Source organism: Mycolicibacterium nivoides, from assembly GCF_003855255.1.
GTDB lineage: Bacteria > Actinomycetota > Actinomycetes > Mycobacteriales > Mycobacteriaceae > Mycobacterium > Mycobacterium nivoides.
Genome location: NZ_CP034072.1, coordinates 1 through 230686 on the forward strand (window position 1 = coordinate 1; position 230686 = coordinate 230686).

The 230686-nt window shown below is 66.3% G+C and carries 222 protein-coding genes, 1 tRNA gene, 1 other RNA gene and 3 pseudogenes (1 of these 227 cut by a window edge); 123 read left to right on the top strand and 104 right to left on the bottom strand.

Annotated elements, in window-relative coordinates:
- Positions 1-108 precede the first annotated feature (108 nt).
- Entirely contained in the window at positions 109-609 is a 501-nt protein-coding gene (locus EH231_RS00005) for a hypothetical protein (protein WP_124711613.1), read from the top strand.
- Between the two features lie 133 nt (positions 610-742).
- On the opposite strand, the gene EH231_RS00015 is transcribed toward EH231_RS00005, so the two are convergent.
- Positions 743-1887 (bottom strand): IS3 family transposase gene (locus EH231_RS00015; RefSeq protein ID WP_124711614.1). Its coding sequence is split into 2 segments (ribosomal slippage): positions 743-1620 and positions 1620-1887, totalling 1146 coding nucleotides; the frame shifts between segments, so codons are not numbered across the junction.
- Between the two features lie 86 nt (positions 1888-1973).
- Between EH231_RS00015 and EH231_RS00020 the strand changes: the two genes are divergently transcribed.
- Positions 1974-2567 carry a hypothetical protein gene (locus EH231_RS00020; RefSeq protein WP_124711615.1) on the top strand — a complete coding sequence of 198 codons (594 nt, stop codon included), beginning with the start codon at positions 1974-1976 and terminating at the stop codon, positions 2565-2567.
- 313 nt (positions 2568-2880) lie between these two features.
- On the opposite strand, the gene EH231_RS00025 is transcribed toward EH231_RS00020, so the two are convergent.
- Together EH231_RS00025 and EH231_RS00030 are read right to left on the bottom strand one after the other, a co-directional pair.
- Positions 2881-3213, bottom strand: a complete 333-nt coding sequence (locus EH231_RS00025; RefSeq protein ID WP_241177852.1) for a hypothetical protein — start codon at positions 3211-3213, stop codon at positions 2881-2883.
- 96 nt (positions 3214-3309) lie between these two features.
- On the bottom strand, positions 3310-4605 hold the full coding sequence (locus EH231_RS00030; protein WP_124711616.1) for an integrase core domain-containing protein: 1296 nt from the start codon (positions 4603-4605) through the stop codon (positions 3310-3312).
- 272 nt (positions 4606-4877) lie between these two features.
- Between EH231_RS00030 and EH231_RS00035 the strand changes: the two genes are divergently transcribed.
- The 21 genes from EH231_RS00035 to EH231_RS00135 all read left to right on the top strand — a co-directional run bounded on the left by EH231_RS00035 (position 4878) and on the right by EH231_RS00135 (position 19410).
- Complete coding sequence (locus EH231_RS00035) at positions 4878-5300, top strand: thermonuclease family protein (protein WP_241177853.1); 423 nt, start codon at positions 4878-4880, stop codon at positions 5298-5300.
- Positions 5301-5658: 358 nt separating this feature from the next.
- Complete coding sequence (locus tag EH231_RS00040) at positions 5659-7338, top strand: ParB/RepB/Spo0J family partition protein (RefSeq protein ID WP_124711618.1); 1680 nt, start codon at positions 5659-5661, stop codon at positions 7336-7338.
- A gap of 346 nt (positions 7339-7684) precedes the next feature.
- Complete coding sequence (locus tag EH231_RS00045) at positions 7685-8725, top strand: DUF932 domain-containing protein (RefSeq protein ID WP_124711619.1); 1041 nt, start codon at positions 7685-7687, stop codon at positions 8723-8725.
- A gap of 536 nt (positions 8726-9261) precedes the next feature.
- Positions 9262-9501: a redoxin NrdH gene (locus tag EH231_RS00050; RefSeq protein ID WP_124711620.1), complete on the top strand. Its 240-nt coding sequence runs from the start codon at positions 9262-9264 to the stop codon at positions 9499-9501.
- A gap of 45 nt (positions 9502-9546) precedes the next feature.
- Positions 9547-9828 carry a hypothetical protein gene (locus tag EH231_RS00055; protein WP_124711621.1) on the top strand — a complete coding sequence of 94 codons (282 nt, stop codon included), beginning with the start codon at positions 9547-9549 and terminating at the stop codon, positions 9826-9828.
- Positions 9825-10466, top strand: a complete 642-nt coding sequence (locus EH231_RS00060) for a hypothetical protein (protein WP_241177854.1) — start codon at positions 9825-9827, stop codon at positions 10464-10466. The genes EH231_RS00055 and EH231_RS00060 overlap by 4 nt, the downstream gene beginning before the upstream one ends.
- Positions 10463-10636: an amidohydrolase gene (locus tag EH231_RS00065; RefSeq protein ID WP_124711622.1), complete on the top strand. Its 174-nt coding sequence runs from the start codon at positions 10463-10465 to the stop codon at positions 10634-10636. The genes EH231_RS00060 and EH231_RS00065 overlap by 4 nt, the downstream gene beginning before the upstream one ends.
- Positions 10633-11304: a trypsin-like peptidase domain-containing protein gene (locus EH231_RS00070; protein WP_124711623.1), complete on the top strand. Its 672-nt coding sequence runs from the start codon at positions 10633-10635 to the stop codon at positions 11302-11304. The genes EH231_RS00065 and EH231_RS00070 overlap by 4 nt, the downstream gene beginning before the upstream one ends.
- A 750-nt stretch (positions 11305-12054) precedes the next feature.
- A complete protein-coding gene (locus EH231_RS00075; RefSeq protein ID WP_124711624.1) occupies positions 12055-12615 on the top strand; it encodes a hypothetical protein in 561 nt (186 codons plus the stop codon).
- Between the two features lie 90 nt (positions 12616-12705).
- Positions 12706-12984, top strand: coding sequence for a hypothetical protein (locus EH231_RS00080; RefSeq protein ID WP_124711625.1), 279 nt, complete (start codon positions 12706-12708; stop codon positions 12982-12984).
- Positions 12985-13395: 411 nt separating this feature from the next.
- Complete coding sequence (locus tag EH231_RS00085; protein WP_124711626.1) at positions 13396-13686, top strand: hypothetical protein; 291 nt, start codon at positions 13396-13398, stop codon at positions 13684-13686.
- An 87-nt stretch (positions 13687-13773) separates the two neighbouring features.
- Entirely contained in the window at positions 13774-14124 is a 351-nt protein-coding gene (locus EH231_RS00090) for a hypothetical protein (RefSeq protein ID WP_124711627.1), read from the top strand.
- 400 nt (positions 14125-14524) lie between these two features.
- Complete coding sequence (locus tag EH231_RS00095) at positions 14525-14797, top strand: hypothetical protein (protein ID WP_124711628.1); 273 nt, start codon at positions 14525-14527, stop codon at positions 14795-14797.
- Between the two features lie 95 nt (positions 14798-14892).
- Positions 14893-15246 (top strand): hypothetical protein, encoded by a 354-nt coding sequence (locus EH231_RS00100; protein ID WP_124711629.1) that lies wholly within the window; start codon positions 14893-14895, stop codon positions 15244-15246.
- 397 nt (positions 15247-15643) lie between these two features.
- Entirely contained in the window at positions 15644-16084 is a 441-nt protein-coding gene (locus EH231_RS00105; protein ID WP_124711630.1) for a hypothetical protein, read from the top strand.
- 74 nt (positions 16085-16158) lie between these two features.
- Positions 16159-16413, top strand: a complete 255-nt coding sequence (locus EH231_RS00110) for a hypothetical protein (protein WP_124711631.1) — start codon at positions 16159-16161, stop codon at positions 16411-16413.
- A gap of 381 nt (positions 16414-16794) precedes the next feature.
- Positions 16795-17052 carry a hypothetical protein gene (locus tag EH231_RS00115; protein ID WP_124711632.1) on the top strand — a complete coding sequence of 86 codons (258 nt, stop codon included), beginning with the start codon at positions 16795-16797 and terminating at the stop codon, positions 17050-17052.
- A gap of 45 nt (positions 17053-17097) precedes the next feature.
- Positions 17098-17406, top strand: a complete 309-nt coding sequence (locus tag EH231_RS00120; protein WP_124711633.1) for a hypothetical protein — start codon at positions 17098-17100, stop codon at positions 17404-17406.
- Between the two features lie 66 nt (positions 17407-17472).
- A complete protein-coding gene (locus EH231_RS00125) occupies positions 17473-17721 on the top strand; it encodes a hypothetical protein (RefSeq protein ID WP_124711634.1) in 249 nt (82 codons plus the stop codon).
- Positions 17722-18101: 380 nt separating this feature from the next.
- On the top strand, positions 18102-18422 hold the full coding sequence (locus EH231_RS00130; RefSeq protein WP_124711635.1) for a hypothetical protein: 321 nt from the start codon (positions 18102-18104) through the stop codon (positions 18420-18422).
- Positions 18423-18852: 430 nt separating this feature from the next.
- Positions 18853-19410 (top strand): hypothetical protein, encoded by a 558-nt coding sequence (locus EH231_RS00135; protein WP_124711636.1) that lies wholly within the window; start codon positions 18853-18855, stop codon positions 19408-19410.
- Positions 19411-19605: 195 nt separating this feature from the next.
- On the opposite strand, the gene EH231_RS00140 is transcribed toward EH231_RS00135, so the two are convergent.
- Together EH231_RS00140 and EH231_RS00145 are read right to left on the bottom strand one after the other, a co-directional pair.
- Positions 19606-20142 carry a hypothetical protein gene (locus EH231_RS00140; RefSeq protein WP_420891949.1) on the bottom strand — a complete coding sequence of 179 codons (537 nt, stop codon included), beginning with the start codon at positions 20140-20142 and terminating at the stop codon, positions 19606-19608.
- A 115-nt stretch (positions 20143-20257) separates the two neighbouring features.
- Positions 20258-20719 carry a hypothetical protein gene (locus EH231_RS00145; RefSeq protein WP_124711637.1) on the bottom strand — a complete coding sequence of 154 codons (462 nt, stop codon included), beginning with the start codon at positions 20717-20719 and terminating at the stop codon, positions 20258-20260.
- A gap of 241 nt (positions 20720-20960) precedes the next feature.
- On the opposite strand from EH231_RS00145, the gene mobF reads away from it, so the two are divergent.
- Positions 20961-25718: a MobF family relaxase gene (gene mobF / locus EH231_RS00150; protein WP_164480710.1), complete on the top strand. Its 4758-nt coding sequence runs from the start codon at positions 20961-20963 to the stop codon at positions 25716-25718.
- Positions 25666-26499, top strand: a complete 834-nt coding sequence (locus EH231_RS00155) for a thioesterase domain-containing protein (protein WP_164480711.1) — start codon at positions 25666-25668, stop codon at positions 26497-26499. The genes mobF and EH231_RS00155 overlap by 53 nt, the downstream gene beginning before the upstream one ends.
- A 52-nt stretch (positions 26500-26551) precedes the next feature.
- On the opposite strand, the gene EH231_RS00160 is transcribed toward EH231_RS00155, so the two are convergent.
- The 3 genes from EH231_RS00160 to htpG form a co-directional block, all read right to left on the bottom strand.
- Complete coding sequence (locus EH231_RS00160) at positions 26552-27217, bottom strand: methyltransferase family protein (RefSeq protein ID WP_241177856.1); 666 nt, start codon at positions 27215-27217, stop codon at positions 26552-26554.
- Between the two features lie 102 nt (positions 27218-27319).
- Positions 27320-28657, bottom strand: coding sequence for a WS/DGAT/MGAT family O-acyltransferase (locus EH231_RS00165; protein ID WP_090435364.1), 1338 nt, complete (start codon positions 28655-28657; stop codon positions 27320-27322).
- Positions 28658-28740: 83 nt separating this feature from the next.
- Entirely contained in the window at positions 28741-30687 is a 1947-nt protein-coding gene (gene htpG, locus EH231_RS00170; protein ID WP_090435367.1) for a molecular chaperone HtpG, read from the bottom strand.
- Positions 30688-31643: 956 nt separating this feature from the next.
- Here htpG and EH231_RS00175 point away from each other — a divergent pair.
- Both EH231_RS00175 and EH231_RS00180 read left to right on the top strand, forming a co-directional pair.
- Entirely contained in the window at positions 31644-31874 is a 231-nt protein-coding gene (locus EH231_RS00175) for an MbtH family protein (protein ID WP_090435370.1), read from the top strand.
- 127 nt (positions 31875-32001) lie between these two features.
- Positions 32002-33156 (top strand): annotated as a pseudogene (locus EH231_RS00180) (AMP-binding protein); the annotation flags it as partial.
- Here EH231_RS00180 and EH231_RS00185 read toward each other — a convergent pair.
- From EH231_RS00185 to EH231_RS00230, 10 genes are all read right to left on the bottom strand, one after another.
- Positions 33046-35085, bottom strand: a complete 2040-nt coding sequence (locus tag EH231_RS00185) for an NADH-quinone oxidoreductase subunit G (protein WP_241177857.1) — start codon at positions 35083-35085, stop codon at positions 33046-33048. The pseudogene EH231_RS00180 and the gene EH231_RS00185 sit on opposite strands and share 111 nt — an antisense overlap.
- Before the next feature lie 31 nt (positions 35086-35116).
- Entirely contained in the window at positions 35117-36433 is a 1317-nt protein-coding gene (nuoF, locus tag EH231_RS00190) for an NADH-quinone oxidoreductase subunit NuoF (protein WP_090433893.1), read from the bottom strand.
- Positions 36430-37158 carry an NADH-quinone oxidoreductase subunit NuoE gene (gene nuoE, locus EH231_RS00195; RefSeq protein WP_090434190.1) on the bottom strand — a complete coding sequence of 243 codons (729 nt, stop codon included), beginning with the start codon at positions 37156-37158 and terminating at the stop codon, positions 36430-36432. The genes nuoF and nuoE overlap by 4 nt, the downstream gene beginning before the upstream one ends.
- A gap of 93 nt (positions 37159-37251) precedes the next feature.
- Entirely contained in the window at positions 37252-38556 is a 1305-nt protein-coding gene (gene nuoD / locus EH231_RS00200; RefSeq protein ID WP_124711639.1) for an NADH dehydrogenase (quinone) subunit D, read from the bottom strand.
- A complete protein-coding gene (locus EH231_RS00205) occupies positions 38556-39263 on the bottom strand; it encodes an NADH-quinone oxidoreductase subunit C (RefSeq protein ID WP_090433898.1) in 708 nt (235 codons plus the stop codon). Before EH231_RS00205 ends, nuoD begins: the two co-directional genes overlap by 1 nt.
- Entirely contained in the window at positions 39260-39814 is a 555-nt protein-coding gene (locus EH231_RS00210; protein ID WP_036388633.1) for a NuoB/complex I 20 kDa subunit family protein, read from the bottom strand. Before EH231_RS00210 ends, EH231_RS00205 begins: the two co-directional genes overlap by 4 nt.
- A complete protein-coding gene (locus tag EH231_RS00215) occupies positions 39805-40173 on the bottom strand; it encodes an NADH-quinone oxidoreductase subunit A (protein WP_090433900.1) in 369 nt (122 codons plus the stop codon). Before EH231_RS00215 ends, EH231_RS00210 begins: the two co-directional genes overlap by 10 nt.
- 173 nt (positions 40174-40346) lie before the next feature.
- The gene (locus EH231_RS00220) at positions 40347-40745 is read right to left on the bottom strand and encodes an Rv3143 family two-component system response regulator (protein ID WP_090433902.1); all 399 of its coding nucleotides are present in this window, start codon (positions 40743-40745) and stop codon (positions 40347-40349) included.
- 64 nt (positions 40746-40809) lie between these two features.
- On the bottom strand, positions 40810-41325 hold the full coding sequence (locus EH231_RS00225) for a YceI family protein (RefSeq protein WP_090433904.1): 516 nt from the start codon (positions 41323-41325) through the stop codon (positions 40810-40812).
- A 38-nt stretch (positions 41326-41363) separates the two neighbouring features.
- Positions 41364-41753 (bottom strand): nuclear transport factor 2 family protein, encoded by a 390-nt coding sequence (locus EH231_RS00230; protein ID WP_164480713.1) that lies wholly within the window; start codon positions 41751-41753, stop codon positions 41364-41366.
- 57 nt (positions 41754-41810) lie between these two features.
- Here EH231_RS00230 and EH231_RS00235 point away from each other — a divergent pair, with 57 nt between their 5' ends.
- On the top strand, positions 41811-42446 hold the full coding sequence (locus tag EH231_RS00235) for a class I SAM-dependent methyltransferase (RefSeq protein ID WP_090433908.1): 636 nt from the start codon (positions 41811-41813) through the stop codon (positions 42444-42446).
- A gap of 5 nt (positions 42447-42451) precedes the next feature.
- Here EH231_RS00235 and EH231_RS00240 read toward each other — a convergent pair whose 3' ends face one another.
- Genes EH231_RS00240 through EH231_RS00275 form a run of 8 tightly spaced genes read right to left on the bottom strand, consistent with a single transcriptional unit; the run spans position 42452 to position 50122 of the window.
- Complete coding sequence (locus tag EH231_RS00240; RefSeq protein ID WP_090433910.1) at positions 42452-42808, bottom strand: DUF6285 domain-containing protein; 357 nt, start codon at positions 42806-42808, stop codon at positions 42452-42454.
- On the bottom strand, positions 42805-43785 hold the full coding sequence (locus EH231_RS00245; RefSeq protein ID WP_090433912.1) for a phosphotransferase family protein: 981 nt from the start codon (positions 43783-43785) through the stop codon (positions 42805-42807). The genes EH231_RS00240 and EH231_RS00245 overlap by 4 nt, the downstream gene beginning before the upstream one ends.
- The gene (locus EH231_RS00250; protein ID WP_124711640.1) at positions 43782-45026 is read right to left on the bottom strand and encodes an acyl-CoA dehydrogenase family protein; all 1245 of its coding nucleotides are present in this window, start codon (positions 45024-45026) and stop codon (positions 43782-43784) included. The genes EH231_RS00245 and EH231_RS00250 overlap by 4 nt, the downstream gene beginning before the upstream one ends.
- Positions 45027-45046: 20 nt before the next feature.
- Entirely contained in the window at positions 45047-45658 is a 612-nt protein-coding gene (locus EH231_RS00255) for a TetR/AcrR family transcriptional regulator (RefSeq protein ID WP_044519336.1), read from the bottom strand.
- Between the two features lie 7 nt (positions 45659-45665).
- A complete protein-coding gene (locus tag EH231_RS00260) occupies positions 45666-46568 on the bottom strand; it encodes a hydroxymethylglutaryl-CoA lyase (protein WP_124711641.1) in 903 nt (300 codons plus the stop codon).
- A gap of 1 nt (position 46569) precedes the next feature.
- Positions 46570-47772: a CaiB/BaiF CoA transferase family protein gene (locus EH231_RS00265; RefSeq protein WP_124711642.1), complete on the bottom strand. Its 1203-nt coding sequence runs from the start codon at positions 47770-47772 to the stop codon at positions 46570-46572.
- Positions 47769-49004, bottom strand: a complete 1236-nt coding sequence (locus tag EH231_RS00270; protein ID WP_090433920.1) for an alpha/beta hydrolase family protein — start codon at positions 49002-49004, stop codon at positions 47769-47771. The genes EH231_RS00265 and EH231_RS00270 overlap by 4 nt, the downstream gene beginning before the upstream one ends.
- A 2-nt stretch (positions 49005-49006) precedes the next feature.
- A complete protein-coding gene (locus EH231_RS00275) occupies positions 49007-50122 on the bottom strand; it encodes a homogentisate 1,2-dioxygenase (RefSeq protein WP_090433922.1) in 1116 nt (371 codons plus the stop codon).
- A 175-nt stretch (positions 50123-50297) separates the two neighbouring features.
- Here EH231_RS00275 and EH231_RS00280 point away from each other — a divergent pair, with 175 nt between their 5' ends.
- Complete coding sequence (locus EH231_RS00280) at positions 50298-50855, top strand: type 1 glutamine amidotransferase domain-containing protein (protein WP_090433923.1); 558 nt, start codon at positions 50298-50300, stop codon at positions 50853-50855.
- Positions 50856-50862: 7 nt separating this feature from the next.
- Here the strand turns inward: EH231_RS00280 and EH231_RS00285 are convergent, their stop codons facing one another.
- Positions 50863-51486 (bottom strand): NAD(P)H-dependent oxidoreductase, encoded by a 624-nt coding sequence (locus EH231_RS00285; RefSeq protein WP_124711643.1) that lies wholly within the window; start codon positions 51484-51486, stop codon positions 50863-50865.
- A gap of 27 nt (positions 51487-51513) precedes the next feature.
- Entirely contained in the window at positions 51514-52680 is a 1167-nt protein-coding gene (locus EH231_RS00290; RefSeq protein WP_090433925.1) for an acyl-CoA dehydrogenase family protein, read from the bottom strand.
- A gap of 462 nt (positions 52681-53142) precedes the next feature.
- Between EH231_RS00290 and EH231_RS00295 the strand changes: the two genes are divergently transcribed.
- Positions 53143-54120, top strand: coding sequence for an esterase family protein (locus EH231_RS00295; protein WP_090433926.1), 978 nt, complete (start codon positions 53143-53145; stop codon positions 54118-54120).
- Between the two features lie 81 nt (positions 54121-54201).
- Here EH231_RS00295 and EH231_RS00300 read toward each other — a convergent pair whose 3' ends face one another.
- From EH231_RS00300 to EH231_RS00315, 4 genes are all read right to left on the bottom strand, one after another.
- The gene (locus tag EH231_RS00300; protein ID WP_124711644.1) at positions 54202-55200 is read right to left on the bottom strand and encodes an oxidoreductase; all 999 of its coding nucleotides are present in this window, start codon (positions 55198-55200) and stop codon (positions 54202-54204) included.
- A gap of 96 nt (positions 55201-55296) precedes the next feature.
- A complete protein-coding gene (locus EH231_RS00305) occupies positions 55297-56517 on the bottom strand; it encodes an acyl-CoA dehydrogenase family protein (protein WP_090433928.1) in 1221 nt (406 codons plus the stop codon).
- 38 nt (positions 56518-56555) lie between these two features.
- The gene (locus EH231_RS00310; RefSeq protein WP_164480714.1) at positions 56556-57953 is read right to left on the bottom strand and encodes an acyl-CoA dehydrogenase family protein; all 1398 of its coding nucleotides are present in this window, start codon (positions 57951-57953) and stop codon (positions 56556-56558) included.
- 94 nt (positions 57954-58047) lie between these two features.
- Entirely contained in the window at positions 58048-58497 is a 450-nt protein-coding gene (locus EH231_RS00315) for a winged helix-turn-helix transcriptional regulator (protein ID WP_090433929.1), read from the bottom strand.
- Between the two features lie 125 nt (positions 58498-58622).
- On the opposite strand from EH231_RS00315, the gene EH231_RS00320 reads away from it, so the two are divergent.
- Positions 58623-59540: an NADP-dependent oxidoreductase gene (locus EH231_RS00320; RefSeq protein ID WP_124711645.1), complete on the top strand. Its 918-nt coding sequence runs from the start codon at positions 58623-58625 to the stop codon at positions 59538-59540.
- A 2-nt stretch (positions 59541-59542) separates the two neighbouring features.
- Here the strand turns inward: EH231_RS00320 and hisN are convergent, their stop codons facing one another.
- Complete coding sequence (gene hisN / locus EH231_RS00325) at positions 59543-60325, bottom strand: histidinol-phosphatase (protein WP_090433931.1); 783 nt, start codon at positions 60323-60325, stop codon at positions 59543-59545.
- A 23-nt stretch (positions 60326-60348) separates the two neighbouring features.
- Here hisN and EH231_RS00330 point away from each other — a divergent pair, with 23 nt between their 5' ends.
- Entirely contained in the window at positions 60349-60696 is a 348-nt protein-coding gene (locus EH231_RS00330; protein ID WP_124711646.1) for a hypothetical protein, read from the top strand.
- Here the strand turns inward: EH231_RS00330 and EH231_RS00335 are convergent, their stop codons facing one another.
- A complete protein-coding gene (locus EH231_RS00335) occupies positions 60697-62067 on the bottom strand; it encodes an FAD-dependent oxidoreductase (RefSeq protein WP_090433935.1) in 1371 nt (456 codons plus the stop codon).
- Between the two features lie 150 nt (positions 62068-62217).
- On the opposite strand from EH231_RS00335, the gene prfB reads away from it, so the two are divergent.
- From prfB to EH231_RS00380, 9 genes are all read left to right on the top strand, one after another.
- Entirely contained in the window at positions 62218-63336 is a 1119-nt protein-coding gene (gene prfB, locus EH231_RS00340; RefSeq protein WP_090433937.1) for a peptide chain release factor 2, read from the top strand.
- Complete coding sequence (locus EH231_RS00345; RefSeq protein WP_124711647.1) at positions 63323-64300, top strand: mechanosensitive ion channel family protein; 978 nt, start codon at positions 63323-63325, stop codon at positions 64298-64300. The genes prfB and EH231_RS00345 overlap by 14 nt, the downstream gene beginning before the upstream one ends.
- Entirely contained in the window at positions 64297-64824 is a 528-nt protein-coding gene (locus EH231_RS00350) for an Rv3103c family proline-rich protein (protein WP_090433941.1), read from the top strand. Before EH231_RS00345 ends, EH231_RS00350 begins: the two co-directional genes overlap by 4 nt.
- A gap of 45 nt (positions 64825-64869) precedes the next feature.
- A complete protein-coding gene (gene ftsE, locus EH231_RS00355) occupies positions 64870-65559 on the top strand; it encodes a cell division ATP-binding protein FtsE (RefSeq protein ID WP_090433943.1) in 690 nt (229 codons plus the stop codon).
- Positions 65560-66456 carry a permease-like cell division protein FtsX gene (gene ftsX, locus EH231_RS00360; protein ID WP_090433945.1) on the top strand — a complete coding sequence of 299 codons (897 nt, stop codon included), beginning with the start codon at positions 65560-65562 and terminating at the stop codon, positions 66454-66456.
- A gap of 10 nt (positions 66457-66466) precedes the next feature.
- The gene (gene smpB / locus EH231_RS00365; RefSeq protein WP_036439802.1) at positions 66467-66958 is read left to right on the top strand and encodes an SsrA-binding protein SmpB; all 492 of its coding nucleotides are present in this window, start codon (positions 66467-66469) and stop codon (positions 66956-66958) included.
- A gap of 103 nt (positions 66959-67061) precedes the next feature.
- A complete protein-coding gene (locus EH231_RS00370) occupies positions 67062-67589 on the top strand; it encodes a cytochrome C5 (RefSeq protein ID WP_090434197.1) in 528 nt (175 codons plus the stop codon).
- Positions 67590-67691: 102 nt separating this feature from the next.
- Positions 67692-68060, top strand: a transfer-messenger RNA (tmRNA) gene (ssrA, locus tag EH231_RS00375).
- 129 nt (positions 68061-68189) lie between these two features.
- Positions 68190-69137, top strand: coding sequence for a cutinase family protein (locus EH231_RS00380; protein WP_090433975.1), 948 nt, complete (start codon positions 68190-68192; stop codon positions 69135-69137).
- A 6-nt stretch (positions 69138-69143) separates the two neighbouring features.
- On the opposite strand, the gene EH231_RS00385 is transcribed toward EH231_RS00380, so the two are convergent.
- Positions 69144-70379: a sensor histidine kinase gene (locus tag EH231_RS00385; RefSeq protein WP_090433977.1), complete on the bottom strand. Its 1236-nt coding sequence runs from the start codon at positions 70377-70379 to the stop codon at positions 69144-69146.
- A gap of 143 nt (positions 70380-70522) precedes the next feature.
- On the opposite strand from EH231_RS00385, the gene EH231_RS00390 reads away from it, so the two are divergent.
- From EH231_RS00390 to EH231_RS00400, 3 genes are all read left to right on the top strand, one after another.
- Positions 70523-71251: a YwaF family protein gene (locus tag EH231_RS00390; RefSeq protein ID WP_090434202.1), complete on the top strand. Its 729-nt coding sequence runs from the start codon at positions 70523-70525 to the stop codon at positions 71249-71251.
- 197 nt (positions 71252-71448) lie between these two features.
- Entirely contained in the window at positions 71449-74319 is a 2871-nt protein-coding gene (locus tag EH231_RS00395; protein ID WP_124711648.1) for an MMPL/RND family transporter, read from the top strand.
- 687 nt (positions 74320-75006) lie between these two features.
- Positions 75007-76416 carry a glycoside hydrolase family 183 protein gene (locus EH231_RS00400; protein WP_090433980.1) on the top strand — a complete coding sequence of 470 codons (1410 nt, stop codon included), beginning with the start codon at positions 75007-75009 and terminating at the stop codon, positions 76414-76416.
- On the opposite strand, the gene EH231_RS00405 is transcribed toward EH231_RS00400, so the two are convergent.
- The gene (locus EH231_RS00405) at positions 76388-77050 is read right to left on the bottom strand and encodes a TetR/AcrR family transcriptional regulator (protein ID WP_090433982.1); all 663 of its coding nucleotides are present in this window, start codon (positions 77048-77050) and stop codon (positions 76388-76390) included. The genes EH231_RS00400 and EH231_RS00405 overlap by 29 nt on opposite strands.
- Positions 77047-78384: an aromatic ring-hydroxylating oxygenase subunit alpha gene (locus EH231_RS00410; RefSeq protein ID WP_090434205.1), complete on the bottom strand. Its 1338-nt coding sequence runs from the start codon at positions 78382-78384 to the stop codon at positions 77047-77049. Before EH231_RS00410 ends, EH231_RS00405 begins: the two co-directional genes overlap by 4 nt.
- Positions 78385-78484: 100 nt before the next feature.
- Between EH231_RS00410 and EH231_RS00415 the strand changes: the two genes are divergently transcribed.
- Together EH231_RS00415 and EH231_RS00420 are read left to right on the top strand one after the other, a co-directional pair.
- Entirely contained in the window at positions 78485-80245 is a 1761-nt protein-coding gene (locus EH231_RS00415; RefSeq protein WP_090433984.1) for an N-acyl-D-amino-acid deacylase family protein, read from the top strand.
- 18 nt (positions 80246-80263) lie between these two features.
- On the top strand, positions 80264-81277 hold the full coding sequence (locus EH231_RS00420) for an alpha/beta fold hydrolase (RefSeq protein WP_090433985.1): 1014 nt from the start codon (positions 80264-80266) through the stop codon (positions 81275-81277).
- Here EH231_RS00420 and EH231_RS00425 read toward each other — a convergent pair.
- Positions 81222-81839, bottom strand: coding sequence for a TetR/AcrR family transcriptional regulator (locus EH231_RS00425; protein ID WP_090434208.1), 618 nt, complete (start codon positions 81837-81839; stop codon positions 81222-81224). The two genes, EH231_RS00420 and EH231_RS00425, sit on opposite strands and share 56 nt — an antisense overlap.
- Before the next feature lie 166 nt (positions 81840-82005).
- On the opposite strand from EH231_RS00425, the gene EH231_RS00430 reads away from it, so the two are divergent.
- From EH231_RS00430 to EH231_RS00455, 6 genes are all read left to right on the top strand, one after another.
- On the top strand, positions 82006-82956 hold the full coding sequence (locus EH231_RS00430) for a metal-dependent hydrolase (RefSeq protein ID WP_090434211.1): 951 nt from the start codon (positions 82006-82008) through the stop codon (positions 82954-82956).
- Positions 82949-84115 carry a DUF7802 domain-containing protein gene (locus tag EH231_RS00435; protein WP_090433987.1) on the top strand — a complete coding sequence of 389 codons (1167 nt, stop codon included), beginning with the start codon at positions 82949-82951 and terminating at the stop codon, positions 84113-84115. Before EH231_RS00430 ends, EH231_RS00435 begins: the two co-directional genes overlap by 8 nt.
- 125 nt (positions 84116-84240) lie before the next feature.
- Complete coding sequence (locus tag EH231_RS00440) at positions 84241-85173, top strand: LmeA family phospholipid-binding protein (protein WP_241177858.1); 933 nt, start codon at positions 84241-84243, stop codon at positions 85171-85173.
- Positions 85173-85730: a chorismate mutase gene (locus EH231_RS00445; protein ID WP_090433991.1), complete on the top strand. Its 558-nt coding sequence runs from the start codon at positions 85173-85175 to the stop codon at positions 85728-85730. The genes EH231_RS00440 and EH231_RS00445 overlap by 1 nt, the downstream gene beginning before the upstream one ends.
- Positions 85731-85803: 73 nt before the next feature.
- A complete protein-coding gene (locus tag EH231_RS00450) occupies positions 85804-86475 on the top strand; it encodes a hypothetical protein (RefSeq protein WP_090433993.1) in 672 nt (223 codons plus the stop codon).
- On the top strand, positions 86472-86810 hold the full coding sequence (locus EH231_RS00455; protein ID WP_090433995.1) for a hypothetical protein: 339 nt from the start codon (positions 86472-86474) through the stop codon (positions 86808-86810). Before EH231_RS00450 ends, EH231_RS00455 begins: the two co-directional genes overlap by 4 nt.
- Positions 86811-86823: 13 nt before the next feature.
- Here EH231_RS00455 and EH231_RS00460 read toward each other — a convergent pair whose 3' ends face one another.
- Positions 86824-88395, bottom strand: a complete 1572-nt coding sequence (locus tag EH231_RS00460; RefSeq protein ID WP_090433997.1) for a PTS transporter subunit EIIC — start codon at positions 88393-88395, stop codon at positions 86824-86826.
- A gap of 147 nt (positions 88396-88542) precedes the next feature.
- On the opposite strand from EH231_RS00460, the gene EH231_RS00465 reads away from it, so the two are divergent.
- The 4 genes from EH231_RS00465 to EH231_RS00480 all read left to right on the top strand — a co-directional run bounded on the left by EH231_RS00465 (position 88543) and on the right by EH231_RS00480 (position 93720).
- Entirely contained in the window at positions 88543-89013 is a 471-nt protein-coding gene (locus EH231_RS00465) for a PTS sugar transporter subunit IIA (RefSeq protein ID WP_090433998.1), read from the top strand.
- Complete coding sequence (gene nagB, locus EH231_RS00470) at positions 89014-89799, top strand: glucosamine-6-phosphate deaminase (protein ID WP_124711650.1); 786 nt, start codon at positions 89014-89016, stop codon at positions 89797-89799. It begins immediately after the preceding gene.
- Entirely contained in the window at positions 89800-90945 is a 1146-nt protein-coding gene (nagA, locus tag EH231_RS00475; protein WP_124711651.1) for an N-acetylglucosamine-6-phosphate deacetylase, read from the top strand.
- Between the two features lie 141 nt (positions 90946-91086).
- Positions 91087-93720, top strand: coding sequence for a helix-turn-helix transcriptional regulator (locus EH231_RS00480; RefSeq protein WP_124711652.1), 2634 nt, complete (start codon positions 91087-91089; stop codon positions 93718-93720).
- On the opposite strand, the gene EH231_RS00485 is transcribed toward EH231_RS00480, so the two are convergent.
- The gene (locus tag EH231_RS00485; protein WP_090434004.1) at positions 93721-93930 is read right to left on the bottom strand and encodes a hypothetical protein; all 210 of its coding nucleotides are present in this window, start codon (positions 93928-93930) and stop codon (positions 93721-93723) included. It lies immediately after the preceding gene.
- A gap of 20 nt (positions 93931-93950) precedes the next feature.
- Between EH231_RS00485 and EH231_RS00490 the strand changes: the two genes are divergently transcribed.
- Complete coding sequence (locus EH231_RS00490) at positions 93951-94310, top strand: DUF488 domain-containing protein (protein WP_090434006.1); 360 nt, start codon at positions 93951-93953, stop codon at positions 94308-94310.
- A gap of 61 nt (positions 94311-94371) precedes the next feature.
- Positions 94372-95013 carry a GNAT family N-acetyltransferase gene (locus tag EH231_RS00495; protein WP_124711653.1) on the top strand — a complete coding sequence of 214 codons (642 nt, stop codon included), beginning with the start codon at positions 94372-94374 and terminating at the stop codon, positions 95011-95013.
- Positions 95014-95026: 13 nt separating this feature from the next.
- Here EH231_RS00495 and mbtN read toward each other — a convergent pair whose 3' ends face one another.
- From mbtN to crcB (EH231_RS00530), 7 genes are all read right to left on the bottom strand, one after another.
- On the bottom strand, positions 95027-96196 hold the full coding sequence (gene mbtN, locus EH231_RS00500) for a mycobactin biosynthesis acyl-ACP dehydrogenase MbtN (RefSeq protein WP_124711654.1): 1170 nt from the start codon (positions 96194-96196) through the stop codon (positions 95027-95029).
- A complete protein-coding gene (mbtM, locus tag EH231_RS00505) occupies positions 96193-97758 on the bottom strand; it encodes a long-chain-fatty acid--ACP ligase MbtM (RefSeq protein ID WP_234941361.1) in 1566 nt (521 codons plus the stop codon). Before mbtM ends, mbtN begins: the two co-directional genes overlap by 4 nt.
- Positions 97759-97763: 5 nt before the next feature.
- The gene (locus EH231_RS00510) at positions 97764-98033 is read right to left on the bottom strand and encodes a mycobactin biosynthesis acyl carrier protein MbtL (protein ID WP_019348478.1); all 270 of its coding nucleotides are present in this window, start codon (positions 98031-98033) and stop codon (positions 97764-97766) included.
- A gap of 92 nt (positions 98034-98125) precedes the next feature.
- Positions 98126-98854, bottom strand: a complete 729-nt coding sequence (locus EH231_RS00515; protein ID WP_124711655.1) for a sulfite exporter TauE/SafE family protein — start codon at positions 98852-98854, stop codon at positions 98126-98128.
- Between the two features lie 202 nt (positions 98855-99056).
- Complete coding sequence (locus EH231_RS00520; protein WP_124711656.1) at positions 99057-100121, bottom strand: putative PII-like signaling protein; 1065 nt, start codon at positions 100119-100121, stop codon at positions 99057-99059.
- On the bottom strand, positions 100118-100483 hold the full coding sequence (crcB, locus tag EH231_RS00525; protein ID WP_124711657.1) for a fluoride efflux transporter CrcB: 366 nt from the start codon (positions 100481-100483) through the stop codon (positions 100118-100120). The genes EH231_RS00520 and crcB (EH231_RS00525) overlap by 4 nt, the downstream gene beginning before the upstream one ends.
- A complete protein-coding gene (gene crcB / locus EH231_RS00530; protein ID WP_124711658.1) occupies positions 100480-100875 on the bottom strand; it encodes a fluoride efflux transporter CrcB in 396 nt (131 codons plus the stop codon). The genes crcB (EH231_RS00525) and crcB (EH231_RS00530) overlap by 4 nt, the downstream gene beginning before the upstream one ends.
- A gap of 71 nt (positions 100876-100946) precedes the next feature.
- On the opposite strand from crcB (EH231_RS00530), the gene pgm reads away from it, so the two are divergent.
- From pgm to EH231_RS00560, 6 genes are all read left to right on the top strand, one after another.
- Complete coding sequence (gene pgm, locus EH231_RS00535; RefSeq protein WP_124711659.1) at positions 100947-102581, top strand: phosphoglucomutase (alpha-D-glucose-1,6-bisphosphate-dependent); 1635 nt, start codon at positions 100947-100949, stop codon at positions 102579-102581.
- On the top strand, positions 102578-103840 hold the full coding sequence (locus EH231_RS00540; protein WP_124711660.1) for an MFS transporter: 1263 nt from the start codon (positions 102578-102580) through the stop codon (positions 103838-103840). The genes pgm and EH231_RS00540 overlap by 4 nt, the downstream gene beginning before the upstream one ends.
- A 55-nt stretch (positions 103841-103895) precedes the next feature.
- Positions 103896-103968 (top strand) — tRNA-Ala (locus tag EH231_RS00545).
- Positions 103969-104245: 277 nt separating this feature from the next.
- Complete coding sequence (locus EH231_RS34170; RefSeq protein ID WP_234941159.1) at positions 104246-104521, top strand: hypothetical protein; 276 nt, start codon at positions 104246-104248, stop codon at positions 104519-104521.
- A gap of 117 nt (positions 104522-104638) precedes the next feature.
- The gene (locus EH231_RS00555) at positions 104639-105328 is read left to right on the top strand and encodes a class I SAM-dependent methyltransferase (protein ID WP_241177859.1); all 690 of its coding nucleotides are present in this window, start codon (positions 104639-104641) and stop codon (positions 105326-105328) included.
- Between the two features lie 465 nt (positions 105329-105793).
- On the top strand, positions 105794-106108 hold the full coding sequence (locus EH231_RS00560; protein WP_124711661.1) for a DUF732 domain-containing protein: 315 nt from the start codon (positions 105794-105796) through the stop codon (positions 106106-106108).
- A gap of 121 nt (positions 106109-106229) precedes the next feature.
- Here EH231_RS00560 and EH231_RS00565 read toward each other — a convergent pair whose 3' ends face one another.
- The 5 genes from EH231_RS00565 to EH231_RS00585 form a co-directional block, all read right to left on the bottom strand.
- Positions 106230-107093 carry a hypothetical protein gene (locus tag EH231_RS00565; RefSeq protein ID WP_124711662.1) on the bottom strand — a complete coding sequence of 288 codons (864 nt, stop codon included), beginning with the start codon at positions 107091-107093 and terminating at the stop codon, positions 106230-106232.
- 17 nt (positions 107094-107110) lie between these two features.
- Positions 107111-107296 carry a DNA-directed RNA polymerase subunit alpha C-terminal domain-containing protein gene (locus tag EH231_RS00570; RefSeq protein WP_090434029.1) on the bottom strand — a complete coding sequence of 62 codons (186 nt, stop codon included), beginning with the start codon at positions 107294-107296 and terminating at the stop codon, positions 107111-107113.
- Positions 107297-107383: 87 nt separating this feature from the next.
- Complete coding sequence (locus EH231_RS00575) at positions 107384-107818, bottom strand: DUF6319 family protein (protein WP_124714137.1); 435 nt, start codon at positions 107816-107818, stop codon at positions 107384-107386.
- Between the two features lie 108 nt (positions 107819-107926).
- Positions 107927-108631, bottom strand: a complete 705-nt coding sequence (locus tag EH231_RS00580) for an HAD family hydrolase (protein ID WP_124711663.1) — start codon at positions 108629-108631, stop codon at positions 107927-107929.
- Positions 108632-108682: 51 nt separating this feature from the next.
- A complete protein-coding gene (locus EH231_RS00585) occupies positions 108683-110179 on the bottom strand; it encodes a potassium/proton antiporter (protein ID WP_124711664.1) in 1497 nt (498 codons plus the stop codon).
- Positions 110180-110258: 79 nt separating this feature from the next.
- Between EH231_RS00585 and EH231_RS00590 the strand changes: the two genes are divergently transcribed.
- A complete protein-coding gene (locus tag EH231_RS00590) occupies positions 110259-110951 on the top strand; it encodes a potassium channel family protein (RefSeq protein ID WP_124714138.1) in 693 nt (230 codons plus the stop codon).
- An 18-nt stretch (positions 110952-110969) separates the two neighbouring features.
- Here EH231_RS00590 and EH231_RS00595 read toward each other — a convergent pair whose 3' ends face one another.
- The gene (locus tag EH231_RS00595) at positions 110970-112229 is read right to left on the bottom strand and encodes an HNH endonuclease signature motif containing protein (RefSeq protein WP_124711665.1); all 1260 of its coding nucleotides are present in this window, start codon (positions 112227-112229) and stop codon (positions 110970-110972) included.
- A 57-nt stretch (positions 112230-112286) separates the two neighbouring features.
- On the opposite strand from EH231_RS00595, the gene EH231_RS00600 reads away from it, so the two are divergent.
- The gene (locus EH231_RS00600; protein WP_124711666.1) at positions 112287-112577 is read left to right on the top strand and encodes a hypothetical protein; all 291 of its coding nucleotides are present in this window, start codon (positions 112287-112289) and stop codon (positions 112575-112577) included.
- Between the two features lie 3 nt (positions 112578-112580).
- On the opposite strand, the gene EH231_RS00605 is transcribed toward EH231_RS00600, so the two are convergent.
- The 6 genes and pseudogenes from EH231_RS00605 to EH231_RS00635 form a co-directional block, all read right to left on the bottom strand.
- Entirely contained in the window at positions 112581-113963 is a 1383-nt protein-coding gene (locus EH231_RS00605) for an NtaA/DmoA family FMN-dependent monooxygenase (RefSeq protein ID WP_124711667.1), read from the bottom strand.
- Between the two features lie 19 nt (positions 113964-113982).
- Positions 113983-115143: an LLM class flavin-dependent oxidoreductase gene (locus EH231_RS00610; protein ID WP_124711668.1), complete on the bottom strand. Its 1161-nt coding sequence runs from the start codon at positions 115141-115143 to the stop codon at positions 113983-113985.
- A 308-nt stretch (positions 115144-115451) separates the two neighbouring features.
- Positions 115452-115751, bottom strand: a pseudogene (locus EH231_RS34175) (methyltransferase family protein); the annotation flags it as partial.
- Positions 115752-115830: 79 nt separating this feature from the next.
- A complete protein-coding gene (locus EH231_RS00625) occupies positions 115831-116484 on the bottom strand; it encodes a nucleotidyltransferase domain-containing protein (RefSeq protein ID WP_090434047.1) in 654 nt (217 codons plus the stop codon).
- Complete coding sequence (locus tag EH231_RS00630; RefSeq protein WP_124711669.1) at positions 116477-117283, bottom strand: Fic/DOC family protein; 807 nt, start codon at positions 117281-117283, stop codon at positions 116477-116479. The genes EH231_RS00625 and EH231_RS00630 overlap by 8 nt, the downstream gene beginning before the upstream one ends.
- Positions 117277-118296, bottom strand: a complete 1020-nt coding sequence (locus EH231_RS00635) for a putative nucleotidyltransferase substrate binding domain-containing protein (RefSeq protein WP_124711670.1) — start codon at positions 118294-118296, stop codon at positions 117277-117279. Before EH231_RS00635 ends, EH231_RS00630 begins: the two co-directional genes overlap by 7 nt.
- 172 nt (positions 118297-118468) lie before the next feature.
- On the opposite strand from EH231_RS00635, the gene EH231_RS00640 reads away from it, so the two are divergent.
- From EH231_RS00640 to atzF, 5 genes are read left to right on the top strand one after another with little or no spacing between them, the layout of a single operon-like run.
- Positions 118469-120010 carry an amino acid permease gene (locus tag EH231_RS00640; protein ID WP_090434083.1) on the top strand — a complete coding sequence of 514 codons (1542 nt, stop codon included), beginning with the start codon at positions 118469-118471 and terminating at the stop codon, positions 120008-120010.
- Positions 120011-120013: 3 nt separating this feature from the next.
- Positions 120014-120841 (top strand): urea amidolyase associated protein UAAP1, encoded by an 828-nt coding sequence (locus EH231_RS00645; protein WP_090434085.1) that lies wholly within the window; start codon positions 120014-120016, stop codon positions 120839-120841.
- Complete coding sequence (locus EH231_RS00650; RefSeq protein ID WP_044517130.1) at positions 120838-121458, top strand: urea amidolyase associated protein UAAP2; 621 nt, start codon at positions 120838-120840, stop codon at positions 121456-121458. The genes EH231_RS00645 and EH231_RS00650 overlap by 4 nt, the downstream gene beginning before the upstream one ends.
- 28 nt (positions 121459-121486) lie before the next feature.
- Positions 121487-123481 (top strand): 5-oxoprolinase/urea amidolyase family protein, encoded by a 1995-nt coding sequence (locus tag EH231_RS00655; protein ID WP_124711671.1) that lies wholly within the window; start codon positions 121487-121489, stop codon positions 123479-123481.
- Complete coding sequence (gene atzF / locus EH231_RS00660; protein WP_124711672.1) at positions 123478-125139, top strand: allophanate hydrolase; 1662 nt, start codon at positions 123478-123480, stop codon at positions 125137-125139. The genes EH231_RS00655 and atzF overlap by 4 nt, the downstream gene beginning before the upstream one ends.
- A gap of 17 nt (positions 125140-125156) precedes the next feature.
- Here the strand turns inward: atzF and EH231_RS00665 are convergent, their stop codons facing one another.
- Positions 125157-125735: a TetR family transcriptional regulator gene (locus EH231_RS00665; protein ID WP_234927086.1), complete on the bottom strand. Its 579-nt coding sequence runs from the start codon at positions 125733-125735 to the stop codon at positions 125157-125159.
- 183 nt (positions 125736-125918) lie between these two features.
- Here EH231_RS00665 and EH231_RS00670 point away from each other — a divergent pair, with 183 nt between their 5' ends.
- Entirely contained in the window at positions 125919-127505 is a 1587-nt protein-coding gene (locus EH231_RS00670; RefSeq protein ID WP_124711673.1) for an FAD-dependent oxidoreductase, read from the top strand.
- On the opposite strand, the gene EH231_RS00675 is transcribed toward EH231_RS00670, so the two are convergent.
- The 4 genes from EH231_RS00675 to EH231_RS00690 are packed head-to-tail and all read right to left on the bottom strand — an operon-like array spanning position 127483 to position 131005.
- Entirely contained in the window at positions 127483-128382 is a 900-nt protein-coding gene (locus EH231_RS00675; RefSeq protein ID WP_124711674.1) for a DMT family transporter, read from the bottom strand. The two genes, EH231_RS00670 and EH231_RS00675, sit on opposite strands and share 23 nt — an antisense overlap.
- Before the next feature lie 45 nt (positions 128383-128427).
- The gene (gene dmpG / locus EH231_RS00680; protein ID WP_124711675.1) at positions 128428-129435 is read right to left on the bottom strand and encodes a 4-hydroxy-2-oxovalerate aldolase; all 1008 of its coding nucleotides are present in this window, start codon (positions 129433-129435) and stop codon (positions 128428-128430) included.
- Positions 129432-130373, bottom strand: a complete 942-nt coding sequence (locus EH231_RS00685) for an acetaldehyde dehydrogenase (acetylating) (protein ID WP_124711676.1) — start codon at positions 130371-130373, stop codon at positions 129432-129434. Before EH231_RS00685 ends, dmpG begins: the two co-directional genes overlap by 4 nt.
- Positions 130370-131005 (bottom strand): TetR/AcrR family transcriptional regulator, encoded by a 636-nt coding sequence (locus EH231_RS00690; protein WP_124711677.1) that lies wholly within the window; start codon positions 131003-131005, stop codon positions 130370-130372. Before EH231_RS00690 ends, EH231_RS00685 begins: the two co-directional genes overlap by 4 nt.
- Before the next feature lie 79 nt (positions 131006-131084).
- Here EH231_RS00690 and EH231_RS00695 point away from each other — a divergent pair, with 79 nt between their 5' ends.
- The 4 genes from EH231_RS00695 to EH231_RS00710 are packed head-to-tail and all read left to right on the top strand — an operon-like array spanning position 131085 to position 135586.
- Complete coding sequence (locus EH231_RS00695) at positions 131085-132677, top strand: bifunctional 3-(3-hydroxy-phenyl)propionate/3-hydroxycinnamic acid hydroxylase (RefSeq protein ID WP_206429626.1); 1593 nt, start codon at positions 131085-131087, stop codon at positions 132675-132677.
- A complete protein-coding gene (locus tag EH231_RS00700; RefSeq protein WP_124711679.1) occupies positions 132674-133549 on the top strand; it encodes an alpha/beta fold hydrolase in 876 nt (291 codons plus the stop codon). The genes EH231_RS00695 and EH231_RS00700 overlap by 4 nt, the downstream gene beginning before the upstream one ends.
- Positions 133542-134558 (top strand): VOC family protein, encoded by a 1017-nt coding sequence (locus EH231_RS00705; protein ID WP_124711680.1) that lies wholly within the window; start codon positions 133542-133544, stop codon positions 134556-134558. The genes EH231_RS00700 and EH231_RS00705 overlap by 8 nt, the downstream gene beginning before the upstream one ends.
- Positions 134555-135586, top strand: coding sequence for an amidohydrolase family protein (locus tag EH231_RS00710; RefSeq protein WP_124711681.1), 1032 nt, complete (start codon positions 134555-134557; stop codon positions 135584-135586). The genes EH231_RS00705 and EH231_RS00710 overlap by 4 nt, the downstream gene beginning before the upstream one ends.
- Before the next feature lie 11 nt (positions 135587-135597).
- Here EH231_RS00710 and EH231_RS00715 read toward each other — a convergent pair whose 3' ends face one another.
- Both EH231_RS00715 and EH231_RS00720 read right to left on the bottom strand, forming a co-directional pair.
- Positions 135598-136740 (bottom strand): acyl-CoA dehydrogenase family protein, encoded by a 1143-nt coding sequence (locus EH231_RS00715; RefSeq protein ID WP_090434104.1) that lies wholly within the window; start codon positions 136738-136740, stop codon positions 135598-135600.
- The gene (locus tag EH231_RS00720; RefSeq protein ID WP_090434106.1) at positions 136741-137973 is read right to left on the bottom strand and encodes an acyl-CoA dehydrogenase family protein; all 1233 of its coding nucleotides are present in this window, start codon (positions 137971-137973) and stop codon (positions 136741-136743) included.
- 202 nt (positions 137974-138175) lie between these two features.
- On the opposite strand from EH231_RS00720, the gene EH231_RS00725 reads away from it, so the two are divergent.
- Entirely contained in the window at positions 138176-138538 is a 363-nt protein-coding gene (locus tag EH231_RS00725) for a PAS domain S-box protein (RefSeq protein ID WP_170856501.1), read from the top strand.
- Positions 138539-138541: 3 nt separating this feature from the next.
- Here EH231_RS00725 and EH231_RS00730 read toward each other — a convergent pair whose 3' ends face one another.
- Together EH231_RS00730 and EH231_RS00735 are read right to left on the bottom strand one after the other, a co-directional pair.
- Complete coding sequence (locus EH231_RS00730; protein WP_124711682.1) at positions 138542-139195, bottom strand: ScbR family autoregulator-binding transcription factor; 654 nt, start codon at positions 139193-139195, stop codon at positions 138542-138544.
- Between the two features lies 1 nt (position 139196).
- Positions 139197-139907, bottom strand: coding sequence for a TetR family transcriptional regulator (locus EH231_RS00735; RefSeq protein ID WP_090434111.1), 711 nt, complete (start codon positions 139905-139907; stop codon positions 139197-139199).
- A gap of 372 nt (positions 139908-140279) precedes the next feature.
- On the opposite strand from EH231_RS00735, the gene EH231_RS00740 reads away from it, so the two are divergent.
- Complete coding sequence (locus EH231_RS00740) at positions 140280-141152, top strand: FAD-binding protein (RefSeq protein WP_124711683.1); 873 nt, start codon at positions 140280-140282, stop codon at positions 141150-141152.
- Here EH231_RS00740 and EH231_RS00745 read toward each other — a convergent pair.
- The 3 genes from EH231_RS00745 to EH231_RS00755 all read right to left on the bottom strand — a co-directional run bounded on the left by EH231_RS00745 (position 141132) and on the right by EH231_RS00755 (position 145974).
- Positions 141132-142931 carry a putative bifunctional diguanylate cyclase/phosphodiesterase gene (locus tag EH231_RS00745; protein ID WP_234940122.1) on the bottom strand — a complete coding sequence of 600 codons (1800 nt, stop codon included), beginning with the start codon at positions 142929-142931 and terminating at the stop codon, positions 141132-141134. The genes EH231_RS00740 and EH231_RS00745 overlap by 21 nt on opposite strands.
- Before the next feature lie 80 nt (positions 142932-143011).
- Complete coding sequence (locus EH231_RS00750) at positions 143012-145207, bottom strand: Rv1355c family protein (RefSeq protein ID WP_241178068.1); 2196 nt, start codon at positions 145205-145207, stop codon at positions 143012-143014.
- An 11-nt stretch (positions 145208-145218) separates the two neighbouring features.
- The gene (locus EH231_RS00755; RefSeq protein ID WP_090434115.1) at positions 145219-145974 is read right to left on the bottom strand and encodes a hypothetical protein; all 756 of its coding nucleotides are present in this window, start codon (positions 145972-145974) and stop codon (positions 145219-145221) included.
- A gap of 460 nt (positions 145975-146434) precedes the next feature.
- On the opposite strand from EH231_RS00755, the gene purU reads away from it, so the two are divergent.
- From purU to EH231_RS00775, 4 genes are all read left to right on the top strand, one after another.
- Positions 146435-147325: a formyltetrahydrofolate deformylase gene (gene purU / locus EH231_RS00760; protein WP_164480716.1), complete on the top strand. Its 891-nt coding sequence runs from the start codon at positions 146435-146437 to the stop codon at positions 147323-147325.
- 22 nt (positions 147326-147347) lie between these two features.
- Positions 147348-147800 (top strand): MaoC family dehydratase, encoded by a 453-nt coding sequence (locus tag EH231_RS00765; protein WP_044519355.1) that lies wholly within the window; start codon positions 147348-147350, stop codon positions 147798-147800.
- Between the two features lie 212 nt (positions 147801-148012).
- A complete protein-coding gene (locus EH231_RS00770) occupies positions 148013-149299 on the top strand; it encodes a flavin-containing monooxygenase (protein ID WP_420891966.1) in 1287 nt (428 codons plus the stop codon).
- The gene (locus EH231_RS00775) at positions 149296-150204 is read left to right on the top strand and encodes an alpha/beta hydrolase (RefSeq protein WP_090434117.1); all 909 of its coding nucleotides are present in this window, start codon (positions 149296-149298) and stop codon (positions 150202-150204) included. Before EH231_RS00770 ends, EH231_RS00775 begins: the two co-directional genes overlap by 4 nt.
- A gap of 78 nt (positions 150205-150282) precedes the next feature.
- Here EH231_RS00775 and EH231_RS00780 read toward each other — a convergent pair whose 3' ends face one another.
- From EH231_RS00780 to EH231_RS00790, 3 genes are read right to left on the bottom strand one after another with little or no spacing between them, the layout of a single operon-like run.
- Positions 150283-151773, bottom strand: a complete 1491-nt coding sequence (locus EH231_RS00780; RefSeq protein ID WP_090434119.1) for a class I adenylate-forming enzyme family protein — start codon at positions 151771-151773, stop codon at positions 150283-150285.
- Positions 151774-151779: 6 nt separating this feature from the next.
- Positions 151780-152601, bottom strand: coding sequence for a mycofactocin-coupled SDR family oxidoreductase (locus EH231_RS00785; protein ID WP_090434121.1), 822 nt, complete (start codon positions 152599-152601; stop codon positions 151780-151782).
- A gap of 39 nt (positions 152602-152640) precedes the next feature.
- Positions 152641-153858 carry an acyl-CoA dehydrogenase family protein gene (locus EH231_RS00790; protein ID WP_124711684.1) on the bottom strand — a complete coding sequence of 406 codons (1218 nt, stop codon included), beginning with the start codon at positions 153856-153858 and terminating at the stop codon, positions 152641-152643.
- 66 nt (positions 153859-153924) lie between these two features.
- Between EH231_RS00790 and fabG the strand changes: the two genes are divergently transcribed.
- The 5 genes from fabG to EH231_RS00815 all read left to right on the top strand — a co-directional run bounded on the left by fabG (position 153925) and on the right by EH231_RS00815 (position 159070).
- Positions 153925-154713 carry a 3-oxoacyl-ACP reductase FabG gene (gene fabG, locus EH231_RS00795; RefSeq protein WP_164480717.1) on the top strand — a complete coding sequence of 263 codons (789 nt, stop codon included), beginning with the start codon at positions 153925-153927 and terminating at the stop codon, positions 154711-154713.
- Positions 154710-155930 (top strand): acetyl-CoA C-acetyltransferase, encoded by a 1221-nt coding sequence (locus EH231_RS00800; protein ID WP_090434125.1) that lies wholly within the window; start codon positions 154710-154712, stop codon positions 155928-155930. The genes fabG and EH231_RS00800 overlap by 4 nt, the downstream gene beginning before the upstream one ends.
- Positions 155927-157120, top strand: coding sequence for an acyl-CoA dehydrogenase family protein (locus tag EH231_RS00805; protein ID WP_090434127.1), 1194 nt, complete (start codon positions 155927-155929; stop codon positions 157118-157120). Before EH231_RS00800 ends, EH231_RS00805 begins: the two co-directional genes overlap by 4 nt.
- A gap of 3 nt (positions 157121-157123) precedes the next feature.
- Entirely contained in the window at positions 157124-157792 is a 669-nt protein-coding gene (locus EH231_RS00810) for a GntR family transcriptional regulator (RefSeq protein ID WP_090434129.1), read from the top strand.
- Between the two features lie 90 nt (positions 157793-157882).
- Positions 157883-159070 carry a CaiB/BaiF CoA transferase family protein gene (locus EH231_RS00815; RefSeq protein WP_090434131.1) on the top strand — a complete coding sequence of 396 codons (1188 nt, stop codon included), beginning with the start codon at positions 157883-157885 and terminating at the stop codon, positions 159068-159070.
- A 1-nt stretch (position 159071) separates the two neighbouring features.
- Here EH231_RS00815 and EH231_RS00820 read toward each other — a convergent pair whose 3' ends face one another.
- Genes EH231_RS00820 through EH231_RS00855 form a run of 8 tightly spaced genes read right to left on the bottom strand, consistent with a single transcriptional unit; the run spans position 159072 to position 167069 of the window.
- Positions 159072-159899, bottom strand: coding sequence for a TIGR03619 family F420-dependent LLM class oxidoreductase (locus EH231_RS00820; protein WP_090434133.1), 828 nt, complete (start codon positions 159897-159899; stop codon positions 159072-159074).
- Positions 159896-160294, bottom strand: a complete 399-nt coding sequence (locus EH231_RS00825; protein WP_090434135.1) for a PaaI family thioesterase — start codon at positions 160292-160294, stop codon at positions 159896-159898. The genes EH231_RS00820 and EH231_RS00825 overlap by 4 nt, the downstream gene beginning before the upstream one ends.
- A 3-nt stretch (positions 160295-160297) precedes the next feature.
- Positions 160298-161800: a class I adenylate-forming enzyme family protein gene (locus EH231_RS00830; protein ID WP_090434137.1), complete on the bottom strand. Its 1503-nt coding sequence runs from the start codon at positions 161798-161800 to the stop codon at positions 160298-160300.
- On the bottom strand, positions 161793-163229 hold the full coding sequence (locus EH231_RS00835) for a class I adenylate-forming enzyme family protein (RefSeq protein WP_090434139.1): 1437 nt from the start codon (positions 163227-163229) through the stop codon (positions 161793-161795). The genes EH231_RS00830 and EH231_RS00835 overlap by 8 nt, the downstream gene beginning before the upstream one ends.
- Complete coding sequence (locus tag EH231_RS34180) at positions 163222-164670, bottom strand: class I adenylate-forming enzyme family protein (RefSeq protein ID WP_090434141.1); 1449 nt, start codon at positions 164668-164670, stop codon at positions 163222-163224. The genes EH231_RS00835 and EH231_RS34180 overlap by 8 nt, the downstream gene beginning before the upstream one ends.
- The gene (locus EH231_RS00845) at positions 164670-165443 is read right to left on the bottom strand and encodes an enoyl-CoA hydratase/isomerase family protein (RefSeq protein ID WP_090434143.1); all 774 of its coding nucleotides are present in this window, start codon (positions 165441-165443) and stop codon (positions 164670-164672) included. Before EH231_RS00845 ends, EH231_RS34180 begins: the two co-directional genes overlap by 1 nt.
- Positions 165443-166258 carry an enoyl-CoA hydratase/isomerase family protein gene (locus EH231_RS00850; RefSeq protein ID WP_124711685.1) on the bottom strand — a complete coding sequence of 272 codons (816 nt, stop codon included), beginning with the start codon at positions 166256-166258 and terminating at the stop codon, positions 165443-165445. Before EH231_RS00850 ends, EH231_RS00845 begins: the two co-directional genes overlap by 1 nt.
- 16 nt (positions 166259-166274) lie before the next feature.
- Complete coding sequence (locus EH231_RS00855; RefSeq protein ID WP_206429627.1) at positions 166275-167069, bottom strand: enoyl-CoA hydratase/isomerase family protein; 795 nt, start codon at positions 167067-167069, stop codon at positions 166275-166277.
- A gap of 91 nt (positions 167070-167160) precedes the next feature.
- On the opposite strand from EH231_RS00855, the gene EH231_RS00860 reads away from it, so the two are divergent.
- From EH231_RS00860 to EH231_RS00870, 3 genes are read left to right on the top strand one after another with little or no spacing between them, the layout of a single operon-like run.
- Entirely contained in the window at positions 167161-167934 is a 774-nt protein-coding gene (locus EH231_RS00860) for a FadR/GntR family transcriptional regulator (RefSeq protein WP_124711687.1), read from the top strand.
- The gene (locus EH231_RS00865; protein WP_164480718.1) at positions 167924-168826 is read left to right on the top strand and encodes an enoyl-CoA hydratase/isomerase family protein; all 903 of its coding nucleotides are present in this window, start codon (positions 167924-167926) and stop codon (positions 168824-168826) included. Before EH231_RS00860 ends, EH231_RS00865 begins: the two co-directional genes overlap by 11 nt.
- 52 nt (positions 168827-168878) lie before the next feature.
- Positions 168879-170060 carry a thiolase family protein gene (locus EH231_RS00870; RefSeq protein WP_090434151.1) on the top strand — a complete coding sequence of 394 codons (1182 nt, stop codon included), beginning with the start codon at positions 168879-168881 and terminating at the stop codon, positions 170058-170060.
- A gap of 60 nt (positions 170061-170120) precedes the next feature.
- Here EH231_RS00870 and EH231_RS00875 read toward each other — a convergent pair whose 3' ends face one another.
- Positions 170121-170888: a TetR/AcrR family transcriptional regulator gene (locus tag EH231_RS00875; RefSeq protein ID WP_170856499.1), complete on the bottom strand. Its 768-nt coding sequence runs from the start codon at positions 170886-170888 to the stop codon at positions 170121-170123.
- Positions 170889-171152: 264 nt separating this feature from the next.
- On the opposite strand from EH231_RS00875, the gene EH231_RS00885 reads away from it, so the two are divergent.
- The 9 genes from EH231_RS00885 to EH231_RS00925 all read left to right on the top strand — a co-directional run bounded on the left by EH231_RS00885 (position 171153) and on the right by EH231_RS00925 (position 180676).
- Positions 171153-171914, top strand: coding sequence for a crotonase/enoyl-CoA hydratase family protein (locus tag EH231_RS00885; protein ID WP_044517197.1), 762 nt, complete (start codon positions 171153-171155; stop codon positions 171912-171914).
- 7 nt (positions 171915-171921) lie between these two features.
- Positions 171922-172716, top strand: coding sequence for an SDR family NAD(P)-dependent oxidoreductase (locus EH231_RS00890; RefSeq protein WP_090434154.1), 795 nt, complete (start codon positions 171922-171924; stop codon positions 172714-172716).
- A 17-nt stretch (positions 172717-172733) separates the two neighbouring features.
- Positions 172734-173741, top strand: coding sequence for a dihydrodipicolinate synthase family protein (locus tag EH231_RS00895; protein ID WP_124711688.1), 1008 nt, complete (start codon positions 172734-172736; stop codon positions 173739-173741).
- A 111-nt stretch (positions 173742-173852) separates the two neighbouring features.
- Positions 173853-174674 (top strand): enoyl-CoA hydratase, encoded by an 822-nt coding sequence (locus EH231_RS00900; RefSeq protein WP_124711689.1) that lies wholly within the window; start codon positions 173853-173855, stop codon positions 174672-174674.
- A 4-nt stretch (positions 174675-174678) separates the two neighbouring features.
- On the top strand, positions 174679-175929 hold the full coding sequence (locus EH231_RS00905) for an amidohydrolase family protein (protein WP_124711690.1): 1251 nt from the start codon (positions 174679-174681) through the stop codon (positions 175927-175929).
- Positions 175930-175937: 8 nt separating this feature from the next.
- Complete coding sequence (locus EH231_RS00910) at positions 175938-177554, top strand: acyl-CoA synthetase (protein ID WP_124711691.1); 1617 nt, start codon at positions 175938-175940, stop codon at positions 177552-177554.
- Positions 177551-178423, top strand: a complete 873-nt coding sequence (locus tag EH231_RS00915; protein ID WP_124711692.1) for an amidohydrolase family protein — start codon at positions 177551-177553, stop codon at positions 178421-178423. The genes EH231_RS00910 and EH231_RS00915 overlap by 4 nt, the downstream gene beginning before the upstream one ends.
- Positions 178423-179478 carry an acyl-CoA dehydrogenase family protein gene (locus tag EH231_RS00920; protein WP_124711693.1) on the top strand — a complete coding sequence of 352 codons (1056 nt, stop codon included), beginning with the start codon at positions 178423-178425 and terminating at the stop codon, positions 179476-179478. The genes EH231_RS00915 and EH231_RS00920 overlap by 1 nt, the downstream gene beginning before the upstream one ends.
- A gap of 10 nt (positions 179479-179488) precedes the next feature.
- Positions 179489-180676, top strand: coding sequence for an acyl-CoA dehydrogenase family protein (locus EH231_RS00925; RefSeq protein WP_090434168.1), 1188 nt, complete (start codon positions 179489-179491; stop codon positions 180674-180676).
- A gap of 58 nt (positions 180677-180734) precedes the next feature.
- On the opposite strand, the gene EH231_RS00930 is transcribed toward EH231_RS00925, so the two are convergent.
- The 4 genes from EH231_RS00930 to EH231_RS00945 form a co-directional block, all read right to left on the bottom strand.
- Entirely contained in the window at positions 180735-181382 is a 648-nt protein-coding gene (locus EH231_RS00930) for a cysteine hydrolase family protein (RefSeq protein ID WP_124711694.1), read from the bottom strand.
- Between the two features lie 35 nt (positions 181383-181417).
- The gene (locus EH231_RS00935; protein ID WP_124711695.1) at positions 181418-182650 is read right to left on the bottom strand and encodes an amidohydrolase family protein; all 1233 of its coding nucleotides are present in this window, start codon (positions 182648-182650) and stop codon (positions 181418-181420) included.
- Positions 182651-182740: 90 nt separating this feature from the next.
- Positions 182741-183886, bottom strand: coding sequence for a thiolase family protein (locus EH231_RS00940; RefSeq protein WP_124711696.1), 1146 nt, complete (start codon positions 183884-183886; stop codon positions 182741-182743).
- Positions 183887-183894: 8 nt separating this feature from the next.
- Positions 183895-184320: a Zn-ribbon domain-containing OB-fold protein gene (locus EH231_RS00945; protein WP_124711697.1), complete on the bottom strand. Its 426-nt coding sequence runs from the start codon at positions 184318-184320 to the stop codon at positions 183895-183897.
- A 141-nt stretch (positions 184321-184461) separates the two neighbouring features.
- Between EH231_RS00945 and EH231_RS00950 the strand changes: the two genes are divergently transcribed.
- Both EH231_RS00950 and EH231_RS00955 read left to right on the top strand, forming a co-directional pair.
- Positions 184462-186582, top strand: a complete 2121-nt coding sequence (locus EH231_RS00950; RefSeq protein ID WP_234927565.1) for a molybdopterin-containing oxidoreductase family protein — start codon at positions 184462-184464, stop codon at positions 186580-186582.
- A gap of 31 nt (positions 186583-186613) precedes the next feature.
- A complete protein-coding gene (locus tag EH231_RS00955; RefSeq protein ID WP_124711699.1) occupies positions 186614-188149 on the top strand; it encodes an aldehyde dehydrogenase family protein in 1536 nt (511 codons plus the stop codon).
- 82 nt (positions 188150-188231) lie between these two features.
- Here the strand turns inward: EH231_RS00955 and EH231_RS00960 are convergent, their stop codons facing one another.
- The 3 genes from EH231_RS00960 to EH231_RS00970 form a co-directional block, all read right to left on the bottom strand.
- Positions 188232-188930, bottom strand: a complete 699-nt coding sequence (locus tag EH231_RS00960; RefSeq protein WP_124711700.1) for a TetR/AcrR family transcriptional regulator — start codon at positions 188928-188930, stop codon at positions 188232-188234.
- A gap of 12 nt (positions 188931-188942) precedes the next feature.
- A complete protein-coding gene (locus EH231_RS00965; RefSeq protein ID WP_164480719.1) occupies positions 188943-190163 on the bottom strand; it encodes a cytochrome P450 in 1221 nt (406 codons plus the stop codon).
- Between the two features lie 90 nt (positions 190164-190253).
- Positions 190254-191039: an SDR family oxidoreductase gene (locus EH231_RS00970; protein ID WP_124711701.1), complete on the bottom strand. Its 786-nt coding sequence runs from the start codon at positions 191037-191039 to the stop codon at positions 190254-190256.
- Between the two features lie 160 nt (positions 191040-191199).
- On the opposite strand from EH231_RS00970, the gene EH231_RS00975 reads away from it, so the two are divergent.
- Entirely contained in the window at positions 191200-192687 is a 1488-nt protein-coding gene (locus EH231_RS00975) for an aldehyde dehydrogenase family protein (protein WP_124711702.1), read from the top strand.
- On the opposite strand, the gene EH231_RS00980 is transcribed toward EH231_RS00975, so the two are convergent.
- From EH231_RS00980 to EH231_RS00990, 3 genes are read right to left on the bottom strand one after another with little or no spacing between them, the layout of a single operon-like run.
- A complete protein-coding gene (locus EH231_RS00980; RefSeq protein WP_124711703.1) occupies positions 192671-194338 on the bottom strand; it encodes a medium-chain acyl-CoA ligase Mig in 1668 nt (555 codons plus the stop codon). The genes EH231_RS00975 and EH231_RS00980 overlap by 17 nt on opposite strands.
- A gap of 32 nt (positions 194339-194370) precedes the next feature.
- Positions 194371-194988: a cysteine hydrolase family protein gene (locus tag EH231_RS00985; protein WP_164480720.1), complete on the bottom strand. Its 618-nt coding sequence runs from the start codon at positions 194986-194988 to the stop codon at positions 194371-194373.
- Positions 194985-196001, bottom strand: coding sequence for a Rieske 2Fe-2S domain-containing protein (locus EH231_RS00990; protein WP_090424920.1), 1017 nt, complete (start codon positions 195999-196001; stop codon positions 194985-194987). The genes EH231_RS00985 and EH231_RS00990 overlap by 4 nt, the downstream gene beginning before the upstream one ends.
- Positions 196002-196155: 154 nt before the next feature.
- Here EH231_RS00990 and EH231_RS00995 point away from each other — a divergent pair, with 154 nt between their 5' ends.
- From EH231_RS00995 to EH231_RS01015, 5 genes are all read left to right on the top strand, one after another.
- A complete protein-coding gene (locus EH231_RS00995; RefSeq protein ID WP_090424921.1) occupies positions 196156-196590 on the top strand; it encodes a nuclear transport factor 2 family protein in 435 nt (144 codons plus the stop codon).
- 187 nt (positions 196591-196777) lie between these two features.
- Positions 196778-196921, top strand: a complete 144-nt coding sequence (locus tag EH231_RS33710) for a hypothetical protein (RefSeq protein ID WP_164480721.1) — start codon at positions 196778-196780, stop codon at positions 196919-196921.
- A 185-nt stretch (positions 196922-197106) separates the two neighbouring features.
- On the top strand, positions 197107-198126 hold the full coding sequence (locus EH231_RS01005) for an NAD-dependent epimerase/dehydratase family protein (RefSeq protein WP_090424922.1): 1020 nt from the start codon (positions 197107-197109) through the stop codon (positions 198124-198126).
- Positions 198123-199739 (top strand): flavin-containing monooxygenase, encoded by a 1617-nt coding sequence (locus EH231_RS01010; protein WP_124711704.1) that lies wholly within the window; start codon positions 198123-198125, stop codon positions 199737-199739. The genes EH231_RS01005 and EH231_RS01010 overlap by 4 nt, the downstream gene beginning before the upstream one ends.
- Positions 199740-199770: 31 nt before the next feature.
- Positions 199771-200817, top strand: coding sequence for an alpha/beta fold hydrolase (locus tag EH231_RS01015; RefSeq protein ID WP_206429652.1), 1047 nt, complete (start codon positions 199771-199773; stop codon positions 200815-200817).
- Here the strand turns inward: EH231_RS01015 and EH231_RS01020 are convergent.
- Complete coding sequence (locus EH231_RS01020; protein ID WP_090424924.1) at positions 200800-201408, bottom strand: TetR/AcrR family transcriptional regulator; 609 nt, start codon at positions 201406-201408, stop codon at positions 200800-200802. The genes EH231_RS01015 and EH231_RS01020 overlap by 18 nt on opposite strands.
- Positions 201409-201476: 68 nt before the next feature.
- Here EH231_RS01020 and EH231_RS01025 point away from each other — a divergent pair, with 68 nt between their 5' ends.
- The 3 genes from EH231_RS01025 to EH231_RS01035 are packed head-to-tail and all read left to right on the top strand — an operon-like array spanning position 201477 to position 203978.
- The gene (locus EH231_RS01025) at positions 201477-202523 is read left to right on the top strand and encodes a phosphotransferase (RefSeq protein WP_124711705.1); all 1047 of its coding nucleotides are present in this window, start codon (positions 201477-201479) and stop codon (positions 202521-202523) included.
- Positions 202520-202891, top strand: a complete 372-nt coding sequence (locus tag EH231_RS01030) for a nuclear transport factor 2 family protein (protein ID WP_124711706.1) — start codon at positions 202520-202522, stop codon at positions 202889-202891. Before EH231_RS01025 ends, EH231_RS01030 begins: the two co-directional genes overlap by 4 nt.
- Before the next feature lie 28 nt (positions 202892-202919).
- The gene (locus EH231_RS01035) at positions 202920-203978 is read left to right on the top strand and encodes a TIGR03857 family LLM class F420-dependent oxidoreductase (protein ID WP_090424927.1); all 1059 of its coding nucleotides are present in this window, start codon (positions 202920-202922) and stop codon (positions 203976-203978) included.
- On the opposite strand, the gene EH231_RS01040 is transcribed toward EH231_RS01035, so the two are convergent.
- Positions 203953-205464 (bottom strand): sensor histidine kinase, encoded by a 1512-nt coding sequence (locus EH231_RS01040; RefSeq protein WP_090424928.1) that lies wholly within the window; start codon positions 205462-205464, stop codon positions 203953-203955. The genes EH231_RS01035 and EH231_RS01040 overlap by 26 nt on opposite strands.
- Positions 205465-205907: 443 nt before the next feature.
- Between EH231_RS01040 and EH231_RS01045 the strand changes: the two genes are divergently transcribed.
- The 4 genes and pseudogenes from EH231_RS01045 to EH231_RS01060 all read left to right on the top strand — a co-directional run.
- Complete coding sequence (locus EH231_RS01045; RefSeq protein WP_124711707.1) at positions 205908-206972, top strand: cupin domain-containing protein; 1065 nt, start codon at positions 205908-205910, stop codon at positions 206970-206972.
- A 34-nt stretch (positions 206973-207006) separates the two neighbouring features.
- Positions 207007-209199, top strand: a complete 2193-nt coding sequence (locus EH231_RS01050) for a xanthine dehydrogenase family protein molybdopterin-binding subunit (RefSeq protein WP_234927089.1) — start codon at positions 207007-207009, stop codon at positions 209197-209199.
- A gap of 17 nt (positions 209200-209216) precedes the next feature.
- Complete coding sequence (locus tag EH231_RS01055; protein ID WP_090425948.1) at positions 209217-209729, top strand: (2Fe-2S)-binding protein; 513 nt, start codon at positions 209217-209219, stop codon at positions 209727-209729.
- Positions 209726-210703, top strand: a pseudogene (locus EH231_RS01060) (FAD binding domain-containing protein); the annotation flags it as partial. The gene EH231_RS01055 and the pseudogene EH231_RS01060, both read left to right, overlap by 4 nt.
- On the opposite strand, the gene EH231_RS01065 reads toward EH231_RS01060, so the two are convergent.
- Complete coding sequence (locus tag EH231_RS01065; RefSeq protein ID WP_124711708.1) at positions 210698-212194, bottom strand: acyl-CoA carboxylase subunit beta; 1497 nt, start codon at positions 212192-212194, stop codon at positions 210698-210700. The pseudogene EH231_RS01060 and the gene EH231_RS01065 overlap by 6 nt on opposite strands.
- Before the next feature lie 140 nt (positions 212195-212334).
- Between EH231_RS01065 and EH231_RS01070 the strand changes: the two genes are divergently transcribed.
- Together EH231_RS01070 and EH231_RS01075 are read left to right on the top strand one after the other, a co-directional pair.
- Positions 212335-213390, top strand: a complete 1056-nt coding sequence (locus tag EH231_RS01070) for an LLM class F420-dependent oxidoreductase (protein WP_090424931.1) — start codon at positions 212335-212337, stop codon at positions 213388-213390.
- A complete protein-coding gene (locus EH231_RS01075; RefSeq protein WP_090424932.1) occupies positions 213387-214622 on the top strand; it encodes a cytochrome P450 in 1236 nt (411 codons plus the stop codon). The genes EH231_RS01070 and EH231_RS01075 overlap by 4 nt, the downstream gene beginning before the upstream one ends.
- A gap of 76 nt (positions 214623-214698) precedes the next feature.
- Here EH231_RS01075 and EH231_RS01080 read toward each other — a convergent pair whose 3' ends face one another.
- From EH231_RS01080 to EH231_RS01100, 5 genes are all read right to left on the bottom strand, one after another.
- Positions 214699-215985, bottom strand: coding sequence for an amidohydrolase family protein (locus EH231_RS01080; protein ID WP_090424933.1), 1287 nt, complete (start codon positions 215983-215985; stop codon positions 214699-214701).
- Positions 215986-216076: 91 nt separating this feature from the next.
- Entirely contained in the window at positions 216077-216214 is a 138-nt protein-coding gene (locus EH231_RS01085) for a YbdD/YjiX family protein (protein ID WP_234927090.1), read from the bottom strand.
- Positions 216214-218520 carry a carbon starvation CstA family protein gene (locus EH231_RS01090; protein ID WP_124711709.1) on the bottom strand — a complete coding sequence of 769 codons (2307 nt, stop codon included), beginning with the start codon at positions 218518-218520 and terminating at the stop codon, positions 216214-216216. The genes EH231_RS01085 and EH231_RS01090 overlap by 1 nt, the downstream gene beginning before the upstream one ends.
- A 114-nt stretch (positions 218521-218634) precedes the next feature.
- A complete protein-coding gene (locus EH231_RS01095; RefSeq protein ID WP_164480722.1) occupies positions 218635-220158 on the bottom strand; it encodes an ATP-dependent DNA ligase in 1524 nt (507 codons plus the stop codon).
- 21 nt (positions 220159-220179) lie between these two features.
- Positions 220180-220560 (bottom strand): GatB/YqeY domain-containing protein, encoded by a 381-nt coding sequence (locus EH231_RS01100; RefSeq protein WP_124711710.1) that lies wholly within the window; start codon positions 220558-220560, stop codon positions 220180-220182.
- Between the two features lie 222 nt (positions 220561-220782).
- Between EH231_RS01100 and EH231_RS01105 the strand changes: the two genes are divergently transcribed.
- Positions 220783-221550 (top strand): SDR family NAD(P)-dependent oxidoreductase, encoded by a 768-nt coding sequence (locus EH231_RS01105; RefSeq protein ID WP_090424937.1) that lies wholly within the window; start codon positions 220783-220785, stop codon positions 221548-221550.
- Positions 221551-221621: 71 nt separating this feature from the next.
- Positions 221622-223358 carry a ubiquinone-dependent pyruvate dehydrogenase gene (gene poxB, locus EH231_RS01110; RefSeq protein ID WP_124711711.1) on the top strand — a complete coding sequence of 579 codons (1737 nt, stop codon included), beginning with the start codon at positions 221622-221624 and terminating at the stop codon, positions 223356-223358.
- Positions 223359-223362: 4 nt separating this feature from the next.
- Here poxB and EH231_RS01115 read toward each other — a convergent pair whose 3' ends face one another.
- On the bottom strand, positions 223363-224037 hold the full coding sequence (locus EH231_RS01115) for a winged helix-turn-helix transcriptional regulator (protein WP_124711712.1): 675 nt from the start codon (positions 224035-224037) through the stop codon (positions 223363-223365).
- A 171-nt stretch (positions 224038-224208) separates the two neighbouring features.
- On the opposite strand from EH231_RS01115, the gene EH231_RS01120 reads away from it, so the two are divergent.
- Complete coding sequence (locus tag EH231_RS01120; protein ID WP_124711713.1) at positions 224209-225024, top strand: class I SAM-dependent methyltransferase; 816 nt, start codon at positions 224209-224211, stop codon at positions 225022-225024.
- Positions 225025-225053: 29 nt separating this feature from the next.
- Positions 225054-226118 carry a phosphotransferase family protein gene (locus EH231_RS01125; protein WP_124711714.1) on the top strand — a complete coding sequence of 355 codons (1065 nt, stop codon included), beginning with the start codon at positions 225054-225056 and terminating at the stop codon, positions 226116-226118.
- A gap of 77 nt (positions 226119-226195) precedes the next feature.
- Here EH231_RS01125 and EH231_RS01130 read toward each other — a convergent pair whose 3' ends face one another.
- Positions 226196-226957 (bottom strand): sulfite exporter TauE/SafE family protein, encoded by a 762-nt coding sequence (locus EH231_RS01130; protein WP_124711715.1) that lies wholly within the window; start codon positions 226955-226957, stop codon positions 226196-226198.
- A gap of 189 nt (positions 226958-227146) precedes the next feature.
- Here EH231_RS01130 and EH231_RS01135 point away from each other — a divergent pair, with 189 nt between their 5' ends.
- Positions 227147-227644, top strand: a complete 498-nt coding sequence (locus EH231_RS01135; RefSeq protein ID WP_090424942.1) for a homocitrate synthase — start codon at positions 227147-227149, stop codon at positions 227642-227644.
- An 86-nt stretch (positions 227645-227730) separates the two neighbouring features.
- Here EH231_RS01135 and EH231_RS01140 read toward each other — a convergent pair whose 3' ends face one another.
- Positions 227731-229212 (bottom strand): cytochrome P450, encoded by a 1482-nt coding sequence (locus EH231_RS01140; RefSeq protein ID WP_090424943.1) that lies wholly within the window; start codon positions 229210-229212, stop codon positions 227731-227733.
- 128 nt (positions 229213-229340) lie between these two features.
- On the opposite strand from EH231_RS01140, the gene EH231_RS01145 reads away from it, so the two are divergent.
- Together EH231_RS01145 and EH231_RS01150 are read left to right on the top strand one after the other, a co-directional pair.
- The gene (locus EH231_RS01145) at positions 229341-229994 is read left to right on the top strand and encodes a TetR/AcrR family transcriptional regulator (protein WP_090424944.1); all 654 of its coding nucleotides are present in this window, start codon (positions 229341-229343) and stop codon (positions 229992-229994) included.
- Between the two features lie 22 nt (positions 229995-230016).
- A protein-coding gene (locus EH231_RS01150; protein WP_090424945.1) for an SDR family oxidoreductase crosses the window boundary here: on the top strand, positions 230017-230686 show its 5' portion. 212 nt of this gene lie beyond the right edge of the window; 670 of the gene's 882 nt are visible here — the first part of the coding sequence; its start codon is at positions 230017-230019; its stop codon lies beyond the right edge, outside the window.

Consider the following 230686-nt stretch of genomic DNA (forward strand, 5'->3'; position numbering starts at 1 on the left):
GCTGACATAAGATAGCTTATCGGATCTTTAAACAGGTCTGAAATCAGGTCAGTAATATAGAACTCAAAACAAGACCTAAATTTAGGTCTCTGGTGGTATCGTCGCCTCATGGTCGTCTTGAACCCAACAAGAATGCGCTCGATCACCGATGCGAAGACGAAGTTCAACGCACTGGTCTCAGAAGCTCAGGCGGGACAAACTGCGCACATCGTCTCCGGTGCGAATGTCGTGGCCCACCTGGTGCCGGCTACCGCCCGGATCGTCGACGACGCCAACGTGCTGGCATCCATGCTCCAAGCGCTAGTGCAGCGCGAGGTTGACTGGATCGTTGCGGACAGCAAGAAAAACGATGGTCAGTTTTACAGTGCCGGCGACGTCATGGGACGCGCTCTCGGCTGGGCGTGGCGAACCGACGCGGCTCTGTTTATGCAGATTGTCACCGACTACATCGGCTTGTTGGCTGCTCGTATTGGTCGCCCGCTATGGCGTGATGAAAGTCGGGCTCTGATCCGGGAGAGTCTCGGCGCGGCCCTAACCGATGGTGAAGTCGCTACGGCAGACGCCCATCTCGCGCGCAACTGGGATGAATGGATGTTGGAAGCTCATTGACCAGACGGTCGGCGCGGGCAATGTCCGAATTTGATGTCACGTGACGAAACCATCGAAATGTCACTAAGTGGGGGTGGCGAGTCCCCGTTACTGAGTCCACCCGGTTCTAGAGTCGGGTTTGTTTGATCCGGATTCAGTTGATCTGGCAGGCCATCGGGGTGTGGGTGTGCCTGCATGCCGCAGCGTACTCGGCCGGGGTTCGGTAGCCCAGGGCTGAGTGCCGGTGGCGGTGGTTGTGGTCGTGCTTGAAGTCGCCGATGACCACCCGGGCTTCGAGCAGGGTGTTCCAGTGGTTGCGGTTCAGGCACTCCTTTCGCAGTCGGTTGTTGAACGATTCGATGTGGCCGTTGTTCCACGGAGTGCCGGGCGGGATATAGACCATGCCCACCTTGTTCTCACAGAACTGTTGCAGCGCTTGGGAAATAAACTCCGGCCCATTGTCCATCCGCAGCACTCTCGGCGGGCCACCGGTCGCGGCGAACACGGCTTGGAGCTCATCGACGAGCCGGTCGGCGGTGATCGAGCGCTCCACCAGGTTCAGCAGCGAAACCCGGGTGTGCTCGTCGATCATCGACGCGATCTTGATCGCCTTGCCGTCGACGGTCGAGTCGTACTGGAAATCAATCGCCCACACCACATTCGGCGCATCGGCGACGATCGCCGGGATCGACGACACCCCGGCCCGCTTGCGCGGGCTGTGCACCCGCACCTGCAAGCCCTCCTCGCGCCACAGCCGGTGGACCTTCTTCTTGTTGACCTCACGGTGCTCGTCGTAGCGCAACGCCGCCCAGGCACGCCGAAACCCATGACACGGGTGTTTCGTGGCATAGGCGCGCAGCCAGGCCCTCATTTCAGCGTCGGGATCCTGTGGCGTCTGGGCCAGCGGCAGCCGGCGGCAGGTGGAACGGGCCAGCCCAACGGCCTTGCACGCCAACCGCTCCGACATACCCAACACGTCCTTGAGCATGTCCACGGCGCGGCGCTTGGCAGCTGGGCTCAGAATTTTCCCTTCGCGACCTCCCGCAGCGCGTCCTTTTCCAGTTCGGCATCGGCCAGCAGCTTCTTGAGCCTGGCGTTTTGCTCGCGCAGCTCCTTGAGCTCCTTGGCGGCGTCGGTGTCCATCCCGCCGTAGGTGCGCCGCCAGTTGTACAGCGTGGCCGGCGACACCTCCAGCTCGGCGGCGATCTGCTCACCGGTCTTGCCCTCGGCAGCCAGCTCATCCGCGCGGCGCAACTTGCGCACGATGTCCTCCGCGGAATGCCGCTTGCGACCAGCCATGTGTTTCATCGTCCCTTCCGGCCCGACCTCGGGCCACAGGACTCTAAAACAAGCTGGACTCACTCAGTGGGAACACGCCAGGGGAAATGGATACTTCAGCGGAAATGTGGGCATTGGTCGGTAAGCTCATCGCACTTGTGGCAATACCGCACGCCGCTGCACAAGGCTTGTCAAAACTGGTAGCGATTTCCAACCGCCCCAGCTTCGTGGTTGTAGCCAAAACTATGGACGTGGCCACGTACGCCGCTCTGGCGATCGTATCTGCTCTGGTCGTGCGCACCTATCTTGTTGCTGCGCATCACAATCTGAGTAGTGCAGACATTGACGAAGTTCGTCGCTCTATCACATTGCAAATGGCGATAGGGCTATACGCCCTAGTTTACTGCGGTGTGCTCGCAGGATTGGGCACGGCTCTAAAGTCGGTGAATATCGCGCTTTACTCAACAAACTCTCAGGCCGTGAAACTGTCCTTTACAGCGCTTTCTATTGTTGCAGTCATCGCCTGGAACATAGCGCTGTTGCCAACAGGCAGAGCGATCCATCAACATCCTGCTGACGGCCCGGTTCTTGCCGCGTTGGTTGTACTCGGCCCACCGCTCCTCGGCGTGGTTGCGATTTGGGGTGCTCGCATGTGGCAGCAGACGCCAGCGCCGGCGCCGGCGGCCGACACCACCGACTAGCGGCACGACGTCGGGCCGGATCAGAGGCGCGGTCGGTGCTGGCGCTCACCTGCCCGCGCCATGTCGCGCAACACGCCTATTCCCGTTCGCAGGTGATCCCGAGCGGCCATCGGGGTGTCTAGGTGTGGTCTTTCGGCGAACCGGTCAACAGCGTGACGTAGCCGCCGAAAATCAGTGGCACTGCAACATGATTCGGCGACAACGAGATCCCTTCGGAGAGTTTCGAGCATCTGGTCACGAAGTCTGGTCATAGATGCCGACTGTATGCGGATCGTGCTACTCCCACCACTCACCCTGCGCGCAGCACCGATGTTCATTCCAGCGGCGCGATGGTGTCGGCTTCGAGCCAGAGCTGCATCGTCGTGTGCTCGTGTCCGTTGCCGCTTCTGATCGGAAGAAGGCACACCGCGATCCAGGCTCCGTCGTTAGCGCGCCGGATCCATGCGATTTGGCGCCCGGGCATCCACGGCCCTGTGATCGAGTACCCGCCGGCCTTCACCCACATCGGAAGTTCGTCGCGACGCGGTGCCGTGCCCAGAGCGGGGAAGGCCTTGGCCGTGTCGATGCGAACCGGCCGGTCCACCAGGTGCAGGGTCCGGTACCCGCAAATCTCGCCCGACCAGTCATCAAACACGCCATCGAACACATTTTCGAGTATCTCAGCTTTCCTGCGGTGCGTCGATGTGATGTCTCAGGACATCGGTGACAGTTCTGCATCAGGACATGGGTGACAGTTGGTGTATCAGGACTTCGGTGACGGTTCTGTGGTCTTGGGGCGGGTTCCTGGGGGTCGGCCGTTGCCGACGTAGGTGATGCCGGGTGCGGGGCGGGTGTGCTCGGCGAGGACTTCGCCGTACAGGTCGGTGATGATGACCGCATCGCCGGTGTTGTTGCCGGTGCTGACGACGAGGACGTGCGCGAACGCGAGGTTCACGTCGACCTTGTAGGACACCGAGTCCAGGCCGATAGTGCCTGATGTGGACACCGTTCTGAGGAGCGTGCCGGCAGGCAGGTCGGCGGGCAGCTGCGGTCGGGGGCGTTGGTGCCGGCTGGGGACGCGCTGGAAGATGGGTCGGTCAGGTTTCGGTCGGGGCGCATCGGCCTTGGGGGTCGCTTCCCACGCGGTTAGCGGGGTCACGCGGCCGGGCAGTGCTTGGTGGGGGCGTTCGGCGTTGTAAATGCGGTCGAATGTGTCGACCTGGGCTTGCAGTTCGTCGAGTGTCTCGGCGAGGGGTTGTTTGTCGAGGTAGCGGAACAGGGTTTGGTGGAAGCGTTCGTTCTTGCCTTGGGTGGTGGGCTTGTAGGGCTTACCCGTGATCGCCTCCACGCCCAGAGCGCCCACGTGGGTGACGAGTTGGCCGATGCACCCGCGCCGCGACGGGTTCAGCGCTGCTCCGTTATCAGACAGGAGCCGTTGGGGCACACCATGATTGGCGACAGCTTTGTCGAAGACGGTGATCGCAGCCTCGGCGGTTTCACCCCAGGCCACGTGCGAGGCCACGGCGTAGCGGGAGTGGTCATCGATGAGTTGGAAGACCACACACTTGCGTCCACGGGTCAAGACGTATTCGGTGGCGTCGAGTTGCCAGCACGCGTTCGGGGCCGGATACACGAACCGCCGCCAGGCTGAGCGGGGCTTTTTCTTCGGCTCCAGGCGTGCCACACCGGCCTCGCGGAAGATGCGTGCCAGTGACGCCGTGGACGGGACCTGCTCCAGGCCCATCACGCGCATCTTCTCGTGCACGCTGATCGGCCCGTGATCCAGACCGGACTGCTCAAGCGCGGTACGAACCTTGATGGCCTGATCCTTGATCTCATCGCTCCATGTCGACGGGCTGGTCTTCGGGCGTCGAGTCCTGGGTTCGAGCACTGCGGCCGGCCCGTCGACCTTGGCGCGTCTACGCAACGCGTAGAACGCCTTTCGAGAAATACCGTGCTCGGCGCAGAACGTCGTTACCGCCCCGCGAGGTGCATCGTCAGGCCACTGCGAGATGGCGAGGCGAACACGAGGATCGATAGGTTCATTAACGGCCACCACCCGAGCCTGGAGCCAGAAGTGTCACCACCAAGACCACTGGAACTGTCACCGATGTCCTGAGACATAACACTGCGGTGCGTCGACACCCCCAGAATGGCGAGGTTTCGATATGGAATAACCCCAGGTCCAGGGCGAACATTGATCATATGGTCCTGATTCGCCGCGCTGCTGTCCTCGTGTTTGCTCTGGGTTGCTGTCTACTGGTCCCCTCCTGCGCGCCCCTTGTTGGCAACGCTGACCCCGCCGGTGGGAGTAACGCCACGGTGGTCCGAGTGGTCGACGGCGACACCGTCGACATCCGCCACGATGACCGTGGGCGACTTCGGATCCGGATCCTCGGAATCAACGCCCCCGAGACCCGCAAGCGAGGATGGACGGTCGGCTGTGGCGGCCCGGAAGCATCCTCATGGGCAAGCACGTTTCTCCCAGTGGGACAGCGTGTTTCGATGGTCACCGACCCGACCCAGGCCCAGACCGACCGATATGGTCGCACGCTTTCCTACCTCGACCTTCCTGATGGGCGCGATTTCTCGGTCGAATCGGTCCGGGCCGGCATGTCCCAGGTGGTCACCTACGGCAAGCGCCCGGTCCAGCGGTTCGCGGCACTCTCCGCGGCTCAGAACGAGGCGAAGAACCTGCACGTAGGCCTCTGGGGACCGCCCTGCTTTGGCGCGACAGAATCGGTTCCCGAGTAGGCGCAAGGTGCCGGCCACCCGTGATCAGGTGGTCGTAATTCGGTGCCGGCTGGTGGTGGTTGCGTCGAGCAGGTGACATGGCTGTTCTTGTGCCTTTTGCACTTTCCGATTGTGGCGGGTGGCTCGCCTACGCGCCAAGACACCGGCCTCCGCTGCTGCGCGACGCTCCGGGCCCTGCGGGCTCGCAATGTCTTTCCCTGCGCTCGCCGCGGTCGCTGACGCTCCCGGTGGCTTCGCTGGGAAAGACATTGCGCCCGGGTCTTGCACTCCGGCTCCCCCACACCCGCCCAAATCTCCAGTGCCAAAAGGCAAAAAGAACGGGCGGCCTCCGGGTCGCTCCCACCTGAAAGGTACTGAGATGACCGACACCACCCAGCAGGACGTTGTTGAGACCGCACAGTTCGGGACGCTCGAACACCTCGATCCCGCAACGCTGGAAATCGGTGAGAACGTCCGCGACGAGGCGACCCTCGACAAGTCGTTCCTGGCCAGCATCGCCGAGAACGGCGTCCTGACGCCGATCACCGCCGTTCGCAGCGCGAAGGATCCCAACGTGATCCGGGTCCGCAACGGCCAGATGCGTACCCTTGCGGCCCGCGAACTCGGCCTGGCCAGCGTGCCGGTGTACGTCCTGCCATCCAGCGCAGCCGACGCCAGCGAAGAAACCATCGAGCGCATCGTGCACCAGATCGTCACCAACGATAGGTTCCATGCCATCACCGAGGCCCAGCGCGCACGTGGCATCCAGCAGATGCTCAACGCCGGAGTTTCGCAGACCAAGGTCGCCAAGAAGCTGTCGGTGAAACGCGACACCGTCAAAGCTGCTGCCGCAGCGGCCAAGTCGAACGCCGCCATGAATGCACTCGACACCGGCCAGCTCAGCCTGGACGAAGCCGCCGCACTCAGCGAGTTCGACGGCGACGACGACGCAATCGAAAAGCTCATCGCCGTTGCCGGGACCACCAGGTTCGCCTTGCGTGTCGAGGAGCTGCGCCAGGCCCGCGAGCGTGACCGCGCATATGCCGCCGCCGTGCAGGACTTCACCGAACGCGGCTACCGCGTGATCGAGCACGACGAAGCACCCGCATGGGACGACATCACCTGCGTGGCAATCGAATACCTGCTCACCGCAGAGGGAGAGCGCCCCACCGACGCCGTTGTCACCGAGCCTGCGCACTGGGCGGTCATGCTTTACGAAGAGGACGGCTACGCCGACGCCGAAACCGGCGAGATCGTGGACGAGGACTCGATCGACTGGGCCACCCGGGACGACGATGAGGCCACCCCGGAAGAGGGCCTGCGGCACGTCAACAGCGTGGTGCAAACGACGTTCTACTCGCCCGACTGGTACTGCCTGGACTGCCAAGCGGCAGGCCTGCAGCTGGGCCACCAGGTCTCGGCACGCGCCGAGCGTGACACCACTGTTCAGGCCGAGGCTGACGTGACCGACGCTGACGCCCAGCAGGCCCGCGACGACGCCGCTGCCGCAGAGGCCGAGCGGGCAGCGACCTTGCGGCGTGAACGGCGCAAGGTCATCGCCCTCAACCGGATGGCCGAGGCCGCCGCGCCCGTTCGCCAGGAGTTCGTGACCAAGCTGCTGTCCCGCAAAACCCCTCCGAAGGGTGCGGCGATCTTCGTCGCAGATTGCCTGGTCCGCGATCCCGGTCTCATCAAGGAGTTCCACGGGGCGACGCAGGCGGCCAAGCTGCTCGGGGTGGATTCGACCGCTGCGGTTCGGAAGCTGGTCAGCGACCTAGCGCCGACCGCTGATGGCCGCGCCCAAGTCGTCACCCTCGGGCTGGTACTGGGTGCGCTGGAAGCCCGCACACCCAAGGACTCCTGGCGCTACGGCGGGTACGACGTGGTCAAGCCCATCGACTACCTGCGCTTCCTGGTCGCCAACTCCTACGAGCTGGCCCCGGTCGAACAGGTCATCGCCGGTGAGCGGACCGCCGACGAAGTGTACGACGACAGCCTGCAGGCCGACGAGTCCGGAACCGAGGACCAGGACGACGAACCCGGCGAGGACGCCGACTAGTTGACCGGGTGGGCTGTGGAGGACACCAACCTCTGCAGCCCGCTCGGCTCGGCGAAATGGAAGCGCCTGCGGCGCTGCAGGATACGTCGTCTACGCCTTGCGGCGTAGGCCCACGAAGTGGTTTGCCTTCCGGCCTCCGATCGTAACCGGCGGGCCGGCCGCACAAGGGCACCGCTTCGGCCTACGGCTCGGCACCGGCTTCAGCGGCTCGCTGCGCTCACCGGTGAAACCGGCCCCGCCGGGCCCTTGCTGCTTACCCGGCCCTGATGCCGGTTCTCGATCTCCTTGCCGGACAGGCAAACAGAACGGGCGGCCCCGAGTCGCCCCCTCACGAAAGGTTCTCACCATGGCTCACCAACTCGATTCCACCCGTGGCCGCGTCAGCTTCGCCGACTCGCAGACCGACGCCTGGCACCAGCTCGGCCAGCAAGTCGGCCACCTCATGACCTCGCAGGAGGTTCTGGAGGCCGCCCACCTCGCCCGATGGAACGTGCGCAAGGTGCCGTTGCAGGTCGCCCAGGATCCCATCGTGACCTCAGACGGCAGTGTCATCACCCCGGACCCGCTGGTCGTCCCCGACCACTACGCCACCGTGCGCGATAACCCCATCATCCCCGGGCAGATCGACGTACTGGGTGTCGTCGGCAGCAAGTATCAGCCCCTGCAGAACGAGGCCTCGTGCGACTTCCTGACCGCCCTCATCGATGAGAGCGGCGCAGTGTTTGAGACCGCCGGCGCCCTCAATGGCGGCCGCCAAACGTTCGTCACCTTGAAGTTGCCCGAAACCATGGTGTTCGACGGCAAAGACGGCTCGAAAGACCGCACCGACCTGTATATCGCCGCGCTGAACTCACACGACGGCAGCGCAGCGTTCCGCGGCATCGTGACCCCAGTCCGCGTGGTGTGCGCCAACACCCAGACCGCAGCGATTCGCGAAGCCAAAGCCAGTTTCGCGATCCGCCACACCGGCAGCGCCCGCATCGCCATTCAGCAAGCCCGCGAGGCCCTGAGGCTGGCGTGGCGCTACCTCGACGTGTTCCAGGCCGAGGCCGCCCACCTCTACACGACGCCGATGGACACCGACGAGGTCCACGCCTTCGCCAACCGCCTGGTCGACGTCGACGGCGCAACCAGCCTGGCAGCCAAGAACGCTCGCCGCGAACAAGCCAGCGGCATCGTCAAACTGTGGGTGTCCTCCCCCACCGTCGCACCGATCGCTGGAACCCGCTGGGGCGCATACAACGCGGTCACCGAGTACGTCGACCACCACGCCAAAGTCCGCGGCCGCGGCAACCCCGAAGCAGTCCGCGCGCTACGGGCGGTGACCCTGGGCAGTAGTGCCCAGACGCTCAAGTCCAATGCGTTCATGATGCTGCAAACCCTCTGACCGGAACAGTCCGGGCCCGCCGCGCAGCCAGCCGGCGGGCCCGCGACTCTCGGCCGACCACCGTGCGGAAACGCCTCCGGCGCTACCGATCTTTCACGCCACAGATCCATCACCGATTCGCCCGAAACAAGTAATTCGCGGCGCACCATCACAAACAAACAGCTCCCCGTTTCTGCAGTCGAAATTATGCGCTTGTTTCGGCGACTCCATGCAAGGCCATCGGCTCCGCATTCGCTGCGACCTCCGGCGCGAAAACTTTTCCGAGACGCTCGCTGCGCTCACTGAAAACTTTCCGCCCGAAACCTTGCACTACACGCCGCAACCAGCGATAACAAGCCTGCCAGAAACGGAAAAAGAATGGCAGCACACTACCCATGATCAGGTGCGGGACGCATCGGAACGTAAGTAAGAATGGAGGCTGATAAACGATAGGAAAACGCAACAAAGTTCTTTTGAATAGGTGTGGCATAACCCTATATCTGCCAGTAGAATCAGTGAATATAAACCCCGCCAAATCAATTTAACGGAGGCCTGAAATGTCGCAAATTACCGTCTACACCAAGCCCGCGTGCGTTCAATGCAACGCGACCTACAAGGCTCTCGACAAGCAGGGCATCGCGTACGAGAAAGTTGACATCACCCTCGACAGCGAAGCCCGTGACTACGTCATGGCACTGGGTTACCTCCAGGCTCCCGTGGTTGTCGCCGGCGGCCAGCACTGGTCGGGATTCCGGCCCGACCGCATCAAGGCCGTGGCCGAGATGGCAGTGGCCTGACGGCCCGCCGCCACATGGCCAATCCAGTGAAAGGACCTTAACGACATGACAATTCACCCACTGCCCACCGTCACCGACTACGATGAGCACGCCGAACTGGTCGACCGCACACGCGCGACGCTTCTCACCGAGCTCGCCGACGGTATCTCCTCGTTTCAGCGTGCCTGCGAACAACTGGCCCAGCTGCGCGGACCAGTCGAAGACTCCGACTTCGTCGAAGGCCGTGACGGCCGCGACGTCGCCCAGTTCCTCGACGACGGCATCCGGATCGGCCGCGCTGCCTACGCCGTTGTGCACACCATCATCGACAAGGAGATCCCGCGATGAACCCGAGTGTCGTACAGACCCTCGAACCGGGGACCGCGGTGTCTGGCGATGACTCTTGGCTGCGACTCAGCGACAGCGACCTCGAGGAGCGCCCCACCGACGACTGGCGCGCCGAGGCATTCGTTGAGCAGACCGAACCCCAACACCAGCTGATCGGCGCCCTGTTGTGGCTGTCCGCAACCCGTGTCCGCGCCATCCTCGAGTTGGTTCCCAACACCGCGATCTGGCGACCCCGCGCCCGCTGGGCATACCAACTCATCCGCACACTCGTCGCCGCCGGCCACGATCCCGACCCCGTCGCCGTGCTCGACCTGGCGCGCACCCAGCCCAGCACAATCGCGCTGTGCCCCGATCGGCCGCCTACCGCACATCAACTCAAAGGCCTGGCCATCTACTTGTTCGACGCCTACCAGGACGCCATCGCGCCACGAGAGAACGCCGGCCAGTACGCCCGCGACGTTCTGGATGCCGCCTACCGCAACGCCTTCCACGACCACGCGATCCGGATGCAGGAACTCGCCGAATGCGACGTCGAACGCGAACTGCTCACCCAGCTGTTCATCGACACCCGCAACGACCTTGCCAACCTGCGGCGCCGCGCCGAGGCCGCAGCCAAGCCCGGATGGGACACGCCATGACCGCCCCAATGCCCGACGCTGCGATCCTGCGCAACACCGCGGCCGCCGTCGCCGTCATCCACCGCCACCGGGCCGCCGCCTCGACCGCCGGCACCTGGCTCGAAACGTTCAGTGTCCGCGCCCAACGGCACGCCGAACGTCATCTTCGCCGCCGCCGGAGGACCGCGTGAAACCCTCCCGCCTCATCGCGGCGATCGCCACCGCGGCCGCGGCCCTGGCCACCGTTCCCGCAGCTCCTGCTGCAGCCGCGCTGCAGCTGGTCGAGCCCGGTGACCGCCTCGAAACCGCCAGCAACGCATGCACCCTCGGCTGGGTCTACATCGGCGACGACAAGAACACCTACGCCATCACCGCCGGACACTGCGCCACCCGCCCCGGCGAAACCATCCGAGACCAATACAGCGGCGCCACAGGCACATTCATCCGCACCCTGGTCGACCCGCCCGGCATCGGCGGAGCCGACTACGGACTCATCGACTTCGGCCTACGCACCCTTCCCGTGCCGTTCGTCGACGACCAACCCGTAACCGCTAACAGCCACCCCAAGCCCCGGCCCGGACAGAAAGTGTGCCGCGCCGGCATCACCACCGGCATCGTATGCGGAGAAGTCACCCGCAGCTTCGGCGACCACCAGTACCTCACCGTCGGTATGACCCCAACCATCGGCGGCGACTCCGGTGGCCCCGTGTGGACCACCGACACCGGCGACGGAACAGTTCACGTCATCGGCATCTGGCTCGGCGGCCGCACCACCATCGCCGGCGGAAACTTCGGCCGATTCGCCAGCCTCAGCGACGCACTCAACGCCATCGGCACCCCACCGATCAGCCCCCAGTGACCACAGGAGCGCAAGTGAGTCGAGTTGTCGAAAGTCAGCCGCTGCCAGACGGCACCCACGAGGCCGGCCGGCACCCACGCAGGATCTTCGCCCGGGTGCTGCGACCAGCTGGAACCGTAGTGACGTCGGCTGGCCAATTCGTGGCGATCGCCGCATGCATGGTCCTCGCCGCCGCCCCGATGTCGTCGACGATCACGAAACCCTTCGCGGTTACGCTGGCCGCCTGCACGATTGTGCTCGTCGGTGCGCTACTCGTGCACTTGGCCGACCGACTCGTGGGCCGGATTACTCACGACGATAGCCACCGGCCGAGTCCCAAGCTCATCGAACGTGGAGGTCGAGGCTGAGCCTCACCGCCCGGCTCTAACAGCTCGCTGGCCCGGCCGGCCCCGCTCGGGGTTGGCCGGGTCTTTTCGTGTTCCGGTGTGGTTGTGGTGGCGGCGCACTAGGTGCGACCGCCAGATAGCCCACCTACGGCGGGCTTTCGGGTTGGCAGCCTACTCACCTTCTTTTGCCTGTCAGCGTGTCTCAGTCTGACCGGCAGGGACCCGTCACGGTCAACCCACACGCGCGCTGGTGTCCGCCGGCCGAGTGACCGTTTCGGCCCTATCAAGCTCGCTGCCGCTCGCGGGCCGAAACCCCGGCTCCCACCATCACGCGCTCTTCGGGGATTGACCGCGCCACCCTGCCGGTCCCCCTGATCCACACGCCAACCGGCGCAACCACTCCCGACCCGAACGGAGAAAAACCATGTCCAAAACCGAGATCACCGCGGCCGAGATGGGCCAGCCCACCGCCATCATCGCGAACTCCTTCATTCGCCTGCGCAGCACCCAGCGCGCCGACCTCACGGTCCACCACGCCCGTACCCGCAACGTCCGAGTCACTCTCGCCTGGGGTGGTGTCCTCATGACCTTCCTGAATGCCCAAGCAGCACAAGGTGTCCGCGAAGCCCTGTCGGCCGCACGCCCGACCATGGTGAACCTGCCCGTCGACCTGGGCGCGCCCCAACCGACGGACGAAGACCCCTACGACCGGCCCACCATCGCGATCGACTGGACTCAACGCCCCACCTACGCCGTCATGCCGCGCGAGAGCCAACCGCAGCCCCACTACCGCATCGCCCGATGGACCGACGTCTACCTCGGGTCGCTCACCTTCCAGATCCTCGACCGCGCCGCGTTCGACTCCACCATGGACATCCTCGAACTCGCGCACCACACCGCGATCGCCGTCTGCCTCGACGGCGAACAACACCGCGCAGACCCCACCACCGCCGGGTACCGAGCACTCGCCGACAACCCGCACTAGTTATCCACAGGACACCCGCGAGGGTCGCAGTTGTCCACAACCGGACCTGCGGCCCTCGACGGGCCCGCGCAGAGGCGCGACGATAGCCCCATGACGACCTGGACCCTGACCACCAGCGACGACACGAGCGAACGAGTAACCATCGGATCCGACGCCGATCCGCTTCGCGGCCGCCGCCAGCTCGTGGCCGCCGCCCAGAGCCAAATCCACCAGGGCGCAGCGGGAACACCCCGCTACGTCCTGCAGCAGGACGACGACCTCGTCGCCATCATCCAAACCGGCTACACCGACACCGGTTCACCCGATCACGCCGGCGCCGCCGAGATGCTGAACCATCTTGATCACCCGCGAAATCCATTCGAGTACTGAGCAATCAAGCACAGCCCAGCTGCCACCAGTTCACTGGCCGCTGGGCTTTTCTTTTGATCCGGCGGTAGGGGTGGTGCCGGCGCACTAAGTGCCGCCGGCAGATGGCCACCTACGGCGGCCCAAGTCCGTAGACACTCACCTTTATGCCTGTCAGCAGGTGCGCCCAGCGTAATCGTTGGGGCCCACCGCGGCTCAACCCACACCCGGGGCCGCACTACGCAGGCCGAGTGACCCTTTCGGCCCAACGGGTGTGAATCCCCAAGGCGCTGCGCGCCGGCGATTCACCCCGGGCCGAAAGCCCTGCTGCGCCCCGGGCCCGGCCTCTTCGGAGTTGACCCACGGCACCCACCGATTCCGCCTGCACCTGTGCCAACCGGCACACACCGGCCACCGGAGCAGAACGGACACACCATGACCATCAACAGCACCACCGCGGCGATCAGCGTGCAGCGCCCCACCATCCGGATGCGTCACATGAGCATGACGTGCGGCGGCGGCTTCGCCGACCGCCCCACCGAGACCACGTTCAGCGACGTCGACGGCGCGAACAACGTCCTCATCGCTCTCTCCAAGGAAAACGACCACGCCATGGGCGGAGTCATTCTCGAGCCTGACCTGTTCAGCCCTGTCACCGGCGCTTTCCACGTCGTCATCTACTGGGGCGCCACCTCCGACCGCTACCACCTCGACACCATCGACTAGCGCCCTGACACCGCCCGTGCCCGGCCAGCCACCAGCAGCTGGCGGGGCACAACCATCTCGACCACTGTCCCGAAGGGAACAAGACCGATGACGCTCTACCTGCATCCGCACCCAGACGACTTCTGGGAACCACGCATCAAACACCCTCAGCCAGTCGACTGCATCAAACCCAAAGCCAAGGTCGACATCCGCGACGGCGTCAAATGGATCACCTACCACGACGACCTGGGCCACGGCCGGCGCAAGAAACCAGTGATCGTCGAGATGCCCCAAGACGCGGCCACCAAGTCATGCCACGAAGGCCGCCACCACCAATGCAACCACCGCCGCGGAGCTCGCCATGAAGGCGGCGTATTCCTGTCGGTGCGGCCGATGTTCAGATGGCGATGCGGCTGCCTGTGTCACAACCACCCCGAGCGAATCGGCCTGCTGTTCTGACCATCTCGAATCCGGGCCCGGCCAGGTTCTCCCCGTGGGAGCTTGGTCGGGCTTTCTTTTTGATCCGGCGGTTGTGGTGGTGGCGGCGCACGCGGTGCGGCCGTCAGATAGCCCACCTACGGCGGGCTTTCGGGTTGGCAGCCCACTCACCTTTTTAGCCGTCAGCAGGGGCGCCAAGCGTAATCGGGCCGGGGCCCGTCGAGGTCAACCCACGCCCGAGCTGGTGTCCGCCGGCCGGGTGACCGTTTCGGCCCTATCAAGCTCGCTGCCGCTCGCGGGCCGAAACCCCGGCTCCCACCACCCCGAGCTCTTCGGGGTTGACATCGCCACCCAGCCGATTGACCGCACCCCCAGCGCTGACCGGCGCAACCAGTCACCACACCAAACGGAAGGACCAACCATGACCGCACAGATCACCGACCCCTGGGCCACCACCGACCACGACCCCATCAGCATCGTTGCCTCCGCCACCGCAGCCACCCTTGAAGAGGCCCGCTCCGACATCCACGCCGCCAACGCTGCGATCGACGATCCCCACCGGCGCAACCAGTACGCCCTCTCCGCACGAGACAACGCCGTCACCGTGCTCCTGGCTGGCGACGCCAATCCCGACGAGCTCCGCCACGCCGAGCACTACCTGGCCGATGCAGAAGCGATCATCGCCAACCCCTGAACCCACGGTGCCCCGGGGTCGTGCCGAGCAATCCGCGGCCCCGGGCGCACCACCAAACCCACACCAGCACAGCCATTACCACGAAGGAGATCATCGTGTGCTACTACACCACCACCATTTGCAAAGACGGAGACCACCACCAGGTCGTCACCCACTGGGACGACCACGACCCCAACCGATTCATCTACGCACCAGTGACCGTCACCGGCGAGATGACCGAACAGAAACTCGCAGACACGGTCGCATCCCAGGGCTTTCGGATCGTCTCCAACGGATCCGACAACATCGGCCGCGGATGGGCCATCGTCAAACGGCCTGATCACCGCTTCTACGACCCGATCAGCGGCGACTGGTACTCCTTCCTGAGCAACGAACAGAAAGACGCCATCACCGCCAAGTACCCCGACGCCGACGTGCCCGGTACCCACAACCGCCACCCAGCGCCGTAACCACGACAATCCCGCGAGCCCGGCCGGACCCTCACCCCGAGGTGCCCGGTCGGGCTTTCTTTTGATCCGGCGGTTGGGGTGGTGCCGGCGCACGAGGTGCGACCGCCAGATAGCCCACCTACGGCGGGCTTTCGAGTTGGCAGCCCACTCACCTACTTGCCGTCAGCAGGGGCGCGCAGCCTAATCGGCCGGGGGCCCGACCTGTCAACCCACGCCCGTGGCCGGCGCCGGCGGCGGAGGACATTTGCGGCCCAACCGTGCTCGCTGCCGCTCGCGGGCCACAAATCCGCCGGCGCCACCCGCGGACTCTTCGGGGTTGACAGCCCACCCTCACCCGATTGACCGCACCCCCAGCGCTGACCGGCGCAGCCAATCACTACACAGAACGGACAACACCATGGACCACGAATTCGACCTCGCATTCGCACTTCTCGAAGAGGCCGCCGACCGAATCGGCCACCAGCAGTACGGAATCACCCGCATCCTCTTCCACGACTACGGGCCAATCCTGCTCACCACCGTCCACAACTACACCCGCGAAACCGGACACCACCTCGTCCTACTCGCCGCCGACGACTACGGACAAATGGTCGCCATCGAGGCCACCGCGCCCGACCTCGACACCGACCCGGTAACCCGGATCGTCCACGTCCGGGCCGGCGAATACACCTTCCACGCCGTAGACACCTGGAGCTTCCGCGCCACCGTTGAAGGCCACACCTACACCCTCACCGCCCAGCCCGGAACCGACACCTGGACCCTCACCGCCGACATCGCCCAGCCCACCGCGCACCACGACATCGACGAGGCCCTCACCGAGCTGCTCCACGCTGCATAACCCACAAGGGGCCGGGCCGCCGTACACACGGTGGCCCGGCCCACCTCAACACACCGCCATCGGGAGGAAAGCCCATGCTCCGCTACATCACTCGCACCGTCACTCGCACCGAGACCCGTCTGAACCCGCAACTCGACGGACTCACCGGCACCGAGTACCGCCGGATGTGCCGCTACCTCAGCTCGATCGGTGAGCTCCTTGTGACCCGCGAAATTGTTGAGGAGCTCCCCCCGAAGTACGCCTTCGACGAGCGCGGGGAACTGGTCTGGGTCAACCTCACCGGAGACGACATCCGAGCCGAGATCAACACGCTCACTCCCCGGTCCTAACAGTTCGCCTGGCCCGGCCGGCCCTGCTCGGGGTTGGCCGGGTCTTTTCGTGTTCCGGTGTGTGGGTGGTGGCGGCGCACTAGGTGCGGCCGCTGTGGCCACCTGCGGTGGCCATCGGGGTTGGGTGCCCGCTCACCTTTATTTGCCTGTCAGCGTTTCTCAGTCTGACCGGCAGGGACCCGTCACGGTCAACCCACACGCGCGCTGGTGTCCGCCGGCCGAGTGACCGTTTCGGCCCTATCAAGCTCGCTGCCGCTCGCGGGCCGAAACCCCGGCTCCCACCATCACGCGCTCTTCGGGGATTGACCGCGCCACCCTGCCGGTCCCCCTGATCCACACGCCAACCGGCGCAACCACTCCCGACCCGAACGGAGAAAAACCATGTCCAAAACCATCGTCGAAACCGACACCCAGACGTGGCACGTCGCCGGTGCCCATACCTGCGATGTCCTGCGCTGCCACCACGACGCCGACATCATCGCCGACACCGTCGAGCACGAACGGTTCTGCGTCGACCACACCGACCTCGCCGCACTCATTCCCCAGCATCACCCGCACTTCGGCGGCTGGTACCGCATCACCGCCAGCAGCGCACCCATCCCCGGGCACGGCGTCATCTTCACCGTCCACCCGCTCTGAACACCCCAACTCGCCGAACACCAAACCTCAAGAAAGGCAACACCAATGGACATCGACTTCGCCCTCGCATGGAACTTCACCGAGACCCGCGACTACGACCGCCCGCGCCAGCTGCGGTTCCGCCACGACGACCAGCCCCCCGCCTCCGGTGCTATCACCGGTCAACTCGTCGCCGTCATCGCCGCCGCCACACGGGCCGACCACGGCGACACCCTGCCCATCAGCCGCCCCGACGTCTCCTACGACGACATCGCCGCAGCCCTCGACGGCTGGCAGCACTGGGCACGGCGCAGCGACAACACCATCGACCTCGACCTCATCCGCCAGCGCATCCACACCGCCGGCCTCGACTAACCACCCACCGGGCCCGCGCCGACCCCAACCCCGGCGCGGGCCCACCACACCGAACGGAGAAAGCCCATGTCCGCAACCGAACGCCAGCTCGCCATCACAACCCACCAGATGGCCCTCGACGAAGCCCTCGACAACGCGCTCACCGCGCTCTACCGAGCCGCTCGCTCCATCACAGTGCTCACCCACAAGACCATCAACGACAGCGCCTACGTCGAAGGACCTCAGGGCGCTGACGTCGCCAGCTTCATCAACGACAGCCTGCGCAACGTCCGCGCCGCCTACGCGATCGCACACCCCATCCGCGAAAACATCTAGCCATCGAGCCCGGCCAGGTTCTCCCCGTGGGAGCTTGGTCGGGCTTTCTTTTTGATCCGGCGGTTGTGGTGGTGGCGGCGCACGAGGTGCGGCCGTCAGATAGCCCACCTACGGCGGGCTTTCGGGTTGGCAGCCCACTCACCTTTTTAGCCGTCAGCAGGGGCGCCAAGCGTAATCGGGCCGGGGCCCGTCGAGGTCAACCCACGCCCGAGCTGGTGTCCGCCGGCCGGGTGACCGTTTCGGCCCTATCAAGCTCGCTGCCGCTCGCGGGCCGAAACCCCGGCTCCCACCACCCGGACTCTTCGGGGTTGACATCGCCACCCAGCCGATTGACCGCACCCCCAGCGCTGACCAGCAGCGCACAACCGAAAGGGGAGACCATGTCCATCAACGCCGCCACCGGCCGTGCCCGCCACCTGGGCGCTGCCCGAAACCTCGTGCACCGCAAGTCAGACGGCACGGTCGTCGACTTTTTCGGCCAGGCCGACCTGTACTTGCTCACCCCCGCGCTACGCGGATACACCACCGTGGTCGTATCCAGCACCGACCGCAGCGGACAACAAACCGACTTCGGTCCCGAAACCCTCATCTTCGGACTGGAAGGCGAAGGTCTGCTCTACGACGCCGACGACGTCGGCGGAGGACCCGGCATCCTCACCGCCACCGCGGCACTTGAGGGCGCCGGTTACACGATCGACTAGCCGCCCGTGAGCACGCCCCGCCAGCTCCCACAGCCGGCGGGGCAGCTCGCCCTGCCGGCACACGCGGCCGACCCAGCACCGGGGTCGACCGGGCCACTTTCGTCTTCCGGCGTGGTGGTGGCGGCGCACTAGGTGCGCCCGCTGTGGCCACCTCCGGTGGCCATCGGGGTTGGGTGCCCGCTCACCTTTATTTGCCTGTCAGCGTGTCTCAGTCTGACCGGCCGGGACCCGTCACGGTCAACCCACACGCGCGCTGGTGTCCGCCGGCCGAGTGACCGTTTCGGCCCTATCAAGCTCGCTGCCGCTCGCGGGCCGAAACCCCGGCTCCCACCATCACGCGCTCTTCGGGGATTGACCGCGCCACCCTGCCGGTCCCCCTGATCCACACGCCAACCGGCGCAACCACTCCCGACCCGAACGGAGAAAAACCATGTCGCACACCTACCGGCTCGCCGCCCAACTCCAAGCACTCGCGATCGACAACGTCGAACTCCGAGTCTTCGGAACCCACCGCATCGCCAGCCCCCAGGCCGGCCTCATCGCCACCGCCCGCCATCGACTGCACGACGGCCAGCACGACGTCCTCATCGTCGCCCGAGACGACGCCACTCACGTGCTCGCATCCGCCGTCGCCTCCACCCCGATCGACGGCGGCGTCATCGACTCCCACATCTCGCAGTTCCGCAGTGCCGGACTGCTCTGGACCCGGGCCATCACGCCACCCGCGCACTGGTGGCAGCGCAGCACCGCAAACCCTGCCCAACCCGAGGCAGCGCCGCGCAACCGCATCGGATTCACCGCCGCGGGGACCGCCGAGTACTTCCTCAACCACGACTGGCTCGCCGGCCGCGATCCTCACAACACGCAATGGTCGCTGAGCTCCTGGACGCCCGCACGCGGGCTGCACGTCCTACTCGCCAACGTCGACATCGACGCCGCCACACGGCACGCCATCACCGTCGAGACCCAGGCGGCAAGTGTTGCTTGACGATTCCGCTCAACGTTCCGGGCCCGGCTCGCAACTCGGGTCGGGCCCGGCCTCATCACGCGCCGCGCCCACGCGACCCTCACACTCGGCAGACGGCCGTGGCCCATCGTTCGACGATCGGCCGGTGGCGGGTGACGCGCCGCGGCTCCGCCAGGCCTTCGGCCGGCGTCTCGCCTGCGCCGCGCGCCCGCGGTCTCACCACAGCGTCGGTTCGGGCGATCCCAGCAGCGCGACCGCGACCGCTTCTGCGTCCCACCCGTGCCGTACCGCTTCGCGCAGCGCTACCGCGCGCGCTCGCCGGTCGGCCATGCCGTGCTCGCCGCGGCGAACTGTCGTTCTGCCGCCGCCTCGCCCCGACCGGCCCATCATCTCCATGTTGTCTCGCTGCGAACCGGTCACCAGATGCAGCAAACCGACCTCACCGGGCGTGCTCACGCGCACGCAGACCGGGTTGTCGCAGCCGTGCAACGCCCGTTCCCATGGTTCCAGTGGCACGCCTGGCCGCGCTGCGGCCAAGGCGTAGCGGTTGCCTCGCAGCATGATCCGGTCGCCGCCGTCACGTCGCACCCAAAATCTCGGGTAGCCATCGCCACCGATCGCGCCTGTCCAGATCGCACAGTCTTCCGGGCCCGGGCCGCGCACGATCTCCGCTTCGAACCGCTCCAATTCGTCGGCGTGAATCTTCGGATTCACCACCAGGCGTAGTGGTTGCGAAACCCCCACGGCGGTCACGGTCTCCTGTCACCCTAACGCGCCGGCCGAACTCCGGTTCGTACCGAACCGCGTCCCGCCTCGCGACATCGACTTCTGCGCCCACCATTGTGAAGGTCACCACCGACATGTGCGGTCAGCCAGCCGCGCGGACCTCAAATCCGCTCGTCTCGTCCGCGTCGGCCTGCGGCCTCGCATCCACGACCGGTTCCTCTTCGGTCCGGCCGTCCTGCTGCGCCGGCGGGGCCGGCTCCGCGGCCGGCTCGACCGCCAGCTTGATCAGCTCACGGACCATCTTTTCGCCGACGCCGGCTATGCGGGCGATCTCGCGGACGCTTTCGCCGCGGTCCTGCATCGCCTTCAGCGCGACACCGCACGCGGTGCGCTCCTCGCCGCGGCGCTGCGTCGCACGCACCTTCAGCTCCTCGACCCTTTCGGCCAGCCAGTCGTCGACGTCGTCGACGCGCTGCTTGGCCGTAAAGAATCTCGCCAGATCCTCGACGTTCGCTTTCTGTCGCCGCGCCTGCTCTTCCTGCGCCGCAGCTGCAGCCTCGCGAGCCGCCTTACGTGCCGCCTTCGAAACTCTACTGTTCGCCATGCCGCCCACCATCCCCCCGACTTACCCCTTATGCCGCACCCAAACTCAACTTCCTTCCTCCGCCCTCCATCGCTCCCATCGCCTCCGCCCGTCCCCAGCCGCACCAGCCCTGCCGCACTTCCCAACAACCTCCACCCCACTACCGCACATCACACCTCTTGCATTCAGGTCACAAATTGGTAACGGCTGTCGTATAACTCCCCGACCGGCCTTTGGCTCAGACCCGGGTGATGACGCAGTGATGGGCTTGCACAAATTAAGCGCGGGCGACGGGTACATGTACCTGATTCGCCAGGTCGCTGCGTCCGACGACACCCACCGCGGCAAATCGAGCCTGGCCGACTACTACAGCGAAAAAGGCGAAACCCCCGGCCGCTGGATGGGCAGCGGCCTGCCCGGTCTCGGTGAGCCCGCAGGCCGCGACGCCACCGATCCGATGGTCGCCGAGCTGTGGTCGGTCCCCGAAGGATCCGAGGTCACCGAGGACCAGATGAAGGCCCTCTTCGGCGAAGGCCTGCACCCCAACGCCGACCGAATCACCGGGCGGCTCACCGGATTCGGACTCGGACACAACGGTGCCATCGCCGCCGCCCGACTAGGCCGGCCGTTCCGCGTCAACAAGACCGACAACGAATGGATGCGCCGCCTTCGGGAGGGCTACGCCGACTTCAACGCCACCCTCGGCCGCGACCGTCAAGCCTCCCTCGAACCCGACCAACGTGCCCGCATCAAAACAGCGGTCGCCCGCGAAATGTTCGCCGACCAGTACGGTCGCCCACCGGCCGACGAGCGAGAACTGACCGGCTTCATCGCCCGCAAATCCCGCGCCCAAACCCAAGCCGTCGCCGGTTACGACCTCACGTTCACCCCGGTCAAGTCAGTATCGGTGCTGTGGGCTGTGGCGCCCCGGGAAATCTCGGAAACCATCCTCGCCGCGCACCACCAAGCCGTCGCCGACGCCCTCGCATTCCTGGAAGAACACGCAGCGTTTTCCCGCATGGGAGCCAACGGAATAGCCCAGGTCGACACCACCGGATTCATCGCCGCCGCGTTCGATCACCGAGACTCTCGCGCCGGAGATCCCAACCTGCACACCCACGTCGCGATCAGCAACAAGGTGCGGGTCATCGGGGCCGACGGAATTCCGCGCTGGCTGGCCCTGGACGGCGACCCCCTGCACAAGGCCGCAGTCGCCGCCTCAGAGCTCTACAACACCCGACTCGAGGCCCACCTCATGGCCGCACTCGGTGTGCAGTTCGCCGAAACCCGCGCCAAGAACGACAAACGGCCGGTGCGCGAAATCGACGGAATCCCGGTCGAACTCATCGAGCGCTGGTCAGCCCGCCGCGCCGCGATCGAGCACCGTGTCGCAGACCTGGCGAAGGCCTTCCAAGTCGAGCACGGCCGTGAGCCCAGCGCCGTGGAAATGCTCGCGCTGTCCCAACAGGCCACCCTCGACACCCGGCAGGCAAAACACGAGCCGCGCAGCCTTGGCGAGCAGCGGCAGACGTGGCGAACCGAGGCCATCGAACTCATCGGCAGCCACCGCAAACTGGCTCGGCTGATCACCGACGTCACCCACCGCGCGCGACCCCGCCGCCAGCCCGCCATCACCTCCGAATGGGTTGCCGAACAAGCCGAAGCAGTCATCGACCGGGTCTCACACGACCGGGCCGAATGGGGCATCAACCATGTCCGGGCCGAGGCTCAGCGGGTACTGCGGGGCACCGACCGCCACGGCCATCCCGAGACCCTCAAGCGGATCGTCAACCATGCTCTTGGCGCCTGCAGCATCACCATCACCACCCACGCCGACACCGAGATGAACGAGCCCACGGTGCTGCGCCGCCGCGATGGCGTCTCGGTCTATACCCGCCACGATTCGACCCGCTACACCAGCGAAGCCATCCGGGCCGCCGAACGCCGCATCCTGGCAGCGGCCGAACAGTGTGGCGGCCGTGTCGCAGACGACACCAGCATCGGTTTGGCGATGCTCGAACAGCACGCCCAAAGCGGCTTGCAGCTCAACGAAGCCCAGCAAGCATTGGTGCGCGGCATGGCCACGTCCGGGGCCCGGCTCCAACTGGCACTTGCCCCCGCCGGCACCGGAAAAACCACCGCCATGTCCGTTCTCGCTGCCGCGTGGATCAACAGCGGCGGCAACGTCATCGGCCTGGCGCCAACCGCGGCGGCTGCCGAAGTCTTGGCCGAAGACGCCCACATCACCACCGACACCATGGCCAAATTCGTTCAACTTGCCGCCCCCACCGATCACCCCGTAGCGGCCAACGACCCGGCACTCAAGTGGTTCAACACCATCGGTCCCGACACCCTGTTAATCGTCGACGAAGCGGGTATGGCCTCCACCTTCGACCTCGACGAAATGATCACCCACGCGCTCGCACGAGGTGCCAGCGTGCGCCTCGTCGGCGACGATCAACAGCTGGCGTCGATCTCAGCCGGCGGCGTCATCACCGACCTGTCCACCCGCCCCGAAACCCTCACGCTCTCCACAGTGGTGCGCTTCCGCGACCCCGCCCAGAGCGCGGCCAGCTTGGCCATCCGCGACGGCGATCCCGCCGGCATCGCCTACTACATCGACCACGGCCGCGTTCACGTCGGAGCCGACCAAACAGCCGCCGACATGGCCTACCAAGCGTGGGCCGACGACATCAAAGCCGGACACCGCAGCGTCCTGTTGGCGCCCACCAACGATCTGGTCGCCGAACTCAACGAACGCGCCCGACTCGACCGGTTGCGCAATGCCAACGCCAAGACCTCACGGACCGTCACGCTGGCCGACGGGCTGACCGCATCGGCCGGGGACTGGATCATTACCCGCAAGAACGCACGCTGGCTGCGACTGCCCAACGGCGCCTGGATCAAGAACGGCCACCGCTACGAAATTCGCTCCGTACACCGCGACGGATCGATCACCGTCGCGCGCCTGGGCGCCGATCAGCGGGCCAAGACGATACGGCTTCCCGCCGACTACGTCACGGCCAACACCACCCTCGGCTACGCATCCACCATCAACGCCGCCCAGGGCCTCACCGCAGGCACCCAGAAGATCAAAGGCACCTGCCATATCGTCGCCACCGATCACCTGACCCGCCAGCAGCTCTACGTCGCCGGCACCCGAGCCCGCGACGAAAACCACTTCTATTTCTCGACATCCGAAGCTGACCCGCACCGCATCCTCGCGCCCAAAGCCACCCACCCCCCGACCGCCGTCGACATCCTCTCGACGATCCTTCGCCGCGACGGCCGCCAGGTCTCGGCCACCACCGCAGCGCAAGCCGAACTCGACCCGTTCGGCCGGCTCCACGGCGCGGCAAGCATGTATGCCGACGCCCTCACCGCGGCCGCCGAAGTTCTCGCCGGGCCGGCCACCATGGCCCGCATCGACCAGGCCGCCACCGCCATCGTCGGTGACATCACCGACGCTGAAGCCTGGCCCGTCCTGCGGCGCAACCTAGCCCTGCTCGCCCTCGACGGACACGACCCCGTCGCCGCACTGCAGCACGCAGCGGCCAAGCCGCTAGGTGATACCGCCGACGTCGCCGCAGTGCTCGACTGGCGCCTGCCCACCCCCGAAGGCTCCGCAGCCGCCAATGTCGGACCGCTGCGCTGGCTGCCGGCCATCCCGACTGCCGTCCAACACAACCCGCAATGGGCCGAATACCTCGGCGGCCGAGCGCGACTCGTGACCGAACTGGCCGACCAAATCCGCGATACCGCACGCGAGTGGACCCCGGCCACCACGCCGTCCTGGGCGCGGCCACTGCTCAACGGACAACCCCAGTTAATGGCCGAAATCGCCGTGTTCCGCGCCGCCCACGATGTCGATCCCGCCGACACGCGCATCACCGGCCGCGAGCAACACGCGAACCGCTCCGCAGCCTTCCAGAAACTTCTGCACAGCCGCGTCGACACCGCGATCCTGCACAGCCAAGACAGCGTCGCACGCTGGCGCACCATGGCCGCGATGCTCAACCCGCACATTCCCAACGACCCCTACTGGCCGCGGCTGGCCGCCCACATCGACGACGCGGCCCGGGCCGGCGCCGACGTCGCGGGAATGCTCGCCTCCGCGATGGCCGCCCACGGTCCGCTACCCGACGAACTGCCCGCAGCGGCCCTGTGGTGGCGACTGTCAGGCACCCTGGCCCCGCCGACACTGGAACGCGCCAACCCCCGCCTGCGTCCTGACTGGACCCCAGAACTGCACCATCTACTCGGCTCCGAGCTCGCCGAAACCGTCATCGCAGACCCAGCGTGGCCCGGGCTCATCGCCGCCGTCACCGCATCCGGCTGGCCGCCGGCAGACCTGCTGGCAGCGGCCAGTGAACATCTGCGCGAGATCGCCGAAACCGAAGGCGGCCTCCGCCCCGACGAATACGCCCGTCTGCTCACCACCCGCATCGAACTGCTCATGCACGCGGCGACGGTCGACACCGACATTCCGCATCCCGCCGAATGGGCAACCTCCGCTGCCAGCAGCCAGCTCGATCTGCTCGCCGAGCCGTCCCCCGAAGAAGCCGCCTACGCCGACCAGGACGCGCCCCCGGATCCCGCCGACTTCTTTGTGCTGGATCGGTCGTTGCGGCCGGTGCCGGTGGGTGTGGTGGGTGAGTTGTATGTGGTCGGTGCTGGGTTGGGGTGTGGTTATTGGCGTCGTGGCGGGTTGACCTCGACGCGGTTTGTGGCGTGTCCGTTCGGTGGGAACGGTGCGCGGATGTATCGGACTGGGGATCTGGCTTCGTGGGGTTCTGATGGGCAGTTGCATTACCTCGGTCGTGCTGATGAGCAGGTCAAGATCCGTGGCTACCGGATCGAGCTGGGCGAGATCCAAACAGCTCTGGCTGAGGTTGACGGAGTGCAGCAAGCCGCGGTGATCGCGCGGGAGGACCGCCCTGGACGGGTTGAGCTGGTCGTATCGGGCTTTGAGCGATCATCTGGACGGGCCGATCATCGGGATCAACCAAGTCCCACGTGATGGCGAGAACGAAGCCGAGTCCATACGCGATATGGCGGCCAACTACGCAGACCGTCTGCAAGCTTTCTATCCCGAGGGTCCCTACAAACTCCTGGGATGGTCCTTCGGCGGCGTCGTCGCCCACGCGATGGCGGTGGAGTTGCAGGCCCGTGGGTGTGAAGTCCAACAACTGGTTCTCTTGGATCCCACGGTCAACATCAAGCGGGTTGTCTCATCGAATTTGTCGTGGGGTCAGAGTCATGTCCTCAAACATGTCTTGAAGGCCAGGGGTGTTGACATTCCTCGGCGGTGGGGACACCTTTCCTATCGGGACGTAGAGGAAATACTCCGTCGACACGGATCGGGCGAGCTTGCGTTGCCGCCCAATCAGCTGGTCGACTTCATGACTCAAAGTCTCAATGCGAACTGGTCTCTGCTTCTGGGACATCAACCCGACATCTTCGACGGCGATATGGTCATCTTCTCTGCTGCGCGAAGGATAAAGATCCCGCGAATAAGAGTGCGACGCCCGGGAGTGCTGGCTCGAATGGCGTTCCGATACCAGCAACGAAGCTGGCGACCTTACGTCTCGGGAGACCTCACCGAATATCCCGTGGACTGCACTCACTACGAAATGCTGGCCGCGTCATCGCTGAGTTCCTACGGAAACCAGTTGAAGGAAATTCAAGATCAGGAAATTCAGAATCCCACGCGGGAGGCGGTGCACGTTGGCGGTTTTCGCGGGCCCCGGAGCGGCATCCCGCACGGTGATCTGACCCAATGCCCGCCTCGACTCAGGTGAGCTGGCGGGGTTCATCTCCGGCGGACGCTACGGACCGCTCAGGCTGGTTTCGTCACCAGACGCCGGGCACCAGGCGATGCGGGACTTCTTGCATGTAGTGCTGGTAACCGGCCAACTCTTCTCGGAGCAGTTTTTCTTCGTCGCGGATACGCAAGGCGAACACCAGTGGGGTGGGGATGGCGGCAACGAGTCCCCAGTAGGACCCGAGCGCAAGAGGCGCGCCCACGGACATCAACGTGATGAAGGTGTACATGGGGTGCCGAACCATTCCGTACACGCCGGACGAGATCAGTGGTTGGTCTTCCTCCACCCGGACGGTGACGGCAGCATGGCTGTTTTGCGCAAAGACGACCGTTATTCCCCAGATTGCGATCACGGTCAGAACAAATCCGGCCACGCAGATGGCCGTCGGGACTGATGACCAACCAAATCGGTGGTCAAGGGCGCTGACCACTACGATTGAAAACCAGCAGAAGCGTGTGGCGGCAGATAAGAATTTCTGTATCTGCCGAGGTTCGGAAGTCGGTATGCGACGTTCGAGTACCGCAGGGGCCCTGCGCAGGAGATAGAGGCTCGAAATCCACGACGAGACTGCGATCACCGCGAAAAACAGCCACGCTTGCCAGTAGTTCAGCGTGCCGGCCGGTACGAACAGCAGTAACCAAAGGGCCAGCATTAGAAGGAAGCCCGACACCAGCATCTTGAGAATGGATTTCATGGACCCTCCCAAGGGCCTCGCAATGATTCGGCCGTGCCTAAGATTACATTGGCGAGTTCGGAGCGGCTGACGATTTCATGGCATCAAGCCTTTTCTTTTGGCTCAAAGAAATGTTCCGTTGAGCGAGTACTCGCTCAACGCGATCGAAAGCTCCTGGTGCAGTTCATCTTTCGAGTTGATGCGGCCCGGGAGGTAGGAAATCAGCGAAACGAAAACCCTTCCCTGCACTGTTCCCGATAGCAAAGTCTGCAATCCGCCGTACTGCCGCATCGCCGGTGTGTCTACGCCGAGGTGGTGGAGTCGGATGGCAAAGGAGTCGGCCTCTGTGCCATCTGGCCGGCTTGCGGCCGCATCGGTCACACCGACGTTGGATGCACCGACGAGGTTGAACGCGCTCACCCTGGTCGCGCCGCGGGCCGCTTTGAGCAGCCGCTTGGACAACAGGGGAACCAGAGCATTCAGCACCTGCGCGGGATCGGGTTTTTCCTGGTGGCGAATCAGCGCTTGCTTTACCGCGGCCCGGATCTCGCGCAGGTCTGTCGTCGCAGATTCGGTGTTGACGGTGGCGAGCACGCCGCTGATCGCGTTGGCGCGTGTGTCATCCGGGGTGCGCTCGTTGACCGGCAGTGTTACGACCACAGAACCGTCCGTAGCCACCCGCCCGGCTCGCTGGGCGAGGCGTGTCGCCAGTCCCACGAGCAGCGTATTGCTGGTCCCACCGAGTGAGCGCGCACGGGCATCCCACTCGTCGGCATTGACGAAGATCGTGGCGGTCGGGAGGTTGTGGGATTCGTCGGTTTCGGATGGCGGCGGAGGTGTATCGGTGGCCGGCGGGGCGGCGGCAGTGGCACCGTTGCGACTGGACCGGCCCAACTTCATCGCGGCGATGACGGCACGGCTCATGGCGGGGATGTCACTCACGGTCTGGCGGGCATCCTCGCGCAGGGCTTGCCACCGCCCGCGCGATGCGGCGTCCGGCCAGTCGATCGGGTCGTCGCGTCCAAGCGCCGCATCCGCCACCGCCTCCCACAGCCCGACGCCGTCGATGAGGCAGTGGTCGATGGTCAAGCTCACGCCGGCGCCGCCGTCGGTGAACGGGAGCAGCGCGAGGTGCCATGCCGGTCCGTGCTCGCAGTCCAGCGGGCTGTTGCTCTGCTCGTCGAGCCAGCCGTCGAAGGCCTCACGCGGTCGGGCCGCCACGGCGATCTCGAGCTCGGGCGAATTATCGGGTGCCACCCAGCGGCTGCGGCCGAACGGCAGTGGGGAATGGGCGATGCAGCGAGATAGCCGCCCACGCTCAAGATGGGCGTGGAACTGTCGCAGGCCGTCGATGTCGACCGGACGGTTGTACACCCAGACGCACTGCAGCCGGGTTGTCGATCCCGACGCTTGCGCATAGTCGAACATGGTCTGATCGAGCAGGTCGAGTACGTTGCTCATTTTCGCTACGGTACGAGTCTGACTGCGGTTTCACCCCGCAAATGCGACGAAACCGCACTCCGAAGCTGGTGGGATGACGCGAGTTACACAGTGCGTGCCAAGCGGTCGGCGAGTAGCCCGGCGAACTTGGCCGGGTCCTCGGGCACCTCGCCCTCGGCGAGAAGAGCCGTGCCGTACAGCAGTTCGGCAGTCTCGGCCAGACGGTGCATGTTCGCTTCTGGCACGTCCGCTTCGGCTGCGTGGGCCTCTCTCAAGCCGGTGACGAGCGAGTGCTTCGGGTTGAGCTCGAGTATCCGCTTGCCCGTCGGAATCACTTGCCCGGACGCTCGGTACATGCGCGCCAGAGCGGGCGTGATGCCGAAGGAGGGCGTTATCAGGCAGGCCGGAGACTCGGTCAGTCGATGGGACAGTCGCACTTCCGAGACGTGATCGCCCAGTGTCTCCGTCAGCCAGGCCAACAGGTCGGCGAACTCCTGCTGCTCAGCCTCGCGCTCGGCCTCGTGGTCTGCCCTGTCGGCATCGGAGTCGAGGTCGACCTCACCCTTGGCGACCGATTGCAGTGGCTTGCCGTCGAACTCCGGCACCGATCCGACCCATATTTCGTCCACCGGGTCCGTGAGCAACAGCACCTCGTATCCCTTGGCCCGGAAAGCCTCCAGATGCGGGGATTTCAGAAGTTGATCACGCGACGGTCCGGTGGCGTAGAAGATCTGTTCCTGACCGTCTTTCATGCGCTCGACATATTCGGCGAGCGTGGTGAGTTCGTCGTCGCTCTGTGTGGACGAGAATGACGAAACCCGTAGCAACGTGTCCTGGTTGTCCGGGTCCGACATCAGGCCTTCTTTGAGAACCGCGCCGAACTGCGTCCAGAACGTGGAGTAGTCCTCTGGCTTCCCTGATTGCAGGTCTGCAATGGTCGACAGGATCTTCTTCGTCAGTCGGCGCCGGATGGCGGTAACCTGCCGATCCTGCTGAAGGATCTCCCGAGAGACATTGAGCGACATGCCTTGTGCATCGACGACGCCCTTGACGAAGCGCAAGTATCTGGGCATCAGTTCGTCGCAATCGCCCATGACGAAGACGCGCCTGATGTAGAGCTGAACCCCGGTGCCGGCGTCCCGGGTGAACAGGTCGAACGGGGCGTGCGAGGGGATGAACAACAACGCCTGGTACTCGAAGGTACCCTCGCCTTTCATCGAGATGACCGTGAGTGGATCGTCCCAGGCATGGGCGATGTGCTTGTAGAACTCGTGGTATTCCTGCTCGGAGACCTCGTCTTTGGGCTTGGCCCACAACGCTTTCATCGAGTTCAGGGTCTGGGTCTCGACCGAGACGTTGTCCGCTCCGCCATCCTCGGTGGCCGGCGTCCGTTGCTCGACCTGCATTCGGATGGGCCAGGCGATGAAGTCGGAGTACTTCTTGACGAGCTCTCTGATCTTCCACTGGGCGGTGTAGTCGTGAAGCTGATCCTCAACGTCTTCGGGCTTGAGATGGAGCGTGACAGTCGTGCCCTGTGGTGCGTCGTCAACGGACTCGATGGTGTAGGTGCCGTCGCCGCTCGATACCCATCGGGTGGCCCCGCTTTCACCAGCTTTGCGGGTGAGCAGTTCAACCCTGTCGGCCACCATGAACGTGGAGTAGAAGCCGACACCGAACTGCCCGATCAATTCCTCGGAGGCGGCCGAGTTCTTGGCTTCCCGCAGTTGCTGACGTAGCTGCGCGGTTCCCGACTTCGCGAGAGTGCCGATCAGGTCCACGACCTCGTCGTGCGTCATCCCGATACCGTTGTCGCGCACGGTAAGTGTCCGGGGCGCGTGCGCCACCTCGATGTCGATGTGGAGATCGGAGGTGTCGGCTGTGAGGTCCTTGTTCCGCATCGTCTCGAGGCGCAGTTTGTCCAATGCATCGGACGCGTTCGAGATGAGCTCCCGCAGAAACGAGTCCTTGTCGGAGTAGACGGAGTGGACCAGCAGCTCCAGGAGTTGGCGTGCCTCAGCCTGAAACTCCAGCTGCTCGACGCGTGCAGACATGTGATTCCATCCCACAGATCGACCTACGTTGGATACCTCCGAGCAGAATACCGACCTGTCGGCGGCTCAGGGGTCAGCCATACACGGAGCGCTTGGACCGGACCTACTTCACCCGCCGTGCTGCCCTCAGGGCCCCCAAACGCCTCCAATCCATGAACGGCCTTTTGCGCGTGGTCCGAATTCGGTCTTGATGTGAGATTGCTGGAAATCTGTGACATCGAAAATTTGCCAGTTCTTGCAGTCGCAAATTTTGACGCAGACGATGTACCCCGCCCGGTCCGTGGGCGCTTTTGGCTAACTCGATATTCGTCAATGCGGCCTGGAGGCACGCCGTGGGCATGGCGCACACGTACCTTGTCAGGTTTGCCAATCGATTGAAAGAGCTATCTACTTCCCGTCCCCACCGGGCATGCCGCAGGGTGTGCGGTTCCACTGCCGTCCAGTCCGATTCGCTGGATTGAACTACACCATTGTCGTGCGCGTCCCACGAACTGCCGCCGCCCGTAGAACCCTGAATTCCTGTATTTCGGTGCAGTTCAGGACTATCGGGGTTGCATCTGGGGTGCAGCCTCGCGGAGCATTTCGGTGCAGGTTGCGAACGATCGTCGTGTCGCCCGCGCCGGCGGGTCGACGGCCGGGGTGTTCGGCATGGCGAATCGCTGAATTGCGCATGGCGCGCGAGTCGGGTTCAGTCGGGATGAGGGCGGTGTGAATTTGCCCGAAAGTTGCGCACGTGACAAATGGGGCGTTGAAGTGCGGAAGGGCAGCAACGGGATATTGCTGGATGGCCGATTTCTGCGCATTGCCAAAGCGAAGTGGATATGCTGACGCTCTGCAACCAGACATTCCATAGCTGTAGTCGGCCAAGACGGATATTTGGACGCCAAGTGGTATGTAGCCGCCCGGCGTCCTGATCGTTGATTTTCGCTGGTCGACTCGGCGGTGGGGAGGACCAGGTGAGCGTCAACCCGTTCGACGTCGACAACGGCAGCTTTCTCGTCTTGATCAACGACGAGGAGCAACACAGTCTGTGGCCGACCTTCGCCGACGTACCTGCCGGCTGGGAGGCGGTGTTCGGCGAAGCGGATCGCGCTGCGTGTCTGGACTACATAGAGCGGAACTGGCCGGATATCAGGCCGAAGAGCCTGCGCGACAGATTGGCGCAGAGCCAGGGCTCCGATAGGTAACGGGCGCGGGGGCGAACCGGAGTGGGGCCGGTAAGTCTGCGGGGATTGGAGGGACGGTGGAGTTTCGCACCGGTGTCTATCGCGGGGCGAGCGTTGTTCGGTTGATCAACGATGCGGAGGCATCGTCGTGACCGCCGATCTGACGCGGCGGTTGTCGTCGATGGATTTTCTGGATGAGGATGAGCACGACCTTCTGTTCGAGTGGGGTAATCGGGCGGCCTTGACCGAGTCGGCGTCTTCGTCGGTGTCGATTCTGGAGGTGTTCGCTGCGCAGGTGGCTCGCGCGCCTGAGGTGTCGGCGGTGACGTTCGAGGGTCGCTCGATGAGTTATCGCGAACTTGACCATGCATCGAATCAATTGGCCCACTGGTTGATTGGAATGGGCGCAGGCCCGGGCAAGCGAGTGGCAGTGCTCTTCCCCCGCTCCGCTGATGCGATCGTTTCGATTGTCGCGGTGTTGAAGTCGGGGGCGGCGTATGTGCCGATCGATCCGATGCATCCTGATTCGCGGATTCAGTTCATGCTTGCTGATGCCGAACCGGTCGTGGCGGTCACGACGACGGAGTTGGTCAGCCGCTTCGCCGGGTGCGATGTGGACGTCATCGATCTCAACGATGTCGGTCGTGGCGCCGAGCAGGGTGCAGGGTTGCCGATGCCGGCGGCTGATGATGTTGCGTATTTGATTTATACGTCGGGGACAACGGGTGTGCCGAAGGGTGTGGCGATCACTCATCGGAATGTGACGGGGTTGTTGGGCACGCTTGATGCTGAGCTTGGTTTGTCGGGTCAGGTTTGGACGCAGTGTCATTCGTTGGCGTTTGACTATTCGGTGTGGGAGATCTGGGGTGCGCTGCTGTTTGGTGGTCGGTTGGTGGTGGTGCCTGAGGTGGTGACGCGGGCGCCAGAAGACCTGCTGGCGTTGCTGATCGCCGAACAGGTGACCATGTTGAGCCAGACGCCGTCGGCGTTCTATGCGCTGCAGGCTGTTGATGCGCTGGAGCCTGGGCCGGGTGGGCAGTTGAAGTTGGAGACGGTGGTTTTCGGTGGGGAAGCCCTTGAGCCTCAACGTCTTCGCGCATGGATGGATCGACATCCGGGTTCGCCCCGGATGATCAATATGTATGGGATTACCGAGACGACGGTGCATGCGTCGTTCCGTGAGATCTGCGAGTCAGATGCCCTCGGTAGTGCGAGCCCTATCGGGCTGCCGTTGGTGCACCTTGGCGTCGGCGGCTTCGGGTCCGGTCAGGCCGAGGTCGACGCCGATCTCGTCGGCCAGGTATTGCAGCACCCGCAGGTCGGGGATCGCGTTGGTCTGCAGTGCCGGATTGAACGGACGAATCCGGCCTTCCCAGTTGAGGTATGCGCCGCCCTTCTCCACCACCGGCGCCACGGGGAAGACCACGTCGGCCAGTTCGGTGACCTCGCTCTCGCGCAGTTCGAGGCTCACCACGAACGGAGTGGCGCGCAGCGCAGCCAGCGCCGTGGCCGGGTCGGGCAGGTCGGTGACCTCGACGCCACCGACGATGAGCGCCGAGAGCCGTCCGTCGGCGGCCGCGGCCAACATGGCACCGGTGTCGCGGCCCGCGGCGTCGGGCAGGTCGGATGAGTTCCACACCGCGGCGGTCTGGTTCCGGGCCTCGGCGTCGTCGACGGGGCGCCCGCCGGGCAGCAGGTTCGGAAGGGCACCGGCCTCCAGGGCGCCGCGTTCGCCGGCCCGGCGGGGAATCCAGGCCAGCCGGGCGCCGGTGGCCGAGGCGAGCCGAAGCGCGGCCGACAGCGCACCTGGTGAGGTGCCCAGTCGCTCACCGACCAGGATCACCGCGCCGGGGCGTCGCAGCCGCTCGTCGGTCTCCAGCGCATCCAGTGCGGCAGCTTCGGTCCCGGGGACGGTCGGAACCAGGGTGCCCGCCATCTTGGTCAGCCCACGGCTGGCGAACGGTGCCACCGCCAGTACCTGCTGGCCGTTCTTGCGGGCGGCCTTGCGCAGTCGTAGGAAGACGATCGGGGATTCCTCTTCGGGCTCCAGCCCGGCGAGCAGCACCGTCGGCGCCTTCTCCAGCTCGGCGTAGCGCAGCGTCATGGGCTGTCCGGCGATGCGTGCCGCGAGGAAATCTGCCTCCTCGGCGGAGTGCGGCCGGGCACGGAAGTCGATGTCGTTGGTGCCCAGCACCATTCGAGCGAACTTCGAGTAGGCGTAGGCATCCTGCACCGTGGTGCGTCCGCCCACCAGTACACCGGTGTTCGCGCCTGCGGCCAGCAGTTCCGCCCCCGCCACCGTCAGCGCCTCCGACCACGAGGACGGCCGCAATACGCCGTCCTCACGGATCAACGGTGTGGTGATCCGGTCGCCGACCGTCGCGTAGCTGAACGCCCATCGGCCCTTGTCGCAGTTCCACTCCTCGTTGACCTCGGGATCGTCGCCGGCCAACCGGCGCAGTACTTTCCCGCGTCGATGGTCGGTGCGCTGGGCGCAACCCGACGCGCAGTGCTCACAGACACTGGGGCTGGAGACGAGGTCGAACGGCCGGGCACGGAACCGGTAGGCCGTCCCGGTGAGGGCGCCGACCGGGCAGATCTGCACGGTGTTGCCGGAGAAGTACGACTGCAACGGTTCGCCCGGGGCGATGCCGACCTGTTGCAGCGCACCGCGTTCCAGCAGCTCGATGAACGGGTCTCCGGCGATCTGCGCCGAGAACCGGGTGCAGCGCGCGCACAGCACGCACCGTTCGCGGTCCAGCAGTACCTGCGCGGAGATGTTGATGGGCTTCGGGTAGGTCCGTTTGACGTCCTCGAACCGGGTTTCCGGGCGCCCGTTGGACATCGCCTGGTTCTGTAGCGGACATTCGCCGCCCTTGTCGCAGACGGGGCAATCCAGTGGATGGTTGATCAGCAGCAGCTCCATCACGCCGCGCTGTGCCTTGTCGGCCGCTTCGGAGCTGTACTGGGTGTGCACCACCATGTCCGGGCTGACCGTGGTGGTGCACGAGGCCATCGGTTTGCGCTGGCCCTCGACCTCGACGAGGCACTGCCGGCAGGCGCCGACCGGATCCAGAAGCGGATGGTCGCAGAACCGGGGGATTTGGACGCCCATCAGTTCGGCGGCGCGGATCACCAACGTGCCCTTGGGGACACTGATCTGTTCACCGTCGATGGTCAGCGACACCATCTCCACCGGCGGGGTGTCCTTGGTCGGCTCAGCCAATGTCATTTGCGGCCCCCTTTCCTGCGGTGAGAGTCATCTACGCACCCGCTCCTTCGGTCGCCATCAATGTCGAGGCGTGCGGATCGAACGGGCAGCCCCCGTCCAGGTGCGCCAGGTACTCGTCACGGAAATGCTGGATCGAGGACATGATCGGGCTGGCCGCACCGTCTCCCAGTGCGCAGAACGACTTTCCGAAGATGCCGTCGGCGATGTCGAGCAGCTTGTCGATGTCAGCCCGGCTACCCGCACCGGTTTCCAGCCGGGCATAGATCTGGGCCAGCCAGTAGGTGCCCTCGCGGCAGGGTGTGCACTTCCCGCAGGACTCGTGGGCGTAGAACTGCGTCCACCGCCGTACGGCCCGCACCACACAGGTGGTCTCGTCGAAGATCTGCAGCGCTTTGGTACCGAGCATGGACCCGACGGAGGCCATGCCCTCGTAATCCAGTGGCACGTCGATGTGTTCGGCGGTCAGCAGCGGTGTCGACGAGCCGCCCGGGGTCCAGAACTTCAGAGAATGGCCAGACCGGACCCCGCCGGCGTAGTCGAGCAGTTCGCGCAGCGTGATCCCGAGCGGCGCTTCGTACTGGCCGGGCCGGTTGACGTGACCCGACAGCGAATACAACGTGAAGCCAGGCGATTTCTCCGATCCCATCGACCGGAACCAATCCACACCGTTGACGAGGATGGGCGGGACGCTGGCGATGGACTCGACATTGTTGACGACGGTCGGGCACGCGTAGAGGCCGGCGACGGCGGGAAACGGTGGGCGTAGCCGCGGCTGTCCGCGCCGGCCCTCCAGGGAATCCAGAAGTGCGGTCTCCTCGCCGCAGATGTAGGCGCCCGCCCCGGCATGCACCGTCAGTTCCAGATCGACGCCCGAGCCCAGGATGTTGTTTCCGAGATATCCGGCCGCATACGCTTCGTCGACGGCTGCCTGCAGGCGCCGTAGCACGGGCACCACCTCACCGCGTACGTAGATGAACGCATGGCGGGCCCGGATCGCGTAGGCCGCGATGATCACGCCCTCGACCAGGAAGTGCGGAGTGGTCAGCAGCAGCGGAATGTCCTTGCACGTACCGGGTTCGGACTCGTCGGCGTTGACCACGAGGTAATGCGGTTTGGCGCCCGCCCCGTCTTCACCCTGCGGGATGAACGACCACTTGGTCCCGGTCGGGAAACCGGCGCCGCCGCGTCCACGCAGCCCGGAGTCCTTGACCAGCGCGATCACGTCGTCCGGCCCCATCGCCAGGGCCCGCTCCAGCCCGCGGTAACCGTCGTGGCGGCGGTAGGTGTCCAACGTCCACGGTTCTGGTTCGTCCCAGAATCGGCTGAGTACCGGGGTCAGCGCGGTCATGCGATCGGACCTGCCTCAGGAGTGGACATTCCGCGTTTCCGGGCCTCGCGCAGGCCGGCCAGGGTGGCCGTCCCGGGGGCGCCGCCCGGCACATGCGGATTGGTCAGGCCGGCCAAGGTGCGAGCCGTTTCCCGGAAGGTGCACAGCGGTGCCCCGCGGGTCGGTGCCGGGGGTGTCCCGCCGCGTAGGCCGTCCACCAGATCCCGTGCCGACGACGGAGTCTGGTTGTCGTAGAACTCCCAGTTCACCATCACCACCGGGGCGTAGTCGCATGCCGCATTGCACTCGATGTGTTCGAGGGTGACCCGGCCGTCCGCAGTCGTTTCCCCGGCGTGGATGTCCAGATGGTCCTGCAGTGCGTCCAGGATCGCGTCGCCGCCCATGATCGCGCACAACGTGTTGGTACACACGCCGACGAGATAGTCGCCGGTAGGGGTGCGCCGGTACATCGAGTAGAACGTGGCCACCGCTGTGACCTCGGCATCGGTCAGTCCCAACAGCCCTGCGCAGAAACCGATTCCGGCGGGGGTGAGGCAACCGTCCTCGGCCTGCACCAGATGCAGCAGCGGCAACAGTGCCGAGCGGGCGTCGGGATAGCGGGCGGTGATCTGCTCGGCGTCGGCAGTGAGCCGGACCGTCACCTCTTCCGGATACGCGGCGGGCCCGTTGATCGGCGGGCCCGCTTCATCGGGGCGTTGCCCCAGTTGAATGAATACGTCGCTCATCCGTGCTGTCTCCTCTTCGCGCAAGCGCTCATCCGTGCCATCTCCTCTTCGCGCAAGCGCTCCTGCCCGGTTTCCTCTTCGCGCAAGCGCTCATCAGCGGTCAACTCCGCCCATGACCGGATCGATCGACGCCACCGCCGCAATGGCATCGGCCACCATGCCGCCTTCGCACATCGCCGCCACAGCTTGCAGATTCGTGAACGAGGGGTCGCGGTAGTGCACGCGGTAGGGCCGGGTGCCACCGTCGGACACCATGTGCACCCCGAGCTCCCCGCGCGGGGACTCCACCGCGACGTACACCTGCCCGGCCGGTACCCGGATGCCCTCGGTGACGAGCTTGAAGTGATGGATCAGCCCCTCCATGGAGCGGCCCATGATCTTGGCGATGTGCTCGGGGGAGTTGCCCAGCCCGTCGGGGCCGAGCTTGAGATCGGCCGGCCAGGCCAGCTTCTTGTCGGTGATCATCACAGGGCCAGGGCCGAGCTTTTCCAGCTTGTCCAGGCACTGCCCGACGATCTTCAACGACTCGCGCATCTCCTTGACCCGGATGATGTACCTGCCGTAGGAGTCGCAGCGGTCATCGGTGATGACGTCGAATTCGTAGTCCTCGTAACCGCAATACGGTTGTGCGCGACGCAGATCGTGGGGGAGCCCGGTGGAGCGCAGTACCGGGCCGGTGATCCCGAGCGCGATGCACCCGGTCAGATCCAGATATCCGACACCGACGGTGCGCGCCTTCCAGATGTAGTTCTCGTTGAGCAGATCCTCCAAGTCCTGCAAGCGTTTCGGCATCGCGTCGATTAGTGCCCGGACCTGGCTGACCGCGTCGTCGGGCAGGTCGGCGGCCAGCCCGCCCGGCCTGATGTAGGCATGGTTCATACGCAGGCCGGTGATCAACTCGAAGACCTGCAGGATCTCTTCGCGTTCCCGGAACCCATAGAACATGGCCGACATCGCACCCAACTCCATACCGCCAGTGGCCAGCGCCACCAGATGTGAGGAGATCCGGTTGAGCTCCATGAGCATCACCCGCACGACGGTGGCCCGCGGCGGAATGTCGTCGGTGATGTCCAGCAGCTTCTCCACACCCAGGCAGTACGCCGTTTCGTTGAAGAACGGCGAGAGATAGTCCATCCGGGTGACGAAGGTGACGCCCTGCGTCCAGTTGCGGTATTCCAGGTTCTTCTCGATGCCGGTGTGCAGATATCCGATGCCGCAACGGGCTTCGGTGATGATCTCGCCCTCGATCTCCAGGATCAACCGCAGCACCCCGTGGGTCGATGGATGCTGGGGACCCATGTTGACCACGATGCGTTCGCCGGCGTGCTCGCGGGCCGCGGCCACCACGTCGTCCCAGTCCTGTCCGCCGACCACCACGACGGGGGATTCGGTGCTCATCAGTTGTAGGACCTCCGCTGATCGGGCGGCGGAATCTGCGCGCCGTGGTACTCGACGGGAATACCGCCCAGCGGATAGTCCTTGCGCTGGGGATGGCCGACCCAGTCGTCGGGCATCTCGATCCGGGTCAACGCCGGATGCCCGTCGAACACGATGCCGAAGAAGTCGTAGGTCTCGCGCTCGTGCCAGTCAGTGGTGGGATAGACCGAATACAGCGACGGAATGTGCGGATCCCCGTCGGGCGCCGCGACTTCCAGCCGGACCCGGCGGTTGTGGGTGATCGACATCAGCGGGTAGACCGCATGGAGTTCGCGGTCGGTGTCGTCGGGGTAGTGGACTCCGCTCACACCGAGGCACAGCTCGAACCGCAATTGGGGATCGTCGCGAAGGACGCTGGCCACGGCGGGTAGCTGGACCCGGCTGATCTCCAGAGTCAGCTCATCTCGATGAACCACCACGCGCTCGATCGAGACCGCATAGCGTTCTTCGCCGAGGAGTTCGGCGACCCGGTCGACCACTTCATCGAAATACCCGCCGTAGGGCCGAGGGGAGCTGCCGGGCAAAGCCACCGAACGCACCAACCGGCCGTATCCCGACGTGTCGCCCGTGCCCGTGGCGCCGAACATGCCGCGGCGCGTCCCGATCACCTCGGGGCCCTGATCGGTACCCGCGTCGGTGCCCTCGCCGCTCCCGTTGACCGTGCTCACCGCAGCAGGCCCTTGAGTTCGATGGTGGGTGTGACGGCCAGTGCGGCCTGTTCGGCTTCCCGGATGGCCTCCTCGCGGTTCACCCCGAGCGGCATCTGCTGAATCTTGTCGTGCAGCTTCAGGATTGCGTGCAGCAGCATCTCCGGCCGCGGTGGGCAGCCGGGTAGGTAGATGTCCACGGGAACCACGTGATCGACGCCCTGGACCACCGCATAGTTGTTGAACATCCCGCCCGAGGAGGCGCAAACCCCCATGGCCAGCACCCATTTCGGCTCGGCCATCTGGTCGTAGATCTGTCGCAGCACCGGCGCCATCTTCTGGCTCACCCGGCCCGCCACGATCATGAGATCGGCCTGTCGCGGCGTCGCGGAGAATCGTTCCATGCCGAACCGGGCGATGTCGAAGCGTGGTCCGGCCGTCGACATCATCTCGATGGCGCAGCAGGCCAGGCCGAACGTGGCGGGCCACAACGACCCCTTACGCACGTAGCCTGCGACTGCCTCCACCGTCGACAGCAGGATTCCACCCGGTAGACGTTCCTCTAGTCCCAATTCAGGCCCCCTCGCCGCCAGACATAGGCGTACGCCACGAACACCGTGAGCATGAACAGCAGCATCTCCACCAGCGCGAACAAACCCAGACTGTCGAACGCCACAGCCCACGGGTAGAGGAAGACGATCTCGATGTCGAACACGATGAACAACATCGCGGTGAGGTAGTACCGGATCGGCATGCGCTGGCCGGTCACGCCGGCGGCTCCGGGCTGCATCGGCTCGATCCCGCATTCGTAGGCCTCGAGTTTGGACCGGTTGTAACGGCGCGGGCCGATCACGAGCGCGATCCCCACGGAACCCACGGCGAACACGGCCGCGATCGCTCCGAGAACCAGGATGGGCGTATATAAATTCATGCCACTTATCGCTCCCTCGCTGGGCTGTCGATGTGAGCTAACCCACAGCCTAGCGAGGTTTGCGGCCTGTGCCACACATTTTGGTTAGTATCGTTTCATATCGGGGCAGCGTGTCGCTGCGGCCACAGCCATGCCGCGAACAATCAACGGCAACAGGGCAATTCGCGGAGAAGTTACTGGACTGGGGTGCGCAACAGTGACACCACCGCATCGCCCAGCCGGATCGGGTCGATCGGGTGTGGCACAGCCGCCTCGGCCTGTGACCAGCTAGCCAGCCAGGCATCGTCGGGCCGCCCGGTGAGCACCAGGATCGGCGGGCACTTCGTGACCTCGTCCTTGAGCTGTTTGGCCACTCCCATGCCCCCGGCGGGGGTGGCTTCACCGTCGAGGATGGCCAGGTCGATACCCCCGGCGTCCATCCGCGAGACCACCATCGGCGCGGTGGCGATCTCCACGTATTCCAGTTCGGGCAGTTCCGGATGCACCCGTTTGCCCAGTGCGAGACGTACCTGTTCGCGGGTGCGCGGGTTGTCGCTGTACACCAGGATGTGCAGCGGCGCGGGGCCGGCCATGACGCCGATGCTACTGCGCAGGGCGTCGTAGGCCGGACAACTCAGCGAATTCTGTTGCGGGGCATCAGACTCGGGTGAACACAAGTTCACCCGACAGGACCGTCGTCGGACCGACCATCCCGAGCAGGTCTCCCGACACGCCGAAGTCGTCTCGCTGAACCTCACACCGGCCTGACAATCGCAGCGCTCCGTCGTCGAGGGCCTCCACGTCGACCGGCAATTCGACGGGTTTCGACACTCCGCGAACCGTCAGGACCGTCGTCAACCGCACGCTGTCGTCGGACGGCTCCAAACCTGTCACCTGCACGGTGATATCGGGGTGCGCCTCGACATCGAAGAAATCGGCCGAGCGCAGATGGTCGTCCCGCTTACCGATCCCGGTGCGGACCGATGCCGCTGCGATCACCACCCGGCCGTTCACCCCGGCGCCGGCGGATCCTTCACCGGTGAACTCGGTGAACTTCCCGGTGACCGTTGCCAGGCCCCACAGCGTCTTGTTCCGGAACGTCACTGTGGACCGGTCCGGAATCAGCGTCCAGTTTCCGGCGCTTGCGGTCAGGATGTCGCTGGTCGTGGCCATGACACCTCCATTTTCGTCGGTTCGGTTCAGGTCAACGTTCAGGTGAACAGGGGCGCGATGTCCTTCGGATCGAAATACTCGTCGATGCGATGGATCAGACCGTCGGTACCCACTCTGATCACGATGCACACCCGCAGTGTGATCAATGTGCCATCACGGGCGCCGGCGTGCAGGACATGTTGCTGGACGAGTCCGCCGTCGAAGAACTGCCGGTCCAGCACCTCATAGCGGCGCTCGCGGGTGGCGTTGATGAACCAGTCGATGACCTTCAGCGCGCGGGTCCGGTCGTTGTCCTTCGGGTCGCCGGTATGCCATACCGCGACGTCGTCAGCCCACAGCTGGGCCACGCCCGCCTTGTCGCCGCGCTCGATCGCAGCGAACAGTCGGTGCGCAACGTCGTCGACGACTGCGACTTCGGCAGGGGACATCATCGGCTCCTCGGTAGGGCTTGACCTCAATGGCTATTCAGGTTTCAGACTCGAATCATGAACTCCACGCCCGCACATTCGCTGTTCGACGAAGCCTACGAGTCCCGTTCCGCGCCGTGGGTCATCGGCGAACCGCAACCGGCCATCGTCGAGTTGGAACGCACGGGCCGCCTGGGCGGCAAGGTGCTCGATGTCGGCTGCGGCGCCGGCGAACACACCATGCTGCTGACCCGGCTCGGCTATGACGTGCTCGGAATCGACTTCTCCGAACATGCCGTCGCCCAGGCCCGTGAGAACGCCGCGCAGCGGGGTGTCGACGCGAATTTCGCCGTCGCCGACGCGACCCGCCTGGGCGAGTCGCCGGGCCCGCGTTACGACACCATCGTCGACAGTGCGCTGTTCCACGTCTTCGACGATGCCGACCGGCCCCGCTATGTGGCCAGCCTGCACCGAGCGGCCCGGCCCGGTGCGTCGGTGCACGTGCTGGCACTGTCCGACGCGGGCCGTGGATTCGGGCCGCAGGTCAGTGCCGAGGTGATCCGCCAGGCCTTCGCCGAGGGCTGGGAACTGGAGGCCCTGGACACCACGACGTACCGTGGCGTGGTCGGCGCGGCTCATGCGGAGGCGCTGGGCGAGCAGGTCGGAGCCCGGGTGGACGAGCCGGCGTGGCTGGCCCGGATCCGCAGGCTCTGACGGGTTCACTGCTCGTCGTAGCCCGGATGCGCGGCGGCAAGCCGTTGACGTACCAGGGTGCGCAGGCAGGCGGTGACGTCGTCGGCTCGGTCGTCGAGTTCACCGGCCCGGATCGCCGCGGCCAGCCCGGCCTCATCGGTGAACCCGAGATCAGCCAGGGCCGTGAACGAGGCGGTGGCGGCCCCAGGGGTGTCGGTGGCCAGCAGTTCGCGTTCGACCATGCGTAGCGCGTTCGCCGCGACCCTGGCCTGAAATTTCACCGGAGCCGCGACCGTCTCGCTGTCGCGCACCTCGGTGTCGAGGAATTCGGCGACGGCGGCGACGAGCTCGGCCGCCGTCGGCCGTCCGTACAGGTTGCTCACCAGCTGCTCCCGTCCAGCAGACCCAACAGGTCCCACTCGGTCTCGCAGACCCGACGGCCGATCGTCGCCAGCTCCACCGACCGGGTCTGCCCGCTCAGGTGACGTTCGGCCTGATAGCGGCAGATGACGCCCCAGCGCAGCGTGGCGAGCACGAGCCACCATCGGATCGCGGACCTGTCGAGGGTGGCGCCGCCGGCTTCCTCATAGGCGTTCAGAAAGCTCTCGATGCTGCCCAGTCCGCCCGCGCCGAGGGCGGCCGGGGCCCCGAACCGCCAGGCCCGGATGCAGAACCAGGTCAGGTCCTCGTACACCTCGCCGAGGTGCACCAACTCCCAGTCCAGCACCGCGGCCAGGCCCGAGTCGTCGACGATGACATTGCCCATCCGGAAGTCGCCGTGCACCAGCCGCGGTGGCGAAGCGGGCGGCCGGTTGGCGGCCAGCCAGCGAAACGCCCACTCGAAAGTGGCCGTGGTATCACCCATCTCATCGAGCTGTTCGCGCCACTGGGACAGCTGGTCCTGCTCGGCGAGACCGGATAGCGCGGGCGGCTCGGCTCGGTGGATGGCGGCCAGCGCCTGTGCGCACTGGGTGAGCAGCCGGGCCCGGCCGGCATCGTCGAGCTTGCGTTGGATGCGCCGCACGATGGTCTCGCCACCGATGAAGTCACAGATCAGGAAGGGATCACCCAGCGCGGCAACGGAATTGTCGGCGACCAGAACGTGGGGGACCGGCGCCCCGGCCAGAGCCGCCGCCTGTTGGGCGCCGGCCTCCAGTTCCATCCCGGCATGTATCTCGTCGGGCGCGCCGGTGCGCAGGATCAGTGGACGCCGAGCCGAGTCCGTGACGGCGTCGAAGGACCAGGTGGTGCGGCTGGCTCCGCCGGTCAGCTCGCGCAGGTTCTCCACCACCAGTTCGTCGCCCAGCACCGGGGTGAGGACATCGACCAGCCGCGGAACGAGGAGGGCGGCCTCGCTCACCGCTTGGCCTTGCCGAACCCGAACAGTCGCTGCGCCACCCGACGCATCTGGATTTCCTCGGCACCTTCGGTGATGCGGTAGCGACGATGGTGGCGGTAGATGTGCTCGAACGGTTCGTGACGGCTGTAGCCGATGCCACCGTGCACCTGCATGGCCCGATCGGCGGCTTCGCACACCAGGCGGTTGGCGCGGTAGTTGGCCATCGACACCTTGTCGGACACCTCCATGTGGTGGTTCTGGTCCAACTGCGTTGCGGCGTAACGGACAAGCAGCCTGACCATCTGCGCCTCGGTCTGCAGTTCCACCAACGGCCACTGCACGGCCTGGTTCACCGCCAGCGGCTTGCCGAAAACCATGCGCCGGTTGGCGTAGTCCACCGCGCGGTCGATACAGAACTGGGCCGCACCCAGGCTGCTCGCCGCCTGACGAATCCGGTTCTCGTGCAAGAACGTCTGCCCGACCTCCAGGCCGCGGTCGATCTCGCCGAGCACCGCATCGGCGGGCACCCGCACGTTGTTCAACTCGACCTCGCCGTGATCGGTGGGCATGTTGAACGTCCACCAGTAGAACGGGACGGTGAAGCCCGGCGAGTCGGTGGGCACCAGGAATGCGCTGATGCCACGGGCCTGCCCGGGTTCGCCGGAGGTCCGGGCGAAGATCAGATCATGGGTGGCGCGATGTACTCCGGTGTTCCACCGCTTGCGACCGTTGATGATCCAGCCATCCCCGTCAGGTATCGCGGTGGTCTCCAGCCAGGTGGCATCCGAACCGTGGTCGGGCTCGGTCAAACCGAACGCCATCGAACGCTTGCCGGTGAGCATCGCCTCGACCCATTCGGACTTCTGCGCCTCGGTGCCGAACCGGTCCATCATGACCACCTGGGGGAAGTTGCCCACGATCGAGGACTCGTCCTGCAGGTCGTTGTGCAGGCCGAGGCCCTTGTGCGCCAGGTGTTCCCGGATGACGGCCATGTCCAGGTTGCTGCCGTCACGCCCGCCGAACCGGGCGGGCAGGCCGTACCGCAGCCAACCGGCGGCATCGGCACGTCGACGCATCTCGTCGAGCAGATCTTCCCAGGCCCGGGCGGGCACTCCGCCGTTCTCCCAGTCGGTGCGGGCATATTCGCGACGCTGGTCGAAGTACTGCATGTGTTCACGCTCAAGCGGCTTGATCTCGGCCTCGATGAACTCGTCCATCTCGGTGAGAACAGTCGAAAGATGTTCGGGCAAAGCGAAATCCACGATGATCTCTCTTTCTCGGGTCAGAAGCCGTACAAGGTTCTCTTCCAGATGGTGGACAAGGTGGCGATGGCGTCGGCATCGCCGATCTCGATGCCGAGACCGGACTGGCCGACGAAGACCGTGGTGAAGTTCTCGAACAACAAGGCGATGGCTGCGCCCACGTGTTCCGGCTGCAGTCCTTGAGCGTGGCCCTGCTCCTGCGCGTGGCGCACCGACGCGATGACGATGTCGATGCCGAACCGCCGGAACTTGTTCTGCACGTCGGCGAATCGCTGCTGGGTGGCCGCCAGCTGGGCGACCGCGATCATGATGCCGATGTTCTGCTTGAAGATGTTCCAGTAGCCGGTGACCACCGTGGTGAAGAAGTCGGTGTCGTCGGGGGAGTCCGGCAGGTGCAGATTCAGTCCGGATGGTTCCACGACGTCGTGCAGGAACGATTCGGCCAGCGCTGCCAGTAGATCCTCCTTGTCGGTGAAATACCGATAGAACACCGCCGGGCTCTTGCCCGCGGCCGAGGTGATGTCGGACAAGGTGGTGCCGTGAAAGCCTCGCTCGGCGAACAGTTTCCGCGCGGCCAACTCAATGGCAGACCGCGTCTGGCGGCCCTTGGTGCCCAGCTCGGCGGCGGTCATCGATGCCTCAGCCCAAGATCCGGTCGCCGGCCCGCAGCAGTGCGCTGGGAAGCTCATGACCCACGGCGTCCTGGGCGATACGGGCCGCGTCGATGGCTGCGGTCAGTTCGACATCGACGGCGATATCGCTGTCGCGCAACATGTAGACCAGGTCTTCGGTGGCGATGTTGCCACTGGCACCCGGCGCGAACGGGCAGCCGCCCAACCCGCCGACCGACGCGTCCAGGCGGGTGACGCCGGACTGGACGGCCGCGTAGGCACTGGCCAGTCCCGCTCCGCGGGTGTTGTGGAAGTGTGCGCCCAGCGGCAGGTCACCGATCAGCGGGCGGACCTTCGCGACCAACGCACTGACCCGGCGCGGGGTGGTGGTGCCGATGGTATCGGCGATCGCAATCCGGTTCACACCGAAACCGACGGCAGCCGAGGCGATGTCGAGCACCCGCTGCGGATCGGTCGGGCCGTCGAACGGGCAGTCCCACGCGGTGGCGATGATCAGCTCCACCGAGGTGTCGCTGTCACCCGCGATGGCCACGATGTCGGCGATCTGTGCCGTGGCCTCGGCCGAGGTGCGTCCCACATTGGCATGGGAGTGAGCATCCGAAGCGGACACCACGTACTCGATGGAACGCAGGCCGGCACCGATGGCGCGTTTGGCGCCGTTGGGGCTGGCCACCAGTGCCGAGAATTCCACCTCGGGAAACCTGTGCAGTTCTTCGGCGAGTTCGGCCGCGTCGGCCAGTGCCGGCACCTTCGAGGGGGAGACGAATGCCGTGGCCTCCACCTCCCGCACCCCCGTGGCGACGATGGCTTCCAGGATCGCAACCTTGGCGGACAACGGAATCGGCGTCTCGATCTGCAGGCCGTCCCGCAGGCACACCTCGCGGAGATCGACCTTCGCCGGCAGGTTCATCTCACAGCACCCCCTCTGTACGCAGGGTTTCCAGGTCTTGTGCACTGCGCCCGAGCAGGTCGCCGTACACCTCATCGTTGTGCTGGCCCGGCCGGGCCGAGCCGGCGTTGCGGATCGTGCCAGGTGACTCGGAGAGCACCGGGACCACGCCCGGGCCTTTCACGGTCCGTCCGATCCGCTCGTCGAAGTGGTCGGCGATCATGCCACGGGCTTGCAGTTGCGGATCCCGCACGACCTCGGCCACGGTGTTGATCGGCCCACTGATCACTCCGGCCTGCGACAGGGTTTCGATGATCTCCTCCGGCTGCCGCTTGCCGGCCCAATCGCCGATGATCTTGTCCAGCTCGTCCTGATTGCGGCCACGGGCAACGTGATTGGAGAACCGGTCGTCGGTTGCCAGCTCCGGGGTCCCCATCGCCGCGCACAACCGGCGGAACACGGTGTCCTGGTTGGCGGCGATCACCACCCAGCTGCCGTTGGCGCTCTGGTAGATGTTCGACGGCGCGATACCTTCCAGCCGCGTGCCCGACGGCCCGCGTACCACCCCGCCGATGTCGTAGTCGGGGATGGTGGATTCCTGGATCGCCAGGCAACTTTCGGTCAGCGCGGTGTCGACGATCTGTCCCTCGCCGGTGACGGTCCGCCGGTACAGTGCGGCCAGGGCGCCCTGGGCGGCGAACATGCCGGCCAGGCTGTCGCCCAGCGACAGGGCCAGCCGCGGTGGGGGGCCGCCGGGGAACCCGTTCATGTGCCGCAGCCCGCTCGACGCCTCGGCCACCGAGGCATAGCCGGCCTTGCCGGCGTCCGGCCCGGTCTGTCCGTATCCGGATACCCGCACCAGGATGATGCCCTTATTGCGTTCGCGCAGAACGTCGTAGCCCAGATTCCACTTCTCCAGGGTCCCGGGCCGGAAGTTCTCCACGATGATGTCCGACTGCTCGACCAGCTCTAGAAATAAATCTCGGCCAACTTCCTTGCGAAGGTCCAGGGTGACGGCCTTCTTGTTGCGGGCGTGCACGGTCCAGAAGAAGTGGTGCCCGTCGAGTTCGGCCTGCCCCCAGGTGCGCAGCGGATCCGGGGTGGCCGGAAGTTCGATCTTGATGACCTCGGCGCCCATGTCGCCGAGCAGCCTGCCGGCGAACGGGCCGGAGATCAGGGTGCCGAGCTCGATCACCCTGATGCCGTCCAAAGCTCCGGTTGTCATGCCGGATCCAGCGACTGTGTTGATCCCCGGTCGCTTCGCTCCTGCCCTCCGAATCCGTGCCGGTGCAGCCAATCCGTGCAGATCGCGACGGCCTGGCGCAGGGTGCCGCGCTGATCCGGGCCCGAGTAGTAGTGGTTGGCGCCGGGGATCTCGTGCATCTCCTTGTCGGAGTGGCCGATCGCTTCATAGAGCCGGCGGGTGTGACTGGGCGTGCAGGCGTCATCGGCCAGGTTGCCGACCACCAGGGCGGGGACCGCGATATCCGGCCCGGCCTTGACGGCGTCACCGTTGGCGTCGTCGTAGCTCCACTGCGACAGCCAGCTGCGCAGCGTGCAGAATCGCGCCAGGCCGACAGGGCTCATGTTGACCACCTGGGGATCACCCAGATAACAGGTTCCGGGCTTGCGATCGTTGGGATCGACAGTGGGGTCCAGCCAGCGCGGGTCCGCCATGGTGCCGTGCACGACGAACGCGAACTCGTCATCCGGCCGCCCGGCGGCCCTGAGCTCGGCCAGCTTCTCTTTGACCCACTTGGTGATTCGCCGGTTGCGGGCGATCTGGGCCTGGTGGTAGCGCTCCAGGAACTCCGCGGTGTAGGGCGGCTGGTTGGGATTGTCCGGGTTGTAGAGATCGAGTTCCGGGTCCCGCTTGGTCGGGTCGTTCTCGTCGAGGATGGACGCGTCCATCCATTCGGTCATGGTGCCGTGCCGGCTGATGTGCGCGGCCAGCAACATGATTCCGTCGGCGGGGATCAGGTCGAGCTTGGTGAGGTCGGGCCCGTCACCGGACGGGCTCGCCGTCACGGTGGGGTTCTGCGCCTGCTGCTGGTAGAACACCGACAGCGACCCACCGCCGCTCCACCCGGCCAGCACCACCTTGTCGTAGCCGAGCCGGTTCTTGGCGTCCTTGATGCACTCGCCGAGATCCTCGACCACCTTCTCCATGAGCAGTGCCGAGTCGGTGCCCCGGAACCGGCTGTTGCAGTAGATGACGTGGTGTCCGGCGCGGGCCAGGGCATTGATCATCGGCAGGTACGCGCCGCCGCCGATCGGGTGCATGAACACCAGCACCGTATCGGAAGGTTTCGATTTCGGCCGCAGCAGGTAGCTCTCCAGCACCACGAGCTCGGCGACACCGCCGTACACGTCGCGCACCGACGAGTTGTTCTGGTAGGCAACCAGATACGGGATGCGGTCGTACTCGTGCTTCACAGGTGCTTCAACAGTTGTCATCTCTAGTGCTGCCCCAGATCGTTGGCGAGGATTTCGGCGGACGGGATGAGACGGCGACGGGTGTCGATGGCGATCACCGACCAGTCGACCCGGTCGTAGTCGTCGAACTTGCGGCGGGCCCGTTCCCGAGCCTTCTCGGGGGCCCCGTGGTGAACACCCTGCGGCGCATGGGAGACCAGGCCGGGCGGCATCGGGATGCCGTAGAGCGAACCGCTGTGGAAGAACGCGATCTCGTCGTAGTCGACGTTGCGGTGATACCACGGTGTGCGCTCGGTGCCCGGCACGCTCTCGGCGGGCTTGGGTAGGAAGTTCATCACGTACACACCGGTGGCCTGCATGAAGAGGTGCACGGTCGGTGGCAGGTGCACGCTCTCGGACGTGATGACGGTGTAGTCCTCGATATTGAAGGTGAACGGGAAGTTGTCGCCCCGCCAGCCTTCCACGTCGAGGGGATTGTGTTGGTAGAACAAAGATGTGGAGCCCGCCCCGTCAATCTCTGAGTGGATCAACCGGACCTCGTACTCGCCGTCGGTATGCGGCCCGACGCCGTCGTCGATGGGCTGCGGTTCGGGAATGGTCACCTGCGCCGGGTCGAAGGGGAAGTGGCGGCCCAGGGTGCCCGCTGGCGGGACCCGGAAATCGTCGGTGGCCTGGATCATGAGCCAGGTGCTCTCGGTTTCGGGCACCTGGCGGAACGTGCAGGCCTTCGGGATGTAGACCCAGTCGCCCTCGCGGTAGCGCAGTGGGCCGAACTCGGTCTCCAGCAGGCCCGATCCCTTGTGTACGAACAACAGCAGGTCGCCGTCGACGTAACGGACGAAGAACGGCATCTCCTCGGTGCGCCGGCTCAGCAGGACCTGGCAGTCGGTGTTGGAGAACATGAGCAGCGGGCCGCCCTGGGCGTCGGTGGCGTCGCTGGGCTTGAGCTCACTGGACAGCACGTCGGTGGGGCGCAGCGGGCCGACCGAGCGGTAGGCGGTGGGGTCGTTGCGCCGGTACATGTTGGCGGTACGGCCGACAAAACCGCCGCGACCGAGTTCGTCGTCCTTGAGGCCGTCGAGGTCGGCATGCACCCGTTTCGGGGTCTTGCCTTTACGCAGGTGGACGAAGGATTCCATGCTCGACTCCTGAAGGGTGCGGGCCTAAAACTGAAAGTGACTTTACTTTTTGTTACGGCCGGTGACAAGGGGGTGAAGGACTGAACTTCCGCGTTTCGGGCTCGGCTTCCCGGGGTAGCCCTCGCGTGGGCGCCCAGGCTCACTGCTGCCCGTCGGTGTCAACGAAAGGACTGTCATGAGAAAGGAATTGGAAGGTCGCAGGGTCGGCATCCTTGCCGCCGACGGTGTGGAGCGCATTGAACTCGAGCAACCGCGCGCGGCCGTCGAGAACGAGGGTGGCCACGTCGAGCTGCTGTCGCTGCGGGCCGGCGAAATCCAGGCCCGTGATCACGATCTCGAACCCGCGGGCACCTTTTCGGTGGACCGCACGGTAGCCGAGGCGAAGGTCGATCAGTTCGACGCGCTGATCCTGCCGGGAGGGACCGTGAACCCGGACAAGTTGAGGATCGACAAGACCGCGGTGGCCTTCGTCCGCGATTTCGTCCGGTCGGGCAAGCCCGTCGCGGCGATCTGTCACGGTCCGTGGACCCTGGTGGAGGCGGACGTGGTGCGCGGCCGCACGCTGACCGGCTATCCGAGTATCCGTACGGATCTCGGCAACGCCGGTGCCACCGTGGTGGATCGGCAGGTCTGCATCGACGGCAACCTGATCACCAGCCGCGCTCCCGGCGATCTGCCCGCGTTCTGTGAGGCGATCACCGAGGCCTTGGCGTGTACTCCGGCCCAGACCTGAGCGCCGGTCAGGCCCCGGTGGTGCGGGCGACTTCCCGGGCCAGCTCGACGGCCTCCGCGCGCATCTGTTCCCGTTCGGCAGCTGTCCACCGCGTGGTGGGCTCCACGACAAGGGTGTCGACGCGGTAGCCCAACATCCCGAACACGTACTCCAGATACGGCTTGTGGAAATCCTGCAGCTCGGGGTGGCGCCCGTCGTAGGCGCTGCTGCGGGTGAGGATGAGCTGCAACGGTTTTCCCTCGCCGAGGGTACCGACGTGTTCGCCACGCTCGTTGAGGGTGAAGCTGGCCACCGGTTGCACGATGACGTCGATCCACGCTTTGAGCGCATGCGGCACATGCCAGTTCCACATGGGGGAGGACACCACCAGGCGGTCGAAGCCGCGCACCCGCTCGATCTCCCCGAGCACCTGCTGCCAGACCGCCTGCTGATCCTCGGTGATCGGTTCGCCGAACAGTTGCGCGAACTTCGCGATCGCCGCGTCCCGGCCGAACCGCAGCACATCGTCGTCCCACACCGAGAACCGTTCCACCTCGCCGGCCCCGTGCGCGGCATCAAGATAGGCCTGTGCCAATTGTGAGGACAGCGCGTCGTCCCCTTTCGGGCTGGCCTCGATCCACAGAGTCCGCATCAGATCCCTTCGGTCAGATCAACTCAGTCAGATCATGGACGTACGGGGGATCTTCATCCCCAGGGCCAGTGCCCCGGCCAACTCGCGACTGGTGTCGTAGTCGAACACCACGTGGCCCGACAGGACGTCGACATCGCGCTTGAACCGCTGCAGTGGGCTGGACAGGAAATGGATGCTCGCACCCCCTGCGCCAAGAAGGTCGGCGATCACCGCCCTGGACTCGCTGACGATGTGCGCGGCCGACAGCCGGGCCTGTGCGCGCACCGGCTTGTCCACCGCGTCGCCCGACGCCACGATGGCCTCGATCTCGCCGACGGTGTCGGCCAGCAGGGCGCGCAACGCGCGCACCCGCACCTGTGCCCCGGCCAGATGGGCCTGCGCGATCGGCTTGTCCTTCTGTGTGACGCCCTCGTAGGGCAGCACGCGTTCGCCGAGGCGCTGCGCGTAGATCTCGGTGACCCGCTCGACGCTGCCCAGGGCGGGCATCGCCGCCAGCAGGGCCAGGGCGGGCACCATCGGCCACCGGTAGGTGGTGCTGTCGTGCAATCCGGCGCCCGGGGCCGTGCCGGAGTAGATGTCGAGCACTTTCACCAGTCGGTGCGCCGGCACGAAGACATCGGTGGCGGTGGCGTCGTTGGAGCCGGTGGCCCGCATGCCATCGGTGTGCCACACGTCGGCCACGGTCACATCGCTGATCGGCAGCAGCGCCAGCGCCGGGTACAGCGCGTCGTCGGGTCCGCACAGTGCGGCGACGATGATCCAGTTCCCGTGCATGAGGCCGGTGGCCCAGGACCACCTACCGGTCAGGCGGATGCCACCGTCGACCGGCAGCCCGCGCCCGGTCGGCGCGAGTGGGGCGGGGGCGAGGAACGGGCGGCTCGCGAATGCCTCCTCCTGGGCCTGCTCGCCGAACAGCGCCAGCATCCAGTTGTGCAGAGCCAGGAAGCCGATGGTCCAGGCGCTCGACGTGCAGCCGTGCGCCATCCGGCGCACGGGATCCAGGATCGCCGGGAAATCGGCCTGCCGGCCGCCGAAACGGGCGGGCACCAGGAGTTCGGTGAAACCGGACTCGACAAGGTCGGTGACCGTGGCATCGGGAAGCCGGCGCAACTCCTCGGCTTCAGCGGCGCGGTCGGCCAGTCGTGCGACGAATTCGGGGCTGATGACGCAGTCGGTGGTGGGGGGCGAGATCATGGCCCGAAAGCTACCATACTTTTTAGTATGGTCCGGTTTCGGGGCCGTGGGAGGGCTCCGGGCGGGCATTTCGAAAACCGGTTGGCGACGATCGGATAACCCTCCGGACACCAGTTGTGAACGGAAAGGCATCGGTGTTGTTCGAGTGCGCCGGGTGCGGACCAGGGGTTCACGGCGTTTTCCCAGGTAGATCAACCGTGCACGAGTGATAGATAAAGCCGAATTCACTTTTTTGAATCCGTAGATATGCAGTTCGGCGGCGCGCGGCGGGTTTTCCCTCGTCGTGAGCCCGTGATTTACTCATGGCGCAACAACTGAATTCTTCGGTCCGCTCTTCAGAGGCACCGGCTCAGGCGAGCGGGCGTGACAGTGCAGTGACTCCGTCGCTGCGGTGTCGCTTGGCGATGCTGATCGCTGATCGCGCAAATCGCGTAATGACCGGAAGACGGATGGATTCGCAGTATGACCTTCATTGACAAGATTCGTGGCCATTGGGCCCGCCGCATGACGGTGGCGGCTGTGGCAGCGCTGATGCTGCCTGGCTTGATCGGCGTTACCGGCGGATCGGCGACCGCGGGGGCATTCTCCCGGCCGGGCCTGCCGGTGGAGTACCTGATGGTCCCGTCGCCGTCGATGGGCCGTGACATCAAGATTCAGTTCCAGAGCGGTGGGCCGGGTTCGCACGCGGTGTACCTGCTCGACGGCCTGCGCGCCCAGGACGACTTCAACGGCTGGGACATCAACACCAACGCGTTCGAGATGTTCCTGAACAGCGGTCTGTCGGTGGTCATGCCGGTCGGTGGTCAGTCCAGCTTCTACACCGACTGGTACTCGCCGGCGTGCGGTAAGGCCGGCTGCGTCACCTACAAGTGGGAGACCTTCCTGACCAACGAGCTGCCGGCATGGCTGGCCGCCAATCGCGACGTCGCAGCCAACGGCAACGCCGCAATCGGTCTGTCGATGGCCGGCTCGGCCTCGCTGATCCTCGCGACCTACCACCCGGACCGGTTCATCTACGCCGGATCGATGTCGGGCTTCCTCAACCCCTCCGAGGGCTGGTGGCCGTTCCTGATCAACATCTCCATGGGTGACGCCGGTGGCTTCAAGGCCAACGACATGTGGGGTCCGACGGAAGACCCGAACAGCGCGTGGAAGCGCAACGATCCGATGTTGCAGATCCCGACGCTCGTCGCCAACAACACCCGCCTCTGGATCTACTGCGGTAACGGACAGCCCAACGAGCTGGGCGGTGGCGACCTGCCTGCCACCTTCCTCGAAGGCCTGACCATCAAGACCAACCGCACCTTCCAGGACAACTACATCGCCGCAGGTGGCACCAACGGTGTGTTCAACTTCCCGGACAACGGCACGCACAACTGGGCCTACTGGGCCCGGGAGCTGCAGGCCATGGTTCCGGACCTGCAGCGGGTGCTCGGCTAAGCCGAACAACACGCGATAACGAAATCGCCCAGAACACTTGGTGTTCTGGGCGATTTCGTTTGTGTGCGGGGCGTCCCGGTTCTAGAACCCGCCGGCCACCTTCACCACTGCGCGGCCGGAGTACCGGCCGGCACGGACCTCGTCGAGCACCTCGACGACATCCTTGACGTCGACCTCACGGGTGAGCTCATCGAGGTGACGCGGTTTGAGCGGTCCGCCCAGCTGTGCCCACAACTCGCGCCTCGGCTCGATGGGTAGCTGCACCGAATCGATGCCCAGCAGCGATACCCCGCGCAGGATGAACGGCATCACCGTGGTGTTCAGGGCCGCGCCGCCCGTCAGCCCGCTGGCCGCCACAGCCCCGCCGTACTCCAGGGTGCTCAGCACATCGGCCAGCGTGGCACCGCCGACACAGTCCACCGCCGCCGCCCACCGGGTCCGGCCGAGGGGACGGGGCTTGGCGTCGGGGTCGGCCGGGAGGCGGCCGATCACCTCGGATGCCCCCAGCGCGCGAAGGTGATCGGCCTGCTCGGGCTTTCCGGTCGACGCCACCACCTGATAACCCGCCGCAGCCAGCAGGTCCACGCTCACCGAACCGACCCCGCCGGTAGCACCGGTCACCACGATCGGTCCGTGCGGCGGCTTGATACCGCGGCCGACGAGAGCGAGAACGCTCATCGCCGCGGTGAATCCTGCCGTGCCGATCGCCGCACCCTCGCGGGGGCTCAGTGCGCCCAGTGCAACGACCTGATCGGCGGGCAGCCGCGCGTATTCGGCGTAGCCGCCGTGATGGCCGGTGCCGATCTGGTAGCCGTGGGCCAGCACGAGATCGCCGGGCACGAAGTACGGGGACTCCGAGCTCACCACCTCACCGGTGAGGTCGATGCCCGGGACGATCGGATAGTCGCGCACCACACCGCCTTTGGGGGTCAGCGCGAGCGCGTCCTTGAAGTTGACGCTGCTGTACAGCACCCGGATGGTGACCTCGCCGGCAGGCAGATCAGATTCCTGCAGTGTTTCGACCGCCGCGACGATGCCGTCGCCGTCCTGCCGCGCTACCAGTGCTTGAAACGATTCCATGCCTGGAACGCTAGTCACCTTAGTTGGCCGAGCAGACGCAAAACTGCCCAAAACCAGGCGGTTTTGGGCAGTTTTACGTCTGCTCGCGCTGAAGAGCTACTTGAGCTCGGCCGAGGACAGTCCCAGCAGGCGACGGGCGACCACCAGCTGCTGGATCTGCTGCGTGCCTTCGAAGATGTCGAGGATCTTGGAGTCGCGGGCCCACTTCTCCAGCAGGGTCTGCTCGGAATAGCCGGTGGTACCGGCCATCTCGACGGCCTTGAGGGTGATGTCGCTGGCCACCCGGGCGGCCTTGGCCTTACCCATCGAGGCTTCCTTGGAGTTGGGGATGCTGTTGTCGGCCTGCCATGCGGAGCGGACTGTCAACAGGTAACCGGCCTCCCAGTCGGCCTCCATCCGCAGGAACTCCGCCGCGGCAGCGCTCTGCGCATGGGCCGGCTTGTCATACGAGATCTCGATGCCGGCATCGGTGAGGATCGCGCGCAGGTCCTCCAGCGCGGCCCGGGCGATGCCCACCGCCATGGCCGCCACGATCGGCCGGGTGTTGTCGAAGGTCTCCATGACCCCCGCAAAACCCTTCTCCACGTGGATCTCCGGATCGCCCAGCAGGTTGTCCTTGGGGATGCGGGCGTTCTCGAAGCGGATCACCGCGGTGTCGGACGCCTTGATGCCCAGCTTGTGCTCCAGGCGCTCGACGGTGACGCCGGGGTGCTCACGCGGCACGATGAACGACTTGATCGCGGCCCGGCCCAACGACTTGTCGAGCGTTGCCCACACCACGATGTGGGTGGCCCGTGAACCCGCGGTGACGAAGATCTTCTCGCCGTTGATCACGTACTCGTCGCCGTCCAGCACGGCGGTGGTGGTCACCGCCGCCGAGTCGGAGCCGAATCCGGGCTCGGTGATGGCCATCGCGGCCCACACGTCCTTGCCCAGGCGCTCGAGCTGATCGGGGGTGGCCACCGAGGAGATGGCGGCGTTGCCCAGGCCCTGACGCGGCACCGACAGCAGCAGGGCGACGTCGCCCCAGCTGATTTCGAGGGCGTTGAGCAGGGCGGACATGTTGGCGCCGTTGACGGTGACCTTCTCGCCCTTGGTGTTGGCGTCGTCGCGGAACGCCTCGGCGCCGGCGAACGAGATCGTCTTGGCTTCCGAGATCCCTTCGAAGAGCGTGGCCAGGGTGTCCAGCTCGACGGGGTAGGCGTGCTCGGCCAGATCGTATTTGCGCGAGATCGGGCGAAGCATCTCGGCGGCGCCCTGGTGGCCCTTCTCGATGACCGCCTGCAACTTGCGGGGCATTTCCAGATTGATTGCCATGATTAGTCTTTCAGCTCAGGAAGAGTAATGACACCGGGCTAGATAACGACGACACCCTCGGCGACGCCGATGGCCCGCAGATCGCGGTACCAGCGCTCGACCGGGTGCTCCTTGGTGTAACCGTGACCGCCGAGCAGCTGCACGCCGTCCAGGCCGATCTGCATGCCCTTGTCGGTGCCGAGCTTGCGCGCGAGTGCGGCCTCACGGGCGAACGGCAGACCCTGCTCGGCGCGGGCGGCGCCGCGCCAGGTGATCAGCCGCAGGCCGTCGAGCTCGATGGCGATGTTGGCCGTCATGAACGCCACCGACTGACGGTGGGCGATCGGCTCGCCGAATGCCTGGCGCTCCTTGATGTACGGGATGACGTAGTCGAGCACCGCGTGCGAGGTGCCGACCGCCAGGGCGGCCCAGCCCAGCCGGGACAACGCGATCGCCTCGCTGTAATCCTGGTCGGTGGCACCGTCTTCGCCGAGGCGGTTGGCCAGGGGCACCGCTACGTTGTCGAGCTCGATCTGGCCGAGGGCGGCGGCACGGATGCCCATGCTCGGATCGGCCTTGACCGTGAGTCCCGGTGACGAGGCCTCGACGATGAACAATGCCGGCTTGCCGCTCAATTGTGCTGCCACGATGAACAATTCGGCGTCGGCGGCGGCGGGCACCAGCGACTTGACGCCGGACAGGCGGTACCCGCTGGGGGTACGAACCGCGGTGGTCTTGAGCGCGGTGGGGTCGAACAGCGCGTGCGGTTCGGCGATGGCCACGCAGGCCTGCGGCACGTTCTCGCCGGCGAATTCCTTGAGGTAGGTGGCCTGCTGGTCGGCGCTGCCCCAGTGGGTGAGTGCCGCGGCGACACCACCCGGCGCCAGGATCGGCAGGGCCAGGCCCATGTCGCCGTAGGCCAGTGCTTCCGCGACGAGCGCATTGGTCACGGTGCTGCGGTGTTCGGCGATGCCGTCGAAGTCCTCGGGGACGTTCACGGCGGTGATGCCCAGTTCAGCGGCCTTGGCGATGAGATCCGCGGGGTAGGCCGCGGCTTCGTCGGCGTCGTGCGCTGCGGGGCGCAGGATCTCCTCGGCGAACTCTTTGACCGTCTCGACGATCATCTGCTGATCTTCGTCGGGGGTCAGGTCGAAGTAGTCGGCCCCGCTGGCCTTGAGTCGGGTCGGTGCCTTGCCCAGGCCCTGGACCCGCTGGAACTGCCGGGTGGCCGCGCCTGCGGCGGAAAACACCTGCTTCACACCGTATTTCAGGCCGCGGTTGAGCGGATCGCGCAGGCCGTAACGGTCCAGAAATTCCTGGCCGACGATGGGCGTGATCAGCGCCAACCCGATGTCGGTCGCTGTCCGCTTGTGCTTGTGCAGTCCGACAGCGCTTTGCTGGCCGGAGCTGGAGGGACGGGAGGGGGTGCCGTTCTTGGACGGCAGGGTGTTGGTCATGTCAGCTGCCTCTGCTGGTCGTGGCGACGCATCTGACCGTATCTTACTCCGGAGTAAGGTACGGCATCTGTTACCAACTTCACACCATCTGGGATCAGGATTCCGCCGGCGAAATCCGGTCGTACCGATCGCGGTTGAGGCGTACTTCGTCCATGTGTGCCTCGGCCCACGACTTGATCCCGACCATCAGCTGGTGCAGGGAAAAGCCCAGTTCGGTGAGCTCGTAGGTGACCGTGACCGGCACGCTCGGGGTCACTGTCCGGGTGAGCAACCCGTCACGTTCGAGGGAGCGAAGCGTCTGGGTGAGCATCTTCTGGCTGACCCCGGCGAGGCGCCGGGCGAGCTCGGAGTAGCGCATGGGACGCGGTTCGCCTGCGTGGCCGCCCCCGGGGCGCGGACCGTCGCCGCCGAGGGCGGCCAGGATCAGCGCGACCCATTTGTCGCTGATCCGGTCGAGCAGTTGGCGGCTGGGGCAGTTCGCCAGGAAGGCGTCGTACTCCAACTTTGCTCGCGCCCGCTTCTGGGCCGCGGTTGTCGTCGGCACGTCTGCTCCTTTCGATCCGAGGTGAGTTACGCACTTCCGAGTGCGTACTTCCCATTGGAGAGTTACCTATCCATCGTGGAGTAGGAGAGCAGTTCGCCACAAGGTTCTAGAAGGAGTGAATTTTCATGTCTGTTGCCACGTTTCGTACCGCGGTTGTCCGGACTCCGGGCGGACCGGACTCGATCGAGATCGTCGATGTCCCGGTGGTCGAGCCAGGTCCCGGCCAGGTGCGGGTAAAGGTCGCCGCGGCGGCGGTCAACCCTGTCGACCTCGGTGTGGTCGCCGGCGTCTTCCACGATCTCGGGCTGGTGGACCAGCCGAATTGGACCGGGCTCGGCTGGGATTTCGCGGGCACCGTCGAGTCTGCCGGTCCTGGCGCGGGTCTGGCCGTGGGCACACGGGTCGCCGGGGTGGTGGCGGGATTCGACCGGGACTACGGCACCTACGCCGAGCGCTTGGTGGTGTCCGCCGCAGACGTTGCTGTCGTGCCCGACGGGCTGGGCTCGATCGCCGCATCGACGGTGCCGCTCAACGGATTGACCGCAACGCAGATCCTCGATCTGCTCGGCGACGCGCCCGCCGACAGTCGCCGCCTCTTGATCACCGGTGCCGCCGGCGCGGTCGGGGGTTACCTCGTCGTGCTCGCCCAGGAGCGCGGCTGGGAAGTGACCGGTCTGGCCCGAGATCATGACGAGGAGTTCGTCCGCAGCCTCGGAGCGGAATTCACCGCCGACGCCGAGCGGGGGTGGGACGCGGTCGCGGACGCCGGTGCGATGCAGCAGGCGGCGCTCGCGCTGGTCCGCGACGGCGGGCGGTTCGTCGGGGTGCAGCCGAGTTCCGAACTGCCGACCGAACGCGGCATCGCCGTCGCGGCCGTGGTGGCACACCCAGATGGCACCCGGCTTGCCGACCTCCTGGCCCGTACGGTGTCCGGGCAGCTGCCTGCTCGGGTGCATTCCGTGCTGCCGTTGGATCAGGCGGCTGATGCCCACCGGACGCTCGCCAAAGGCGGTGTACGTGGCCGGATCGTCATCCAGCCGTGAGCTCAGTTGCCTGCGAGCCGGTCCAGCACGGCGGCGTGGAGCGGCCCGTTGGTGGCCAGCGCACTGCCCCCGTGCGGGCCCGGGGCGCCGTCGATGCTGGTGAAGGTGCCGCCGGCCTCACGGATGAGGATGTCGAGCGGGGCGATGTCCCACAGTTTCACCTCGGGCTCGCAGGCGATGTCGACCGCGCCCTCGGCGACCATGCAGTACGACCAGAAGTCGCCGTAGGCGCGTACCCGCCACACCGCGTCGGTGAGTTCGACGAACCGGTCCCGACGGTGCTCCCAACCCGTCGTCAGGTCCGAGTACGACAGGCTTGCCGACGCGAGGTCCGTGACCCCGGACACCGACAACTTGCGGGTCGCCCCGGCGAACGCGCCGAACGCGCCCTGACCGAGCCCGGCCCACCACCGCCGGGCGAGCGCCGGCGCGCTGACCACTCCGATGGTCGGGACGCCGTCATCGAGCAGTGCGATCAGCGTGCACCACACCGGGACACCGCGGACGAAGTTCTTGGTTCCGTCGATCGGGTCGATCACCCACTGGCGGCCGGTCAATGTCGTTGTGCCACCGAACTCTTCGCCGAACACCGTGTCGTTCGGGCGGGCCGCCGCCAGTGCGGCGCGCAGTGCTTCCTCGGCGCCACGGTCGGCGTCGGTGACCGGGGTCAGATCGGGTTTGGTCTCGATATGCAGATCCAGGGCGCCGAAGCGATCCATGGTCAGTGCGTCGGCCTGGTCGGCCAGTTCGAGGGCCAATGCCATGTCATCTGCGACGGAACTCATGGCTGCAGTCCTACCATGGCCTCGTGTGGGAATTCGGCATACTCCTGTTGCTCGTGGGTGCTCTGGTGCTGTTACTGGCGCCACGGATCATGCGGCGCCGGGGAATTCGCGGTGAACTGGCGCACGGCACCTTGCTCGTGACCGGGGTGAGCCCGCGTCCGGAGGCGACGGGGGAGCAGTACGTCACCATCACCGGCGTCATCACCGGACCGACGGTCAACGAGCACGTCGTGTATCAGCGGATGGCCGTCGACGTGAACAACTGGCCGGCCATGGGAACCCTGTTCCCGGTCGTCTACTCACCGAGCAACCCGGACAAGTGGGCCTTCGCGCCCGCGGAGCCCCCGCCGGGCGGACCGCCGCCGGCCTGATCAGGCGTGTGCGACCCGGAGCAGCTCGGCCACGCTCGCCAGCTTCACCCGGGGGCGGCCCACCGATTCGCCTGCGGCGCGCTCATGCGCGTCGATCAGCTGCCAGTGCTCGCCGGTGACCAGGGCGGGCTGGTGTTCCAGCAGCCATTCGGCCAGTTCGCGGCCGTACTCGGAGCCGCGCTCGCCGACTCCGCCGGCCCGAAGATCTTCCAGCAGGGTGTCGACGGTGTCCTGGGAGTCCTTCTTGTTGCTGCCGATCACGCCGGACGGTCCCCGCTTGATCCAGCCGACCACGTATTCGTTGCTGCTGCCGTCGATGCGTCCGCCGGTGTGCGGAATGGTGCCGGAGCGTTCGTCGAACGGCAGCCCCGGTGTGGGCACGCCGCGGTAACCGACCGCCCGCACCACCAGTTGGACGGGTAGCTCTTCGCGCTCGCCGGTGTCCTTGGCCACCATGCGGCCGTCCGCGTCACGGACAAGTTCGTTGCGGCCCAGCACAATCGACTCGACACGATCCTCGCCGCGCAATTCGATGGGGGAGGTGCAGAAGCGGAACACGATGCGCCGCTTGGCTTCTCGTGGCTGTTCGTCGACGTACTTGCGCAGCACCCTGATGTTCTGCTTGACGGTCTTGCCCGCCGCCTCGAGGTCTTCGTCGGTGATGTCGTCGAAATCGGCCGGGTCGAGGATGACGTCGACGTCGCCCAGCCCCTCAAGGTCACCGAGTTCGCGGAGTTCCAGCGTCGTGAACGTCGCCTGCAACGGTCCGCGGCGCCCGATCACGACGACCTCTTCCACCCCACGGGTGTCCAGCGAGGCCAGCGCGTGGTCGGCGATGTCGGTGTTGGCCAGGGCCTGTGGGTCGCTGACCAGGATGCGGGCCACGTCCAGGGCGACGTTGCCGTTGCCGACCACCACCGCGCGTCCGCCCGCCAGATCGGGTGCCATGCCGTCGAAATGGGGATGAGCGTTGTACCAGCCGACGAAGTCCACCGCGGCGACGCTGCCGGGCAACTCCTCTCCGGGGATGTGTAGCGCCCGGTCGGATTGCGCACCGATGGCATAGACCACCGAGTCATAGCGCTGTGCCAGTTCGGCCGGAGTGATGTGCTCGCCGACCTTGATGTTGCCGAAGAACCGGAACCGGGGATCGGCCGCGGTCTTGTCGAACTGCGCGCTGATCGACTTGATCTTGGGGTGGTCGGGCGCCACGCCCGAACGCACCAACCCCCACGGGGTCGGCAGCATTTCGAGCATGTCGACTCGCACATCGCGATCGGAGTCGGGCAAATCGGCGAACTTGAGCAACGATGCGGCAGCAAAGAAACCCGAGGGGCCGGAGCCGACGATCGCTACATGATATGGGCGCATACCCTGCCTTCTTACGAGCGGAAAAGCCATCACAGCCCGACTCAACTGCGTGCTGTGACGGGTACCACCCGATGCTAAACACAGATCGTCGGCGGTGCCGCCAGTCGGAGAGAACTGCCGCCGAAATGCCGCCGGGTACCCTGAACATTCGTGGATCCAGACCGCCAAGCAGCCGTAGCCGCACTCGACACCACCCTGACGACCGTGGAGCGGGTGCTCGACATCGATGGCCTGCGCCAGCGGATCGACATGCTCGAGCAGCAGGCCTCCGACCCGAACCTCTGGGACGACCAGTCGCGGGCGCAGAAAGTCACCAGTGAGCTCTCGCATGCGCAGAGTGAGATGCGCCGGGTGCAGGACCTGCGTCAGCGCGTCGACGACCTGCCGGTGCTGTTCGAACTGGCTTTTGAAGAAGCCGGAGCAGAAGGTGACGATGCGGTCGCCGAGGCCGACGCCGAACTCGCCAAGCTTCGCGAGGAGATCGAGACCCTCGAGGTCCGCACCCTGCTCTCGGGTGAGTACGACGAGCGCGAGGCCGTCGTGACGATCCGCTCCGGCGCCGGTGGCGTCGACGCCGCGGACTGGGCCGAGATGCTGATGCGGATGTACATCCGATGGGCGGAGAAGCACGACTACCCGGTCGAGGTGTTCGACACCTCCTACGCCGAGGAAGCCGGGATCAAGAGCGCGACCTTCGCCGTGCACGCCCCGTTCGCCTACGGCACCCTCTCGGTCGAGCAGGGCACCCACCGGCTGGTCCGGATCAGCCCGTTCGACAACCAGAGCCGGCGCCAGACGTCGTTCGCCGACGTCGAGGTGCTCCCCGTCGTGGAAACCACCGACCACATCGACATTCCCGAAGGGGATCTGCGCGTCGACGTGTACCGCTCCAGCGGTCCCGGCGGGCAGTCGGTGAACACCACCGACTCCGCTGTCCGGCTCACCCACATCCCCACCGGTATCGTGGTGACCTGTCAGAACGAGAAGTCCCAGCTGCAGAACAAGGTCGCGGCCATGCGCGTGCTGCAGGCACGGCTGCTGGAGCGCAAGCGATTGGAAGAGCGCGCCGAGATGGATGCGCTCAAGGGCGACGGTGGCAGCTCGTGGGGTAACCAGATGCGGTCCTATGTTCTGCACCCCTATCAGATGGTGAAGGATCTGCGCACCGAGTACGAGGTCGGAAACCCGGCCACGGTGCTGGACGGAGACATCGACGGATTCCTGGAAGCAGGGATCAGATGGCGCAACAGAAAAGATGACGACGACTAATACGGTGCTAGCCCTTCCCCTCGCCGAGCGCTGGCACGATTTCTGGCACGGCGAGATCGGCGTGTGGATCCTGACCACCGGGCTGCACATCGCCCTGCTGCTGATCGGCGGCCTGCTCGCCGCGCGCTTCATCAACTGGGCCGCGCAACGCGTCGTGCGCCGGATCGACGCCGAGTATCAGGAAAGCGACGCGCTGGTGCGCTCGGAGAGCGCCAAGCACCGGCAGGCCGTTGCCTCGGTGATCTCGTGGGTGTCGGTCGCAGTCCTTTTCATCATCGTGCTCGTCGAGGTCACCGATGCCCTCCAGGTGCCGGTCGCCTCCCTGGTCGCCCCGGCCGCCGTGCTCGGTGCCGCGCTCGGTTTCGGTGCGCAGCGCATCGTGCAGGACCTGCTCGCGGGTTTCTTCATCATCACCGAGAAGCAGTACGGCTTCGGTGACCTCGTCAGGCTGACGATCGCTGCCGCCAACGAGGCGGAGGGCACGGTCGAGGACGTCACGCTGCGCGTCACCAAGCTGCGGTCATCCGAGGGCGAGATGTACACCGTGCCCAACGGCCAGATCGTCAAGGCGCTGAACCTGTCCAAGGACTGGGCACGCGCGGTCGTCGACATCCCGGTCCCGGTGAGCGTCGACCTCAACCTGGTCAACGACGTGCTCAATGACGTCGCCGAGAAGGCGGCCGACGACGGCGAGCTGTCCAAGCTGCTGCTCGACAAGCCCCAACTGATGGGCGTGGAGAGCATCGGACTCGACACCGTGAACCTGCGGATGGTCGCGCGGACCCTGCCGGGCAAACAGTTCGACGTGGGCCGACGGTTGCGGGTACGGGTGGTGCGAGCGCTGCGTCGAGCCGGCGTGGTGACGTCGTCGGACGCGTCGGTCGCCGCAGCGGGGGACTTCATGAATCAGCCCGCTGTCACCGAGAAGGTCGCGATGCCTCCGGCCGAGGAGCCGAAGAAGTGAAATTCGACTTCACCCGGGTGACCGATGCCATCACCAAGCTCTGGCACAGCCGCGTCGGCCGGATCCGCACGTCCACGGTGGTGCTGATCATCGTGTTCATCGCGCTGTCGTGGGTGCAGCAGGAGTACCGGCCCCAGCAGCCCGCACCGAAGTCGCCCGACACCCAGGTGGTGCCGCCCGGATTCGTGCCCGATCCCGACTACACCTGGGTGCCGCGCACCAAGGTGCAGGCGCCCCGCACCACGACGCCGACCGAGACGCCGGAGACCACCGAGACCACGATCCCGACGACCACGACGCCGACCGAGACGCCGGAGACCACCGAGACCACCATTCCCGGTGCGCCGACGAGCCCGACCACGACGCCGCCGCCGGGTGCTCCGCGGACGACGGTGATCGATCCGGACGGTCCCGGACTGCTTCCGCCCATCACGTTGCCGGTGTTCCCGGGGCCGGCGCCGAGTCCCACGGTCGAGCAGCAGCAACCCGGCCTGGAGCCGGTGGCACCGACATTGCCGCGATAGCCTGACCTGCCCGATGCTTTCGCCCCGCTACACTGGCGTGCCGTGATGATCACCCTCGACCACGTGACGAAGCACTACAAGTCTTCGGCGCGCCCAGCGCTCGACGACGTCTCGTTGAAAATCGACAAGGGTGAGTTCGTCTTCCTGATCGGCCCGTCGGGTTCGGGCAAGTCGACGTTCATGCGGCTGCTGCTGGCAGCCGAGACGCCCACCACCGGTGACATCCGGGTGTCCAAGTTCCACGTCAACAAGCTCGCCGGCCGGCACGTGCCGAACCTGCGCCAGGTCATCGGCTGCGTGTTCCAGGACTTCCGGCTGCTACAGCAGAAGACCGTGTTCGAGAACGTGGCGTTCGCCCTTGAGGTGATCGGCAAGCGCGGCGAGGTGATCAACCGGGTGGTCCCGGACGTGCTGGAGATGGTCGGTCTGTCCGGCAAGGCCAACCGGCTGCCGAGCGAACTGTCCGGTGGCGAGCAGCAGCGTGTCGCCATCGCGCGGGCCTTCGTCAACCGCCCGCTGGTCCTGATCGCCGACGAGCCCACCGGAAACTTGGATCCCGAGACCAGCAAGGACATCATGGATCTGCTGGAGCGGATCAACCGCACCGGAACCACGGTGCTGATGGCCACCCACGACCATCACATCGTCGACTCCATGCGTCAGCGGGTCGTCGAACTCGAACTCGGCCGGCTGATCCGTGATGAGCAGCGCGGCGTCTACGGAATGGATCGCTAAGTGCGCTTCGGCTTTCTTGTCAATGAAGTTCTGACCGGGCTTCGTCGCAACGTCACGATGACGGTGGCGATGATCCTGACCACCGCGATCTCGATCGGGTTGTTCGGTGGCGGTCTGCTGGTGGTGCGGCTGGCCGACCAGTCCCGCGACATCTACCTGGACCGCGTCGAGAGCCAGGTGTTCCTGACCGACGACATCTCGGCCAACGATCCCAACTGCGACGAAGAAGCGTGCAAGTCGCTGTACCGCATGATCGACGACCGCGACGACGTGCGCTCGCTGAGCTTCCTCAACCGCGAGCAGGCCTACGACGACGCGATCAAGAAGTTCCCGCAGTACAAGGATGTCGCGGGCAAGGACGCGTTCCCGGCGTCGTTCATCGTCAAGCTCAACGACCCCGAGCAGCACGAGGCGTTCGACAAGGCGATGCAGGGGCAGCCCGGTGTGCTCAACGTGCTCAACCAGAAGGACCTGATCGACCGCTTGTTCGCGGTGCTCGACGGTCTCAGCAGCGTCGCATTCGCGGTGGCGCTGGTGCAGGCGGTGGGTGCGGTGCTGCTGATCGCCAACATGGTTCAGGTGGCCGCGTACACGCGGCGCACCGAGATCGGCATCATGCGACTGGTCGGCGCGACCCGCTGGTACACCCAGTTGCCGTTCCTCGTGGAGGCGATGATCGCGGCCCTGATCGGTGTGGTGATCGCGATCGTCGGGCTGATCGTGGTGCGAGCGGTGTTCCTGGAGAAGGCGCTCGACCAGTTTTATCAGTCGAATTTGATTGCCCGGGTCGACTACGCTGACGTGCTCTACTTCAGCGCACCGTGGATGCTGTTCCTCGGCCTGGCGATGTCCGGCATCACCGCGTATGTGACGCTGCGGCTCTACATACGAAGGTAGTCGTGAACTAGTGGCGACCAAGAAGTCCAGCCCCGCCGGCAATAAGCAGATTGTGGCCAGCAATCGCAAGGCGCGGCACAACTACATGATTCTCGATACCTATGAGGCGGGTATCGCGTTGATGGGCACCGAGGTCAAGAGCCTGCGCGAAGGTCAGGCCTCACTGGCCGACGCGTTCGCCACCGTCGACGACGGCGAGATCTGGCTGCGCAACGTGCACATCGCCGAGTACCACCACGGCACCTGGACCAACCACGCGCCGCGGCGCAACCGCAAGCTGCTGTTGCACCGCAGGGAGATCGACAACCTGATCGGCAAGATCCGCGACGGCAACCTCACGCTGGTGCCGTTGTCGATGTACTTCTCCGACGGCAAGGTCAAGGTCGAGTTGGCGCTGGCCCGCGGCAAACAGGCCCACGACAAACGTCAGGACCTGGCCAAGCGCGACGCCGACCGGGAGATCACCCGCGAGTTGGGCCGCCGGGCCAAGGGCATGTCCTGAGCACCGCGAGCGACCGTGTCTGTACGCCGACACGCCGTCAATGGCGTACTCGGACGGTCGCTCGTCGCGGCCTTGGGGTGTCGTCGTCGGAAGTATGGAACTGATGGGTCCGATCGATCTGTTGCGGGACGAGATTGTCCGGAGCGGTCTGCTCGCGGTGCCAGTGGCCGACGACGGATTCGTTCATGGCACTGCTCGGATGCCCGCGATCGGGATCGATGTCAACGTGAACGTCGACCCCGAACTCGACGACCGCCCCGATCCGGATGCCGCTGTGCTCCTCGGTCGTATTGAGCGACTGCTCGCGATCACCCCCGAGCAATGGGCTCGGACCATCGACTCGATCGCGGAGGAGATCGAGGAGGCGGTCGGCGATCAGCCCGTCCACGAGACCACCGACCTGCGCGACGACCTGGTGCTCGCGTCAACCGTTGTCTTTCACGACGCGTTCCTGCTGTCGTTCGGCGCGCCGAAGCAGTTCCCTGACAGCTGGGTCCGCGTGCAGCTCGATCCGGATTTCGACGTCGACGGCGTCAGCGTGGACGACAAGGACGACGATATCGAGGTCATCGAATTCGATTCCGGCGACGACCTCCTCGACCACCTCAGCGCCGCAGCCGACGACCGCTAGCGGGCGTGAGCGACACGAAAACACCTCGGAATAATGGCTTGGCGTTCGCCGTTGAGTCTGGCGTACCATTGACTGTCCTGCCGAGATTCGGCAGGGATGCGAGGGGCTGATCGGTTTCGACTTCGCGCATCGAATCAAGGGAAGCGTGCCGGTGCAGGCAAGAGACCACCGTAAGCGTCGTTGCAACCAATTAAGCGCCGATTCCAATCAGCGCGACTACGCACTCGCTGCCTAAGCGACTGCGTGTCTGTCAGACCGGGAGCGCCCTCGGCCCGGACCCTGGCATCAGCTAGAGGGACCCACCCACGGGTTCGGTCGCGGGACCTGTGGGGACATCAAACAGCGACTGGGATCGTCATCTCGGCTTGTTCGCGTGACTGAGAGATCCGAGTAGAGGCAAAGCGAACTGCGCACGGAGAAGCCTCGAGGAAGTGCCGTAGGACCCGGGTTCAATTCCCGGCAGCTCCACCGGAAAGATGCAGGTCAGGGATCTAATCCCTGACCTGTTTTCTTTTCCGTCACCATGTCGTGGCGGTGGAATCTCCCGCGGTCCGTCAGGCAAGGATGTTCATTCTTCCTGGATACGGGTTAGGTTGAGGAATGTTCTCTCGCCGCATTCACAGCCCTCAGGCGGGCAGTGCGCGGTCAGGTGGTCGCTGGGTCGGGCTTGGCGCTGCTGCACTTCTCACCTCTGGTATCCCACTCGTAGGACTCTCCGCACCGCCGACAGCGGCTGCCGCCGACTGCGCCGATGCGGAGGTGGTCTTCGCACGGGGCACGGATGAGCCGGCCGGTATGGGCCGGGTCGGCGATGCCTTCGTCGATTCGCTGCGCAAGCAGGCCGTCGGCATGAACATCACCTCTTATGGGGTGAACTACAAGGCCAGCAAGCTGCAGCTGCACGGTGGTGACGGCGCCAAAGACGCGATTTCCCACATCAAGTCCACGCTGTCCTCCTGCCCCGACACCAAGATCGTGCTCGGTGGCTACTCGCAGGGTGCGAGCGTGATCAACATCGTGGCCGGCAACCCGCTCGGTGGCATCACCTGGGGCGATTCGCTCCCGGCTCAGTACGCGGACAACGTCGCGGCCATCACTACTTTCGGCGACGTGGGTACCCGCACCAAGCAATCGATATCAACCCAGAGCGCACTGTATGGGTCCAAGGCGATCGACCTGTGCAACCCCATGGATCCGATCTGTCATGAGGGCCAGGGCAACGAATGGAGTGGACACACCGAGGGCTACGTCCCCGTGTACACCACCCAGGCGGCGGCTTTCGCCGCATCCAAGCTGCTGGCCGGCTCGAGTCAGACGGTGCCGGGGTACGGCCCGGCGCTGCCGGATTACGGGTACGGCCCGGAAACGCCGGGCTACAGCCAGTACCCGGGCTACGGGTCTGCGCCGGGGTACGACCCCAACAGCTCGCTGCACGGTCCGCAACCGGGGTCCAGCCCCGAGACACCCGGATACGGGCAGCAGCCGCCGGTCTCCGGTCCGTCGACACCCGCGCCTGCCGCGCCGCCCACCGGAATCGGATGGGTCTGAGCGGTTTCAGACCGCTGTCTGCGACGGTAGGGAGATCGCGATCTCGGTGCCGCGGGCATCGTGGACGTCCAGCACGCCACCAAGCGCCAACACCTTGGCGCGAATCGACGCGAAGCCGATGTGACCGGTTTCGACGCTCAGCGCGAGGCGCTCCGGTTGGATGCCAACGCCGTCGTCCGCGACGCACAACGTGGCTCGCCCTTCGGACCGCTGCAGGGTGAACGTCAGGTTGTCGGCCTTGGCGTGCTTGATCGCATTCGTCGAGAACTCTCGCGCCGCGCTGTAGAGCAGGTGATCGGCGTCGGTTCGCAGATCATCGGGCCAATCGTCGAATTCCACGTGGACGGCCAGGTTGGTCCGGGCCGCGATGCCGTCAGCCAGTGAGGTGATGGCGGCCCTGAGCCCGGCTCGGGCCAGCACCTCGGGGTGCAGTTCACGGACCACGTCGCGAAGCAGTCGGGAGCACTCGCCGAGCGCCAGATCGACGCGGTCCATCGATTCGGCGGATCCTTCGCGAACCTCTTCCATCTCCCGGCGTGACGCCAGGACATACTGCAGTGCCCCATCGTGCAGTCTTTCGGACAGGGTTTGCCTCTCGCGCTTTTCGAGGGTGACGATCTCCTCGAGCAGTCGACTTCGTTCCTGGGCCAGCCGGGCGATCGTCCGCTCTTTCGATTGCTGGATCCACGACAGCGTGACCGACCCCGCGGCCAACCCGAACAACACTCCCGTCGTGGTGAGAATCGAACCCCACGGCTCGTCGCCGTTGGCGGCCTGGTCTACCCACAGCACGACGACGTATGCGGCGACGGTGGGGACGGCGATCACCGCACTCACGAAGGGATCAAGCTGAGCCGCGGCGATCAGTGGGATCAGAAACAGTCCGTAGTGGAGCACATCGGAGGTCCAGGTGTTCGGTGAGCTGAGACCCGATTCCACCGAAAGTATCGACACCACAGCGACATCCGCGAACAACATGAGCAGCGCAACTGAACGCCGGGCCTCGATCCCGGCATGATTGGCCGGCCGCATCGCCCAGAGGCCCCAACAGGCGATCGCCGCTATGTAGCCGATCCAGATCAGTCCGTAGGGCCAGCGGTAGGTTTCGGGCGGTTGCAGGAACAACGCGAAGAAGATGAACGCCACCAACAGAATCCGCAGGGCGAATTGCAGCAGCAGCCCGCGAAAAGCTGCGCCCTGGGCGTATTGCCCCAAAGCCGTTGCCGCCGCGCGCCTGACCATTCTCGACTCCCGCCAACCGCAAGGTTCGGCAGGAGTATAGGGCGATTCGATCGTGTCCTGAGGCAGGTTAATGAAGTTTCCCCACTTGCCTGCGATCATGGATAACGGTTCCTGCGTGTGACGAGACGGGGGAGTTGATCGAATTGTTCTCTGCGCAGCGCGAGTTTTCGGCGTACGGCCCGTCGCACTGGGTCGTGCTGGCGGTGTTCGCAACGGGCGCCGTGCTTCTGGTGATGATCGGCCGCAGGCAGACCGAATCGCAGGCCCGAATCCTGAGCCGTGTCCTGGCGGTCCTGCTCGTCGTGGCATTCGTCGTCGCCTTGGCCTACAAGCTGGTCGATCCCACCATCGACACCTCGGTGCCGCTGCAGCTGTGTGATCTCGCGGAACTCGCGGCGGCCTATGCCTTGTGGTCACAACGGCATTGGGCCTTCGTCCTCACCTATTACTGGGGCCTCGTCCTGAGCTCGCAGGCATTGATCACACCTGACATCGGCACGCCGAAGGAGGGCGCTCCGGACTTCCCCCACCACCTCTTCGTCACCTTCTTCACGCTTCATGTGCTGGTCGTGTTGGCTGCCGTCTATCTGACGTGGGGGAGAGGTATGCGACCGCGGTGGCGCGACTACCGCTTCGCCGTCATCGCGACCCTGGGATGGGCGGCATTCACTCTCGCCTTCAACACGATCACGGGAGCCAACTACGGCTATCTCAACCGGAAACCTCCCACCGCGTCGCTGCTGGACGTTCTGGGTCCGTGGCCGGTGTATCTGCTGACTGAGGTCACGATCGTCCTGATCGTGTGGGCGCTGATGACCTGGCCTTGGGAGCGGGTGAGGCAGCGCGCGACGACAGCCGCGCCCCAGCTGTGAAATTGCTGTCAGTAGACGTGCAAAGTGATTATTGACACCGACACTTTGACAGGCTAGGTATATTACGCGCGTTTGCGAATGTGTATCGCTTGCGACCTGTCCCACCCGGGCGACAGTGGCCTGATCGAAGGGGCGGGTTGTGTGCAGACCACGGCATCACGCGAACGCGCGGAAGATCGCACCCCGGAGCACACGCGATGAGTAGCCACAGCAGCGGCACGCAGGACAGGTCGGGCATCGCCCGGGCCATCCGTGTGCTGGCGGTACCCATCGTGCTCGGCTGGATCGCTCTGACCGTCCTGACGAATGCGCTCGTCCCGTCGCTGGAGAAGGTCGGTGAGGAGCACACCGTCGGGCTGAGCGCCAACGACGCCCCGGCGATGATCGCGATGCGCAAGATCGGCGCCGATTTCCAGGAGTTCGATTCCGACAGCAACGCCATGGTGGTGCTGGAGGGCGAGCAGCCGCTCGGCGACGACGCGCACCACTACTACGACGGCGTCGTCGACAAGCTCGAGGCCGACACCGCCCACGTGCAACACGTCGCCGACTTCTGGGGCGACCCGCTGACGGCCTCGGGTGCGCAGAGCAACGATGGCAAGTCGGCCTACGTCCAGGTCTATCTGCGCGGCAACCAGGGCGAGACCCTGGCCAACGAGTCGGTGGCCGCGGTGCGGGAGATCGTCAACCAGTCGTCGCCTCCGCCCGGGGTCAAGGTGTACGTGACCGGCGGCGCGCCGCTGATCAACGACCAGCACCACGCCGGTGACAAGAGCATCGCCAAGGTCACCACCATCACGCTCGTGGTGATCGCCGTGATGCTCGTGCTCGTCTTCAGGTCTGTCGCCACCATGATCCTGGTGCTCGTCATGGTGTTCATGGAGCTCGGCGCTGCCCGCGGCATCGTGGCGTTCCTGGCCCACACCGACATCATCGGGCTGTCGACCTTCGCGGTGAACCTCCTGACCTTGATGGTCATCGCGGCCGGCACCGACTACGCGATCTTCGCGATCGGTCGCTATCAAGAGGCGCGCGGCGCCGGCGAAGACCGAGAAACCGCGTACTACACGATGTTCCGCGGCACCTCTCATGTGGTCCTGGGTTCCGGCATGACCATTGCCGGTGCCATGTTGTGTCTCAGCTTCACGCGCCTGCCGTATTTCCAGACCATGGGTGTGCCGTGTGCTGTGGGTACGTTCGTCGCGGTCGTCGCCGCGCTGACGATGGGCCCGGCGGTCATCGTGATCGGCAGCCGGTTCGGGCGTTTCGAGCCCAAGCGCAGCATCCGGTCGCGCGGCTGGCGTCGCGTCGGCATCGCCGTGGTGCGGTGGCCCGGCCCGATCCTGGCCGCGACGTTGGGCCTGGCGCTGGTCGGCCTGCTCACGCTGCCGGGTTACAAGACCAATTACGACGCCCGCAAATACCTGCCCTCCGACCTGCCTGCGAATGTCGGATATGCCGCGGCCGAAAGGCATTTCAGCGCCGCCCGGATGAACCCCGAACTGTTGATGGTCGAGGCCGACCACGACCTGCGAAACCCGGCTGACTTCCTGGTCATCGATAAGATCGCCAAGGGGATCGTCCGGGTGCCCGGCATCTCCCGGGTACAGGCGATCACCCGGCCCAACGGCCGCCCGATCGAGCACACCTCGATCCCGTTCCTGCTCAGCCGGCAGGGCACGACCAACACGATGAACCGGAAGTACCAGCAGGACCGCATGGACGACATGCTGGTTCAGGCCGATGAGATGCAGAAGTCCATCGACACGATGGAGCAGATGTCGCGGCTGACCCAGCAGATGGCCGACATCACGCATTCGATGGTGGCCAAGACCAAGGTGATGACCCTCGATATCGCCGAATTGCGCGACAACATCGGCGATTTCGACGATTGGCTGCGTCCGCTGCGCAATTACCTCTATTGGGAGCCGCACTGCTCCGACATCCCGCTGTGCTGGTCGATCCGGTCGATCTTCGACACCCTCGACGGCATCGACGCCCTGACCGATGACGTTCAGGAGTTGGTGCCCGAGCTGGAGCGGCTGGACACGTTGATGCCGCAGTTGGTCGCGCTGATGCCCGAGCAGATCGAATCCATGAAGTCCATGAAGACGATGATGCTGACGCAGCGGGCCACGCAGGCCGGTCAGCAGGATCAGATGGCCGCGATGCAGGAGAATTCGACGGCCATGGGCAAGGCCTTCGATGAGGCCCGCAATGACGACACGTTCTATCTTCCGCCGGAAGCCTTCGACAACAAGGACTTCAAGCGTGGCATGAAGAACTTCATCTCTCCCGACGGAAAGTCGGTGCGGTTCATCATCAGCCACGAGGGCGATCCCGCGACGCCGGAGGGCGTCAACCATGTGGACCCGATCAAGTTGGCGGCCAAGGAGGCGCTCAAGGGCACGCCGCTGGAAGGTTCCAAGATCTATCTGGCCGGCACCGCGGCCACGTACAAAGACATGAAGGACGGATCTTTCTACGACCTGCTGATCGCCGGAATCGCCGCGGTATCACTGATTTTCATCATCATGCTGCTCATCACGCGCAGTGTGGTGGCGGCGGCGGTGATCGTCGGTACGGTGCTGCTGTCCCTCGGCGCGTCGTTCGGATTGTCCGTGCTCGTGTGGCAGCACCTTCTCGGGCTGGAACTGCACTGGATGGTGCTGGCGATGTCGGTCATCCTGCTGCTGGCGGTCGGTTCCGACTACAACCTGCTGTTGGTGTCGCGGTTCAAGGAAGAACTGTCCGGTGGCCTGAAGACCGGCATCATCCGGGCGATGGCGGGAACCGGCTCGGTGGTGACCTCGGCGGGCCTGGTGTTCGCCTTCACCATGGCGTCGTTCGCATTCAGCGATCTCAAGGTCATGGCACAGGTCGGCACCACCATCGCACTCGGTCTGCTGTTCGACACTCTCATCGTGCGGTCGTTCATGACCCCGGCGATCGCGGCGCTGCTCGGCCGGTGGTTCTGGTGGCCGCAGGTCATCCAGTCGGCGGCGTCGAAGCGGCGGCTGGCTGAGCTCCAGCGCCGGCAGACATACAAAGCTTCCGCACAGCCCTGACTTAATAAGCAGATCTAACTTAATTGGTGGAAGCCGGAAACACCCGCTTCCGCTGACTCTGGACCGACGGCGGCTATGGTCCGCCGTCGGTCTGTGCCACCGGGCCGTTCCGGCTGGTGCGGGTCTGTAGCTGACAGGTAAACGAAACTGCCCATGTGCGAGTCGAAAACTCTCGCACATGGGCAGTTTCGTCTAACTACTTCTTGTTGCCCCCGGGTCGCGGAGGTGGCGGCGGCTTGGCCTTGGTCGTCGGCTCGAACTTGCCGCCCTTTTTCGGATCGAATGTTCCGGCCATGGTGATCCCTCTCGCTCGTTTCGATAGTCCCACCACTTCCCACCGTAACCACGATGGCAAGGCCCGGCGGGGCGAACGGCGATGAACAGCTGAGAGTTCCGTGTGAACCGTGCAGGTGCCAACGCCTTTCGCGGCGGATCGGCGTGACGAGGCCGGCGGGAATCACGGTGAGCGGAACGTAGCCGGCCGTACCAGGTCACCGTGGTGAGGCGGGGAAAGGCGACACGCCGGGTCTGGTTGCGACACGGTCACGGGACGATACCTATCGGTACATCACCGGTCACATCGGCAACATTGATCACTAACGTCACATCAGCCAACTGTGACGTCATGTCGACGTCCCTGCATTGGGAAGGTGTGACATGTCGCGACGTCCTCGAGGTGCTTCGACGATGGCAGCGGCGGCCGCAATCGGACTCGTCGTCGCCGTCGGCGTAGCGCCCTCGGCATCGGCTGAACCCTGTGAAGGCGCTGCTGCGGCCGCGCAACCCCTCCCGAACCAGGCCTTCCAGATCCCCAAGCCGTCCAGGCTCGCCCCGCTCAACCGGCCGATCGGGCACATGCCCGCCGGGGCCAACGACCGGGCCCCGCTGCCCAAGCTCGGGCAGTTGCCGCTGGCCCTGCTCAAGGCGCTGATGCCGAACTCCGGGCAGGTCAGGCAGAAGGCGGCGGTCGTCCCGGCACCCAATCCCGGCGGCGCCCAGCCTGTCCCGAACGCGGCACAACCGGCGCCGGCCCCGGCGGCGGCTCAGCCCGCGCCGGCTCCCGCGGCGCAACCGGCGCCAGGGGCGCCTCCCGGCACATCGATCGTCGGGTGGGTGACCGGACCCGACAGTCCCAACCAGACGATCAAGCGCTTCGCCATCACCGGCACCGACCTCGGAATCATGTGGGACAACGGGGATCCGGTGAACCGTCAGGTGTTGATGGCCTTCGGTGACACCAACGGATACTGCGGCATTCCCGGTAAGCAGTGGCGATACAACGCGCTGTTCCGCAGCCAGGACGGCTCGCTGTCGCAGACCGTTGCTGTGCCCGACGGTGTGGTCGCCAACAAATACTCGGGTTCTCCGGTGTGGCGCCAGGGCATTTCCAAGCAGATCATCAACAGCATCGGCCGGGCACCGGAGGAGACGGGGATCATCCCGACCGCGGGTATCGCCGTCGGGCGCAACCAGTATCTGAACTTCATGTCGATCCGGAACTGGGACAGCCCCGGAGCTTGGTCGACCAACTTCTCGGCGATCGCGATGTCGCCGGACAACGGCGAGAACTGGGGTGTCTACCCAGGGACCATCCGTCCGCCCGGTGGCGGCAACGAGAACTTCCAGATGGGCGCATTCCTCAAGCCCGGCCCCGGTGATCCGTACATCTACACGTTCGGCACACCGAACGGGCGCGGCGGGTCGGCCTATATCGCGCGGGTGTCCCCGGCCTTCATCCCGGACCTCACGAAATACGAGTATTTCAACGCCGACAACAATGCCTGGGTGCCGGGCAATCCGGCGGCGGCGACACCGGTGATCCCTGGCCCCGTCAGTGAGATGTCCGCCCAGTACAACACCTATCTCAAGCAGTACCTCGTGCTGTACGGCAACGGTGCCAACGATGTGGTGATGCGGACAGCGCCTGCACCCCAGGGGCCGTGGAGCCCGGAACAGTTGATCGCGCCGTCGTCACAGATCCCCGGCGGCATCTACGCGCCGTATCTGCACCCGTGGTCGACGGGCAAGGAGCTGTACTACAACCTGTCGCTGTGGTCGGCCTACAACGTCATGCTGATGAAGACCGTGTTGCCCTGACCCGTCCGTTGGTCTGTCGCCCAGGTGACAGCGGCGCCAACATCGCCTCGAGGCCGTATTCGAATACCGCGTCGTAATCGGTGGGGGACTGCAGGGCCGCGACGAGCGCCTGATCCGGCCAATCCGCGGTCCACAGCGACGGGTCCTCCTCCTGGTGCCGCGGGCCCCGCACGGCCGAGAACAGCATCACCGCAGAGGCGGTCACGTGCACCTGCACGGCCCGCAGCACCAGTGCGGCGCGGGTCCCGGTGAGGCCGGCCTCGGCCAGCTCGGCGGCGAGTTTCTGCTGGACTGGCAGGAACAACGTCGGTGTCCGATCCCGCTCGTGGGCGATCGCCAGCAGGTGTTGGCGGCGGATCAGCAGGCTGCGCTGGTTGCGGGCAAGCGCGGCAATCCGATTCACCGGAGTGTCGCCCTCCATGGGCAGCCCGGCCATCTCGGCGACCAGGCGGTCGACCAGGCTGTCGAAGAGCGCGTCACGGCCGCCGACGTGCCAGTAGATCGAGGTGACGGCCACGCCGATCCGCTCGGCGAGCCCGCGCATCGAGAATGCCTCCACCCCATCGGATTCAATGAGGCCGGCTGCCGCGTCGAGGATGACGTCGGCGTCGATCGCCTTTGCCTTCGGGCTCATCCGCCGGCTTCCGCCTCGGAGATGCGTTCGGGCCCGGGCAGGTCGAGGTAGCGCTCGAGATTGCGGTGCATGTTGATGATTCTCCGCTCCTCGGCCGACAGCACCAGGTGGGTGAAGCCCGGCTGGTGCAAACCGCGCTGCAGGCCGGTCAGTACGGCGATGTCCTGGCTCATCACCACTCCGGGATGAGCTTCGTCGGCGCCCATCCGGACGTCCGTCGGCCTGACCCGCGGTGCCTGCGCCGGCATGCGGGTCATCAGCGTCATCACGAGCTGCCCTCGGTCGGGGTCGGGCCCGGGCAGCGACGTCATCACCGTCAGATGGTCGGCGCTGGCCAGCAGGGTCAGGTTGGGGAAGATGTTGTACTGGTGCAGGCACATCACCTGGTCGGTACTGGCCCAGCCGATGTCGACGCCGCGCTCGGCCGCGAATTCCTTGATCTGCGTGGCGATCACGTCGGCCACCGTCTGGCCGGGCGACCGCCGGTCTCGGGGGAAGGGCGTGCCTTCGGCGAGACCCATCAGGGCACCCTGTGTGTACACGTAGGCGTCCCACACTTCTTCGTCGCTCAGCGATCCGGCGAGTCGCGGGCTGGGAACTCCGTAGAGGGATTCGGATTTGCCGGTGTGGCCCCAGATCTTCTGTGGGGCGTACACGTCGTCCATGCACCGGTGCAGTTCGGGATGCAGGGTCTGGACGTGATAGGTCTCGCTGTAGCCGTCGGCGATTGTCTTCCAGTTGGCGTCGACGTCGATGGTCATCGTTGCGTAGCAACGGAAGTCGCCGAGGCCGCACCAGGCGATGTCGCCGGGGACCGCCTCCAGGTAGTCGGCCAGGGGCATCGCGGCGGGGTCGAGGTTGACGAAGACCAGCCGTTCCCAGGTGTCGACCCGCACCGGAGCCAGCGGAAACTCCGACATGTGCACCGACCCGAACCCCTTGCGGTTCGGGATTCGTTTGAGCGCCCCGGCCAGGTCCCAGGTCCAGCCGTGGTAGCCGCATTTCAGTTCCCGCAGCGAGGAACCGACGCCGGTGCACAGGGCGTTGCCGCGATGGCGGCAGGCGTTCTGGAAGGCGCGCAATTCACCGTCGTCCCCGCGGACGATCAGCACCGAGTAGGGGCCGCAACGGTATTCGAAGTAGTCGCCCGCCTCGGCCACGTGATCGACCGTGCACGCTGCCTGCCAGACCCGCGGCCACATGCGCTCCACCTCGAGTTGGGCGAACGCCGGTGAGACGTAGCGTTCGGCAGGCACCAGGGTGGGGCGCGCCGGTGGATCGCCGATCGCGTCCACCCGTCGTGGGTTGTCGGTGTGCGTGGAAGTCAGGGCCATGGAGGTGCCTCCCATTGAGAAGGACAAACTCGGGACGGTGGCAATGTAACGGTGTTACATTGCCACCGTAGCGGCCTGAACGCCTCAAGGGAGCAAAAACGTGTTCGATCTCAAAATCACCGGCGGCACCGTCGTCGACGGGACCGGTGCGGACCGGTTCACCGCCGATGTCGCGATCAAGGACGGCAAGATCGTCGAGGTGCACCGGCGCGGCGCCAACGACCCTGCCCTGGGCGGCGACGCAGCCGAAACCATCGACGCCACAGGCAAGATCGTGGCCCCCGGCTTCGTCGACATTCACACCCACTACGACGGCCAGGTCTCCTGGGACGCCGTGCTCGAGCCGTCCAGCAACCACGGCGTCACCACCGTGGTGGCGGGCAACTGCGGTGTCGGTTTCGCACCGGTCCGGCCCGGTCAGGAGGAGTGGCTGATCTCCCTGATGGAGGGTGTCGAGGACATCCCCGGCACGGCCCTGACCGAGGGCATCACCTGGGGCTGGGAAACCTTCGGCGAATACCTGGACGTCATCGGACAGCGCGAACTGGCGGTCGACATGGGTACCCAGATCGCCCACGGCGCCATCCGGGCCTACGCCATGGGGGAGCGTGGCGCCCGCAACGAGCCGGCGAACCCCGATGACATCAAGGCGATGGCGAAGCTGGTGCAAGAGGCCATCGAGGCAGGGGCGCTTGGCTTTTCGTCGTCGCGCACCATCGCGCACACCGCCATGGACGGCGAGCCGGTGCCCGGCACCTTCGCCGCCGAGGACGAGTTGTTCGCCCTGGGCCGGGCCACCGCGGCCGGTGGGGCGGCGGTGTTCGAGCTGGCCCCGCAGGGCGCCGCCGGCGAAGACATCGTCGCACCCAAGAAGGAACTCGAATGGATGCGCCGCCTCGGCGAGGAGATCGACTGCGCGCTCAGCTTCGCCCTGATCCAGGTCGACGCCGACCCCAACCTGTGGCGCGAGCAGCTCGATCTGTCGGCGGCGGCGCACAAGGCCGGTAGCCGGTTGTTCCCGCAGGTGGCGGCGCGGCCGTTCGGCATGCTGCTGGGCTTTCCCGGTCACCACGCCTTCACCCACCGCCCGACCTACCGGCGCCTGCAGGCCGAATGCACGCGTGAGGAGCTGGCCGAGCGCCTCGCGGATCCGAAGGTGCGCGCGGCGATCCTGGCCGAGGAAGACCTGCCGATCGACCCCGGCAAGCTGTTCGACGGCATGTTCATGTTGGCGCAGAACGCGGCAAATCGCCTGTACCACATCGGAGAACCGCCGGACTACGAACCGACCGAGGAACGCACCGTTGCGGCGATCGCCAAGCAGCGTGGCCTGGACCCGCTGGCCGCGATGTACGACCTGATGCTCGAGGCCAACGCGGGCGCCATGCTGATGTACCCGATGTTCAACTACTCCGACGGCAACCACGATGCGATCCGGGAGATGCTCACCCACCCGGCCGGCGTGCTGGGCCTGTCCGACGGCGGCGCGCACTGCAGCATGATCTGCGACGCCTCGTACCCGACGTTCCTGCTGACGCACTGGGCGCGCGACCGTCATCGCGGCGAGAAGCTGCCGCTGGAGTACGTGATCCGCAAGCAGTCGCACGACACCGCGCAGCTCTACGGGATGTCGGACCGCGGCGTCATCAGTGTGGGCAAGAAAGCCGACGTCAACGTCATCGACCTGGACGCGCTGACCTTGCACGCGCCGAGGATGGCGTATGACCTGCCCGCCGGCGGAAAGCGGTTGGTGCAGGGCGCGAGTGGTTACGAGGCGACGATCGTGAGCGGCACGGTGACCCGTCGGCATGGCGTCGACACCGGTGCCCGCCCGGGCCGGCTGGTGCGCGGGATCCGCTGATCCGTAGGGTCTTTCGCCATGGCGGATTTTCGTTACGATCCGCGTCAGCGCCCGGCGCAACCTCCGGCGCCGGCCGCTGACGCTTTCACCATCCACACTGCCGTTGTCGCCGAAGAGGTTTCGCTGGCATTTGTCCGCGAGGGCATCGGCGGTGTGCCCCTTCTGCTGGTGCACGGCTATCCCGAGACCAAGCGGATCTGGTGGCGCAACATCGAGGCCCTGGCCGCGGCCGGCTTCGAGGTCATCGTCCCGGATCTGCGCGGTATGGGTGACAGCTCGATCCCGCCCGACGACCGGCACGACATCGTCACGTACTCCCGCGATCTGTATGCGCTGGTGCACGACGAGCTGGGGCACGAGTCGTGCCTGATCGCCGCGAGCGATGTCGGGGCTGTGGTCAGCACCGACCTGATTCACCGGTTTCCCGGATTCGTCACGCGTTTCTGTGTTTTCAACACCGTGCCGCCCATGGCCGTCGACTACTCGGGGATCGGCACGCGGCATCCGGGATCGATCGGCGGCGCGGCCGACCCGACCGGCGATTACCGGTGGATGCAGGGCGCCTTCCCCGACGAGCTCGCCGCGATGCTGACCACACCCGAGGCGCGCAGGCAGTGGGTGGCGGCGATGTACACCAATCGGTTATGGGGCTCGGCCTACGCGTTCACCCAGCCCGACGTGGATTTCATGACCGAGCCGTTCGCCGACGAGGCACGGCTACAGGCGGGCTGGGCGTCCTACCAACTGGCCTACGGCCGCGCGATGTCCGACATCCCGTTGATGGATGCGGTCGAGGTGCCCACGTTGGTGCTGTACGGACCCGACGATCATGTGGTCGGCGAGGATTTCGTCCCCCGCACCGAGCGCGCGTTTCTCAATCGCATTGGGCCGTTGGTGATTCCGGGTGCGGGTCACTTCCTGCAGTGGGAGCGCGCCGACATCTTCAACCGGTTGATCCCCGCGGTGTTCGGCGACGTCATCGTGAACCATCGGCGGGCTGCGCCAGAATCGACCCGCCCAGCCAGCGTCTGACGAAGCGCCGCAGCTCCTCGGGGCTGCGGGTGGGATCGTTCGGTGCGACGAAGAACGACAGCATCGTGCGCAGGGTGAACTCCACCAGGTCACGCAGCGATGATTCGTCGTACCCGTACTTCTCCCAGTCGACGTCGAAGCGCGTGATCATCCGCATACCGAACGCCTGGCCTTCGTCGGAGGCCACGTTGACCGAGCTGGCTGCGGCCTGGGGCCCCGACAGCATGATGCGCAGGTGCGGTATCCGGGCGACCTCCGCCAAGGTGAACATGACGCCTTCGGTCATCGCCTCGGCGGGATCGGTGATGCCGCGCACGCTCTCGGCGAGCCGGTCGAGAAACCCGTCGACCGTGGCGATGGCCGCCGCGTGCATCAGGGCCTCGGCCGTGGGGAAGTAGCGGTACACGGTCTGGCGGATGACACCGAGCGATGCCGCGACATCGGCGATGCTGATGCTGGTGCCGGTCTCGGCGATCAACCGCACCGCCGCGGCCACGATGCGTTCCGAGGCTTCCTCGTCGCTTCCGGGTGGCCGCCCGTCCCACCCCCGCCTACGCGCCACGGTCTGGATTCCTGGCAGGCAACATCCCTGCAGGATATCGCCACCCATCGTTGACGGGCCGTATCCGCGTGTAGTAATCATACAAACCACGCGTTGTTTGTATGATTACTTTCGATCAGCAGGCAGTCGCGGTTCGAGAGTCTCAAGACAAGGCGAGGTGGCACCGATGACGGATCTGATCGTGCGGAAGATGAGGTTCGCGTTCGCGGACCACCGCGTCCCGTTCCTGTGGAACGAGACCAACCCGGCGTTCTCGTCGATGGCCAACGCGGTGTCGTTCCTGGCCATCGCGTTCGAGAAGATGATCGGCCACATGATCACCGAGGCCATGCCGTTCATCACCGATCCGGAGGTGGCCGAGGAGGCCCAGGCCTTCGTGCGGCAGGAGGGTCAGCACTCGATGGCCCACCGCCAGCACGCCAAGGGGCTGATCAAGACCTACCCGGCCCTCAAGGAAACCCTCGACGAGGTGATCAAGGCTTTCGACGACCTCACCGCCGAGACGCCGCTGAAGTACCGGCTGGCCTACACCGCCGATCTGGAGGCGACGTTCACGCCGGTCTTCAAATTGATGCTCGATCATGACGACACGCTGTTCGCTCCGGGGGACGATCGTGTGGCGTCACTGTTCCTGTGGCACTTCGTCGAAGAGGTCGAGCACCGCAGTTCGGCATTGATCATCTACGACGCGGTGGTGGACGACCCGTGGTACCGCATGCGGGTGGCCCCGTCGATCTTCAAGCATGTGTGGGCCGTGCTCAAGATCGCCACCGAGGGCTTCAACAAACATGTTCCGCTGGAAGAACGACAGATCGACGCGATGTCGATGTTCGGTATGCAGGCACGGAAAAAGGCTCTGCTGCAAAAGCTTCCGTTCACCAAGACCCCGTATGACGGGCCGGTCGCGAATGCGTTCGCCCATCTGCCGGTGCGCGAGATGCTGACTGCCCTTGCGGGCGTCGTCCGCAGCCAGGTTCCGGGTCACGATCCGGCCCACGAGAAGCTGCCAGTGCTGGCCGACGAGTGGTTCCAGCGCTACCAGGACGGCTACGACGTGACGCTGTGGTACACCGCAGGTGACGCCGCAGAGCAGAAAGCGACCACCGCCGATGTCTGATCTGTGTGCCCCGACCTTCTCGGGTTTGGCTGAGCGCCTGGGCTTTTCATGTGACACCGCCGGAGGGCTGGTCGAGTTCCGCAGCCCGTTCGGGCTGGAGAACTGGACGCTGCCGGTGCTGGAGATCACCGTGATCGTCGGCGCGGTCCTGGCCTTGGTGTACGCCATCGTGCGGCTGCGCCGTCACAACGATCCGACCAACCTGGTGCTGTGGTTCGGCGCCATCGCCTATCTGCTGATCATCGAACCGCCGCTGTATTTTCCGGGCGCGTTCGGGATCGCCGACCACGTCGACACGATGTTCGCGCACAACGTGTTCACCGTCGACTTCCTGTGGGGCCGGCTGCCGCTCTACATCGTGGCGATCTACCCGATGATGGCGACGGTGGCCTACGAGATCGTCCGGATCCTCGGGGTCTTCCGCCGGCGCGGTGTGCTGGTCGGCGCGATCTGTGTCGGGTTCGTCCACCACGCGTTCTACGAGATCTTCGACCACATCGGGCCGCAGCTGCGGTGGTGGGAGTGGACCCTGGACCATCCGATGAACCAGCCGTTCTTCGATTCGGTGCCGCTGCCAAGCGTGGTCGTGTTCGCGGCCCTCTGGCCGATGTCGTTGGCCTTCTGCGTGCAGCTGTTCGTCGGCCGCCACGTCCAGGACGGCAAGACGTTCACCGGCTTGCAGATCCTGGGGCGCACCGTCGTGGTCGGCGTGCTGGCATCGATCGGGACGGCGGTGCTGCCCCTGCCCGCCACGCTCGCCGCGACGATCTCGGGGAGCACCGCGGTAGGCGGGGTGGTCTATGCCGCCGAACTCGTGGTGCTCACCGTGGTGGCGATTCCGGTGCTGTTCAGCCAGTGGTCGAGCCTGCGCAAGGACCGCGACCCGGCAACCGTGCGCTATTCGAACCCGCTCATCCTGGGCTACGCCGCGGTGTATCTGGCCGTCATGACGGTCCTGTGGCTGACGGCCCTGCCGGCCTACTTCGGCGCCGTCGACGGTGTCACCTCCAACGGTGATCCGATCGGTAGCCTCGCCTACGCGGTGATCTGCGTGCTCATCGCTGGATTGTCGATCGCCGCGGCCGCTACCGCGAACCCTGCTGACCAGCAGCAACGGCCCGATGCGGTAGCGCCGGAACTGGCGGGCGAGCGGGAATGAGAAGCGAACCCACAGGCGCGCCACCCGGCTGACCGCGTGGGTGATGGGGCAGAATTGCGGGGGTGCCGACACCGCCGCAACGCCCCGGTGAGCCCGGCCGGCGAGATATACAAGGTCGCGGCCCTGTGCCGCCGCCCGACCCGGCCACCCGGCGGCTGCCCCGACCAGGACGGCCCGAGGCGCCGACGGAACAGATCCGGGCCCGCTATCAGCCGCGGGAGGCCGCGACCGAGAAGTTCAGGCCCCCGGAGGCCGCGACCGAGAGAATCGTGCAGAACCGTCCCCCGGTCGAGCCCAATCGGCCCGGGCCTGAGCCGGCCAAGCCGTCGTCACGATGGCGCAGCCCGCTGGCGATCGTCCTCGCCGCCGTCATCGTCGTCGCACTCATGGTGATCGGACTGACCGGCGCCGAACTTTACGCCCGGCACAAAGCGGGCTCGGTGCTCGTCGCGGTCACCGAATGTGTGGTGGAGGACAGTGCCACCGTCTCGTTCGGGGTGAAACCGCCGTTCCTGTGGCAGCACATCACCGGCCACTACACCAACATCTCGGTGGAAACCGGCGGCAAGCAGGTGCAGGCCGCCAAGGGCATGACCGCAGACGTGGCGCTGTCCGACATCCGCTTGCAGGGCACCGAGGATTCCAAGGGCACCATCGGATCGTTGAGCGCCACGCTGAGCTGGACGTCGGCCGGTATCAAGGACACGGTGGCCGAGAACCTGCCCGGCGTCGGCTCCCTGGTCACCGATGTCAGCACCGACCCGTCGGCGGGAACCATCACCATCGAGGCGGTGGGGGACACCAAGGTGACGGCAAAGCCGTTGGTGAACGACGGACACCTGAACCTGCAGATCACCGACGTCAGCGGTCCGTTCGAGAGAGACACCGTGCAGGCAGCGCTCGACGGTCTCATGACGAAGCTGAACGACGCCTACCCGCTCGGGATCCACGCCGACAGCGTCTCGGTTACCGACACCGGCGTGGTGGGCAAGTTCTCCAGCCAGAACGCATCCATCCCCAACGACGAATCCGCCGACGCCTGCTTCTCCCAGCTGTGATGCCGGCCCGATTCGCAACGGCCGGCGTGCTGACCCTGGCGGTGCTATGCGGCACTCCGCTCGCCCGCGCACAGGACCCCAGCCCGCTAGTGCCGCTGGTCGACGCCGCGGCGCAGCGCCTGCAGACCGCAGACCCTGTGGCCGCCAACAAGTTTCGCAACGGTGGACCGATCGAGGATCCGCGACGCGAACAACAGGTCATCGACGCCACCACGGCCGAGGCCCACAGCCGGCATATCGACCCGGCCTACGTCGGCCAGGTGTTCCGGGATCAGATCGACGCGACCGTCGCCGTGGAGTACGGCCTGTTCGCGCGATGGAAGCTGGATCCGGTGACCGCTCCCGCAGCTGCCCCGGATCTGGCGGCGTCGAGAACTGCCATCGACGCGCTCAACCACGCGATGGTGAACGAGATCGCCGACCAGTGGCCGACCCTTCACTCGCCGTCGTGCCCGGCCGACCTGGCGGGCGCCGTCGATGGCGTGGCCACGGCGCGAAATCTTGATCCGCTGTATCGGCAGGCGCTGGACTACGCCACCAGGTCGTATTGCCGCTGACCGTCGGGCGCATTCGGGAATTGACGTTTCTGTCGACGGTGCGTGGGTACTCCTGGCCGCAGGAGGTCTTGAAATGCCTACATGGAGTTGGATCGTCATCGTCGTGGTCGCCGTGGTGATCGTGCTGCTCGCAGTGGTCGTGGCCGCATCGATGATGCGTCAGAAGCGCAGCGAGCGGCTCAAGGATCAGTTCGGGCCGGAGTATGAGCGCACCGTCGAAACAGCCGGTGATCAGCGTGCTGCGGAGCGTGAACTACTTGCGCGCGAACGCAAGCACAACAAGTTGGACATCAAAGAGCTGGCGCCGGAGTCGCGGGTTCGCTACGTCGAGGCATGGGGCGTCACCCAGGCCGGGTTCGTCGACAACCCCTCGAAATCGGTCGGTGACGCCGATCGTCTGGTGACCGAGGTGATGCGCGAACGGGGTTATCCGGTAGACGATTTCGAGCAGCGTGCTGCAGATCTGTCGGTGGATCACCCCAAGGTGGTCGAGCACTACCGGGCGGCGCACATCCTGCACCTCGCGCAGGAGCAGGGCGAGATCGGCACCGAGGCGCAGCGTGAGGCGCTGGTTCACTACCGCGCGCTCTTCGAGCGATTGGTCGGGGCTGAGCCTGAAACGCAGGCCGGGCCTGACAGCCGCGCCGCCGAACATGTGGCCCAGCCCGAACGCGCCACCCCGGCCCAGCGTGAGGCCGGCACGAACGAAGCCGGTACGGATTCGCCCAAGGAGGCGCGAGCATGACGACCCACGAAGAACAAACGACTGTCTCGCCGGAAGCCACCGAGGCCGAGCCGTCGAGCGAGGACAACACGATGTTGTTCGCCGGCGAGCATCGGTCGGGATTGCACTCGCGCTGGAACGACGTTCAGGCGGCGTTCGTCGACGACCCGAAAGAATGCGTGCAGAAAGCGGACAACCTTGTGGCAGAAGTCGTCGAGGAGCTCACCGCGAGTTTCGCCGACACCCGGTCCAGGCTTGAGGCGCAATGGTCTCGAGGCGAGGAGGCATCCACCGAGGATCTCCGTGTGGCACTGACGCGCTATCGCGATTTCTTCCAGCGGCTGCTGTCGGTGTGAGGCTCGTCAAGGGTTACAAACTGTCCACGATGGCGTTTTTCAGGGCCTCGGAACTGGTGCCGAACACCGCCTGAACGCTGTTGCCGACCTCGATGACGCCTGCGGCGCCGAGGGCCTTCAGCCGGTCCTGGTCGACCTTGCTCTTGTCGGCCACCTCCATGCGGAGCCGGGTGATGCAGGCATCGACATTGACGAGGTTCTCCCGGCCGCCGAACGCCGCGATGATCTGTTCGGCCTGAGTGTCCGCGCGCGCGGGTGCGGTCAACGTGCCGGTGCCGCCAGCCGTCACCGTGTTGGTGGAATCGGCGCCCTCACCGAGGTTGGCCCGTTCCTCGGCCTCGAACTCCGTCTCGGGCTCACGGCCGGGTGTGAGCATGTTCCACCTCTTGATCGCGACGTAGAACAACACGAAGTAGACGACCGAGAACACCGCTCCCATCACGATCAGCAGCCAGATGTTCTTCGCCGCGGGCGCCCCGCCATACAACAACAGGTCCAGGAGTCCGGCCGAGAACGAGAAGCCCAGGTGGATGTCGAGCAGGTAGGCGATCGCCAGGGACAGCCCGGTCAGGACCGCATGGATGACGTAGAGAGGGAACGCCACGAACATGAACGCGAACTCGAGCGGTTCGGTCACGCCGGTCAGGAACGCGGTGAGGGCGGCCGCCGAGAGGATGCCGACCGCAACTTTGCGTTGCTTCTTGTTCGCGGCGAGGATCATCGCCAGCGCCGCGGCGGGCAGGCCGAACATCAACACCGGGTAGAACCCCGAGGTGAGGATGCCCGCGGTCGGGTCGCCCGCCGCGAACCGGGTGAGCTCACCGGTGACCACCGTGCCGTCCGCGTTCTGATAATCGCCGTAGATGAACCACACGTAAGAGTTCGGGATGTGGTGCAGGCCCAGGGGAATCAGCATGCGGTTGGCGAATCCGTAGACGAATGCCCCCAGCGCGCCGCTGCCGCCGATGAACCGGCCGAGCCCGGTCAGTCCCGCGTCGAAGATCGGATAGAAGTAGCTCATCAGGAAGGCGATGAACAAGCTCGCCAGGGATACCACGATCGGCACGAACCGCCGTCCCCCGAAAAAGCCGAGATAGGACGGTAATTGGATGGTGTGGTAACGGTCGAACAACCATGCCGTGACCAGACCCACTACGATTCCGGCGAACACGCTGTAGTTGATCTGGGCTTGATCGCCGGCCTTGTCCACCTCGCCGGCCAGCACGATGGGGGACATGGTCTTGAAGACCGCCGCCATCACCAGGTAGCCGACCACCGCTGCCAGCGCCGTCGAGCCGTCGGCCTTGCGGGCGAAGCCGATCGCGACACCGACCGCGAACAGCAGGGGCAGGTTGGTGAACAGCGCGTCGCCTGCGGCGCTCATCGCCTTGAAGAAGGGGCCGATGACGGGGGAGTCGATCCGGCCCAGCAGGTCGGGTTGGCCCAGCCGCAGCAGGATGCCGGCGGCGGGCAGCACGGCGATCGGCAGCATGAGGCTCTTGCCGAGTCGCTGCAGTTGTGCGAACGCGGGTATACGCAGACCGGATTTCACCTGTGCAACTTCAGATTTCGTCGTATCGCTCATCGCCTTATCGCCCTCCTGGCCACCCAGCGCGACCCGCCGCGAAGCTGAGCGGAAGCTTAGACGAGAACCCGTAAACTCGAGGCCGTCTTCCGGCCGCGCTCGTATTGTTTGTGGCACGAGCCCCCGCGCCGCAAAGGAGCCCCACACGTGAGCAGCACGCGAGTACTCGCCCCGGTCGCGGGGCGCGCAGTAGCACTCCAGGACGTTCCTGACCCCGTGTTCTCGGCCGGCATGGTGGGGTACGGCGCCGCGGTGGACCCACCGCGCGGCGTGATCGACGCGATTGCCCCGGTCAGCGGCAAGTTGTTGAAACTGATGCCGCACGCCTACGTGATCATGACCGCCGACAATGTCGGCGTCCTGGTCCACCTCGGGCTGGACACCGTCGCACTGAACGGAGCAGGCTTCACCACACATGTGAGTCAGGGTGATGAGGTCACCGCAGGCCAGGTGGTGATCACCTACGACGTGCCGGCCGTCGAGGCGAAAGGCCTGAATCCGATTGTCCCCGTTGTGGTCATGGACGAGCGTGAGCCCGGCAATGTGACGGTGGCCCGGCCGGTGGCCGCAGGAGCCGACATCGATTCGGGTGCAGAACTTTTCACGGCGAACAAGTAGATGGAAGTCATCATCCTCGCCGATGCCGCGAAGATCGGCGGCGTGGCCGCCGATACGGTCGGCGCGCTGCTGGACCGTAAACCGGACGCGGTTCTGGGCCTTGCCACCGGCTCGTCGCCGCTGGCGATCTACGACGAACTCGCCGCGCGGTGTACCGCCGGGCAGATCTCGTTCCGGCAAGCCCGCGGCTTCACCCTCGACGAGTACGTCGGCCTGCCCGCCGACCATCCCGAGCGCTACCGCAACGTGATCGACACCGTTTTCGTCTCGCGCGTCGACTTCGCCCCGGGTGCGGTGCTGGGCCCGGACGGCCTGGCGACCGACATCCCGGCGGCGTGTGCGGCATACGAGGATGCCATCCGCGGCGCGGGCGGAGTCGATCTTCAGATCCTCGGCATCGGCACCGATGGACACATCGGCTTCAACGAGCCCGGGTCCTCGCTGGCGTCGCGCACCCGCATCAAGACACTGACGCAGCAGACCCGCCTCGACAACGCCAGGTTCTTCGGAAGCGATCTGGACGCGGTGCCGACGCACTGCCTGACCCAGGGGCTGGCCACCATCATGGCGGCCCGGCACGTGATCCTGGTGGCGCTCGGCCGCAGTAAGGCCGAAGCGGTGCACCATCTGGTCGAGGGCGCCGTGAGCGCCATGTGGCCGGCGACCATCCTGCAGCATCACCCGCATGTCACAGTCCTGCTCGATGAAGCTGCGGCACAGCGGCTTCAACTCATCGGCTACTACCGTGAGACCTACCGCTCGAAACCGGATTGGCAGGGCATCTGAATGCTGCTGACCGCCGGCACGTTGATCACGGGCGCAGAGCTGTTGCGGCCGGGATGGATTGACGTGTCGGGCGGTCGCGTGACGGCCGTCGGCGCCGGTGCGCCGCACCGGCCAGCCGATGGTGATCTGGGCCCGGTGACCGTGGTGCCGGGTTTCGTCGACACCCATACGCACGGCGGTGGCGGCGGCAGTTTCTCGGTCCCATCGGAGGCCGACACGTCGGCCGCGGTGGCGCTGCACCGTCGGCACGGCACCACCGCAATGATCGCCTCGCTGGTCACCGCGAGCCCGGACGATCTCCTGCATCAGGTGAGGGTGCGGGCCGAGGACGTCCGGGCCGGGCGCATGGACGGAATCCACCTCGAAGGCCCGTGGCTGTCGACGGTGCGGTGCGGGGCCCATCAACCCGCGCTCATGCGCGACCCGGATCCGGCAGAGATCGACCGGGTGCTCACCGCCGCCGAGGGGACGATCCGGATGGTGACGATCGCGCCCGAACGTAGCGGCGCGCTCGCGGCGATCCGGCAGTTCGTCGACGCCGGTGTGGTGGTGGCCGTGGGTCATACCGAGGCGACCTACGAACAGACCCGCGCGGCTATCGCGGCCGGTGCCACGGTCGGCACGCATCTGTTCAACGCCATGCGCCCGATCGACCGGCGCGAACCGGGTCCGGTGATCGCGCTGCTCGAAGATCCCTCCGTCACCGTCGAACTCATCACCGACGGGGTCCACATCGATCCGGCCATCTACCGGCATGTCACGCGCTCCGTCGGCCCGGATCGCGTCTCGCTGATCACCGACGCGATGGCAGCCACCGGCATGTCCGACGGGCGGTATCACCTGGGCCCGGTGCAGGTCGACGTGGTGGACGGGGTCGCTTTCGTCGGGGGCACCGACACCATCGCGGGGAGCACCGCGACCATGGACCGGGTGGTCCGGTTCGCGGTCACCCATTGCGGACTGCCCCGCGACGAGGCGCTGCTGCTCGTCGTTCGTCAGGCCTCCCTGAACCCGGCGCGGGCGATGGGTCTTCCCGGTGAGGGCCTGATCGCCGGGGCCGCAGCCGATCTCGTGGCGCTGGGTGCGGATCTGACCGTCGCGGCGGTGATGCGCCGGGGCGTGTGGGAGCTGGAACCGGCGGTGTAGCCCGCTCGTCGCGCGCTGTTCGCCCGAGAAGTGTTTTCTGAGGCAAACATTCGCGTTGCGGGGGCGTTGATTAGCCGTTACAAATTCTTGCACCGGCGTACCGTCACCGGGGTAACGCCGCAGAGCATCTGGGGGTCGTTCTTGTCGGACTGGCCATTTGTCGCACGGGATGTCGAGCTGCGCGAGGCCGCGCAGGCGCTGCGGGGCGGCGCTCGCGGGGTGGTCATCGCCGGTAAGGCCGGAGTCGGGAAATCGGCGCTGGCGCGGGTACTGGCCGAGGGTCTGGAGGCAGACGGTTGCCCCGTCCGGTTCGTGCTGGGTACCGAGACCGGGCAGGCGGTGCCGCTCGGGGCATTTCGCCACGCGCTCACCCTCGCCGACGCGCATGACCCTACGGTGATGCTCGCCGTCGCACACGAGATGTTGGCCTCCGATCCCGACCTGGTCATCGTGGTCGATGACGCGCAGCACCTCGACCCGTTGTCGGCGCTGTTGGTCCAGCAACTGGCGGTGCACGGCTCGCCGAGGCTGATCGTCACCATCGGGAACGGCGCTGCCACATCCGATGCGGTGACGGCCCTGTGGAAGGAACAGCTGCTGCTGCGGCTGGACCTCGAACCCTTCACCCGGGCGCAGACCGCTGAGTTGGCCGCGGCGGTGTTGGGCGGCGAGGTCGACGAGCGCACCGTCGCAGAACTGCACCGGTTTTCCTCGGGAAGCCCGCTCTACCTGCGGGGTGCGCTCAACGCGGCCCTGGGCGATGCGGTGCTGGTCTGCGAACAGGGCCGCTGGCGGCTGCGCGGGCAGCTGCGGGCCAGTGCCGATCTGCACGCACTGATCAATTCCCGGTTCGACACCCTGACGCCGGACGAACGCGATGTGGTGGAGGTGGTCTCCACCGCCGAGGTGCTCGACTGGGACGTGTTGGCGGGAGCCTGCGACCTCGACGCGATCGCCCGGGTCGAACGCAGGGGAGCGATCCAGGTGCTCAACGACGCGGCCTGCACCCTCGTGCAGCCGGGGCACCCCATCATCGGTGAAGTGGCCCGCAGCCGGTGCTCGAAAACTCGTTCCCGGCAGATCAATACGCTGTTGGCCTCGCTGCTGGAGGCGCACCTGCAGTCGCCGCACAGCGGCCGGCTCCCTGACGTCCGGGGACGCATACAGCTGGCGCGATTCATGGCGGGAGGCAACGGTCCGACGGATCCGGGAGCCATCGCCGACGCCGCGGCAAGTGCGGTCACCATGTCCAACCTGGCGCTGGGAGAAGAGCTGGCGCGATACGCACTGGATCACGGTGCCGGGGTACGAGCGGCGATCGTGCTGGCCGACGCGATGAGCTGGCAGGGACGCGGCGAGCAGGCCGAGGAGTTGTTGGCCCGGTCGGTACCACCGACTGAGGACGAACCGATGCTGGCGCGGTGGGGCTGCCTGCGGGCATCCAACCTGTTCTTCGGGTGTGCCCGCCCTGACGCGGCGCGGTCGGTGCTCGCCGTGGTGCGGCAACAGGTGCACTGCCCGCAGACGTTGAACCTGGTCGTGGCGATGGAAGCGGTTTTCGCGTTCTTCGCCGGTGAGCTCGCCGGTGCGATCGCGCTGGGCACCGAAACTCTGGGCGCCGCGGCGTTGTCGACGGCCAACGGGTCGACGGCGAACGTATGGGCGGCACTGGCCACCTCGAGTGCGCTGGCCTTGTCGGGCCGTTCGGACGAGGTTGCCGAGGTGGCGCAGGCAGGTGAGTTGGCCGCCGAGGATTGCGAGTCGGGGCCGCAGCGCTACTGGCTGGCTTTCGCGCAGGTATCGGCCGCCGTGGCCGAAGGGGAGCTCGAGCGGGCACAGCGGGTCTGTGACCGCTACGCCGTGCCGGCGGCCGGTTCTCCGCAGGCCGAGGCCATTGTTACCGCGCTGAGCGGGAGGGTGGCGTTGGCCCGCGGTTGCCTGCCGTCGGCGGCCGAAGCCCTGCAGGCCGCGTTGTGGGCCACCCCGCAGGTCCTCCCGCCGGGGTGGCTGATGGTGGTCGCCGCATGGCTGGCCCAAGTCGAGGGGATGCGTGGCAACGGCTCCGCCGCGGGCGCCGCTCTGCTCCGGGCCGAGGCTGCGGCAGCCGGGCCGCTCGAGGTGTTCCGGCCAGAGCTGGACTTGGCCAGGGCCTGGACGGCGGCAGCGATCGGTGACACGAGATCGGCCGTCGATCACGTTGCCCGGGCGGCGCAGTGCGCCAAGGCGGGCGGTATGGACACGGTGGAGCTCACGGCCCTGCACACAGCGTTGCGATTCGGGGAAACCTCGGGTCACCGCAGGATCCAGCAACTGGCGCGCCGCCAGGGTGGCCGGCTGGCCGAGGCCATCGCCGCGCACAGCCGCGGCCTGGCCCGCCAGGACCCCGGTCAACTCGTCGCGGCCACGGACCGGTTCGAGGTGATCGGTGCGCTGGGGTTGGCCGCCGATACAGCTGCCCACGCGGCCAGAGAGTATGCCCGGGCCGGTTGCCGCGGCGGTGAATTGGAATCGGCCGCGCGGGCACTGTGGCTGTCGGGCCAGAGTGGCGCGCTGACCCCGGCCATGTGCAGCGCCGGAGACCCGCTGCCGCTCACCGAGCGGGAGTGGGAGATCGCCAATCTTGTCGGTATCGGGATGAGCAACCGCCAGATCGCCGGCGAGTTGTGCCTGTCGGTGCGCACCGTCGACGGGCACCTGTACCGCATGTTCGCCAAACTCGGTGTGGAGGACCGCGACCACCTGGCCCGGCTGGCGCGTTTCGGGCCGGCCAGTTGATCAGACGGGGCGTTCGGGGTCCTCACTGGAGGTGCGGGCACCCACGAAATCGAGGAGTCGCGGATCGGTGGAGGTGAACCGGTCCACTTCCTCGCCGCCATCGCATCGCAGCAACGCGATCGTGAGGCTGTGGACGGTGCGGGTGAGGACGCACCAGTGTGCGCCGGAGTCTTCCCAGCGCCGCAGATCTGCCACCCGATCGAGGCTCATGCCTCCTACCATGGCATGTCATGGCCGAGAAGAACCGTGTGCGGTTGGCGCGGGTGTATACGGAACCCGAACCCGATGAGGGGCAGCGGGTCCTGGTCGACCGACTGTGGCCCAGGGGCCTGAAGAAGACCGACCCGCGGGTGGGGCACTGGCTGCGGGCGGTTGCCCCGTCGACGGAGTTGCGTCACTGGTACGACCACAAGCCGGAGCGCTATGGCGAGTTCGCCGCGCGCTACATCCAGGAGCTGCAGTCCGGTGAGGAGGCCGCGGGCCTCGATGAGTTGCGGGCGCTGGTCAGCGACGGCCCGGTCACCTTGGTGACCGCCACCCGCGAACTCGACCTGAGCCACCTGACCGTCCTGGCCAAGCTGCTGACCTGAATTCGGAGGTGGGGAGGAAGGTAAACCTACCCTCAGTCGCTACGGTAGGCTCGGCGCTCAAATGAGCGATATCGATACCGACTTGCCGGGCGCCCCCGTGCTCAAGCGCGAGCTGACCGACATCACTGATGAGGTGCGCGTAGTCGACGCCCCGCCGACCCCGATCCTGGCCGAGCCGTACGACATCCGGGTAGCCGACGCCGGTGCCGACGCCGAACTGGTGTCGGAATGGATGAACCGCCCGCACCTGGTGGAGGCCTGGGAGTACGACTGGGCGCCGGACCGCTGGAGCCGATACCTGCAGGCACAGCTCGACGGTGAATACTCACGGCCGTTCATCGCGAGCTTCCGTGGCAAGCCCGTCGGGTACATCGAGTTGTACCGGGCGGCCAAGGATTCCATCGCACCCCGGTATGCCGCCGATCCGTACGACATCGGCATGCACGCGGCGATCGCCGATCTGAGATTCGTCAACCGCGGGATGGGCCCGATCCTGTTGCCGCGCATCGTGGCCAACGTGTTCGAGCTCGAACCGAACTGCCGGAGGGTCATGTTCGATCCGGACCATCGCAACAACGGCGCCCGCCGGGTATGCGAATGGGCGGGATGCGAATTCCTGGGCGAGCACCAGATGTCCAACCGGAAGATGGCCCTCTACGCGCTGCCGCGCACACCCGACGACGCTCTCGGCGCCGCCGGGTAACTGACGAACCGGTTCAGGCTCCGGCGAACTCGGCGTAGCCGTCGTAGTCGGGCTTCATGGCCGCGGCCACCAGCTCCCACAGCACCTCATCAGTGCCGCCACCGACGCGGGCCAGCTTCATGTCGCGCCACCACTTGCCCAGCGGCGTCTCGTCCACGAGATAGCCGGAGCCGCCGAAGATGTGCATGCACTCGGATGCGACCTCTTCGCCCAGCCGTGCTGCGGTCACCTTGAAGGCGGCGGCGGCCCGGAGGTCGAGCTTGCCCTGTGCAGCCGCCCCGGCCAGGGCGTAACGCAGCAGATCGACGCGGGCCTGCAGATCAGCGATCCGCATGCGCAACGCCTGGTGCTCGTAGAGGGTGTGGCCGAACTGCCGGCGTTTCATCATGCGCGCCAACGTGATCCCGAGGATCCGTTGTGATCCTGCGGCGACCTGTCCGGCGATCGACATGCGTTCGTGGGCCAAGCCCCACGAGATCGCCGCCAGCCCGGTGCCGGCCCGGGCCACCAGATGATCTGCGGGCACCCACGTGTCGATGTGCACCGCAGCCGTGGCCAGGGGTCCGTTGCCGACCTTGCGATACGGCGTCTGGATCTCGACCTGTGAGGTGGGCACCGCGATGACGACGACGTTGCCGTGCCTGCTGGTCGGATCGTGGTCGACGTTGCGGGCCACCACCATGATGTGGTCGGCGATCGTCGACAGGGAGACGAACTTCTTGATGCCCTTGATCTCGAATCCGTCACGGGCCGTGCGGACTTCGGTCTCCACGATCTGCAGGTCCGAACCGCCGGATTCCTCGGAGGCCGCGATGCACAGCACGGCTTCGCCGTGGATGGCCTGTTCGCAGATGGTGCGCAGGTGGTCGGATTTGCCGAAGCGGCGCAGCAGGGCGATGGCCGAGTCGTGCAGGCTGACACCCACACCGATGCCCGAGGAGCCGGTCCGGCCCAGAGCGGAGGCCAGTTCGATCAGCTTGGCCACGTCGGGTTGTTGTCCGTCGCCCCACTTCTCGCTGAACACCCCGTTGCGGCCGAGGTGTTCGATGAGTTGGCGCGGAAAGCTCTCGGTCTCTTCGGCTTCGGCCGTCCACGTCTTGACCTGGTCATCGAACACCCGATCCAGCAGATCGCGGTACTCGTCGAGAGTGGTGGTGGCCGGCGTCGGCGTGAGCGCGGTCATGACTTCGCTGTCTCCAATTGTCGTTTGACCTCCAGGCGGCGCAGCTTGCCCGAGGAGGTGCGGGGGAGTGACCCCGGCGTCAGGAACACCACGTCGGCGGGCACGATGCCGCACTCGGATGCCACCTGCTGGATGACCTGGCTGCGGGCCCCGGCCTCGTCGGGGCCCCGGAACTCGGCGGCGATCACCAGGCCGGAGCGGACGGAGTTCTCGCCGGCACCCACGGCCACAACGGCGCCTTCGCGAACACCCTTGACCTGAGCGGCAACCCGCTCGATCTCGGTGGGGAAGATGTTGCGCCCGGCCACCGTGATGAGTTCCTTGGTGCGCCCGCAGACCACCAGTCCGCCGTCGACGAAATAGCCGAGATCGCCGGTGGCGAACCAGTCGTCGGGGTTCAACGGGGTCTGGCCGAGGTAGCCCGACATCATCGAGGTGCCGCGGATCTCGACCTCACCCACCTCGCGGTCGACGATGCCCGCGTTGTCCTCGCTGGGCCGCAGGCGCACTTCCATCCCACCGATGGCGTCACCGAGGACCGCGAGTTGCTGCCGGTTGCTCCCGGCGTCCGTCGCGACGGTGATCTCGTCGAGAACCACACCCAGACCCGGAACGGGAACCGTGACCGCACAGGATGATTCGGCCATCCCGTACGACGGTGAGAGGGCTCCGGGGTTGAAGCCGAATCGGGAGAGCTCGGTGCCGAACCGGCTCGTCGCCTCGCAGTCGACCGGCTCGCCGCCGTTGAGCGCGAACCGCACGGCCGACAGGTCCAGATCGGTCAGGCGCTTAGAGTACTTGCCGATCAGGCCGTAGGCCATGTTCGGCGCGGCGGTCAGGGTGGCGCGGCTCTCGGTGAGCCACCGCACCCAGCTGAACGGCGAGGCCGCGAATGCCATGGTCGGGGCCTGCCACACCTCGATGCCGTTGACCGCTCCGGCCAGTAGGAAGGTCAGGCCCATGTCGTGGTACAGCGGCAGCCACGAGCACCCGATATCGCTGTGCGACAGGCTGATCCGCTCGCTGAGTCCACGAAGATTGGCGAGCACCGCCGATGGTGTCAGCTGTGCGGTACGAGGGGTGCCGGTCGAGCCGGCAGTGCCCTGCAGGACCGCGAACTGGCCGGTTCCCAGCGCCAGCGTTGTGGAGCGTCGAGCGTGGGCGACGACGGCGTCGTCGTGGATCCTCAGCGAGGTCTCGGCTGTGCGCAGCTGATCCAGGTAGGGGCCGTGGCTGAACACCGTGCCGACGCCGATGTCGGAGAATCGCTTCAACGTGGACTGCGCCCACGTGTCCGCGTCCGCACCCCGGATCGGGCCGGGCAGAACGGACAGTGCCGCGCCGGCCAGGAGGGCGCCGACGGCCGTCGCGATGCCCTCCACGGTGGGCTCACCGACCACACCGACACCGGTCGAACCATCCTGGCCGATCTGTTCGGCGACGTTCTCGGCGCGCGCGTACACCTCGCCCCAGGGATGGCGGGTCCAGGTGCGTGACTCGTGGTCGTACACCACGAGGTCGGCGTCAGTAGTGGTCAGCGACGCGGCGAGCGCCGATGCCAGCACGCTCACTGGCTGCTCTGCGCGGCAGGCACTTTCGCCAGGATGGCCGCTTCGAGGTCACCGACGGTGTCGCAGCTGAGCAGGTCTTCTTCGGAGAGGGCAACCCCGAGCTTGTCCTCGATCGCCACCATGCCGACGGCGAATGCCACCGAGTCCAGGCCGACGTCGTCGATCAGTCGGGATTCCCTGGTCACCCGGCGGACATCGACGTTCATGTCGTCGCGAAGGATCTCGGTGAGGGCGGCGCTGACCGCTTCGGGTGTTGTCGACTGCATGGGGTGGCACGGTACACGGCGGAGGAAAGGTAGGCTAGCCTTACCAGCCTGGCTGTGAGGTCACTAACTAAGTCGACGGCCGAGGAACCCGCTCAGACCGAACCGACGGCGATGAACATGCCAGTGGCAGCGGCAACCAGGACCAGATCGATCAGGCGTGCGTAGGTTTGCGGCTGCAGTCGCTGCACGATACGGCGGACCAGGAATGGGCCGATCATCAGCGCCGTACCAATCGCCACACCGCCGGCGATGACACCAGTCGTCAACACCCCGCCGTGACCAAAGGTGGCCAGCTTCGCGGTGTACAGCAGCAAAGCGCTGGCCGCTTCGGTTCCGAGGAAGGCGCCCGCGCCGAGCCCGTAGCCGGTGAACATCGGCACGCTCAGCGGGCCTGTCGACAAGACCAGGCCGGTGAGGAAACCCACGACTGCACCCGCAACACCGAGCTGCCACAACCGCACTCGCCATGCGCGTTTCGCCATCGCTCGACGGACCGGAATCATCACGAGGAAGAACCCGCCCAAGAGTCCATCGACGATCTTCGGGGAGATCGTCAGCAGGGTGTGCGCGCCGAGGACTGCGGCCGGGGCGCCCGGCGTCGCGTAGGCGAATACAGGTCCCCAACGGATCTGTCGCCACCAGGCGGCCACTCGGCCGATATTGGCCATTACCGCGGCGATCGCCATCATCGGGACCGCTGCGCGCGGTCCGTAGAGAAGCACCAGCACCGGCAGCAGCACCAGAGACGATCCGGTCCCGACCAGGCCGCCGAGTGCTCCGGCGCCCAAGGCGAGAACGAAAACCAGGACGAGAGTCAGCATCGCAGGACCTTCTCGCCGGCGCGGGGCACGCCGACGGAGATCCTCCAGGCTTTTGTCCGTTCAGATGACCGCACTCCGTCGGGGACTACGGTGGCGCCGCTCGGACCAGACGCACACCGTGTACTGGCGCACCGGAACCCTAGGCGCTATCTCCCTCACCCTAACAATGGCGGCCGGCGCTTGCCGCGGCCGCGGCCGACCCTCAGAACTGGGCCAGACCGGTCCCGCCGAAGAGCTGACCCGCATCGGTCACCGTCACCGAAGGCACCCGTTCGGCGCTCACCACACCCTGCTCACGGGTGATTTCGTCGATGATCTCGAACGACGCGGCGATCCGCTGCGGTGTGTCGACCACGATCGTCGTCACCGGCACGTGCCGTCCGAACTGAAACAGCTTGTCCCCGTGCGGCTTGCCCTCGCCGGTGAAGCCCCAGACCGCGCGCAGCACGGTGGCGCCGCCGGCGGTGCCGGACTGGAGCAGTCTGCGGACGATGGCCCGGTGGACGGGCACCCCGTCGTGTTGTGCGGTCTCGGACGTGTGGACCATCAGTTTCTGCCACAGCGGACGGCCCTGGCGGTCGGTGTCGGGCAGTTCGGCCGGGCGTGCCAGCAGTTGACCGCCCTGCTTGCACAGCTGCGCGCGCTCGACGGTGAGCAACGGATTCTCCAGGAGTTCGGTGAGTTCACCGAGCACGGCGTTCACCTGGGCACCGGTGCCGAGCCCGATGATCATGAGCGGTACCTCGGTGTTGCGGCTGAAGAACCCGGCGCGTCGACGCTGGCCGTGTGCGGTGCCGTCCACTCCGAGGAACACGGTGGCCCCCGCGAAGCCGCGCTGGTACAGCAGATCGCACACCGCACGGTAGGCCGGAACTCCACCGATCCGGTGATGGCGGCCGACGTAGACGGTCAGCTTGCAGACGTCGGTGACTGTCGGCGCCGGCGACTGGCGGCGGATCAGCTGGGCCCGTTCCAGGGTGATCAGGCCGCGGGGAACCAACTGCACCGTCTGCTCGGCCAGCGCGGAGATCTTCTCGGCCGCATCGACAGCTGCGATGGCGATCGGGGGATCCTCCGAGGCGCTCAGTGTCTCGTCGGTGCGCAGGTGGTGGTGCGGACCGAAGCTGGAGATCCCGCGCAGCATCACGCTGATCGCGATGTCGCTGCCGCCATACAGATCCAGGAGTGAGTCGGCGACGAAGCGGTGCTCGTGACGCAGTCGCTCGGCGAAGTAGGCGGTCAACTTGAGGTAATCGGTAGTGGTCACAGCCGGCCTCCCAGCAACATGCCCAGCCACGCCGCGGCCAGGCCGAGCACCACGCTGACGACGATGTTTCCCACCGCCGGCCAGATCCGGCGTTCCTCACCCAGGCGTTGCGTCTCCAGCATCCAGGTCGAGAACGTCGTGTAGGACCCGACGAATGCGGTGCCGGCCAACAGCGCGGCGTGCCGGTCGAGGGCCAGGCCGCCCAGGAAGCCGAGCAGGAACGCGCCGCTGAGGTTGACGGCAAGGGTGCCGAACGGGAAGCCCCGGGTGTGGCGGGCGGACACCGCGCGGTCGAGGAGGAACCGGCAGACCGCTCCGACGCCGCCCAGCAGCAGGACTCCGGCCCAGACGACGGCGGTCATCGCACCGCGGCCCGGCGCACCAGGGCGGTGGCGAGCACCACCGCGAGTAGCCCGGCGGCGATGCTGGCCGCGGTGTAGCCCGCGGCCAATGCCCAGTTCCCGTGCTCGAGCATCGTGACCGTCTCGACCTGCATCGTGGAGAACGTGGTCAGCCCGCCGCACACCCCGGTACCCAGCAGCGGCCGGCGGTAACTCGACACCGGCAGCCGTTCCAGCAGTCGCGTGGTGAAGTACCCCAGCATGAATGCGCCGACGATGTTCACGATGAACGTGGGCCACGGCCAATGGCCGGGTTGAGGTGCCGCGAGCACCGCCAGGCCGGCGCGCGCCAGCGTGCCCAAGGCGCCGCCGACGAAGACCGCGGCCAATTCTCGGGGGTCATGGCCAAACATGAAGTAAAAGTATGGCGTCTGGTGTGTTGAGTGCCGGGCACCGACATCCGATCGGGAGCACAATCGGGTCCATGGCTGCCAATCCCCGCGCCGGACAACCGGCTCAACCCGAGGATCTGATCGACATCGCCGCGGTGGTGACCGCCTACTACACCCGGCGGCCCGACCCCGATGACATTGCGCAGCAGGTGGTGTTCGGAACCTCCGGGCACCGCGGCTCCAGTCTGGATACCGCGTTCAACGAGGGCCACATTCTGGCCACCACCCAGGCCATCGTCGAGTACCGGGCGGCACAGGGCACCACGGGCCCGCTGTTCCTGGGCCGCGACACCCATGCCCTGTCGGAACCGGCCTGGGCCTCGGCACTGGAGGTGCTGGCCGCCAACGATGTTGTGGCGATGATCGATTCGGCCGATCGCTACACCCCGACGCCCGCGGTCAGCCACGCCATCCTGACCTTCAACAGCGGCCGCGACACCGACCTGGCCGACGGCATCGTCGTCACCCCGTCGCACAACCCGCCGCGCGACGGCGGCTTCAAGTACAACCCGCCCAACGGCGGCCCCGCCGACACCGATGCGACGGGGTGGATCGCCAAGCGCGCCAACGAGATCCTGCGTGACGGGTTCAAGGACGTGAAACGCATGCCGCTGTCACGGGCGTTGCAGACGGCGCAGCGTCACGACTACCTCGACGCCTACGTCTCGGATCTGCCCAATGTGGTGGACCTGCACGCGATCCGGGCCGAGGGCATCCGCATCGGTGCCGACCCGCTCGGCGGGGCCAGCGTGGACTACTGGGGCGCGATCGCCGAGCGGTACAACCTGGACCTGACCGTGGTGAACCCGCTGGTGGACGCGACGTGGCGGTTCATGACCCTGGACACCGACGGCAAGATCCGGATGGACTGCAGCTCACCGAATGCCATGGCGTCTCTCATCGCCAACCGCGACTCCTATCAGATCGCCACCGGCAACGACGCCGACTCGGACCGGCACGGCATCGTCACCCCGGACAGCGGGCTGATGAACCCCAACCACTATCTGGCCGTGGCGATCGACTACCTCTACACCCACCGGCCGAACTGGCCTGCGGCCACCGCGGTGGGCAAGACCGCGGTGAGCAGTTCGATCATCGACCGCGTGGTGGCCGGGCTGGATCGCAAGCTGGTCGAGGTACCGGTCGGCTTCAAGTGGTTCGTCGACGGACTGATCGGCGGCGGCATCGGCTTCGGCGGCGAGGAGAGCGCAGGGGCCTCGTTTCTGCGCACCGACGGGTCGACGTGGACCACCGACAAGGACGGCATCATCCTGGCGCTGCTGGCCTCGGAGATCCTGGCGATCACCGGGTCGACACCGTCGCAGCGGTATGCGGAACTGGCCGAACGCTACGGGTCGCCCACGTATGCGCGCATCGACGCGCCGGCCGACCGCGACCAGAAGGCGCGGCTGGCCAAACTGTCGCCCGAGCAGGTCAGCGCCACCGAACTGGCCGGTGAGCCCATCACCGCGAAGCTCACGTCCGCACCGGGCAACGGCGCGGCGCTGGGCGGGCTGAAGGTCACGACGGAGAACGCCTGGTTCGCCGCACGGCCGTCGGGAACCGAGGACGTCTACAAGATCTACGCCGAGTCCTTCCTCGGCCCCGACCATCTTGCGGAGGTGCAGGAGGCCGCCAAGGACGTGGTTAATACAGTCATTGGGTGAGCCTTACGGAGGACGACTGTCAGAGCGTCACCAAGTCGAAGCTGCCTGGTGAAGTCTGGGTCCTGATCGTCGCCAACGCCGTCATCGCGCTCGGCTACGGCGTGGTGGCGCCGGTACTGCCGGCCTACGCCCGCCACTTCGGGGTCAGCATCAGCGCCGCGACCTTCGTCATAACCGCGTTCGCGCTGATGAGGCTTTGTTTCGCACCGGCCACCGGGGTGCTGATCCAGCGGCTGGGGGAGCGCCGGATCTACGTGTGGGGCCTGCTGATCGTCGCCGTAACCACCGGGGCCTGCGCGTTCGCGCAGACGTACTGGCAGCTGCTGCTGTTCCGGTCGCTGGGCGGTGTCGGCTCGACGATGTTCTTCGTCTCGGCGCTGGGGCTGATGATCCGCGTCAGCCCGGAGGACGCCCGCGGCCGCGTGGCCGGCATGTTCTCCTCGGCATTCCTGATCGGCTCGGTCGGCGGACCGGTACTCGGCAGCCTCACCGCGGGGCTCGGCCTGAGCGCCCCGTTCGTGATCTACGGCGCCGCGCTGTTGGTGGCGGCCGCCGTGGTGTTCATCAGCCTGCGGCACTCGTCGCTGGCCGCGCCCGCGCCGGACGAAGGTGCCACGGTGACCGTCCGCACGGCGCTGCGCAACCGCGCTTACCGGGCGGCGCTGTTGTCGAACTTCGCCACCGGGTGGTCGGCCTTCGGGCTCCGAATTGCCTTGGTGCCGTTGTTCATCGTGGACGTGCTCCATCGCGGCCCCGGGATGGCAGGGCTGGCGCTGGCCACCTTCGCGGTCGGCAACGTGTCCGCGGTGATCCCCAGCGGTTACCTCTCCGACCGGGTGGGGCGGCGCCTGCTGCTGATCGTCGGGCTCACCGCGGCCGGGATCTCGACCGTGATGGTCGGGTTCACCGACGGGCTGACGCTGTTTCTCGTGAGCGCCTACATCGCGGGCTTCTCGACCGGGATCTTCACCGCGCCCCAGCAGGCCGCGGTGGCCGACATCATCGGCAACAAGGCCCGTGGCGGCACCGCGGTCGCGACGTTCCAGATGATGGCCGACGTTGGTTCGGTCGGCGGCTCGCTTCTGGTCGGGCTGATCGCGCAGTACCTGTCGTTCTCGTGGGCCTTCGTGATCAGTGGGGTGATCCTGCTGATCGCCGCCGTCGGCTGGATCTTCGCTCCGGAGACCCGCGGACGGCCCTCCGCAGAGCACACTCCGGCCCGCGCGCTCGGTCCGGAGGCCGGTGGAGAGGTCCCCTGACCAGCGATTTTGAACCTGGGGTAGCGGTGGTGTAACTTCGTGGGGCACGACAAACGGGGCTATGGCGCAGTTGGTAGCGCACCACACTGGCAGTGTGGGGGTCAGGGGTTCGAATCCCCTTAGCTCCACGTTTGAAAAACCCGCTCTGACTTCGGTCGGAGCGGGTTTTTTGATTTGCTGTTTGGTTGGGTGGTTGGGGCAACCGTCCTGATTCTCTTGAGTCAGCCGTTGACCGGTTGCAGCGCTCGCTGAGTCGCATCCCGGATGAAATCGGGGAAGTACGGGCCGTGGGGACATTGGCAGCGCCGACAAGCCTGAGCGGGATTCATCGATCGGCCACAGTCGCACAACCACATCGCGTTCGACGTTGACGACGATACCGATGAGTCCGCCCTCATGGGCTACATGAGCGCGTTGGTCGACGTGTGGCGGCCCGATCACCTGGGTGCGCTAACGATGCGGGCATGGCGGGCTCAAGGCCGCAAGGCGCCGGGGCCGGTCGTCGGCCGACTGACCTACGTCCGAGACGGAACGCCGTTGAACGCCAATGCTCTTGGCGGTGAAGTGGATGTCGCCGGAGCTGCGGGTGGCCGGTACATCAGAGTCCCTGGCACTCCGACCGATCCGAGCCTCGAGCACATCCGTCAGGTCCGCAAAGCACTCGGATACGCCGACGTGTGAGTCATCTAGCGCGTCCTGGACGTGGAGACAAGTGGCGTGCGGTTCACTTGAGAGCAGAGATTGCCTCATTGGCAAGGTTTCTTGGCAGTACCCCAGCGCTCGCTGGAGGATGAAGGAATGATGTCGCAGTCCTCCGCCGAACCTCCCGTCGCCGTCGCCGAACTCGTTGCGCGGTACGCGGACGAGCCACCACGACGAGTTCCTGGATATGACGCTCTGCATCAGATGGCGGCGGTGCTCCTGGCGGAAAACGCACCACGCGTCGCGCGAGTTTTGGTCGTCGGCGCAGGCGGTGGCAAAGAACTGGCAATGCTCGCCGACACCCACCCTGGATGGACGATAGACGGTGTCGACCCGTCAGAGGAGATGCTCGACCTAGCCAAATGCACGGTTGGCTCAAATCTTGGTCGAGTACACCTCATTAACGGTGTCATTGACGACGTCCCCGCCGATGCGCTCTACGACGGGGCGGTCAGTGTGCTGACAATGCATTTCCTCGACAAAGAAGAACGCCTGCGCACCATATCCGAGATCCACCGGCGGCTGCGTCCCGGTTCGCCTTTAGTCGTCGCGCATTACAGCGTCCCAGAAGTCAGCCGCGACCGGTGGATGCGGCGGCACGTTGAGTTTTGCGTCACCGCTGGCCTGGCTCGCGCCGATGCCGAAAACGCCCGACACGCCGTCGAGGAACGGGTGCCGATCCTCACCCCCGACCAGGACGAGGCCATCCTGCATGAGGCCGGCTTCAACGACGTAGCGCTGTTCTACGCCGCCCTCACCTTCCGCGGCTGGGTCGGTTACGCCTGACGCGCACAGCGGCAGCGCCCCCAGTCGACAGTTCTGCCTACCTCGGCCTAGCCGGCCCTGTCTCGTTTCCAAGAAATGAGACACGCCTTCGGCAGAGCGCCGAGGGAAGCGGCGACCAACCGCAATCCGAATGTGAATGGGTAGTAGCAAGCCCAATCGCAGTGCCACACTCAACGCAGGCCGGGCTCGTTCGGCTTCTATCGACAACCCCGCCCGCCGACCTCGCCGCATCCCGCGTCCATGGACCGACCAGGCCTTTGGGCACCAACGTTCCAGCGAGTTCCGGCAATTGCCAACTTTTGCCAATGTACAAATGGAACTGCCAGCGGAGAACTGGAAACGACACGGGCTCGCTGCCCTCGGGCGCAACGGCTGCCGTCGATCCGTCAAAAAAATTGACGATTCAGTCAGATGATTAGTTGAAAAGCCACAGATAAATCCAATTGGACCGGTACCGTTCCGCTCGTGAAAAGCCAAGCGGTCAGTCGCCGGATGACGCTATCGATCGTCATAGCAGCAAGTTTCGCGTCGTTCGCGATTGGAGCATCAGGAAATGCTCAAGCTGATGAGCAGAGTTATCTCGGGGCGCTCGGGCCCCAACTCTTGCCGTCGACGTCGTTGCTGGCGCTCGGTCGCACCATCTGCGACAAGCTGCACTACGACGGTGCGACCCCGGAAAATGTCCTGATGTCCTTTGAATTGATCGGTTGGGCAAATCCTCAAATGGTGGACGCCGCCCAACATGAGCTGTGTCCGGACACGCTCGCACCCGCGCCATGACGAAAGGTGCTGGCCTGCTCCGTAGTTCTGTAGGCGAAAAGCCCGCTGCGGCGGAGGCCGGCATCTGATTCGACAGAAACGCCTCGCTCCAAGTCGGACAAGAGCTTTCGCACGGCCCCGATCACGAAACGGGTATCAAGCGCCGGATGAGGCGCGCCGGGACATGCGGCGACAGGTTCCAGACGGCAGCGTTGTCGATCCCTGAATAGGCGGGCACGCCGTCGACGAGTAGCGCCGGAACGCGTGACTCTCCGAGCTCATCGGCGGACCACGCGAACAGTGCCTCGATGCGTGGGCGGATCAGCCCGATGTCGAGGACGTGGCCGAAGCTGTGTTCGTCGTCAACGTAGTCCGAGAGCTTCCCTCCGAGCGGGTACGTGTCGGGCAGAACTCGCGAGAGGGACAGGAAGATGCCGGTCATGCCCAGACGAGGGTCGCCGAGCAAGGGGGCCAGCGGGGCGCACCAGCCGAGCGCGAGACGAGGCGCTGCGACGAGTGCGTGAGCGAACAACACCCGCACCAGCACCAGGTTGATGAAGAACCGCTCGATCGGGTTCTCGCGCGCCGCCAGCTGTTCGTGGTCGAGATAGGCGGCGACCACAGCGGCGTTGTGGGCCCGATACCAGTTGTGAACCGTTGGGCGCCGGGCGAATTCGATGCACAGCTGTGCGCTGGGCGAGGAAGCCTCGTTCCTGTGCCCCTCAAGAACTGCTCTTGATTCGGCGGTGTCGTGAAGCAGTCGCTCGTTGACCGCGCGCCACCACGGGCTTCCGGGCGGGATCTCGTCGGCTGACCGGGTGGGATTGAGCAGACCGCGGCGGATCTGCCAGCCCATGAACGCCAAGGCCGCGCGACGGTAGGGCAGGTGGTCGCCCCGTCGGTTTGGAGAGCCCTCGTAGAGTGCGGCCATCAGGGCAACCCGTCCGGCTGGGTCGTCGCGGACGGTTGCCACCTGATCGTCAGCGCGGTCGGCGGCGCTCTTCATCCCGAGGCCGCCGACATCTACACAGCCCGCACTTCGGCGAGGCTGAGATACCCGAAGTTGCGTAACGCCAGGAGTTCGGCGTCACTGGCCGACTGAACCTCGCCGAGTCGGCGGTAGCCCCCGCGGACCAGTGCGCGTGCGGTGCGGGGGGTGAACTGCTCGAAGTCGGCCGGGATCGGGGGCAACTCTTGGCCTTCACCCATACCGCTGACCGTAGCTGAAACGGCGACGCGCGATGCCTTATCGCGCTCGTCGCGGTGAGCGTACCGGACCGACTTCGCTTGACCGCCTCACTTCAAGTCGGACAAGACCTTGCGGGCCGCTTCGAGTTCGGCTTCCAGTGCGGCGACTCTGGCGGCCTGCTGGGAGCGTGCTTCCTCGATGATCTCGTCGATCGGGGTGGCGAGGTCATCGTGAAGTTCCTTGGCGGCGCGGGAGACCGCGGCGGCCGCGACCGCGAGGTTGCGGGCGAGATAGGTGGTGCCCTGCTTGAGTTCGGCGTGCCACTCGCCGTCGGCCGTACCGGTCACGGTGAGGGTCAGCTCGATTGTCTTGGACCGCTTGCCCGCTGCCTTTTTGGCCGGGGCTTTCCTGGGCTTGTCGTCGGCGGGCGCTTCGGAGGCGGGCGCGTCGGTCTCGGGCGTGCTCCCGGTCGGGGAGGTCAATGTGTCGGGGGTGTCGGAGTCGGTGGTCAACGTTTCTGGCGCCTGAGTGTCTACAGTCATTGTCACGGTGAACTCCTTCTAAGCATCGCTTGCGCTGGGCGGGCTGGCGGTCGCAGACATTAGAACACACGTTCGATGTCCGTGGTCAAGTCGACACGCCCGCTGCGTTCACTTTGCCGGGTGGACAACCTCGCTGATTCGAGCGCCGACGACAGAGCTGTCCAGGTGCTGGAGCAGGTCACGCGGATCGTCGAAAATTCCCTGCGCACCGGCCTTTTCGAGTTCACAGTCGGCGACGCCGCCGCAACGTACGCCGATGAACGGCACGCCGGCGCGAGTCGCGGCTTTACCGTCCCACACCGCGTCGCCGACGAAGACCGCCTGACCGGCGGATACGCCGGCGCGTTCGAGGGCCATCTTGACGATGCCAGGGTCGGGCTTGGCGGTGTCCACGTCCTTCGACGACGTTGCCGCCGCGATGGCGTCGTCGCTGTCGAGAACCTCTCGGGTGATGGCGAGTTCGTCTTCCGGCGCGGAACTGGCGAGGACCACCCGGACCCCGTTCTCAGCGAGATGGTGCAGCAGTTCTCGTGCGCCCGGGAGGCGCACGATCAGATCTGCGCTGTCCGTGTAGAGACTGCTGTGACGGTCCTTGAGCCGTTGCTGCACAGCATCACTGGCGTCCTCGGACAGGGTCCTCACCAGGGTGCTGCCGTCCATGCCGATACTGCGATGTATCCGCCAGGACTCCACGTCGATGTTCTCCTCGCGGAACGCCTGGGCCCAGGCGTGCACGTGGAGGTAGTTCGAGTCGACGAGGGTTCCGTCGACGTCGAACAGCACCGCAAAGGGATTGCTCGACGTACTTGCCATGCCGCGCGGTATACCCGTCTGACAGTGGGGCAAACGGGGCGCTGGCAACGCTCAGTCCTCGAGCCCGTATTCGTCGAACCAGTAGGCGAGCTTGCCTCGCCGGCTCACAGCGCGCATCCGTGCCTCGGCCGCGTGCCGCATCTTGCTCGTGGTGACGATGAGCAGTTCGTCGCCGACGGCGATGCGCGTGTCCGGTAGCGGGACGAACGTGCGGCCGTTGCGGATGATCAGCGTGATCACCGCCGGATCAGGCAGGCGCAGTTCGAGGATCGTCACGTTGTGCAGCCTCGAATGGGGTTGCACGGTCATGGTCAGCAGCTCGGCGTCGAGCACATCCAGCGGCGCGGCCTCGACCTGGATCTCACGGGTGATGTCGCGGGTGATCAGGCCCAGCGCGTTCGCCACGAATCGGATGCTGGGCGCCTGTATCAGGGTGAAGATCACGACGAGGACGAACACGATGTTGAGCAGCCGGTAGCTGTCGGGCACACCGGCGACGATCGGGAAGGTGGCGAGCACGATCGGCACCGCACCGCGCAGCCCGGCCCAGGACAGAAAGAGTTGTTCGCGCAGCGGGATCCGGAATCCGGCCAGCGACAGCACCACTGACACCGGCCGGGCGATCAGCAGCAGCACCAGCCCGATGACGATCGCCGGGATGATGTCGCCGGGCAGATCGTGCGGGTTAACCAGCAACCCGAGGAGTACGAACAGACCGATCTGTGCCAGCCAGCCCACCCCCTCGGCGAAGGAACGGGTGGCTGACTTGTGCGGCAGGCCCGAGTTTGCCAGGACCACTGCCGACAGATACGCGGCGATGAATCCGCTCGCGTGGGCACTGCCTGCGGCGGCGAACGCAATGAAACCGAGCCCGAACGTGGCGATCGGATAGAGACCCGAGGCGGGCAGCGCGATCCGGCGCAAGGCGAACGCCCCGGCGAACCCCACGCCCAAGCCCAGCAGCGAACCGGTGACCAGTTCGTAGAGCAGATCGGTGATGGCGCCTTCGGGGTGGAACACGAACGGCACCACGCTGAACATCAGCACGAGGATGACCGCGGGCGCGTCGTTGAAACCGGATTCGGCCTCCAGCAGGCCGGCCAGCCGGCGGGGCAGCGGCAGGATTCGCAGCACCGAGAACACGGCGGCCGCGTCGGTGGAGGCGACGATCGCCCCGAGCAGCAGCGCGAGTTGCCAGTCCATGCCCAGCAGCAGGTGCGCACCGACGGCGGTGATGAGAGTGCTGACCACCACGCCGACGGTGGCCAGCGCCGACGCGGGTGCCAGGACGCCGCGGATATCGGAGAAGCGTGTGGTCAAACCACCTTCGACGAGCACGATCGCCAGCGCCGTGGTGCACACGTTGCGGGCAAGTTCGACGTTGTTGAACTCCAGCCCGATCCCGTCGACGCCCAGCACCATGCCGACCAGCAGGAAGAACAGCAGGCTGGGGAACCCGATCCGGGTCGCGACGCGCGTGCCGATGATGCTCGCCAGCAGCACGATGCCGCCGGTGAGCAAGGTCAGGTACAGCTGGTTCAGGCTCATCGGGAATCAGTTAATCAGGACGAAGGGCCGTGAGTGTGCCGTGCGAATAGGCGAAAATGGTTGAGTGGCGGAACGGAATATGCGAGTAGTGGTTGCCGGGGCGGGCAATGTGGGTCGTTCCGTTGCGCGTGAGTTGCTCGAGAACGGCCACAAGGTCTTGCTCATCGAGCAGCTGCACCGCCGGTATGAGCCCCACACGGTACCGGGCGCCGACTGGTTGCTGGCCGACGCCTGCGAACTCTCGGCGATGGAGGAGGCCGGGATAGAAACCTGCGACGTGCTGATCGCGGCCACCGGTGACGACAAGTCCAATCTCGTGGTCGGGTTGCTGGCCAAGTCGGAGTTCGGGGTGCCGCGGGTGGTGGCCCGCATCAACGACATCCGCAACCAATGGTTGTTCGGCCAGGACTGGGGCATCGATGTCGCGGTGTCGACGCCGGGCTCCCTAGTGGCCGGTGTCGAAGGTGCAATCGACGTCGGGCACCTGGTGCGACTGATGATGCTGCGCGGGGGACGGGTGGAACTGACGAAACTCACTCTTCCGCAAGACAACCCGGTGGTCGGGCAGCGGGTGGACCGGTTGGACCTGCCGGCGGACACCGCGTTGGTGACAGTCGTTCGCGGCAACAAGGTCAGGCTGCCCAAGCCCGATGATGTGCTCGAGGCGGGCGACGAGCTGCTCTTCACCGCTACGCGCAGTTCGGAGAGTTCTCTGCTGGCCGCCATCCACGGCGGGGAGTTCCTCAGGGAAGTGGTCTCCGACGAACCGTGACGCGTGGCGGTCGCGCGGCTAATTGGTTGCCGGTGGTGGCTGGGGTTGGAAGGGTTGGTACCACCACCAGTGGGCGCGTTCCCCGGTCGGTCCGGGACAGGGTGGGACATCGGGTGGGGGTGTGGTCGGAGGGCGGGCCAGTGATCCGCCGTGTGACTGTCGGCCGGCGCTGTCGGTGACCACCAGCCGGTTCGCGGGCCCGGTGATCGTGATGCCGTTGCGGTGATGCAACCGGTGGTGATACGGGCAGACCAGCACCAGGTTGTCCAGGTCGGTCGGCCCGCCATCTTCCCAGTGCACGATGTGGTGGGCGTGCAGACCGCGGGTGGCCCCGCAGCCGGGCACCGCACAGCAGCGGTCGCGGTGCTCCAGGACCCGGCGCAGCCGGCGGCTGATCTGCCGGGTGGTGCGCCCGGCGCCGATCACCTGCCCGTGGCGTTCAAACCAGGCTTCGTACGTGGCGTCGCACAGCAGCTCACGTCGTTCGTCGTCGGTCAGCAGCGGACCCAGATGCAGTGCGGCGACCGGCTTGTGGCCGTCATTGCCGAGGTCGACGTGCACGACCACCGTGGTGTGCTGCCCATGCGGACGGCGCGCCGCCTCGGCATCCCAACTTGCCTCCACCACACCCATGAACGCATCCACACAGTTGGGGAACGGCGGCGCCTGACCATCATCCGCGTCGTGATCGCGTTTCCAGTCCGCGATCTGCGCATCGTGATGCGACTGCATGGCGGCATCGAACTTCGCCGCCTCGATCCGCGGCAACCGGATCCGGTAGGTCGTGTACCCGTCTTCGACGGTTTTGGTGATCGAGTGTTCGGGTTCGGGCTCGGGCTGTGCGTCGGGTTGGGGACGTGGCTCGAGTTTGACCGCCGTGCGCAGCTGAGTAACCGTCGCCACCGCGGCAAGTTCCGCATAGTGCTCATCGGATCCGTCGGCAGCCTTCTCGGCGATGACACCGACCTGATCCAGTGACAGCCGACCCGCGCGCATGCCTTCGGCGCAGCGGGGGAACTCGTCGAGTCGACGTGCGACTGCGACGACGGTGTCGGCGTTGTGGGGCGTCACACCGGTCTTCCAGGCCACCAGCGCGGCGATCGAGCGGGCGCCGGTGGCGCCGCACAGTTCGTCGCGGTCCAGTTCGGCGACGATCTCGACGATGCGTCCGTCGATCGCGTTGCGTTGACCGGTCAGCTCTGGCAACTCCTCGAACAGCACCTCCAGACGCTGCGCCGGGCTCACCTCAGCGTCGAAAGTGGCTGCGGTGGAAGACATGACACCATCATCGCAGAGGGGTACGACAAGTTCTGGATCAAGCTTTAGTCTGATGCCATGGACGCCGAAGACGCCGGACCGGAACGTCGGCTGGTCATCAGGGTCAACTCGAACGCCAAGATGTCGCGCGGCAAGGCCGCGGCGCACGCCGTACATGCGGCGCTCAAGCTCTATGGCATCGAGTACGAGCATCCGGTCATCGTGATCGGTGGCAAGCCCGACGAGATCCTGGCGCAGACGGTGCACGTGCGCGACGCCGGGCGCACCGAGTTGGAGCCCGGCACGCTGACCGCGGGCGCGAGCTGGGAGTATAAGGACCGCACCGAACCCGACGAGGCGGACGAGTAGCCGCTATCCCGTTGCGGCCGTGTGCTCCCCGTGTCCCGGGAGCTCTGGCAGAGCCAGCCCCAGATGCTCGCGCAGAGTCGTCCCCTCGTAGTCGGTGCGGAACACACCGCGCTCCTGCAGCAGTGGGACGACGCGGTCGACGAACGGGTCGAGCCCGCCCGGGGTGACGTGGGGGACCAGGATGAAGCCGTCGCTGGCGTCGGATTGCACCAGATGGTCGATGGATGCGGCGATCGTGGCGGCCGAGCCGACGAAGTTCTGCCGCCCGGTCACCTCGACGATGAGCTCGCGGGTGGTCAGGTTGTGTGCCTCGGCCTTGGCGCGCCATTCGTTGGCGACCGCGATCGGGTCGCGGTGCATCCGCACACTGGCCCTGCCCTTGGCGATGGTGTTCTCACCGACCACCGGGTCGACCGTGGGCAACGGACCATCCGGATCGTGATCGGAAAGGTCGCGGTTCCACAGCTGTTCGAGGAATTTGATCGCGGTGGCGGGGGACACCTGGGCCAGCCGCACTTCGTGGGCCAGGTCGGCAGCCTCGTCGTCGGTGTCCCCGAGGACGAAGGTGGCTGCGGGAAGAATCAGCAACTGGTCGTGACGGCGACCGTATTTGGCCAGACGACCCTTGACGTCGGCATAGAACTTCTGACCCTCCTCCAGCGTCCCGTATCGCGAGAAGATGGCATCGGCGGCCGCCGCGGCGAACTCGCGCCCGTGATCGGAGTCGCCGGCCTGGAAGATCACCGGACGCCCCTGCGGGCTGCGGGGGACGTTGAATCGTCCGCTGATATCGAAATGATCGTCGCGGTAGGCGAACTCACCGGCAGCCGGGTCAGACAGAAACACGCCCCAGTCCTTGTCGGCGACGACTTCGTCACCGTGCCAGGAGTCGAACAGCGTGTGGGTGGCGGCCAGGAAGCTCTCGGCCCGTTCGTAGCGCTGGTTTTCGGGAAGGAAGCCGCCGCGGCGGAAGTTCTCGCCTGTGAAGGCATCCCAGGAGGTGACGACGTTCCAGGCGGCCCTGCCGTCGGACAGGTGGTCCAGCGAGGCGAATTGCCGTGCCACTTCATAGGGTTCGTTGAACGTCGAGTTGATCGTGCCGGTCAGACCGAGCCGATCGGTCACCGCGGCCAGCGCGGCCAGCACCGTGAACGTGTCCGGGCGCCCGACGACGTCGAGGTCGTAGATCTGGCCGCCTTGTTCGCGCAGCCGCAATCCTTCGGCCAGGAACAGGAAGTCGAACTTGCCGCGTTCAGCGGTCTGCGCGAACCGGACGAAGGAATCGAATTCGATGTGGCTGCCGGATTCGGGGTCGCTCCACACCGTGGTGTTGTTGACCCCCGGGAAATGTGCGGCCAGATGAATCTGCTTGACGGGCTTGCTCATGGGCGTTTCCTGGTCCGTGTCAGACGGTCGTGTTGCGGTTGGCGGGGCGGGTGAGGCCGAGCAGGCCACGCAGCGTGGAGGCTTCGTAAGCCTCGCGGAACAAGCCGCGGCGTTGCAGGTCGGGGACCAGTGCATCGGTGATCTGCTGCAGGTCGTGCGGCAGGGACGCCGGGCGCAGCCGGAAGCCGGTGGCGCCGGCGGTGTGCCAGGCCTGCAACAGGTCGGCCAACTCGCTCGGGGTTCCGACAAAAATCTCGGCGTCGCTGCGGTATTCGGTGCCGGCCAGCCCGTCGAGGCGGTCGCGTCGGGCCCGCGCCGCATCGGTCGTGTCGTCGAGGAAGACCACCAGGTCGGCGAATACCCGAACCGGCGGAGCCTGCGTGGGGCGGAGCGCGGCGATGGTGTCGACCAGGGCAGTGACCTCGCCGGCGCTGTGCGGGGTGACGAACCCGACGTCGGTGCTGCCCGCGATGAGCTGGTAGGCGGGGTCGACGTGGCCGAGTGCGGCCACGATCGGTTGCCCCTGCGGCGGCCGCGGGGTGATCGACGGCCCCTTCACCGAGAACGACGCGCCCTCGAAATCGATGTAGTGCAGTTTGTTTCGGTCGACGAACCTGCCACTGGCCACATCGCGGATCTCAGCGTCGTCCTCCCAGCTGTCCCACAAGCGACGCAGCACTTCCACGTAATCTGCGGCCTCGCCGAACAATTCGGTGGTCAGCGCGGAACGATCCTCGGGCAGTGCGCGGCGGCCGAAGTGTGCTGCGGCATCCCGGCGAGAGGACACCTGGACCCGGACCCCGGCGCGACCGGTGCTCACGTAGTCGAGTGTCGCGATGGCCTTGGACGCATGGAACGGCTCGGTGTGGGTGGTGACGACGGTGGGCACCAACCCGATGTGTCGGGTGCGAGGCGCGACGCGCGCGGCGATGAGCACCGCGTCGAGACGGCCGCGCACCTGGTCGGTGCGGTCATCGGGGCGGAACGGGTGATCGGACTGCAGGGTGAGTCCGTCCTCGATCGTGACGAAGTCCAGCAGGCCGCCTTCGGCCTGCCTGACCAGGTCGGTCCAGTACCGCGGCGAGAGCGTTTCGCCCGCGCGGGCCAGCGGCTCGCGCCAGGATGCCGGGTGCCAGCCGGTGCCATCGAGTGCGACGGCGAGGTGCAGTGGGGTGCCCATCGACGGTTCTCACTTTCAGTCGCGGTCTCTGGCGACAACGCGAGCTCACACCCCGGTAATCCCGGGCGAATGCCGCTGCGAGTGTCCAACCCAGTCTGACCTGCCTGAAGAGATCGACGCAGGGTGATGCGAAACCCGTGGCTCCGCGTGGGCGTCAGGCCGGGATCCACGGCGTCACCCGCGGAATCCAGCGGGGCACGTGACGGCGGTATGCCCCGTATTGCGCACCGAACCGCCTGACGAGGTGGGGGTTCCTCGATCGTCGGGATCGCGATGACGACGACGGTGCAGAACAGGGCGAACCAGGCGAACAGCCAGGGTGAGGCCGTGGCGACGGCCGTGCCGAGCTGGATGCAGAACACCGCGGTCATCATCGGATTCCGGACGTGTCGATACGGCCCGCGGAGCACGAGGTTGATCGGAGAACCGATGGCCAGTGTGCCGTCGCCGACGCGGTCGAACAGCACGACCGTCCAGATCAGGAACCACAGCCCGAGCGCGATCAGGCCGGCGCCTGCGAGGGCGAGGAGCAGGCCCGTCGAGGTGCTGAGGTCGGGTGCTTTCACGCCGGTCATCCAGATGATCAGGCCGGGAATGAAGACCGTCATGGTGGCCGGGGCAATCAGCACCGCTGGCGTCGGCCGGTCTCGAGGGCCTGGTCGCCTGGATGGGGCCGACCGTGCAGCGCTACCTGACGGATCCGAATCCCTGAGTCCGTAATTGCGCCAACCAGGGGTGGCCGGGGTAAAGCCGGGTCAGCCAGCTCAGGAGCCGTGTTTGCCCCGTACTCGTCAGTCGTGGTGCTGCGCGGCGGAAGTCCTGCTCGTCTTTGGCTGCGGTGCGGTGCGCCTTGAACAGCAGCGCGACTTCCGGGACCAGGTAGGGGATTCCGTGGCGGAAGCCGATCAGTTCCTGGTAGGGCAACGTGATCGACGGATCGCGCCGGCACTGCCATTGATCCCCGCTGTGCGGCTCGCGGAAGACATCGAGGTGATACCGCCCGGTGGTCGGGTCGCGGCACCAGGTTTGGTGCAGGGCGGGGTGATCGCACACGTCGGAGTAGGGCCACAACCGGCCACCGCCTGCCACGTCCCAATCGAATCCGACGAGTGCACTGGCGATCTGCGGAAAGTCCCGGCGGGGGACGGCAATCTCGATGTCGGCATGTGGGCGCGGCGGATCGCCCAGGTACAGATCGATCGCCCAACCTGCGGCCACACACCACGGAGCATCGACACCGGCCAGCCGGCGGGCTACCTCGGCCGGCGTCCATGGGTCCCAAAGCTGGTCGGCCTCATCGGCGCTGATCGCCAGGCCGTGCGGGGGAAGGTCATCAGACATCGGCGTCCAATATCCTCTGTGGCCGCAGCCGCCCGCGCAGCACGGCCAGGAACGGTCGCGGGTCGGCGCGCCCGTCGCGCCGGAACGGCATCGAATCACGGGACGCACTGACCCACTCGGAACGGGACATTCCGTCGAGGCGTAACCGGCGCCCGGCCCGGTCGGCGAGCAGGTGCAGCAGCAGAGTCCCGGTGCGCCCGTTGCCTTCGCGGAACGGATGGGTCTGGTTGTAGTCGGCATAGATTCGGGCCAGCCGGTAGGAAAGCGTGCCGTCGTCGATCTCGCGGCCCTCGTCGGCGAGCCTGCCGATCTCGACGTGCAGTGCCTCCAGGGCATGTGGAATGCGAGCGCACAGGCCGAAGGAGCTGTCACCCTTGCGGAGTTCGACGATGCGCGGTTCGCCTGCCCAGGCGTAGACATCCCCGAACACGTGCTGATGCAGCGACCGGATGTTCAGATCCGTGTCCTGGGCCCGGAGGTGTACTTGCAGGATTCTGCCGGCGGTCGCCACGAATTCCAGCTGCGCGAGCACCGTGGCGTCCTGCACGCCGAAGTTGTTGCGCAGCACTGATGTTCCCGGGATGAAATACGGGCGGCGACGGGCGAACACTCGTCGGCGCAGCGGTGGGGCAGCGGTGGGGAGATGCCGTCCGAGGTACTCGCCGAAGGTCTCGGCGCCGCAGAGCAGAGCAGTCAGGGAGTCGATCTGGTCCGGCGTGGGCCGCCAGCCCTCCAGTCGTTCGGCGGCAACGGTCTGGGCCAGGGCATGACGCTCAGCCTCGTCGGGCTCGGTCACCACGTCGAAAACGTCGAGGTCGACGCCAGGTAGTCGAGTTTGCGCCGGACCCCCGTGAGTTCGCGGCCGATGCTGCGCAGGGCGGTGCGGTCCTGCGGTGAGAGTTCTGACAATTCGACCCGCTCTGGGAAACCGGCCGAGTCGCCGCCGGCAGCCGGCCAACGCGCGGCCCGCACTCGCCAGCGGATGCTGGACCCGATGGCGTGACATTTCGCGAGCGCCCGGGCGTCGTCGGCGTCGAGGTAGCGGGTGCCGGCCGCCGCGGCGATCCGGTCGGCGGTGGTCAGCGCGTCGGATCCGCAACTGAGCGCGGCCCAGCGCGCGATGCGGACTACCGGGTCGACGGCTGCGAGCTTGATGTCGATGCGGCTGTCACTGGACGTCAGTATGCGCAGCCGGGACGGGACGTAGGCGCGGGCGAAGGTGGAGTCCTGCAGCATCGCCGCCAGCGCGGCCGGCTGCGCCCGGGCTGCGATACCGGCCTGGTCGCGGATATCGGGTCCGTCACCGACGGGAACGGCGTCGGCCAGCAGACCGATCATCACCACACCCCGATCGGCCGTGGGGTCGCCGGCCCATCGGCCGATGCCGACCGCCCAGTCCTGGGCCGTGCGGTTGAACCGCACCCGGGAGGCGACCGCACCGTTGTCGTCGGCGCGGAATCCGCAACAGGCGAGCAGATCGTGGACGTGCGCGGCCTGGTGCAGGGCCGACTCCGTGGTGACATCGGGGCCGCGGACCACCAGCGTTTCCAGGTCCGATCCGGGCAGGGCATCCCCGCGGCCGACGCTGCCCGAGGCGTACCAGTCGATGTCGGGGGCCACCAGCCGCGCGGCGGTCGACAGCGCGGCGCGGGCCACGGCCGACCACGCCTCGGCGACGGAGGCGGCACCGACGCGGGTGTCGATCACGGTCTTCACCGCATCGTGGGCTGCCGCAGCGGCCGCCACCAGGTCGCTCTCGCCGGCCGCCGACGCGATGCGCCGGTGAGCGTCGTCCAGCGGAGCCACAGCCATGTCGGCGATTGTGACAGGCGAAGGGTCCGGTGAGGATTCGGCAACCCAATGCTTACCGCTGGCTACATGAACGAAACACGCGGGTGACAGCTCGGACACGCCAAGACGCTTATCTATCAAGTGACAGTTAAGGAGCTGGCGGCATCGCCCCCGAGCCTGAGAGAAAACGCCTATGACCAGCAGCGCTACCGCGGCGGGACGTGATGTGTCCGACAGTTCTGGCGACCATGACGACCTGGCCGAGTTTGGCTATGACCAGCAGTTGCACCGTCGGCTCGGCAAGTTCGAATCCTTCGCCGCCGGCTTCTCGTTCGTGTCCATTCTGACCACGATCTTCCAGCTGTTCGGCCTCGGGTTCGGTTTCGGCGGGCCCGCCTTCTTCTGGACCTGGCCCGCGGTGTTCCTCGGCCAGTTCCTCGTCGCGCTGTGCTTCGCCGAGTTGGCCGCGCGCTATCCGATCTCGGGGGCCATCTACCAATGGTCCCGGCGGATGGGCGGCGAGGTGATCGGCTGGTTCGGCGGCTGGTTCATGATTCTGGCCCAGATCGTCACCGCCTCGGCCGCGGCGATCGCGCTGCAGGTGGTGCTGCCGTCGATCTGGTCCGGGTTCCAGGTGATCGGGGAGGACCCGGCCCTGACCTCCCCGAGTGGGGCGGCCAACGCGGTGCTGCTGGGCACGGTCCTGCTGGTGCTCACCACCACGATCAATTGCCTTGGCGTCAAATGGATGTCACGTGTCAACAGCGCCGGGGTGATCTGCGAGATCGTCGGTGTCATCGCGGTCATCGGAGTGTTCTTCACCCATGCCCAACGTGGCCCACAGGTGGTGTTCGACACCGGTCACGCCGGCGGCCAACCCGGCTACGTCTGGGCCTGGATCATGTCGGGATTGATGGCGGCCTACGTCATGGTCGGTTTCGGCTCGGCGGGTGAACTCGCAGAGGAGACCCGCAACCCGCGTCGTGTCGCGCCCCGCACCATCCGGCTGGCGCTGTCGGTCTCGGCACTCGGCGGCGGACTGATGATCCTGGGCGCTCTGATGGCCGCCCCCAGCCTGACCGACGGACGCCTGGCCACCGAAGGTCTGCCGTACGTACTCGACACCGTGCTGTCCTCACCGTGGGGCACGGTGCTGCTGATCGACGTCTGCATCGCGATCACGATCTGCACCTTGGCAATCCAGACGGCGGCCTCCCGGCTGATGTTCTCGATGGCCCGCGACGGGCGGCTGCCGGCCTCATCGATCCTGTCCCGGGTCAACAGCCGCACCGGCACGCCGATCTGGCCTTCGGTGCTCATCGGCCTGCTGTGCATCGGGGTGCTGCTGGTCAACGTCGGCAACTCGGCCATCTTCGCGACCCTGGCCAGCGTCTGCATCATCTTGATCTACCTCGCTTACCTGCTGGTGACCGCGCCGCTGCTGTATCGCCGGCTCAAAGGCTGGCCCGCCCAACGCAACCAGGTCGATGCCGAAGGCCTGCCGCTGTTCTCCTTAGGCAAGTTCGGTGTCGTCGTGAACGTCCTGGCCGTGCTCTACGGCACGGTGATGATCGTCAACCTGGGATGGCCGCGTGCCGAGATCTTCAACCCCACCGGCGAATTGCCGATCCTGCAATGGGCCGGACCCCTGAGCATCGCGGCCGCTGTCGTCCTCGGCGCACTGTGCTTCCCGCGCGGCAAGACCCACCCCAAACCCGTCACGATCGGAGCCTGACCGATGACCACCGCCACAACCACCGGCGCCCGCGACCACGCCCGGGCCCAGGCAGGCACCCTCACCGACTCCATGCCGGTCGTGCCGGCATCGAGCTGGCCCACCCCGCCACAAGGCGTTGCGGCCGAGCGACTGACATGGGCGGAAACAGTTCCCGGCGGCCGCTACACCAACAAGGTGCTGGCCCGCGGCACCCGGCTGCGGTTGCGCGATCTGGATGGCACCGCGTGCGCCCACCTGCTGCTGTGGCGGGCAGACGCCCCCTGGGAGCGGCTCAACGTCGCCGACACCGTGAAAGTGCCCTGGCAGGCCTATCTTTCGGCAGGGCACCCGCTGCTGAGCGACCAGGGACGGGTGCTGGCCACCCTGGTGTCCGACACCTCGGGCCACCACGACGCCCTGTGCGGCACCACGACCCTGACCGGCAACGCGGCCAAATACGGTGCGGGCGAGGTGGAGTCGTCCAGCCCCGCCGGGCGGGAACTGCTCGCGCTAGCCGCCCTCAAGAACGGGCTGACCCGTCGCGACGTGGCGCCGAGCCTGTCGTTCTTCCACGGCGTTCGGGTGGACGCCGACGGCACGCTGGTGTCCACCGGGTCGGCCGGAGCCGGCACCGCCGTCGAACTGATCACCCATCTGCCGCTGATCGTGGCGGTCGCCAATACCGCCCACCCACTGGATCCGGCGCCGAAGTTCACCGTCGGCTCGCTCGAGGTGCTGGCCTGGTCAGCGCCCGGTGACCTGGCAGAGATCGGCGCCACGGTCAGTGAGCGCGATCCCGAATACCAACGCGCCTACCTGAATTCCGACGATGTCTGGAGTGCCCGATGACTGTCACCGCTGCCCACACCGTTGTCGATGAAATCGTCGCGCCCCGCGCCCCGTGGTCGAAGATCGTGCGGGCGGGGGACGTGCTCACCATCGTCGACCTGCACGGCAACCAGGCCGTGGACACGTTGTTCTACGGGGCGGCCGATCACGGCGTGCGGTACAGCGCGCCGGCCACGATCGCGGCTCAGGGCAACATCTTCCTGACCACGGGATCGGTGCTGCGCGACAGCGACGGGGCACCGATGCTGACCATCGTCGACGACGAGGTCGGTAACCACGACACCCTCGGCGGGGCCTGCTCGCAGGAATCGAACACCCTGCGCTACGGGCACCACACCAAGCATCAGCACGCCTGTGTGGAGAACTTCATCGGCGAGGGTGCGCGGTGGGGGCTGACCAAGGCCGACATCGTCAGCAACATCAACTTCTTCATGAACGTCCCGGTGGACCCCGACGGCGCGCTGGGCATCGTCGACGGCCTGTCCGCTCCGGGCAAGACCGTGTCGCTGCGAGCCGAGATCGACACCCTGGTGCTGGTGTCGAACTGCCCGCAGATCAACAACCCGTGCAACGGATTCGACCCCACAGCCGTGCGGATGGTCGTGACGCGCCCATGACTGACGAGCACTTGCGCGAGGAGCCGACATGACCGCGATAGAGGTGATCCGGCCCGGCATGGCCACGACGATCCAGGACTGGCCGGGGCGGACCGGGTACTGGCAGATCGGGGTGCCGCCCTCGGGACCGATGGACGACGTGTCCTTCCGGCTGGCCAATATCGCGGTCGGCAATCCGGAGGGCGCGCCCGGTCTCGAGGCCACGATGGGCGGACCGGCGCTGCGGTTCGACACCGACACCTGGGTATGCGTCACCGGTGCGCCCGCACCGGTGACCGTCGACGGAACGCGGGTCGCGCAGTGGGTTCCCGTCCTGGTCAAGGCCGGTCAGGTCCTGGACGTGGGAATGGTCGACGGCCCGGGCCTGCGGATCTACATCGCGCTGGCGGGCGGGTTGCAATCCGACGAATACCTGGGCAGTGCATCGACATTCACTCTCGGCCGGTTCGGCGGCCACGAGGGCCGGGCATTGGCCGTGGGGGACAAGCTGGAAACCCTCGACGCGGCCGGTGGAACACGGCGCCGCATCCTGTTCGAGGAACAGCCGGCCATCAGCACCCACTGGTACATCGCGGTGACCGTCGGCCCGCACTCCGCACCGGAGTTCTTCACGCGCAACGACATCGACACGCTGCTCAACCACGACTACCAGGTGCACTTCAACTCCGACCGCACCGGTGTCCGGTTGATCGGGCCGAAGCCGGAGTGGGCCCGCCCCGACGGCGGAGAGGCCGGGCTGCACCCGTCGAACATCCATGACAACGCCTATTCCCCTGGATCGCTCGACTTCACCGGGGACACCCCGATCCTGCTCGGCCCGGACGGCCCGAGCCTGGGTGGTTTCGTCTGCCCCGTCACCGTCACCGCCGCCGACCGCTGGAAACTGGGTCAACTCGCTCCGGGCGCCACCATCCGGTTCGTCCCGGTCCAGGCGTCGGCGGCACCCGCGCCGGCCACTGTCGGCCCCGAGCGACGCGCCTCGATCCCCGCGGTGTTCTCGGCCGGCGGTGACGAGGACGACGGAATCATCGCCGGCACAACCTCATCCGATGGCACCACGACAGTCACCTACCGCCGGATCGGGGACGACAACGTCCTGGTCGAGTACGGCGATATGCGACTGGACCTGGCGCTGCGGGCCCGCGCCCATGCGCTGCACCACGCGCTGGAACAACACCGGCCGGACGGGCTGATCGACCTCACACCCGGGATCCGTTCGCTGCAGGTCAAGGTGGACCCGGCCCGGCTCCCGCAGGCCAAGCTGGTGCCGTTGCTCACCGAGCTCGAAGCGTCATTGCCCGCCGCGCAGGACCTCGTGGTGCCCAGTCGCACCGTGCGGTTGCCGCTGAGCTGGGATGACCCGTCGACCCGGGAAGCGATCGAACGCTACATGCACGGCGTGCGCGCCGACGCGCCGTGGTGCCCGTGGAACATCGAGTTCATCCGCCGGATGAACGGCCTGGCCTCGGTCGACGACGTGCACCGAATCGTCTATGACGCTGAGTATCTGGTGCTCGGTCTGGGAGATGTCTACCTGGGAGCCCCGGTCGCCACCCCGCTGGATCCGCGTCACCGTCTGGTGACGACCAAGTACAACCCGGCGCGGACCTGGACCCCGGAGAACGCGGTCGGTATCGGTGGGGCCTACCTGTGCATCTACGGGATGGAGGGGCCGGGCGGATACCAGTTCGTTGGCCGCACCACCCAGATCTGGAACCACCGGCACCCACTGGTGGCCCAGGGCTTCGAACCCGAACACCCATGGCTGTTGCGGTTTTTCGACCGCATCCAGTGGTATCCGGTGTCCGCCGAGGAGCTGTTGGACCTGCGTGCCGACATGGCCGCCGGACGCGGCCAGGTCGAGATCACCGACGGAACGTTCTCACTGGCCGAGCATGAGCAGTTCCTGGCCGCCAATGCCGAGGACATCGCGGCTACCCGCGCGGCGATGGAAGCCGCCCGGGGTGAGGAGCGCGAGCGTTGGGCGGCGGCAGGAGAATTCGCACGAAAGGAGTCTGCGTGACCCGCATTGCCGAGATCTACCGCACCATCGCCGAGAGCGGACGCGACGAGGTGTTCATCCACCTGCGCCCGCAGGCCGAGGTGGAGGACGAACACCGCGCCGCGCTTGCCGGTGACGGCCCGCTGGCCGGGTTACTGCTCGCCGTCAAGGACAACGTCGACGTGGCCGGGATACCGACCACTGCGGCGTGCCCGGATTTCCGTTATATTCCCGATGCCGACGCACCGGCGGTGACCGCTCTCAAGGCCGCCGGTGCTGTCGTCATCGGGAAGACCAACCTCGACCAGTTCGCCACCGGATTGGTGGGGACACGCAGTCCCTATGGCGCCGTGCGGGATTCCCGCCGACCGGACTACATCTCCGGAGGGTCGAGTTCGGGTTCGGCGGTGGCCGTCGCGCTCGGCTTCGCCGACATCGCCATCGGCACCGACACCGCGGGGTCGGGTCGCGTTCCGGCCGGACTTCAGGGCATCGTCGGAATCAAAGCCACGGTCGGCCTCGTCTCCACCGAGGGTGTGGTCCCGGCGTGTGCGAGCTATGACTGTGTGACGATCTTCGCCGCTGACCTGGTCACTGCCCAGTCGGCGATTGCCGTGATGAGTGCAGGTGCGCCGCACCGTCAGTGGCCGGCCGACGTCCCTTTCGCCGCGCCGGTGACTCCCCGAATCGCGATACCGGACACACTGGCCGGGCTCGATGATGAATGGCAGGCCGCGTTCGGCGCTGCCGTGCGGCAGGCGAATGACGCCGGATTCGACACGGTCCCGATTCCCATGGATGACTTCTTCGCCGCGGCCGGCCTTCTCTACAGCGGCGCGCTGGTCGCTGAAAGGTGGGATGCGGTAGGGGAGTTCGTCAGCGCAGCCGGTCCCGATGCGAGGCTGGACCCGACCGTGGCGGCCATCATCACCGCGGCGGGAACGTATTCGGCGGCGGACCTGCTGCGGGACCGGTGGCGGGTCGAGGAACTCCGCGGTAAGGCGCTGGCCCAGCTCGCCGGTTGTCACGCACTCATGGTCCCGACGGCTCCCGAGCATCCGCGCATCGACGACGTCGCGGCCGACCCGGTCGCGGTGAACTCCCGGATGGGCCGGTACACCAACTTCTGCAACCTGTTCGACATGTGCGCCATCGCGATTCCCGCGGGGGTGGTGTCCGACGGTGCGCAGTTCGGAATCACCCTGCTGGCACCGGGATTCCACGATGGCGTCATCGCCGATCTGGCAGCCCGGTTCCTCGACGTTCCGTCGGTCGAGACCTGGCCGGAGTCGGGCGGCGCGCCGCTGACCGAACTCGCGGTGTTCGGTGCGCATCTGCGCGGGCAGCCGTTGGAGCATCAGCTCACCGGGCGGGGCGCGCGCTGGGCGGGCCCGATCACCACCGCGCCGCACTACCGCCTGTATGCGCTCGACACCGTTCCGCCCAAGCCGGGCCTGACCCGCGTCGGCGAAGGCGGGGCGCCCATCGTGGGTGAGCGGTGGCTGTTGTCCCCGGCCGCGCTGGGGGAGTTCCTGGCCGAGTTACCCGCGCCGATGATGCTCGGGAAGGTGGAGCTCGACGACGGCCGCTGGATCACCGGATTCGGTTGTGACCACATCGCTCCCGCTCACGGCCGTGACATCACCGAGTACCGGGGCTGGTTGGCCGCGATGGCCTGAGCCGGAATGGGTGGCCGTCAGTCTCCGGGGACGATCAGCGAGACCATCGTCTCGAGCTGACGGGCCATCTGCCGGTAACTCATCGCGCCCGTTTGGGCCTGCAGCAGTGCGCCCCAGAACACCGATTCCAAAGTGGCGAGCACCTCCGGCCATGCCCCTGCACCCAGGGCCGTCGAGATCCGGCGGGTGACCTCGGCGGCGATCCGTGAGCGGACGTCGTCGACCATGTCGTCGTCGGTACTCACCAGCGCCTGGGTGCAGGCGCGGGCCAAGCGGGGCTCATCGGCCATCAACAGCGTGAGTGCCGTGAGCTGCTCGACGACTCGGCTGGTCGCACTGGCCGCGGGATCGATGTCGAGCGGCAGCTGAACCACGCGGTCCAGGTAGAGCTCGGCGAAGACCACCTCGATGGACGGGAAGTGTGCGTAGAGCGCCGCGGGTGCCATCTTCGCGCGTGCTGCCAGCGCCGGGACCGAGACGTCGTCATCTGTATCGAGAAGCTGTGTCGCCGCACCGAACACACGACGCTGCGTGCGGATGCGCCGACACTGTGCGTCGTGTAGGCGAGTGACCGTAGCCACCACTGGCCTGGACATGTGTCCAAGGTATAGATCCGCGGCGCGATTGGCAATCGCTCAATGAAACTGCCTGGATATACACATTTTTAGTTCTGTTCTTCGTGCAGTTCGACCGGCGGCAAGCGGGTGGACGAGACTTTCGAATCGATAAACCGGACAGGTGTCCAGTAGGATCTGGCCAGATCCGAAAGGGGAGGTCCGATGGCTTACGTGATCACGCAGAACTGTTGCAAGGACGCCAGCTGTGTCCCGGTGTGCCCGGTGGACTGCATCCGCCCGGCTGAGGGCGGGCTGGATTCCGCGTCGGCCGAGATGCTGTACATCGATCCGGAGTCGTGCATCGACTGCGGAGCGTGCTTCGAGGAGTGCCCGGTCGGCGCGATCCACTACGAAGAGGACCTGCCCGGCGAACTGCAGCGGTTCAAGGACCTCAATGCCGCCTATTTCGAGCGTCATCCGCTCCAGCCGGTGACCGCACCTGCGCCGGCGTCCCGGGCGCGGGTCGAGGCGGGTGCACTACGGGTGGCCATCGTCGGATCCGGGCCTGCCGCCTGCTATGCCGCCGCCGAGCTGATCGATGTCGACGGCGTGGAGATCAACCTGTTCGAGCGGCTGCCCACGCCGTTCGGTCTGATCCGGGCGGGCGTGGCCCCTGATCACCAGCACACCAAGTCGGTGGTCGACATCTTCGAGCGGGCGTTCATGAACCCGCGGTTCGCCAGCCATTTCAACGTCGAGGTCGGTCGCACCGTCAACCACGATGAGCTGCTGGCCCATCACCACGCGGTGATCTACGCGGTGGGCGCGGCCACCAGCAGGCAACTGGGAATCGACGGCGAGGATCTCCTGGGCCACCATGCGGCGGCCGAGTTCGTCGGTTGGTACAACGGGCATCCCGACCACGCCGCGCACCAGTTCGACCTGTCGGGCGAGCGGGCCGTCATCGTCGGCAACGGCAACGTCGCCCTCGACGTCGCCCGGGTGCTGTTGATGGACAGGGCCGCGCTGGCGGCCACCGATATCGCCCAGCACACCCTGGATGCGTTGGCCGACAGCGCAATCCGGGAAGTGGTGATCCTGGCGCGTCGTGACATCGGGCACGCCGCGTTCTCGGCGGGGGAGTTACTGGCGTTGGGGCATCTCGACGGTGTCGACGTCATCGTGGATCCGCAGGACCTACCTGCCGATGACGAACACGAGGACGTCGAGACCTCGTTCAAGCTCGCCATCGCGCGCGAATACGCGCAACGCAGCCCCACTCCCGGACACAAGCGCGTGGTGTTCCGCTTCGGCACAACCCCGATCGCCATCCACGGCACCGACCGTGCCGCAGGGTTGGAGGTCAGCAGCGAGGCCGGTGGCACCGAGGTGATCGAGACGTCGCTGATCCTGCGGTCGATCGGCTATCGCGGCCTGCCCGTCTCTGGGCTGCCCTACGACGAGGTCTCCGGCACTGTGCCCAACGACTCGGGCCGTGTCGTGCCCGGCACCTACGTGACCGGTTGGATCAAGCGCGGACCGCGTGGGGTGATCGGTACGAACCGGCTGTGCGCCGAGCAGACCGTGGCCCAGTTGTGGGCGGATTTCGATGCCGGCCTGTTGACCCGTGACGTCAAGGACGTCGAGTCGCTCGATGCGCTGTTGGCCGCCCGGGGAGCCGAGCCGGTCGGCTGGCCGGGGTGGCGCGCGATCGACGCCGCCGAACGTGACCGCGGCGTGCAGGCGGCGCGGCCGAGGGTGAAGTTCGTGTCCATCGAGGAAATGCTCAGCGCGGGCCTGCGCGGCTGACTTCGGCCTCTACCTGCGGATCGGGGTCGCGGGGTGTGCGGGTCGCCAGGACCGATCCGGCGAGGATCAGTGCCAGCCCGGCGACGTTGTACACGGTCAGCGGCTCGCCGAGCACGACGACGCCGGCGGCCAGCGCAACGGCCGGGTTGATGTAGGTGAACACCAGCGCCCGCGCGCCCCCGACTTCGCGGATCAGCGCGAAGAACACCACGAATGCCAGCGCGGTGCAGATCACGGCGAGCGCGGCCAGCGCGATGAGCACGCGCCGCGATGGCATCTGATCGGGCCAGGTCAGCAGTGCCGGTGTGGTGTAGATCAGTGCCGCGACCGTCAGACACGCCGCGGTCAGCGGAAGGGTGGGGACGTCACCCAGATAACGAGCGGCGATCAGCGGAGCGATGGCGTAACAGGTTGCCACCAACAGCACTTCGGCGATCGGCCAGCCGTGCCCGCCGGCCAGTCCGGGACCGGCGAGCACCGCCACACCGGCCAGACCGACCCCAAGTCCCGTGATTCGCCTGGCGCTCAGCCGTTCTCCGCCGGTGAGCCGGTCGAGAACCGCGGCGATGATCGGGGCGGTGGCGATCAGCAGTCCCGTCAACGAGCTGCTCAGGTGACGTTCGGCGTCCGATAGCAGGTACCACGCCGCGATGATCTCGAAGAACGCGAACGCCAGCACGGGCCGCCAATGCCGCAGCACCGGCGCCCATGCGGCGCGCGACATCACCAGCGGCAACAGCACAGCTGCGCCGACCGCGGTGCGGGCCAGGACCAGGACGGGTACCGAGACGCCCTCGACTGCGATTTTGATCAGCAGGTACGGGATACCCCAGATGATGCTCATGGCGCCCAGCAGCAGCCAGCCCCGCACACTCACCCGATCCAGACTACGGATCGCGCGACACCGGTGCCCCGAACCGCCTTATGACGCGGTCAGATCGAGCGCGATGTCGACGAGCATGTCCTCCTGGCCACCGACCATGCCGCGGCGACCGGCCTCTTCGAGCAGCGAGCGTGCGTCGACGCCGTAGCGCTCGGCAGCGGCCTCGGCGTGGCGCAGAAAGCTCGAGTACACCCCGGCGTATCCGAGCGTGAGCGTTTCGCGGTCCACCCGGACCGGCCGGTCCTGTAGGGGGCGCACGATGTCGTCGGCAGCGTCTTCGAGAGCATGCAGGTCGCAGGCGTGCCGCCAGCCCAGTTTGTCGGCGGCCGCGACGAACACCTCAAGCGGTGCGTTGCCGGCTCCGGCGCCCATGCCGGTCAGCGACGCGTCGATCCGGTTGGCGCCGTGCTCGACCGCAACGATCGAATTGGCCACGCCCAGCGACAGATTGTGATGAGCGTGAATGCCGATCTCGGTGGTGGGGGACAGGGCTTCGCGGAGCGCATCGACCCGGTCGGCGACGTCGCGCATGGTCATGGCGCCACCGGAGTCGACGACGTAAACACATGTGGCTCCGTAGCTCTCCATGAGTACGGCCTGATCGGCGAGCCTCGCAGGCGTGGCCATGTGGCTCATCATCAGGAAGCCGACGGTGTCCATACCGAGGTCCCGTGCGGCAGCGATGTGCTGGGCCGAGATGTCGGCTTCGGTGCAGTGGGTGGCGACGCGCACGACGGAGGCGCCGGCGCGGTGGGCGTCCTTGAGGTTGTGCACGCTGCCGATCCCGGGCAACAACAGCGTCGCGACCCGGGCGTTGCGTACGACCGTGGCGACCGCTTCGATCCACTCCAGGTCGGTGTGCGCCCCGAAGCCATAGATGCAGCTCGATCCTCCGAGACCGTCGCCGTGGGCGACCTCGATGGAATCCACTCCGGCGGCGTCAAGTGCGGCCGCGATGGTGGTCACCTGGTCGAGGTTGTACTGGTGGCGCACTGCGTGCATGCCATCACGCAGCGTGACGTCGCTGATGTACAAGTCTTGAATCATGATTGTGTGATGGCACTTTCGGAGGCGGCGATGCGTTCGGCGGTGGCTTTGGCGGCCGAGGTCATGATGTCGAGATTGCCTGCATAGGCGGGCAGGTAGTGCGCGGCGCCGGTGACTTCGAGCATCACGGTCACCCGGGTCCCGCTGAACTTTCCGGTTTCCGGGATGTACAGAGGCCGTGCGGCACTGAATGTCTCGAACTGGACCCGCTGTTTGAGCCGGTATCCGGGCACGTAACTGCTGACCCTGTCGGCCATGGTCGCGACGTCGTTCTCGATGGTGTGCCGATCGGCGTCACCGTCGACGAGGCAGTACACGGTGTTGCGCATCAGGACGGGCGGATCGGCCGGGTTGAGAATCATCACCGCCTTGCTCCGCTGCGCGCCGCCGACGATGCGCAGTGCGGCAGAGGTGGTTTCGGTGAACTCGTCGATGTTGGCGCGAGTTCCTGGACCCGCCGACCGCGACGAGATGGACGAGATGATCTCGGCGTAGGACACGATGCCTGATTGCGCGACGGCGGCCACGATCGGCACCGTGGCCTGCCCGCCGCAGGTCACCATGTTGAGATTGGGCGCGTCGAGATGCTCCTCGATGTTCACCACCGGCACGCAGTAGGGGCCGATGGCGGCCGGGGTGAGATCGATCATCCGGACTCCGTGATCGGCCAGCCGGGCCCAGTTGGCGCGATGAGCGCCCGCTGAGGTGGCGTCGAAAACCAGTTTGACGTCGCCGAATTCGGGCATCGCGAGCAGTCCGTCGACGCCGTCGGCTGTGGTGGGCACCCCGAGGCGGGTGGCGCGCGCCAGACCGTCGGACTGCGGGTCGATGCCGGCCATCGCGACGAGGGCCAGCGGCCCGTCGCTGCGCAGGATCTTGATCATCAGGTCCGTGCCGATGTTGCCCGAGCCGACGATGGCGACCGGATAGCGGATCATCGGTCGCTCCGGTCGTTGGCCAGCCGACGGGCCGCCTCGATCACGTTGCGTGCGTGCAACTCGAACAGAGCAATCAGATCCACCGAATCGCCGCCGATCTCCTTGGCGATGAACAGACCGTCGGCGCCGGCGATCGTGTAGGTGGCCAGGTGGTGGACCTGGGCGTCGCTCAGGTCCGGCGCCCAGTCGAGGATTGTGTCGACGAGTTGGGCGTACGCCTGGGCGCGCGCTTGCAGGAACATGGCCCGGGCACGTGGCTCGACGGGGCGGCGCTCCAGGGCGAGCATGAGCCCGAGTCGGATGAAGTCGGGGGATTCGACCAACGCTTTGGCGACGTTTGCGCCGAATGAGGTGGCTCGCTCCTCGGCGGTCCCGTCGGTCGGCACCTGCCATGCCGCCAGCCAGGTCCCGAAGCTGCGCTCGATCACCGCCGCGATCAGGTCGTCCTTGTCCTTGAAATGCCAGTAGATCGAGCTGGCCGGTAACCCGCACTTCTTGCTGACCAACGCGATGCTGGTGCCTTCATACCCACGCTCGGCGGCGATCTCGGTGGCGGCGTCGAGGATCCGTTCCCGCGACTGCTCGCCATCGAGGCGGCGACGGCGCGGCTTGGGCTGCTCATCAGCGGGCATCTGGGACTCCCGTCATCTTCCTTCTTGACTCTGTAGTGATCGCTACATTACCGTAGCGATCACTACAGGACAACCCTCGATGACGAGAGAGGCCACCGTGACTGCAGACCTCTACGACGTGGCGGTGATCGGCTATGGACCCACCGGCGCCACCGCGGCCAACCTGTTGGGCCGACAGGGATTGAAAGTGCTTGTCATCGAGCGTGATCCAGACGTGTACGGCAGGGCCCGGGCGATCAGTACCGATGAAGAGGTGCTGCGCATCTGGCAGTCGGTCGGCCTGGCGGACCGACTGCAGCAGGACATGCTGCCCGACCGGCCCGCGGCGTTCGTCGACGCCGATGGCGTGCCTTTCATCGAGACGACGATCGTCGCGCGAGGTTCGGGCCACCCGCCGCAGCAGTTCATCTACCAGCCCGCGGTCGACCATGTCCTACGCGAGGGGGTTGAGCGCTTCGACACCGTCGAGGTGCTGCTCGAACACGAGTGCCTGCGCGTGCTGGCCAAATCGGATCACGTCGAACTGATGCTCGCGGACCTTCGCACCGACACGTTCAAGAGGGTGCGGGCTTCCTATGTCATCGCCGCCGACGGCGGATCATCCCCGACGCGTGGGCAATTGGGCATCGGGTACTCGGGCAACACCTACGCCGAACGATGGGTCGTCATCGACACCAAGGTGCTATCCGAGTGGGATGCCCACGACCGGCTCCGATTCCACTGCAATCCGGACCGTCCCACCGTCGACTGCCCGACACCGCTGGGGCACCACCGCTGGGAGTACCCGGCCCGGGCCGGTGAGGACGAGCAGAAACTGGTCAGCGAGGCCGAGATCTGGAAGGTGCTGGAGGATCAGGGCATAACTCGCGAGAATGTCGAGATTCTTCGGGCCGTGGTCTACAGCCACCATGTCCGGGTTGCCGACCGCTGGCGGGTGGGCCGGATCTTCCTGGCCGGCGACGCTGCGCACGCCATGCCGCCGTGGATCGGCCAGGGCATGTCGGCCGGCGTGCGCGATGCGGCCAACCTGTGCTGGAAGCTCGCCGCGGTGCTGGCCGGCCGGGCGCCCGATGCCCTCCTGGATTCCTATGAGGCAGAACGCAAACCACACGTCGTCGAAGTCACCCGCCGCGCCTGTCTCGTCGGCCGCGTGATCACCGAGCGAAACCGGGTGATCGCCGCCGTCCGCAATCACACCCTCCGGGCGCTGACCAAGCTGCCCGGGGTGCTGCGTGGCGGTCAGAAGCTCTATTGGATCCCGGATGCGCGCTACGACGAGGGGTTCTTCACCCGTCCCGGAAATGACGCGGCCGGCTGGCAGATCCCACAGCCGTGGGTCATCGACGACGCGGGCGCGACGGTCCGCTTGGACGACATCGTGGCCGGGCGATGGACGGTGCTGCACACCGGAGTCGCCCCGGCGGGCGTGCAGGCCTGGACTGACCTGGGCGTGCCCGCGATCGCGCTGGGTGGCCCTCGAGACAAGTCCGGGACCGGAGCGATCCGCGACATCGACGGCACGCTCATCGCCTGGCTGCGAGGAAAGAAGGCCGCAGCCGTGGTGCTGCGCCCTGACGGATTCATCTACGCCGCAGCTGAAACCGGGCAGCGGTTACCCGCACCGCCGGCCGGCTACGAGCTGGCGCCGACCAGAACTGGAGCTCACACATGACCACCACATCACTTACCGAACACACCGTGACAGTCGCGGGCCGGGCCATCTTCTACGCCGAAGCCGGCACCGGACCAGCGGTGGTGATGCTGCACGGGGGCGGTCCCGGTGCCTCTGGGGTGTCCAACTACGGCCGCAACATCGACGCTCTCGCCGCGCATTTCCGGGTCATCGTGCCGGATATGCCCGGATATGGGCGCTCGGCCAAGGGGATCGACAAGGCCGATCCGTTCGGGTTCCTCGCCGACATGATCCGTGGTCTGCTCGACGAACTGGGCATCGCGACAGCACATCTGATCGGCAACTCATACGGCGGCGCGGCAGCATTGCGGTTGGCGCTGGACACCCCGCACCGCGTCGGCAAGCTGGTGCTCATGGGCCCCGGCGGCATCGGCACCACGCGCGCATTGCCTACCGCGGGCCTGGGCAGCCTGCTGGCCTACTACACCGGCGACGGCCCGAGCCGCGAGAAGCTGGCCACCTTCATCCGCAATTACCTGGTGTACGACGGCAGTTCGGTGCCCGAGGAACTGATCGACCTGCGGTACCGAGCGTCCATCGATCCCGCGGTGGTCGCCGATCCACCGTTGACCCGGCCGTCGGGACCGAAGGCCTTGCGCACGCTGTGGCGCATGGACCTCACCCGCGACAGCCGGCTCAAGAACCTGCGGACGCCCACGCTGATCTTGTGGGGCCGTGACGACAAGGTGAACCGGCCGGCCGGCGGCCCGATGCTGCTCAACGCCATGCCGAACGCCGAATTGGTGATGACCTCGCACACGGGCCACTGGATGCAGTGGGAGCGCTCCGAGTTCTTCAACGGGCTCGTCACCGAGTTCCTCGGCCAGAACTCGAAGCTCGCTCATGCCTAGCGTATTCGGCAATGTCCGTCTCGGCTACGTCGTCATCGAAACCGAGAAGTTCGGTGATTGGCGGCGTTTCGGCCGCGACGGCGTCGGCCTGCACGTTGACGACGCATTGCCCGATGTCCTTCGGTTCCGGCTCGACGACCACCAATGTCGCTTCCTGCTGCAGCGCGGACCGGCCGAGGACGTCACGGCGCTCGGATGGCAGCTCGACGATCACGACACGTTCGACGACATCGTCGGACGTGTCGTGCGGCACGGTGTGCCGGTCAGTGAGGGAAGCGCAGAGGAGGCTGCCCTGCGAGGGGTCGAGCGGCTCGTACGGTTCCCCGGCCCCAACGGCCTGACGCAGGAGATCTTCACCCGCGCCCGTCCCGCCGTCACCCCACTGCGGATGACCGCACGCGGCGGGTTCGTGACCGGCGACTGCGGAATCGGGCACGTCGCGATCACCACGAAGAAGCCGCAGCAGATGCGGGGCTACTACAACACCGTGTTCGATGCCCGACTGTCCGATTTCATCGACGAGACCATCAGCGGCGTCAAGATCAAGATCCGGTTCCTGCGGGTCAATCAGCGCCACCACTCGGTGGCCATCGCCTCGGTGAACCGCCTGCCCGTCAACCCGATCCGCACCCGCGTCCAGCACCTCAACATCCAGGTCGCCGACCTCGACGACATGACCACGTCCTACCAGCGGATCAAGGAACTCGGTTTCGGGATGGCGTTGGGAGTCGGGCAGCACACCAACGACCGGGAACTGTCCTATTACGCGATGACCCCATCCGGGTTTGAATGGGAGGTGGGGTGGAACCCGCTGGTCGTCGACGAGACGACCTGGGAGCCCACCACCCACCAGGGCATCAGCATCTGGGGCCACACCCCGGAAGGACAGACGATCATCGACAAGCTCGCCCAGTTCAGGACCGGCGCCCGCTCCGTGCTGTGGCGCGAGGACAGCGTCGTAGCGCTGGCCGGTGCCGGTATCGCCGACAGCCAGGGAGGAAGCTCATGAACCGAATCGATACTCATCACCATATGATTCCGCCCGCCTACCGAAAGGCGTTGCAGAAGGCGGGGATCGACGAGGCGGGCGGACGGGCGATGCCTGACTGGAGCCCGGAGGCCTCGTTGCGGACCATGGCGGAACTCGACGTTGCCACCGCGATTCTGTCGGTGTCGACGCCGGGTAGCACCTTTCTGCCGAACGCGTCCGACGCTACGGCGCTGGCCATCGATCTCAACGACTACGCAGCCGAGGTGTTCGCCTCGCAGTCGGATCGGTTCGGTTTCTTCGCCACGCTTCCCATGCCGCACGTCGAAGCCGCCACAACAGAGGCCATCCGCGCGCTCGACACACTCGGTGCCGATGGAGTCGTACTGCTGGCCAACAACGGCGGGACATATCTCGGGCAAGGGGGACAGGACGAGTTGTGGGCTGCGCTCGACGCCCGGTCTACCGTGGTGTTCATCCATCCTGCCGAGTTGCCGGGGCCCACGGTGCCCGGCGTGGTGCCGTTCGCCGCCGACTTCCTGCTCGACACCACTCGGGCGGCCTATCTGCTGGTACGCAACGGGATACGGCGCAAGTACCCGAACATCAAGTTCATCCTGAGCCACGCCGGCGGGTTTGTTCCGTACGCCTCGCACCGCATGGCGGTCGCCATCATGGGCGACACCGGCCGCAGCCCGGCCGACACCCTCGACGACTTCGCCAGTTTCTACTTCGACACCGCGTTGTCGTCGAGTGCTGCGGCGCTACCCACCCTGCTCGCGTTCGCCAAGCCGGGCCACATCACGTTCGGTTCCGATTGGCCGTTCGCCCCGCTGCCCGCGAGTCAGCTGTTCGCCGCGGGCCTGGACACGTACGACGGGCTCGATACCGCTGCCCGCCAGGCGATCAACCGCGACAACGCGCTGGCGCTGTTCCCGCGGCTCGGCACCGCGCCGTCGGCTCCGGCGCCCTCACCGCTGGATCAGGTGCGGCATCAGGCCACCCGGGCGGTGATGCGCGGAGTCGCCCGCCTCATCAACACCAAATGAGCCGCGGCCCCTCAGACCCGGGTCAGCTCCGCGTAGCGGGCGACGTGGTAATCGGTTGATCCGAACTCGTACTGCACCGCGGTGAGCCGCTTGAAGTAGTGACCGATCGCCAGTTCCTCCGTCATGCCCATGCCGCCGTGCAACTGCACGGAGTTCTGCCCGACGAAGCGCGCGGCCCGACCGACGGTGGCCTTGGCCGCCGACACCGCCTTTGCCCGTTGCGTGGGCTCGGCATCGAGGTTCAGTACGGCGAGATAGACCGCGGCCGAAGCCTGTTCGACCTCCATGTGCATATCCACCATCCGGTGTTGCAAGGCCTGGAAGCTACCGATGGGCAGGCCGAACTGCTGGCGCTGTTTGCAGTACTCGACCGTATCGGCCAGCACCTTGCGCATTCCGCCCACGGCCTCGGCGCATACCGCCGCGGCCCCCTCGTCACGGGCCAGCTCCAGCGACGGCCAGGCCTGACCCTCGGTCCCCAACAACGCCCCGGCCGGCAACCGGACGTCGGAGAACGTCAGGTCCGACGCCCTGCGGTCGTCCACTGTGCGGTACGGGTGCGCGGTGAATCCCGTTGTCAGCGAGGCGATGTCGACCAGGAACAGGGATATCCCGTCGGTGCCGGCGCGTTCCCCCGAGGTACGTGCGGTCACCAGCAGGTGGGTGGCCAGCGGTGCGTCGACGGCCAACACCTTGGAGCCGTTGAGTACCCACTCGTCGCCGTCTCGGCGCGCGGAGGTGGATACGTCGCGCCAGTTGTCCCCGGAGGTCGGCTCGGTGGCCGCCAAGGCGACGATCGCCGAACCCGCCACGATGTCCTCCAGCAGGGCAGCGGCGGCCGCGTCGCCGGACCGGTGCAGCAGGCCGCCGGCAACCACCACGGTGTCCACGAACGGCTCGATCACCAGGGCGTGGCCCAAAGCCTCGGCGATGACCATGGTTTCGACCGGCCCGCCACCGATGCCACCGGCCTCCTCGGGCAGGGTGGCGCCAAGGATTCCCAGTTCGTCGGCGAAGCCGCGCCAGATCTCGGGCTGCCAGCCGGGGCCGGTCTTGGCCGCGGCGCGGCTCGATGCCAGGTCGTAGCGGCTGGCCAGGAACTTGGTCAGCCCGTCGCGCAGCAGTTCCTGTTCGGTGGTCAGGTTGAAGTCCATCTAGAGCCCCAGTTCTGCCTTGGCGAGGATGTTTCGCTGAATTTCGTTGCTACCGGCGTAGATCGAGCCGGCCCGGTCGTTGAAATAGCGCAGTGGGGCGACCGCCTGCCACGGCGCTCCGCTGTGATAGCCGTCGGCGGGCGGTTCGTATTCGGCCACCGGGCCGCCCGGGAAGGTGGCGTGCGGCTGGTAGGCGCGGGCGAGCGGGCCCGCGGCCTCCATGGACAGTTCGGTCAGGGTCTGGCTCAGTTCGGTGCTCAGGATCTTGAGCATCGACGACGCCGTGCCCGGATGGCCGCCCTCGGCCACCGCGGCCAGCACCTGGTACTCCAGGATTTCCAGCACATCGGTGCGGATTCGGGCATCGGCGAGCCTGCGGCTGAAGGCCGGGTCGTCGATCAGCCGGCCACCGGCCGGTCCGGGCTGTTCTGTTGCCGCCGTGGCAATCTCTTCGCCGAGTACCTGCAGGGCCGGTGCGTTGGCGCCGCCACCACGCTCGAATTCCAGCAGATATTTGGCCACGGTCCAGCCGTCGTCGATCGTGCCGATCACGTTTGACTTCGGTACCCGGACCTCGTCGAAGAAGACCTGATTCTGGACCTCTTCGCCGGACGTCATTACCAGCGGGCGGATTTCGATGCCGGGGGAGGTCATGTCGATCAGCACGAAGGTGATGCCCTGCTGCTTCTTGGCGCCACGGGTGGTGCGCACCAGCGCGAACATCCAGTTGGCTTCCTGGGCGTGGGTGGTCCAGATCTTGCTGCCGGTGCACACCAGGTCGTCCCCGTCGGACACCGCTGCCATCGACAGCGCGGCCAGGTCCGACCCGGCCTCAGGCTCGGAGTAGCCCTGGCAGAAGAACACCTCGCCGGTCAGGATGCCGGGAAGGAAGTAGTCCTTCTGTGCCTGCGTACCGAACTTGATGATCGCGTGGGCCACCATGCGGATGCCCATGGGCGACAGTGACGGGGCGCCGGCCAGGGTCGACTCGCGACTGAAGATGTAGTGCTGCGTGAGGCTCCAGTCGCAGCCGCCGTGTTCCACCGGCCAGGCCGGGGCCGCCCAGCCGCGCTCGTGGAGGATCTTCTGCCAGGCCATGCTGGCGTCGTGATCGGCATACACGCTGGTCATCAGCTGGCCCGCACGCCGGATCTCGGGAGTCAGATTCTTGGCGAGAAAGTCGCGAACCTCGTCGCGGAATTCCTGGTCGCTCGTCGACCACTTCAGGTCCATGCCTGCCCCTGTCTACTGGTGTCGCTCCACAGAGTAAACCTAGTTAGTCAAGTGGCGCAGGCCACCCCGGCCGTGTGTGCGTCGGCTCCACCGGGGCGAGTCCTCACCGCACGTTGCTGTGCGGTGGTGGCACCTGACCGGGGCCGCGCGCGATAATCGACTCGTGGAGCGTCGCCAGAGCGGTCAGGAGCCGCAATCGCCGATGACACTGCTGCAGAACATTCCTGCGCTGGTGGTGCTGGAGCGGTTCCCGGTGCCGGTGTTGGCAATCGCCGAGGACGGAACGATCCTCTTCGCCAACAGTGCGTTCGGTGAGATGGTCGGCCGCGACACCGATGCGGTCAAAAGCATGCAGTTTGCTGAGATGTTCCATTCGCTGCCGGCCGACGAGTCGGCGGTCTCGGTGATGCGAGCCCATGCCGGTCTGCTGGTCGACCTCGTCCACCGCGACGGTTCCATCGTGCGGGCGCGGATGAGCAAATCGGCGCTGCTGCGCGGCGACGACCCGGTGGCGCTGGCGACGTTCCAGGACCTCACCGAGCGGTTGTGGTCCGAAGAGTTGTAGGGGCTAGCCCGCGGCCTGCGTTCGGCGCAGCGATTCGCGGGCCAGGAATTCACGGAAGTAATCCAGCGACTCCCTGCTGACGATCGCGGGGAGCAGCAGATCCCACGTGTGGGCGACCCGTTCGCGTAAGTCGGTGCCCGTGGCGTTGGCGCGCGAGAGGGCCTCGGCGCCCAGCATGGATCCGAGGATCACCTCGGCGGCACCGGCGATGTCGAGGCTGTCCCGTAGGTCGCCCTCCTCGGCCGCCTGGATCAACTGCGTTCTGAGCTCATCGAGCCAGCTCGTGTACACCTGGGTGGCGGCGGCGTTGATGCCGCTGAACGTCCGCAGTAGTTGCATACCGATCTGCGCGACCTTGTCCGAACGGGCGAAATCGGCCACCACGAACAGTCCGTGGATGGTGTTTTCCAAAGCCGGCGATGAGGATTCGGCGATGGCGCGGAACGTGGTCAGCATCGCCGTGCCACCGTCGCTGATGATCGCCTCGGCCAGTGATTCCTTCGAGTCGAAGTGGTAGTAGAGCGCGCCCTTGGTCATCTCGGCCCGTGCGATGATGTCGCCGAGCCCGGTCGCCGGATAGCCGCGCTCGCTGAACAGGTCGACGGCCGCGGTGATGATCTTCTGCCGGGTCAGCTCGGATCGAGCCTGGCGTGCCATGTCAGGCTCGCCTGACAGCTGCGTTGGGTGCGCTGTCCGGTGAGTGGGGGCGCAGGGGGATTACCTTCCTGACGCCAACCGCGGTGCGGCGCCGGATGAACTGCTTGAGGTAGGCGAGCCGCTCCGGTTCGACGAACCCGGGGAGCGCCAGCCGCCAGCTGTGCTCGAGCTCGGTGAGGAACCGCGGTGGATCGTCGAGGTCACTCGTCTGGCGCACGCCCAGGTAGATGGACACCAACAACCGGGCGATCGCTTCCGGGTCGCTGTCGGCGGTGAAGTCACCTTCACCGATGGCACGTTTGGCGATTCCGGCGAAACCCTGCACCCATTCTTCGAGCACCCGCGGCCCCAGGCCGTCGGTCCGGCCGATGGATTCGACCAGGTTCAGGGCTGCCCGGGCCATCGGGTCGCCGATGTCTTCGGCTGCCACCAGGCAGGAGAGGTCGATCAACGTCTCCGCTCCCGACAGGTTGCGGGCCAGGACGTCCTCGACGGCCTTGTTGGCCCGCGTGGTGCGGTGCTCGACGATCGAGACCGCCAGTGCGTGCTTGGACCGGAAGTGGAAGTACAGCGCACCCTTCGTGACGGTGGCGTCGGCCAGGATGTCGTCGAGGCTGACCAGGCTGTACGGCGTGTGGGCGAACTGCCGCGCGGCCGCCTGCAAGATCTGGAGGCGGGTCAGCTCCGCTCGCCGGTCGAGCTGCTCAGTCACCTCGGGGCCTTCCTGACTCTGATCGGCCGGCGGTCTTGTCTGATCTCGCCGTCGCCACCAGCAGACTCAAAGTCTTCACCGTACGTGCATAACATTCTAAAGGTATGTATCGTGCTTAGCGTGATAACTCTTGGTTCGTCGCGGGTTGCCCGCCCGGCGGTGGTGCACGCCACGGCCGCGGGCGCAGTGGCGAACGCCACCATTTGGCGGTCGGCAGTAGCCAAGGGCTATCCTGGAAGCGTTGTCATGGCCTGCACCGGCAATCCCCCTCGAATCCCGGTGCGGGCCATGGCGACCTCAATTCCTGGTGCCTACCAAAGTGATTCGATCTTGATGATGCGCCCTGTGGTTCAGTCGGAGTGTCGCTAGCCGATGTGGGATGACGAAGTCGACGTCGTTTGCTGTGGCTCGGGCTTCGGGGCGTTGGCCGCGGCTGTCGCGGCAGCGGATGCCGGGCTCGATGTGCATATCGTCCGCCCAGCGGCTGCGGGCAACCTTCAATCGGTGACGCCGGGTGTGGAGACACCGTGGCTGGGTGCGGGCATCCAGGATCCCGAGACCCGCGACTACCTCGACGAGCTGTCGGCGGACTTGAAGCCGGTCGACGACGCCGAATACGACACCGCTCTGACGGTTCGGGCGGTCACCGACTGGACCCCGGTCACCGGACGCGGCCGGATCGCTCCGTTCTACGGCGCCCGGCTGCAGGACTGGGCGCGATGCTGCCTGACGTCTCCGTACGGCGTGCTCTACACCCGGTTGACGGATCGAGGCACGACCTCGATGAAGACCCGCACCGGCGAGGAGATCCAGGTCAAGGTGCTCGGGACGCTGGAAGCTGAGAGTGAGTCCGGCGCCGCATCGGTGGTCGGTGACTGGCTGTCGGCGCAGGCACTCGACCGCCAGATCCACACCCTGGACAACAGCACGTTGCGACGGATCGTGTTCGAGGAGGGCGAGGTCCTCGGGGCGGTGTTCGACACCGCCGACGGTCCGCTGGCACTGCGGGCCCGCCACGGCGTGGCCCTGTCGACCGAACCCCGCGGTGCCGGCTCGGTGACCGGTCAGCTCATCGAGCCCGGTAAAACCTTGCAGGTGGGCCTGGTCGGTTACAGCGCCAGCAGATTCGGTCGCGTGGAACTGCTGGCCCACGAGCCCGACACCGGACGATCGGACTACTGCCGATCGGGAGGTGTGCACGACTCACCGCGTGAGTCGTACCGATCACGTGCGCGGCGCGGCTGAGAAGTGCACCGGTACCCGCCCTTTGGCCAGCAACGCGGCCATCTCGTGGCCGAGGATCGGCTTGGACAGCAAGAAGCCCTGGGCGCGGTAGCAGCCGTGTCGCAGCAGCGTCAGCGCTGCCCGTTCGGTCTCCACCCCTTCGGCCACCAGCTGTAGGCCGAAGGCGCCGGCCAGGGCGATCACCGCGCGCACGATCGGCAGGTCGCCCGGGTCCGATCCGAGTCCCGCGACAAAGCTGCGGTCGATCTTGAGGGTGTCCACCGGGAGCGATTTCAACAGTGACAGCGCGCTGTAGCCGGTACCGAAGTCGTCGATGGCCACCTGCACGCCCACCTTGTGCAATCCCGTCAACGTCGAGCGAGTGGTTTCGATGTCCTGCACCACGATGCTCTCGGTGATCTCCAGGCACACCGACCCGCGTGGGAGGCGGAACTCCTTCATGACCCCAGCCACCGACGCGACGAATCCGTCGGTCACCAACTGCACCGGGGACACGTTGATCCGCAGCACGATGTTGCGGCCGACGCCGTTGGCCCGCCAGCGGGCGAACTCGGCACATGCGTTGCGCAGCACCCAGCGGCCCAGTTCTCCTGCCAGGTTTATGGATTCGGCCACGCCGATGAAGGAGTCGGGGGACAGCAGGCCGCGGGTCGGGTGCTGCCAGCGGACCAGGGCCTCGGCGGCCAGCACCTCGCCGGTCCGCATGTCGATCTCGGGTAGATAGTGCAGCACCAGTGCGCCGCTCTCGATCACGCTCTGCAGGTGTAGCTCGATGTCGTTGCGGAAGTCGATCTCCATCGCCATCTCATCGGAGAACACCGCGACCCGGTTGCCCCCGGAGTTCTTCGCGGTCAGTACCGCGTGGTCGGCCCGGTTGAGCAGGTCGGAGGTGGAGTCGCGGCCCGGAATGCCTTGGGCCAGGCCGATGCTGACGGTACGGGTGAGCATCTCGCCTTCGATGGTCACCCGTTCCCGCAGAACCGACTGGAGTCGGTAGGCCAATGCCGTGGCCGCCTCGGCCGTCATCGAGGCCGCGGGGACCACGACGAATTCGTCGCCGCCGAGTCGCGCGATGAGTTTGGGTGAGTCGTCGCCCCGTTGCAACCGTTCGGCCAGGATGCTGATGAAGGCATCACCGGCGGTATGCCCCAGATAGTCGTTGATCGCCTTCAACCGGTCCAGGTCGAAGAACATCACCACGACCGGGCCGGGCTGGCCCGGAGCCAGCCGGGCCTCCAGGTGGGCCATGAGCGCCCTGCGGTTGTGCAGCCCGGTGAGGTGGTCGTGATCGGCGAGGTATCGCAACCGGTCCTCGGCCTCGATGCGGGCCTGCACCTGGGCGAACAGCGAGGCGATCGCCTTGAGTGCGTTGAGTTCGGCGGGTAGCCACTCACGATCGCCGAACTTGACGAACCCCAGGACGCCGGTGGTGACGTCCCCGGACAACAACGGCACACATGCCATCGAGGTGCTGGCGATGTGGCGTCCCGCCTCGATCGTGCGCTGGTAGTCGTCGGTGGCCGGCTCCGGGCGGAACACCGCCGGTTCCTTGAGGTGCTCGGCCATCGCGAACACCGGGTCGGCATCGGCGAAGTGGATGACCGCGATCGGGTCGGTCAGGGTGTCCGATGGGCGCGGCGGCCACTCGGCCACCAGCCGGGTCGCGTGCGTCTCGTGATCGTTGTGACGCAGGAAGCTCACGTCGACGTCGAAGAACGAGACCAGCTCGGCCAGCACCTGCTGACTCACCGTGACCGACGTCGCGGCGTCGACCGCCATCAGTTGCGTGGCAACCGATGTGACGAGCAGTTCGAGGCTGCCTGGCACCAGATACCTCCGCGTGTAGCTCGGCACGTGACTCAGCCGTACTGCGGCGTCGAGCCCGTGTGGGCTCTGCGCCGGCTGCGTACGGTCGGACGCGGCGCGTAGGACAACCTGAGCACCAACGCCTGTGATTCGTCGCGCTCGGTCCTGGTCAACCTGCGAAAAGCGTACTGCAGGTCGTGCAGCGCCTCGGCGTGACCAGGCGAGAGTGCACTGCGGTCCTGGTCATCGTGGGCATAGAGAAACGCCGGTGACACGGGCTGAACAGCCAGCCCGCGGCGCTGTGCACCGACCCAGACGGCCTCGACCGCCGATCCCGCCAGGGCGTAGTCGGTCAGCCGGCGGCCCCGAACCGAGACGACTGCCAGAGCGGAGCTCGAGGTGACCCGTTCGTAGGTGTCGTCGCCGAGCGCCGAGCCGGCGTCCCAGTCCGACAACTTCGCCATCACCTCCGGCCGGCGCAGGATGTCGAGTACCACCATGTCGCCCGGGTCCAACCCGAGCGTCGTCACGTCGATGCCGGTATCGGGATCTGGATCGCCGGGCCAGCGGAGCTCCGACATCATCTCCCGGTGCAGAGTCGGGGTGAGATAGCGGATCCGGTCCGCCTCGGCGAGCAGGCGTGCGGCGGTCTCGATCTCGGCCGGGTCGTCGAGGACCGTCAGTTCGGCACCCTCGTTGCGAGCGGCGGCCCGCAGGCCGTCGAGCACGTCGGTGGCGATCGGCGCCGACGTGCCCCGGAGCCGGTTGGTCTCCCGGGCCAGCATCGGTTCATAGAGCTCAGCCAACTCAGGTGCGTTGCCGGGGGAGAACTCCGCGATCCCGTACAAGGGTGTGCCCTCGTCACCACGGGACCACTGCACGTGCCCGGTCAGGCCGTGTGCGGCCGCGGCCACCCGAGCGTTGAACGCGGCAGCCCCCAGCGCCACCGCGCTGCCCCGGTACCCGACATCCATCGCCGAGGTGTACTTCGTGGCCAACCGGAGGTTGATCCGGTCGTCGCTCGCCTCGATGTGCCACGGTTGGACATTGCCGCCCGAGGGTGCGCGCGTCGCCGCGTCGGTGAGGATGTCTGCCAAGCCGCCCGCTTCGGCCCGGGCGTCCGCCGGTACGGGCGCGGGTGTGGGTCGGGGTGCAGACCCGATGACCAGCGGGTCGCCGATGCGGTCGAGCGCGTCGGCGATGTCGACGCGAACCCGGCCCGACGGCATCGGCTCACCCAGACCGATGCGCCGCACGGCATTGGCGACGACGGTGGCCCCGAGTACGACCTCGGCGGCGAGTTGGGGCCAGGTGCTCAGCGTCTTGCCGACCTCGACCAGCGAGGCCGCCATCCGGGGCGAAAGCTGGGGCGCGTCGAGAATGCGCAGCACGTGGGGCACCTTGTCCTTGCTGCTGAGCCCGGCCAGATCCCGCGCGGCGATGTCGCCGAGCAGACCGTGCAGGATCGGCCGCGCGGGTTCCAGGTCGAACCGCTCGACATCGAGCAGCCCGCGGTCGCCCGTGGTCATCAGCACCGGCAGCCGTCGGGCCCGGGCAGCCTCGCGGACAAGCACTTTCGCGTCCAGTGAATCGCATTCCTCGACGACGACGTCGAGCCCGTTCAGGAACTGGTCGATGGACTCGGGCACCGCACCGTCGCGGTCGATCCGCACCTTGATGTACGGATCGATCTCGGCGATCCGGCGTGCGGCCACCACGGCCTTGTTCAAGCCCAGGTCGAATACGGTGCCGGGGACCCGGTTGAGGTTCGCCAACTCGAGTTCGTCGAAATCGGTGAGGCGGATCTCGCCGCACAGTCCCTCGGTGGCCAGGTTGTAGGCGATGGCGTGTCCGACGCTGAGGCCGATGACACCGATCCTCAGGCTGGACAGTCGTCGCTGTTCATCGGCGGTGATGAGGTTGCGGTTGCGATCCAGGCGCAGCCGATTGAACGCGGCTGGGCCCAGGATGTGGACCAGGCACCGACGCCACGGGTAGTACGCCCACCGCGTCGGTTCGTCGAGCATTTCCCGGTCGACCGCAGGGACAAGCGTGCGTAGTGCGGCCTGCTGTTCGCGACATTCATCGATGACGGTGATGCGCGGGTCGCGGCGCATCTGGTCGACGGTGTTCACTGAATATCCGCCGTCTTCGATGAAGATGACTCGATATTGGTCGGGCTCGTTGAGTTCGTTCAATTCGGAATTCTCAATGCTTGTGTAGGGGGGTTCCTGGGCGTTTTCGGACATCATCTCGGGGATCATCCTCCCGCCGCGGTCCGGGTATGGGTGTCGAAGCCGTCGGCGCGGGGGTGAGGGCCGATTCGCTGGGCCTCTGCGAAGTATCGCGAGAGCTGTCCCGCGTCAGCGTGGTTGGCGAATGTTCTGCTATCCCACCACATCATCTTCGTCTGGTATCGCTCGTCCGGATAGGGCGTCGCCGGGATTTTCGACGCCAGCACCCCACCCGACGACAGCCAGCGTTTGAGTACATAGGCTGCCGCGGTGGCCATGGCAAACTGAATGTCCAACAGTGTCATGGCGTGCAGCGGCATACGTGCCAGCGTATCGGTGAGTGCGCGGCTCTGCTCTGGGTCGTCGCACACCCATGCGGTCTTCATTTCGACCACTCCGAACGGCAGACGGTCGGCGATCATCTTGCGTACCGAGTCGAGCGCGGGCTGTCCGCCCCATTCCACGATTGCGTGGCTGTCCTCGACGCTCTGGTGCGGGCCCTTGGCCCGCAGACCGCCGACGACGTCGCCGGCGCTGTTGATGCCGACGCAGAACAGCGCCGTATCCTCGCCGGTCCGTAGGGTTTTCGGATCCAACGCTCGCTCCACCCCGTGTTTGCGGTAGTTGGACTGTGCCCCACGGACGTACTCGGTCCACAGTTCACGCTCTGCGTCCGGTCGAGCCACCACGATCGTGCACTCGCTGTCGGGGTCCCACCAGCTTGGGCTTTCGTCCAATGTCACGGAGCGGTTGCCGGCGGGATCGAGTTGGGGAGCGGTCATCTGGAATCCATTTCGTCGGTCAGCCGTGCCCTCCGATTGGGACGGCTGATTTTGGCGTGTAACGCGGTTGTGCGAATACGTGTCATGAGTATCGCGCCGCTCCGTATGGGAATTCCAGCGAGCGGAGAAATCTTGTCCAGGCGGGTGGTGAATTCCGTGCCGACGTCCCCGATTTACTCACGGGTACATGCAATTTTGGCAAATTATGCAATCGCTATTCATGCCGTATAAGTGGGTTGAACACGGATATGGCAAAAATCATGAATTGACGTCGATGTCGAATGGGCGGTGGCCGGGGGTGTGGGAAACCTTTTGCTGTGGCGGTGCTCAGCCAGCCCATCGCCGATAGCACGCGACGGTGAATGGCGCCCGGCTTCGCGTCGGCCCGGCGCTTTCGGATCGGTGATGCGTCGGAGGGTTGTGTGTCGGCCGGGCGGACCGGATGAGATTCTGTTCGGTGATGACAGAGGAGTACCCGAAAGCAACCGCCCTGCCGGCTCAGGATGTCGGCAGGCTGCTGCTGCGTTGCGCGGACCGGCCCGGCCTGGTTGCTGCGATCAGCGGCTTTCTCACCGGCGCCGGCGCGAACATCGTGTCGCTGGATCAGCACTCCACCGAGCAGTCCGGCGGCACCTTCATCCAGCGCACGATCTTCCACCTACCGGGGCTGGCCGCGGTGCGCGACGAACTCGAGCGCGATTTCCGGCGGCAGGTGGCCGAACCGTTCGAGATGGACTTCCGCCTGACGGAGGCCTCCAAACCCAAGCGGGTGGCGCTGATGGCATCCCGTGAAGACCATTGCCTGCTGGATCTGTTGTGGCGCAACCGGCGCGGCGAACTCGACATGTCCGTGGTCATGGTCATCTCGAACCATCCCGACCTTGCCGAGCAGGTGCGCGCGTTCGGTGTTCCGTTCCTCTACGTTCCCGCGACCCGGGAGAACCGGGCCGAGGCTGAGCAACGGCTCCTGGAGTTGTTGCGGGGCAACGTCGATCTGGTGGTGCTGGCCCGGTACATGCAGATCCTGACTCCTGAATTCCTCGACGCCGTGGGCTGCCCGTTGATCAACATCCATCATTCGTTCCTGCCGGCGTTCATCGGCGCGGCGCCGTACCGCAGGGCCAAGGAACGCGGGGTCAAGTTGGTCGGCGCGACAGCGCATTACGTGACCGGCGACCTCGACGAAGGCCCGATCATCGAGCAGGACGTGGTCCGCGTGGACCACCGCCACTCGGTCGGTGACCTGGTGCGCCTGGGTGCGGATGTCGAACGGCTGGTGCTGTCGCGTGCAGTGCTGTGGCACTGTGAGGACCGCGTGATCCGGTTCGGGAATCAGACCGTAGTCTTCTGACCACGGTTCGAGAGGAGTGAGCGTGAAAATCTTCAATGGTCTTGACGAGTTCGTGGCCGCGAAGGGCAGCGAGCTGGGCCCCACCGAGTGGCTGGAGATCACCCAGGAACGGGTGAATCTGTTCGCCGACGCCACCGACGACCATCAGTGGATCCACGTTGACCCCGAGAAGGCGGCCGGTGGCCCCTTCGGCGGGACCATCGCGCACGGTCTGCTGACGCTGTCACTGTTGCCGCATTTCACCCATCAGCTGTACCGAGTCGACAACATCGCGATGGCGATCAACTACGGCTACAACAAGGTTCGGTTCATCACGCCGGTGCGGGTCGGTTCCAAGGTGCGGGCAAGCGCGGCGATCGCCGATGTCGCCCAGCTCGACGGAGCGGTGCAGGCGACCATGACCGTCACCGTCGAGATCGAGGGCTCGGACAAGCCCGCCGCGGTCGCCGAGTCGATCGTCCGCTTCATCGGCTGATCTCAGGCCGGTTTCCGGCGCATTTTCCGACGAGCAGTCTCCCGTCCGGGGGACTGCTCGCGGCGTTCTGACACTTGTCAGATTTCATTGACGTCCGTCAAACTCCGCTGTTAGTGTTCTGCATCACAACGTGAAGGAGCACTGTGTTGCAGCGTTCACTGCCGCGGACCGCGATCATCGGCGCGGGCATCAGCGGGCTCACCGCCGGGAAGATGCTCAAGGACTACCGGGTGCCGTACACGACGTTCGAGACGTCGGACCGTATCGGTGGGAACTGGGCCTTCGGCAATCCGAACGGGCACAGCAGCGCATACCGCTCCCTGCACATCGACACCAGCAAGCATCGGTTGTCGTTCAAGGACTTCCCGATCCCGGAACACTTCCCGTCGTTCCCGCACCACTCCGACATCAAGTCCTACCTGGATGCCTATGCGAACGCCTTCGGGCTGTTGGAGAACATCGAGTTCAACAACGGCGTCGCGCACGCGGCCCGGATCGACGGTGGCGGTTGGGAGATCGAGGATCAGGCCGGCGCCCGGCGCGAGTTCGATCTGCTCGTCGTTGCCAACGGTCATCACTGGGACCCCCGGCTGCCGGAGTTTCCCGGGACGTTCACCGGTGAGGAGATCCATTCGCACCACTACATCGACCCGAAGGAACCGCTCGAGCTGACCGGCAAGCGGATCCTGGTGGTGGGTATCGGAAACAGCGCCGCAGACATCACCGTGGAGCTGTCATCCAAGTCGCTGCAGAACACGGTGACGCTGTCCACCCGCTCGAGCGCCTGGATCGTGCCGAAATACATTGCGGGACAACCGGGTGACAAATACTTCCGCACCAATCCGTACGTGCCGTTGTCCTGGCAGCGCAAGTTGGTCCAGCTGATCGGCCCGATGCTCGGCACCGATCCCACGATGTACGGTTTGCCCGCGCCGAATCACAAGCTCTTCGAGGCTCACCCGACGCAGTCGGTGGAGTTGCCGTTGCGGCTGGGATCGGGTGATGTGATCCCGAAGCCCAACGTGTCCCGCCTGGACGGTGCCACCGTACATTTCGAGGACGGGACCAGTGACGACTTCGATGTGATCGTCTACGCGACGGGCTACAACATCACCTTCCCGTTCTTCGACCGCGATGTCGTCAATGCCCCCGACAACCACATCCGGCTCTACAAGCGGATGTTCAAGCCCGGCATGGACGATCTGGTGTTCATGGGTTTCGCACAGGCGATTCCGACACTGTTCCCGTTCGTGGAATGCCAGTCCAGACTGTTGGCGGCCTACGCGGTCGGGCGCTACGCCCTGCCGCCGGTGGCCGAAATGGAGCGGGTGATCGATGCCGACCAGCAGCTGCACGGTGGACATTGCACCGACCGGCCGCGGCACACCCAGCAGGTTGACTACTTCTACTACGAGCACGACATCCGCACTCGCGAATTGCCCGCCGGGGCAAAACGGGCGGCCGGCCACGTCGGCGCGACGGCCGGAGTGACCGCATGACCTACACCGAGCTCGCGTTCCATTCTGCCGGTGAGCGGTGCAGCGCCTGGCATTTCGCCGCGGCAGGTGATGGGCTCACCGGGGCGCCGGGACGTCCGGTGGTGGTGATGGCACACGGGTTCGGCGGAACCAAGGACTCCGGTCTGCAGCCGTTCGCGGAGCGGTTCAGCGCGGCCGGGCTGGACGTGGTGGCCTTCGACTACCGCGGCTTCGGCGCCTCCGATGGGCAACCGCGGCAGAGCGTTTCGGTTGAGCGTCAGATGGCGGACTACGGTGCGGCCATCGCTGCCGCCCAACAACTCCCTGGGGTGGATCGCAGCCGGGTGGTGCTGTGGGGATCGTCCTTCTCGGGTAGTCACGTCCTTCGGGTGGCCGCGCAGTGCGCTGATGTGGCCGCGGTGATCGGGATGACCCCGCTGACGAGTGGGCTGGCCGCCAGTCGCGCGGCCGTGGCACACCGCGACGTCGCATCGGCACTGCGCTGGACACTGGCGGGGGTGAAGAGCCGGGTGGCCGTGGCGGCGGGCCGGGCGCCGACGTTGATGCCGTTGGCGGCCAAGCCGGGGGAGGCCGGTGCGCTGGCCCTCGACGGTGCATACGACAGCTATCACGCCATCGCCGGGCCGACGTGGCGCAACGAGGTCGATTCGGCGATCGGGATGGAGCTGGTGCAGATCCGTACCGGCGCCGCGGCCAAGGCGCTGAAATGCCCTGTGCTGATCCAGATCGCCGACTTCGACCGGTTCGTGCCGGCCAACTCGGTGATGAAGACGGCCGTACAGGCCAGGGCTCAGGTCCACCACTACCCGTGCGATCACTTCGACGTGTGGCCGGGCCATGACTGGTTCGACACCGCCGCCGAGGACCAGGTGAAGTTCCTGGCCCGGACGTTGGGCACGGCCTGACTCAATCCGGCGAGCAGACACATATGTACCCGACACGCCGACTATTCGGGTACATATGCGTCTGCTCGCGCGGAGTAGCTACGGGCGGTACAGCGCCGCAACGTCTCCCGGCCGCACCTTGAGGGCGGCGTTGCGGGGGAGTGCGTCGACCACCGCCACCGCCACCGGCACATGATGGCTCGGTAGCGCCTCGCGCACCAGGTCTTTCAACTCGGCTTCGGTGGGCGTGACGGCATCGCGCCGCAGCTCGACCGCGGCGAACGGAACCGCGCCGAGGCGAGCGTCGGGAACGCCCACGACGCAGGCGTCGAGCACGCTGGGATGTGAGATCAGAACCCGCCGAACCGTTTCCGGGAGGATCTTGAAGCCGCCGCGGTTGATCGCGCCGTCGCCGCGGCCGTGCAGGGTGACGAACCCGTCCTCGTCGATGGAGGCCAGATCGGTGGTGCGCACCCAATCCGGTCCGATGACCTCGACCCGGGCCTCGAGCAATCCGATACGGCCCGCCGGAACCTCGGCGGCGGTGTCGGGGTCGACGATGCGGACGCGTACGCCGGGCAGCGTACGCCCGACGCTGTCGGGCTTGTCCGCGCCGTACCGGCGGTACAACTCGGGTGTCCAGCTGCACACCGATCCGGCGAATTCGGTTGCCCCGTAGGCCCATAGCAGTGGTATGCCGTAGCGACTCTCGAACTCCGCCCGCAGTTCCGGCTCCAACGGTCCGGAGCCGCCCGACAGTCCCTCCAGCGACGCCAGATCCTCGGGAGGAACGTCGGCCTGCAGCAGCATCCGGAGGATCGCGGGCTGCACGCCCGCCCGGGTGATCCGGTAGGTCTTGATCGCCTGGACCCACTCGGGGACGCTGAACTTCTCCAGCAGCACCATGCGCTTGCCCGAGCACGGTGCGGCCAGCAGCTGGCAGACGCCGATGCTCCCGAACGGCCAGTAGACCAGCGCGGGTGGAGCGTCGGGACCGACCACTTCGGTGCCCGCACCGATCGTCATGCTCAGCACGGTGTGGGCGAGCACCTTGGTGGCGACCGGGATTCGCTTGGGTGGGCCGGTGGTGCCGCTGGTCAGGATATGCAGGCCGGACTGTTCCAGGGCGCGGTCGTGTCGGCTGCCGGGTTGTCGCGCCGCGATCACGCCGACCCCGAGCCGCTCACCGGACAACGAGATACCGGCCGATCCGGCCGCGCGCACCGCGCCGTTGAGTTCCGGTGTCCAGTCGTCGATATCGGCGAGGATCGCCGGCAGCCCCAGGCTTTCGGTGTCGCGCGCGATCGCGGTGGCGGACTGGTACGAGTAGATCATCACCACCGGGCGGCGCGACGCGACGAACCCGAGGATGACCGCGGCGTGGGCCACCCGGTTGCGCACGACGATGCCGACCGGCTCGTCGGGCTCAACGCCAGCTTCGCGCAGCGCGACCGAGACCTGCTCGATGAACTGTGTGATCTCGTTGCCCGAATACCATTTTCGGGCGAACTCGATGAACGGCCGGTCACCGTAGGCCCCCAGCCCGGTGGCCAGGCCGTCGGCGAAGTCCGTGGATACTGGGCTGGACATGCCGGCCTAGAACTGGGTGGAGCCCAGATCGACGGCCACCCGGCTGGCGGTGACATACCGTGATTCGTCGCTCGCCAGCCAGATCGCGGCATCAGCGATGTCTTCGGGTTCGGCGATGTAATCGGGCAGGAACGGCGTCACCATCTGCATGAGACCGGGGTTGGTGTCGTTGGCCCGGTTGAGCGCGGCCAGCATGTCGCCGGTGCCCATCGGGGTGTTGACCGCACCCGGATGCAGGCTGTTCACCCGGATCTTGTGCTTGCCCAACTCGGCGGCGAAGGCCCGGGCCATGCCGGCGACGGCGTGCTTGCTGGCGGTGTAGTGCACCATGAACGGCTGCATCTTGATGCCGGCGGCCGAGCTGATCAGGATGATCGACCCGCCGCGGCCGCCGTCGATGATGTGCTGGGCACCGGCCATGACGGTGTTCCAGGTTCCTGTGACGTTGATGTCCATGACGTCGCGGAACGACTCGGGGGTGGTCTCGTTCCAGGGTTCGGGAACGGTGATGCCCGCATTGGCCACGATGATGTCGAGCCTGCCGAACTCGGCGACGCCCTTGCCGACGATTTCCCGCAGCGCGTCGTGGTCGCGGGTGTCGGCGGCGGTGGCGATGATGCGCTTGCCGGTGGCCTCGACGAGGCGCACGGTTTCGGTCAGATCCTCGGGGGTGGCCGAGTCGTAGGGCACGCTCGGGGGCAGCGGACCGGCGATGTCGACGGCGATGATGTCGGCGCCCTCTTTGGCCATCCGGACCGCGTGCGCGCGGCCCTGCCCACGGGCAGCTCCGGTGATGAAGGCGACCTTTCCGGCGAGCCGCTCGGTCATGGATTCTCCTTGGTCGGTCTGTTGATTCGGTGGGTGGATTCAGTGCTGGCGCTGGGCGGCCTTGACCAGCCCGCCGCCGATGATGAGTCGCTGGATCTCGCTGGTCCCCTCGTAGAGGCGCAGCAGCCGGACCTCGCGGTAGATGCGTTCGACCGGGACCTCGCGCATGTAGCCGGTGCCGCCATGGATCTGAACCGCGAGATCGGCTACGTTGCCTGCCATTTCGGTGCAGAACAGTTTGGCCGCCGAGGGGGCGATGCGGCGATCCTCGCCGGACACCCACTTGGCCGCGGCGTCGCGGACCAAAGCCCGGCCGGCCATCACCCCGGTCTGCTGGTCGGCGATCATCGCCTGCACCAACTGGAAGCTGCCGATCGGTTGGCCGCCCTGGGTCGCCGCGGCGGCGTAGGCGACTGATTCATCGAGCGCGCGTTGAGCGGATCCCACGGCGAGTGCCGCGATGTGGACCCGGCCGCGCGCCAGGGAGGTCATGGCGGCGCGGTAGCCGACGTCCTCACTGCCGCCGACGAGTGCACTGTTCGGCACCCGCACATCGGTGAAGTTGACGTCAGCGGTCCAGGCGCCCTCCTGACCCATCTTGGCGTCCTTGGCGCCCACTTCGACACCGGCGGCGTCGGCGGGCACGAGGAACACGGCGATGCCGGGGCCGTCGGCATCGGCGGGACGGGTGCGGGCGAACACGACGAACAGGTTCGCGGTCGGTGCGTTCGTGATGAACCGCTTCTGGCCGTTGATCACCCAGTCGTCCCCGGTGTCGATTCCCCGGTCGGTGCGCTCCTGCCCGCCGATGCGAACGGCCTTGGTGCGCAGGCCCGCCGGGTTGGATCCGGCGCCGGGCTCGGTCAGGGCGAACGAGGCGACGACGTCGCCGGAGGCGATGCCCTCCAGCCACCGGGTTTTCTGCTCGTCGGTACCGAACCCCACCAGCACCTGCCCGGCGATGCCGTTGTTGGTGCCGAACATCGACCGCAGGGCCAGCGAGGTGTAGCCGAATTCCATTGCCAGTTCGACATCTTGGGCCAGGTTGAGCCCGAGGCCACCCCACTGCTGGGGGATCGCGTAACCGAACAACCCCATGTTCTTGGCCTGCTCGCGCAGATCGTCGGGCACCTGATCGGTGGCCAGGATCTCGTTCTCGCGGGGCACCACGGCGGAGCGGATGAAGCTGCGGGTCTGCGCCAGGATCTCCTGGAAGTCCTCGTCGCTGACTTCGGCAGTGGCCGCGGTGGTGGTCACAGGGGAGCTCCATTTCGTCGCGCGAGATCCGCGGGGGTGATGAATCTCCAATATCGTATATGAAATATGATCTGGCTCAGACAGAGCCCCCGGGATCGAAAGTTAGGTGATCAGGTGTCGTTGCTGACCGGTCAGACTGCAGTGGTGACAGGCGGTGCCCAGGGTCTGGGCCTGGCCATCGCGAGACGTTTCATCGATGAGGGCGCCCGGGTGGTGCTCGGCGACGTCAACCTGGAAGCCACCGAGGCGGCCGCCCAGGAACTCGGCGGGCCCGAGGTGGCGACCGCGGTGCGTTGTGATGTGACCTCGTCCGCCGAGGTCGAGGCCCTCGTGCAGGCCGCGGTCGAGCGGTTCGGCGGCCTGGACATCATGGTCAACAACGCGGGCATCACGCGTGACGCCACGCTGCGCAAGATGACCGAGGAGCAGTTCGACCAGGTCATCGCGGTGCACCTGAAGGGCACCTGGAACGGCACCAAGTCGGCCGCGGCGATCATGCGGGAGAACCAGCGCGGCGCGATCGTGAACATGTCCTCGATCTCGGGCAAGGTCGGCCTGGTCGGCCAGACCAACTATTCGGCGGCCAAGGCCGGCATCGTCGGCATGACCAAGGCGTCGGCCAAGGAGCTCGCGCACCTCGGTGTGCGCGTCAACGCCATCCAGCCGGGGCTGATCCGCTCGGCGATGACCGAGGCCATGCCGCAACGGATTTGGGATCAGAAGCTCGCCGAGATCCCGATGGGCCGCGCCGGCGAACCCGACGAGGTGGCCAAGGTCGCGCTTTTCCTGGCCAGCGACCTGTCGTCGTACATGACCGGCACCGTGCTCGAGGTGACCGGCGGTCGGCACGTATGACTACCCGCGAGGCGGTCATCTGCGAACCGGTCCGCACCCCGATCGGCCGCTATGGCGGCATGTTTGCGTCGCTGACGGCCGTCGAACTCGGTGTCGTCGCTCTCAAGGGCCTGTTGGAGCGCACGGGTGTGGCACCGGAGCAGGTGCAGGACATGATTCTGGGGCACTGCTATCCCAACAGTGAGGCCCCGGCCATCGGCCGCGTGGTGGCGCTCGACGCCGGACTGCCGGTGACCGTTCCCGGCATGCAGGTCGACCGCCGATGCGGTTCCGGGCTGCAGGCCGTGATCCAGGCTTGCCTGCAGGTGCGCAGTGGCGACAACGATCTGGTTGTGGCCGGCGGTGCCGAGAGCATGAGCAACGTCGCGTTCTACTCGACCGACATGCGTTGGGGTGGAGCCCGAAGCGGTGTACAGATTCACGACGGACTCGCGCGGGGACGCACGACTGCCGGCGGGCAGTTCTATCCCGTGCCGGGCGGAATGCTGGAGACCGCCGAGAACCTGCGCCGCGAGTACGGCATCACCCGCGCCGAGCAGGACGAACTTGCGGTGCGCTCGCATCGAAACGCCGTGGCGGCCCAGGAGTCCGGGGTTCTGGCCGAGGAGATCATTCCCGTGACGGTCCGCTCCCGCAAAGGTGAGACCACGGTCGACACCGACGAGCACCCGCGTGCCGACACCACGGTCGAAGCCCTGGCCCAGTTGAAACCTGTTCTGGTCAAGCAGGACCCGGAATCCACCGTGACCGCGGGCAACTCCAGCGGTCAGAACGATGCCGCGTCCATGTGCATCGTCACCACCGGCGAGAAGGCCGCCGAGCTGGGCCTGCGGCCGCTGGTGCGGATGGTGTCGTGGGGTTCGGCGGGTGTCGCCCCCAACGTCATGGGCATCGGCCCGGTTCCGGCTACCGAGGTGGCCCTGGCCAAGGCCGACCTGCAGCTCAGCGACATCGACCTGATCGAGCTCAACGAGGCGTTCGCCGCGCAGGCGCTGGCGGTGACGAAGGAGTGGAAGTTCGGCGAGGCCGACTTCGAGCGCACCAATGTCCGGGGATCCGGTATCTCGCTGGGGCATCCGGTCGGGGCGACCGGCGGGCGGATGCTGGCCACGCTGGCGCGGGAACTCGATCGGCGTCAGGCCCGCTACGGACTGGAGACCATGTGCATCGGCGGCGGCCAGGGGCTGGCGGCTGTGTTCGAAAGGGTGACCCCATGACCAGACTCGCGCAAACCTTGGGGCTCACGGAGTTCCAGACCGAGATCGTCTCGACGGTAAGGCAATTCGTAGACAAGGAGGTCATTCCGACCGCCCAGGAGCTGGAACACTCCGACACCTACCCGCAGGCCATCGTCGACCAGATGAAGGACATGGGCCTGTTCGGGCTCATGATCCCCGAGGAGTACGGCGGGCTCGGCGAGTCGCTGCTCACCTACGCCCTGTGCGTCGAGGAGCTGGCCCGCGGCTGGATGAGCGTGTCCGGGGTGATCAACACCCACTTCATCGTCGCGTACATGATCCGCCAGCACGGTACCGACGCCCAGAAGCAGAAGTTCCTGCCGCGCATGGCGACTGGTGAGACGCGAGGAGCGTTCTCGATGTCCGAGCCCGAGCTGGGCTCCGATGTGGCCGCGATCCGCACCCGCGCCAAGAAGAACGACGACGGCACGTACACGATCGACGGCCAGAAGATGTGGCTGACCAACGGCGGCAGTTCGACCCTGGTTGCCGCGCTGGTGCGCACCGATGAGGGCGCCGACAAGCCCCACCGCAACCTGACAGCGTTCCTGGTCGAAAAGCCCACCGGCTTCGGCGAAGTCGTTCCCGGTCTGACCATTCCGGGCAAGCTCGACAAGCTGGGCTACAAGGGCATCGACACCACCGAGTTGATCTTCGACGGCTACCGCGCGGGCGCCGACGACGTCCTCGGCGGTGTCACAGGGCAGGGCTTCTTCCAGATGATGGACGGGGTCGAGGTCGGTCGCGTGAACGTCTCGGCCCGGGCTTGCGGTGTGGGAGTCCGCGCCTTCGAGCTGGCGGTTCGTTATGCCCAGCAGCGGGAGACGTTCGGCAAGCCGATCGCCGAGCATCAGGCCGTGGCCTTCCAATTGGCCGAGATGGCAACGAAGGTCGAGGCCGCCCACCTGATGATGGTCAATGCCGCCCGGCTCAAGGACTCCGGCGAGCGCAACGACGTGGCCGCCGGCATGGCCAAGTATCTGGCCAGCGAGTTCTGTTCGGAGGTCACCCAGCAGAGCTTCCGGATTCACGGCGGCTACGGCTATTCCAAGGAGTACGAGATCGAGCGGCTGATGCGCGATGCACCGTTCCTGCTGATCGGTGAGGGCACCAGCGAGATCCAGAAGAACATCATCAGCAAGCGACTGCTGTCCGACTATCGGGTCTGAACCGTGTCCATACCCGATTTCGCTTCTCGGCCACAGCTGGCCGAAGATGTGGCGCGACTGATCCGGCGCCGGATCTTCGACGGCACCTATCCGGCAGGCAATTACATCCGGCTCGAGCAACTGGCGGCCGAGCTGGGGATCAGCGTGACGCCGGTGCGCGAGGCGTTGTTCGGCCTGCGCACCGAGGGGCTGCTGACCCAGCAGCCCCGGCGCGGGTTCCTGGTGCTGCCGGTCACGCGGCGCGACATCGACGACGTGGCGGGCGTGCAGGCGCACATCGGCGGGCAGCTGGCGTCCCGGGCGGCCGGCCAGATCACGGACGGTCAACTCGGTGAGCTCGCCCGGATCCAGCGGGAGCTGGAGGACGCCTATGCGCAGGACGATCATGAGGCGGCGGTACGGCTCAACCATGCGTTCCACCGCGGCGTCAACCGGGCGGCCGAATCGCCGAAGCTGGCCCAGCTGATGTCCCAGATCACCCGGTACGCACTGGAATCGGTGTACCCGACGGTGGAGGGCTGGCCCGAGCAATCCACCCACGACCACCGCCGGATCCTGGCCGCGCTCAAGGCGCGCGACGGGGATGCGGCCCGCGACGCCATGGCCGAGCATCTGTGTGCCGCGTCCAAACCGCTGACCGAGCACCTCGACCGGCTGGGTGTGTTGGAGTAGCCAGTTGACCCGCGAGCAGACACAAAGCTGCCCATTTGGGCATGTAAATGGGCAGTTTTGTGTCTGCTCGCCGAGAGAAGTGGGTGGGTAATGCCAGGTGTCCTCGACGGGATACGGGTGCTCGATTACGGCCGGTTCATCGCGGCCCCCTGGTGCAGCGCGATCCTGGCAGACATGGGCGCGGACGTGCTGCGGGTGGAGAAACGCGAAGGCGGGGAAGACCGTTGGGTGCAGGCCGTCACCGAGGGCGGTGAGGGCGGCACCTTCCTGCAGTGCAACCGCAACAAGCGCTCGCTGACGCTGGACTCCACCACCGCCGAGGGCGCGGAGATCACCCGCAGGCTGGTGGCGCAGGCCGACATCGTGATCGCCAACATGCCCGCGGCCGGGATGCGGGCCAGCGGGCTGGATTACGAGACACTCAAGGCGGTCAAGCCCGACATCATCCTGGCCAGTGCAACGGCCTACGGCGAGGGCGGTCCGTACAGCGAGAAGATCGGCTTCGACGGCGCCGGACAGGTGATGTCCGGGGCGGTCTACCGGCAGGGGCTGCCGGACCAACCGATCCGAACGGTGGTGCCGTACGCGGATTTCGGGACCGCGCTCACGCTCGCGATCGGCGTCATGATGGCGCTGTATCACCGCGACAAGACCGGGGAGGGACAGCACGTCGAGGGTGCCCTGCTGCCCACCGCGCTGATGTTGTCGAACGCCTTCCTGATCGAGCGTGAACTGCTGCAGGTCGACAAGCCGCGGATGGGCAACAAAGGTGCGTCGGTCGCGCCGTGCGATCTCTATCGCACCGCCGACGACCAGTGGGTCCTGCTGCAGGTTGCCGGACAGCCGATGTTCAAACGCTGGTGCCGGCTGGTGGGTCGCGAAGAACTGTTCGACGATCCACGTTTCGCCAACGACGACGTCCGCTGGGCCAATGGCGACATCCTCAACGACATCATGGCCGAATGGTGTGCAGACAAGACCAAGGCTGAACTGCTGGAGCTGTTGGATAAGGCGAAAATGCCTGCCGCTCCGCTGCATTCCACGCAGGATGTGCTCGACGACCCGCATGTGCAGGCCATGGGCTACCTGCGGCGCGTCCCGTTCCCAGGTGCGTCGCGCGATGTGCCGATCATCGAGACGCCGTTCCGGATGTCGGCGACGCCGGGAACGATCCGCCGACGGGCTCCGCTGTTGGGTGAGCACACCGACGAGGTGCTCGCCGAGATCGGTTATGACGCCGGGCAGATCGCCCAAATGCGGACGAACCAGATCGTGTGAATCAGATCGTCTCGCCGATCGCATGAAGCGCCGCGAGTTGATCGCAGAAGTGTTCGGCGCTTCGCGCCTGCACCGTGCAGTTGGCGATCGTGGCCCCGGCGTCGCGCAACCGGCCCAGACGGCCTCGTGCGGAATCCGGGTCGCCCAGCGGGTCCAGTGCCACCCCGGGGGAGAGGACGACATCGAAATCCGCGGGCAGCTGATGTGGTGCGAGAAACTCGGCGATAATGTCGGGCGAAAGGCCGAAAGGTACCCAGCCGGTGCCCAATTCGACGGCACGCCGCAGTGAGCGTTTGGTGCGCCCACCCACCCAGACCTCGAGATCCGTACTGGTGGCGTGCGGTTCGATGACGAAACCGTCGACCTCGCGCTGCCCCCACGCGGCCCGCAGGCGGGCGATGTCGCGGTCGGCCGCGCTCCCGCGATCCTCCCACTGGGCGCCGAGCAGTTCGAATTCCTCGGTCAGTGATCCGACGCCGACGCCGAGGATCACTCGTCCGCCGCTGAGCCGGTCGAGGGTTCCATAGCTCTTCGCCAGTGCCACCGGGTGGTGATAGGGCAGCACCACCACAGCGGTGGCCAACCGGATGCGTCTGGTCCGGGCCGCCAGGAACGACAAGGTGGCCAGCGGGTCCCAGTACACCGTCCCGCGCACCGCGGCGGCGGAGGCGGGTATTCCGGTGTGCTCGGCACATGTGAGGTGGTGAAACCCCAAGCCGTCAGCCGCCTCGGCGATCAAAGCCAGCTCGTCGGGGCCGGCGTCGGCCTCCCACGGCGAGAACTCACCGGGGTGCTGCATGACGATGGGTGTGGACAGTCCGAGCTTCACGACGTTGCCTCCTTGGCCTGGATCTTCGCAAAGCTGACGGTGGCCACGACGGCCAGGTCATCGTCCGGGACCGTGAAGATGTCGACCTGGATCACCATGGATCGCTTACCGGCGTGCACGATGCGGGCCACGGCCCGTGCGGCGCCGTCGGTCACCGGCCTTAGGTAGCGCAGGTTGAGGTCCGAGGTCACCACGCTGTGGCCCGGTGGCAACTGGCGCATGGCGAGCTTGCCTGCCGCGGTGTCGACCAGGGTGGCAAGAAGACCACCCTGCAGACCGCCGTTGGTGTTGACCACATGTGGAGCCACGGGAAGCTCGACCACGGCCTCGTCGTCGGAGCCGGGGGCGTCCCGATAGCCGATCAGCTCGAACAGTTCGAAGATGTTGGTGGTCAACGGTCAGCACCCTTCCAGCATGGCCCGCAATGCGGCGTTGTCGACTTTCCCGGTGCCCCCACGGGGGACGGCATCCTCCTCCTCGAGGAGCAGCCACAGCGTGGGCACCTTGAACGAGCTGATGATTTCGTGGGTGGCCGAGCGCAGTGCTTCGACCGTCAGCCCATCGCCCACCACAGCCGCACCGACCCGGTTGGCCCGGCCGTCGGGAACGTTCACCACATGTGCTGCGCGGACCCCAGGAACGGACCGCAGCGCTCGCGCCACCTCACTCGGATACACCGTGGCGCCACGGACCTTGAACATGTCGTCGGATCTGCCGCGGTAGAACAGGAACCCATCGGCGTCCAGGTACCCGAGATCGCCGGTCGGGTAGTAGCCGTCGGCGGTGAACACCTGCTCTCGGCTGCGCCGGCAGATTCCACGCATCACGTGCGGGCCCCGGATCTGGATTACCCCGGCTTCCCCGCGGGGCAGCGCAACGCCGGTATCGACGTCGACGATGCGCACGTCCATTCCGTCGAACGGTCGGCCGCAGCTGCCCCAGGCCGATTCCGGCATGTCGGCGTCGGCGCTGAATCCGCAGTACGGGCCGAATGATTCGGTCATTCCCAACAATGACGCCCGCGCCCCGGGCCGTGACCGCATCCCGTCCGGCAACAATGCTTCCAGGCTTCCGGGCCGCAATGAGCTCAGGTCCGCGGCGCCGGCGTGGCGGGCCAGCGCCTCGGCCTGCTCGGGCCAGCCCCGGAACAGCATGACCTGTTCGCGCTGAAGCAGTTCGAGCGTGGATTCGGGGTGGGGGACCGGTTCGGTCACCAGGGTGGCCCCGGCGACCAGGGCAGAGAGGATGCCTGCGCCGAAACCGCCCACCCAGAAGAACGGCATCGGCAGGTACAGCCGGGTGTCGCCTGTGATGCACCGCGCCTGGAGCCCAGAGCGCACCGCGCCCAGGGCGTTCCTGTGCGAATGAACGGTCCCCTTCGGTGGTCCGCTGCTGCCCGAGGTGAACATGATGACCATCGGGTCGCTTTCGCGCACGCAGGTTGCCAGCTCGTCAGCCGTGCCACGAGTTCCGCTGAATCCCAGTGCTTCCCCTGCGGTCCACGTTGCGCGCAGCGTGGGCACCTCAATCCGGTCCACCGGATAGCGATGGCCACGGAATTCCTCGACCGTGACGAGGAATTGCACCGACGCCATGCGCAACTGCGCGGTCAGTTCGCCCGGGCGCAGCAGGGTGCTCAGCGGTACGAGGACGGCGCCGATCCGCATCAGTGCGATCGCGATCCGCACCCAGTCCACCCCGTTGGGCATGATGAGCCCGACCCGAGACCCTTTGGCGATGCCCATCGCGATGAATCCGGAGGCCAGTTCGGCTGTACTCGTGTCCAGTTCGGCGTAGGTGAGACGAGCGTCAGGGTCGGTCACCGCGAACTGTGAGGCCTTCGCCGACAGGGTGTGCGTGCGCACCAGCGCGTCGATGGTGTCAGCTTCTCGATCAGGCACTGAACAGCCTCGCCAGTGCGGGTAGGTCGAGCTTTCCGCTGGAGAGTGTCGGCACGTCGCCGGTACCGCATACCGCGAACACCCGAGGGACCTTGTAGGCCGACAGTGTGGCGCGCAGCTCGCTGCGCACCGCGCCGATGTCGACGGGGTCGTCGGTGACGATCACCGCCGCGACGATCTGTCCGCGAGCCGTATCGGGCAGGCCGAGGACGTGCGCGGTGAGTCCCATTGCCGCCAGTGCCTTCTCGACTTCGCCGGGGGTGACGTTTGCGCCGGCGGTTTTGATCATCGCGCCCTCGCGGCCGAGGAAGTAGAAGTAGCCGTCGTCGTCGACGCGTACCAGATCGCCGGTGTGAAACCAGCCGTCGGCGTCGAAGCAGTCTTCGCGGTTGCGTCCGTAGTAGCCCTGCATGAGGTATGGCCCGCGAACGCACAATTCGCCGGAGTCGAGCACCTTCGTCTCGAATCCAGGTGCGGGCCGGCCGTAGCTGCCGCGACGATGCTCGGGTTGGTCGCCGTCGTCGCCATCGACCAGCACCACACTGCCGGTCTCGGTCATCCCCAGCATGTTGTGCCGTAGCTCCGGATCGGCGGGGCGGCAATCGGCCGCCATGACGGGGTAGAGGTTGCCTCGCGTTGCCGAGAAACGACGGTTCGGGTAGCTGGGATGGCTGCTCAGATGGCTGATGCCGGCGACGAATCCATTGGTGATGGTGGGGTTCTCGGCCTCCAGCAGGTCAAGGGTGGCTCCCGCGTCGGTCGCGTTCGAACAGATCAGGGTGCCCCCTGCGGTGATCGTGGCCAGCAGCCCGAAGGCGAACCCGCCGATCCAGAAGAACGGCGAGTTGCAGAACAGCCGGTCGACCGCCGTGAGGCCGCGGATCTCGTTGAGGCTCCTCTGATGTCCGATCAGTGAGGCGTGGGTGTGGACCACGCCTTTGGGAGAGCCGGTGGATCCTGAGGTGTAGATGATCGCCAATGGATCGGACCCGTCCACGTCGTCTTCGAATTCGGCCAGGGTCGGGACGTTCGTGTGCGGCAGATCGAACAACACCTGCCGCAGGCACGGTGCGTCGATACCCGCGAGGCGTTGCGTGTAGTCGTGATTGCGGAAACTGCGTGCCGACAGCAGGATCGCGGTATCGCTGGCGCGCAGCTGGGTATGCAACTCAATCGTGGTGAGGAATGTGGAGTACGGCACCACCACCGCACCGATGCGGGCGGCCGCGAGCATCCCGACCACGAAATCGACACTGTTGGGATAGAGCAGCCCGACGTGCGTGCCCTTCCCCGCGCCGAGCGCGAGCAGGCCGCCGGCCACCTGGGCGGAGCGGCGCTGTGCCTCGGCGTAGCTGATCCGCTCGTCATCGCAGACCAGCAGCGGGCGATCGGCACACCCGCGCAGCAGTTCCGCAACGGTGTCAGACACGCGAGGCGAAATGGTCCCGTACGGCGCCGAGATCTGCCTTCCCCGACGGAGTTCGGGGAATCGTCTCGACGATGGCGATGTCGGTGGGGATCTCGTAGCGGGCCAGTCGGCCGCCCAGGTACTCGAGCAGGCTGTCGACGGTGGCGCTGCCGTGCAGTTCGACCATCGCCACCGGTGTCTCGCCGAGCCGGTCATCGGATATGCCGATCACGGCCGCACCGCGTACCGCGGGGTGGCTCTCCAGGGCGGTGCGGACATCGTCGGGCATCACCTTGAACCCGCCGCGGATGATGGCCTGATCGGCGCGGCCGAGGATCCAGACGAATCCGTCGGCATCGATACGGGCCAGGTCGGTGGTGCGCAGCCAGTCCGCATCGGCATCGAACTGTGCCGGTTTGACCTCCAGCAAGCCCTTCTCGTCGGGCTCCACCGGGTTGCCTTCGTCGTCGACCACCCGCAGCCGGGCTCCGGGGTTGGCCCGGCCAACGCTGCCGCGCTTGGCTTTCCAGTACTTCTGGTGATCTGCCAGCGTCCAGCCTGCCACCCCGCCGCCGAACTCGGTCGCGGCATACGAGGTCAACACCGGGATACCGAACTTCTCGGTGAACGCGTCGGCGTCATCGGCGGACAAGGGCGCGGTGCCAGAGGTGACCGCACGGACGCTGGCGAGGTCGTCGCGGGTCAGGTCGGAGTGCAGCACCATACGGAGCGCGGCCGGGACCAGTGACACCGCCCGCGGTTGGTGCTCCCGTACGGCGTCGGCCCAACGGGTGAGGTCGAATTTGGCCAGCAGCACGAATGATCGGGCTTCGGCGATGCACAGCAGCACCCGGTACACGCCACCGACGTGCACCAGTGGCGAGTTGACGATCGCCACGCCGCGCCGCAGTCCGGTTGGGGCCGGGGTATTTCCGGGGTCCCGGCCGATGACGCTGCGGGCCAGCATGTCGTAGGTGAGGTCCACCCGCTTGGGCGGGCCGGTGGTTCCGCTGGTCAGCATCCAGACCGCCACACCCGGACACCCCACATCTTGGGAGGGGCGCTGGGCGGGGCTGACCTCGGGTTCGGTGTCGAGATCGCGGATTGTCACCGTTGTGGTCGCAGGGCAGGGGGTGGTCAGTGCGGCGATGTCCTCGGCCAGGCCGATGAGTACCGGCAGTCCGAGGGCTTCGATGTCGGCGCGGGTGCGCTCGTCACCGCGGGACGGGTTGATCACGACGACGGTTCCGCCTGCGGCCAGCACCCCGAGCAGCGCCGCCACATGTGCGGGTTGATTGCGCAGCATGATGCCGACCCGCGTGCCGGAAGACACCTCACCGATGCGCCGCGCCAGCGTCGCAACCTGGCCCCAGGTGTGCCACTTGCCGTCGTACTGGATGGCGTTCGCGGCCGGATCCAGGTCGAGGACGTCGTCGATGCGTTGCGAAAGGGGATGGGCCATCAGCGGATCCGGGGTTCTGTCTTGGGCAGGGGACGCTCGGCCAGCTCGGCCTTGGCGATCGGGTTGCCCAGCCGGGTGTAGATGAGGCCCTGGTCCATGGCGGCACGGTAGGGCTTGTCCAGGGACTCCCAGATCGCCTTGACGGTTCCCTGCGTGGCGGTCGGCGGTTTCGCGGCGATGGTGGTGGCGATCTGGTTCGCGCGGTCCCACAACTGGTCCCTGGCCACCACCTCGGTGACCAGTCCGATGCGCAGCGCGGTCTCGGCGCCGACGCGTTCGTCGTTGCCCATCAGCGCCATTCGCAAGGTATCGCCGAGCCCGACCCGCCGCATCAGGCCGATGGGCTCCAGCGCCGACACCAGACCGGCACTGACGTGGGAATCGAAGAACGTGGCCTCCTGCGAGCAGATCACGACGTCGGCTTCGTTGACGAAATACAGCGCGCCGGCCGTGCACATGCCTTGCACCGCGCAGACCACCGGTTTCCACATCTTCTGCCACTTCGGGCTCAGCAGTTCGCCGGGATCCTCGTGGTTCCAGACGATCTCGGGCTGCCCGTAGCTGGACTTCACGTCCAGCCCGGCACTGAACGCGCGGTCGCCCGCCGCCCGCAACACCACGGCATTGATGCCTTCGTCATCTTTGATGGCATGCCAGGCGTCGCGCATCTCATTGCACATGGCTCGGTTGAACGAGTTCAGCGCTTCGGGTCGGTTCAGCGTGACCGTGGCGACCCGTGATCCGTGGTCGAAGTCGAGGAGAATCGTGTCCACTACCGTGCCTGCCAGTTGGGCTTGCGCTTCTCCACGAACGCCCGGGGTCCCTCCAGCGCATCCTCGGTCCGGACGACGCGCTCGCGGAACGTCTCGGCCAGGATCTCGCCCTCGTGCAACGGCAGATCCAGGGTCTTGTGAATGGCCAGCCGGGTTCCCCGGACCGCCAGCGGGGCGTTGAGGCAGACCGTGTCGGCGATCTCGTGGGCACGTTCCAGCAGCTTGTCGTGCTCGACGATCTCGGTGACCAGTCCGAGTTCGTAGGCGCGCTCGACCGTCATGCGTTCGTGCTTGCCCATCAACGCCATTCGCAACGCCACCGACCGCGGCAGGGCCCTGGCCAGGCGCACCATCTCGCGGGCGGCGACCAGGCCGATGCTCACATGGGGGTCGAAGAACGTCGCCTTGTCCGAGGCGATGACGATGTCGCCGGTGGTGACCCAATCCAGTCCGGCGCCGCAGCAGATTCCGTTGATCGCCACCACGACGGGTTTGGCCATGCTGCGGAACGGCGGGGTGCCCTCCTGCGGTGCCTCCCACTGTTCGTAGGTGGACAGGTAGGGCCGCTCGTTGACAACCTTTCCGTCGCCGGGGATCTCCTTGACATCGGCACCTGTGCAGAATGCGCGGCCGGTGGCGGTGACGATCATCAGCCAGACGTTGTCGTCGTTCTCGGCTTCGTCGTAGGCGGCCCGTAACTCGGTGATCATGTGCGGCGACAGCGCATTGAGCGCGTCGGGCCGATTCAAGGTGATGGTGGCCTTGTGGCCGTCCACCTCGTACTTGATGGTGTCGTACGTAGCAAACGCAGTCATCTGTCCTCTTATTGTCTTATCGGCCTTGGAAATCCGGGTCGCGGCGGTCCCGGAACGCGGCCAGGCCCTCTTTGAAATCGCTGGTGCGGCAGGAGAGTTCCAGGTTGGACAGCTCCTGGTTGAGTGATTGCGAGAGCGTTGCGTGCTGGCCGTAGGCGATGGCCTGCTTGGCCAGCCCGATTGCGACGGTCGGTCCGGCGGTCAGCCGCGCCAATAAGGAGTCCACTGCCGTATCCAACTGGTTGGCGGCAACCGCATCGTGGATCAACCCCCAGTCGGTAGCCTGGGACCCGGTGACCTGCTCGCCGAGCAGCAGCATGCGCTTGGCCCGGGCCACCCCGGCCAGCCGGGGCAACAGCCAGGTCGCGCCGGAATCGGGGGTGAACCCGCGGCTCATGAACGGTTCCCAGAAGGTGGCACCGGTGTCGGCGATGGTGAAGTCGGCGGCCAGTGCCAGGTTGCAGCCCAGCCCGACGGCCCAGCCCCGCACCGCACACACCACCGGCAGCTGGATGGTGGCGACCAGTTCGATGACGCGGTGCGCGGTGTGCGGGATCCGCCGGACCAGGTCGCCGGTGCGGGGCCGCTGACCTGAATCGTTGGTGGCGACCCAGTCGGCCCCGGTGCAGAAGTCGTCACCGGCCCCGGTGATGGCGATGGCTCGCAGGGAATCGTCGTAGGCGGCCGCCGACAAGATGCCGACCAGCTCGTCGATCATCTGATGGTTCAACGAGTTACGCCGCGACGGGCGGTCGAGGGTGATGCGCAGGGTGGAGTCCGCGCGGGACGTGGTCACCGAACCGTCACTCACCTGGATTCCAGCCTTTCCCAATCCATACAGTTGCCCATACAGTAGGCAATGCGGTTACTATCTTGTACAAGTTAGCAAGGAAAGGTCGCTGATGGAAGGACGCGCGAGGCGCATCCGGCAGCCTCGGGTTGCCGAGATCGTCGCGTCCAAACTGCGCGACGACATCCTGTCGGGCCGCCTGAGGGAGGGCGACATCCTGCCCACCCAGGAGAGCCTGTTCCAGGAGTTCGGGGTCAGTCCACCGGCGTTGCGCGAGGCCATTCACCTCCTGGAGACCGACGGGTTGATCTCGGTCCGCCGCGGAAATGTCGGGGGAGCGGTGGTGCAGATGCCGTCGGCAGACCGCACCGCCCACATGATCGGCATGGTGCTGCAGGCGCGGGCCGCCACGCCGGCCGACGTGAGCGAGGCACTGCTGCACCTTGAGCCGATCTGCGCGGGAATGTGCGCCGCACGGGAGGACCGCGCCACCGAGGTGGTGCCGTACCTGCAGGCCGAGATCGACCGTCAGGCAGGGCAGTTCGACGACACCTCGCAGTACGTGCCCAACGCCCGCCGGTTCCACGAAGCCCTGGTCTCGCGATGCGGCAACGAGCCGATGATCTTGCTGATCGGCTCGCTGGAGCTGATCTGGTCCACGCACGAATCCGGGGTGTGGACAGGCGAAGGCGAGGCGGGCATGTCGGTCCCGACCATGCGGGCCGCGCTGCGGGACCACCAGCGGCTGGTGGACGCGATCGCCGACGGCAATACGGCCCGGGCGACCAAGCTCGCGGCCGACCATCTCACCGCGGCGCGGCGCACCACGCTGGCCGCCGACAATGACAAAACCATTGAAGCGAGGCTGATTTCGCATGACAGATGACCGGGTGCTCTTCGAGGTCGATGCGGACCACCGCATCGCCACCATCACGCTGAACAATCCCAAGCAGCGCAACTCCTATGACGCCGCGATGCGCGACGAGATCGCGCGTTACCTCGACATCGTGGCCGACGACGACGATCTGACCGTGGTTCTGTTGCGCGGTGCCGAGGGCGTGTTCAGCACCGGCGCCGACATGAACAATGCTTACGGCTGGTACGGCGATCGCGATGAGCGCTCGCGCGAAGAGCAGGGTAGTGGGGCCGAGAAGGCCTCACGCAAGTCGCGGCCGAGCCAGCGACGCCGACTCACTGTGGACCGCAAGTCTTTTGGCTTCTACCACAACTTCATGGGCTTCCCCAAGGTCACCGTGGGCGAGATCGGCGGTTACGCACTGGGCGGTGGATTCGAGATGGCGTTGATGACCGACATCTCGGTGATCGCCCGCGATACCAAGATCGGGATGCCGGCCACCCGGTTCCTCGGTCCGGCTCTGGGCAGCCTGCACATGTTCTTCCACCGCCTCGGCCCGGTGCTGGCCCGGCGGATGCTGCTCACCGGGGACATCGTCGAGGCCGGTTCCATCGAGCACCTCGGCGTCTTCACCGACACGTGCGATGCCGATCAGCTGACGGCTCGGGCGCAGTACTGGGCGGCCAAGGCGGCCAAGATGCCGGCCGACGGGGTCGTGATCGCCAAGGAGGCGTTCCGGCTCGTCGAGCAGAGTCAGGCCTACCAGGGCGAGGAGGTGGCCAGCTACATCTTCCACGCCTACGGCACCAACCTGCAGTTCTCGCCGGGTGAGTTCAACTTCGTCAAGACCCGCGCGCAGCATGGCACGAAGGAAGCGTTCCGGCTGCGCGACGAACATTTCCACGTCCCCGAACCGCAGTAGAAACCCGTCCTGATACCGTTACAGAAACACGACATAGCGTAAAGGTGGAACCATGCCAACACCCGTCATCGTGGGCGCTGCCCGCACAGCGATCGGCCGTTCCTTCAAGGGGACCCTGGTCAACACCCCGCCGGAAACCCTGATCACCACCGTCCTGCCCGAGGTCGTGCGTCGCGCCGGAATCGCCCCGGAGGCCATCGATGATCTGATCTTCGCCGAATCCAACTACGGTGGCGGCGACATCGCGCGCTACGCAGCCGACGCACTGGGCTGGCAGTCCGTGCCCGGCCAGGCCGTCAACCGGCACTGCGCCGGATCGCTCACCGCGATCGGGAACGCGTCGGCCCAGATCGGCTCCGGCATGGAGCGGGTCCTGGTCGCCGGCGGTGTGCAGTCGCTGTCCTCGTCGCCGTTGATGAAGTGGCGGGTTCCGGGATTCGGGCCCGAGATCGAGTTCATCGAGCCGTGGATGACCCCGACGCACGTGGAGACCCCTGATGCGCCGATGCGCGACATGTCGATCACGGTCGGCTGGAACACCGCACAGGCCGCCGGGATCACCCGCGAGGACATGGACGCCTGGGCAGCGCGGTCGCATCAGCGGGCCATCGCCGCGATCGACGCGGGTAAGTTCCTCGACGAGATCGTGCCGTTGAAGGTGAACCAGCCCGACGGCTCGGTCATCGAGTTCAGCGTCGACGAGCACCCGCGCCGCGGCACCACCGCCGAGAAGCTCGCCGAACTCAAGGTCCTGCACCCGGAGATCGAAGGATTCTCCATCACCGCGGGCAACAGCAGCGGCACCAACGACGCTGCCGCTGCTGTGGCGCTGGTCGGCGACGACTATGCGGCCGCGGAAAACCTCAACGTGATGGCCAAGGTCAGGGCGTGGGGCGCGGTCGGTGTCGCCGCTCGTGACACCGGCCTCGGCGGCGTCGAGGTGATCGGCAAGGTCCTGGACCGGGCCGGGCTCAAGGCCTCGGATGTGGCGCTGTGGGAGATCAACGAGGCGTTCGCCTCGGTGCCGATCGCCGCGGTGCGCAAGTACGGCATCGACGAGGAGCTGGTGAACTTCTCCGGCAGCGGCTGCAGCCTCGGTCACCCGATCTCGGCCTCCGGTGCCCGCATGGTCACCACCCTGATCTACGAACTGCAGCGCCGTGGTGGCGGTATCGGCGTGGCCGCGATGTGCGCCGGCGGCGGTCAGGGTGGCGGGCTGGTCATCGAGGTCTAAAGCAGGTGGCCCTGCGTCCCCGGCGCGAACATCCGAGAAGGATGCGCCAGGGACGCGGAGTCAGCTGGCCGCGGCCTTGCGGCGGGCAGGTGCCTTCTTGGCCGGTTTACCGGCGTTCGCCTCGATCCGCTGCGCGGCGTGGTCGAGGATGCACTCCAGGCCGTACTCGAAGTTCTTCTCGTCGGCCGCCCCGATGCGGTGCCCCTCGCTGGTGACCTGTGCCAGCAGCGGGGTCACCTCGGGGTCGATGACCATGGTCTCTTCGTAGTCGCCGGGCGCGTTGTCGTTGGCCCGGTTCTTCTCGTAGAGGCGGTGCAGCACAACTGACCCGCGGACGTGTACCGACACGGCCGAATACGTGTCGAAGGCGTCCTCGACGGACAGTCCGGCCTCGACGAGTCCGGAGATCGCGGTCTCCATCTCCTGCACGCCCAGGCGGGCGGCGCGCGGGCTCAGCGCCGAGCGAATGAGAATGAGATCACACAGAATGGGGTTACCCATGAAGGCTTTTCGCATGGTCCTGGCGTGGTTGGCCAGTGACTCGCGCCAGTCCTTGGCCTCCACGTAGGGGGTGGCGACGACGAACTCACGCAGCGCGCGGTCGGTCATCGCATTGAGCAGGTCGTCCTTCTTGCGGAAGTACCAGTAGATGCTCGTGACACCGACGCCCAGATGTTTGCCCAGCAGCGGCATGCTGAGGTTGTCGATCGACACCTGCTCGGCGAGTTCGAATGCGCCGTTGATGATGTCGTCGGGATTGATGGACCCGCGTTCGCGACGTTGACGTTTCTCAGCGGTCGGTTGCTTTGCCACTGCGGGCACCTCCATCGAAATCGAATCTGCTCAAGTCGTCCCTGTGCCGCGGGTCAATCGCAGGTGAATTTACCGCCGGCCACCACCTGAACTGCGCCTATGCGCGCGTGTCGCGGGGTCTTGTCGCTGTCAACCTTACCGGTAGCCCTTCCGTGGGTGTCTTCCACCGTTGGCGCCGACGCGTCGCTCGGGCATGGCCGACGGGGTGTCGCCTTTGTACTGTAATCCCTATAGTAGGCTTTTCCGGGTTATTGGGCTTCGTGAGCGAAGGGGCAATTGGTGTCGGAAGTAGTTCTGCGGGAGCGTCGGGGTCGGACGCTCGTCATCACGATCAATCGTCCGGAAGCGCGCAATGCGTTCAATCTTGCGGTGGTCCAAGGGCTCGCCGATGCCATGGACGAACTCGACGACACCCCCGAGTTGTCGGTGGCCGTCCTCACCGGCGCGGGCGGGAACTTCTGCGCCGGCATGGACCTCAAGGCGTTCGCTTCGGGGGAGCTGCCCTACGTTCCCGGTCGCGGCGCGGGTTTCACCGAGCGTCCGCCGCGCAAGCCGCTGATCGCAGCTGTCGAAGGGTTCGCGCTCGCCGGTGGGACCGAGCTGGTCCTGGCGACCGACCTCGTGGTCGCCTCCAAGGTCGCGAAGTTCGGCATCCCCGAGGTCAAGCGTGGTCTGGTCGCCGGGGGTGGTGGCCTGCTGCGGCTGCACCAGCGCATCCCGTACCAGAAGGCGATGGAACTCGCGCTCACCGGCGACAGCTTCACCGCCGAGGAAGCCGCCGCATGGGGTTTCGTCAACAAGCTGACCGAGCCAGGTGAGGCGCTCGACGGTGCGCTCGAACTTGCCGATCGGATCACCGCCAACGGCCCGCTGGCCGTGGCCGTGACCAAGGAGATCATCGCGTCGTCGGCGGAGTGGTCGGCCGACGAGATGTGGAAGAAGCAGGGCGAACTGCTCGGACCGGTCTTCTCCTCCAACGACGCCAAGGAGGGTGCGATCGCCTTCGCCGAGAAGCGCGCACCCAATTGGACCGGTTCCTGACGGGTCCATGGATCTCGGATTCGCAGGTGCGGCCACCGTCGTCGTGGGCGGTGGCCGAGGGATGGGCTTCGCGACGGCCCGATGTCTGGCCGAGGACGGTGCGCGGATCGCGATCGTCGGGCGGTCCCGCGACGTACTCGACGCTGCCGCAACGGAGCTGGCCCGCCTGGGATCGCCGGAGGCGGTGGCGATCGTCGCCGATACCTCGGACAGCTCCCAGGTCGAGCGGGCCTTCGCCGACGTGGGCGAGCGTTGGGGTGAGATCAACGCGCTGATCAACACGGTCGGCCCGGGGGCCGCGGGCAACTTCGAGGAGTTGACCGACGACCAGTGGCAGGAAGCGTTCGACGCCGGCCTGATGGGTATGGTGCGCTGCGTGCGTACGGCGTTGCCGTTGCTGCGCAACGCCGAATGGGCGCGCATCGTCAACTTCTCGGCCCACTCCACCCAGCGGCAGAGCACCCGGCTGCCGGCCTATACCGCGGCCAAGGCTGCCGTCAACAGCGTGTCCAAGAACCTGTCGTTGTTGCTGGCCAAGGACGAGATCATGGTCAATGTGGTTTCCCCGGGCAGCATCTCGTCGGAGTCGCTGCGGGGCTGGGCCGGCACGGTGGGTGTCGACGGCGACGACCCGTATGCGTTGATGGCCGCCATCGACGAGCATTTCGGGCATCCCGCCCACCTGCCCCGTGCCGGACTTCCCAGCGAAATCGGGCCTGTCGCAGCATTTCTCGCATCCAAGCGCAACTCGTACATGACTGGTGCGAATATCAACGTCGACGGCGGTAGCGACTACATCTGAGCCTGGAGGAGCACGATATGGCGACGGCAGCCGAAGCGCGGGACTGGGCGCGCGGTGCACTGCGCGGAATCGGTGACTCACTCTATACCCCGTTCTGCGGAACCGACGGCGACGACATCGACTGGGATGCCTACCGGCACCTGGTGCGCTACTGCGCCGGCGATCTCGGTCACCAGATGCTTTGGTGTACCAGCGGTTTGGCCGAGTTCTGGGCGCTGACCCTGGCCGAGCGCAAGCAGCTGCTCGAGGTGGCGATCCAGGAGGGACGCCGGGCCAACCCGGATGTCGTGGTTCAGGCCTGCACCGCGGCGACGTCGGCCAAGGACTGTCTTGAGCTCACGCTGCATGCCCAGCAGGCGGGCGCCGACATCGTCTACATCCAGACACCGATGATGGAGGCGCACGCCGGAGAGGGCGTTCTGCGCTTCTTTCGATACATCGCCGATCGCACGGATATCGCGCTGGGGATGTTCAACTCACCGTCCTCGGGGTACGTGCTGACACCCGACGAAAGCGCCCGGATCGCCGAGGTCATCCCGGCCGTGTGCGCCACCAAGGAGGGTGCGTTCCGGCCGGCGGCGAGTCGCCGACTGCATGAGCTGGCGCCGTATCTGGCGGTCTGGGAATGCGACACCACGGTGTACCGGGCCGGCTGGCTCCGGGAGGGCATCGTCTGCCCGGCCCAGTTGGGCACGGCCGGGTACCTCTATGAGACCCCGCAACGCCGCATCTTCACCGAGTACTGGGATCTGGTGTACGCCGACCGGCTCATCGAGGCGATGGACTTCGGCCGTGAGTCCGGGTTGGACCAGTTCAGCCTCGACATGGGGTCCTGGTTCACCTGTTACCCGGGCCGGGCCGACTATTTCACCCACTGGGCCGACGCGTTCAAGTACGCGGCCTCGGTGCTGGGCCTGCCCATCGGCGACTACCCGCATTCCCGTCCACCCCAGGCAATGCTGCCGGATGCTGCGAAGACCCAGATCGAGACCGCCTATCGAAAGCTCGGTTTGATCGACGCCTGAACCGCCTTTATGCAGGTCGAAGCGGCAGCGCCAGGCTTGCGGAATGCACTACCGATAGGTATACAGTATGTATGTCTGAACGGCTGGTGTGGCATCGGGAGGTAGCGGCGCATGACGGTCGCTGACAGTGTGGGAACCGAGGCGGTCCTCTACGAGGTCACCGACGGAGGGGTTGCGGTGATCACCCTCAACCGTCCCGATCGGCTGAACTCCTGGGGTGCGGACATCTCCGCCGGCGTCTACGCGGGTTTCGATCGCGCCGAAGCCGATCCGGCGGTCCGGGCGATCGTGCTGACCGGAAGCGGACGCGGGTTCTGCGCCGGCGCCTACATGGGTGCCATGCAAGATCTGGGTGCCAGCATCAACGAAGACACCGATGTCAGCAAGATCGTCGGCGAACGCCACCCGCACTTTCTCACCGAGCTGCGCACGCCGGTCGTCGCCGCCATCAATGGGGCGTGCGTCGGCATCGGCCTCACCCACGCGCTGATGTGCGATGTCCGATTCGCGGCGGCCGGCGCGAAATTCGCCACCGCCTTCCCGCGCCGCGGCCTGATCGGCGAGTACGGCATTACCTGGATCCTGCCTCGACTGGCCGGCTGGGGAGCCTCTGCGGACCTGCTGTTGTCCGGCCGGACATTCTTAGCCGAGGAGGCTCTCGCGCTCGGGTTGGTGAAAGAGGTTGTCGCGCCTGAGGATCTGCTGACCCGCGCCATGGAGTACGCCGAGGATCTGGCCCGCAACTGCTCGCCGGCTTCAATGGCGGTGATCAAGGGCCAGCTCTACGGCGATGCCAATGACAACGTCGCCGACGTCAGCGACCGCGCCGAAAAACTCATGCACGAGTCCATGGTCCGCCCCGATCTCGTCGAGGGCATCACCGCATTCTTCGAAAAACGGCCCCCCAACTTCCCGCCCCTGAAAGAAGGTTGATGACATGACCGACGCTCCCGAACGGCTTCCGTACCTCGCCGTCGACGTCGACAACCATTACTACGAGCCGATCGATGCGTTCACCAGGCACCTGCCCAAGGAGTTCCGGAGCCGTGGTGTGCAGATGGTGCAAGACGGCAAACGTACGCTGGCGATGTTCGGTGGGACGGTCAACCACTTCATCCCCAATCCCACCTTCGATCCGATCATCGAACCGGGCTGCCTGGACCTGCTGTTCCGTGGCGAGATCCCCGAAGGGGTGGACCCCGCGTCGCTGATGAAGGTCGACCGTCTCGCTGACCATCCCGAGTACCAGAATCGCGATGCCCGGGTGAAAGTGCTGGACCGCCAGAGTCTGGAAACCGTGTTCATGCTGCCGACCTTCGCCTGCGGTGTGGAGGAAGGGCTCAAGCACGACATCGAGGCCACCATGGCCTCGGTGCACGCCTTCAACCTCTGGCTCGACGAGGACTGGGGATTCGACCGGCCCGACGGCCGCTTCGTGTCGGCGCCCATCATCTCGCTGGCCGATCCCGAAAAGGCTGTCGAGGAAGTCGAATTCGTGCTGAGCCGTGGCGCCAAGCTCGTCTGTGTGCGGCCGGCGCCGGTACCGGGTGCGGTCAGGCCCCGCTCGCTCGGTGACCCGCTGCACGACCCGGTGTGGGCGCGCCTGGCCGAGGCCGGCGTCCCGGTCGTCTTCCATCTGTCTGACTCCGGGTACATGGCGGTCCCGGCGTTATGGGGCGGTAGCGGGGTGTTCAAGGGGTTCGGCAAGCGTGATCCGCTCGACATGGTGATCATGGACGACCGCGCCATCCACGACACCATGGCATCGATGATCGTGCACCAGGTGTTCACCCGGCATCCCAAGCTCAGGGTCGTGAGCATCGAGAACGGCTCCTACTTCGTCTACCGGCTGATCAAGCGGCTCAAGAAGGCCGCCAACAACGCGCCGTATCACTTCAAGGAGGACCCGGTCGAGCAGCTGCGCAACAACGTCTGGATCGCGCCGTACTACGAGGACGACGTGAAGCTGCTCGCCGACACCATCGGCGTCGACAAGATCCTGTTCGGCTCCGACTGGCCCCACGGCGAGGGGCTCGCGGATCCGACCACGTTCACCGCCGACATCCCGCAGTTCCCCGAGTTCAGCCTCGAGGACACCCGGATGGTCATGCGCGACAACGCACTAACCCTGCTCGGCGACGTGAACCGGACCGCCCCTGGTGCCCGGCACCTCACGGTACCGGCGTAGTCGCCGGCATGGCCGAGTGGACGATCGGCGCCGTCGTCGATGCGATCGCCGAGGCGGTACCCGACCGGGAGATGACGGTGTGCGGCACCCGCCGCACCACCTTCGCGCAGGGGGCCGAACTGACCCGCCGGCTGGCCAACTTCCTGGCCTCGCGCGGGCTGGGTGCGCACCGGGAGCGTCAGGACCTGAACCGGTGGGAATGCGGTCAGGACGTGGTCGCGCTCGTGATGCACAACGACCGGTACCCCGAGATGGTGATCGGTTGCCTCAAGGCCCGGACGGTCCCGGTGAACGTGAACTACTACTACTCGCCCGGCGAGGTGGCCGACCTGCTGGCCTATTTGAAGCCCCGCGCGGTGATCTACCACCGATCACTGGGGGCCAGGTTCAACGATGTCCTCGGAGAAGGCACAGTCGAGGTGTTGATCTCCGTCGACGACGGTGACGGTACCGAGTTGCCGGGCGCGGTGTCGCTGGAAGACGCACTCGCCCAGGGTGATACGGAGCGCTCAGGCTCGGCGTCACCCGACGACCTGCTGATGGTCTGTACGGGCGGAACGACCGGCCGTCCCAAAGGCGTGATGTGGCGTCAGGGCGACATCTACGTGTCATCGATGAACGGCGCCGACCACGACCAGGTGAGCGAGATCCACGACAAGGTGGCCAATGCCGGCCCGCCGTGGTTCGCGGTGTCGCCGCTGATGCATGCCGCCGGGATGTGGACCGCGTTCTCCGGTCTCCTGTCCGGCCAGACCGTGGTGCTGCACGACACCAAGCCCCGCTTCGATCCGCGCACGGTGCTCGAAACCGCCCAGCGGGAGAGGATCGGGCTGATGACCATGGTCGGCGACGCCTACGCCGCACCGATCGTCGAGGAGCTCGGCCGGCATTCGTACGACCTGTCGTCGATGTTCGCGATCGGCACCGGTGGCGCGGCCACCAACCCGAAACATCAACGCGCGCTGCTGGAACACCTCCCGCAGATCACCATCATCAACGGATTCGGCTCTTCGGAGACCGGCAACATGGGATTCGGCCACACCCAGCGCGAGACCCCGACCGCCGAAACCTTCCAGCTGCGGGCCGGTGGGCTGGTGCTCGCCGACGATTACTCCCGCTTCCTCGATCCCGGCGACGCCGAGGTGGGCTGGGTGGCGCGCAACGGCCGAATCCCGCTCGGGTACTTCAACGACGAAGCGGCGACGGCGAAAACCTTCCCCGAGGTGGCCGGCGAACGGGTGGTGGTCTCGGGTGACCGCGCCTCGCTCGACGCCGACGGCACCCTGCGCCTGTTGGGGCGGGACTCGTTGGTGGTCAACACCGGTGGCGAGAAGGTGTTCGTCGAGGAGATCGAAGAAGTCCTGCGTGCACATCCTCAGGTGGTGGATGCGCTCGCCGTCGGTCGACCCAGTGAGCGGTGGGGTGAAGAAGTTGTCGCGCTCGTGTCGACCCGCGGTCCGGTCGACGCGGCCGCCCTCCGGGAGCACTGCGCGACCCGGCTGGCCCGGTTCAAACTTCCCAAGGATGTGTTGTTCGTCGAGGAGATTCGCAGACTCGGCAACGGCAAGGCCGACTATCGCTGGGCGAAGAGCCTGGCCTCGGAACAGGCGGAGATCAAGGCATGACACGCACAGAGAACCGAGTGATCGACTGTCTGGCCAACGTGCACTTCGGCGAGACCGAGAATCAGCCCACCTTCATGAAGAAGGTGCGCGACGACTACTTCAAGGGTCCGAAGTCGATGTATGACCCCATCGACCTGTCGGAGATGCTCGACGAGATGGACACCCACGGTGTGCGGAAGGCGATCCTGATGGATTCCCTGGCCAAACCGTCGGTGACGGCGCGCAAGTTCGTCGAGGCGCACCCCGACCGCTTCGCGCTCGCGATGGGTGGGGTCAACCTGTTGCGCCCCATCCCGTCGCTGCGTGAACTCGCAGCCGTCGTGGCCGACCTCCCGGTCGCCTATACCGTTGTCGGGCCCAGCTTCTGGGGAGACGGCCAGTACCCCCCGAGCGACGCGGTGTACTACCCGCTGTACACCAAATGTGCCGAGATGGAACTGCCGCTCTGCGTCAACACGGGCATTCCCGGCCCGCCGATTCCGGGTGAGGTGCAGAACCCCATCCACCTCGACCGCGTCTGCGTGCGGTTCCCGGAGTTGAAGCTGTGCATGATCCACGGCGCAGATCCGTGGTGGGACATCGCGATCCGGATGCTGATCAAATACCAGAACCTGCGGTTGATGACGTCGGCGTGGTCGCCGAAGCGGCTGCCGGAGAGCCTGTTGCACTTCATGCGGACCCGTGGGAAGGGAAAGGTCATCTTCGCCTCGGATTTCCCGGTGCTGCGGATGCAGCGCGTCGTGCCCGAGGCGCTGGCCCTCGACCTGCCGCCTGATGTGCTGGACAACTACCTCTACAACAATGCCGCGGAGTTCTTCTTCGGCGAGGACACCGCGCACGCGAGGAGCAATAAGGAGATGGAGAGCTGATGGACCGCTACGAACTGCGCAGGCTGGATTACAGCCTGACCGAGGACCACATCGACCTGCAGACCGCGTACCGGCAGTTCTTCAAGACGCACTCCGACATCGAGACGGTGCGTGCGGCCGAGCCGTCGGGTTTCGACAAGAGTCTGTGGGAACGGTTGTGCGCCATGGGTGCCACCACGATGGCACTCCCGGAATCCGTGGGCGGTGACGGGGCAACACTGGTTGATCTGACCTTGGTGGCCGAGGAGCTCGGCCGCTCGGTGGCGCCCGTGCCATGGATAGACCATGTCGTGGCGGCGCGGCTGCTGGCCAGGTTGGGCGCGTGCGAGTCCGAAGAGATCGTGCAGGGCACGCAGATCGTCGGGTTTGATCCGCAGCAGGTCGCACCGACCGGCGCCCGGCTGATCCCCCTCGGGTCGATCGCCGATCACGTCATCGTCCGCGATGGACAGGACGTCGTGAAGCTGGAATTCTCCACGCGGCCGGCCCGCGTCGACAACATCGGCAAGCTGCCGATGGCCTGGGTGGACCCCGCGGCCGCAGACACTCGGGTGGTGCTGGCCGGCGGTTCCGACGCCCTGGCGGAATATCAACGGGCATTGGACGAATGGCGTCTGCTGACCGCGGCAGCGCTGGTGGGTCTGGTCGAGGAGACCATGACGATCGCCGCCGAGTTCGCCAAGTCCCGCTACACCCTCGGTGTACCGATCGGGACGCTGCAAGGCATCTCCCACCCACTGGCCAACATCGCCATCACCGTCCAGAGCGGGCGGGGCCTGGCGCGTCGGGCGGCATGGTTCCTCGACAACGAGCCCGACGAGCGGCCGGAACTGGCTCCCGCTGCGTTCGTCTTCATGGCCGAGGAGGCCGCCAAGGCCGCCACCATGGCGGTACACGTTCAAGGTGGACTCGGGGTGTCCGCCGAGGCGGCGGCCACTGCGTACCTGGTGCGGGCCCGCGGCTGGGCACTCGCCGGTGGTGACCCGGGTGCCACCGCGGTCCGCATTGCTCAGATTGTCGCGGCTCGCGAGAGCCGGGAAGTCACAAAGGTTTAGGGGAACAAGCGTGGATTTCTCAACAGTCGAACTGTCCGCGGAGGACGAGGCGTTCCGCACCGAAGTGCGCGAGTTCCTGTCGAGTGTCGTGACCGAGGACGTCATCCGCCACGACCGCGAAACCGGCGACAACTTTCACGAGGGCGCGCACCTGGCCCTGGGCGCCGCCGGTTATCTGGAGAAGGAATGGAAGACCGAGGCCGACGGCGGCTTCTCCCGAGTGCGCAGGCGGATCTGGGAGCTGGAGAAGCGCCGGGCCGAGGTGCCCTGGGTGACGTGGGGGACCACCTCGATGGTGGCGCGGTCGGTCGCGAAGTTCGCCTCCCCGGAAATCCGAGACGACGTGCTGCGCGGGGTGTTCGACGGCACCGTGCGGTTGTGCCTGGGCTACACCGAACCCGAAGGTGGCTCTGATGTGGCGACCTGCAAGACCCGCGCGGTCCGTGACGGTGACCAATGGGTTATCAACGGTTCCAAGATGTTCACCACCGGGGCACACAACTGCCAGTACGTCTTCCTGATCACCAACACCGATCCGGACGCGCCGAAACACAAGAGCCTCACCATGTTCCTGGTGCCGCTGGATTCGGAGGGCATCGAGATCCAGGGCATCCGCACCGTCGACGGCGACCGCACCAACATCGTCTACTACTCCGATGTCCGGGTCGACGACAAGTATCGACTCGGTGACGTCAACGGCGGCTGGACGGTGGTCCGTGAACCGCTCGACGCGGAGCACGGTGCGGTCGCGGCCGCCGACGACGGCCTGGCCGACGTCGCGATCATGATGCATCAGGCCGGATTCATGGCCGAGGCCGCGGACAATGTGGCCGCGCTGGTCGGTACTCCGGATGCCGGCGGGCGCGCTGCTGTGGACGATGGATCGGTGGCATATCGGTTGGGGCGCAGCGTCGCCCGCTTGGAGGCGTCGCTGTCGTCGCCCAGCATCTTCGGCCGGGTGGCGCTGGCACAGACCATGCGTGACATCGCCCCGGATCTGATGGATATCGCCGGCTCAGTAGCGGCACTGCCGATCGGGGCCGACGGGGGAGCCGATGACCGGAGCGAGTACGTCTACCGCTTCGCACCCTTGGTCGGCATCTACGGCGGCACGCTCGAGGTGTTCCGGAACATGATCGCACAGCATGTGCTGGGCCTGGGCAAGCCGAACTATTCGGCGCCAAAGAAGGCGTCGTGATACGGGATCGGGTGATCCAGCCGTCGGTATGAGGGACGCGCCGTCGGCGAACGCCTCCTCAAACTCGAGTCTGTGCAACCTCGCGGCAGGCTTGGTCGGTGTCGAGCAGATTGACGCCGATCGACGCGAGGTCGTCGAGGCGTTGGGGGTTGGTCTGGGAGGTCGCGTCGGTGATCAGCACCGCCCGGTAATCGCGTTCGGAGGCGTCGAACAGGGTGGCGCGCGGGCAGTTGGGTAGGTTGCAGCCGGCCACGACCACGGTGCTGACGCCGAGGTCTTGCAGATGCGCATCCAACGAGGTGCGGTAGAAAGCAGACCAGCGCGGCTTGTAGAGGATCACCTCGTTGGTGCCGACGGGTTGCATCTGCCCGGATAACAGTGCGGGGCAGTCGAGTTCGACCGGTCGTGTCAGCAGCGTCGACTGGATCTGTGCGCCGTGGGTGTCGGGCGCGGCGATGCGTGCCCCGGCTTCGACTGCGGCACGCCGGACGTTGTCCACATCGGAGCCACCTGGTTGGTAGAGGCGTACCACATGGACGATGGGTCGTTTCGCGGCGCGGAATTCCGCGGCGATGCGGGTCATCGCGGCGAGGCGTTCAGCGGTTCCGTCGATGACAGCGGCACCGTCGACGAAGTCGTGCTGCACATCGATCAGTATCAGCGCCGAATGTGCCCATTCGGGGGACACGTAATCTACAGGGTCCACCCGTCGAGTGTGCCAGAGATGGCGCAGCAGCGGCGTCAGGTGCTGGTCAGCGCTGGGGGCTTGACGGCTGCCGGATCAGGATTGGCGATCGGCAGGCCCATGAACCGCCGTGCGTTGTCACCCATGAAGTCATAGGTGCGACGGGTGTCCATTCCCTCGGCGTACTTCCAGAAGCCCTTGGGCTCGGCCAGCCCTTCGGGATGCGGATAGTCCGAACCGAACAGCACCTTGTCCCACCCGACCGTCTCCACGACATCGGACACGCAGCCCTCCCAGAACGGGCTGACCCAGATGTTGCGGCGGAACACGTCGTGCGGATGTTCGGGGAAGTTCTGCGGCATCTTCTTGTACAGGTCGGCGAAATCGTGGAACAGCGGGAAGATCCAGCTGCTGCCGTTCTCCACGCTGGCGACGCGCAGCTTCGGGAACCGGGTCAGGGTGCCGTGGCAGATCAGTGCGGTCAGCATGTCGGCGATCTCGCGGTGGCCCAGTACCATCCAGCGGAATGCGCTCTGCGCCATGAAGTTCTGGGTGTAGGGCGGTTCCCACTTGTTGACGTAGTCGTCGAGCGGGGGATAACTGGCGTGCAGGACGATCGGCAGGCCGGCGGCCTCGACATCGCGCCAGAACGGGTCGAATTCGGGCAGGGCGGGGGAGCGCCAGCCGTGCAGGCCGTTGACGGGGCCAGGTTTGATCAATGCCACCTTGCCGTCGTGCTCGAGGATCCACTCCAGTTCCCGTTGCGCCGCATCGACTTCGGACAGATTGATGATCGGTGTGGAGAACACGCGGTCGGCGTAGGCGAAGCTCCAGTGTTCGAGGATCCACTGGTTGAGGGCGTGAACGATCGCCAGCGTCAGCTGCGGGTCATCGGCACTGGAGTGCTCGACCAGGCTGCCCAGGGTGGGGTAGTTCAGCGCCTCGACCACACCCTGGCGATCCAGTTCCTTGACCCGGTCCTCCGGGTTGCGGGTGGCTTCGGGCGCGTCGATGGCCTTACCCTGCATCTCGCGCAGGGTCAGGCCTTCGCTGTTCTCCCCGGCGAAGAACTTCTCGTGCGCCCCAGGTGCCGCGACGCGCTCGAAGGTCGGGTTGGGGATGAAGTCGGTGACCCGGTTGTTGATCACCACACGCGTCTGACGGCCGATCTGGGCGTACTGCACAGCGCGCGAGTACTTTTCAGGCAGGAACTTGGTCAGCGCGTCGCCGGTCTCGTACATGTGTTGGTCGGCATCGAAAATCGGTGCGTCCCTGAACTGTTCAGTCATGTAAGTGGTTCCTTTTCTCCCGCGAGCAGACGCGTAGGTACCCCGGAATGCGCATTTGCGGGTACCTACGCGTCTGCTCGGCCATGAAAATCAGAGCGTCAGGACGGTGGCCCCGGCGGTGCCGGGTGCGCCGTAGAGCTGGGCGAAGCCGACACGCGGGTTGCCGGGCACCTGCCGTTCGCCGGCTTGTCCGCGTAGTTGGCGTACCAGTTCGTGGATCTGGCGAAGACCCGAGGCGCCGATGGGCTCGCCGTTGGCGATCAGGCCGCCGTCGGTGTTGACCGGCAGTGAGCCTCCGATCTCGGTGGCGCCGTCGGCCAGCAGTTTCTCCTGGTCGCCGTCGGCACAGAATCCGCATTCGGCCATATGGATGATCTCGGCGCCGGCGTCGGTGTCCTGCAACTGCACGACGTCGACGTCTTCGGGTGCCACCCCAGCCTTTTCGAACGCGGCACGCGCGGCGTACGCCGTCGGCGCCACGTCCTCTTCGACCGGTGCGCAGGTGGTGTTGACCTCGTAGGCACCGTAGCGCCGGGTGCGAACCTCGACGGCCTTGAGATACACCGGCTTGTCCGTGTAGCGGTGGGCGATGTCGGCGCGGCACATCACCACCGCGGCCGCACCCTCGTCGGGCGCGCAGAACATGTACTGGGTCAGCGGATAGTTGAGCATCGTCGAGTTGAGGATGTCGTCCTCGCTGATCGGCTTGCGCCGGAACGCGTTCGGGTTCAGGGCACCGTTGCGGAAGTTCTTGTTGGCCACCTTGGCCAGCGTGCGCTGCGAGATGTTGTGCTCGTGCAGGTACCGGTTGGCCTTCATGCCGAAGAACTGGGTGGTCAGGTACTGGCCGTTCTCCGCGTACCAGCTGGGCATCCCGACCAGGGCGGGATCCTCGGTGAACGCACCGCGCGGGTGCTTGTCCAGGCCGACCGCGATGCCGATGTCGTAGTCACCGAGCCGGATCCCGTCGGCGCAGGCCTTGGTCGCACTGGCCGCGGTGGCGCACGCGTTGAACACGTTGGTGAACGGGATGCCGGTCAGCCCGACCATCCCGACGATCGCGTCCGGATTGGCCACCGTCCAGCTGCCCCCGGTGGCGGCACCGATGTCTCTCCAGTCGACTCCGGCGTCCGCGACAGCGGCGAAGATCGCGTCAACGCCCATCTGCATCGCGGACTTGCCCTCGAATCGGCCGAACGGGTGCAGGCCGACGCCGATGATCGCTACGTCATTCATGGCACTCCTCAGATGGGCTGGAAGGCGAAGGTGACAATCTCGTTGCCCTCTTCGTCGGTGGTGAACGGGATCATGGTGAGTTCGACGTCCATGCCGAATTGCAGTTTGGCCGGGTCGTTTTCGGTGAGGCGGCCTTCGACGCGCAGGACGGGTCCGGTGTCGTCGGCGAGTTCGACCAGGCCGACGCCGAAGGGGACGAAGGCCTTTCCGGTGGGTCCTTTGTAGGGGGCGCCGGGTGGGAAGCCCTGGGTGGTCCAGGCGATGACGGTGCCGCGTCGGGGCAGCAGGGCTTGTTCGGTGTTGCCGCCGGAGCATTTGGGGCAGCGGGCCTGGGCGGGGAACGTGGTGGCCGTGCAGTCGGTGCAGCGGCTGCCGATCAGCTGGGGTTCGGCGTCGGGCCACGTCGAGATCTCCGGCGCGAGGGCCTTCTGCATACGTCTGATCCTCCGTGTTCGGACAAAATGTCTAGCAACTGTAACTCTTACAGTAATGTAGTCCAAGTGACCGAGCGCAAGGCTGAGTCCACGGCTGACACCAAGCCCACGTTCTGTCGGATCTGCGAGCCGCTGTGCGGCATGATCGCCACGATCGAGGACGGCCGGCTGACTGCCCTGCGGCCCGACAAGGACCACCCGCTGTCGGCGGGATTTGCCTGTCAGAAGGGCATCGCGTTCACCGAGGTGGTCAACGACCCTGACCGGGTCACCAGACCTCTGAAGCGGACCGGGGACGGCTTCGAGCCCGTGAGCTGGGATGCCGCGCTCGATGACATCGCGGCCAGGCTCACCGAGATCCACCGCACCCACGGTTCGGGTGCCTTCGCGTGGTACATGGGAAACCCCGCGGCCTTCAGCTACTCGCACCTGTTCGCCGCGATGGCTTTCGCCAAGGGGATCGGCGGCGACAGCCATTTCTTCAGCTCCTCGACCCAGGACACCAGCAGCCGGCTGCTGGCCAACCAGTTCCTCTACGGGGCGCCGTTCCCCGTGCCCATCCCGGACCTGATGCGTACCGACCTGCTGATCATGCTCGGCGCCAATCCGGTGGTGTCGCACGGCAGTTTCCTCACCGCGCCGCGAATCAAGGACCGCATGCACGACATCGTGAAGCGCGGTGGACGGGTCGTGGTCGTCGATCCGCGGCGCAGCGAGACCGCCGCGCAGTTCGATTGGCTCGGGATCATCCCGGATTCCGATGCGTATCTGCTGTTGTCGATCCTGCAGGTGCTGTTCACCGAGCGGCTCGTCAGCGCGCGGGCCAGGGCGCAGGCCGAGGGCCTGGACTGGTTGCGGGAGCAGTGCGCTCCGTTCACCCCGGAGCGGACGCAACCACAGACCGGCATCGACCCGGAGACGGTGCGCGCGTTGGCCCGCGATCTCGCCGGGACCGAACGGGCCGCGGTCTACGGCCGGCTGGGCACCTGCGTCGGCCGCAACGGCACGCTGACCACCTACCTGCTCGACGCCGTCAACCTCGTCGCCGGGAATCTGGACACCCCGGGTGGCAGCGTGTTCAGCACGCTGGGCATCCCCGGTCAGAAGTGGGGATCGATGGCCATGGGCGCCTCGCTGCGCCGTAGCTACCAGAACAAGCGGACGCGGGTCGGCGGGTTCCGATCGGTCATCGGTGCCGAACCCGCGGCGTTCATGGCCAAGGAGATCACGACACCCGGCCGTGGTCAGGTGAAGGCGATGTTCATCGGTGCAGGCAACCCCGTGCTGTCGGTGCCCAACGGCTTGGAGTTGGAGCAAGCGCTGGAGACAACTGACCTTTCGGTCGGCCTGGACCTCTACGTCAACGAGACCACCGCACACTGCGATTACGTGTTGCCCGTGACGACGATGTACGAGCGGGACGACTTCGCCGTCACGTTCCAGATGTTCCAGGCCACGCCGTTCCGTCAGGCCACCGACGCGGTGGTGGCACCGCGCGGCCAGGCCCGCACAGAGTGGGACATCGTCGTCGACCTGATCGGCCGGATGAAGGTCCGTACACCGGTTTTCGTCGCGCTTCGGCAGGCGGCCAAGCGGGCCGCACGACGCGGGAAGCGGCTCAGCCCGCGTCCGATGATCGACATGATGATCCGGATGGCCGACGGCGGTGACCGTTTCGGTCTGCGCCGCGGCGGACTGACGTTCCGCCGTTTGGCCGAACAGCATCCGCACGGCGTGGTGGTGGCACCGAACATCCGCACCGGCGTGCTGGACGAGGTCGTGGTGTACCCGAAGGGGCGGATACGGCTCGCACACGAGGACATCGCTTCGGAGATCACTGCCATGTCGCGACGAGCCAAGCCCGATGGCTACCCGCTGCGCATGATCGGCATGCGCGAACCGCGCTCGGAGAACTCCTGGTTGCACAATTCACCGCTGCTCATGCGCGGCAAGAGGATTCACCGTGCGCTCATGCACACCGAGGATGCCGCGGCGCGTCGCCTGGCGGACGGTGACGCGGTGCGGGTGCGGTCGCCCTACGGCCAGATCGACATCGCGCTGTCGCTCACCGACGACATCGTGCGCGGCACCATCGCGATACCGCACGGCTGGGGCCACCGGGGGAGCGGTGGCTGGCGGATCGCCAACCAGGCCGGCGGGGCCAACGTCAACCAGTTGATGTCGAGTGATCCGGCCGATGTCGAGGCGCTGGCCGGCATGTCCTGGCTGACAGGTGTGCCGGTGCAGGTGGAAGCCTGCTGATTTCTATACTGTAAGTGTTACAGTTGAGCGCGTGAGCGAAGTCGTGGACGAGGCCGTCACCAGTGTGGACATCGGGCGGCGGGCCGCCGGGCGGGCCGAGAAGCGCATGCTGATCGACGGTGCGCTGGTATCCGCGGTATCCGGTGCGGAATTCGGCAATCTCAGCCCGGCCACAGGCCTGGTTCTGGGGACCACCGCGGCCGCCGGTGCCGAGGACATGGATCGAGCGATCGGAGCGGCCCGGCGCGCGTTCGACGAAACCGACTGGAGCACCGATCGCGGATTGCGTCAGCGGGTACTGGCCCAACTGCAAGAGGCCATCGAATCCGAAAAAGCCTACCTGCGTGAGGAATTGATCGCCGAGGTCGGTTGCCCGGCGATGACGACGGAGAATGCCCAGCTGGACTGGCCGCTGGCCGATGCGCTGCGATACCCGGCCCGGCTGATCGACGAGTTCGAATGGGAGCGCACGCTCGACGGCGGCGGGTTGTTCGGTGAGCGCAACGCCCGCACGGTGGTCAAGGAGGCGGTCGGTGTGGTCGCCGCGATCACCCCGTCGAACTTCCCGATCGAGGTGATCCTCAACAAGCTCGGGCCGGCGCTGGCAGCAGGCAACACCGTGGTGCTCAAGCCCGATCCGAACACGCCGTGGAACGCCACCCGGCTGGGCCGGTTGATCGCCGAGCGTACCGATATGCCGCCCGGCGTGGTCAACGTCGTCCCGACGCCGTCGAATGAGGTTGCGGGATTTCTGGGCACCGATCCGCGTGTCGACATGGTGTCGTTCACCGGATCCACTGGCGTCGGCAGGCATTTGATGCGAGTCGGTGCGGACACCATGAAGCGCACCTTCCTCGAACTCGGCGGCAAGTCGGCGATGATCGTGCTCGACGATGCCAAGCCCGGCCACATCATCCCCGGCGCGATCGGGGCGTGCGTGCACGCGGGGCAGGCGTGTGCGGCCAATACCCGGATGCTGGTGCATCGCAGCCTGTTCGACGAAGCAGTCGCAAATGTGACCATGGCATTCGGTGCGGTGCCGGTGGGTGATCCCGCGTTGCCGACCACGCTGGTGGGCCCGCTGATCAGTGCGGCGCAGAAGCAACGCGTTCTCGATGCCATCGACGGCGCCCGTCGCGACGGCGCCGAGATCGTGGTCGGTGGCGGCGTACCGGACGGTTTGCCCGAGTATCTGACCGACGGGCACTTCGTCGCACCCACCGTCATCGTAGGGGCTGACCCGCGCTCGTCGATCGCGCAGGACGAGGTCTTCGGTCCGGTGCTGGTGATGATCCCGTTCGACGATGACGACGAGGCCGTGCGGATCGCCAACGACAGTGCGTTCGGCTTGGCCGGTGCGGTCGTGTCGGCGTCGTCCGAGCGCGCGATGGGGATCGCACGGCGGATAAGGACCGGGGCCATCGGCGTCAATGGCGGCATGTACTACGGTGCCGACGCGCCATTCGGTGGATACAAGAATAGCGGCGTCGGAAGGCAGTGCGGGATAGAGGGTTTCGCGCAGTACACCGAGACCAAGACCATCGGCTGGCGCCTGCCCCGGCAGTAGCGTTGCCGTGCGCGAGCAGACACAAAACTGCCCCGATTCGTGCGAAAAGGGACAGTTCTGTGTCTGCTCGGCGGGAGAAGCTCTACCCCTGAACGGTGGCGAACGATGCGGCGCGATCGAGGATGCTGTCGAGAATGTGGTCGAAGTTGATGTCGTCGGCCATGCCGATCCGGTAGCCCCGCCCGGGGATCGAGGCAATCAGCGGCATCGCCTCGGCGTCGAGCACCTGCTCCCAATACTCCCGCGGGAACTGGTCATCGGCTGTTCGGCTCTGCAGGCGCTGCAGTACCGCCGAGCTACGGACCAGCACGGAAATGGCCGTGTAGGTGTCGAGTGCCTGCTTGGCGGTGAGGCCGGCGGCCACCAGTGCGGCCACTGGCTGTTCGATCTTCTCGAGCGCGGGCCGGGCCGCAGGCATACCGCGGGTGCCGCGGATCAGGATGAGATCGCACACGATCGGGTTGTTCGTGAACATCTTCCGCATGCGATGGGCATGGGCGCGTAGCGATTCACGCCAGTTGCCGGCCTCGATGGACAGCACGCTGAAGTCGTAGTCGAGCAGGACGCGCTCGGTCATCGCGTCGAGCAGCTCATCCTTGCGGCGGAAGTACCAGTAGATGCTGGTCACCCCGACATCGAGATGGCGGGCGAGCTGCGGCATGCTGAGGTTGTCAATCGATACCTCATCGGCCACTTCGAAAGCGCCGCGCACGATTTCGTCGACGCTGATCGACCCGCGTTCGCGGCGCCGGCGTCCGTTGGTGCTTGCGGGCGTGGCCATTGCAACGTCCTTCTAGCGGATCGGCTCGAATGTGACGGGTATGGCGGTGGGGGAGCGGAACGGCTGACCGAAGATGTGCGGATCGTCGTCGGTGACCAGCTTGAGGTTGCGCACCCGGCTCAGAAGGCTCTCCATCGCCACCCGGGTCTCCATCCGGGCCAGGTGCAACCCCATGCAGGTGTGCTCGCCGGCGGCAAACGTGATGTGCGGAACCCGCTTTCGGAAGATGTCGAACTCCTCGGGCCGTTCCCAGCGGCTCTCGTCGCGGTTGGCCGATCCCATGCACACATCGATCACCGCGCCGGCGGGCAGTGCCACGCCGTCGAGTTCGACGTCCTGGGTGGTCGAGCGTTGCACTGTGGTGAGCGGGGTTTCGTAGCGCAGCCCCTCCTCGATGGCCTGGCCGATCAGCTCGTGGTCGGCTTGCGTCGCGGCGAACTGCTCGGGGTGGGTGAGCAGCAGATAGATCAGGTTGCCCGAGGACCGGTAGGTGGTCTCCAGCCCGGCAGGCAGAAGCAGCCGCAGGAACGAGTAGATGGCCTCGTCGGTGAGCTTCTCTCCGTCGATCTCCGCGGTGACGAGATCGCCGATGATGTCGTCGGTGGGATGGGAGCGGCGCAGGTCGATCTGGCCGAGGAAGTAGTCCTTCAAGGCCGCGGATGCTTCAAAAGCGCGCTTGTACTTCACCGTGTAGCTGATCAGTTCGACGGCGCGCTGCCGGAACCAGGGCAGGTCTTCCTCGGGTAGGCCGAGAAGCTTGGAGATCACCCGGGTGGGAAACTCGAAGGTGAAGTCGCGCACCAGATCGGCGCTGCCGGATTCGATGAACTCGTCGACGAGCGCCTCGCAGATCGGGCGGACGACCTCGGGCTCCCAACGCTGCAACGAACGTGACTTGAAGGCGGCCGAGACCAGGTTGCGGTGGTCGCGGTGGGTCTTGCCCTCCATTGCCAGGATCGACGGACCGATGAAGAGCCCGATGGTGTTGTCATAGATCTTCGAGTTGAACGATTTACCGTCCCGGAAGACGGTGTTGACCGCATCGAAGGACACGGCGGCGAATTGATGTTCCGGCAGAAGCGATTCCGGTGTCTTCGACCAGTCCATGACCGAACCGCGGAACACGCCGTGCCTGGCACGGTGCCGCGCGAAGGTCGGGTAGGGGTCGCGCAGCAGGGTGGGGGTGTCGTCGACCGGCTCATCGACGGTCAGGTCCTGCACTTCACTACCCACAGCTCACCTCACCGCTCGCAACGGACTCATCTCCCAGATCATATTACTGTAAATCTTACAGTAATATGAATTTCGGCTGGTTCGGGCAGATCAGAGCGCGATCGGGGCGCCGTTGCTCATCGCGGCGATGAAGCCGCCGTCGACCTGGATGTCCTGGCCGTTGATCCAGCGCGCATCGGGGGAGGCCAGGAAGGCGATCAGGGGAACGATGTCCTCGACGGTGGCGTGCCGGCCCACGGTCGCGCGCACCATGTCGAGCACCTCCTTGCCCATGGTCTGCTCGAAATCGGACAGGATGGGCGTCTGGACCGGGCCCGGGCTCACCGTGTTGAGCCGCACCCCGTACTTGCTCCAGGCCGGCCCCGAGATCCGCTTGACGAACAGGATCGCGGCCTGCTTGGAGGTGGTGTAGACCGGGAAATCCGGATCCTGCCCGGTCTGCCACTGCGCCACCGCATCCCCGTCGGTGAGTTCGAGTAACCCGTCGAGGATGTCGATGCGCTGTTGCCAGCCCAGCGCCGCTGTCGACGCCACCGTGACGATCGAGCCGCCGTGGCGCAGCAGCGGCAGCATGCCTTCGGTCATCAGTCGCATGCCGAGATAGTTGACCTTGAGGACGTCGGCGGCCGGCGCGGTGCCCGGCACCCCCGCGACATGCGCGAGCATGTCCCAGCCGTCGCCGATCTCGCTCAGCAGGCGCGCGATGTCGGCCGCGTCCCGCAGGTCGCACGTGGCGTGCTCCGACGCCGGGGTGTCATTGGGGCGCACGTCGACGGCGAGCACATGGTCGCCCCGTTCGAAGAAGTGCGCCGCGGTGGCCGCTCCGATTCCGGATCCGGCTCCGACGACGACGATTCTGCGTGCGGTATCCGACATGCGACGACCCTCCACTGAATTAACGACAGTAAGGATCACTGTAAACAATTCGGGCCACTCGGACAATCGGCTTCGGCCTGCTCGGTGGGTGCTACCGTTAGCCTTACCGGAGGCGGCTCCGGAATGTGGGCGACGCGTGCCTGGCGAGGAGACGGATTCGATGAGCGCGATCGAGGAGCGTGCGGCAGTGCAGCCGCAGCGCGACGGTCTGGATGAGCTGCTGGCGGCCCAGCGCCGGTCGTTCATCGCCGATGGCCCGCCCGATGTCGCGCTGCGCCGCAACCGCATTGACCGGCTGCTCGCGATGGTGTTGGACAACTCCGAGGATTTCGTCGCCGCCACCGCGGCCGACTACGGGTCGCGCTCGCGCTCGGCGGCGTTCTTCGCCGAGATCCTGGGCATGCTCTCGGTCATCGAGCACACCAGGGCCCATGTGCCGCAGTGGATGCGCGCGACGAAGTTGATGCGGGCCGCCCGGTTCGCCGGGCTGCGTGCCGAGGTGGTGCCGAGCCCGCTCGGTGTCATCGGGATCATCGGGCCGTGGAACTTCCCGATCCAGTTGACGGTGCTGCCTGCGGCTGCGGCCTTCGCCGCGGGCAACCGGGTGATGATCAAGATGTCGGAGGTCACCCCGCGCACCGCCGAACTGATGGCGGCGACCGCGCCGAAGTATTTCGATCCGACCGAGTTGCGGGTCGTGACCGGCGGGCCCGATGTCGCCGCGGAGTTCGCCGGCCTACCGTTCGACCACCTGTTCTTCACCGGTTCACCCTCGATCGGGGCGCTGGTGGCGCGCGCGGCCTCGGACAATCTGGTTCCGGTGACGCTGGAACTGGGCGGTAAGAACCCGGTGGTGGTGTCTCCCGGGGCTGACATCGAACGGGCTGCGAGTCGAATCGCCCAGGCGCGCATGGTCAATGGCGGTCAGGTGTGCGTGTGCCCGGACTATGTCTTCGTCCCGGAGGCGCAGGTGGACCGGTTCGTCGAGGTCGCGCGGAGAACGCTGAGCAGTCTGTTTCCCAGCATCATCGACAACGCCGACTATTGCTCCTCGGTGAACCAGGCCAACTTCGACCGGGTGGTCGGCCTGATCGCCGACGCCCGTGCTCACGGGGCGCGGATCGACTCCGTCGTTCCGGCGGGGGAGGTGCTGCCCGATCCGGGGTCGCGCAAGATCGCCCCGACCATCGTGCGTGACGTCGATGACCGGATGCGGATCGCGGGCGAGGAGGTATTCGGACCGGTGCTGGCGGTGCGCGGTTACTCCCGGCTCACCGAGGCTGTCGACCACATCAATGCCAACCCGTCGCCGTTGGTGGCCTACTGGTTCGGGCCCGACGATGCCGATTTCCGCCACTTTGTCAGCCATACCCGCAGTGGCGGGGTGGCCCGCAATGACTTTGCGGCGCACATGATCCCGTCCGAAGCTCCGTTCGGTGGCGTCGGACGCAGTGGGACCGGCGCCTACCACGGCAAGGCCGGTTTCGATGCGTTCAGCCACTACCGCACGGTGGTCGGCACGGACCTGCCGTTCAGCGTCACGGGCCAAGCTGCCCGGCCGTTCAGCGCGGCCATGCGGGTCAGTGCCGCACTCAGCCTGCGACGTGCCCGTAGCCGAACCGCGGCGCGGCTCAAGAAGTTTCGCTGACCGCCTGCTCGCGAGCCCACCGGTAGTCGGCCTTGCCGGCCGGGCTGCGTTCGATGACCGGGCGGAACACCACGGCCTTGGGCAGCTTGTAGCGGGCGATCGATGATTCGGCGTGCCGGATGAGCTCGTCGGCCCCAATAGTGTTGTCGGCGAGCGCGTCCTCGCTCAACGCAACGATAGCCACTACTTCCTGCCCCCAGCGTTCACTGGGCCGGCCGGCCACCACAACGTCGCGCACTGCCGGATGCGAGGCGATCGCGGATTCGACCTCCTCGGCGAAGATCTTCTCGCCGCCGGAGTTGATGGTGACCGAGTCGCGACCGAGCAGCTCGATCGCCCCGCTGTCCAGGTGGCGCGCCCGGTCACCCGGTGTCGCATATCGGACGCCGTCGATGACCGGGAACGTGGCCGCGGTCTTGGCTGCGTCGCCCTTGTAGCCCAGCGGCACGAACCCGCGCTGCGCCAGCCATCCCAGTCCCTCATGACCGGCGGGGAGGACCGCGGTGAAATCCTCGGTCACCACACAGGTGTCGGGCCCGGCGTTGAACGTTCCGGTCGACACGGCACCGGGGGCCGACATGTGGCTCATCTGGGCACCGGTCTCGGATGACCCCACCCCGTCGACGACGATGAGGTTGGGCTTGGCGTCGATGAGTTGTTGCTTGACGTACGGGGTCAGCTGTGCTCCGCCGTTGGCCACGACGGACAGGGAGGACACATCCGCCGTGCCGTCTCGAAGGCCGGTCTTGATGGCATCGAGGAGCGGGCGCGCCATGGCGTCACCCACCACCGTGGCCACCAGCACCTGTTCGCGTTCGATGGTGCGCACCACGTCTTCGGCATCGAAACGGTCGACCACGCTGGGGAATACGATGGTCTGGCCTGTGGTCACGGCCGTCATCGCCCCCCATTGGGCGGCGCCGTGGATCAGCGGCGGCAGGATCAGCAGCCTGGTGCCCGGATTGTCGACCGCACGCCCGACGATCTCCTCGACCGACTGCGCTTTCTCGCCGGTCACCATGTTGCGTCCGCCGAAGGCGGTCATGAAGATGTCGTGCTGCCGCCACAGCACGCCCTTGGGCATGCCGGTGGTGCCTCCGGTATAGAGCACGTAGAGGTCGTCGGGGCTCGGTTCGACAGGAATGGCGGCGTCCGTCGAGGCGCTGACGATCGACTCGTAATCCACTGCGCCGTGGAGTAGTTCGTTGCCGGAACCGTCGGCGATCTGGATCAGCACCCGCAGTGCGGGCAAATCGGGGAGTATCTCGGCCACGCGCGGTGCGAACGCGGCGTGGTACACGAGCGCGGATGCGCCGGAATCGGCCAGCAGATACTGCAATTCGTTCTTGACGTAGCGGTAGTTGACGTTGAACGGCGCGACGCGGGCCCGGAAGGCGCCGAGCAGGGATTCGACGAACTCGGGACCGTTGTAGGCGTAGATGCCCAGCAGGTCCTGGCCTACCTCGTGGCCGGCCAGTTCACCGCGTTCGGTCTGTGCGCCCAGCCCGCGCGAATGCAGGTACGCCGCCAGTCGATTCGAGCGGTCGACGATCTGGCGGTAGGTATAGCGCCGGTCGCCCTGGACGATCAGCGGGCGGTCTCCCACGGCGGCTGCGACGGCTTCGGCGACGGCCGGAACGGTGAACTGCACGGGTTCTCCTAAGGACGGGGGAGGGTCTTGGGTCAGTGCTGCCAGGCGTGCAGCAGGTCCTCGGTTGTGGTCACGGTGGCCAGTAGGGACAGCGTGTTGTCGATGACCGCGTCGGCATAGGCCGTCGGAATTCCGGCGACCGCGTCGCGGGGCAGCACCACCCGGTACCCGGCGTTGACCGCGTCCATCACCAGATTGACGATCGCGATGTTCACCGAGACTCCCACGGCCACGATGGTGCGCACCCCGAGGTTGCGCAGGATCGCGTCCAGGTCGGTGCCGCCCATCGGACCCAGGCCGTGCCAACGGGCCAGCACGAGGTCGTCCGGTTCCGGTCCGAATTCGGGAAGCAACGTGGCGCCCGGGGTGCCTGGCAGAATGCCCACGTCGTTACGGCCGATGGCGAAGATCTTGGCGTTGTGGTTGGAACCCAGCCCATCCGGGCGTCGCTGCACCAGGCAGTGCACCACCCGGGCCGAGGCGGCCCGCGCTGCCGGCAGCAGTCGGGTGATGTTGGGTAGCGCCTCCCGGCGGGCCTCGTCGGCCAGTGCGGCCAGCCCGGCGTCGGGACCGACCACTGCGCCTTGGCATTCCTGGGTGATGATCGCGGTGTGCTCGGGGGCGACCAGTTCGGTCAGGTCGATCTTCATGAGACGGCGACTGCGCTGTCCACAGGTGGCACCTCATAAAACTGGGTGGCCCACTTGCGCATGGCCATATACGGTTTCGCGTCGATCTTGGCCAGCGGCGGATGCTCGACGTACTTCTGGTAGCGCCAGATGTCGCAGTCCTCCCACACGGTCTTGAGGAACTGCTTCTCGACCTGCTTGCGGACCTGCTCGGGCGGGATGTCGGAGGTCTCACCCGGGAGCTTGGGCCACCAGATCGAATAGAACATGTCCGACACCTCGTCGTCGACCGGGGTGCAGGCGAAGATCAGCCGGTGGTTGGACGAGCCTTCGAAGGCGCTCATGGCGAAGCCGAGGCCGGAGAAGTGGCTGTGAATCCGCAGCGCCATCTTGTCCGGATCGTCACTGCGGGCATCGGGCCAGCCCGTCAGGAATCGCCATTCCTCGTCGACGTGCTCCCAGTGCAGGCACACCGGGGTCACGGTCGCGCCGTGGACGTAGCGGAAATGTGAACTGTCCGGACCGTTCTCGGCCACGATCTGCGGGTGGACCGGGATCGCGTCGGCCCGGCTGGAGAACTCCGGGTAGGGCCGGTAGTAGGCATCCGGATCGGTTTCGAACTGCGGGAACTTACCGAAGATGTCGGGCAGTTCCCACTGTGGTTCCTTGCCATCGGGCTGATACCACATGAAGACGCAGCCGTATTGCTCCTTGACCGGGTAAGAGCGCAGCCGCAGACCACGGTTGGGCTTGTCGGGCTGATAGGGGATGTAGGTGTTGTTGCCTTCAGGGCCCCACCGCCAGCCGTGGAACGGGCACTCGACGCAGTCGCCGACAACCTTGCCGCCGTGGCCGATGTGGGCGCCCAGGTGCTTGCAGTGCGCTTCCAACACATGAAGCTCGCCGGACTCGTCACGGTAGGCGGCGAGGTCCTCGCCAAAGTACTTCAGCGCCTTCACATCGCCGACCTCGTACTCGGCCGACCAGCCGATCATGAACCAGCCGGTGACCTTCCAGGTGAACGGCACTTTCATGGCCAGCTTCCTCCCGTTTCACTGCTCTCGCAATACGTACGGAAGACATTACAGTAGCTATTACTGCAGAGAAAGGGCGCACGGTTGGAATCGGCCGACGACCAACTGAGGCTCTTACCGTATAGTTCGCCGCAGCCGACCAGGAGGTGATCCGTTGTCCGACGACATCGAGGCGATCAAGCAGCTCAAGGCGCGTTACTGCCGGTTCCTGGATACCAAGGACATCGACGCGTGGCGAGCACTGTTCGTCGATGACGTGGTGGTGAAGCTCGACATGGCCGTCTCCACCGGAGGTGCCGACCCGCAGACGGCCCCACCGCTGAACAGTTTCGACGAGTTCTTCCCGGTGGTGTGGGGCGGTGTCGAGAACGCGGCCACGGTGCACCACTGCCACACCCCGGAGATCATGTTGACCTCCGACACCACCGCGACCGGCATTTGGGCCATGGAGGACATGTTGTTCTTCCCCGATGGCAGCGAACTGCACGGGGCGGGCCATTACCACGAGACCTACGAAAAGCGCGACGGCACATGGCAGATCACGAGCCTGCACCTGACCCGGACGCTGTTGAAGTTCAAGACGGCCTAGCCGGCTGAGCTGCCGCGCGCGAAACGCTGTTGCGAGAATCGCGTGGATCACCGCCACCGCGTTACGAACGTGATTCCGAGACAGCTTGCTCTGCGCCGAGATCCATCGCTTCACCAAAAGCCTTGATGTAGTCGAGCGCACCCTGTGGGCTGCTGCCATCGACATGTACGACCGCCCAAGTGGCGCCGTGTCCGGTGAGTTCGGCGAGGGCGTCGCGGGCACGTCGCAGCGAGGCGGCGTCATCCAGGTCGGTATGTGGGCACACCACCTGGATGTCGACCGTCGACGGGTCCCGGCCGGCGTCCGCGAGCCGATTGCGCAGTCGCGCTAGGGCGGCCCCGAACTGCTCGGTGTTCTCGATGGCCGCAGTGCTCGCTCAGTGCGATCGCCGAGAAGCCCGCCGCCTCGGCCCAAGGTGTACTTCATCGGTCTTCTCCGTTTCTGACCCGTTTCAGAGTGCTACTGAAAGCATTACCGTAACATCCATCGTTGGTCGTCAACTGGGATGGAGTAGCGATGGATCGCCGGCGAAAAGTACTCGTGATGGGCGCAAGCGGAAACGTGGGAGCCTGTGTCACCCGTCAACTAGTCGAGCGGGGCGATGACGTGCGGGTGCTGCTGCGGAGGAGTAGTTCGACCAAGGGCATCGAGGGTCTCGACGTCGAACGGTGTTACGGGGATATCTTCGACACCGATGCGGTGGCGGCGGCGATGACCGACCGGGACGTGGTGTTCTACTGCGTCGTCGACACCCGCGCCCACCTGGCCGACCCGGCGCCACTGTTCTCCACCAACGTCGAGGGCCTGCGTAATGTCCTCGACGTCGCGATGGATGCCGACCTGCAGCGCTTCGTCTTTCTCAGCACCATCGGAACGATCGCGGTCGGTGACGACGGCGCGACCGTCGATGAGGACACCCCGTTCAACTGGGCCGGCAAAGGCGGCCCGTACATCGAGTCGCGGCGCCAGGCCGAAGACCTGGTGCTGTCCTACGCCAGGCAGCACGGATTGCCCGCTGTGGCGATGTGTGTGTCCAACCCGTACGGACCGCCCGACTGGCAGCCGAGACAGGGTGCGCTCGTCGCGATGGCCGCGTTCGGCAAGTTGCCCGTGTACGTGCGCGGTGTCGGTTCCGAGGTGGTTGGGATAGACGACGCGGCCGATGCACTCATCCGGGCGGCCGAGCATGGCCGGATCGGCGAACGCTACATCGTGTCCGAAGGCTATATGTCACAGCGCCAGATGTTCACCACGGCTGCGGAGGCAGTGGGTGCGCGACCGCCGCGATTCGGCATCCCCATGGCCCCGCTGTATGTCTTCGGCTGGTTCGCCGGCTTGTCGAATCGGTTGTTCGGCACTGACTTTCCGATGAACCTCACCGCCGCGCGACTGATGTGGCTGACCTCGCCCGCGGACCACGGCAAGGCGACCCGTGAGCTGGGGTGGAAACCGGCACCCACCGCCGAATCGATCAGCCGGGCCGCGCAGTTCTACGTCGACCGCAGGAACCGCGACGAGAAAGTCATCGACTTGTGAGCAACGCCGATCTCGATGCGATCGTCGTCGGTGCCGGATTCTCCGGCTTGTACGCACTGCACCGGCTACGGGAGCAGGGCCTGCGGGTGCGGATTCTGGAGAAGGCCGACGCCGTCGGCGGTACCTGGCTGGTCAACCGGTATCCGGGTGCGCGCTGTGACATCGAGAGCGTCGAATACTCGTACAGCTTCAGCGATGAGATCCAGCAGGAGTGGGTCTGGACCGAGACGATGCCGGCCCAACCTGAGGTCGAGGCGTACCTCAACTTCGTCGCCGACCGACTCGACCTGCGCCGCGACATCGCATTCGGCACCGAGGTCGTCACGATGACCTTCGAAGAGGCCACATCTCTGTGGTCGGTCACCACCGCCGACGGGCAGACGCTGCGCACGCCGTTCGTGGTGGCCGCCACCGGAATCCTGTCGGTGCCACTGGAACCCGATATCCCGGGAATGAGCCGATTCGCCGGCGCGTCGCTGTTCACCAGCCGCTGGCCGCGCGAGGGCGTCGACCTCGCGGGCAAGCGGGTCGGGGTGATCGGCACCGGGTCCACCGGTGTTCAGCTGATTCCGGTGGTGGCCGGGCAGTGCGAACATCTCACGGTGTTCCAGCGGTCCCCGGCGTTCACCCTGCCGTGGCAGGTCCGGCCCTTCGAACCCGGCGAACTCGACGCGCTCAAGGCCGACTACGCGGCCATCCGCGCTGCGCAGCGGGAGCATCCGGTCGGGGCGGCTCGGCTCAGTGCGTTCTCGGTGTTCCTCGAGATGCTGGTGCGGCCGCCGGTGAAATCCGCGTCGCCCGAAGAGAAGCGGCACGCCGTCGAAGAACACGGCGTCATGGGCGCCCTGAACTGGGGTGACGTCTTCTTCGACATCGACGCCAACCGGATGGCCACCGAGCTGTACGGCCAGGCCGTGGCCCGCATCGTCACCGACCCACACACGGCGGCCTCGTTGACACCCAGTCACCCGTTCGCCTGCAAGCGGCCGATCATCGACCAGGGTTACTACGACACCTACAACCGGGACAACGTCACCCTGGTCGATCTGCGCAAGGGCGGCATCCGTGAGGTGACCACCACTGGGATTTCCACCGAGCAAGGAGATTTCGACCTGGACGTGATCGTGTACGCCACCGGATTCGACGCCATGACCGGCGCGTTGAGCCGGATCGACGTACGTGGCCGGGACGGGCTGGTGCTGGGGGAGTACTGGTCCAAGGAGGGCGGACTGTCCTATCTGGGTTTGGCCGTGGCCGGATTCCCGAATCTGTTCACGATCCAGGGGCCGGGAAGCCCATCGGCGGCGACGAATTTCGTGGCGGCCCTGGAACAACACGTCGAGTGGATCGCGGAGTGCATCGCGTACCTGAGAGCCGGCGGCCATCGGAGTATCGAGGCGACGCCCCAGGCGCAGGCCGAATGGGTTGAACACACCACGGCACTGGTGGCTCCCACCGTGTTGGTGCACCCGAGCTGCAACTCGTGGTACAACGGCGGCAACGTACCGGGTAAGAAGAGGATGTACCTGGGATACACCGCAGGCATCCCCGAGTACCGTCGCCGCTGTGACGAGATCGCAGCTGACGGCTACCCGGGATTCACCATTGCTTAGGGCTACCCGCATAGCGTGGGAGCTCGGTGGCGTGGTGCCGCGCTCGGTGGGCGCACTGGCAGGCGCGGGGGATTGGAATCCGCTGTCGGTCACTGGCCTGCGGCAGCTCGGCGAGGTCACCCTCGACGAACTCGTGGTGACCGGTATGACGCTGACCGGTCCACCGCCGCAGCTGTCGCGTCCGCTGGGTGAATACCAGTGGGCCGCCGACGAACTGGGCGCGCTCGAAATCGATGTGGCGCACCCCTGCCCGGATGCGCTACAGGTCGAACACATCCGGCCTCGCCGATTCGGGGCGCTGACATTCGAAGAGCTGGTCTTCGATCACGATCCCGCGTTGCCGGCCTCGGTGCTGGCCGATGGTCACGGTGGAGTCGCCACGGCCAGGGCGCGGTTGTACCGCTGCGGCGACGATGCGCGGCCCTGGCTGATCTGGGTGCACGGGGCCGGTCAGGGCGATCCGATGGATCTACTGGTCGCCCGGGTTCGACGTCTGCGGGATATGGGGTTCAACGTTGCCCTGCCCGTGCAACCGGGGCACGGTGCACGGCGGCAGTCGTGGCCGGAGTATCCCGCCCGTGATCCGCTGGCCAATGTCGCCGGCACGATGCGGGCGGTGTCGGAGGTACGGGCGCTGATCGGCTGGCTGGAACCGCAGGCATCGTCGATTGCGGTGGCCGGTTTGTCGCTGGGTAGCGCAGTGGCGGCGCTGGTGTCACATCTGGATGCCCGGGTCGACGCGGTGGCGCTGTACACGCCGATCCTGGGCCTCAACACCATGATCGGGATGCACTTGGGCCGCTGGGGATCAGCGGGACAGCAGTCGGCGCAGCAGTTGCGATCGGCCACGGTGGCGGCGATGACCTCAGTGATCGACCCGCTGCGCACCCGGCCGCGTGCCGAGCGGCGTCTCATCGTCGGTGCCTGGCATGACCAGATGGCCATGCGCAGTTCGGCATTGGCCATGCACGAGCAATGGGGAGGAGAACTCCACTGGCACGACGGCAGTCATGTCGGGCACCTGTTTTCCGGTGCGGTGCAGGACGCGACCGAGCGGTTCCTAACGACCGTAGCTTGACGTGATCCGGGCCCGAACACAGTCGATCTCACGGTCGAGATCGTGGTCCTCGGGCAGAACCACCCACTGGAAAGCGATACCGAAGATCGATCCGGTGATGTCTCGCAGCGCCATGTCGACATCGATGTCGGGCCGTAGTGAACCGTCGGCGATACCGGTACGCAGGCCGGCCTCGATCTTGACGGCGGCCCCGGCCAACTGGGCGCGCACGCCGTCGCGCAGCGGCGACGTGGTCTTCACCGCCTCGAATGCCGATACGAACATGGCCCTGGTCACCGCGGCATCTTCGGCGTGAATCTCCTGCACGCGGTCGAAATGTGCCAGTACCTGCTGCAGCCCGGTGGCGCCAGGCTCGGGGTCGGGATTCAGGCGCGCCACGTACACGTCCTGGAAGGCGTCGAGGATGGCGTCCTTGCTGCCGTAGCGGGCGTGCACCATGGCCCGGCTGTACCCGGCCCGCCGGCCGATCTCGGCGGCAGTCGTTGCTTCCCAGCCTTTTTCGACGATCAACTCGGCGGCAGCCTGCAGCAGCCGCCGCGACGACTGCTCGACGCGCTCCGGCTGCGTGAGGCCGTGGGCTGGGGAGGGCACCCTTGCATATTAGATGGTCGACAACTAACTTAGTTGTTCAGCGTCAAATTTCTGTGCGGAGGTCGACGATGACGTCAGTCGCAGTGCCCTATTCCGGACCGGTGCCCACGGGCATCGATGAGGTCACCGCGCCCTGGTTGACCGAGGCACTGGGTGCACAGGTGACGGAGGTGCGGGCCGAGCGGATTGCTCTGGACACCGGATTTTCCGCGGCGCTGTACCGGGTCCATCTACGCGGATCCGCTGATGTGCCAGAGACTCTGATCGTCAAACTGCCCGCCGACTCACTGGCCCGTGGCGGGATGGAGATGCTCGGCGGTTACCAACGTGAGCTGTACTTCTACCGGCACGTCGCGCCGGGATCTCCGATTGCCACACCACACTGCTATGTCGCGCGGATGTCCGGTCCCGACTTCGTGCTCGTGCTCGAAGACCTGCGGGATTGGGAGAACGCCGACCACCTGGCCGGGCTGTCGCTACCGCGTGCGCAGCTCTGTATCGAGCAGCTGGCCGGTCTGCACACATGGTCGTCCGGCATCGATGATGCGGTACTGCAGGAGTTCCCGAGCATGGACAGCTCGTTGACGCGGGACCTGTTCCTGCCTGCGTTCGCGCCCGGGTGGCAGCTCTACCGAGAGCGCACGCGTCAGCCGGTGCCTCCGGCGGTCGCCGCGTTCGCCGAGCGGTTCGCCGAACTCGCACCCACCGCGCTCTCCGCACTTTCGGACCGGAACATGTTGTTGCACGGAGATATCCGGGCCGACAACATGTTCTTCCGCGAGGATGCGCTGAAGGTGGTGGACTTCCAGTTGACGGTCCGCGGAGCGGGTGCGGCCGATGTCGCGTATCTGGTCAGCCAGGGCCTGCCCACCGAGGTGCGGCGCGGCCACGACATGCAGCTGATGCGTGAATACGTCGGCCAGGTGGACGGGTACGCGTTCGACGAGGCCTGGCGGCATTACCGTTTCGCGACCGCACTGCTGCTGTACATGCCGGTGGTCGCCCTGCTCACGTGGGACGTCGCCCCCGAACGGTCCCGGCAACTGTGTCTGACACTCATCGACCGGGCCGTCGCGGCCATCGACGATATCGATGCCCTGGAGGAGTTTTCATGAGGACCGCGCGTGAAGTGGTGGAGCGGTACAACTGGGTGGTCTGGAACGAGAAGGACTTCGCCCTTGCCGATGAACTGTTGGGGGACACCGTCACCCGCCACGACGTGGGCGAGGCGAAGGTGCTCACCCACGAAGAGGCGGTCAACCGGGTGATCGACCACTGGGCGATGTTCGAGACGATCCGGTTCGACCTGAATCTGATCGTCGCGGGTGACGACGGCGAGCATGTCGCGATCGTGTACGAATCCCCGATGACCTTCCCGGACGGCAACGCCATGACGGTCAGCAGTATGGAGATCTTCCGGGTGATCGGCGGCCGCATCACCGAGGTGTGGAACTGTGGTTACAAGCAAGGAGTTTGGGTATGACCGACGAGCGCTTGCGCGAGGAGCCGAAATGACCGACCGAGTCCTCGATGAGCTTGGCTACTACCTGTTGGCCGGCGCGGGCGGTGAGGGCCCGGCCACGCTGATGGACGAGGCGCGCCGCGGTGAGGAACTCGGCTTCGGCACCGCGTTCATCTCCGAACGGTGGAACGTCAAGGAAGCATCCTCACTCGTCGGCGCTGCCTGCGCGGTGACCGACCGCATGCAGATCGCAACGGCGGCAACCAATCACAACACCCGCCATCCGCTGATCACCGGATCGTGGGCCACCACGATGCACCGGTTGTCACGGGGCCGATTCACCCTCGGCATCGGCCGCGGTGTTGCGGCCATGTACAACGCGTTCGGGGTGCCCGCGGTGACCACCGCGCAGATGGAGGACTTCGCGCAGGTCATGCGCAGGTTGTGGCACGGCGAGGTGGTCTTCAACCACGACGGTCCGATCGGCAAGTACCAGGTGCTGTTCCTCGACCCCGACTTCAACGAGGACATCCGCCTGGCGATCGTGGCATTCGGGCCGCAGACACTGGCGTTGGGTGGGCGCGAGTTCGACGACGTCATCCTGCACACCTACTTCACCCCGGAGACACTGCAGCGCGCGGTGAAGACGGTCAAGGAAGCCGCCGAGAAGGCCGGCCGCGATCCGGCGAGTGTGCGGGTCTGGTCGTGCTTTGCCACCGTGGGCGACCACCTGCCCGAGGAACTGCGGCTCAAGAAGACGGTGGCCCGGCTCGCCACTTACCTGCAGGGCTACGGCGACCTGCTGGTCAGCACCAACAACTGGGATCCCGCCGTGCTGCAACGCTTCCGGGAAGACTCCATCGTCACGTCGATTCCGGGCGGCATCGACCACAAGGCCAGCGCCGAGCAGATCGAACACATCGCGACCCTGATCCCCGACGAGTGGCTGGAGCCGTCGGCCACCGGATCGTCACGTCAGTGTGTGGACCGGATCCGCAAGGAGTTCGACTACGGCGCCGATGCGGTGATCATGCACGGGGCCACCCCCGACGAGCTCGAGCCGATCGTCACCGAATACCGGGCTACGCAGGTGCCGTCGGGAACCTGACGGACAACGTGGTGCCCGCGCCGGGCGGGCTGGAGATGTCCAGCCGCCCGGACAATGCCTCCACCCGGTCCTTGAGACCGATCAATCCCGAGCCGGTACCGAGGGCCGCACCGCCCACCCCGTTATCGATGACCGTCACCGTGAGCTGCGTGTCGTCGGCCGCCGCCCGGACCGACACTTCAGTGGCGGAGGAGTGCTTCACTGCGTTTGTCAGCGCCTCGGCAACGACGTAATACGTCGCGACCTCAAGCGATTCAGGGAGCCGACGGTCCACCTCCAGCGCGAGTTCAACCGGCAGGGGCGAACGGCGGGCCAGGGCTCTCAGCGCCGGCCCCAATCCGCCTCTGGACAGGATCGCCGGGTGGATACCCCGAGACAGCTCTTGAAGATCAGTGTGCAGATCAGCGAGTCCGTCGATCGCTTGCGACAACTCGTCGCGCAGACCAGACAGCTGGGGCGGCACCGAGGCCTGGATTGCACGAAGTTCCAGCCCAAGTGAGACGATGCGTTGCTGGGCGCCGTCGTGCAGATCCCGCTCGAAGCCGCGGCGAGCCTGATCCGCTGCGGCGACAACCCGCGCCCGCGAAGCGGTGATCTCCGCTCGGGACTCCGCATTGAAGATCGCGGTGGCTACCAGATCGGCGAAGTCGCCTATGCGCGCCTCGGTTTCCGGCGGCATCGGCTGTGAGCCGCCGGCTATCATGGCACCCCAGATCCGGCCGTCGACCGTGATCGGGGCCCCGACTCCGGCATGCAGTCCGAGCGCACGCAGCCGGGCGGCGATCTGACCCGCGACTCCGTCGTAGCAGTCGATCCGCGCGGGGGAGCCAGTAAGCAGAATGTGAGCTGCCAGGCTGTCGCCGTCGAGTGAAAGGCGCTCTCCGGCAACCATTCGCAGGCGCGGTTCGGTGTCCGCCGTGGCGATCACCGCGCAGCTGGAGTCGGAATCGTAGGTGATCAGTGAGGCATGCGCGACCGCGAGGCCGACCACGAGCTCGTTGACTGCAAGTGGGCATACCTCGGCGGGCGCGGCTCCCCGAGCCACCACGGTGGCGACGCGGCGCAGCGCGGTCTGCTGCGCGGCCAATGCGCGAACCTCGTTGTGACTAGATTCGGCTTCGCGGCGGCGCTGCTCGGACTCCTGGGCACGCAACCGGGCCTGGCCGGCCAGCACATTGGCCAACAAGGCGAGCGGCAAGAAGACGAACAGTGCCGGTGCCAGGCTGTCGGCACCTTCAAGGTGGAAGTAGAGGTAAACGAGTGCGCTCACCAGCGAGGTGGCCACGGCCAGGCTGAAGCTCCAGCCGGCCGAGATCACCAGCACCCCGAGCAGAAAGATGGCGCCGAACGCATTCTCCGGCGCTACCCGCTTCAGCTGGAAGACCAGCAGCGTCTCTCCGATGATGAGACACGCCGCGACCAGCAGGCCCCAGCGCAGTGGGCGAACGCTGGGTCGGATCACCAAGCTCAACAACCGTGTGGACACGGAACCTGAGCGGTCACCGGCGGAGGGACCGTCGGCAGATGATGACACGGGGCGATGGTAACCGGGCGGCGCGGAGAAGCTCCGGCCAACTGGAGTGTCTTCGATCTGCCGGTCTGCCAAGCTCGACGTACGCGCGCGCGGGGAGGAGTTCCATGCGCTGTCTGAGCGTCGACGACGGCGCCCAGTTCCGTATAGCGGCAGCCGAACGGCGCCGAAGCCCTCCACCGCCACCGCACGCTTCCATCCGACGTCCCTTTGGTGGGCATCGACCTCGGTGCGGAAGGCGGTGCTCGCGCCGATGTCAATGGGGGCTAGCGGGGGTGCGGGTACCCTGCCAGCCTGCGGTGCAAATGGTGGCCAGCATCGACGACAGCGTGGCGTGTCCTCGGCGAAGGTTCTAGCCAGACAACAACGGCTGGGCCTGGACCTGAGGAGACCACGTCATGACCATCACGCTGAATTCCGCGACATCGCTGCAACGCACAACCCATGCCGCCTCGCTGTTAGACGGCGAGATCGTGGAGGAGAACGACTTCGGGTCGATGCGGCGGGTGAGCGCCGACAGCTTCCCCATCCTGCGGGGCATGTCGATCAAACAGCTGGTGATCAACCCAGGGGCGATGCGTACTCCGCATTGGCACGCCAACGCTAATGAGCTGACCTACTGTGTGGCCGGAACCGCTCTGGTATCGGTCCTCGACACCGGTAACCGCTTTGCGACATTCACAGTGTCGGCCGGCGAGATGTTCCATGTCGATTCAGGCTCTCTTCACCACATCGAGAACATCGGAGTCGAACCGGCCGAGTTCATTGTCACTTTTGGGCACGAACGGCCTGAGGATTTCGGACTGGGTGCCGCGTTCGGCGCCATGACCGACGCGGTGCTGGGCAATACCTACGACCTGGACGCGGGCGAGTTCGCCTCTCTGCGCCGTGACACCGCCGACCGCAAACTCGCACCGCGTCAGGGCGGGGCGGTAATACCCGACATTGCCGGGTACACGGATCCGCACAAGTTCGCTGTCGAAGCAATGACGCCCCCGGTCAGTTCGGCGGTCGGTTCTGCCCGCACCGCTCGGGTCCAGTACTGGCCCGCTCTCAAGGATCTGTCGATGTACTCGCTCCGGATTCGAGAAGACGGTATGCGCGAGCCTCACTGGCATCCGATCACCGCCGAAATGGGCTATGTGCGCGAAGGCTCAGCCCGGATGACGGTGATGGATCCCGATGGCACGCTGGACACTTGGGAGCTCCGCCGCGGCGACGTCTACTTCATTCCGCGGGCGTACCCGCATCACATCGAGGTGGTCGATGCACCTGATCTGCACTTCCTGATCTTCTTCGACCAACCTACCCCCGGCGACATCGGCTACCGCAATTCGGTGAGTGTTTACTCGCGGGAGGTGCTGGCCGCCACCTTCAACACCCACATTGAGGACCTACCCGAATTCCCCTTCACTCCGATCGATCCGCTCATTGTCGGGCGTCGCAACCCGCTGGAACGCTGACGTCGACGTGACACACCGCAATATCGGGCAGCCGGTGAACAGGGTCGAAGGACAGGAGAAGGTCACGGGACAGGCGACATACACCGCCGACGCTGTCGTCGCTGATCTCGCCTATGCGGCCCTGGTGCAGTCTCAAGTCAGCCATGGCCAGGTAACGGAAGAGTCGCTACGCCGAAGCGCGCAAGCGGCCGCCGCCGAGCCAGGAGTCCTGCACGTGGTGACGCCGCTGAATTGCCCGTCACTGCAGGTGCTTCCGCGCGATCTGACTTTTGATTTCCCGATCGAGCGGCGACCGCCGCTAACCGATCTGGAGGTGCATCACGTCGGTCAGCACATGGCGGTGGTGGTCGCGGACACGCCGGAGAACGCTGCCGCCGCAGCCGAGCGGATGCAGTTGGACTATGTGCGCAGGCCTGCGCGCCTGAGGATGAGCGAGGTACCCGAAGCCGATCGGTACCGTCCCGACCATTTCGTGAAGCTCACCGCAGAGAAACTGCAGGATCGGCGAGGAGCCGAAGCCGAACCTGAAGGGGCGGTCAGGATCTCGACACACCACCGCACGTCGCTGAACGCGCACTACCCCATTGAGCTTTCCGCGACGATCGCCGCGTGGACCGGTGATCGGCTCACGGTGCACGACACCACCCGTTGGATCAGTGGTGAACGCCGGGTGCTGGCTGGCTATCTCGGGATTCCGCAGGACAACATCCGCATTCTGTCCCCGTTGGTGGGTGGTGCATTTGGGTCCAAGAGCTTCTTGTGGATGCATGTGGTCTTGTGCGCCGTCGCCGCCCGTGCGGTGGGCCGTCCGGTCAAGCTGGTGCTGACCCGTGCCCAGATGTTCTCCTCTACCGGGCACAGGCCCCGGACCGAGCAGCAACTCACGCTAGTGGCCGACGACCGCGGTCGGTTGCTCAGCACTGAGCAGCACACCCTTACCGAGACTTCTCCGGTAGCGCATTTCTGCGAGCCGGTCGGATTGTCGGCCCGCATTCTGTACTCCTCGCCGCGCCTGGTCACCTCGCATTCGGTGGCACCCATTAATGCGCCTACGCCGTGTTTCATGCGCGGGCCGGGGGAGGCTCCCGGGCTGTTCGCACTTGAGTCGGCGATGGACGAACTGGCTTACGCGCTGCGGGTCGATCCAATAGTGCTGCGGCTGACCAACGATGCCGCTCTGGATCAGGCCACCGGCAAGCCGTGGTCGGCCAAACACCTGCGGGAGTGCTTCGAGCAGAGCGCCGATCGCTTCGGGTGGGCGGCACGTGAACTGGTCCCGCGGTCGCTGCGGCGCGACGGGGTTCAGGTCGGCTGGGGGATGGCGACCGCGACCTATCCGGGACGGCGGATGCCCTCCGGTTGCGGCGTCGCCACGACTGCCGACGGCGCCGTCCGCTTTAGCGCGGCTACCCATGAGATCGGCACCGGGGTGCGCACCGTGATGCGGCAGGTGGCCGCCGACGCGGCCGGAATCTCGTTGGCGTCGGCCCATTTCGATTCTGGCGATTCCCAGTTCGCGCAGGCGCCGTACAGCGGGGCCTCACAGACCAGCGCGACGGTCGGCTCGGCCGTGCACCAAGCGGGCACCGAATGGAAGCGCCGTTTGGTGGGCTGGCTGGCCGACCTGGACGGGTGGGCCGGCGCCGATTCGGTCGACATCGGCAACGGCGTCGTGACCCGTGCAGGCCGTCCCGTGATGTCGGTCGCCGAGGTGCTGCGAGACGGGGGTGACCCGCTGGCCCAGCGGCTGAGCTTCACGGTCACAAGCGACGGGGGTGCCGAAGGATCAGCCGTCTCCCAGTCATTCGGCGCCCACTTCTGCGAGGTCGAGGTGGACGAGGACCTCGGCAAGGCCACAGTGACGCGCTGGGTGGCGACAATGGACTGCGGGCGGGTGCTCAATCCGAAACTCGCCCGCAATCAAGTGATGGGTGGCATCACCTTCGGTATCGGCATGGCGCTGTACGAACAAGTGTCCTACGACCCCCACACCGCACAACTGATCGGTGAGTATTACCTGCCCACCCACGCCGACGTCCCCGAGTACGACATCGCGTTCATCGACCGCCCCGATTACGGGCTCGACCCACTTGGGATACGCGGCATCGGTGAGATCGGCGCCTGCGGAGTGCCCGCCGCCATCGCCAACGCCGTCTTCCATGCCACCGGGAAGCGGTTGCGGGACCTGCCGATCACCCTGGAAATGTTGATGGGAGAACCGAGTTGAACCCGGCGGAGAACACCATGGATATCGAACTGTGGGTCAACAGCCGCAGCTACGCGGTACGGACCGATGTGCGACGCACGCTGCTGGACCTGCTGCGCGAGCGGCTGCATCTGACCGGCACAAAGAAGGGGTGCGACCACGGGCTGTGCGGCGCGTGCACGGTCCACCTCGACGGCGAGCGTGTGCTGAGCTGCCTGACGCTGGCCGCGTCGGTCAGTGGCCGGTCGGTGCAGACCATCGAGGGCATTGCTGCCGGGGACGACCTCGCCCCGATTCAACAGGCGTTCATCGACCGTGACGCCTTCCAATGCGGCTACTGCACTTCGGGGCAGATCTGCTCGGCCCAGGCCATGCTGGCCGAACACGCCCGCGGGGACCTGTCCGCGGAATCTTTCGAACAGACGGACGTGTCCGTGGCGCCGGACCTGACCTCTCGCGAGATCCGTGAACGAATGGCGGGCAACATCTGCCGCTGCGGCGCCTACGCCAACATCGTCACGGCGATCCGTGACGCGAGCGGGGAACGATGAAGCCCTTCGCGTTCGCTCACGCCGCCACCGTCGCCGATGCGGTAGCCGCGGCGGCCGCCGGCGCACGGTACTACGCCGGTGGGACCAACCTGCTCGACCTGATGAAAACCGGTGTCGAGTTGCCGGATTCACTCATCGACATTGGCCGGCTCGACCTGCGCTCGATCACCCAAACCGCATCCGGCGGTGTCCTGATCGAATCCGGGGTGAGCAACAGCGCGCTGGCCAATCACCCGCTGATCCGTCGCCGGTATCCGGTGCTGTCTCAGGCGATCTTGTCCGGGGCCACCACCCAGTTGCGCAACATGGCCACGGTCGGCGGAAACCTGCTGCAGCGCACCCGTTGCCCGTACTTCATGGACACCGCGTTCGAGTACTGCAACAAGCGGCTACCCGGTTCCGGCTGCGCGGCGCGCGACGGATTCCACCGTGAGCATGCCGTCTTCGGCGCCGACCGCAGCTGCATCGCGGTGCATCCGTCCGATATGGCCGTGGCGTTGGCCATCCTCGATGCGGTGGTGCACGTAGTGGGCCCGCACGGTCAGCGCACCATCGCTATCGCCGAGTTCTTCGCCTTGCCGGGGGCGCACCCGGAGCGCGACAACACGCTGGGCGCCGCCGAGCTGATCACCGGCGTCGAGCTGCCTGCGCCGGCGTTCGGTGCAGGCAGCTGGTATCTCAAGGTGCGCGACCGGCACAGTTACGCGTTCGCATTGGTGTCGGTGGCGGCAGGGTTGGACATCGACGATGGGGTCATCCGCTCGGCCGCAGTGGCACTTGGCGGAGTGGCGGCCAAACCCTGGCGGGTCGCAGCGGCCGAATGCAGCCTGATCGGGCAGCCCGCGGTTATCGAAACCTACCGTCGGGCCGCCGGTCTCATGATGGCGGGTGCGGAGCCGCTGAGCGAGAACGGATTCAAGGTCGAGCTCGGCCGCAAGAGTGTGATCCGCGCTCTGACAATCGCCGCCTCACGGCATGATCAGAGTGCGCGACACCGGCTCGGCGACGGCCTGGCGGCTGAAGATGCCGTGCTGCAGGGCGACCAGCAGGGCGTTGCGGGTCTCCTCGGGGGAGATGAGCTCATCGAACCCGAGGTGACCCGCCGACCGGAATGACGCCTCGAGCTCCATGCGTTTGAGCACCTCGGCGTAATCCTCGCCGGCATGGGTCGCGGCGCTGAGTGCCGCCGCGCCCATCGCGCCCATGGTGGCACCGGGATAGGCGAACGTCGCCACTTGATCGTCAAAACCCAACAGAGACATCACCATCGAGCCGAATCCGAAGGCCTTGCGCAGCGTCACGTGCAGCTTGAGCGTCGTCGCGGCGGTCTGGGCGGCGAACATCCGCGCGCCGCTGCGTAGCACGCCGGTGCGCTCGGAATGGCTACCCGGCAGCATCCCCGGATTGTCGGCGAGAAACACGATAGGCAGATGGAACGAATCGGCCACGGTGATGAAATGTGCTGCCTTGTCGGCAGCGTCGGCGTCGATCGAACCGGCGAGCACCTGCGGCTGATTGGCCACCACGGCGACGGGATAGCCGCCGAGATGGGCCAGCGCGCAGATGATCGCCCGGCCGAACTTGGGCTGCACCTCGAACCAGTCGGGGCGATCGAAGATCTCGTCGAGGACCGCGCGCATGTCGTAGATCTGGCGGTTGTCGCGGGACACGATGTCGAGGATTTCCGGGGTGAGCCGTGGTTCGGCCGTGTCATCGGCGAGTCGGGTCGGGGGATACGACCATGCGCTCGACGGGAAGTAGGACAGGTAGCGCCGGATGTCGTCGATGACCGTCTCGTCGTCCTCGGCGTAGTTGTGAATCACCCCGCTCGGTAGCGCCACACCCGGCCCGCCGAGGTCTTCCTTCGAAATGTCCTCGCCGGTCGACTCTTTCACCACCGGCGGCCCGGCGGTGAAGATGGCCCCCTGGCGGCTCATGATCGTGAAGTCACACACCGGGGCCACCAGGGCGCCGTGGCCGGCCGACGGGCCGAGGATCGCCGAAACGGTGGGCACCTTTCCGGAACACTTCGCCTGCGCGATCAGATCAGTGGGGGTTCTGCCGTAGTGCTCCCCGCTCGGGCGAAAACCCGCGCCCTCCAACAGCATCACGAGCGGAATCTTGTTGCGCAGCGCCAGCTCGGCGAGCCGGTACCGCTTGGCGTTGCCGCCCGGGCCGATGCTGCCGGCCAGGGTGGTGAAATCCTCGGCACCCACCATCACCGGCGTGCCGTCGATGCGGCCGGCACCTGCGACCAGGCCGTCGGAGGCGATGTCACCGCCGACCAGGGTGCCGAATTCCTGGAAGGTGTCGGGATCGAGCAGGCGGGCGATCCGGGCGCGGGCGTCGAGCTTGCCCTTGCCGTGGTGCTTGGCCAGCCGTTCGGCTCCGCCCATGCCGTGCGCACGTTCACGTCGGTTGGCGAGATCCTCAAGTGTCTCTTTCCACTCCGGGTCGTTCGTCATGCCGCCGTCCTTCTTGTCGAGCGTTCGCGCCTGGGTGCACAAGCCTACCGCCGTTGACCATACTGAATTGCTTACTGTAGCGTCGTTCGGGTGCTCGTTTTGCGCATGGTGAAACACGCTGGCAAAGGAATGCGTCGCCGATGAGTGACCCCGTTCCCCGCGCTGTCAAAGTCGACCGCGGCATCCCCAGCCGGCTGGCCGAAGTTCCGGACATCGCCCGCGAGCTGGAAGCTCACGGCTACCACGGATGCTGGACCGGCGAGATCAACCACGACCCGTTCCTGCCCCTGGCGATCGCGGCCGAGCACACCGAGCGGATCCAGATCGGCACCAGCATCGCGGTCGCCTTCGCGCGCAACCCGATGACCACGGCCCAGCTGGGCTGGGATCTGCAGACCTACTCGGGCGGACGTTTCATCCTCGGACTGGGTACCCAGATCCAGCCGCACGTCGAGAAGCGATTCAGCATGCCGTGGAGTCACCCGGCGCGCCGCATGCGCGAGTACATCGAAGCGCTGCATGCGATTTGGGGCTGCTGGCGCGACGGAACCAAGCTGAGGTTCGAGGGTGAGTTCTACACCCACAAGATCATGACGCCGATGTTCACCCCGGAACCGTCGGCGCTGCCGTTCCCCAAGGTGTTCCTGGCCGCGGTGGGTGAACTGATGACCGAAGTGTGCGGTGAGGTGGCCGACGGACTGCTGGCCCACGCGTTCACCACCCGCCGCTATCTGGACGAGGTGACCACGGTCGCGCTGCAGCGTGGAATGGACCGCAGCGGGCGTGATCGCGCCGACTTCGAGTTGTCCTGCCCCGTCTTCGTGGTCACCGGCGCCGACGAACAGGAGATGGCCGCGGCGTCGGTCGCGACCCGCAAACAACTCGCGTTCTACGGCTCGACACCGGCCTACCGCAAAGTCCTGGAGCTGCACGGCTGGGGTGATCTGCACACCGAACTGCACCGGCTGTCGCTGGACGGCCAGTGGGACGCGATGGGCGATCTGATCGACGACGAAGTGCTCGGCACCTTCGCCGTCGTCGCGCCGATCCCCGAATTGGCCGCGACATTGCGGCGCCGCTGCGACGGTGTCATCGACCGCGTGCTTCCAGGTTTTCCCGCCGCTGTGTCCCCGGAAACCGTGAACGCGGTGCTGCAGGAGTTTCGCGAATGCCCGCCAGTGAGGAGCAACGTATGACCGTCCGCACAATCGACGATGTCGCCAAGATGTTCGCCAGCCCGGCGGCGTACGCCGACGAGGTGACACTTCACGCGGACCTGACCCACCTCCGGGCCAACGCACCGGTGTCCTGGGTCGAGGTGCCCGACTATGCCCCCTTCTGGGCGATCACCAAGCATGCGGACATCATGGAGATCGAACGTGCCAACGACATCTTCACCAACTCGCCGCGCCCGGTCCTGGTCACCCGCGAGGGCGACGAGCAGCAGGCCGCGATCGGCATCCGGACGTTGATCCACACCGACGATCCGGTGCACCGCGATCTGCGGGCCATCGGAGCCAACTGGTTTCGGCCAAAGGCCATGCGCGCGTTGAAGGATCGCGCCGATGAACTGGCCAAGCGGTTCGTGGACAGAATGGTCGACGAGGGGCCGGAATGCGATTTCGTACAGCAGGTCGCCGTGAACTATCCGCTGTACATGATCATGACGCTGCTCGGTGTGCCCGAGTCCGACTTTGCGTTCATGCTCAAGCTCACCCAGGAGCTGTTCGGCAGCGACGACGACGAGTTCAAGCGCGGCACCAGCATGGAAGAGCAGGGCATGGCGCTGCTCGAGATGTTCCAGTACTTCACCGAACTGACCGCCTCGCGTCGGGCGAATCCGACCGACGACTTGGCGTCGACGATCGCCAACGCCACACTGGACGGGGAGCCGCTGTCCGATATCGACACAGTTTCCTACTACGCGATCATCGCCGCTGCCGGCCACGACACCAGTAGCGCCAGCATTTCGGGCGGCATGCACGCGCTGCTGCAGAATCCCGACCAACTGGCCCGGCTGCAGAACGACATGAGCCTGATGCCGCTGGCGGTCGAGGAGATGGTCCGGTGGACGACACCGGTCAAGGAGTTCATGCGTACCGCGCAACAGGACTACGAGATTCGCGGTGTACGCATCGCCAAGGGCGAATCGGTACTGCTGTCCTATGTCTCGGGCAACCGCGACGAGGACGTCTTCGTCGATCCGTTCCGCTTCGACGTCGGACGGGATCCCAACAAACACATCGCGTTCGGCTACGGTGTGCATTTCTGCCTCGGTGCCGCACTGGCCCGGCTGGAGATCAACAGCTTCTTCACCGAGCTGTTGCCGCGGCTGCGCTCCGCGGAGCTCGCCGGCGAACCGCAACACATGGCCACCACGTTCGTCGGAGGTCTCAAGCACCTGCCGGTGCGGTACTCGCTGCGCTAGCCCCGGCGAAACAGTAGTCAGGGCTGCTATCCCTTCTGGGGTAGCAGCCCTGACTACTGTTTCGAGACGGAGTTCCCTACTCGGAACCCGAATTGCCTCGCGCCGCGGCATGAAGCGCATCGCCGCGGCTGCCCTGCTCGTGATGGCTCAGCGCCTGGATCGAAACATCATGACCCTCAGCGGCTTTACGGAGCGCGCCGACGGTCGCCTGCTCCCGCGAGATGTGCGTGAACGGGTCGAACGAGTACCAGCGCATGGCGTTCTCGTGCGTCATCTTGTTGATCTCGTCGTCGGGCACGTTGTTCTCGGTCAGCACATCCCACAGCTCCTCGGGGGCGCCCGGCCACATCGAGTCGCTGTGCGGGTAATCGGCCTCCCAGCTGATGTTGTCGATGCCGATCTTGTCGCGCAGCGCGACGCCGACCGGATCGGAGATAAAGCAGGTCAGGAAGTGCTCACGGAACACCTCGCTGGGCAGCTTCCCGCCGAAGTTCTGGTGCGTCCAGGTCGAGTGCATCTCGTAGGTGCGGTCGACGCGTTCCAGGAAATACGGGATCCAGCCCGTACCGCCCTCGGACAACCCGATCTTGAGATCCGGGTAATCCTTGATGGGCTTGGACCACAACAGATCCGCGGCGGCCTGCACGATGTTCATCGGCTGCAGCGTGATCATCACGTCCAGCGGCGCGTCGGGTGCGGTGATGGCGAGCTTGCCCGAGGATCCGATGTGCACGTTGAGCACGGTGTTGGTGTCGCACAACGCCTTCCACAGTGGAGTCCAGTAGTCGTCGTGGAAGCTGGGGTAACCCATCGCGGCCGGGTTCTCGGTGAACGTCAGGGCGTGCACGCCCTTCTTCGAAACCCGGCGGACCTCGGCGGCGCACGCCTCGGCATCCCAGATGACCGGGAGCGCCATCGGAATGAAGCGGGCCGGGTAAGCGCCGCACCATTCGTCGATGTGCCAGTCGTTGTAGGCCTGGACCAGGGCCAGGGAGAACTCCGGGTCCTCGGTGGCGAACAGCCGGCCGGCGAAACCGGGGAAGGACGGGAAACAGATCGAGCCGAGGATGCCGCCGGCGTTCATGTCCTTGACGCGCTCGTCGACGTCGTAGCAGCCCTTGCGGATCTCGTCGAGGCCCTGGGGTTCCAGGCCGTACTCCTCCTTCGGGCGGCCGGCCACCGCATTCAGCGCGACGTTGGGGATGACGATGTCACGGAACTGCCAGGTGTCGCTGCCGTCGGGATTGTGCACCAGGCGCGGTGCCTCATCGGCGTACTTCTTCGGAAGGTGATTCTTGAACATGTCAGGTGGTTCGACGATGTGATCGTCCACGCTGATCAGGATCATGTCGTCTTTGTTCACGAACGCGCTCCATTCACGACGGCCTTACCGTATGGACGACAGTTTAGCCGGACGTGACGGCTTCAGGCCAGGCCATCAGCAGATTCGCGGCTCAGCAGCAGCGCGCGCCCGGATTGGCCTCGGTGTTGCGGTGCCGCATCTTCCAGTAATCCCGCTCGGACAGCACCGGCTCGCCCGGGTGGGTCAGCTCCCGATGTGCGACGTAGCGCCGATAGTGGTTGTCGCCCATCAATGTTGACCAGTACCACCCGACGTGGCGTGCGGCCTGGCGTGTGCTCCGGGTAAGGCGTCCCACTGCTTCTGCACCTCCTTCTCGGCCGGTGTGGCGATCAGTCCGGACGGTGCGAAGATGCGCGAGGGCACCTCCTCGTCGACCGCCAGCGGCCGACCGGTTCCGCGTAGCGCCTGCAGTGCCATCACCACGCCGGCAACGAACACGATCAGCACCAGCACCGCGAAGACCACCGACAGGGTGCCCTGGATGAAGGTGTTGCGGATGACCGCGTCGATCTGGTCGGGGTTCTTCGCTGCGCCGAACGTCGTCTTCCCGGCTTCCTGGGCCGCGACGTATTGCGAATGCTGCTTCCAGTAACCGACTTTGGGATCGGCGGAGAAGATCTTCTGCCACGACGCCGTCATCGTCACCGTCAGATCCCACAGCAGTGGAAGTCCGGGGATCCAGGCCCACTTCACCAATCCGCGCTTGATCACCACGACGGTGACCACCGTCAGTGCGATGGCGGCCAGCAACTGATTGGCGATGCCGAACAGCGGGAACAACGTGTTGATGCCGCCCAGCGGGTCGGTCACACCCATCAGCAGGATCGAACCCCACGCGGCGACGACGATGATCGAGCACGCCCAGGCGCCCACCCGCCAACTGGGGTTGCGCAGTTTCTTCAACGGCCCACCGAGATTGCCCAGGCCGTCGGACAGCATGAACCGGGCCACCCGGGTGCCGGCGTCGACGGTGGTGAGGATGAACAACGCCTCGAACATGATCGCGAAGTGGTACCAGAACGCCTTGAGGCTCTCCCCGCCGAACACCTGGTGCAGCACCTCGGACATGCCGAAGGCCAGGGTGGGGGCGCCGCCGGTGCGCGACACGATCGAATGCTCACCGACGCCCTCGGCGGCCGCGGTGATCTCCTGGGCGGTGATCGGTTGGCCGGACAGGCCAAGGCCGTTGACGTACTCGGCGGCGGTCTGCGCGGTGGTCCCGGTGGCCGCCGTGGGCGCGTTGATCGCGAAATAGAGGTGCTGGTTGAGGATCGCCGCGGTGATCAGGGCCATGATGGCGACGAACGATTCGGTGAGCATGCCGCCGTAGCCGATCAGCCGCATCTGGCTTTCCTTCTCCAGCAGCTTGGGCGTGGTGCCCGAGGAGATCAGCGAGTGAAAGCCCGACAGAGCGCCGCAGGCAATGGTGATGAACAGGAACGGGAACAGCGAACCGGCGAACACCGGGCCGGTGCCGCTGGTGGCGAACTGCGAGATGGCGGGAGCCTGCATCACCGGCCGGGCGATCAGGATGCCGACGGCGAGCAGGGCGATGGTGCCGACTTTCATGAACGTCGACAGGTAGTCACGCGGGGCCAGCAGGAACCACACCGGCAACACCGAGGCCGCCAGGCCGTAGATGATGATGCACCACGACAGGGTGACCTTCGAGAGCGTGAACCAGTCAACACCCCAGGAGGTTTCGGCGACCCAGCCGCCGGAGATCACCGCGAGCAGCAGCAGGGCCACGCCGATGAGCGACACCTCCGACACCCGGCCGGGCCGGAAGAAGCGCAGATACAACCCCATGAAGATGGCGATCGGGATGGTCATCGCGATCGAGAAGACGCCCCAGGGGCTTTCGGCCAGTGCGTTGACCACCACCAGGGCCAGCACCGCCAGCAGGATCACCATGATCACCAGCACGCCGACGATCGCCGCCACGCCACCGACCACGCCGAGCTCGTCGCGCGCCATCTGACCCAGTGAGCGGCCGCGCCGGCGCACCGAGATGGACAGTACGAGGTAGTCCTGGACGCAGCCGGCCACAACGGCGCCGACGATGATCCAGATGGTGCCGGGCAGATAGCCCATCTGCATCGCCAGTACCGGGCCGACCAGCGGCCCGGCGCCGGCGATCGCGGCGAAGTGATGACCGAACAGCACGCGCCGGTCCGTCGGCATATAATCCGTGCCGTTCTCGAAAAGCTCTGCCGGAGTAGCGTTGTCGTCGCGGGGCCGGACGATCTTCATCTCGATCAACCGGGCGTAGAACCGGAAGCCGATGATGTAGGTGCAGATCGCGGCGATCACGAACCAGACCGCGTTGACAGTCTCACCGCGGAAGAAGGCGATCACCGCCCAGGCGACGGCGCCCAGCACCGCGATGGCCGCGAAGATCGCCTTGTGCTTGGCGGTGATCGGGGATCGGTCGATGATCGCCACCGGCGGGAGGTCTTTGTCGGTGCGGACAAAGGTGACGTCGCCGTCGTGCTCCTCGATGCGATCCGCCGGTGGGGCATCCGGTGTTGCCACGGTCTCTCCTCGCTCGCCCAGTGTCGTATGCGTCGTGTGTGATCTTTTCATCGAGCCAATCCGCGCGGCATCGAATCCCGGTTTCCGAACCGTAGCCGGGAAACCGTGGGCAGGTCAGGTGAGGAATGCGCGCACGGTGTCGATCGTGTCCGTCTGGTTCGGGGTCTTGTCGTCCCGGTAGCGCAACACCCTGGCGAACCGCAGCGCGACGCCGCCCGGGTACCGGCTCGACCGCTGGACGCCGTCGAAGGCGATCTCGACAACCTGCTCGGGCCGAACCGTGACCACCCAGCCGTCGTCGTCGACCTGCAATTCGTGAAACCGTTCGGTCTGCCATGCCAGCATCGCGTCGGTCATACCCTTGAACGTCTTGCCCAGCATCACGAATCCGCCGGTCTCCGGATCGCGCGCGCCCAGATGGATGTTGGAGAGCTTGCCGGTGCGCCGCCCAGACCCCCGCTCGACGGCCAGCACCACCAGATCGAGCGTGTGCACGGGCTTGACCTTGAGCCAACCGGCGCCACGGCGGCCGGCCTCGTACGGTGCCGTCGGCGCCTTCGCCATCACCCCCTCGTGCCCGGCGGCCAGAGTCCGGTCGAGAAACTGTTGTGCGACGGCGGGGTCGGCGGTGACGACGCGATCGACGCGCCGGTCTTGCGGTACCAGTACGTCGAGGGAGGCCAGCCGCTGTTCGGTGGGCAGATCGAGCAGGTCCTGACCGTCGACGTGCAGCAGGTCAAAGAAGAACACCGACAACGGTTCGAGATCTTTGGGGCTCTTGCGGCCGAACCGGGCGGCGGTGACCTGAAAGGGGTGCGGGCGATTGTCCGGCCGCAGAGCGATGGCCTCGGCGTCGGCGATCAGATCGGTGGCCGCCAGTGCCAGCGTCGCCTCGACCACCTCGGGCAGTCGGTGGGTGACGTCGTCGAGGCTGCGCGTGAACACCGACACCTCCGATCCCTTGCGGTGGATCTGCACACGGGCGCCGTCCAGCTTGGCCTCCAGAATCGCTGTACCGCCGAGCCGTTCGAGCGCGTCGGCGACACCGGTCGCGGTCTGCGCGAGCATCGGCCCGACCGGGCGCCCGACCTGTAACTGGAACTCGGCCAAGGCGGTACGGCCACCGGTCAGCGCCACGGCGGCCACGGCGGGCAGATCGCCGGCGAGCATCGCCGCGCGCCGGACTTCGGCTGCCGGTATGCCGGAGGCCCGGGCCACGGCGTCGGCCATCACCCCGGTCAGGGCGCCCTGGCGCAGTTCGCCGCCCAGGAGCCGGCGCAGGAAGGTCTGTTCTGCGTCGGTGGCTGTGGCGAAGAGGTCACGCACCAACTCGGCACGCAGCGCCTGAGAGCCCTTACCGGAGACCGTGCCGATGCGGGTGAACCGCGCGTCGACCCCGTCAACCGTCAGCTCCGGGTCCTCCGCCGGTGCGGGCAGTGAACGCAGCGCCGCCCACCCGACACCGATCTGGCGTTGGGGGAGCTCCCCGGACAGCCAGGACACCGTGACCGACACCGTCCGGGCATCGCCCTCGGCGGCGGCCACCGACAGCAGGGCGGCGATGCGGTCGATCTTGGCCAGCCGCGCCGACGCCCCCGCGATGTCGGCAGAGGCGGCGGCGACGTCGGCGAGCAACACGCCCTCAGCGTGCCACGGGGCTCAGACAACCTCCGGCGTTTGGCCGAGCACCTGCGTCAGGATGGCGGCCTGGGCTTGCAGGTCAGCTGCCCGTTCGCGGTGCCCGTTCGCGATGTATTGGTCTGCCGCCGTGAGTCGTTCATCGACCTCGGCCTGAATGAGGCCGCGAATCTCGCCATCGCTGAGCGTCCGGCGGGCAACCTCGGTCGAGCCCACGCCGGACACCGCACCCGCGATCGCACCACCGATGCGGGTATCGGTCTGGTCGGCCTGCGGCGTCTCCGCGTTGTCGATGGCGCTCAGCGCCGACCGGATGGCGGTGACGCCGGCGGTATCGCGGGACTTGCGCGCCGACAGCAGGGACTCGCGCAGGTGGTCGCGCCAGTGCTGGGCAGGTGTCATGGCAGGCGAACTTAACGGGGTTGTGGGGTGGCGTCGAGGGATTTACGCACGCTCTCTGCACCGCGAGCGACCGCGTAGGTACGCAAAATGCGGCGTGTCGGCGTACAGACACGGCCGCTCGCGGTGCAGGGCGGACCAGCAGGGGGAACCCGAAAGGCTTACGGGAAGGGTTGATGGGATAGGTTGCTTTACGATTTCGGTCATTTTTGGAAAGGAAGCTAGATGGAGATCGAAGGCAAGAAGGCGATCGTCGTCGGCGGCGCGTCGGGCTTCGGCCGGGCCACCGCTGAGGCACTGGCCAAGCGTGGCGCCAGCGTGGCCGTACTCGACCGGCCGCAGTCCAAAGGACAGGAAGTGGCCGACGCGATCGGCGGCTCGTTCTTCCCCGTCGACGTCACCGACTTCGACGGCACCGAAAAGGTGCTCGAGGAGGCCGTGGCCGCCCTGGGTGGCCTGCACATCATCGTGACAACGGCCGGTGGCGGCATCGGCGAGCGCACCATCAAGAAGGACGGTCCGCACAGCCTGGACTCGTTCCGCTCCACCATCGACCTCAACCTGATCGGCACGTTCAACATCAGCCGGCTGGCGGCCTGGCACATGAGCAAGAACGAGCCGGTCGATGCCGAGGCCGAGGAGCGCGGCGTCATCATCAACACCGCCTCGATCGCGGCGTTCGAAGGGCAGATCGGTCAGGTCGCCTACACCGCGTCCAAGGCCGCCATCGCCGGGATGTGCCTGACCATGGCACGCGACCTGGGCAGCCTGGGGATCCGCGTGCTGGCCATCGCGCCGAGCCTGTTCGCCACCGGCCTGACCGAAGGCATCCCCGACGAGTTCGCCGCGGTGCTGACCAAGGACGCCGCGTTCCCCAAGCGTCTGGGTAAGCCCGAGGAGTACGCCAAGCTCGCCGTGGCGATCGCAGAGAACCCGATGCTCAACGGCCAGTGCCTGCGTTTGGACGCCGGACAGCGCTTCGCCCCCAAGTAGAGTGAATTCCGGCGTGATCGAGGGCGTCCAGCGTCACCGATCACGCCGGAATCGCATACCGGGGAGGCGTCATGGCGACGATTGCAGACCAAGTCATCTCCGCGCTGACGCGCAGCGGCGTACGGCGGGTCTACGGCCTTCCCGGTGACAGCCTCAACGGATTCACCGACGCCATCCGGCGCAGCGGCGAGATCACCTGGCAGCACGTCCGCCACGAGGAGACCGCCGCGTTCGCCGCGGCCGCTGACGCCGCGCTGACCGGGCAACTGGCCGTGTGTGCGGGTAGCTGCGGGCCGGGCAATCTGCACCTGATCAACGGATTGTTCGACGCGCAGCGCAGCCGCGTCCCGGTACTGGCTGTCGCCGCCCACATTCCGCGCACCGAGATCGGGTCGGAGTACTTCCAGGAAACCCATCCCCAGGACCTCTTCCGCGAGTGCAGTGTGTACTGCGAACTGGTCAGTACGCCCGAGATGGCGCCACGCATCCTGGAGATGGCGATGCGAGCGGCCGTCGAGGAGAACGGGGTCGCCGTCGTCGTCATCCCCGGTGAGATCTTCCTGCAACGCGCGGGGGAGACCGGCTGGACCACACGTCCGGTGCGTCCCACCCGGTCCATCGTGCGTCCGGACGACGAGTCGGTGCGCCGGGCCGCCGACATCCTCAACGCCGCCGAGCGCGTCACCATCCTGGGCGGCGCCGGTGTGGCCGGCGCGCACGACGCCCTGATCGAACTGGCGTCCACCCTGCAGGCCCCGATCGTTCATGCGTTGCGGGGCAAGGAATTCATCGAGTACGACAACCCGTTCGACGTCGGGATGACCGGTCTGCTCGGTTTCGCCTCCGGCTACAAGGCCATCAAAGAAGCCGACACCCTGCTGATGCTGGGCACCGACTTCCCGTATCAGCAGTTCTATCCCGAGGGTGCCACCGTCATCCAGGTCGACATCCGCGGCCGCAACCTCGGCCGGCGCACCCCGATCGACCTCGGCCTGCGCGGCAGCGTCGCCGACACCCTGGCTGTTCTACGGCCGCTGCTACGCCCCAAAGGCAACCGGGACCACCTGGACCGGTCGCTGCGCCACTACCGCAAGACCCGCGCCGCGCTCGACTCGCTGGCCGTCAACGATCGCGACAAGACCCCGATCCGGCCGGAATACGTTGCCGCGCTTGCCAACCGGATCGCCTCCGACGACGCTGTGTTCACCTGCGACGTCGGGTCCCCGGTGGTGTGGGCGGCCCGCTACCTGACCATGAACGGGCGGCGCAGACTGATCGGGTCGTTCAACCACGGCACGATGGCCAACGCGCTGCCGCACGCGATCGGCGCACAGACCGCATTTCCCGGCCGGCAGGTGGTTGCCCTGGCCGGTGACGGCGGGTTGACCATGCTGTTCGGTGAGCTGGTGACGCTGATCCAGAACCGGCTGCCGGTCAAGCTCATCGTCTTCAACAACTCGTCGCTGAACTTCGTCGAGCTCGAGATGAAGGCCGCGGGCATCGTCACCTTCGGCACCGACCTGGTCAACCCGGATTTCGCCGCGGTGGCCCAGGCCATGGGCATGTTCGGCCGGCGGGTCACCGAACCGGCGGACCTCGAACGCGCCGTCGCCGATGCCTTCGCCCACGACGGCCCCGCCGTGATCGACGTGCACACCGCGCGCCAGGAACTGTCGATACCGCCGGCGATCACCGTCGAGCAGGCGAAGGGCTTCTCGCTCTATGCGATCCGGACCATCCTGGCCGGTCGCGCCGACGAACTCCTGGACCTCGTCACCACGAACGTCGCCCGCCGAATCCTGGACTGATCCCTCAGGCCGGCCGGGGGATCGCGGCCGCCGTGCTCTGGCCCAGCCATTTCGGGATGGCCCGGCGGACGTCGGCGGATCCGGACAGCGCGACACGACCGTCGAGCACAGCCCGGGCCCAGCCGGCATCGCCGCGCCAGATCTCGATCAGCGTGCGCAGGTTGGTCTGCACCGTCCCGGCGACGTCGTAGCCGGGATCGAAATCGCAGACATCGGCCTGGCCGTCGCTCACCGTCAGCCACCACCTCGACGCCTTGGGCGCAACGCCGTCGAGGACGAACGCGATCGTGGTGCGCGTTCGGGGCCAGTCGGCGATGGGGATGGTGCGGCGCATGTCCCACATCAGCAGGTGCGGATCGAGGTCCTCGTCGCCGAGATCGCCGATCCACCGCACACCCCACGATCCGAGCGCATCGACCACGCCGGCCAGTTCCTGCCCGCACTCGGTGAGGGAATAGCTTGTCCGGCCGTCGATTTCGGAGCGTTCGACGACCCCCGCGCGGGTCAGCGACTTCAGTCGCTTGGACAGCAGCGCCGGCGACATCTTCGGGACCCCGCGGCGCAGGTCGTTGAAGTGGGCGCTGCCGCGCAGCAGTTCCCGGACCACGAGCAGGGTCCAGCGTTCGTCGAGCAGCTCCATGGCCTTGGCCACGGGACAGAACTGGCCATATGTCGACATCGGCGGTCTACCTCCCCGGAGAGTGCGCAGTGTCCTAAGTACACCGCTGTCAGGGCCCGGAAGCCAGTACAGATCCAGAACCTGCCCCGCTACAGATCTGGTACTGGAATACGCGCACCCCGCGGGTTGACGATGGAACCGACCGGAGAAACGGACGATGGGAGCCCGGCCATGAACGTCACGACCAGCGACAGCGAGCTTGAGGCCAAACACCGGGCGCTGTGGGCGCTCGGAGACTACGCGGCGATCGCCGCGAACATCGTGCGCCCGCTGGGGCCCGTACTGGTCGAAGCCTGCGGCATCGGACCCGGTGACCGCGTGCTGGACGTGGCGGCCGGGACCGGCAACGCCGCCATCCCCGCCGCGACGGCCGGCGCGACGGTGACGGCCAGCGACCTGTGCCCGGAACTGGTTGAACAGGGACGACGGCTGGGGGCGGACGCCGGGGTGATCATCGACTGGGCCGAGGCCAACGCCGAGGCATTGCCCTACCGCGACGATTCCTTCGACACAGTGCTGTCCTGCATCGGGGTGATGTTCGCACCGCACCACCAGCGGGCCGCCGACGAACTCGTGCGGGTCACCCGCCCGGGTGGGCGGATCGGCTTGATCGCATGGACACCAGAGGGGTTCATCGGACAGCTGTTCGCCACCATGAAGCCGTATGTGCCCGCGCCGCCGCCCGGGGTGTCCCCGCCGCCGAAGTGGGGAGACGAGGACTACGTGCGGACCCTGTTGGGGGACCGGGTCGGTGAGTTGACCTGTGAGCGCAGGGAACTGGACGTCGACGCGTTCACCGACGGCGCCGCGTTCCGCGACCACTTCAAGGCCAACTACGGCCCGACCATCTCGGCCTACCGGGCCATCGCCGCCGATGCCGATCGGGTCGCGGCACTGGACGCGGAAATCGCCGCCCTCGGCGACCGCTTCCTCACCGGCTCCACGATGCGATGGGAATACCTGCTGACACTGGCGAACGTGCACTGAGCGGGAAGGGCAGCTGGCACCATGGCTGCATGCCCGACGATGTGCAGGAATTGCCGACTCTCAGTGCCACCGATCAGGACGCCATTCAGCGGTGGTTGCAGGATGAGCGGATCGGAACGAGCCTGACCGATGTGGCACCGCTGACCGGCGGGACCCAGAACATCGTGGTGGGCATGAGCGTCGACGGTCGCCGAATGGTGCTGCGGCGCCCGCCTTTACACCCCCGGCCGACCAGTGACAAGACCATGCTCCGGGAGATCGCGGTGCTGCGCACCCTGGCGGGCTCGGCCGTACCGCATCCGGGGTTCATCGCCGCCTGCACCGATCTCGACGTGATCGGCGTGGTGTTCTACCTGATGGAGGAGGTCGACGGGTTCAACCCGGGTACCGAGGTGAGTCAGGCCTACCGCGACGACGCCGAACTGCGCTACCGCGTCGGGTTGTCGTACGCGGGGAGCCTGGCCGAACTGGGCAACGTCGCCTGGGAGAACAGTGAACTCGCCGCCATCCGCCGGCCAGGATCCTTTCTGGCCCGGCAGGTTCCGCAATTCCTGGGGCTGCTCGAGAGCTACCGCCACGAGCAGTATTCCCCCGAGTCGTTGACGGGCGTGGGGGAGCTGGCGCAGTGGCTGGAGGACAACCGGCCGGTCGACGCCGAGCCGGGCATCATGCACGGCGACGCGCACCTCAACAACGTTCTGTTGCGCAGGGACACTCCCGAACTGGCCGCGTTCATCGACTGGGAGATGTGCACGATCGGCGATCCGCTGCTCGATCTCGGGTGGATGCTGGTGTGCTGGCCCGACAACCCCAACCCGATCAATGCGGGGTCGGCACTGGCCGCCCTCGGTGGTCTGGCCCACCGCGGTGAACTCGTCGAGGCCTACCGCGCCGCGGGAGGCCGCCAGACCGATCAGCTCGATTGGTATGTGGCGCTGGCCTGTTTCAAACTCGGCATCGTCATCGAGGGCACCTGGTCGCGGTACCTGGCCGGCCGGGCCAGCCGCGACGCCGGCGAGCAACTGCATGCCTCAGCCGAGAACCTCCTTTCGCTGGGGACGCGGGTCGCCAAGGGGGACAACCCCTTCGATTGACTTCTCGCCGAGCAGACGTATATGTACCCGACACGCCGGGGTTTTGGGCACATATGCGTCTGCTCGCGCGGGGGAGATCAGTACGTGTCGAGCGCGAGCTTGACGGCAAGGGCCACGCCGGCCGCGCCGATCAGGAATCGCAGCGGGGTGGCAGGCGCGTGACGCACGATCACCGGGCCCAGGCGTGAGCCGATCAGGCAACCGGCACCCAACGGGATGACGGCCGGCCAGTACACCGGGGCCACCACGATGAACGCCACCGCGGCAACCGAATTGGCGACACCGAGGATCACGTTCTTGGCGGCGTTGGCGTGCGCGAGCGTCGCGCCGCCGGTCCGCAGCATCAGCGCCAGCAGCAGCACCCCGGCGGCGGCCCCGAAGTAACCGCCATAGATGGTGATGAGGAAGATGGCCCCGGCCTCCATGGCGACCTTGATTCGATGTTCACGATGGTCGGCCACCCGTGTCTCCCGCTGGCGGCCGCGCGGCAGCAGAATCGCCACCGAAGCGAACGCCAGCAGGAACGGGACGATCTTCTCGAAGCCCTCGGCCGGCGTGCACAGCAGCAGGGCCGCGCCGAGTGCCCCACCGGCCATCGCGACCGGAATGATCCGTTTGATCCAGGCTGTCTGGCCGGCAAGCTCGGGCCGTGACCCCCACACCGAACCGACGCCGTTGAACACCAACGCCACGGTGTTGGTCACATTCGCGGTCACCGGCGGCAAGCCGATGAGCAGCAGTGCGGGATAAGTGGCCACCGAGGCCAGCCCGGCGATACTGCCGGTCAGTCCGCCGCCGATACCGGCGACGACGAGCAGGACGACCTCACCGACGCTCATGCCGTCCCCACTCCGCCGAGACTACGGAGTCAAAGTGTTTGCGTGAGCGGGCGGGCTGCGTCTAGCATCGCCAACGTGCCAAGGCGACTTGTAGTAGCAACCCGCAGCGGGGTCTGATCAGACCGACCCCTCGCTGTGGGTCGTTCGCTACTTCGTCGGTCACTTCCTCTAACCAGAGAAGACCGGCACATGCATCTCACTTCATCGGCACCGCAATCGGACCCGGCACCGTCGTTCGCCGCCCATTTCACCGACCCGCTGCCGCGTGGCCTGCGCGAAGCCGGTCAGACCGCCTCCTGGGACCAGTTCCTGGACGAATACGCGGCCGGCCCGGGAGCGTTGAAACTGGGCCAGTGGACCTGCACCGATACGGAGCGTTCGGCCAGCAGGCTGGGGCCGCAGGCTCGCCACTACCAGGCCACCCTGGCCCTGGGCGACACCATCAGTACCTTGACCGCGGCCGCGAGCGGACCCGTCGCCGCACTGACCGAGATGCTCTACGCGCGGGGGATCACGGTCGAGACCATGTCGTTTCATCAGCTGCCCACCGGCGGTCGGACGGCGACTTTCATCGAAGGCTGCGACGGCCTGCACAGCGAGTGGGCCATGGGGCTCGCCGATGATCCCGAGCAGTCGGCGCTGTACGCCATGATTGCCTGTGCCAATCGGCTGATGACCGCGGCGTGACAGCGTCCTGACAGCGCCGAGTGGCCAGTTGTGGCACGCAAATCCCAGGAAGCGTGCAACAACTGGCCATTGGGCCGTCGAATGCCTCAGTGCAGCGGGCGCAGCACGATCGGCATGCCGTCGATCGGCACCGGCATGCCGCCGTAGTCATAGCGCGGCCGGTAATCCGGGCTGGCGAGCTCCAGCTTGTAGCGACGCAGCAGCCGGTGCATCACGGTCTTGATCTCCAACTGGCCGAACACCATGCCGATGCACTTGTGCGCGCCGCCGCCGAACGGGGCGAACGCGTAGCGGTGGCTCTTGTGTTCGCTGCGCGGCTCGGCGAAACGCTCCGGGTCGAACTTGTCCGGGTCGGTCCACAGCTCGGGCAGCCGGTGGTTGATCGACGGCCAGGTCACCACGCTGGTTCCGGCCGGGATGAAGTAGCCCAGCAGCTCGGTGTCGCGCACGGCCTCGCGGAAGTTGAACGGCAGCGGCGTCATCATCCGCAGCGACTCGTTGATCACCAGGTCGTAGGTTTCCAGCTTGTCCAGCGACTCGAAGTCCAACGGCCCGTCGCCGATCCGCGCGGAGTCGTCGCGCAGGCGCTCCTGCCACTCCGGATTGGCCGCCAGGTGGTAGGCCATCGTCGTCATCGTCGAGGTCGACGTGTCGTGGGCGGCCATCATCAGGAAGATCATGTGACTGATGATCTGGTCGTCGGTGAAGGTCTGGCCATCCTCGTCGGCGGAATGACACAGCACGCTGAACATGTCGGTGCTCTCCGAGCGCCGCTTCTCGCCGATGCTCCTGGCGAAGTAGTCCTCGAGGGTCTTGCGGGCCTGGATGCCCCGCCACCATTTCAGCGGCGGCACCGACGTCCGCACAATGGCGTTGCCGGCTCGCGTAGTGGTGGTGAACGCATTGTTGATCGTGGTGACCAGGGCCCGGTCGGTACCCGCGGGAACACCCATGAACACCTCGGAGGCGATGTCGAGCGTGAGCTCCTTGATCGCCGGGTGGAACAGGAATCGCGGGTCGTTGGCCACCCAGTCGTCGGCCAGCACCGCCGAGGCCACCGAGTCGATGTGGGAGATGTAGCCGCTCAGCCTGGTACGGGTGAACGCCTCCTGCATGATCCGCCGGTGGAACATGTGCTCGTCGAAATCGAGCAGCATCAGGCCGCCTTCGAAGAACGGGCCGATCACCGGGTCCCAGGCGCGCTGCGAGAAGTCCTTGTTGCGGTTGGAGAAGACCGCCTGGGTGGCGTCGGGGCCCAGCGCCATCACCGAGGACAGGGCGGGGGACTGCGCGTAGTAGAGCGGACCGTTCTTGCGGTACTGCTCCAGGATGAAGTCGGGACCGCCACGGAAGATCTCGATCATGTGGCCGATGATCGGCAAACCGGAGTCGCCCATGATCGGCTTGAGGCCGCTGCCGGCGGGTGGCTCGGCGAAGACGAACTGGTCCCACTCCTTGGCCTTGAGGCGCTTTTCCAGTGCACCCATGCCCGGCAATGTGTTGGGCGTCGGGGTGAACCGGCGCTTGGCCTGATCGAGCAGGTAATTCGGGGTGCTGATGGTTGCCATGGGCCGCTCCTGACCAACAATGTCCGACGAAGTGTGGTCGATGTCACCACTTGAGGCCATCCTGACTGTCAGACTTGACGCATGTCAAGTTTTGAACTGGCGCGTCGTGGATGCAAAGGTCTAATGCCATGACCGCCGAATCGATACCGGGGAGCAGCAATGGCTCCACCGGGCGTCCGCAGGCCCGTCGCAGCCGGGGCGACCGGCAACGCGAGGCCATCGTGGCGGCCGTGCGGGACCTGCTCGAAGAGCAGTCGTTCGCCGATTTGTCGGTGAGCACCATCAGCGAGCGGGCCGGGGTGGCCCGGTCGGGCTTCTACTTCTATTTCGATTCGAAGTACGCGGTGCTGGCCGTGATCGTGTCGGACGCGATGGAACAACTCGCGGCGTTGACGCACAACTATGCGCCCCGGGACGCCGGTGAGACACCGGCCGCCTTCGCCAAGCGGATGGTCGGCAGTGCGGCAACCGTCTTCGCCACCAACGACCCGATCATGTCGGCCTGCACCGTCGCGCAGAACACCGACGCCCAGATCCGGGAGTTGATGAACGACTACGAGGACGCCGTGATCGACCAGATCGTCGGCCTCGTCGAGCAAGACGGGGGTGCGCGCCCGATCTCGGACGACCTCCCGGCGCTGGTACGGACCCTCGTGGCAACCACGGCGATGACGCTGTCGCACGACTCGGCCTTCGTGGGACGGGGCACCGACCCGGCCCGTGCGCTCGACGTGGTCGAGCGACTGTGGCTCAACGCACTGTGGGGTGGCCAGGAGGGCTAGCGTCACAGGTAAGGTCACCGCTATGGGGAGTGATACCGCGGGTAACGCCCGGGCGGACTTTCGGGGCAAGAAATGCTTGATCACCGGCGCGGCCAGCGGAATCGGCCGGGCCACAGCGCTGGCCCTGGCGGCCCGGGGCGCCGAGTTGTACCTGACCGACCGGGACGAGGTCGGTCTGGCCCAGACCGTTGCCGATGCCCGTGCGCTGGGCGCCCAGGTGCCCGCCCACCGGGCCCTGGACATCTCCGACTACGACCAGGTGGCGGCGTTCGGTGCCGACATCCATGCGGCGCATTCGTCGATGGATGTGGTGATGAACATCGCCGGGGTGTCGGCATGGGGGACCGTCGACCAACTCACCCATCAACATTGGCGCTCGATGATCGACGTCAACCTGATGGGCCCGATCCACGTGATCGAGACGTTCCTGCCGCCGATGGTGGAGGCCCGCCGAGGTGGGCACCTGGTGAACGTGTCCTCGGCCGCCGGCATCGTCGCATTGCCCTGGCACAGCGCCTACAGCGCCAGCAAGTACGGGTTGCGTGGGCTGAGTGAAGTGCTCCGCTTCGATCTGGCCAGGCACCGCATCGGGGTGTCTGTCGTGGTGCCGGGTGCGGTGAAAACCGGTCTGGTGCAGACGGTTCAGATCGCCGGCGTGGACCGGGAGGATCCGAACGTGCAGAAGTGGGTGG

Excerpts from the sequence above, each read along its gene's own strand:
- EH231_RS00005 (WP_124711613.1), top strand. The coding sequence starts at position 109 with ATGGTCGTCTTGAACCCAACAAGAATGCGCTCGATCACCGATGCGAAG.
- EH231_RS00020 (WP_124711615.1), top strand. The coding sequence starts at position 1,974 with ATGGATACTTCAGCGGAAATGTGGGCATTGGTCGGTAAGCTCATCGCA.
- EH231_RS00040 (WP_124711618.1), top strand. The coding sequence starts at position 5,659 with ATGACCGACACCACCCAGCAGGACGTTGTTGAGACCGCACAGTTCGGG.
- EH231_RS00045 (WP_124711619.1), top strand. The coding sequence starts at position 7,685 with ATGGCTCACCAACTCGATTCCACCCGTGGCCGCGTCAGCTTCGCCGAC.
- EH231_RS00050 (WP_124711620.1), top strand. The coding sequence starts at position 9,262 with ATGTCGCAAATTACCGTCTACACCAAGCCCGCGTGCGTTCAATGCAAC.
- EH231_RS00055 (WP_124711621.1), top strand. The coding sequence starts at position 9,547 with ATGACAATTCACCCACTGCCCACCGTCACCGACTACGATGAGCACGCC.
- EH231_RS00060 (WP_241177854.1), top strand. The coding sequence starts at position 9,825 with ATGAACCCGAGTGTCGTACAGACCCTCGAACCGGGGACCGCGGTGTCT.
- EH231_RS00065 (WP_124711622.1), top strand. The coding sequence starts at position 10,463 with ATGACCGCCCCAATGCCCGACGCTGCGATCCTGCGCAACACCGCGGCC.
- EH231_RS00075 (WP_124711624.1), top strand. The coding sequence starts at position 12,055 with ATGTCCAAAACCGAGATCACCGCGGCCGAGATGGGCCAGCCCACCGCC.
- EH231_RS00080 (WP_124711625.1), top strand. The coding sequence starts at position 12,706 with ATGACGACCTGGACCCTGACCACCAGCGACGACACGAGCGAACGAGTA.
- EH231_RS00085 (WP_124711626.1), top strand. The coding sequence starts at position 13,396 with ATGACCATCAACAGCACCACCGCGGCGATCAGCGTGCAGCGCCCCACC.
- EH231_RS00090 (WP_124711627.1), top strand. The coding sequence starts at position 13,774 with ATGACGCTCTACCTGCATCCGCACCCAGACGACTTCTGGGAACCACGC.
- EH231_RS00095 (WP_124711628.1), top strand. The coding sequence starts at position 14,525 with ATGACCGCACAGATCACCGACCCCTGGGCCACCACCGACCACGACCCC.
- EH231_RS00105 (WP_124711630.1), top strand. The coding sequence starts at position 15,644 with ATGGACCACGAATTCGACCTCGCATTCGCACTTCTCGAAGAGGCCGCC.
- EH231_RS00110 (WP_124711631.1), top strand. The coding sequence starts at position 16,159 with ATGCTCCGCTACATCACTCGCACCGTCACTCGCACCGAGACCCGTCTG.
- EH231_RS00115 (WP_124711632.1), top strand. The coding sequence starts at position 16,795 with ATGTCCAAAACCATCGTCGAAACCGACACCCAGACGTGGCACGTCGCC.
- EH231_RS00120 (WP_124711633.1), top strand. The coding sequence starts at position 17,098 with ATGGACATCGACTTCGCCCTCGCATGGAACTTCACCGAGACCCGCGAC.
- EH231_RS00125 (WP_124711634.1), top strand. The coding sequence starts at position 17,473 with ATGTCCGCAACCGAACGCCAGCTCGCCATCACAACCCACCAGATGGCC.
- EH231_RS00130 (WP_124711635.1), top strand. The coding sequence starts at position 18,102 with ATGTCCATCAACGCCGCCACCGGCCGTGCCCGCCACCTGGGCGCTGCC.
- EH231_RS00135 (WP_124711636.1), top strand. The coding sequence starts at position 18,853 with ATGTCGCACACCTACCGGCTCGCCGCCCAACTCCAAGCACTCGCGATC.
- EH231_RS00145 (WP_124711637.1), bottom strand. The coding sequence starts at position 20,719 with ATGGCGAACAGTAGAGTTTCGAAGGCGGCACGTAAGGCGGCTCGCGAG.
- mobF (WP_164480710.1), top strand. The coding sequence starts at position 20,961 with ATGGGCTTGCACAAATTAAGCGCGGGCGACGGGTACATGTACCTGATT.
- EH231_RS00160 (WP_241177856.1), bottom strand. The coding sequence starts at position 27,217 with ATGAAATCCATTCTCAAGATGCTGGTGTCGGGCTTCCTTCTAATGCTG.
- EH231_RS00165 (WP_090435364.1), bottom strand. The coding sequence starts at position 28,657 with ATGAGCAACGTACTCGACCTGCTCGATCAGACCATGTTCGACTATGCG.
- htpG (WP_090435367.1), bottom strand. The coding sequence starts at position 30,687 with ATGTCTGCACGCGTCGAGCAGCTGGAGTTTCAGGCTGAGGCACGCCAA.
- EH231_RS00185 (WP_241177857.1), bottom strand. The coding sequence starts at position 35,085 with ATGACATTGGCTGAGCCGACCAAGGACACCCCGCCGGTGGAGATGGTG.
- nuoF (WP_090433893.1), bottom strand. The coding sequence starts at position 36,433 with ATGACCGCGCTGACCCCGGTACTCAGCCGATTCTGGGACGAACCAGAA.
- nuoE (WP_090434190.1), bottom strand. The coding sequence starts at position 37,158 with ATGAGCGACGTATTCATTCAACTGGGGCAACGCCCCGATGAAGCGGGC.
- nuoD (WP_124711639.1), bottom strand. The coding sequence starts at position 38,556 with ATGAGCACCGAATCCCCCGTCGTGGTGGTCGGCGGACAGGACTGGGAC.
- EH231_RS00215 (WP_090433900.1), bottom strand. The coding sequence starts at position 40,173 with ATGAATTTATATACGCCCATCCTGGTTCTCGGAGCGATCGCGGCCGTG.
- EH231_RS00220 (WP_090433902.1), bottom strand. The coding sequence starts at position 40,745 with ATGGCCGGCCCCGCGCCGCTGCACATCCTGGTGTACAGCGACAACCCG.
- EH231_RS00225 (WP_090433904.1), bottom strand. The coding sequence starts at position 41,325 with ATGGCCACGACCAGCGACATCCTGACCGCAAGCGCCGGAAACTGGACG.
- EH231_RS00230 (WP_164480713.1), bottom strand. The coding sequence starts at position 41,753 with ATGTCCCCTGCCGAAGTCGCAGTCGTCGACGACGTTGCGCACCGACTG.
- EH231_RS00235 (WP_090433908.1), top strand. The coding sequence starts at position 41,811 with ATGAACTCCACGCCCGCACATTCGCTGTTCGACGAAGCCTACGAGTCC.
- EH231_RS00255 (WP_044519336.1), bottom strand. The coding sequence starts at position 45,658 with ATGACCGCCGCCGAGCTGGGCACCAAGGGCCGCCAGACGCGGTCTGCC.
- EH231_RS00260 (WP_124711641.1), bottom strand. The coding sequence starts at position 46,568 with ATGAACCTGCCGGCGAAGGTCGATCTCCGCGAGGTGTGCCTGCGGGAC.
- EH231_RS00265 (WP_124711642.1), bottom strand. The coding sequence starts at position 47,772 with ATGACAACCGGAGCTTTGGACGGCATCAGGGTGATCGAGCTCGGCACC.
- EH231_RS00270 (WP_090433920.1), bottom strand. The coding sequence starts at position 49,004 with ATGACAACTGTTGAAGCACCTGTGAAGCACGAGTACGACCGCATCCCG.
- EH231_RS00275 (WP_090433922.1), bottom strand. The coding sequence starts at position 50,122 with ATGGAATCCTTCGTCCACCTGCGTAAAGGCAAGACCCCGAAACGGGTG.
- EH231_RS00280 (WP_090433923.1), top strand. The coding sequence starts at position 50,298 with ATGAGAAAGGAATTGGAAGGTCGCAGGGTCGGCATCCTTGCCGCCGAC.
- EH231_RS00285 (WP_124711643.1), bottom strand. The coding sequence starts at position 51,486 with ATGCGGACTCTGTGGATCGAGGCCAGCCCGAAAGGGGACGACGCGCTG.
- EH231_RS00290 (WP_090433925.1), bottom strand. The coding sequence starts at position 52,680 with ATGATCTCGCCCCCCACCACCGACTGCGTCATCAGCCCCGAATTCGTC.
- EH231_RS00295 (WP_090433926.1), top strand. The coding sequence starts at position 53,143 with ATGACCTTCATTGACAAGATTCGTGGCCATTGGGCCCGCCGCATGACG.
- EH231_RS00300 (WP_124711644.1), bottom strand. The coding sequence starts at position 55,200 with ATGGAATCGTTTCAAGCACTGGTAGCGCGGCAGGACGGCGACGGCATC.
- EH231_RS00305 (WP_090433928.1), bottom strand. The coding sequence starts at position 56,517 with ATGGCAATCAATCTGGAAATGCCCCGCAAGTTGCAGGCGGTCATCGAG.
- EH231_RS00310 (WP_164480714.1), bottom strand. The coding sequence starts at position 57,953 with ATGACCAACACCCTGCCGTCCAAGAACGGCACCCCCTCCCGTCCCTCC.
- EH231_RS00320 (WP_124711645.1), top strand. The coding sequence starts at position 58,623 with ATGTCTGTTGCCACGTTTCGTACCGCGGTTGTCCGGACTCCGGGCGGA.
- hisN (WP_090433931.1), bottom strand. The coding sequence starts at position 60,325 with ATGAGTTCCGTCGCAGATGACATGGCATTGGCCCTCGAACTGGCCGAC.
- EH231_RS00335 (WP_090433935.1), bottom strand. The coding sequence starts at position 62,067 with ATGCGCCCATATCATGTAGCGATCGTCGGCTCCGGCCCCTCGGGTTTC.
- EH231_RS00345 (WP_124711647.1), top strand. The coding sequence starts at position 63,323 with ATGACGACGACTAATACGGTGCTAGCCCTTCCCCTCGCCGAGCGCTGG.
- ftsE (WP_090433943.1), top strand. The coding sequence starts at position 64,870 with ATGATCACCCTCGACCACGTGACGAAGCACTACAAGTCTTCGGCGCGC.
- EH231_RS00370 (WP_090434197.1), top strand. The coding sequence starts at position 67,062 with ATGGGTCCGATCGATCTGTTGCGGGACGAGATTGTCCGGAGCGGTCTG.
- EH231_RS00380 (WP_090433975.1), top strand. The coding sequence starts at position 68,190 with ATGTTCTCTCGCCGCATTCACAGCCCTCAGGCGGGCAGTGCGCGGTCA.
- EH231_RS00385 (WP_090433977.1), bottom strand. The coding sequence starts at position 70,379 with ATGGTCAGGCGCGCGGCGGCAACGGCTTTGGGGCAATACGCCCAGGGC.
- EH231_RS00395 (WP_124711648.1), top strand. The coding sequence starts at position 71,449 with ATGAGTAGCCACAGCAGCGGCACGCAGGACAGGTCGGGCATCGCCCGG.
- EH231_RS00400 (WP_090433980.1), top strand. The coding sequence starts at position 75,007 with ATGGCAGCGGCGGCCGCAATCGGACTCGTCGTCGCCGTCGGCGTAGCG.
- EH231_RS00405 (WP_090433982.1), bottom strand. The coding sequence starts at position 77,050 with ATGAGCCCGAAGGCAAAGGCGATCGACGCCGACGTCATCCTCGACGCG.
- EH231_RS00410 (WP_090434205.1), bottom strand. The coding sequence starts at position 78,384 with ATGGCCCTGACTTCCACGCACACCGACAACCCACGACGGGTGGACGCG.
- EH231_RS00420 (WP_090433985.1), top strand. The coding sequence starts at position 80,264 with ATGGCGGATTTTCGTTACGATCCGCGTCAGCGCCCGGCGCAACCTCCG.
- EH231_RS00430 (WP_090434211.1), top strand. The coding sequence starts at position 82,006 with ATGACGGATCTGATCGTGCGGAAGATGAGGTTCGCGTTCGCGGACCAC.
- EH231_RS00435 (WP_090433987.1), top strand. The coding sequence starts at position 82,949 with ATGTCTGATCTGTGTGCCCCGACCTTCTCGGGTTTGGCTGAGCGCCTG.
- EH231_RS00445 (WP_090433991.1), top strand. The coding sequence starts at position 85,173 with ATGCCGGCCCGATTCGCAACGGCCGGCGTGCTGACCCTGGCGGTGCTA.
- EH231_RS00450 (WP_090433993.1), top strand. The coding sequence starts at position 85,804 with ATGCCTACATGGAGTTGGATCGTCATCGTCGTGGTCGCCGTGGTGATC.
- EH231_RS00455 (WP_090433995.1), top strand. The coding sequence starts at position 86,472 with ATGACGACCCACGAAGAACAAACGACTGTCTCGCCGGAAGCCACCGAG.
- EH231_RS00460 (WP_090433997.1), bottom strand. The coding sequence starts at position 88,395 with ATGAGCGATACGACGAAATCTGAAGTTGCACAGGTGAAATCCGGTCTG.
- nagB (WP_124711650.1), top strand. The coding sequence starts at position 89,014 with ATGGAAGTCATCATCCTCGCCGATGCCGCGAAGATCGGCGGCGTGGCC.
- nagA (WP_124711651.1), top strand. The coding sequence starts at position 89,800 with ATGCTGCTGACCGCCGGCACGTTGATCACGGGCGCAGAGCTGTTGCGG.
- EH231_RS00485 (WP_090434004.1), bottom strand. The coding sequence starts at position 93,930 with ATGAGCCTCGATCGGGTGGCAGATCTGCGGCGCTGGGAAGACTCCGGC.
- EH231_RS00490 (WP_090434006.1), top strand. The coding sequence starts at position 93,951 with ATGGCCGAGAAGAACCGTGTGCGGTTGGCGCGGGTGTATACGGAACCC.
- EH231_RS00495 (WP_124711653.1), top strand. The coding sequence starts at position 94,372 with ATGAGCGATATCGATACCGACTTGCCGGGCGCCCCCGTGCTCAAGCGC.
- mbtN (WP_124711654.1), bottom strand. The coding sequence starts at position 96,196 with ATGACCGCGCTCACGCCGACGCCGGCCACCACCACTCTCGACGAGTAC.
- EH231_RS00510 (WP_019348478.1), bottom strand. The coding sequence starts at position 98,033 with ATGCAGTCGACAACACCCGAAGCGGTCAGCGCCGCCCTCACCGAGATC.
- EH231_RS00515 (WP_124711655.1), bottom strand. The coding sequence starts at position 98,854 with ATGCTGACTCTCGTCCTGGTTTTCGTTCTCGCCTTGGGCGCCGGAGCA.
- crcB (WP_124711657.1), bottom strand. The coding sequence starts at position 100,483 with ATGACCGCCGTCGTCTGGGCCGGAGTCCTGCTGCTGGGCGGCGTCGGA.
- crcB (WP_124711658.1), bottom strand. The coding sequence starts at position 100,875 with ATGTTTGGCCATGACCCCCGAGAATTGGCCGCGGTCTTCGTCGGCGGC.
- pgm (WP_124711659.1), top strand. The coding sequence starts at position 100,947 with ATGGCTGCCAATCCCCGCGCCGGACAACCGGCTCAACCCGAGGATCTG.
- EH231_RS34170 (WP_234941159.1), top strand. The coding sequence starts at position 104,246 with ATGAGCGCGTTGGTCGACGTGTGGCGGCCCGATCACCTGGGTGCGCTA.
- EH231_RS00555 (WP_241177859.1), top strand. The coding sequence starts at position 104,639 with ATGATGTCGCAGTCCTCCGCCGAACCTCCCGTCGCCGTCGCCGAACTC.
- EH231_RS00565 (WP_124711662.1), bottom strand. The coding sequence starts at position 107,093 with ATGAAGAGCGCCGCCGACCGCGCTGACGATCAGGTGGCAACCGTCCGC.
- EH231_RS00570 (WP_090434029.1), bottom strand. The coding sequence starts at position 107,296 with ATGGGTGAAGGCCAAGAGTTGCCCCCGATCCCGGCCGACTTCGAGCAG.
- EH231_RS00575 (WP_124714137.1), bottom strand. The coding sequence starts at position 107,818 with ATGACTGTAGACACTCAGGCGCCAGAAACGTTGACCACCGACTCCGAC.
- EH231_RS00580 (WP_124711663.1), bottom strand. The coding sequence starts at position 108,631 with ATGGCAAGTACGTCGAGCAATCCCTTTGCGGTGCTGTTCGACGTCGAC.
- EH231_RS00585 (WP_124711664.1), bottom strand. The coding sequence starts at position 110,179 with ATGAGCCTGAACCAGCTGTACCTGACCTTGCTCACCGGCGGCATCGTG.
- EH231_RS00590 (WP_124714138.1), top strand. The coding sequence starts at position 110,259 with ATGCGAGTAGTGGTTGCCGGGGCGGGCAATGTGGGTCGTTCCGTTGCG.
- EH231_RS00595 (WP_124711665.1), bottom strand. The coding sequence starts at position 112,229 with ATGTCTTCCACCGCAGCCACTTTCGACGCTGAGGTGAGCCCGGCGCAG.
- EH231_RS00600 (WP_124711666.1), top strand. The coding sequence starts at position 112,287 with ATGGACGCCGAAGACGCCGGACCGGAACGTCGGCTGGTCATCAGGGTC.
- EH231_RS00605 (WP_124711667.1), bottom strand. The coding sequence starts at position 113,963 with ATGAGCAAGCCCGTCAAGCAGATTCATCTGGCCGCACATTTCCCGGGG.
- EH231_RS00610 (WP_124711668.1), bottom strand. The coding sequence starts at position 115,143 with ATGGGCACCCCACTGCACCTCGCCGTCGCACTCGATGGCACCGGCTGG.
- EH231_RS00625 (WP_090434047.1), bottom strand. The coding sequence starts at position 116,484 with ATGTCTGATGACCTTCCCCCGCACGGCCTGGCGATCAGCGCCGATGAG.
- EH231_RS00635 (WP_124711670.1), bottom strand. The coding sequence starts at position 118,296 with ATGGCTGTGGCTCCGCTGGACGACGCTCACCGGCGCATCGCGTCGGCG.
- EH231_RS00640 (WP_090434083.1), top strand. The coding sequence starts at position 118,469 with ATGACCAGCAGCGCTACCGCGGCGGGACGTGATGTGTCCGACAGTTCT.
- EH231_RS00645 (WP_090434085.1), top strand. The coding sequence starts at position 120,014 with ATGACCACCGCCACAACCACCGGCGCCCGCGACCACGCCCGGGCCCAG.
- EH231_RS00650 (WP_044517130.1), top strand. The coding sequence starts at position 120,838 with ATGACTGTCACCGCTGCCCACACCGTTGTCGATGAAATCGTCGCGCCC.
- EH231_RS00655 (WP_124711671.1), top strand. The coding sequence starts at position 121,487 with ATGACCGCGATAGAGGTGATCCGGCCCGGCATGGCCACGACGATCCAG.
- EH231_RS00665 (WP_234927086.1), bottom strand. The coding sequence starts at position 125,735 with ATGTCCAGGCCAGTGGTGGCTACGGTCACTCGCCTACACGACGCACAG.
- EH231_RS00670 (WP_124711673.1), top strand. The coding sequence starts at position 125,919 with ATGGCTTACGTGATCACGCAGAACTGTTGCAAGGACGCCAGCTGTGTC.
- dmpG (WP_124711675.1), bottom strand. The coding sequence starts at position 129,435 with ATGATTCAAGACTTGTACATCAGCGACGTCACGCTGCGTGATGGCATG.
- EH231_RS00685 (WP_124711676.1), bottom strand. The coding sequence starts at position 130,373 with ATGATCCGCTATCCGGTCGCCATCGTCGGCTCGGGCAACATCGGCACG.
- EH231_RS00690 (WP_124711677.1), bottom strand. The coding sequence starts at position 131,005 with ATGCCCGCTGATGAGCAGCCCAAGCCGCGCCGTCGCCGCCTCGATGGC.
- EH231_RS00695 (WP_206429626.1), top strand. The coding sequence starts at position 131,085 with ATGACGAGAGAGGCCACCGTGACTGCAGACCTCTACGACGTGGCGGTG.
- EH231_RS00700 (WP_124711679.1), top strand. The coding sequence starts at position 132,674 with ATGACCACCACATCACTTACCGAACACACCGTGACAGTCGCGGGCCGG.
- EH231_RS00705 (WP_124711680.1), top strand. The coding sequence starts at position 133,542 with ATGCCTAGCGTATTCGGCAATGTCCGTCTCGGCTACGTCGTCATCGAA.
- EH231_RS00710 (WP_124711681.1), top strand. The coding sequence starts at position 134,555 with ATGAACCGAATCGATACTCATCACCATATGATTCCGCCCGCCTACCGA.
- EH231_RS00715 (WP_090434104.1), bottom strand. The coding sequence starts at position 136,740 with ATGGACTTCAACCTGACCACCGAACAGGAACTGCTGCGCGACGGGCTG.
- EH231_RS00720 (WP_090434106.1), bottom strand. The coding sequence starts at position 137,973 with ATGGACCTGAAGTGGTCGACGAGCGACCAGGAATTCCGCGACGAGGTT.
- EH231_RS00725 (WP_170856501.1), top strand. The coding sequence starts at position 138,176 with ATGACACTGCTGCAGAACATTCCTGCGCTGGTGGTGCTGGAGCGGTTC.
- EH231_RS00730 (WP_124711682.1), bottom strand. The coding sequence starts at position 139,195 with ATGGCACGCCAGGCTCGATCCGAGCTGACCCGGCAGAAGATCATCACC.
- EH231_RS00740 (WP_124711683.1), top strand. The coding sequence starts at position 140,280 with ATGTGGGATGACGAAGTCGACGTCGTTTGCTGTGGCTCGGGCTTCGGG.
- EH231_RS00745 (WP_234940122.1), bottom strand. The coding sequence starts at position 142,931 with ATGGCGGTCGACGCCGCGACGTCGGTCACGGTGAGTCAGCAGGTGCTG.
- EH231_RS00750 (WP_241178068.1), bottom strand. The coding sequence starts at position 145,207 with ATGTCCGAAAACGCCCAGGAACCCCCCTACACAAGCATTGAGAATTCC.
- EH231_RS00755 (WP_090434115.1), bottom strand. The coding sequence starts at position 145,974 with ATGACCGCTCCCCAACTCGATCCCGCCGGCAACCGCTCCGTGACATTG.
- purU (WP_164480716.1), top strand. The coding sequence starts at position 146,435 with ATGACAGAGGAGTACCCGAAAGCAACCGCCCTGCCGGCTCAGGATGTC.
- EH231_RS00770 (WP_420891966.1), top strand. The coding sequence starts at position 148,013 with ATGCTCAAGGACTACCGGGTGCCGTACACGACGTTCGAGACGTCGGAC.
- EH231_RS00775 (WP_090434117.1), top strand. The coding sequence starts at position 149,296 with ATGACCTACACCGAGCTCGCGTTCCATTCTGCCGGTGAGCGGTGCAGC.
- EH231_RS00780 (WP_090434119.1), bottom strand. The coding sequence starts at position 151,773 with ATGTCCAGCCCAGTATCCACGGACTTCGCCGACGGCCTGGCCACCGGG.
- EH231_RS00785 (WP_090434121.1), bottom strand. The coding sequence starts at position 152,601 with ATGACCGAGCGGCTCGCCGGAAAGGTCGCCTTCATCACCGGAGCTGCC.
- fabG (WP_164480717.1), top strand. The coding sequence starts at position 153,925 with ATGATCTGGCTCAGACAGAGCCCCCGGGATCGAAAGTTAGGTGATCAG.
- EH231_RS00800 (WP_090434125.1), top strand. The coding sequence starts at position 154,710 with ATGACTACCCGCGAGGCGGTCATCTGCGAACCGGTCCGCACCCCGATC.
- EH231_RS00805 (WP_090434127.1), top strand. The coding sequence starts at position 155,927 with ATGACCAGACTCGCGCAAACCTTGGGGCTCACGGAGTTCCAGACCGAG.
- EH231_RS00815 (WP_090434131.1), top strand. The coding sequence starts at position 157,883 with ATGCCAGGTGTCCTCGACGGGATACGGGTGCTCGATTACGGCCGGTTC.
- EH231_RS34180 (WP_090434141.1), bottom strand. The coding sequence starts at position 164,670 with ATGGCCCATCCCCTTTCGCAACGCATCGACGACGTCCTCGACCTGGAT.
- EH231_RS00850 (WP_124711685.1), bottom strand. The coding sequence starts at position 166,258 with ATGACTGCGTTTGCTACGTACGACACCATCAAGTACGAGGTGGACGGC.
- EH231_RS00860 (WP_124711687.1), top strand. The coding sequence starts at position 167,161 with ATGGAAGGACGCGCGAGGCGCATCCGGCAGCCTCGGGTTGCCGAGATC.
- EH231_RS00865 (WP_164480718.1), top strand. The coding sequence starts at position 167,924 with ATGACAGATGACCGGGTGCTCTTCGAGGTCGATGCGGACCACCGCATC.
- EH231_RS00870 (WP_090434151.1), top strand. The coding sequence starts at position 168,879 with ATGCCAACACCCGTCATCGTGGGCGCTGCCCGCACAGCGATCGGCCGT.
- EH231_RS00875 (WP_170856499.1), bottom strand. The coding sequence starts at position 170,888 with ATGGAGGTGCCCGCAGTGGCAAAGCAACCGACCGCTGAGAAACGTCAA.
- EH231_RS00890 (WP_090434154.1), top strand. The coding sequence starts at position 171,922 with ATGGATCTCGGATTCGCAGGTGCGGCCACCGTCGTCGTGGGCGGTGGC.
- EH231_RS00895 (WP_124711688.1), top strand. The coding sequence starts at position 172,734 with ATGGCGACGGCAGCCGAAGCGCGGGACTGGGCGCGCGGTGCACTGCGC.
- EH231_RS00900 (WP_124711689.1), top strand. The coding sequence starts at position 173,853 with ATGACGGTCGCTGACAGTGTGGGAACCGAGGCGGTCCTCTACGAGGTC.
- EH231_RS00905 (WP_124711690.1), top strand. The coding sequence starts at position 174,679 with ATGACCGACGCTCCCGAACGGCTTCCGTACCTCGCCGTCGACGTCGAC.
- EH231_RS00910 (WP_124711691.1), top strand. The coding sequence starts at position 175,938 with ATGGCCGAGTGGACGATCGGCGCCGTCGTCGATGCGATCGCCGAGGCG.
- EH231_RS00915 (WP_124711692.1), top strand. The coding sequence starts at position 177,551 with ATGACACGCACAGAGAACCGAGTGATCGACTGTCTGGCCAACGTGCAC.
- EH231_RS00920 (WP_124711693.1), top strand. The coding sequence starts at position 178,423 with ATGGACCGCTACGAACTGCGCAGGCTGGATTACAGCCTGACCGAGGAC.
- EH231_RS00935 (WP_124711695.1), bottom strand. The coding sequence starts at position 182,650 with ATGACTGAACAGTTCAGGGACGCACCGATTTTCGATGCCGACCAACAC.
- EH231_RS00940 (WP_124711696.1), bottom strand. The coding sequence starts at position 183,886 with ATGAATGACGTAGCGATCATCGGCGTCGGCCTGCACCCGTTCGGCCGA.
- EH231_RS00945 (WP_124711697.1), bottom strand. The coding sequence starts at position 184,320 with ATGCAGAAGGCCCTCGCGCCGGAGATCTCGACGTGGCCCGACGCCGAA.
- EH231_RS00950 (WP_234927565.1), top strand. The coding sequence starts at position 184,462 with ATGATCGCCACGATCGAGGACGGCCGGCTGACTGCCCTGCGGCCCGAC.
- EH231_RS00960 (WP_124711700.1), bottom strand. The coding sequence starts at position 188,930 with ATGGCCACGCCCGCAAGCACCAACGGACGCCGGCGCCGCGAACGCGGG.
- EH231_RS00970 (WP_124711701.1), bottom strand. The coding sequence starts at position 191,039 with ATGTCGGATACCGCACGCAGAATCGTCGTCGTCGGAGCCGGATCCGGA.
- EH231_RS00975 (WP_124711702.1), top strand. The coding sequence starts at position 191,200 with ATGAGCGCGATCGAGGAGCGTGCGGCAGTGCAGCCGCAGCGCGACGGT.
- EH231_RS00985 (WP_164480720.1), bottom strand. The coding sequence starts at position 194,988 with ATGAAGATCGACCTGACCGAACTGGTCGCCCCCGAGCACACCGCGATC.
- EH231_RS00990 (WP_090424920.1), bottom strand. The coding sequence starts at position 196,001 with ATGAAAGTGCCGTTCACCTGGAAGGTCACCGGCTGGTTCATGATCGGC.
- EH231_RS01005 (WP_090424922.1), top strand. The coding sequence starts at position 197,107 with ATGGATCGCCGGCGAAAAGTACTCGTGATGGGCGCAAGCGGAAACGTG.
- EH231_RS01025 (WP_124711705.1), top strand. The coding sequence starts at position 201,477 with ATGACGTCAGTCGCAGTGCCCTATTCCGGACCGGTGCCCACGGGCATC.
- EH231_RS01030 (WP_124711706.1), top strand. The coding sequence starts at position 202,520 with ATGAGGACCGCGCGTGAAGTGGTGGAGCGGTACAACTGGGTGGTCTGG.
- EH231_RS01035 (WP_090424927.1), top strand. The coding sequence starts at position 202,920 with ATGACCGACCGAGTCCTCGATGAGCTTGGCTACTACCTGTTGGCCGGC.
- EH231_RS01045 (WP_124711707.1), top strand. The coding sequence starts at position 205,908 with ATGACCATCACGCTGAATTCCGCGACATCGCTGCAACGCACAACCCAT.
- EH231_RS01055 (WP_090425948.1), top strand. The coding sequence starts at position 209,217 with ATGGATATCGAACTGTGGGTCAACAGCCGCAGCTACGCGGTACGGACC.
- EH231_RS01065 (WP_124711708.1), bottom strand. The coding sequence starts at position 212,194 with ATGACGAACGACCCGGAGTGGAAAGAGACACTTGAGGATCTCGCCAAC.
- EH231_RS01070 (WP_090424931.1), top strand. The coding sequence starts at position 212,335 with ATGAGTGACCCCGTTCCCCGCGCTGTCAAAGTCGACCGCGGCATCCCC.
- EH231_RS01075 (WP_090424932.1), top strand. The coding sequence starts at position 213,387 with ATGACCGTCCGCACAATCGACGATGTCGCCAAGATGTTCGCCAGCCCG.
- EH231_RS01085 (WP_234927090.1), bottom strand. The coding sequence starts at position 216,214 with ATGGGCGACAACCACTATCGGCGCTACGTCGCACATCGGGAGCTGACC.
- EH231_RS01100 (WP_124711710.1), bottom strand. The coding sequence starts at position 220,560 with ATGACACCTGCCCAGCACTGGCGCGACCACCTGCGCGAGTCCCTGCTG.
- EH231_RS01105 (WP_090424937.1), top strand. The coding sequence starts at position 220,783 with ATGGAGATCGAAGGCAAGAAGGCGATCGTCGTCGGCGGCGCGTCGGGC.
- poxB (WP_124711711.1), top strand. The coding sequence starts at position 221,622 with ATGGCGACGATTGCAGACCAAGTCATCTCCGCGCTGACGCGCAGCGGC.
- EH231_RS01115 (WP_124711712.1), bottom strand. The coding sequence starts at position 224,037 with ATGTCGACATATGGCCAGTTCTGTCCCGTGGCCAAGGCCATGGAGCTG.
- EH231_RS01120 (WP_124711713.1), top strand. The coding sequence starts at position 224,209 with ATGAACGTCACGACCAGCGACAGCGAGCTTGAGGCCAAACACCGGGCG.
- EH231_RS01125 (WP_124711714.1), top strand. The coding sequence starts at position 225,054 with ATGCCCGACGATGTGCAGGAATTGCCGACTCTCAGTGCCACCGATCAG.
- EH231_RS01130 (WP_124711715.1), bottom strand. The coding sequence starts at position 226,957 with ATGAGCGTCGGTGAGGTCGTCCTGCTCGTCGTCGCCGGTATCGGCGGC.
- EH231_RS01135 (WP_090424942.1), top strand. The coding sequence starts at position 227,147 with ATGCATCTCACTTCATCGGCACCGCAATCGGACCCGGCACCGTCGTTC.
- EH231_RS01140 (WP_090424943.1), bottom strand. The coding sequence starts at position 229,212 with ATGGCAACCATCAGCACCCCGAATTACCTGCTCGATCAGGCCAAGCGC.
- EH231_RS01145 (WP_090424944.1), top strand. The coding sequence starts at position 229,341 with ATGACCGCCGAATCGATACCGGGGAGCAGCAATGGCTCCACCGGGCGT.